At 60.3% G+C, this 230,686-nt stretch carries 208 protein-coding genes and 5 tRNA genes (2 of these 213 only partly in view); 91 read left to right on the top strand and 122 right to left on the bottom strand.

Going from position 1 to position 230,686, the window contains the following annotated elements; genetic code table 11:
* From DVJ77_RS11085 to DVJ77_RS11055, 7 genes are all read right to left on the bottom strand, one after another.
* Positions 1-509: the 5' portion of a cytochrome c oxidase assembly protein gene (locus DVJ77_RS11085; RefSeq protein WP_114845566.1), read on the bottom strand. 373 nt of this gene lie to the left of the window's left edge; 509 of the gene's 882 nt are visible here — the first part of the coding sequence; its start codon is at positions 507-509; its stop codon lies beyond the left edge, outside the window.
* Between the two features lie 97 nt (positions 510-606).
* Positions 607-2,508, bottom strand: a complete 1,902-nt coding sequence (locus DVJ77_RS11080) for a GldG family protein (RefSeq protein WP_114845565.1) — start codon at positions 2,506-2,508, stop codon at positions 607-609.
* A gap of 2 nt (positions 2,509-2,510) precedes the next feature.
* The gene (locus tag DVJ77_RS11075) at positions 2,511-3,245 is read right to left on the bottom strand and encodes an ABC transporter permease subunit (RefSeq protein ID WP_114845564.1); all 735 of its coding nucleotides are present in this window, start codon (positions 3,243-3,245) and stop codon (positions 2,511-2,513) included.
* 184 nt (positions 3,246-3,429) lie between these two features.
* On the bottom strand, positions 3,430-4,380 hold the full coding sequence (locus DVJ77_RS11070) for an ABC transporter ATP-binding protein (protein ID WP_114845563.1): 951 nt from the start codon (positions 4,378-4,380) through the stop codon (positions 3,430-3,432).
* Positions 4,381-4,533: 153 nt separating this feature from the next.
* Positions 4,534-5,838, bottom strand: coding sequence for an SRPBCC family protein (locus DVJ77_RS11065; protein ID WP_114845562.1), 1,305 nt, complete (start codon positions 5,836-5,838; stop codon positions 4,534-4,536).
* A 366-nt stretch (positions 5,839-6,204) separates the two neighbouring features.
* Entirely contained in the window at positions 6,205-6,846 is a 642-nt protein-coding gene (locus tag DVJ77_RS11060) for a response regulator (protein ID WP_114845561.1), read from the bottom strand.
* A gap of 117 nt (positions 6,847-6,963) precedes the next feature.
* Positions 6,964-8,187 (bottom strand): sensor histidine kinase, encoded by a 1,224-nt coding sequence (locus tag DVJ77_RS11055; RefSeq protein WP_114845728.1) that lies wholly within the window; start codon positions 8,185-8,187, stop codon positions 6,964-6,966.
* Between the two features lie 345 nt (positions 8,188-8,532).
* Between DVJ77_RS11055 and DVJ77_RS11050 the strand changes: the two genes are divergently transcribed.
* From DVJ77_RS11050 to DVJ77_RS10960, 19 genes are all read left to right on the top strand, one after another.
* The gene (locus DVJ77_RS11050; RefSeq protein WP_114845560.1) at positions 8,533-9,153 is read left to right on the top strand and encodes a GNAT family N-acetyltransferase; all 621 of its coding nucleotides are present in this window, start codon (positions 8,533-8,535) and stop codon (positions 9,151-9,153) included.
* The gene (minC, locus tag DVJ77_RS11045) at positions 9,150-9,944 is read left to right on the top strand and encodes a septum site-determining protein MinC (RefSeq protein WP_114845559.1); all 795 of its coding nucleotides are present in this window, start codon (positions 9,150-9,152) and stop codon (positions 9,942-9,944) included. The genes DVJ77_RS11050 and minC overlap by 4 nt, the downstream gene beginning before the upstream one ends.
* A 36-nt stretch (positions 9,945-9,980) precedes the next feature.
* Positions 9,981-10,796, top strand: coding sequence for a septum site-determining protein MinD (gene minD / locus DVJ77_RS11040; protein WP_114845558.1), 816 nt, complete (start codon positions 9,981-9,983; stop codon positions 10,794-10,796).
* Between the two features lie 5 nt (positions 10,797-10,801).
* Positions 10,802-11,080: a cell division topological specificity factor MinE gene (gene minE, locus DVJ77_RS11035; RefSeq protein ID WP_114845557.1), complete on the top strand. Its 279-nt coding sequence runs from the start codon at positions 10,802-10,804 to the stop codon at positions 11,078-11,080.
* Between the two features lie 115 nt (positions 11,081-11,195).
* Entirely contained in the window at positions 11,196-11,699 is a 504-nt protein-coding gene (locus tag DVJ77_RS11030; protein ID WP_114845556.1) for a zinc metalloprotease, read from the top strand.
* Positions 11,700-11,759: 60 nt separating this feature from the next.
* Complete coding sequence (locus DVJ77_RS11025; protein WP_114845555.1) at positions 11,760-12,839, top strand: glycosyltransferase family 9 protein; 1,080 nt, start codon at positions 11,760-11,762, stop codon at positions 12,837-12,839.
* A gap of 23 nt (positions 12,840-12,862) precedes the next feature.
* On the top strand, positions 12,863-13,249 hold the full coding sequence (gene crcB, locus DVJ77_RS11020; RefSeq protein ID WP_114845554.1) for a fluoride efflux transporter CrcB: 387 nt from the start codon (positions 12,863-12,865) through the stop codon (positions 13,247-13,249).
* A gap of 28 nt (positions 13,250-13,277) precedes the next feature.
* The gene (locus DVJ77_RS11015; RefSeq protein ID WP_318530916.1) at positions 13,278-13,676 is read left to right on the top strand and encodes a DUF190 domain-containing protein; all 399 of its coding nucleotides are present in this window, start codon (positions 13,278-13,280) and stop codon (positions 13,674-13,676) included.
* A 33-nt stretch (positions 13,677-13,709) separates the two neighbouring features.
* On the top strand, positions 13,710-14,828 hold the full coding sequence (cfa, locus tag DVJ77_RS11010) for a cyclopropane fatty acyl phospholipid synthase (protein WP_114845553.1): 1,119 nt from the start codon (positions 13,710-13,712) through the stop codon (positions 14,826-14,828).
* Between the two features lie 71 nt (positions 14,829-14,899).
* Positions 14,900-15,793, top strand: coding sequence for a TraB/GumN family protein (locus tag DVJ77_RS11005; RefSeq protein WP_114845552.1), 894 nt, complete (start codon positions 14,900-14,902; stop codon positions 15,791-15,793).
* Between the two features lie 146 nt (positions 15,794-15,939).
* On the top strand, positions 15,940-18,180 hold the full coding sequence (gene parC / locus DVJ77_RS11000) for a DNA topoisomerase IV subunit A (protein ID WP_114845551.1): 2,241 nt from the start codon (positions 15,940-15,942) through the stop codon (positions 18,178-18,180).
* A 125-nt stretch (positions 18,181-18,305) separates the two neighbouring features.
* The gene (locus DVJ77_RS10995; RefSeq protein WP_318530915.1) at positions 18,306-18,743 is read left to right on the top strand and encodes a hypothetical protein; all 438 of its coding nucleotides are present in this window, start codon (positions 18,306-18,308) and stop codon (positions 18,741-18,743) included.
* Between the two features lie 106 nt (positions 18,744-18,849).
* Positions 18,850-19,512, top strand: a complete 663-nt coding sequence (locus DVJ77_RS10990; RefSeq protein ID WP_114845549.1) for an SGNH/GDSL hydrolase family protein — start codon at positions 18,850-18,852, stop codon at positions 19,510-19,512.
* A gap of 99 nt (positions 19,513-19,611) precedes the next feature.
* Positions 19,612-21,009: a M16 family metallopeptidase gene (locus tag DVJ77_RS10985; RefSeq protein WP_114845548.1), complete on the top strand. Its 1,398-nt coding sequence runs from the start codon at positions 19,612-19,614 to the stop codon at positions 21,007-21,009.
* An 11-nt stretch (positions 21,010-21,020) separates the two neighbouring features.
* Positions 21,021-22,439 carry a M16 family metallopeptidase gene (locus tag DVJ77_RS10980; protein WP_225427944.1) on the top strand — a complete coding sequence of 473 codons (1,419 nt, stop codon included), beginning with the start codon at positions 21,021-21,023 and terminating at the stop codon, positions 22,437-22,439.
* Between the two features lie 175 nt (positions 22,440-22,614).
* Complete coding sequence (locus DVJ77_RS10975) at positions 22,615-23,454, top strand: alpha/beta hydrolase (RefSeq protein ID WP_114845547.1); 840 nt, start codon at positions 22,615-22,617, stop codon at positions 23,452-23,454.
* 7 nt (positions 23,455-23,461) lie between these two features.
* Positions 23,462-23,827, top strand: coding sequence for an EamA family transporter (locus DVJ77_RS10970; protein ID WP_114845546.1), 366 nt, complete (start codon positions 23,462-23,464; stop codon positions 23,825-23,827).
* Between the two features lie 49 nt (positions 23,828-23,876).
* Complete coding sequence (locus DVJ77_RS10965) at positions 23,877-24,332, top strand: DMT family transporter (RefSeq protein WP_225427943.1); 456 nt, start codon at positions 23,877-23,879, stop codon at positions 24,330-24,332.
* Positions 24,333-24,341: 9 nt separating this feature from the next.
* Positions 24,342-25,541: a DegT/DnrJ/EryC1/StrS family aminotransferase gene (locus tag DVJ77_RS10960; protein WP_114845544.1), complete on the top strand. Its 1,200-nt coding sequence runs from the start codon at positions 24,342-24,344 to the stop codon at positions 25,539-25,541.
* A 3-nt stretch (positions 25,542-25,544) separates the two neighbouring features.
* On the opposite strand, the gene DVJ77_RS10955 is transcribed toward DVJ77_RS10960, so the two are convergent.
* Entirely contained in the window at positions 25,545-26,420 is an 876-nt protein-coding gene (locus DVJ77_RS10955) for an arginase family protein (RefSeq protein ID WP_114845543.1), read from the bottom strand.
* The gene (locus tag DVJ77_RS10950) at positions 26,413-27,483 is read right to left on the bottom strand and encodes a GNAT family N-acetyltransferase (protein WP_225427942.1); all 1,071 of its coding nucleotides are present in this window, start codon (positions 27,481-27,483) and stop codon (positions 26,413-26,415) included. Before DVJ77_RS10950 ends, DVJ77_RS10955 begins: the two co-directional genes overlap by 8 nt.
* A gap of 389 nt (positions 27,484-27,872) precedes the next feature.
* Between DVJ77_RS10950 and DVJ77_RS10945 the strand changes: the two genes are divergently transcribed.
* Together DVJ77_RS10945 and DVJ77_RS10940 are read left to right on the top strand one after the other, a co-directional pair.
* Entirely contained in the window at positions 27,873-28,139 is a 267-nt protein-coding gene (locus DVJ77_RS10945) for an acyl carrier protein (RefSeq protein ID WP_225427941.1), read from the top strand.
* A 4-nt stretch (positions 28,140-28,143) separates the two neighbouring features.
* Positions 28,144-29,358 carry a beta-ketoacyl-[acyl-carrier-protein] synthase family protein gene (locus DVJ77_RS10940; RefSeq protein WP_114845541.1) on the top strand — a complete coding sequence of 405 codons (1,215 nt, stop codon included), beginning with the start codon at positions 28,144-28,146 and terminating at the stop codon, positions 29,356-29,358.
* A 48-nt stretch (positions 29,359-29,406) separates the two neighbouring features.
* Here the strand turns inward: DVJ77_RS10940 and DVJ77_RS10935 are convergent, their stop codons facing one another.
* A complete protein-coding gene (locus DVJ77_RS10935; protein ID WP_114845724.1) occupies positions 29,407-29,895 on the bottom strand; it encodes an NUDIX hydrolase in 489 nt (162 codons plus the stop codon).
* Positions 29,896-30,039: 144 nt separating this feature from the next.
* Between DVJ77_RS10935 and DVJ77_RS10930 the strand changes: the two genes are divergently transcribed.
* The 3 genes from DVJ77_RS10930 to DVJ77_RS10920 all read left to right on the top strand — a co-directional run bounded on the left by DVJ77_RS10930 (position 30,040) and on the right by DVJ77_RS10920 (position 33,835).
* Positions 30,040-30,792: a phosphodiester glycosidase family protein gene (locus DVJ77_RS10930; protein WP_114845723.1), complete on the top strand. Its 753-nt coding sequence runs from the start codon at positions 30,040-30,042 to the stop codon at positions 30,790-30,792.
* Positions 30,789-33,218 (top strand): penicillin acylase family protein, encoded by a 2,430-nt coding sequence (locus DVJ77_RS10925; RefSeq protein WP_114845540.1) that lies wholly within the window; start codon positions 30,789-30,791, stop codon positions 33,216-33,218. Before DVJ77_RS10930 ends, DVJ77_RS10925 begins: the two co-directional genes overlap by 4 nt.
* Before the next feature lie 137 nt (positions 33,219-33,355).
* Positions 33,356-33,835, top strand: coding sequence for a DUF4019 domain-containing protein (locus tag DVJ77_RS10920; RefSeq protein ID WP_162791459.1), 480 nt, complete (start codon positions 33,356-33,358; stop codon positions 33,833-33,835).
* A 39-nt stretch (positions 33,836-33,874) separates the two neighbouring features.
* On the opposite strand, the gene dapE is transcribed toward DVJ77_RS10920, so the two are convergent.
* From dapE to dapD, 4 genes are all read right to left on the bottom strand, one after another.
* Positions 33,875-35,005, bottom strand: a complete 1,131-nt coding sequence (dapE, locus tag DVJ77_RS10915) for a succinyl-diaminopimelate desuccinylase (protein ID WP_114845538.1) — start codon at positions 35,003-35,005, stop codon at positions 33,875-33,877.
* Positions 35,006-35,041: 36 nt separating this feature from the next.
* Positions 35,042-36,097, bottom strand: a complete 1,056-nt coding sequence (locus DVJ77_RS10910; RefSeq protein ID WP_114845537.1) for a VIT1/CCC1 transporter family protein — start codon at positions 36,095-36,097, stop codon at positions 35,042-35,044.
* Between the two features lies 1 nt (position 36,098).
* A complete protein-coding gene (locus tag DVJ77_RS10905; RefSeq protein ID WP_114845536.1) occupies positions 36,099-36,461 on the bottom strand; it encodes a Spx/MgsR family RNA polymerase-binding regulatory protein in 363 nt (120 codons plus the stop codon).
* A gap of 316 nt (positions 36,462-36,777) precedes the next feature.
* Positions 36,778-37,602, bottom strand: coding sequence for a 2,3,4,5-tetrahydropyridine-2,6-dicarboxylate N-succinyltransferase (gene dapD / locus DVJ77_RS10895; protein ID WP_114845534.1), 825 nt, complete (start codon positions 37,600-37,602; stop codon positions 36,778-36,780).
* Positions 37,603-37,802: 200 nt separating this feature from the next.
* On the opposite strand from dapD, the gene DVJ77_RS10890 reads away from it, so the two are divergent.
* Both DVJ77_RS10890 and DVJ77_RS10885 read left to right on the top strand, forming a co-directional pair.
* Positions 37,803-38,966 carry a catalase family peroxidase gene (locus DVJ77_RS10890; protein ID WP_114845533.1) on the top strand — a complete coding sequence of 388 codons (1,164 nt, stop codon included), beginning with the start codon at positions 37,803-37,805 and terminating at the stop codon, positions 38,964-38,966.
* The gene (locus DVJ77_RS10885) at positions 38,963-39,520 is read left to right on the top strand and encodes a cytochrome b (RefSeq protein ID WP_114845532.1); all 558 of its coding nucleotides are present in this window, start codon (positions 38,963-38,965) and stop codon (positions 39,518-39,520) included. The genes DVJ77_RS10890 and DVJ77_RS10885 overlap by 4 nt, the downstream gene beginning before the upstream one ends.
* A gap of 32 nt (positions 39,521-39,552) precedes the next feature.
* On the opposite strand, the gene glnD is transcribed toward DVJ77_RS10885, so the two are convergent.
* Together glnD and map are read right to left on the bottom strand one after the other, a co-directional pair.
* Positions 39,553-42,213, bottom strand: coding sequence for a [protein-PII] uridylyltransferase (gene glnD / locus DVJ77_RS10880; RefSeq protein ID WP_114845531.1), 2,661 nt, complete (start codon positions 42,211-42,213; stop codon positions 39,553-39,555).
* 118 nt (positions 42,214-42,331) lie between these two features.
* Positions 42,332-43,096, bottom strand: coding sequence for a type I methionyl aminopeptidase (map, locus tag DVJ77_RS10875; RefSeq protein WP_114845530.1), 765 nt, complete (start codon positions 43,094-43,096; stop codon positions 42,332-42,334).
* A 355-nt stretch (positions 43,097-43,451) separates the two neighbouring features.
* On the opposite strand from map, the gene rpsB reads away from it, so the two are divergent.
* From rpsB to DVJ77_RS10800, 15 genes are all read left to right on the top strand, one after another.
* Positions 43,452-44,342 (top strand): 30S ribosomal protein S2, encoded by an 891-nt coding sequence (gene rpsB, locus DVJ77_RS10870; RefSeq protein WP_114845529.1) that lies wholly within the window; start codon positions 43,452-43,454, stop codon positions 44,340-44,342.
* A gap of 62 nt (positions 44,343-44,404) precedes the next feature.
* Entirely contained in the window at positions 44,405-45,286 is an 882-nt protein-coding gene (tsf, locus tag DVJ77_RS10865; RefSeq protein ID WP_114845528.1) for a translation elongation factor Ts, read from the top strand.
* A gap of 246 nt (positions 45,287-45,532) precedes the next feature.
* The gene (pyrH, locus tag DVJ77_RS10860; protein WP_114845527.1) at positions 45,533-46,255 is read left to right on the top strand and encodes a UMP kinase; all 723 of its coding nucleotides are present in this window, start codon (positions 45,533-45,535) and stop codon (positions 46,253-46,255) included.
* Between the two features lie 143 nt (positions 46,256-46,398).
* The gene (gene frr / locus DVJ77_RS10855) at positions 46,399-46,956 is read left to right on the top strand and encodes a ribosome recycling factor (protein WP_114845526.1); all 558 of its coding nucleotides are present in this window, start codon (positions 46,399-46,401) and stop codon (positions 46,954-46,956) included.
* A gap of 108 nt (positions 46,957-47,064) precedes the next feature.
* A complete protein-coding gene (gene uppS / locus DVJ77_RS10850) occupies positions 47,065-47,808 on the top strand; it encodes a polyprenyl diphosphate synthase (RefSeq protein ID WP_114845525.1) in 744 nt (247 codons plus the stop codon).
* A gap of 8 nt (positions 47,809-47,816) precedes the next feature.
* Positions 47,817-48,632, top strand: coding sequence for a phosphatidate cytidylyltransferase (locus DVJ77_RS10845; protein ID WP_114845524.1), 816 nt, complete (start codon positions 47,817-47,819; stop codon positions 48,630-48,632).
* A gap of 23 nt (positions 48,633-48,655) precedes the next feature.
* Positions 48,656-49,894, top strand: coding sequence for a 1-deoxy-D-xylulose-5-phosphate reductoisomerase (locus DVJ77_RS10840; RefSeq protein WP_114845523.1), 1,239 nt, complete (start codon positions 48,656-48,658; stop codon positions 49,892-49,894).
* Between the two features lie 49 nt (positions 49,895-49,943).
* Positions 49,944-51,290, top strand: coding sequence for an RIP metalloprotease RseP (gene rseP / locus DVJ77_RS10835; protein ID WP_114845522.1), 1,347 nt, complete (start codon positions 49,944-49,946; stop codon positions 51,288-51,290).
* Positions 51,291-51,452: 162 nt separating this feature from the next.
* Complete coding sequence (gene bamA, locus DVJ77_RS10830; protein ID WP_114845521.1) at positions 51,453-53,915, top strand: outer membrane protein assembly factor BamA; 2,463 nt, start codon at positions 51,453-51,455, stop codon at positions 53,913-53,915.
* Positions 53,916-54,035: 120 nt separating this feature from the next.
* The gene (gene lpxD / locus DVJ77_RS10825; protein WP_114845520.1) at positions 54,036-55,064 is read left to right on the top strand and encodes a UDP-3-O-(3-hydroxymyristoyl)glucosamine N-acyltransferase; all 1,029 of its coding nucleotides are present in this window, start codon (positions 54,036-54,038) and stop codon (positions 55,062-55,064) included.
* Positions 55,057-55,530 (top strand): 3-hydroxyacyl-ACP dehydratase FabZ, encoded by a 474-nt coding sequence (gene fabZ, locus DVJ77_RS10820; RefSeq protein ID WP_114845519.1) that lies wholly within the window; start codon positions 55,057-55,059, stop codon positions 55,528-55,530. Before lpxD ends, fabZ begins: the two co-directional genes overlap by 8 nt.
* Positions 55,527-56,300 (top strand): acyl-ACP--UDP-N-acetylglucosamine O-acyltransferase, encoded by a 774-nt coding sequence (gene lpxA / locus DVJ77_RS10815; RefSeq protein ID WP_114845518.1) that lies wholly within the window; start codon positions 55,527-55,529, stop codon positions 56,298-56,300. The genes fabZ and lpxA overlap by 4 nt, the downstream gene beginning before the upstream one ends.
* Before the next feature lie 49 nt (positions 56,301-56,349).
* Positions 56,350-57,549: a lipid-A-disaccharide synthase gene (gene lpxB / locus DVJ77_RS10810; RefSeq protein ID WP_114845517.1), complete on the top strand. Its 1,200-nt coding sequence runs from the start codon at positions 56,350-56,352 to the stop codon at positions 57,547-57,549.
* Positions 57,542-58,132 (top strand): ribonuclease HII, encoded by a 591-nt coding sequence (rnhB, locus tag DVJ77_RS10805; protein WP_191983685.1) that lies wholly within the window; start codon positions 57,542-57,544, stop codon positions 58,130-58,132. Before lpxB ends, rnhB begins: the two co-directional genes overlap by 8 nt.
* A 350-nt stretch (positions 58,133-58,482) precedes the next feature.
* Positions 58,483-58,665: a hypothetical protein gene (locus DVJ77_RS10800; RefSeq protein WP_114845515.1), complete on the top strand. Its 183-nt coding sequence runs from the start codon at positions 58,483-58,485 to the stop codon at positions 58,663-58,665.
* Here DVJ77_RS10800 and DVJ77_RS10795 read toward each other — a convergent pair.
* On the bottom strand, positions 58,662-60,101 hold the full coding sequence (locus DVJ77_RS10795; protein WP_114845514.1) for an amino acid permease: 1,440 nt from the start codon (positions 60,099-60,101) through the stop codon (positions 58,662-58,664). The genes DVJ77_RS10800 and DVJ77_RS10795 overlap by 4 nt on opposite strands.
* A gap of 153 nt (positions 60,102-60,254) precedes the next feature.
* Between DVJ77_RS10795 and dnaE the strand changes: the two genes are divergently transcribed.
* The 9 genes from dnaE to DVJ77_RS10750 all read left to right on the top strand — a co-directional run bounded on the left by dnaE (position 60,255) and on the right by DVJ77_RS10750 (position 71,756).
* Positions 60,255-63,812 carry a DNA polymerase III subunit alpha gene (gene dnaE / locus DVJ77_RS10790; RefSeq protein ID WP_114845513.1) on the top strand — a complete coding sequence of 1,186 codons (3,558 nt, stop codon included), beginning with the start codon at positions 60,255-60,257 and terminating at the stop codon, positions 63,810-63,812.
* A 262-nt stretch (positions 63,813-64,074) separates the two neighbouring features.
* The gene (gene accA / locus DVJ77_RS10785) at positions 64,075-65,031 is read left to right on the top strand and encodes an acetyl-CoA carboxylase carboxyl transferase subunit alpha (RefSeq protein WP_114845512.1); all 957 of its coding nucleotides are present in this window, start codon (positions 64,075-64,077) and stop codon (positions 65,029-65,031) included.
* Positions 65,032-65,039: 8 nt separating this feature from the next.
* Positions 65,040-65,432, top strand: coding sequence for a VOC family protein (locus DVJ77_RS10780; RefSeq protein WP_114845511.1), 393 nt, complete (start codon positions 65,040-65,042; stop codon positions 65,430-65,432).
* A gap of 157 nt (positions 65,433-65,589) precedes the next feature.
* Positions 65,590-67,068 carry a DHA2 family efflux MFS transporter permease subunit gene (locus tag DVJ77_RS10775; RefSeq protein WP_114845510.1) on the top strand — a complete coding sequence of 493 codons (1,479 nt, stop codon included), beginning with the start codon at positions 65,590-65,592 and terminating at the stop codon, positions 67,066-67,068.
* Positions 67,069-67,274: 206 nt separating this feature from the next.
* On the top strand, positions 67,275-68,360 hold the full coding sequence (locus tag DVJ77_RS10770; protein WP_114845509.1) for an NHL repeat-containing protein: 1,086 nt from the start codon (positions 67,275-67,277) through the stop codon (positions 68,358-68,360).
* 119 nt (positions 68,361-68,479) lie between these two features.
* Positions 68,480-69,235 (top strand): NYN domain-containing protein, encoded by a 756-nt coding sequence (locus DVJ77_RS10765; RefSeq protein WP_114845722.1) that lies wholly within the window; start codon positions 68,480-68,482, stop codon positions 69,233-69,235.
* Positions 69,228-70,562: a tRNA lysidine(34) synthetase TilS gene (gene tilS, locus DVJ77_RS10760; protein ID WP_318530914.1), complete on the top strand. Its 1,335-nt coding sequence runs from the start codon at positions 69,228-69,230 to the stop codon at positions 70,560-70,562. The genes DVJ77_RS10765 and tilS overlap by 8 nt, the downstream gene beginning before the upstream one ends.
* Before the next feature lie 71 nt (positions 70,563-70,633).
* Positions 70,634-70,885 carry an exodeoxyribonuclease VII small subunit gene (locus tag DVJ77_RS10755; RefSeq protein ID WP_114845508.1) on the top strand — a complete coding sequence of 84 codons (252 nt, stop codon included), beginning with the start codon at positions 70,634-70,636 and terminating at the stop codon, positions 70,883-70,885.
* Positions 70,869-71,756, top strand: a complete 888-nt coding sequence (locus DVJ77_RS10750; RefSeq protein WP_114845507.1) for a polyprenyl synthetase family protein — start codon at positions 70,869-70,871, stop codon at positions 71,754-71,756. The genes DVJ77_RS10755 and DVJ77_RS10750 overlap by 17 nt, the downstream gene beginning before the upstream one ends.
* Before the next feature lie 100 nt (positions 71,757-71,856).
* On the opposite strand, the gene DVJ77_RS10745 is transcribed toward DVJ77_RS10750, so the two are convergent.
* The 3 genes from DVJ77_RS10745 to pmbA all read right to left on the bottom strand — a co-directional run bounded on the left by DVJ77_RS10745 (position 71,857) and on the right by pmbA (position 74,213).
* Complete coding sequence (locus tag DVJ77_RS10745) at positions 71,857-72,195, bottom strand: DUF4870 domain-containing protein (protein WP_225427940.1); 339 nt, start codon at positions 72,193-72,195, stop codon at positions 71,857-71,859.
* Positions 72,196-72,308: 113 nt separating this feature from the next.
* Complete coding sequence (locus DVJ77_RS10740; RefSeq protein WP_114845505.1) at positions 72,309-72,716, bottom strand: DUF4870 domain-containing protein; 408 nt, start codon at positions 72,714-72,716, stop codon at positions 72,309-72,311.
* A 144-nt stretch (positions 72,717-72,860) separates the two neighbouring features.
* On the bottom strand, positions 72,861-74,213 hold the full coding sequence (gene pmbA, locus DVJ77_RS10735; RefSeq protein ID WP_114845504.1) for a metalloprotease PmbA: 1,353 nt from the start codon (positions 74,211-74,213) through the stop codon (positions 72,861-72,863).
* 149 nt (positions 74,214-74,362) lie between these two features.
* Here pmbA and DVJ77_RS10730 point away from each other — a divergent pair, with 149 nt between their 5' ends.
* Complete coding sequence (locus tag DVJ77_RS10730; protein ID WP_114845503.1) at positions 74,363-74,578, top strand: DUF1653 domain-containing protein; 216 nt, start codon at positions 74,363-74,365, stop codon at positions 74,576-74,578.
* Positions 74,579-74,623: 45 nt separating this feature from the next.
* Positions 74,624-75,169, top strand: coding sequence for a ribosome biogenesis factor YjgA (gene yjgA, locus DVJ77_RS10725; protein ID WP_114845502.1), 546 nt, complete (start codon positions 74,624-74,626; stop codon positions 75,167-75,169).
* Between the two features lie 56 nt (positions 75,170-75,225).
* On the opposite strand, the gene tldD is transcribed toward yjgA, so the two are convergent.
* Positions 75,226-76,665, bottom strand: coding sequence for a metalloprotease TldD (gene tldD / locus DVJ77_RS10720; protein WP_114845501.1), 1,440 nt, complete (start codon positions 76,663-76,665; stop codon positions 75,226-75,228).
* A 151-nt stretch (positions 76,666-76,816) separates the two neighbouring features.
* On the opposite strand from tldD, the gene DVJ77_RS10715 reads away from it, so the two are divergent.
* The gene (locus DVJ77_RS10715) at positions 76,817-78,034 is read left to right on the top strand and encodes a sterol desaturase family protein (RefSeq protein WP_114845500.1); all 1,218 of its coding nucleotides are present in this window, start codon (positions 76,817-76,819) and stop codon (positions 78,032-78,034) included.
* Here the strand turns inward: DVJ77_RS10715 and DVJ77_RS10710 are convergent.
* Positions 78,018-81,950 (bottom strand): YhdP family protein, encoded by a 3,933-nt coding sequence (locus DVJ77_RS10710; protein WP_114845720.1) that lies wholly within the window; start codon positions 81,948-81,950, stop codon positions 78,018-78,020. The two genes, DVJ77_RS10715 and DVJ77_RS10710, sit on opposite strands and share 17 nt — an antisense overlap.
* Positions 81,951-81,974: 24 nt before the next feature.
* A complete protein-coding gene (gene rng / locus DVJ77_RS10705) occupies positions 81,975-83,507 on the bottom strand; it encodes a ribonuclease G (RefSeq protein ID WP_114845499.1) in 1,533 nt (510 codons plus the stop codon).
* Positions 83,508-83,662: 155 nt separating this feature from the next.
* On the opposite strand from rng, the gene DVJ77_RS10700 reads away from it, so the two are divergent.
* Genes DVJ77_RS10700 through DVJ77_RS10690 form a run of 3 tightly spaced genes read left to right on the top strand, consistent with a single transcriptional unit; the run spans position 83,663 to position 86,252 of the window.
* The gene (locus tag DVJ77_RS10700; protein ID WP_114845498.1) at positions 83,663-84,328 is read left to right on the top strand and encodes a response regulator transcription factor; all 666 of its coding nucleotides are present in this window, start codon (positions 83,663-83,665) and stop codon (positions 84,326-84,328) included.
* Positions 84,325-85,737: a sensor histidine kinase gene (locus tag DVJ77_RS10695; protein WP_162791458.1), complete on the top strand. Its 1,413-nt coding sequence runs from the start codon at positions 84,325-84,327 to the stop codon at positions 85,735-85,737. Before DVJ77_RS10700 ends, DVJ77_RS10695 begins: the two co-directional genes overlap by 4 nt.
* The gene (locus tag DVJ77_RS10690; RefSeq protein ID WP_114845496.1) at positions 85,734-86,252 is read left to right on the top strand and encodes a mismatch-specific DNA-glycosylase; all 519 of its coding nucleotides are present in this window, start codon (positions 85,734-85,736) and stop codon (positions 86,250-86,252) included. Before DVJ77_RS10695 ends, DVJ77_RS10690 begins: the two co-directional genes overlap by 4 nt.
* A 133-nt stretch (positions 86,253-86,385) precedes the next feature.
* On the opposite strand, the gene DVJ77_RS10685 is transcribed toward DVJ77_RS10690, so the two are convergent.
* Together DVJ77_RS10685 and DVJ77_RS10680 are read right to left on the bottom strand one after the other, a co-directional pair.
* Positions 86,386-87,675, bottom strand: coding sequence for a cytochrome c (locus DVJ77_RS10685; RefSeq protein WP_114845495.1), 1,290 nt, complete (start codon positions 87,673-87,675; stop codon positions 86,386-86,388).
* Positions 87,672-88,454, bottom strand: coding sequence for a c-type cytochrome (locus tag DVJ77_RS10680; protein WP_225427939.1), 783 nt, complete (start codon positions 88,452-88,454; stop codon positions 87,672-87,674). Before DVJ77_RS10680 ends, DVJ77_RS10685 begins: the two co-directional genes overlap by 4 nt.
* 73 nt (positions 88,455-88,527) lie before the next feature.
* Between DVJ77_RS10680 and DVJ77_RS10675 the strand changes: the two genes are divergently transcribed.
* Together DVJ77_RS10675 and bla are read left to right on the top strand one after the other, a co-directional pair.
* A complete protein-coding gene (locus DVJ77_RS10675) occupies positions 88,528-90,144 on the top strand; it encodes an amidase (RefSeq protein WP_114845493.1) in 1,617 nt (538 codons plus the stop codon).
* 136 nt (positions 90,145-90,280) lie between these two features.
* A complete protein-coding gene (gene bla, locus DVJ77_RS10670) occupies positions 90,281-91,159 on the top strand; it encodes a subclass B3 metallo-beta-lactamase (protein WP_114845492.1) in 879 nt (292 codons plus the stop codon).
* 24 nt (positions 91,160-91,183) lie between these two features.
* Here the strand turns inward: bla and DVJ77_RS10665 are convergent, their stop codons facing one another.
* From DVJ77_RS10665 to DVJ77_RS10380, 58 genes are all read right to left on the bottom strand, one after another.
* Positions 91,184-92,548: a class II 3-deoxy-7-phosphoheptulonate synthase gene (locus DVJ77_RS10665; protein WP_114845491.1), complete on the bottom strand. Its 1,365-nt coding sequence runs from the start codon at positions 92,546-92,548 to the stop codon at positions 91,184-91,186.
* Positions 92,549-92,591: 43 nt separating this feature from the next.
* On the bottom strand, positions 92,592-93,095 hold the full coding sequence (locus DVJ77_RS10660; RefSeq protein ID WP_114845490.1) for a disulfide bond formation protein B: 504 nt from the start codon (positions 93,093-93,095) through the stop codon (positions 92,592-92,594).
* Positions 93,096-93,309: 214 nt separating this feature from the next.
* On the bottom strand, positions 93,310-93,696 hold the full coding sequence (gene rplQ / locus DVJ77_RS10655) for a 50S ribosomal protein L17 (RefSeq protein ID WP_114845489.1): 387 nt from the start codon (positions 93,694-93,696) through the stop codon (positions 93,310-93,312).
* A gap of 210 nt (positions 93,697-93,906) precedes the next feature.
* The gene (locus DVJ77_RS10650) at positions 93,907-94,905 is read right to left on the bottom strand and encodes a DNA-directed RNA polymerase subunit alpha (protein WP_114845488.1); all 999 of its coding nucleotides are present in this window, start codon (positions 94,903-94,905) and stop codon (positions 93,907-93,909) included.
* A 16-nt stretch (positions 94,906-94,921) separates the two neighbouring features.
* Positions 94,922-95,548 (bottom strand): 30S ribosomal protein S4, encoded by a 627-nt coding sequence (gene rpsD, locus DVJ77_RS10645; protein ID WP_114845487.1) that lies wholly within the window; start codon positions 95,546-95,548, stop codon positions 94,922-94,924.
* An 11-nt stretch (positions 95,549-95,559) separates the two neighbouring features.
* Positions 95,560-95,946: a 30S ribosomal protein S11 gene (gene rpsK / locus DVJ77_RS10640; protein ID WP_007513384.1), complete on the bottom strand. Its 387-nt coding sequence runs from the start codon at positions 95,944-95,946 to the stop codon at positions 95,560-95,562.
* Positions 95,947-95,958: 12 nt separating this feature from the next.
* Positions 95,959-96,315 carry a 30S ribosomal protein S13 gene (gene rpsM, locus DVJ77_RS10635; RefSeq protein ID WP_114845486.1) on the bottom strand — a complete coding sequence of 119 codons (357 nt, stop codon included), beginning with the start codon at positions 96,313-96,315 and terminating at the stop codon, positions 95,959-95,961.
* Positions 96,316-96,451: 136 nt separating this feature from the next.
* The gene (gene secY / locus DVJ77_RS10630) at positions 96,452-97,777 is read right to left on the bottom strand and encodes a preprotein translocase subunit SecY (RefSeq protein WP_114845485.1); all 1,326 of its coding nucleotides are present in this window, start codon (positions 97,775-97,777) and stop codon (positions 96,452-96,454) included.
* A 5-nt stretch (positions 97,778-97,782) separates the two neighbouring features.
* Positions 97,783-98,214: a 50S ribosomal protein L15 gene (gene rplO, locus DVJ77_RS10625; RefSeq protein ID WP_114845484.1), complete on the bottom strand. Its 432-nt coding sequence runs from the start codon at positions 98,212-98,214 to the stop codon at positions 97,783-97,785.
* A 5-nt stretch (positions 98,215-98,219) separates the two neighbouring features.
* A complete protein-coding gene (gene rpmD / locus DVJ77_RS10620; RefSeq protein ID WP_114845483.1) occupies positions 98,220-98,408 on the bottom strand; it encodes a 50S ribosomal protein L30 in 189 nt (62 codons plus the stop codon).
* Positions 98,401-98,910 carry a 30S ribosomal protein S5 gene (gene rpsE / locus DVJ77_RS10615; RefSeq protein WP_114845482.1) on the bottom strand — a complete coding sequence of 170 codons (510 nt, stop codon included), beginning with the start codon at positions 98,908-98,910 and terminating at the stop codon, positions 98,401-98,403. Before rpsE ends, rpmD begins: the two co-directional genes overlap by 8 nt.
* A 141-nt stretch (positions 98,911-99,051) precedes the next feature.
* A complete protein-coding gene (rplR, locus tag DVJ77_RS10610; protein WP_114845481.1) occupies positions 99,052-99,405 on the bottom strand; it encodes a 50S ribosomal protein L18 in 354 nt (117 codons plus the stop codon).
* Between the two features lie 43 nt (positions 99,406-99,448).
* Entirely contained in the window at positions 99,449-99,976 is a 528-nt protein-coding gene (rplF, locus tag DVJ77_RS10605; protein WP_114845480.1) for a 50S ribosomal protein L6, read from the bottom strand.
* 10 nt (positions 99,977-99,986) lie between these two features.
* Positions 99,987-100,382 carry a 30S ribosomal protein S8 gene (rpsH, locus tag DVJ77_RS10600; RefSeq protein ID WP_114845479.1) on the bottom strand — a complete coding sequence of 132 codons (396 nt, stop codon included), beginning with the start codon at positions 100,380-100,382 and terminating at the stop codon, positions 99,987-99,989.
* 227 nt (positions 100,383-100,609) lie between these two features.
* Entirely contained in the window at positions 100,610-100,915 is a 306-nt protein-coding gene (gene rpsN / locus DVJ77_RS10595; RefSeq protein ID WP_114845478.1) for a 30S ribosomal protein S14, read from the bottom strand.
* 16 nt (positions 100,916-100,931) lie between these two features.
* Complete coding sequence (rplE, locus tag DVJ77_RS10590; RefSeq protein WP_191983688.1) at positions 100,932-101,474, bottom strand: 50S ribosomal protein L5; 543 nt, start codon at positions 101,472-101,474, stop codon at positions 100,932-100,934.
* Between the two features lie 8 nt (positions 101,475-101,482).
* Positions 101,483-101,797 carry a 50S ribosomal protein L24 gene (gene rplX, locus DVJ77_RS10585; protein ID WP_114845476.1) on the bottom strand — a complete coding sequence of 105 codons (315 nt, stop codon included), beginning with the start codon at positions 101,795-101,797 and terminating at the stop codon, positions 101,483-101,485.
* A 13-nt stretch (positions 101,798-101,810) separates the two neighbouring features.
* Positions 101,811-102,179, bottom strand: coding sequence for a 50S ribosomal protein L14 (gene rplN / locus DVJ77_RS10580; RefSeq protein ID WP_114845475.1), 369 nt, complete (start codon positions 102,177-102,179; stop codon positions 101,811-101,813).
* A 15-nt stretch (positions 102,180-102,194) separates the two neighbouring features.
* The gene (gene rpsQ, locus DVJ77_RS10575) at positions 102,195-102,455 is read right to left on the bottom strand and encodes a 30S ribosomal protein S17 (protein ID WP_114845474.1); all 261 of its coding nucleotides are present in this window, start codon (positions 102,453-102,455) and stop codon (positions 102,195-102,197) included.
* Between the two features lie 12 nt (positions 102,456-102,467).
* Positions 102,468-102,662: a 50S ribosomal protein L29 gene (gene rpmC / locus DVJ77_RS10570; protein WP_114845473.1), complete on the bottom strand. Its 195-nt coding sequence runs from the start codon at positions 102,660-102,662 to the stop codon at positions 102,468-102,470.
* Positions 102,662-103,075 carry a 50S ribosomal protein L16 gene (rplP, locus tag DVJ77_RS10565; protein ID WP_114845472.1) on the bottom strand — a complete coding sequence of 138 codons (414 nt, stop codon included), beginning with the start codon at positions 103,073-103,075 and terminating at the stop codon, positions 102,662-102,664. The genes rpmC and rplP overlap by 1 nt, the downstream gene beginning before the upstream one ends.
* A gap of 11 nt (positions 103,076-103,086) precedes the next feature.
* Positions 103,087-103,839: a 30S ribosomal protein S3 gene (rpsC, locus tag DVJ77_RS10560; protein WP_114845471.1), complete on the bottom strand. Its 753-nt coding sequence runs from the start codon at positions 103,837-103,839 to the stop codon at positions 103,087-103,089.
* A gap of 15 nt (positions 103,840-103,854) precedes the next feature.
* Positions 103,855-104,190 (bottom strand): 50S ribosomal protein L22, encoded by a 336-nt coding sequence (gene rplV / locus DVJ77_RS10555; RefSeq protein WP_114845470.1) that lies wholly within the window; start codon positions 104,188-104,190, stop codon positions 103,855-103,857.
* The gene (rpsS, locus tag DVJ77_RS10550; protein WP_026635835.1) at positions 104,190-104,462 is read right to left on the bottom strand and encodes a 30S ribosomal protein S19; all 273 of its coding nucleotides are present in this window, start codon (positions 104,460-104,462) and stop codon (positions 104,190-104,192) included. The genes rplV and rpsS overlap by 1 nt, the downstream gene beginning before the upstream one ends.
* A 12-nt stretch (positions 104,463-104,474) precedes the next feature.
* A complete protein-coding gene (gene rplB / locus DVJ77_RS10545) occupies positions 104,475-105,296 on the bottom strand; it encodes a 50S ribosomal protein L2 (RefSeq protein WP_114845469.1) in 822 nt (273 codons plus the stop codon).
* A 17-nt stretch (positions 105,297-105,313) separates the two neighbouring features.
* Positions 105,314-105,607: a 50S ribosomal protein L23 gene (rplW, locus tag DVJ77_RS10540; RefSeq protein WP_114845468.1), complete on the bottom strand. Its 294-nt coding sequence runs from the start codon at positions 105,605-105,607 to the stop codon at positions 105,314-105,316.
* Complete coding sequence (gene rplD, locus DVJ77_RS10535) at positions 105,604-106,206, bottom strand: 50S ribosomal protein L4 (RefSeq protein ID WP_114845467.1); 603 nt, start codon at positions 106,204-106,206, stop codon at positions 105,604-105,606. Before rplD ends, rplW begins: the two co-directional genes overlap by 4 nt.
* An 11-nt stretch (positions 106,207-106,217) precedes the next feature.
* Positions 106,218-106,859, bottom strand: a complete 642-nt coding sequence (gene rplC, locus DVJ77_RS10530) for a 50S ribosomal protein L3 (protein ID WP_114845466.1) — start codon at positions 106,857-106,859, stop codon at positions 106,218-106,220.
* Positions 106,860-106,879: 20 nt separating this feature from the next.
* A complete protein-coding gene (gene rpsJ, locus DVJ77_RS10525; RefSeq protein ID WP_008209947.1) occupies positions 106,880-107,191 on the bottom strand; it encodes a 30S ribosomal protein S10 in 312 nt (103 codons plus the stop codon).
* A gap of 530 nt (positions 107,192-107,721) precedes the next feature.
* Complete coding sequence (tuf, locus tag DVJ77_RS10520) at positions 107,722-108,912, bottom strand: elongation factor Tu (RefSeq protein WP_114845465.1); 1,191 nt, start codon at positions 108,910-108,912, stop codon at positions 107,722-107,724.
* Positions 108,913-108,961: 49 nt separating this feature from the next.
* A complete protein-coding gene (gene fusA / locus DVJ77_RS10515; protein ID WP_114845464.1) occupies positions 108,962-111,052 on the bottom strand; it encodes an elongation factor G in 2,091 nt (696 codons plus the stop codon).
* Positions 111,053-111,119: 67 nt separating this feature from the next.
* A complete protein-coding gene (rpsG, locus tag DVJ77_RS10510) occupies positions 111,120-111,587 on the bottom strand; it encodes a 30S ribosomal protein S7 (protein ID WP_114845463.1) in 468 nt (155 codons plus the stop codon).
* 15 nt (positions 111,588-111,602) lie between these two features.
* Positions 111,603-111,980 (bottom strand): 30S ribosomal protein S12, encoded by a 378-nt coding sequence (gene rpsL / locus DVJ77_RS10505; RefSeq protein WP_114845462.1) that lies wholly within the window; start codon positions 111,978-111,980, stop codon positions 111,603-111,605.
* A gap of 178 nt (positions 111,981-112,158) precedes the next feature.
* Complete coding sequence (gene rpoC, locus DVJ77_RS10500) at positions 112,159-116,373, bottom strand: DNA-directed RNA polymerase subunit beta' (RefSeq protein ID WP_114845461.1); 4,215 nt, start codon at positions 116,371-116,373, stop codon at positions 112,159-112,161.
* Positions 116,374-116,398: 25 nt separating this feature from the next.
* Positions 116,399-120,559, bottom strand: a complete 4,161-nt coding sequence (rpoB, locus tag DVJ77_RS10495) for a DNA-directed RNA polymerase subunit beta (protein ID WP_114845460.1) — start codon at positions 120,557-120,559, stop codon at positions 116,399-116,401.
* Positions 120,560-120,768: 209 nt separating this feature from the next.
* A complete protein-coding gene (gene rplL / locus DVJ77_RS10490) occupies positions 120,769-121,140 on the bottom strand; it encodes a 50S ribosomal protein L7/L12 (RefSeq protein ID WP_114845459.1) in 372 nt (123 codons plus the stop codon).
* Positions 121,141-121,203: 63 nt separating this feature from the next.
* Positions 121,204-121,731: a 50S ribosomal protein L10 gene (gene rplJ / locus DVJ77_RS10485; RefSeq protein WP_114845458.1), complete on the bottom strand. Its 528-nt coding sequence runs from the start codon at positions 121,729-121,731 to the stop codon at positions 121,204-121,206.
* Positions 121,732-122,042: 311 nt separating this feature from the next.
* A complete protein-coding gene (gene rplA, locus DVJ77_RS10480) occupies positions 122,043-122,750 on the bottom strand; it encodes a 50S ribosomal protein L1 (protein ID WP_114845457.1) in 708 nt (235 codons plus the stop codon).
* A gap of 3 nt (positions 122,751-122,753) precedes the next feature.
* Positions 122,754-123,182 carry a 50S ribosomal protein L11 gene (gene rplK, locus DVJ77_RS10475; RefSeq protein WP_114845456.1) on the bottom strand — a complete coding sequence of 143 codons (429 nt, stop codon included), beginning with the start codon at positions 123,180-123,182 and terminating at the stop codon, positions 122,754-122,756.
* A gap of 197 nt (positions 123,183-123,379) precedes the next feature.
* Positions 123,380-123,940, bottom strand: a complete 561-nt coding sequence (nusG, locus tag DVJ77_RS10470) for a transcription termination/antitermination protein NusG (RefSeq protein WP_114845455.1) — start codon at positions 123,938-123,940, stop codon at positions 123,380-123,382.
* An 11-nt stretch (positions 123,941-123,951) separates the two neighbouring features.
* Positions 123,952-124,347, bottom strand: coding sequence for a preprotein translocase subunit SecE (gene secE, locus DVJ77_RS10465; RefSeq protein WP_114845454.1), 396 nt, complete (start codon positions 124,345-124,347; stop codon positions 123,952-123,954).
* Between the two features lie 81 nt (positions 124,348-124,428).
* A tRNA-Trp gene (locus DVJ77_RS10460) sits at positions 124,429-124,504 on the bottom strand.
* 132 nt (positions 124,505-124,636) lie between these two features.
* Positions 124,637-125,827: an elongation factor Tu gene (gene tuf / locus DVJ77_RS10455; protein WP_114845453.1), complete on the bottom strand. Its 1,191-nt coding sequence runs from the start codon at positions 125,825-125,827 to the stop codon at positions 124,637-124,639.
* 67 nt (positions 125,828-125,894) lie between these two features.
* Positions 125,895-125,970 (bottom strand) — tRNA-Thr (locus DVJ77_RS10450).
* A gap of 27 nt (positions 125,971-125,997) precedes the next feature.
* Positions 125,998-126,071 (bottom strand) — tRNA-Gly (locus DVJ77_RS10445).
* Positions 126,072-126,131: 60 nt separating this feature from the next.
* Positions 126,132-126,217 (bottom strand) — tRNA-Tyr (locus DVJ77_RS10440).
* A gap of 110 nt (positions 126,218-126,327) precedes the next feature.
* The gene (locus tag DVJ77_RS10435; protein ID WP_114845452.1) at positions 126,328-126,816 is read right to left on the bottom strand and encodes an acyl-CoA thioesterase; all 489 of its coding nucleotides are present in this window, start codon (positions 126,814-126,816) and stop codon (positions 126,328-126,330) included.
* 336 nt (positions 126,817-127,152) lie between these two features.
* Positions 127,153-127,617, bottom strand: a complete 465-nt coding sequence (locus DVJ77_RS10430; RefSeq protein ID WP_225427938.1) for a GNAT family N-acetyltransferase — start codon at positions 127,615-127,617, stop codon at positions 127,153-127,155.
* 85 nt (positions 127,618-127,702) lie between these two features.
* Entirely contained in the window at positions 127,703-128,554 is an 852-nt protein-coding gene (locus DVJ77_RS10425; protein WP_114845450.1) for an isocitrate lyase/PEP mutase family protein, read from the bottom strand.
* Positions 128,555-128,619: 65 nt separating this feature from the next.
* Positions 128,620-129,540 carry a hypothetical protein gene (locus DVJ77_RS10420; RefSeq protein WP_114845449.1) on the bottom strand — a complete coding sequence of 307 codons (921 nt, stop codon included), beginning with the start codon at positions 129,538-129,540 and terminating at the stop codon, positions 128,620-128,622.
* Positions 129,541-129,643: 103 nt separating this feature from the next.
* A complete protein-coding gene (ychF, locus tag DVJ77_RS10415) occupies positions 129,644-130,735 on the bottom strand; it encodes a redox-regulated ATPase YchF (RefSeq protein ID WP_114845448.1) in 1,092 nt (363 codons plus the stop codon).
* A 69-nt stretch (positions 130,736-130,804) separates the two neighbouring features.
* On the bottom strand, positions 130,805-131,425 hold the full coding sequence (gene pth, locus DVJ77_RS10410) for an aminoacyl-tRNA hydrolase (protein ID WP_114845447.1): 621 nt from the start codon (positions 131,423-131,425) through the stop codon (positions 130,805-130,807).
* A 45-nt stretch (positions 131,426-131,470) separates the two neighbouring features.
* Positions 131,471-132,139 (bottom strand): 50S ribosomal protein L25/general stress protein Ctc, encoded by a 669-nt coding sequence (locus DVJ77_RS10405; RefSeq protein ID WP_114845446.1) that lies wholly within the window; start codon positions 132,137-132,139, stop codon positions 131,471-131,473.
* Positions 132,140-132,276: 137 nt separating this feature from the next.
* A complete protein-coding gene (locus DVJ77_RS10400) occupies positions 132,277-133,215 on the bottom strand; it encodes a ribose-phosphate diphosphokinase (RefSeq protein WP_114845445.1) in 939 nt (312 codons plus the stop codon).
* 51 nt (positions 133,216-133,266) lie between these two features.
* A tRNA-Gln gene (locus DVJ77_RS10395) sits at positions 133,267-133,343 on the bottom strand.
* A gap of 77 nt (positions 133,344-133,420) precedes the next feature.
* On the bottom strand, positions 133,421-134,818 hold the full coding sequence (ispE, locus tag DVJ77_RS10390; RefSeq protein WP_114845444.1) for a 4-(cytidine 5'-diphospho)-2-C-methyl-D-erythritol kinase: 1,398 nt from the start codon (positions 134,816-134,818) through the stop codon (positions 133,421-133,423).
* Positions 134,819-134,977: 159 nt separating this feature from the next.
* Complete coding sequence (gene lolB / locus DVJ77_RS10385) at positions 134,978-135,622, bottom strand: lipoprotein insertase outer membrane protein LolB (protein ID WP_114845443.1); 645 nt, start codon at positions 135,620-135,622, stop codon at positions 134,978-134,980.
* Positions 135,619-137,292: a tetratricopeptide repeat protein gene (locus DVJ77_RS10380; protein ID WP_114845719.1), complete on the bottom strand. Its 1,674-nt coding sequence runs from the start codon at positions 137,290-137,292 to the stop codon at positions 135,619-135,621. Before DVJ77_RS10380 ends, lolB begins: the two co-directional genes overlap by 4 nt.
* 191 nt (positions 137,293-137,483) lie before the next feature.
* Here DVJ77_RS10380 and hemA point away from each other — a divergent pair, with 191 nt between their 5' ends.
* From hemA to DVJ77_RS10335, 9 genes are all read left to right on the top strand, one after another.
* Positions 137,484-138,761: a glutamyl-tRNA reductase gene (gene hemA, locus DVJ77_RS10375; RefSeq protein WP_114845442.1), complete on the top strand. Its 1,278-nt coding sequence runs from the start codon at positions 137,484-137,486 to the stop codon at positions 138,759-138,761.
* A gap of 91 nt (positions 138,762-138,852) precedes the next feature.
* Positions 138,853-139,932 carry a peptide chain release factor 1 gene (prfA, locus tag DVJ77_RS10370; RefSeq protein WP_114845441.1) on the top strand — a complete coding sequence of 360 codons (1,080 nt, stop codon included), beginning with the start codon at positions 138,853-138,855 and terminating at the stop codon, positions 139,930-139,932.
* A 69-nt stretch (positions 139,933-140,001) separates the two neighbouring features.
* Positions 140,002-142,134 (top strand): O-linked N-acetylglucosamine transferase, SPINDLY family protein, encoded by a 2,133-nt coding sequence (locus tag DVJ77_RS10365; protein ID WP_114845440.1) that lies wholly within the window; start codon positions 140,002-140,004, stop codon positions 142,132-142,134.
* A gap of 66 nt (positions 142,135-142,200) precedes the next feature.
* Positions 142,201-142,980, top strand: coding sequence for a polyphosphate kinase 2 (gene ppk2, locus DVJ77_RS10360; protein WP_114845439.1), 780 nt, complete (start codon positions 142,201-142,203; stop codon positions 142,978-142,980).
* Positions 142,981-143,275: 295 nt separating this feature from the next.
* Entirely contained in the window at positions 143,276-145,546 is a 2,271-nt protein-coding gene (locus DVJ77_RS10355) for a TonB-dependent receptor (protein ID WP_114845438.1), read from the top strand.
* Positions 145,547-145,663: 117 nt separating this feature from the next.
* Positions 145,664-146,353, top strand: a complete 690-nt coding sequence (locus DVJ77_RS10350; protein WP_114845437.1) for a Fe2+-dependent dioxygenase — start codon at positions 145,664-145,666, stop codon at positions 146,351-146,353.
* Positions 146,353-147,120 (top strand): tetratricopeptide repeat protein, encoded by a 768-nt coding sequence (locus DVJ77_RS10345; RefSeq protein ID WP_162791457.1) that lies wholly within the window; start codon positions 146,353-146,355, stop codon positions 147,118-147,120. Before DVJ77_RS10350 ends, DVJ77_RS10345 begins: the two co-directional genes overlap by 1 nt.
* A 112-nt stretch (positions 147,121-147,232) precedes the next feature.
* Positions 147,233-150,070: an RNA polymerase-associated protein RapA gene (gene rapA, locus DVJ77_RS10340; protein WP_114845718.1), complete on the top strand. Its 2,838-nt coding sequence runs from the start codon at positions 147,233-147,235 to the stop codon at positions 150,068-150,070.
* A gap of 104 nt (positions 150,071-150,174) precedes the next feature.
* Positions 150,175-150,879 (top strand): aspartate/glutamate racemase family protein, encoded by a 705-nt coding sequence (locus tag DVJ77_RS10335; RefSeq protein WP_114845435.1) that lies wholly within the window; start codon positions 150,175-150,177, stop codon positions 150,877-150,879.
* A gap of 1 nt (position 150,880) precedes the next feature.
* Here the strand turns inward: DVJ77_RS10335 and DVJ77_RS10330 are convergent, their stop codons facing one another.
* Positions 150,881-152,236 carry an amino acid permease gene (locus DVJ77_RS10330; protein WP_114845434.1) on the bottom strand — a complete coding sequence of 452 codons (1,356 nt, stop codon included), beginning with the start codon at positions 152,234-152,236 and terminating at the stop codon, positions 150,881-150,883.
* 25 nt (positions 152,237-152,261) lie between these two features.
* Positions 152,262-152,915 carry a rhomboid family intramembrane serine protease gene (locus DVJ77_RS10325; RefSeq protein WP_114845433.1) on the bottom strand — a complete coding sequence of 218 codons (654 nt, stop codon included), beginning with the start codon at positions 152,913-152,915 and terminating at the stop codon, positions 152,262-152,264.
* A 992-nt stretch (positions 152,916-153,907) separates the two neighbouring features.
* On the opposite strand from DVJ77_RS10325, the gene DVJ77_RS10315 reads away from it, so the two are divergent.
* The 4 genes from DVJ77_RS10315 to DVJ77_RS10300 all read left to right on the top strand — a co-directional run bounded on the left by DVJ77_RS10315 (position 153,908) and on the right by DVJ77_RS10300 (position 161,694).
* Positions 153,908-156,496, top strand: a complete 2,589-nt coding sequence (locus DVJ77_RS10315) for a TonB-dependent receptor plug domain-containing protein (protein ID WP_114845431.1) — start codon at positions 153,908-153,910, stop codon at positions 156,494-156,496.
* An 82-nt stretch (positions 156,497-156,578) separates the two neighbouring features.
* Positions 156,579-159,383 carry a TonB-dependent receptor plug domain-containing protein gene (locus tag DVJ77_RS10310; protein WP_114845430.1) on the top strand — a complete coding sequence of 935 codons (2,805 nt, stop codon included), beginning with the start codon at positions 156,579-156,581 and terminating at the stop codon, positions 159,381-159,383.
* A 162-nt stretch (positions 159,384-159,545) separates the two neighbouring features.
* Entirely contained in the window at positions 159,546-161,201 is a 1,656-nt protein-coding gene (locus DVJ77_RS10305; protein WP_114845429.1) for a M28 family peptidase, read from the top strand.
* Positions 161,167-161,694, top strand: a complete 528-nt coding sequence (locus DVJ77_RS10300; RefSeq protein WP_191983692.1) for a RidA family protein — start codon at positions 161,167-161,169, stop codon at positions 161,692-161,694. The genes DVJ77_RS10305 and DVJ77_RS10300 overlap by 35 nt, the downstream gene beginning before the upstream one ends.
* A 7-nt stretch (positions 161,695-161,701) precedes the next feature.
* Here the strand turns inward: DVJ77_RS10300 and DVJ77_RS10295 are convergent, their stop codons facing one another.
* Entirely contained in the window at positions 161,702-162,496 is a 795-nt protein-coding gene (locus DVJ77_RS10295) for a DUF1835 domain-containing protein (protein WP_225427937.1), read from the bottom strand.
* A 381-nt stretch (positions 162,497-162,877) separates the two neighbouring features.
* Between DVJ77_RS10295 and DVJ77_RS10290 the strand changes: the two genes are divergently transcribed.
* Together DVJ77_RS10290 and DVJ77_RS10285 are read left to right on the top strand one after the other, a co-directional pair.
* Positions 162,878-165,145: a TonB-dependent receptor gene (locus tag DVJ77_RS10290; RefSeq protein WP_162791456.1), complete on the top strand. Its 2,268-nt coding sequence runs from the start codon at positions 162,878-162,880 to the stop codon at positions 165,143-165,145.
* A 49-nt stretch (positions 165,146-165,194) separates the two neighbouring features.
* Entirely contained in the window at positions 165,195-167,222 is a 2,028-nt protein-coding gene (locus DVJ77_RS10285) for a phosphocholine-specific phospholipase C (RefSeq protein WP_114845425.1), read from the top strand.
* 50 nt (positions 167,223-167,272) lie between these two features.
* Here the strand turns inward: DVJ77_RS10285 and DVJ77_RS10280 are convergent, their stop codons facing one another.
* Together DVJ77_RS10280 and DVJ77_RS10275 are read right to left on the bottom strand one after the other, a co-directional pair.
* Positions 167,273-167,545 carry a hypothetical protein gene (locus DVJ77_RS10280; RefSeq protein ID WP_114845424.1) on the bottom strand — a complete coding sequence of 91 codons (273 nt, stop codon included), beginning with the start codon at positions 167,543-167,545 and terminating at the stop codon, positions 167,273-167,275.
* Between the two features lie 91 nt (positions 167,546-167,636).
* Complete coding sequence (locus DVJ77_RS10275; RefSeq protein WP_191983684.1) at positions 167,637-167,936, bottom strand: hypothetical protein; 300 nt, start codon at positions 167,934-167,936, stop codon at positions 167,637-167,639.
* Positions 167,937-168,298: 362 nt separating this feature from the next.
* Between DVJ77_RS10275 and DVJ77_RS10270 the strand changes: the two genes are divergently transcribed.
* Positions 168,299-168,559, top strand: coding sequence for a hypothetical protein (locus tag DVJ77_RS10270; RefSeq protein ID WP_114845423.1), 261 nt, complete (start codon positions 168,299-168,301; stop codon positions 168,557-168,559).
* 21 nt (positions 168,560-168,580) lie between these two features.
* On the opposite strand, the gene DVJ77_RS10265 is transcribed toward DVJ77_RS10270, so the two are convergent.
* Positions 168,581-170,308 (bottom strand): cation:proton antiporter domain-containing protein, encoded by a 1,728-nt coding sequence (locus tag DVJ77_RS10265; protein WP_114845422.1) that lies wholly within the window; start codon positions 170,306-170,308, stop codon positions 168,581-168,583.
* Positions 170,309-170,510: 202 nt separating this feature from the next.
* Positions 170,511-172,322 (bottom strand): DNA helicase RecQ, encoded by a 1,812-nt coding sequence (recQ, locus tag DVJ77_RS10260; protein WP_114845421.1) that lies wholly within the window; start codon positions 172,320-172,322, stop codon positions 170,511-170,513.
* A 270-nt stretch (positions 172,323-172,592) separates the two neighbouring features.
* Here recQ and DVJ77_RS10255 point away from each other — a divergent pair, with 270 nt between their 5' ends.
* Positions 172,593-173,048 (top strand): fimbrial protein, encoded by a 456-nt coding sequence (locus tag DVJ77_RS10255; RefSeq protein ID WP_114845420.1) that lies wholly within the window; start codon positions 172,593-172,595, stop codon positions 173,046-173,048.
* 309 nt (positions 173,049-173,357) lie between these two features.
* Positions 173,358-173,681: a DUF6968 family protein gene (locus DVJ77_RS10250; RefSeq protein WP_114845419.1), complete on the top strand. Its 324-nt coding sequence runs from the start codon at positions 173,358-173,360 to the stop codon at positions 173,679-173,681.
* Between the two features lie 521 nt (positions 173,682-174,202).
* Here the strand turns inward: DVJ77_RS10250 and DVJ77_RS21105 are convergent.
* A complete protein-coding gene (locus DVJ77_RS21105) occupies positions 174,203-174,664 on the bottom strand; it encodes a hypothetical protein (protein WP_162791455.1) in 462 nt (153 codons plus the stop codon).
* Between the two features lie 738 nt (positions 174,665-175,402).
* Between DVJ77_RS21105 and DVJ77_RS10245 the strand changes: the two genes are divergently transcribed.
* The 3 genes from DVJ77_RS10245 (at position 175,403) to DVJ77_RS10230 (ending at position 180,299) form a co-directional block, all read left to right on the top strand.
* On the top strand, positions 175,403-176,011 hold the full coding sequence (locus DVJ77_RS10245; protein ID WP_162791454.1) for a hypothetical protein: 609 nt from the start codon (positions 175,403-175,405) through the stop codon (positions 176,009-176,011).
* Positions 176,012-176,211: 200 nt separating this feature from the next.
* Entirely contained in the window at positions 176,212-179,778 is a 3,567-nt protein-coding gene (locus DVJ77_RS10235) for a hybrid sensor histidine kinase/response regulator (RefSeq protein ID WP_162791453.1), read from the top strand.
* A 17-nt stretch (positions 179,779-179,795) separates the two neighbouring features.
* Positions 179,796-180,299 carry an arsenate reductase ArsC gene (locus DVJ77_RS10230; protein ID WP_114845415.1) on the top strand — a complete coding sequence of 168 codons (504 nt, stop codon included), beginning with the start codon at positions 179,796-179,798 and terminating at the stop codon, positions 180,297-180,299.
* A gap of 36 nt (positions 180,300-180,335) precedes the next feature.
* Here DVJ77_RS10230 and DVJ77_RS10225 read toward each other — a convergent pair whose 3' ends face one another.
* The 3 genes from DVJ77_RS10225 to DVJ77_RS10215 all read right to left on the bottom strand — a co-directional run bounded on the left by DVJ77_RS10225 (position 180,336) and on the right by DVJ77_RS10215 (position 183,417).
* Positions 180,336-180,833 carry a hypothetical protein gene (locus DVJ77_RS10225; protein WP_114845414.1) on the bottom strand — a complete coding sequence of 166 codons (498 nt, stop codon included), beginning with the start codon at positions 180,831-180,833 and terminating at the stop codon, positions 180,336-180,338.
* A 22-nt stretch (positions 180,834-180,855) separates the two neighbouring features.
* Positions 180,856-182,088 (bottom strand): hypothetical protein, encoded by a 1,233-nt coding sequence (locus DVJ77_RS21100; protein WP_162791452.1) that lies wholly within the window; start codon positions 182,086-182,088, stop codon positions 180,856-180,858.
* Positions 182,089-182,538: 450 nt separating this feature from the next.
* Complete coding sequence (locus tag DVJ77_RS10215; protein WP_114845412.1) at positions 182,539-183,417, bottom strand: LysR substrate-binding domain-containing protein; 879 nt, start codon at positions 183,415-183,417, stop codon at positions 182,539-182,541.
* Between the two features lie 186 nt (positions 183,418-183,603).
* Between DVJ77_RS10215 and DVJ77_RS10210 the strand changes: the two genes are divergently transcribed.
* Positions 183,604-184,569 carry an alpha/beta fold hydrolase gene (locus tag DVJ77_RS10210; RefSeq protein WP_114845411.1) on the top strand — a complete coding sequence of 322 codons (966 nt, stop codon included), beginning with the start codon at positions 183,604-183,606 and terminating at the stop codon, positions 184,567-184,569.
* A gap of 52 nt (positions 184,570-184,621) precedes the next feature.
* Here DVJ77_RS10210 and DVJ77_RS10205 read toward each other — a convergent pair whose 3' ends face one another.
* From DVJ77_RS10205 to DVJ77_RS10195, 3 genes are read right to left on the bottom strand one after another with little or no spacing between them, the layout of a single operon-like run.
* Positions 184,622-185,398 (bottom strand): anti-sigma factor family protein, encoded by a 777-nt coding sequence (locus DVJ77_RS10205; protein WP_114845410.1) that lies wholly within the window; start codon positions 185,396-185,398, stop codon positions 184,622-184,624.
* Positions 185,388-185,942: a sigma-70 family RNA polymerase sigma factor gene (locus DVJ77_RS10200; RefSeq protein ID WP_225427936.1), complete on the bottom strand. Its 555-nt coding sequence runs from the start codon at positions 185,940-185,942 to the stop codon at positions 185,388-185,390. The genes DVJ77_RS10205 and DVJ77_RS10200 overlap by 11 nt, the downstream gene beginning before the upstream one ends.
* Before the next feature lie 48 nt (positions 185,943-185,990).
* Positions 185,991-186,563: a cytochrome b gene (locus DVJ77_RS10195; protein ID WP_114845409.1), complete on the bottom strand. Its 573-nt coding sequence runs from the start codon at positions 186,561-186,563 to the stop codon at positions 185,991-185,993.
* A gap of 288 nt (positions 186,564-186,851) precedes the next feature.
* On the opposite strand from DVJ77_RS10195, the gene DVJ77_RS10190 reads away from it, so the two are divergent.
* Together DVJ77_RS10190 and DVJ77_RS10185 are read left to right on the top strand one after the other, a co-directional pair.
* Entirely contained in the window at positions 186,852-187,778 is a 927-nt protein-coding gene (locus DVJ77_RS10190; RefSeq protein WP_114845408.1) for an alpha/beta fold hydrolase, read from the top strand.
* A gap of 180 nt (positions 187,779-187,958) precedes the next feature.
* Positions 187,959-189,074, top strand: a complete 1,116-nt coding sequence (locus DVJ77_RS10185; protein WP_225427935.1) for a helix-turn-helix domain-containing protein — start codon at positions 187,959-187,961, stop codon at positions 189,072-189,074.
* Between the two features lie 37 nt (positions 189,075-189,111).
* Here DVJ77_RS10185 and DVJ77_RS10180 read toward each other — a convergent pair whose 3' ends face one another.
* Positions 189,112-189,948 carry a DUF2182 domain-containing protein gene (locus DVJ77_RS10180; protein ID WP_114845407.1) on the bottom strand — a complete coding sequence of 279 codons (837 nt, stop codon included), beginning with the start codon at positions 189,946-189,948 and terminating at the stop codon, positions 189,112-189,114.
* A gap of 8 nt (positions 189,949-189,956) precedes the next feature.
* Positions 189,957-190,721: a DUF899 domain-containing protein gene (locus DVJ77_RS10175; RefSeq protein ID WP_114845406.1), complete on the bottom strand. Its 765-nt coding sequence runs from the start codon at positions 190,719-190,721 to the stop codon at positions 189,957-189,959.
* Between the two features lie 93 nt (positions 190,722-190,814).
* Between DVJ77_RS10175 and DVJ77_RS10170 the strand changes: the two genes are divergently transcribed.
* On the top strand, positions 190,815-192,035 hold the full coding sequence (locus DVJ77_RS10170) for a helix-turn-helix domain-containing protein (RefSeq protein WP_114845405.1): 1,221 nt from the start codon (positions 190,815-190,817) through the stop codon (positions 192,033-192,035).
* Between the two features lie 9 nt (positions 192,036-192,044).
* Positions 192,045-192,695, top strand: coding sequence for a Vgb family protein (locus tag DVJ77_RS10165; RefSeq protein WP_114845404.1), 651 nt, complete (start codon positions 192,045-192,047; stop codon positions 192,693-192,695).
* Between the two features lie 403 nt (positions 192,696-193,098).
* Here DVJ77_RS10165 and DVJ77_RS10160 read toward each other — a convergent pair whose 3' ends face one another.
* The 8 genes from DVJ77_RS10160 to DVJ77_RS10115 form a co-directional block, all read right to left on the bottom strand.
* Positions 193,099-193,350 carry a hypothetical protein gene (locus DVJ77_RS10160; RefSeq protein WP_114845403.1) on the bottom strand — a complete coding sequence of 84 codons (252 nt, stop codon included), beginning with the start codon at positions 193,348-193,350 and terminating at the stop codon, positions 193,099-193,101.
* Positions 193,347-193,625 carry a hypothetical protein gene (locus DVJ77_RS10155; protein ID WP_114845402.1) on the bottom strand — a complete coding sequence of 93 codons (279 nt, stop codon included), beginning with the start codon at positions 193,623-193,625 and terminating at the stop codon, positions 193,347-193,349. Before DVJ77_RS10155 ends, DVJ77_RS10160 begins: the two co-directional genes overlap by 4 nt.
* A 68-nt stretch (positions 193,626-193,693) precedes the next feature.
* Positions 193,694-193,882: a DUF4262 domain-containing protein gene (locus DVJ77_RS10150; RefSeq protein ID WP_162791450.1), complete on the bottom strand. Its 189-nt coding sequence runs from the start codon at positions 193,880-193,882 to the stop codon at positions 193,694-193,696.
* Between the two features lie 75 nt (positions 193,883-193,957).
* Entirely contained in the window at positions 193,958-195,046 is a 1,089-nt protein-coding gene (locus DVJ77_RS10145) for a hypothetical protein (RefSeq protein ID WP_162791449.1), read from the bottom strand.
* A gap of 523 nt (positions 195,047-195,569) precedes the next feature.
* Entirely contained in the window at positions 195,570-196,040 is a 471-nt protein-coding gene (locus tag DVJ77_RS10140; protein WP_114845399.1) for a hypothetical protein, read from the bottom strand.
* A 113-nt stretch (positions 196,041-196,153) separates the two neighbouring features.
* A complete protein-coding gene (locus DVJ77_RS10135; RefSeq protein ID WP_114845398.1) occupies positions 196,154-196,699 on the bottom strand; it encodes a hypothetical protein in 546 nt (181 codons plus the stop codon).
* Between the two features lie 995 nt (positions 196,700-197,694).
* Complete coding sequence (locus DVJ77_RS10120; RefSeq protein WP_114845396.1) at positions 197,695-198,072, bottom strand: TraR/DksA family transcriptional regulator; 378 nt, start codon at positions 198,070-198,072, stop codon at positions 197,695-197,697.
* A gap of 84 nt (positions 198,073-198,156) precedes the next feature.
* Positions 198,157-198,864, bottom strand: a complete 708-nt coding sequence (locus tag DVJ77_RS10115; RefSeq protein ID WP_225427934.1) for a helix-turn-helix domain-containing protein — start codon at positions 198,862-198,864, stop codon at positions 198,157-198,159.
* 516 nt (positions 198,865-199,380) lie between these two features.
* Between DVJ77_RS10115 and DVJ77_RS10110 the strand changes: the two genes are divergently transcribed.
* Entirely contained in the window at positions 199,381-199,899 is a 519-nt protein-coding gene (locus DVJ77_RS10110; RefSeq protein WP_114845395.1) for a Dps family protein, read from the top strand.
* Positions 199,900-200,017: 118 nt separating this feature from the next.
* Here DVJ77_RS10110 and DVJ77_RS10105 read toward each other — a convergent pair whose 3' ends face one another.
* Together DVJ77_RS10105 and DVJ77_RS10100 are read right to left on the bottom strand one after the other, a co-directional pair.
* Positions 200,018-203,008, bottom strand: a complete 2,991-nt coding sequence (locus DVJ77_RS10105; protein WP_162791448.1) for a sensor histidine kinase — start codon at positions 203,006-203,008, stop codon at positions 200,018-200,020.
* Between the two features lie 414 nt (positions 203,009-203,422).
* Positions 203,423-205,099 (bottom strand): FAD-dependent oxidoreductase, encoded by a 1,677-nt coding sequence (locus DVJ77_RS10100; RefSeq protein ID WP_114845393.1) that lies wholly within the window; start codon positions 205,097-205,099, stop codon positions 203,423-203,425.
* A gap of 82 nt (positions 205,100-205,181) precedes the next feature.
* On the opposite strand from DVJ77_RS10100, the gene DVJ77_RS21095 reads away from it, so the two are divergent.
* The 3 genes from DVJ77_RS21095 (at position 205,182) to DVJ77_RS10090 (ending at position 207,426) form a co-directional block, all read left to right on the top strand.
* Positions 205,182-205,328 (top strand): hypothetical protein, encoded by a 147-nt coding sequence (locus DVJ77_RS21095; protein ID WP_162791447.1) that lies wholly within the window; start codon positions 205,182-205,184, stop codon positions 205,326-205,328.
* A gap of 488 nt (positions 205,329-205,816) precedes the next feature.
* Positions 205,817-206,125: a UBP-type zinc finger domain-containing protein gene (locus tag DVJ77_RS10095; protein ID WP_114845392.1), complete on the top strand. Its 309-nt coding sequence runs from the start codon at positions 205,817-205,819 to the stop codon at positions 206,123-206,125.
* Between the two features lie 167 nt (positions 206,126-206,292).
* Positions 206,293-207,426, top strand: coding sequence for an FAD binding domain-containing protein (locus DVJ77_RS10090; protein WP_114845391.1), 1,134 nt, complete (start codon positions 206,293-206,295; stop codon positions 207,424-207,426).
* Positions 207,427-207,882: 456 nt separating this feature from the next.
* Here the strand turns inward: DVJ77_RS10090 and DVJ77_RS10085 are convergent, their stop codons facing one another.
* The 9 genes from DVJ77_RS10085 to DVJ77_RS10040 all read right to left on the bottom strand — a co-directional run bounded on the left by DVJ77_RS10085 (position 207,883) and on the right by DVJ77_RS10040 (position 223,465).
* On the bottom strand, positions 207,883-209,019 hold the full coding sequence (locus tag DVJ77_RS10085; protein WP_114845390.1) for a hypothetical protein: 1,137 nt from the start codon (positions 209,017-209,019) through the stop codon (positions 207,883-207,885).
* Positions 209,020-209,518: 499 nt separating this feature from the next.
* Complete coding sequence (locus DVJ77_RS10080; protein ID WP_114845389.1) at positions 209,519-209,863, bottom strand: hypothetical protein; 345 nt, start codon at positions 209,861-209,863, stop codon at positions 209,519-209,521.
* A 181-nt stretch (positions 209,864-210,044) separates the two neighbouring features.
* A complete protein-coding gene (locus DVJ77_RS10075; protein ID WP_114845388.1) occupies positions 210,045-212,177 on the bottom strand; it encodes a M13 family metallopeptidase in 2,133 nt (710 codons plus the stop codon).
* Positions 212,178-212,416: 239 nt separating this feature from the next.
* Entirely contained in the window at positions 212,417-214,159 is a 1,743-nt protein-coding gene (locus DVJ77_RS10070) for an RICIN domain-containing protein (protein WP_114845387.1), read from the bottom strand.
* Positions 214,160-214,880: 721 nt separating this feature from the next.
* Positions 214,881-215,621, bottom strand: coding sequence for a nuclear transport factor 2 family protein (locus DVJ77_RS10065; RefSeq protein WP_114845386.1), 741 nt, complete (start codon positions 215,619-215,621; stop codon positions 214,881-214,883).
* 733 nt (positions 215,622-216,354) lie between these two features.
* Complete coding sequence (locus DVJ77_RS21455) at positions 216,355-217,911, bottom strand: ankyrin repeat domain-containing protein (protein ID WP_162791446.1); 1,557 nt, start codon at positions 217,909-217,911, stop codon at positions 216,355-216,357.
* A 223-nt stretch (positions 217,912-218,134) separates the two neighbouring features.
* Positions 218,135-219,586, bottom strand: a complete 1,452-nt coding sequence (locus tag DVJ77_RS10050) for a serine hydrolase domain-containing protein (protein ID WP_162791445.1) — start codon at positions 219,584-219,586, stop codon at positions 218,135-218,137.
* Between the two features lie 450 nt (positions 219,587-220,036).
* Complete coding sequence (locus DVJ77_RS10045) at positions 220,037-220,759, bottom strand: hypothetical protein (protein WP_114845382.1); 723 nt, start codon at positions 220,757-220,759, stop codon at positions 220,037-220,039.
* A gap of 177 nt (positions 220,760-220,936) precedes the next feature.
* Positions 220,937-223,465, bottom strand: a complete 2,529-nt coding sequence (locus tag DVJ77_RS10040) for a TonB-dependent receptor plug domain-containing protein (RefSeq protein WP_114845381.1) — start codon at positions 223,463-223,465, stop codon at positions 220,937-220,939.
* A 293-nt stretch (positions 223,466-223,758) separates the two neighbouring features.
* Here DVJ77_RS10040 and DVJ77_RS10035 point away from each other — a divergent pair, with 293 nt between their 5' ends.
* The 3 genes from DVJ77_RS10035 to DVJ77_RS10025 all read left to right on the top strand — a co-directional run bounded on the left by DVJ77_RS10035 (position 223,759) and on the right by DVJ77_RS10025 (position 226,844).
* Positions 223,759-224,595: an SAM-dependent methyltransferase gene (locus DVJ77_RS10035; RefSeq protein ID WP_114845380.1), complete on the top strand. Its 837-nt coding sequence runs from the start codon at positions 223,759-223,761 to the stop codon at positions 224,593-224,595.
* A 168-nt stretch (positions 224,596-224,763) separates the two neighbouring features.
* Complete coding sequence (locus tag DVJ77_RS10030) at positions 224,764-225,054, top strand: hypothetical protein (RefSeq protein ID WP_114845379.1); 291 nt, start codon at positions 224,764-224,766, stop codon at positions 225,052-225,054.
* Positions 225,055-225,068: 14 nt separating this feature from the next.
* Positions 225,069-226,844, top strand: a complete 1,776-nt coding sequence (locus tag DVJ77_RS10025; protein ID WP_114845378.1) for a tetratricopeptide repeat-containing diguanylate cyclase — start codon at positions 225,069-225,071, stop codon at positions 226,842-226,844.
* Between the two features lie 21 nt (positions 226,845-226,865).
* Here DVJ77_RS10025 and DVJ77_RS10020 read toward each other — a convergent pair whose 3' ends face one another.
* The 4 genes from DVJ77_RS10020 to DVJ77_RS10005 form a co-directional block, all read right to left on the bottom strand.
* Entirely contained in the window at positions 226,866-228,455 is a 1,590-nt protein-coding gene (locus DVJ77_RS10020) for an MBL fold metallo-hydrolase (RefSeq protein ID WP_114845377.1), read from the bottom strand.
* A 65-nt stretch (positions 228,456-228,520) separates the two neighbouring features.
* Positions 228,521-229,504: a TolB-like translocation protein gene (locus DVJ77_RS10015; protein ID WP_114845376.1), complete on the bottom strand. Its 984-nt coding sequence runs from the start codon at positions 229,502-229,504 to the stop codon at positions 228,521-228,523.
* 158 nt (positions 229,505-229,662) lie between these two features.
* A complete protein-coding gene (locus DVJ77_RS10010; RefSeq protein WP_114845375.1) occupies positions 229,663-230,427 on the bottom strand; it encodes a LytR/AlgR family response regulator transcription factor in 765 nt (254 codons plus the stop codon).
* On the bottom strand, positions 230,424-230,686 hold the 3' portion of the coding sequence (locus DVJ77_RS10005) for a sensor histidine kinase (RefSeq protein WP_225427933.1). Its footprint extends 835 nt past the window's final position; only the last 263 of its 1,098 coding nucleotides appear in the window; its start codon lies off the right edge, out of view — the gene reads right to left on this strand; it ends in the stop codon at positions 230,424-230,426. The genes DVJ77_RS10010 and DVJ77_RS10005 overlap by 4 nt, the downstream gene beginning before the upstream one ends.

Below are 230,686 nucleotides of genomic sequence, written 5' to 3'. Positions count from 1 at the left end.
AAACCGCTGATTACCATCGACCAGTTCATGAAGCGGTAGATGCGCCAGTCCAGCATGGCCAAGGTCTGCATCGACGGAATCAGCCAGACGACGATAAAAGCGACAAACAGAATCGTCGCCACAGCCGGGTTCAACATCACCGCGCTAAATAACCGCCACGGCCAGGAGCGCATCGCCGGGCGCAAAGCGCGCATGCGCCACGCCAACGGCAACCCGGCGCGCAATACGCTGCCCGGATACGAGGCGATAATCAGCAGCGGCGCCAGATGATGCAGCAGCACTTGTTGAATGCGATGCATGAAAAATTCATGCTCGGCGAAGTAATCGAAATAGGTGTGCAGCGACACATAGATGATCGCCATGCCCAGCCAGAACGCCAACTGGCGACCGAAACTCACCGACAGCCGCCGACAGCCGCGCAGGTACAGCACGCAGGTAAATACGAAGGTCAGCAGAAAGACCCAGGAGAACTCCCAGGGCACGATCCACTTGAGCAGACTTGCGATCATCGATTGATTCCGGGCCTACCTTACGCCTCGACTCCCCAGCATAGCCCCAGAAACCCCAGGCAAGCCCCTGGGCCACTGCGGCAGATTGCCGCCAATCTCATGAGGCCTGGCGGTTGCGCTGTGAACGGCGCCAGCCGTAACCCAGGCCGAACAAGGCAAGCAGCCCCGGCACCAGCACGATATTGATGAACTTCAACCGCAGGCCCAGGGCATCGATCTCGGCATTGAGCTGATGCTGCACATTGCGCAGCTCGCGGTTGATCGCCAACTGGCGCTGCAAGAACTTCTCGATTTCGCTTTTCTGCTCGGCGCTGGCCGCATCGCCGCGGCCTGCTTTTGTCGGCTGCAGTTCGGTCAACCGATTGCGCGTTTCCGCCAGCTCGCGCTGCAACTCTTGTTTCTTGACCAGGAATTTCTGGTCAGCGGCATTTTGCAGGGCCTGCACCTTGGTAAACGGCCGCTGCGAGGTGGAGTGCCCGTGGATCGAGAGCAAGGCCGAGGAACCGCTGAGGTTGTCGGCAATATTGGTAATGAAGTCACCGTTGTTGGCGATAGCGCTGAGCTGGGTTTGCCCGAGCAGACTTTGCGCGTAGGTCACCCAGAGGCGATCGCTGAGCAGATCGGTATCGGCGACCAGGATGACCTCGGCATCGCTACCCGAATGCGCCAGATACCCTGCTTGTTTTGCACGTTCTGGAAAAGCGCTGGGGAACGTGCCGCGCAGCCGTGCCGCAATGACGTAGTGATTATTGTTGGGCTGGTAGCCGTCGAGCAGGCTGGCCGGGTCGCGGCTCGATTCCTGCAACCGCTGGGTAGGGACAATGGCCGCATCGGTGGTGCTTTGCAGCAGCGGCAATAACCGCAGGTGCGTATCCGCTGCCAGGTCGAAATAACCGGCGCTGGAAACGTTGACGCGTTGCAGGCTCGCGGTGACCACATCGTCGTGATTAAGCTCTTGCGCGGTGAGGCCGAGCATCGCGGGATGATTCAGCGCGCTGTTGTCGGCCAGCTCGATGCGCAACGCGCGGGCACGATCCAGCACGACTTTCTTCGGGTCGTATTGCACGCCCCAGGCAGCAAACAACTTGGGCAGATCGGAACTGTGATCGTCGGTGACGCCATTGCTGTCGACAAAGGGGGTGCCGTCAAGCTCGGCATCGGGGTCGACAAACACCACCAGCCGTCCGCCGCGCAGCACGTATTGGTCAATCGCGTACAAGGCATTGGTCGACAACTGCTTGGGATGAATCAGCAGCAGTACCTGGATGTCATTGCCGATATGTTCGAGCTTGGCCGGATCGAGCGATTTTACGTCGAACAACTGGCCTAGCTGACGCATCACCGTCCAGGGCTCATCGCCGATCACTGGATTACCTTGCACCGGCAGACTGCTGATAAGCCCGATATGCGGCTTCACTGGCTCGTTCAATTCGTAGAGCAGCTTGACGATGTCGTATTCGAGAAAAGTTTCGCGTGCCGGGTCCAGCAGCGGGATCGTCAGCGTTTTGCCGGCCGGCTGGCCCTCAATCTCGGCTTCGCTGTCGTTATCGGTACCTACCGGTGCCGTACTGCCGACCAGGCCAAAGAACACCCGCTCGCGATTATTGCCGGCATTGACCGGGCTCAAGCCATAGCTCTCGGCGCTGACTTCGTCATCGGAGTACGGCACCGGATCGACGACTTGCAGGCGTAGACGGCCATGCGTGCGCGCTACCATCTCTTGCAGCATCTCGACCACGCGCTGCTCGTAGCTGCGAAGTTGCGGCAGATCGCGGGCGGCGTGATCGGAAAAGTACAGCGTGAGCTTGAGCGGCGCATGCAGGCTGTCGACGATGCGCAAGGTGCCCGGTGTGAGCGTGTACAAGTGGTCGGCCGTGAGGTCGACCCGCCCGGCACGCATCCAGCGACTGCTGACCAAGGTTAAGGCGACAAAAGCCAGCACCAACAAAATGAGTGCGATGCTCAGGCCACTACGACGACTGAAACGGCGGCGATTCATGCTTAAGGCGTCCGCTTGAGGTCGAGTACCAACACACCGGCAGTCAGCCAGGCGGCAATGCTGAGCAGGAAGTACGACAGGTCCCGTACGTCGAGTACGCCGCGGGCAATCGCCTCGAAATGCCGCAGCAAACTCAGGTGCGCCACTGCGTTGATAAGCTTGCGCGGCATCATGCCCTGCAGAAAATCCAACACCTGCGGCTGGCCGACCAGGATCAACAGAAAGCACACCACCACGGTCAGGATGAAGGCCACCACTTGACTGCGGGTCAGCGTGGAAAGGCAGGCGCCGATCGCAAGATAGGCGCCTGCCATCAACCAACTGCCCAGGTAACCGGCCAGGATCACCCCGTTATCGGGCGCGCCGAGATAGTTCACCGTGACCCAGATCGGAAAAGTCAGCAGCAGGGCCAGTCCGATAAACAGCCAGGCAGCGAAAAACTTGCCGAGCATGGCCTGCGTCAGCGATATCGGCAGGGTCAGCAACAGCTCCAGCGTGCCGCCTTTGGCCTCTTCTGCCCACATACGCATCGATACCGACGGCACCAGGATCAGGTACAGCCACGGATGCATTTCGAAGAACGGCTGCAGGTCCGCCTGACCACGCTCGTAGAAATCGCCGCTGTAGAAGGTAAGGATGCCGGCCAGCACCAGAAACATCACCAGAAACACATAAGCTACCGGGGTGACGAAATAGCTGCGCAGCTCGCGCCGCATCAATGCGCTGATGGCGCTCATGGGGGGCTCCCTTGGAGCGGGGAACGGGGAATGGGGAACGGGAAACGGGGAACGGCCCGTGTCGTGCCGCGTGATACATCAGCATATTTATGAGGCAAACCTGGGGCTGCATAAAGCGGCAAGTCGAAAACATGCGAGCTTTTTCCGTTCCCCGTTCCCTGTTCCCCGTTCCCGGCCAGCCCCCTCATCCCCTGCCCTCCGTCAAGCCGCCATTAGCTGGCCCTACCGTGATCTGGCGAAACACTTCGTCCAGCCGTCCGCGCTCCAACTGGATCTCGGAGACTTCCAGGCCTTGCTGGCGCAGCAAGGTTTCCACCGGTTCGAGAATCCGCTGGCCCGGCTTGGGAAACACGGTGATACGGCCGTCCAGGGGGTCGACTTCGATCGCGGCGACCTGCGGCAAACGCCCGAGCATTTCCTGCGAGACGCCACTGCCCGGCGCACTGAACGACACGGCACCGTGATAGCGCGAGCGCTCTTCCAGCTCAGCGGGCGTGGCGTCGGCCAATAACTTGCCTTTGGCGATGATGACCACGCGATTGCACAGTGCATGGACCTCTTCCAATAAATGCGTCGAGATGAGAATGGTGCGTTCGCGTGCCATCGCATCGATCAACTGACGCACGGCATGTTTCTGGTTCGGGTCCAGACCATCGGTGGGTTCATCCAGCATGAGTACCGGCGGATCGTGCAGGATCGCCTGCGCCAGACCTACGCGACGGCGCAGGCCTTTGGATAGCGTGTCGATGCACTGCTCCAGCACACCTTCGAGCTGTAACTGACTGACCACCTCGTCGAAGCGGCGATAGCCGATATCGGCATGCAGGCCACGTATGCGCAGTATGAAAATCAGAAACTCGCGTACTGTCATCTCGCCGTAGCTGGGTGCGCCTTCGGGTAGATAGCCCAGGGCGCGCTTGGCTTTCAACGGCTCTTTGCCGACATCGTGGCCGCAGACCCATGCCGTGCCCGACGAGGGCACCAGAAAACCCGCGATCATGCGCATCACCGTGCTCTTGCCGGCGCCGTTGGGGCCAAGCAAGCCCAGCACCTGCCCGGGTTCGGCGCGGATGCTGAGCGAATCCACTGCGGTCAGGGCGCCATAGCGTCGGGTGAGCTCGTGCGTTTCGATCATGTCCGGTCGGTACTTGGTGGTGAAGCAAAGGCGTCCCGCAATGTACCGCATGAGGTCGCGAAAGTTCGGCGCATCGTCGCGCTGGCCGGCACAGAAACAAAAAGGCCCTTCACTTGGAAGGGCCTTTCGTTATTGCTCCAGGCTTGCTGCGGCTTACTTCGCCGGAGCGGCTGCCGTGCTGGCCGGGGCCGGGTTGCTATCGTCGAGCGACGGCGGCTTGAGGCCGGCCTCTTGCTCCGGCGTTGCGGCCGGGGCGTCGCTAAGCGGCAGGTAGACATCGAAACGGGCGTAGCTGGTGACGTTGTCGCCCTGCTTCACTTCCGGCTTGGCCAGGATGTCGTAGAAGCGGTTGACCACTTCGTCGAACTTGTAGCCATGCGCCTGGGCATAGGCCTTCAGCATGTCGCGGGTCTGCGGCACGCCGGCGGCGGTACCGTTCCACTCGCCCTTGAGGGCCGCGCCACCGTAAGCCAGCACAGCACGCACGTTGTTATCGATAACCAGACGGCCAAAGCGGTCGCGGCTGCCCGGAGCGGTGGCATCGGCTGCCGGAGTCTCGCTGCCGGCGGCGGTCAGATCCGGTGCCTTCGGCGCCGTCAGCTCTTCGCTCTTGCCGGCCACGGTGAGGCTGGCGGCACTGATCGGCAAGCCGACGTCGAAGGTGTAGGTCTGGTCGCCGTAATTGGTCGTGAAAAGGGTACGCGGACCAACCACCGTGACACCGAGCTTTTTGGCGGCATCCTGAATCTGCGAGACGGCCTTGTCGGTAGCCTCGTTCAATGCATCCAGGCCGCCCTTGCGCTCGATCGAGGTCGATACCAGCAACATCGGCGTCGGCTGGGTCTGTTCGATATACGGGATCAGCTTGGTGTAGTCGATGTTCGGCACCTGAGCCAGCACGTTCTGCAGGTTGTTCAGGCTGAACTGAATGAAGGTGTCGGGATCGCCGTGGATGTACAGATTGGAATAGCGATCGATCAGATTGAAGCCGTAAGCGACGTCATAGGACCAGGTGATCTTGGTCAACTGGCCACGGCTGCCCTGGCGGTCGAGATCGAGGGTGAAATGCTTGTCCTGGCCGCGCCAGTCGTTATCCAGATTCCAGACGATCTTGGCGGACTTGGCGGTCGAATCGACCTTGTCGAACTGCGGCTCGACGCTGGCGATGGTCAGCTTGCCCTTGCCCACTTTGTCGTCGGCACTGGACCAGCTCAGCTCGGAGCCTGCGCCGTAGGCCTTGCCGGAAAAGGTGTAGGCGATATTGCGATCGTACGAACGCTGTACCGAGTAATCGGGGTAGCGGCGAAAATTGCTCAGCACGTCATAGACCTGACGCATGTCCTTGCCGACAACCAATGACCTTTCCACATGGCCACTACCGGGCATGACCACGCCCACCACGATGCCTACGACGGCGACAATGGCAAGGGCAACAATAAATTCAAGAACACGCATCATTCCGGGGCTCTCCGAACGTCTCTTTAAGGCGGCACTAAGGCGTCGCCGGAGACCAGTCCGCCACAGGAACCATCCCGAAGGAATCGCATCGTGACAGGGGTCGGCCAGCGCCGAAGGCGTCGATGGTACTTGCTCGCGGGCGGGAACGCTATTGGGTTGTGAATGCCGTCGCAGACGGCCGTGGCGACGGCTGTTTCGAGAGCTGCCGCCACGGCCCGAAGGGTTGAGCCGCTGTGGCCGCCATGCGCCAGCGCGCGGCTTGACCTGACGGCCAGTCAGGCGCTGCGCCACGCACTATCACCTGGCGGCCACAGCGGCTCAACGCGAGCTACTCAGAGATCGTAAACAGGCTCTAAGAGCTACGAACTAGACAATGCCTAGTTCCAGCGCCTTCAGCACGGCGCGGGTACGGTCGCGCACACCCAGCTTGGAGAGAATATTGGAGACATGATTCTTCACCGTCCCCTCGGCCACCTTCAGCGAGTTGGCGATCTCCTTGTTGCTATAACCACCCGAAAGCAGTCGCAAGATCTCGGTTTCGCGCTCGGTCAGCGGATCGGGCTGCTCCAGGCTGGTGAACTGGTTCTGCATGCGCCCTACCCCGGCCAACAGGCGCTGGGTAACCATCGGCGCTACCAGCGAGCCGCCCGCGGCGACCGTGCGTACGGCCTCCACTAGCTGCTCCAGAGTCACATCTTTAAGCAAAAACCCCCGTGCGCCGGCTTTAAGCCCCTGCAGCACCAATTGATCGTCATCGAAGGTGGTGAGGATGATCGTCGGCGGCAACTCGTTGCGCGCAGACAAGGCCTGCAGTACTTCCAGCCCGCTCATGTTCGGCATGCGCAGATCCAGCAGCACCACGTCGGGTTTGACACGTGGAATGTCCACCACCGCTTGCGCGCCATCGGCGCATTCGGCCACTACACAGATATCCTCGGCCAGGCCGAGCAGGGAACGCACCCCTTGGCGTACCAGGTTCTGGTCGTCAACGAGACAGACGGAAATCATCGTGAATCCTCGAAGCGGTTATTACCCATGGCGTCATGCCGATAGGGCACAGAAACGATGCTGCATCGTGCCGCGGCATTCTGGCATGCCGTTCATGGCCGGCGTGAGCGCCACAGGTCACGGCACGATAAGGGCGGGCGGCTCGAACCTCGACGGCGTATGCGCCAGCGTGGGCGCTTCACCCAACGGCAAGCGCACATTTAACGCAAACCCCTGACCCACACTCGAATCCACCGACACACTACCGCCAAATTCGGCCAGCCGCTCGCGCATGCCCGACAAACCATTGCCGGGACGGAAATGCGCCGCGCCGCGACCGTCATCGCGGGCGTCCAGCCCCAGCAGGTCGGCATCGGCATAGGCAAATTTCAGCCATAGATTACGCGCGCCGGCGTGGCGTGCGGTGTTGGTGAGAATTTCTTGCGCACAGCGCAGCAGCACCTGGGCCCGGCGCGGGTCTTCGACACTGAAGCGCGGCGGCGTTTCCACATGCACGTTCAAGCCCGGCACGCCCTCGATCAGGCTGCGCAAGGCCTGGGTCAGGTCGATCGCATCGTCTTGGCGCAATTCGCTGACCGCCTCGCGCACATCCGATAACAGATGCTTGGCGGTCGCCTGCGCCTTGCGCACATGCTCGGCCGCCTCGGTGTTGGTCAAATGGCTGGCCACCTCCAGATTCAGGCTCAGCGCGGTCAGATGGTGGCCGATCAGATCGTGCAGCTCGCGCGCAATACGCATGCGCTCGGCGATGCGGGTGGATTCGGCCAGCAAAGCGCGGGTGGCGCGTAGTTCGGAGTTGAGGCGGCGCTGGGCTTCGCGCGCCTCGGTCTGCTGGCTCGCTACGGCCGAAGTACAGAAGGTGAGCGCGGAAATCCCCAGGTAAATGCTGGCCTGCAGAAAGGCCAGCCGCATGCTGTGATCGTATTCCGGGAAACTGGCGAAAACAGCAACCAGACTCAGGTTCTGCAGCAAGATCCAGGCAACACCCAGCCAGAACGGCAACAGCCAAGGCAGCACCACCGAGGCAACCACCATCAGCATGGCCGACAACCCGCTGTGGCTGTACCAGCCCACGGCCACCGCTGCGGTGGTCATGACAGCCAGGCCCAGCAAACGCAGCCCAAGGAAGCGATGGGAATCGAGATTGCTGGTCAAAAGCCAATACAGCAGCCCGAAAACCAGATAACTCAACGTCCACAGCAACAGCGCGAAATTCGGCCCTGGCAACATGCCCAGCCGCTCAGTCGCCCAACTGGTGATTAAGGGTGTGCCGACGCACAGGTAAGTGAATAGCCCGGCGTAACGCAACAGCCGGATGTGATTGACAATGAACCAAGGCATGAGCATGCCTCACATCATTAGCCACTCGCCCATAAGGCGCAATGCGCGAGAAGTCATGCTTCGTTTGTTCGGATCTTTGCCGGCTCCACGTCAAACCACGATTTCGCCCTCTATCCAGAAGTGACGCCAGAAAGACCCGCTGCACGGAAGGTCCGGCCACGCTTTTATATGCAGCGCGCACGACTTCATCGCCCCTGCCATAGCGAGAGCCGCCAGACTGCCGTTTTACAAAGGTTTTACATGCTGCGCCGTGTTATGTGCGGCCAACCGGCCATGCCATAATGCGTCACCACTCAGGGCCGGTAAGCGGTCCTGGATCGAATCACATCAACTGCGGAGCAACGAATGGCCCTTGCCATCCGCGACGTGCGCGAGCACGACCTGGATGCCGTACTGGCGCTCAACAACGCCGCCGGCCGCTCCATCCTCGCCCTTGACGCCACGCGACTGCGTTACTTTTTCGAGCACGCCGATTATTTCCGCGTGGCCGAAATCGATGGTCACCTCGCCGGCTTTCTGATCGCTTTACGCGAAGGCAGCGACTACGACAGCTCGAACTACTGCTGGTTTAGCCAGCGCTATCCGCAGTTCGTCTACATCGACCGCATCGTGATCGCCAATGCCTATCGTCGTCACGGCCTGGGCCGCATTTTCTATTGCGACGTCAACAGCTATGCCGAAGTACGTGTGCCGCTGCTCACTTGCGAGGTGATTCTGGAGCCGCGCGACGATGTGGTGGTGCTGTTCCACGGCACCTATGGCTTTCAAGAGGTCGGCCAGCAACGCATGAGCGAGCAAGGTCCGCAGGTCAGCCTGCTGGCCAAGGATCTACCCAGCTACGCCTACGTGCGCGACACCTACCTGCAGAGCGGTGGCCTGCCCGATGTTCCCTGGCTGGCCGAACGCAAACACCTCATTCCTTCAAACACCACCCAGCGCCGCCTCGCCGGAGAGCGGCGCCCATGAATGCACAAATGGATACTTCCGATGCTTGTGACCTGCGCTTCGGCCAGGTCGGAATTGCCTGCGTGCGCGTGCGCCGGGTCGATGCCGCCGCCTTGTGCGACGAACTCGAACGCCGTGTGCGCGCTGCGCCGCAGTTGTTTTCACGCGCCGCCGTCGTACTCGACCTGAGTCACCTGCTCAATCTGCCCGACGACGGCACGGTCGATGCCTTGCTTGAAGCCGTGCGCAGCGCCGGCATGCTGCCGGTGGGGCTGGCCTACGGCACCAGCGAAACCGAAGCCCTGGCCAAGCGCATGGGCCTGCCGCTGATCGCCAAATTCCGCGCCGCCTATGAGCCGGCCAACGGTGGCAGCGTCGCCGCGCCAACGGCAGCCGAAGCGGCCCCGCGCAATGATTCCGCCAAGACCGCAGCGGTCAAGGCCGAGCCGGCACCCTCCGAACAAGCCGATGCCGCCGGCCCTTCATTGGGCGCACAGCATCACGACGGTACAGTGCGTTCGGGTCAGCAGATTTATGCGCGTGATCGCGATCTGGTTGTCACCGGCGCCATCGCCAATGCCGCCGAAGTGATCGCCGATGGCAGCATCCATATCTATGGCGGGCTGCGCGGTCGCGCCATGGCTGGGGCGCAAGGCGACGAAAAGGCGCGTATCTTCGTGTCTGACTTTCGCGCCGAACTGGTCGCTATTGCCGGTCATTACCGGGTGTTTGAACAGATTCCCAAAGACCTCGAAGGCCAAGCCGTGCAATGCTGGCTCGATGGTGAAAAACTGCTGATCGCCAAACTATGACGATTACTAACTACAAAAACTATGCGGAGATGACCCTTGACTGCTGAAATTATTGTTGTCACTTCCGGTAAAGGTGGTGTCGGCAAAACCACCACAAGTGCCTCTCTCGCCACCGGCCTGGCCATCGCCGGCAAAAAAGTCGCAGTGATCGATTTCGACGTGGGCCTGCGCAACCTCGATCTCATCATGGGTTGCGAGCGGCGCGTGGTGTACGACTTCGTCAACGTGGTGCAGGGCGAGGCCACGCTGAAGCAGGCGCTAATCAAAGACAAGCGCCACGAGAATCTCTACGTCCTGGCTGCCAGCCAGACCCGCGACAAAGACGCGCTGACCCAGGAAGGCGTGGAGAAAGTGCTCGACGGGCTGTCGGAGGAAGGTTTCGACTACATCGTGTGCGACTCGCCCGCCGGCATCGAGAAGGGCGCGCATCTGGCGATGTATTTCGCCGATCACGCGATGGTGGTGGTCAATCCCGAGGTTTCCTCGGTGCGCGACTCCGATCGCATCCTTGGCCTGCTCGCCAGCAAAACCCGTCGCGCCGAACGCGGCGACGGCGCGATCAAGCAGCACCTGCTGCTGACTCGCTACAACCCCATTCGCGTTGCCGCCGGCGAAATGCTCAGCGTCAAAGACGTAGAAGAAATTCTCGGCATCACCGTGGTCGGCGTCATTCCCGAATCGGAGAACGTGCTGGCCGCATCGAACGCCGGCGTGCCGGTCATCCTTGCACCCGAGTCACATGCCGGCCAAGCCTACAGCGATACGGTAGCCCGCGTACTCGGCGAGGAGCGCCCGCTGCGCTTTATCGACGTGCCCAAGAAGGGCTTTCTCCAGCGCGTATTCGGAGGCTAATCGCGATGGGTATTCTTGATTTCCTGAAGCGCAAACCGGAACCGACAGCCACCGTGGCCAAGGAACGCCTACGCATTATCGTGGCGCAGGAGCGTTCCACCCGCGGTGCACCGGATTACCTCCCGCTGCTACGCAACGAATTGCTCGAAGTCATCAAGAAATATGTTCACGTTGACCTCGAAGCGATCAGCATCAATCTCGAACGCGACAGCGGCCACGAGATACTTGAGCTTTCGGTTGCCCTGCCCGACGGTAAGCCTGCGGCCAAACCGGCGGCAGGCTAATCGCCACGGCAAGTCGATGGCCCATTGCCCGTTCCAATATGGCGGCCCTGCCCCACTGGATGTCGTCGAGCGGCAGATCGGATCGGCTTTGCCGCTTGTGATGCGGCATCCCTAGATGCATTCGCCTATCTCCCATCCGGCGGCCGTCGAGGTACTTCGACTGGCTGACAACGACGAGGCGGCCATTCGCGCGCTGCTTGCCCGGTACGACTTGAGCCTGCAGCGCGTCGAAAGCGGCGCAGCCATTCCCGGTAGCTTCTGGGGCGATGAGGAGGCTGGCATCATTGGCCATACCGTTTACGCCCGTGACGACACACCGCTGCACTCCTTGTTGCATGAAGCCGGACATTTGATCGTATTGCCGCCAGAGCGGCGCGGCGCGGTGCACACCGACGCGACTGATTCGATCGAAGAAGAAGACGCCACCTGCTATCTGCAGATCGTGCTGGCCGATGAACTGCCGGGCGTGGGCCGCGCCCGGCTGATGAGCGACATGGATGCGTGGGGCTATTCCTTTCGGCTGGGCTCCACCCGTGCATGGTTCGAACAAGATGCGGAGAATGCGCGGCGGTGGTTGATTGAACACCAGCTACTTAACACTGAAGGCCAGCTTCGCTAAGCCCTCCTTCTTGTCGCAGAAGGGCGGGTTTTCAGTCCAACGTTATTACACAGGTTGCCCGTGCCCAATCCCTTCCGCTCCATTCGCATCAACGATCACCGCCGCCGCGCCGCCGGCGGATTGATGCGTCTCATCTTCGGCAAGCCGGCCCAGCCAAGCGGCCAGCCACTACCGGCCACGGGCATTTACCGCATCCTGATTTGCCATGTCAGCCACACCTTGGGCAATGCGCTGTTGTTGACGCCATTGATTCAAGAGCTGGAAACAAGCTACCCCGGCGCGCAAATCGATATCGTCACCCGCAGCCAGGTGGCCGAGGCTATCTACGGCCGTTACTTCAACGTGGATCGCGTATTCAAGCTTCCCGCGCATGCCTTCGGCCATCCGCTGCGTTTTTGGCGCGAACTGCGCGGCATGCGCAAAACACGCTACGACCTGGCGATCGACCCCGATCCGCAATCGCAAACCGGCCGCCTGCTGCTGTTGCGCGCCAACGCCACCTGGAAGCTGGGTTTCGACAGCCCCAAGAAAAGCGGCAACGTGACTCACGCTGTCGCGATGACCGACGCACCAATCAGCAAGGGGCAGCGCCCGGTGTTTTTGCTGCGCAGCGCGCTCGGCACCGTCCATGCCACGCCTTACCCGGTTCCCGATATTCGGCTCAGCGCAGACGAGCGCGAGCAAGGGCGCCTAGCACTGTCCCGTCTGTTCGGCGCGCAGGCACGCAAACGCCGGGTGATTGGAATCTTCGCTAACGCGACCGGCCCCAAGCTGCTCGGCGCCGACTGGTGGACACCCTTTCTGCAATCGCTGGAAACGGCAGGCACCGATCTCGACATCGTGGAAATCGTGCCGGCCTTCGGTCGCTCACTGCTGGGTTCGCGTTATCGGGCTTATTACTCCGGCGATCTGCGCAAACTGGCCAGTGTGCTGGCCGCGCTCGATGCCTATACCAGCGCAGATTGCGGCATCATGCATCTAGCCTGCGCCGCAGGCGCGCCAACGCTAGGTATCTTCAATACGACCAGTGCCGACGAATGGGGGCCTTATGGCCCAGGCAACCAGATCATTCACGCCTACGACCGCACGCCAGCCGATGTCGCGCGCGAAATCGCCGCTATCGCGACTGCAGACAGATAAGCCCCAGCCAGGAGACCGCCAACGTGGGCTATACCGGATTTCTCGCTGTAGGGATTGGCGGCGCCCTGGGATGCTGGTTGCGCTGGGTGCTGGGCCTGTTGCTCAACCCGCTGTTTCCGACCTTGCCCTTGGGCACCCTCGCCGCGAACCTGCTGGGGGGCCTGCTGATGGGCTGTGTACTGGGCGTGTTCGACCACTATCAGACGCTGCCGCCCGAGTTGCGGCTATTTATCGCCACCGGCTTTCTCGGCGGCCTCACCACGTTCTCCACTTTCTCGGCCGAATCGACCACGCTGCTGCTGCGTCAGCAATACTTGTGGTTCGCCGGCCACATCTCGGTGCACCTGCTTGGTTCGATCGCGATGACGGTAGCCGGCATCGCCCTTACCCGCACCCTTCTGCGTAGCTGACCACTGTCCACTGAGCATCGGAGGTCGCATGAGCAAGCACATCGCGCCACCCCATGTCGTTCAACCCCAGGTCGTCCAACCCCACGACATTCAACCGCAGGTCGTTCAACAGGGCCTGCAACTGAGTTTTTACTGCCATCAGCGCGCGCGGCACAATGGCTCGCTGGTCTTCGAGTGGCTATTGCAGCAAGCCAGGCATTTGGGCATCGGCGGCGGCTCGGTCTTTCGCGCTACCGCCGGCTTTGGCCGGCATGGCGTGCTGCATCAAGAGCAGTTTTTTGACCTTGCCGACGACTTGCCGGTAAAGGTCGAGTTTCTGCTGCACGAAGAGCAAGCACAAACACTGCTTGAGGCGGTACAAAGCTCCGGCGTTGACGTGCTGTATGTACGCATACCGGTAAGCTTCGCCGTGCTTGGCAAACTTTAGACAGGCTCTTAATCGCCATCGTACGAGGCATGCATGAGCTCGGATTCGTTGAAACAACGCGCCACGGCCTTACTCGAACTCGCCGGCATTGCTCTTGGCGGCCAGGGGCCCACCGACCTCAAGGTGCACGACGAGCGCTTCTATGCCCGCGTATTCGCGCACGGATCCTTGGGCTTGGGCGAGGCATATATGGATGGCTGGTGGGATGCGGACGACCTGCCCGGCCTGTTCACTCGCTTGCTCAAGGCACATATCGACCGCGAACTGAAAACGCTCGACACCTTGATCGCCCATTTCAAGGCTCGCTTCATCAATTTGCAGCGCGGCGAACACGCGTTCGAGATCGGCAAGACGCATTACGACCTGGGCAACGATTTATTCCAGGCGATGCTCGGTCGGCACATGGTCTACTCGTGCGGCTACTGGGCCCAATCCGATAACCTCGATGACGCCCAGCTAGCCAAACTCGACCTGATCTGCCGCAAGCTCAAACTCAAACCCGGCCAGCGGGTGCTGGATATCGGCTGCGGCTGGGGCGAGGCGCTCAAGTACGCCGCCGAGCATTACGGTGTCGAAGGTGTCGGTGTCACGGTCTCGGCCGAGCAAGCCGCTTATGCGCGCAGGCTTTGCGACGGCTTGCCGGTGGATATTCGCCTGCAAGACTATCGCGAACTCGACGAACATTTTGACGCGATATTCTCAATCGGCATGTTCGAACACGTCGGCCCGCTGAACTATCGCAGCTATTTCGAGGTGGCGCGTCGCTGCCTGAGTGACGATGGCTTGTTTCTGCTGCACAGCATCGGCACCAATGGCGCGCCATCGCGGCCCGATCCGTGGATCGAGAAATATATTTTCCCCAACTCGGTCATTCCCGCGGCCAACCAGGTCGCCGAGGCCCTGCAGGGCTTGTTTGTGGTGGAGGACTGGCACAATTTCGGCGCCGACTACGACCGCACGCTGACCGCCTGGCACAGCAACTTCGATGCGGCCTGGCCCACCCTGTCGACATGCTACGAACCGCGCTTTCGGCGCATGTGGCACTTCTACCTGGCCGTTTCCACCGCCGTGTTCCGCAGCCGCCGCGACCAGCTCTGGCAGCTCACCTTGAGCCCGCATGGCGTGCCGGACGGCTATCGGGTGCCGCGCTAAGAGGAAAGCATGACTGTTTCATGTCACCATGCGGCACTACGCAAACCGCTACAGATCTACGGAAACACGGCATGTTTCAGTTTCACTTTCCACGCCGATGGACAGCCTCGCTGCTGTCCGTATTACTGCTTACTCTCGCGATCATTACCCCGGCTGTCGCGCACCCCGCGCTGTGGATAGCCAAAAACGAGCACGCCACGGTTTATCTGTTCGGCACGGTGCATCTGCTGCCTTCGGAAACGGATTGGTCTTCGCCGCAACTCGATGAGGCACTGAAGCACAGCCAGCGGCTCAGCATTGAACTGGTCGATGACGATGTGGCCACCATGCAGGCTTTGGTGCTTAAGTTCGGCCTGGACATGGCCCATCCGCTGTCGAGCAAGCTCAGTGCGGCCGATCAGGAAAAACTGCAGCAAGCGGCCGCGACCGCCCAATTGCCCGGTGGCGTCAGCACATTGCAGCCGATGCGCCCCTGGCTGGCCGCACTGACGCTGGCCATGGCGCCGCTGGTGCAGGCCGGGCTGAACCCCGACCTGGGCGTCGACAAACTGCTGAAAGATCGGATGCAGAAGGCCGGAAAACCGGTCGATGGCCTGGAAACCGCCGAACAGCAGATCGGCCTGCTCGCCCACATGTCCGAGCCTATGCAGCTCGACTTTCTGCGGCAGACCTTTAGCGACGTAGCCGAAGGGCCGGCCAAATTGCGCGAGCTTATCGATGCCTGGAAAAACGGCGACGTCGCCGCCATCGCAGGTCTCGCCGATAACGAGTTACGCCAGCAAAGCCCGGCGCTGTATCAGCGGCTGATCGTTGCGCGCAACAAAGCGTGGGCAAAAATCATCGCCGAACGCATGCAGCAACCGGGCGTCAGCTTTGTCGCCGTCGGTGCCGGGCATCTGGCCGGGCCGGACAGTTTGCAGACCCAGCTTGAGGCCCAGGGGATAACGACCACACTGCTGCGTTAGTCAGCCGCCGGCGTCGAACCCAGGCTACTCCCAGGCGCTAAGCCGCTTCCGCCCCATCTCCGCACTCGCCCGCTCGTCAAGCTGTCCGATCCTTCCTGGTTCTGGCACCATCGACCGGCTATCCACGCACAACGTGACGTAACCGCATGAATCTGCAAGCCAACTACGAACAGATCCCGCTCAAGGAATACGCCGAGCGGGCCTATCTCGATTACTCGATGTACGTGGTGCTCGATCGCGCCCTGCCCTTCGTCGGCGACGGCCTGAAGCCGGTACAGCGTCGCATCATCTATGCGATGAGCGAACTGAGCCTGGCCGCCAGCGCCAAACCGAAGAAATCGGCGCGCACTATCGGCGACGTCATCGGCAAGTTCCATCCGCACGGCGACAGCTCCTGCTACGAAGCGATGGTGCTGATGGCACAGCCGTTCTCGTACCGCTATCCGCTGGTCGATGGCCAGGGCAACTTCGGTTCGCCGGATGATCCGAAGAGCTTCGCGGCGATGCGTTACACCGAGTCCAAGCTCAGCCCCATCGCCGAGGCGTTATTGGGCGAGCTGGGTCAGGGCACGGTGGACTGGGTACCCAACTTCGACGGCACGCTGGAGGAACCGAGCTGGCTGCCGGCACGCCTGCCGCACGTGCTGCTCAATGGCTCCATGGGTATCGCAGTGGGCATGGCCACCGATATTCCGCCGCACAACCTGCGCGAGCTGGCCAGCGCCTGTATTCGTCTGCTGGATGACCCCGACGCCACCATCGCCGATCTGTGCGAACACGTGCGCGGCCCGGATTATCCGACCCCGGCGGAAATCATCACCCCACGCAACGAGCTGCTGGCGATGTACCAGAACGGCGTCGGCTCGGTGCGTGCACGCGCGGTATACCAGCACGATGACGGCAACATCGTCATCACGGCGCTGCCGCATCAAGTCAGCCCGGCCAAGATCCTTGAGCAGATCGCCGCGCAGATGCGCGCGAAAAAGCTGCCGATGATCGAAGACCTGCGCGACGAGTCCGATCATGAAAACCCGACTCGCCTGGTGATCGTGCCGCGTTCCAACCGCGTCGATGCGGACGAGATGATGCAGCACTTGTTCGCCACCACCGACCTGGAAAAGAGCTTCCGCGTCAATCTGAACATGATCGGCCTGGATGGCCGGCCGCAGGTGAAGAACCTCAAGCGCATCCTCAGCGAGTGGCTGAGCTTCCGCACCGACACGGTGACCCGCCGCCTGAATCATCGCCTGGCCAAGGTCGAGCGCCGCCTGCACCTGTTGGAAGGTCTGCGCATTGCTTATCTCAACCTGGACGAAGTGATCCGCATCGTTCGCAGCGAGGAAGAACCGAAACCGGTGCTGATGGCCCGTTTCAAGCTCAGCGACGAACAAACCGACTACATCCTCGAAACCAAGCTGCGCCAATTGGCGCGGCTGGAAGAGATGAAGATCAACGCCGAGCGCGATCAGTTGGAAGAAGAGCGCGCGAAGATCAATGTGCTGCTGAAATCCCCGGCCAAACTCAAAAGCCTGATTAAGGACGAGATTCGCGCCGACGCCGCCAAGTACGGTGACGACCGCCGCTCGCCGCTGGTCGAGCGCGAGGTCGCCCAAGCGCTGGATGAAAGCGCGCTGGTCGCCAGCGAACCGGTCACCGTCGTGCTCAGTCAGAAGGGTTGGATTCGCGCCGCCAAGGGCCATGACATCGACGCCGAAGGCCTCAATTATCGCGATGGCGACAGCCTGCTCGCCGCGGTCAAGTCACGCACCACCCAACAAGTGGCGGTGATCGACTCCACCGGCCGCAGCTATTCCACCCCGGCCCATACTCTGCCTTCGGCACGCGGCAACGGCGACCCACTCACCGGTCGCTTCAGCCCGCCCTCCGGCGCCAGCTTCGACGCCCTTGCTGCCGGCGACAACGACACCCGGCTGATTCTCGCGACCAACTTCGGTTATGGCTTTGTCACCCGCTTCGAGGCGCTCACCGGCCGCAATAAAGCCGGCAAGCAAATCATCACGCTCAGCGATGGTTCGCGCGTGCTGACGCCACAGGTCAGCGCCGACCCGGCGCGCGACCGCATCGTGGTGGTCACCACCGAAGGTCATTTGCTGATGTTCTCGGTGGCCGAGCTGCCTGAGCTGGACAAAGGCAAGGGCAACAAACTGATCGACATACCCAAGGCCAAGCTGGCCAGCGGCGATGAACGTGTTGCCGGCGTCGCCGTCGTTACCGAGGGCAAGGGTGAAGTCACTCTCTACGCCGGTCAGCGCAAACTCACCCTGCGCTGGTCCGACCTGGTCGAGTTCGGCGGCAATCGCGCCACGCGAGGCAGCGTGCTGCCTCGTGGCCTGCGCCGGGTGGAGCGCATCGAGACTACGGCGTAAACACTCTCACAGGCTCGATAGGCGACGGCAGGAACTTCCTGCCGTCGCCAGGCATCGAACCCTGTGATGTGCACCCCAGCGCGTATTGGCGCGTTGTATGCGCCATATCCCGGAGCACGATGAACATGAAACGAGCCCTTACCGCGATCGCAATCGGCTTGCTTGCCGCCGCGACTCACGCGCAAACGGCCAGTCCGCCGTTGAATCTCAAGCTCCCGGTCAGCCAGCTCCCGCCCAGTGACCTGCCTGCCGCCAGCAGTACAAGTGCAGCCAAACCGGCCCATGACGCACCAGGCGTCTACTACGGCGATACCAGCGGGCATGTGGAGACCGGCGACAGCATGGCCGACCGGGCACCTGCCTGCGATGACGCCACCTATAACCAGCCCCAGACCCATGGCAGCGTTGGTATGGGCGTGGTCAGCGGCAGCCGCCATATGGGCAGCGGCACATGGAATACCGGCAACGTCAACATCAGCCAGAATCTAGGTAGCTGCGACCACCCGACCGGCCGCGTCGGCATCTCGATTGGCGTTGGCCGATTCAACGGCCGTGGTTTCTAGAAGCCGGTCCAAAATCTCCGCGTAGTTCACCGCTGAAGCCTGCCCGCGAAGCGGCGTCGATGCCGGCCATTTGTCTTGCAGCCATCGCAGCGCCTACAGTCGGCGCATGAAGAAACTCCTGTTGGTCTTGCTACTGATCCTGCCCTGTGCGGTCTTTGCCCGCGAATACGCGCACGACCAGTGGTCCAAGGATATCGCCGCGTTCCAGGCCGAAGACCGCGCGCAGATGCCGGCCCCTGGCGCGGTGCTTTTCGTCGGCAGTTCGTCGATCCGTTTCTGGACATCCATAGCTGAGGATTTTCCAGGGATACGAACGATCAACCGCGGTTTCGGCGGCTCGGCATTGAGCGATGCCACTTTTTTTGCCGACCGTATCGTCACGCCCTACAGGCCGCGCGCCATCGTGCTTTATGCCGGCGACAACGACTTGCAGAACGGCCAGACGCCGCAACAAGTGCGTGACGACTTTGTCGCCTTCGTGACTCGGGTACGCCACGACCTGCCAGGCGTACCGATCGCATTTATCGCGATCAAGCCAAGCGTTGCGCGCAAGGTGTTGCTGCCGCAAATACGCGAGGCCAACGAATACATCAGGACCTGGGCGGCCACGCAGAAGAAGGTCGCCTATCTCGATGTATTCACCCCGATGCTCGACCCGCAAGGACAGCCACGTCCCGAGCTATTTGTCCAGGACGGGCTGCATATGGATCGCGCGGGTTACGACATCTGGGTGGCCCAGGTAACGGCCTGGTTGCAGGCGCCGCAATAAGCCAGACACGCCAAGCCACGCACGCATGACCATGGTCACTTGTGAGCGCACGACCTTACGATTAGAAAGAGGCTCCACTGCCCAGTCTTAAGGCCTCTCATGCACATGATCCGCCTGTCTGTATTCACCGCTGGCCTGCTGTTGAGCATCGCCGCTCAGGCCGCAACTACTGAGCCGTGGCAATTACCCATCGCGGTGAAGAAGCTCGATAACGGGCTGACGGTGGTGGTCTCCGAAGATCACAGCTCGCCGACGGTCGGCATCAGCATGGTCTACCACGTCGGCATGCGGCTGGAGCCGCAAAACCGCACCGGCTTCGCGCACTTGTTCGAGCACCTGATGTTCGAGGGCACACCGACAGCGCCGAAGGGAACATTCGAACGAGTGATCCAGGGTGGTGGCGGCATCTTCAACGGTTCCACCCGCGCCGACTTTACCAACTACATCGCGTCCGCCCCGGTCGCCGCGCTCGAACCCATTCTGTGGGTAGAGGCGGACCGCATGAAGACGCTGGATTTCAGCGAGAAGAATCTCGCCAATCAGCAGAACGTCGTCAAGGAAGAAATTCGCGTCAACGTGAAAAACCAGCCCTACGGTTTGTTCTACTGGACCGATCTCGACGCGCTGGCCTTCGACAAGTGGGCCAACAGCCATGACGGCTACGGCTCGTTCAAAGATCTCGATCACGCCAACGTCGCCGACGTCAAAGCTTTTCACGACACCTTCTATCAACCGGCCAATGCAGTGCTCGGCATTGCCGGCGATGTCACACCCGAACAGGCATTCACGCTGGCGCAGAAATACTTCGGTGGCATTGCGTCGCGCGCCTTGCCGGCCAGGCCTGATGTGGCCGAGCCCTTGAATACCAAGGGCCGCATGCAGCAACAGACCGATCCGCTGGCAAAGGCTCCCGCATTGGCCGTAGGTTGGAAAATGCCTGCGCGCGACAGCAAAGATCAGATTCCCATGATGGTGCTGTCGCAACTGTTGGTGGGTGACGACGCATCTCGATTTTTTCAGGGCCTGGTGAAAGGCCGCGAGCAAGTACTCAGCATCGAAGGCGGCGTCAATTATCCGCTCGGCACCGACATCGACTATGCCGGCCCTACGCAACTCGTGCTGTTTACGCTGTACAAGTCAAACGCCACCCCGGATCAAGTACTCGCTTCGATCAACCAGGAAATCGCCAAGGTTGCCGCCGACGGTGTCGACGACATTACCCTGCGCAGAATCAAGACCAAACTATTGTCGGACTGGTACGGCGGACTGGAAAGTTTTCTTTCGCGCGCCGACACCCTGGCAAAACTGCAAACCATGTGGGGCGATGCCGAGGTCGCTAACCAGCTCCCAGGCTGGATCGAAGCGGTAAGCGCCGACGACCTCAAGCGTGTTGCCCGCACCTATCTCACCGATGCCAACCGCAGTGTGATCGTGCGGCGCCCTGTCGCAGCGGCCGCCGCGAAAGTCGCCGCCAACTCCCCGAATACGACACGCTGAGGTATCGCGCCATGACCATCATGAAGAAACCCAAGCTGCTCGTACTCGCCCTCGGCCTGTGCCTGACCGGCCTCGCTCACGCATCCACCGCGCCCCTGCCCAAAGATTTGCCCGCCTATGGGCCGGACAAGGCAGTACCGGTGCCACAAGTCGCTCAACGCACCCTGTCCAATGGACTCACCGTATGGGTAGTGCCGCGCGATGGACTGCCGAAGGTCGATGTCACGCTGGCGGTACTGGGCGGCACCGCTGCCGATGATCCCTCAACGCCAGCACTGTCCAGCGTCATGGCCGGTTTGCTCAACGAGGGCACGGCCAGCCTCAATGCCAAACAGATCGCCGAATCGCTACAAGCGATGGGCGGCAACTACGAGGCCAACGCCAAGCCGGATGCCATTGTCATATCGGCTAGTGCGCTATCCGCCTACACCGCCGAATTGCTGCATTTGATGGCCGACACTACCCTGCATCCGAGCTTTCCCGCGCAAGAGGTTGCACTGCATAAGGCGAACTCGCTGCAAGCGCTCAAGGTACGCGAGGGCAACCCGTCATGGCAGGCTCAACGGGCGATCGACCGCGCCACGTTCGACACGCATCCCTATGCGCGCAACTCACTCACCGAGGCCAGCATCGCGGCGGTAACGCCAGAGGCGATGCGTGCATTGCATGCAGCCCATTTTCGCCCCGAGCGCAGCTTGCTCGTCATCATTGGCCGCATGAGCGCGAAAGACGCGTTCCGCATCGCCGAACAGCAATTCGGTGCCTGGAAAGCCGAAGGCAAGGCGCTTGCCGAAGCACCACAAGCACCTCGCGAAGCCATGCCACAGCGCTTGTTGGTGACGCGCGAGGGTTCGGTGCAAACGAATATCCGCTATGGCCGGCCCAGCCTCTCTGCCAGTGACCCCGATTTTGTCCCGCTCAACGTAGCCAACACCATCCTCGGCGGCGGCTTTACCAGCCGCTTGACCCAGGACATTCGCGAAGACAAGGGTTATTCCTACAGTCCGTTCTCGATGCTCAACGCCAACCGCGTGGGTGGCAGCAGTTTCGCCAGGGTCGATGTACGCAACGAAGTCACCGGCGCCACCCTGACTGAGTTGAATAAACTCTACGAAAGCATGGCCAGCCAGGCGCCCAGCGACGAGGAATTGGTGGGCGCAAAGCGGCTGGCGGCGGGCATTTATCTATTGCGCAATCAGATTCAAGGCTCGCTGGCCCAGACGCTGGCCAACTATTGGGTGCAAGGTTTGCCGCCTACTTTTTTCAGTAATTACGTCACCGAGATCAACCAAGTGAATGCCGATCAGGTACAGGCCATGGGACGAAAGTATTTTTCCCCCAAAGACCAAAGCATCATCCTGGTCGGCGACCCGAAGGCGATCGAAGCCCAGCTCAAACCTTTCGGTGAGTTCAAGCCGTTCAAGCCCTAAGCGATTCCGCTTTGGCCCGAGCCTGTTCAACTGTGAACAGGTTCGGGGCTGCATTCAGCTATCGAAAGTTGTCAGAAAGAGTCCCACGGCAGACTGGCGCCTCCGTCTCAATCAATCTCGCGACCATGCGCCTTGCCGCCCTGCCCCTTTCGCCTCGCCACAGGAATGCCCGCCGGTGATCCAGAACGTTGAGTTCCGCCTTGAAGGCGGACGCAGCGGCGTGCTGCTGATCCACGGCCTAACCGGCACCCCTACCGAGATGCGATTGGTCGGCAAGGGGCTGAACCGCGCAGGCTTCAGCGTGTATGGCATGCAGTTGGCCGGCCATTGCGGCAATGTCGATGATTTGCTGAAAACTAGTTGGCACGATTGGTATGCCAGCGTAGAAGCCGCTGCCGAGAAGCTTCGCCACGAAGTAGATCATTTCTTCGTTGCCGGCCTGTCCATGGGTGCGGTGCTGGCGCTCAAGCTGGCCGCCGACCATCCAGACTGGGTCAAGGGTGTGGGCGTCTATGGCGCCACGTTCCGCTACGACGGCTGGGCGATTCCGTGGTACGGCAGGTTGTCCTTCCTGCTGCCCTTGCTGCATCGCTTCGGTATCGGCAAGCGCCGCATGGTGCACGAAAACGAACCCTACGGCATTCGCGACGAGCGCCTGCGCGCGCAAATCAGCTCGGCCATGCTCAGCGGCGACAGCGCAGCCGCCGGCCTGCCGGGCAATCCCTGGCCGTCGCTGGGCGAGATGTACAACATGGCGGCGGTGGTCCGCCGCGAGCTGCCCAAGGTGAATGCACCCTGCCTGATCGCGCACGCCACTGAAGACGACATCGCCAGCGTCGAGAATGCCCGGCTGGTCGAGCGTGGCGTCTCCGGTCCGGTGGAAATGCTGCTGCTGGAAAACAGCTATCACATGATTACCGTCGATCGCGAACGCCGCTTGCTGATCGACCGCTCGGCCGAATTCTTCGGCCAGGTAGCCGCCACGTTCGAACCTGCCGCTCGCGCGGCGGCCTAGGAGACTTATGTCCCCGCTGGTCGTTACGCTGTGGCTGCTCAATGTCACCCTCGATACCGTCGGCCAGTTGGCCTTTAAGGCAGCGGCCAGCGATCCGCGTGCCGGTGACGGCCTGGCGCGCTGGCGCTATATGGCATCGCGGCCATGGATCTGGGTCGGCCTGATTTCTTATGTCGCCGAATTTCTGGTGTGGATCGCCTTCCTGTCCTTGATCGATTTGTCTCAGGGCGTACTGCTGGGCTCGATCAATATCGTGGTCGTCATGATCGCCGGACGCATTCTGTTCCGCGAAAAACTCACCCCGTTGCGCGTCACCGGCATTCTGCTGGTCACCGCCGGTGTGGCGATCGTCGGCATCGCGGGTGCGGGCTGATCTTATTTAGGCCGACCTTATTCAGGATGATCTTATTCAGGATGACCCTATGAGTACTGACCGTATGACTCGTGGAAAAAGCTTCTACTTTTTCGGCTTTCTGATCCTGGTGGCGTTCGATACCGTGGTGCAACTGAGCTTCAAGTACGCCGGCAATCATGCGTTTCCGCCCGAGGCGAACTGGGCCTGGATCGTGCGCGTGTTTGGCCATCCGTGGATTTATCTCGCCGTGATCGGCTATGTCGGCAACTTCTTCACCTGGATGACGCTGCTCAAGCACGCGCCCATCGGCCCGGCGTTTGCGGTCACTCACCTCGAAGTCGTCAGCGTGATGCTGTTTTCGGTCTGGCTGTTTCAGGAGCCATTGACCTGGCCGAAGGTGATCGGTGCGAGCGTGATTGTCGTCGGCATCATCTGTCTGGCCTTTGCCGAAAGCGGTGCGCACCCTGAAGGCGACGCGCCGACCGAAGCGAAGGGCGCGCTCGGCGTCGCCGCCGGCAACTAGAGACTCCACATGCGCGAGCTGCCGCCCACCGCCGGTCTGCCATTGCGCTTGAGCGACCTGCGTCCGGGTCGCGCACCGTTCTTCGCCGAGCATGCGGCGACCTGGCTGGGTGTCGAGCAACTGCAATTGGAATGCTCCGGCACCGCCGCCCTGGTGGTTGCCTTGCATGCCATCAGCCGGTTGCGCCCGGATCGCCGCGAAGTCGTCGTACCTGCATGGACGTGTCCCCTGGTCGCACTAGCGATCCATCGCGCCGGACTCAAACCGCGACTGTGCGATCTCGCACCGAATCATTACGACATGGATGCCGCCCAACTGGCGGCCGTCTGCTGCAGCAAAACCTTAGCCATCGTGCCCACGCATTTGGCTGGCCGCGTCGCCGATGTAGCCACCGCCAATGCCATTGCGCATAAGGTCGGCGCCTATGTCATCGAAGACGCGGCGCAAGCCGTGGGCGCGCGGCACGAGGGGCGCAGTGTCGGCCTGCTCGGCGATGCCGGCTTCTTCAGCCTTGCTGTCGGCAAAGGCCTGACCCTGTATGAAGGCGGCCTGCTGCTGGCGCGCGATCCCGCGCTGCGCGAAGCCTTTGCCGCCAGTCATCGGGCGATTATCAAACCGGACCCGCAAATGGATCGGCAGCGCGCGCTGGAACTCGTCGGCTACACCGCCGCTTACCGTCCGTCGATCTTGCCACTGGCTTACGGCCGCCCATTGCGCAAGGCGTTGGCGGCGGGCGATCCGGTGAGCGCGGTCGGCGACGACTTCGGCCCCGACATTCCGCTGCATACGGTAAGCGCCTGGCGCCAGGCGGTCGGCATCCGGGCATTGATGCGATTACCGGCGTTTCTGGAGGCTACGCGCCAGCAAGCCTTGCGCCGGATCAAACGCCTGCGGCAAATCCCTGGCCTGACCGTCTTCGAGGATGCCCTCGGCCAGCAAGGTACATGGCCCTTCCTGCTAATGACCTTAGCCAGCGAAGCTACGCGCGATCACGCGCTGCAGATGCTGTGGACAGCCGGCCTGGGTGTCAGTCGCTTGTTTATTCACGCCCTGCCCGATTACGCCTATCTGCGCGATGTGGTGCCGCCTACGGATCTACCCAATGCCCGCGACTTCGCCGCGCGATCGCTGACCATCACCAACAGCCCCTGGCTGCGTGACGACGAGTTCGAGCGAATCTGTGTGCGGCTTGAGCGCGCAAAGGCTTAGGCGCTACACACTGCTCGCCGCAATCGCTTCCAGCAGCCGCGTGTTCAACGCACGCTGCTGCGCCTGCCACGTATCCAACTCTGTTTGCGGCACCGGCTCTTGCCCATCCATGCCACTGAGCATGCGCTTCCACCATGTCGTATACGCATAGGCAGAGACTTCGCCATTAATGTCGCTGGCGATAATGCGGCCACGCAAAGCCTCGATGATGGCCATCGCGTGATGCTCTTCGATCAGCCCTTGATCCCAGTTGGTACGTGCCGTAGCAACGCTGAAAGCATCTTTGTCGATCGACAAATACGTAGCTTGCGGTGCGCGGCGCAGTTGTTCGATGAACGCACAGGTGAGTGCGTCGGGATGGTCGAAACGATGAAACGCATCGGCGAGCCCGAAGCGTGCCGCCCAGCTCACATCGACGTCCATGCACCAGTAACTGAGCTTGCCGGCGCGCAGTGGACGCAGGTAGTTTTCCCAGGCGTGTTTGGCGCCGATATCGCCCGAGGTGATACCAACCACATGCACGTGACTGACGTAAGGCAACATCGCCACTTTGCGTACCCACGAGCCGCAGTGGATACCCCATGGAAAACGCATATTGTCGGGGTGGTTATCGAATACGACGAGTTGAAATGGACCGCGCGCGCGTTGCCGCTCGACCAGCGGCCAGGTCAAATGATGGTAATCGCCCGACCCCATCAGCACCGTGCCGTAATCGGCCGGCACTAGCGCGTCGAGATGGCGACGCAGGCGATCAAAGGTGCGCAGCGTGCAACCGAAGCGGATCGCCTCTTGCCAATCGTTCAACCCAATCGTGGTCGCGCCGGGAATCACACCGATCGAACGGTCGAAATCGAGAATCAGCGGGGCTTGCCTACTCATCAGTCTTGCTCACGGTTGGCGGCGCCCACTGACTGTCGCTTTCGAAGTATTTGCCGAGCCGTCGCGCCAACGCTCGCAGCAACGGGTTGCGCAGGTAGACAGCGTGCCGGGTCAGCGTGAATTGTGCGCCCAAATACGATTTGATTTCCGGGTCGGTCCAACCGGCGACGTAATGCGTCAGCCCCTGCTCGCGCGCCCAGGCGAGGTTGTGGAACCAACTGGTGAAATACAGGTTCTGCTCGCGCGCTTGCGGGTAGGCAAAACCCACGTACTTGTCGATCAGCTTGCCGTCCACGGCAAAACATAGGTTCCAGCCGATCATCGCATCTTGATGCCGGTAGACGAACGCCACGCCGCCATTGGCGGCATCGCGCAACACGGCGGCAAAGAACTCGCGACTGAGTTTGTCGAAATGGATTTCGCTTTGCGCATACACGTTTTCATACAACGCATAGAACGCATCGATGACCGCTTCATCGGCGAAGCGCGCATCGCCGCACGGCACGACCTCCACCGCCACTTCGTCGCGCTTGCGCAGTTTGCGCCGGATGTCTTTGCGGCGGCTGGACGACAGCCGGGCGAGGTATTCGTCTTCGCTGGCAAAATCGATCGTCACATAGGCCAGTGCCTGCCCCTCCAGCAGGAGGCAACCGGCCTCGGCACAAGCCTGGGCGAAACTCGCGCACCATTGGTTGTCCGCTTCACTCAGCAGCGGCGAGGCTTGGGGAATGTCTTTGACGATCAACAGCCGCTGTGCGGCCCCCAATCGCGCCACCAGATCGCGCGGCAAGGCCGTGGCATCGGCTGAGCGTGGAAAAAGTACGTATTCGGAAACAGTGGTACCCACAAAGGCGGTGCGCCAGCGCAACAACCGCCCCCAATAACGATAGCCGGGTGCGGCGGCGACGCGCTTGCGCAGCGTGTCGTCGGCCGTGGTCAACAGGTCAAAAGGCGCCACGAAGGTCGGCGTGCCGGCAACCTCCTCGACACGAAAGCCGATGGGCGGGCAGGCGGCGAATCGGCCGATCAGCGCATCCGGCTCAAGCTGGTTGAAATACCGCACGAAAGGCTTCCCACGAACGAGACGAAATGCAGGCATGGCCACCTGGCCCGACATCATGCCTCACACACAAGCGCAGAAGCTTGCTGGCGACGCCTTTCGTGTTCCTTACTGGTGCAGCGCGGCCGGTCCGCCCGCGCAATTGGAGCGACTGCATCGACCGGCGCACCCGGCGCAAGCGACGTCGAAATACCACACCCCAAGGTTCTACAAAGCCATAGCTGATGGCCCGACCGTCTATAAGATTCGCGAAAGGATGGCCGCGCACGATCCGACAACCGTCACTATCTGGACAACACCTCGCTAGTTCGTCAGTCTTGCGCGAACCAGGGTCCGCACCGCCGATGCCGAGAGTGGGCATAGACGGCTTCATGACATTCAGGAAAGCGATCATGAGTACACAGCAGGAAACCTTCGACATCATCGCCAAACAGGCGAAGATCGACATCGCCACCATCAAGCCAGAATCCACTTTGAAGGATCTAGGCATTGCCTCGCTGGATGCGATCGAGGTGATCTTCGATCTCGAAGAGCATTTCGGCGTGAACCTGCCTAACGAAGACACCAACTTCGAGACCGATACCGTCGGCCACCTCGTCGATGCCATCGATCGCCAACTGGCTCTGAAATCGGAGCCGCAAAACCCGACTGATAGCTGACCCTATGCCTCGTATCGTGATTACCGGTGCGGGCGCGATCTGTGCGCTCGGCCACGATGTGCCCTCCATCTGGCAGGCGATGGTCGAAGGTCGCACGGGCATCGGCCCCATCCGCCGCATTGAGCGCAGCTTGCTGCGCAATGGCGGCATCGCGGCCGAAGTGAGCGACTTCGATCCTGCCCTTCATTTCGATTCGGCACGACTACCCCTGCTCGACCCGCTCAGCCAGTACGCGCTGGTTGCCGCGGGCGAGGCTATCGCGCAATCGGGAATCAGCTTTGAAGGTGAACGCGCGGCGCGCACCGCCATCGTGATCGGCACCGGCGCCGGCGGCGAAAGCACGCGCGACGAACAGTACGAGAGGCTTTACCGCGAGGGCGCCAATCGCCTGCATCCGCTGGGCATCGTGCGCATGATGACCAATGCGCCGGCCAGCCAGATCAGCATGGTCCACGGCATCACCGGCCCCGCGTTTTCCGTATCAAGTGCCTGCGCCTCGTCAAATCACGCGTTTGCACAAGCCGTGATGATGATCCGCTCCGGCCTGGTTGATACGGCCGTGGTGGGTGGCACCGAAGCCTGCATCACCCTGGGCTCGCTGCGGGTGTGGGAAGCCATGCGTGTGCTGGCGCCCGATACTTGCCGCCCGTTCAGTGCCGGCCGTCGCGGCATCGTGCTCGGCGAGGGCGCCGGCATGTACGTGCTAGAGACCCTGGAGCTTGCACAGCAGCGCGGCGCAACCATTCTGGCCGAACTGGCCGGATGCGGCATGAGCTCCGATGCCGGCGATATTGCCGCGCCATCCGAGCTGGGCGCCTCCGCAGCCATCAGCGCTGCGTTGCGCGATGCCGGCATGTCGCCATCGGAGGTGGACTACATCAACGCCCACGGCACTGGCACGATGGCCAACGACAGTACCGAAACACGGGCGATCCATCGTGTGTTCGGCGAACATGCCCACGCGCTGGCGATCTCTTCGACCAAACCCATGCACGGGCATGCACTGGGCGCCGCCGGAGCCTTGGAGTTGGTTGCCGTACTTGGAGCGCTGCGCGACGGCGTCGTGCCGCCGACGCTAGGCTATCTGGGGCCCGACCCGGCTTGCGATCTCGATTACGTACCCAACCAGGCGCGCGCCATGCCGGTGCATGCCGGGATCAGCAATTCGTTTGCGTTCGGCGGGCTCAATGCGGTGGTGGCGCTACGTCGCGCGCCATAGCCTTGCAGCGTCATCGCCCCGTCGGCTTTTTGCCCACGGGGCGGGTTTCTACAACCGGGTGTAGGCCCACGACTGCATGCGGCCATCGCGGTAGGGCATCACCCCATGAAAGGGGCGCGGGTCGCGATCGAATACCAGGGGCAGGAAATGGCGGTCCCCCTCCCACATCGGCAGTTCTTCAAGACGATCCAGCGCCACCCATTCCAGCGTCCCCTCGGCATTCTCTTGCAAGGGTTCGCCGTGAAATTCATCAATGACGAAGATAAAGCCCAGCCAGTCCTCGCCCTGCTTGCCGAAACCCGGCCAGTTAAGGGTGCCGCGCAGATGCATCGATACGCACTCGATGCCGGCTTCTTCGAAAATTTCGCGGCGCATACAGGCGGCGATGTCTTCGCCGGGCTCCATCTTGCCGCCCAGGCCGTTGTACTTGCCTAGATGCTGATCGTCCTGGCGGGCATTGCGATGAATCATCAACACCTGACTGCGATCCGGGGAAAGCACATAGCCAAGCGTGGCGACAATGGGGGTGTAAGGCATAAGGCGGACGTTATAGATGCGATGAACATGCAGAGGGTAGCCGATTCGCCTGGGCTTGCGCCGACTGCGCATGGCAGCGACCATCGGCAGATGCTTGCCGTCACCCTCCGCCAACCGCCCCGCCGCGCGCTGTATTTATCGGCGATGTTCAGCTTGCTCGCCAGCCTGACGGGTTGCTCGCAAACCGCACAGGCAGTGGATAGCAACGAGCTGGTGTTCGAGAGTCAGAGCTTTCGTGTCGTCAGCATTGCATTGGACCGCCAACCGCTAAGCCTGCATTGGAAAGATCCGGACAACGGCCAAGCCTACGGCGATATCGACAGTTTGCGGCAATGGGGCGAGGCACGCGGCAAACGGCTGCTTTTTGCCGCCAATGCCGGCATTTACGATCGTCAGTTTGCACCGCTGGGCTTGTACGTGGAGAACGGTAAAACGCTGGTGTCGTTGAACATGGCGCGCGGCAACCCCGCCTCCGGCAATTTTTCGCTGCTGCCCAACGGCGTGTTCGCGGTGTATCCCGATGGACACGCCGCGGTGCGCACCAGCAGTGACTTCAAGGCCGACGGCAAGCCCGCGCAATGGGCGACCCAGTCCGGCCCGATGCTGTTGATCGACGGGCAGATCAACAACCAATTCGTCGACGACTCGGCCAGTCTGAAATGGCGCAGCGGTGTCTGTGCCAAGACGCCGCACGAGGCAGTCTTTGCAGTAAGCGAGGCACCCGTGAATTTCCATACCTTCGCACGCTTGTTCCGCGATCAGATCGGCTGCCGCGACGCGCTGTATCTGGACGGCACCATTTCGCAGTTCTATGTCGACGGCGACGGCTATACCGGCGCCCCCACGTTTATGGTCAAACCTTACGCCGGCATCTTTGCCGTGTTTGCACAGCCATGAAGACGCCACGTCGCTTCCGCTGGCTTCGATTCACCTTGCTGACGCTACTGGTTGTCGTGCTTGGCGCCGGTGCCGGCGGCTGGCTTTTACTCGCCGGTAGTCGCGCCGCGCTGGAGGGGGAACGGCACTTGGCGGGTTTGCAAGACAGCGTCAGCATCAGCCGCGATACCTTGGGCACGGTCACCGTAGAGGGTAAAAGCCGCGATGACGTGAGCTTCGCACTCGGCTACGTGCATGCGCAGGAACGTTACTTCGCCATGGATCTGATGCGCCGCCTGCCCGCGGGCGAGTTGTCCGAATTGGTCGGCAAAGCCGCCGTGGAGGTCGACCTCAATCACCGCAGGCATCGCTTGCGCGCGGTCGTGAAGGCGGCTTATGCACAGTTATCGGCCGAGCAGAAATACCATCTCGATCGCTATCGCGATGGCGTCAACGCGGGGCTTGCCGATTTGCGCGTGCGTCCATGGGAATACCTGTTGCTCGGCGCCCGGCCGCAATCATGGCGTTCCGAAGACAGCCTTTTAGTGATCGCCGCGATGTATCTCGACCTCAATAGCGATGGCCGCGACGAGCAAGAGCTGCGTTACGCACAAATGCGCGCGGCGTTGCCTGGGCCACTGGTCGATGTTCTGCTTGCCCCCGACCCACAATGGGAGGCTCCGCTCAAGGGTGAGCTGTCACGGCAGCCGGTGATACCTTCCGCCGACATATGGGATCTGCGCCAGCAACCGCAAGCCAGTGTCCGCGATGTCGATGGCTTGGCCACCGCACTAGCCCCGGCACTGGAGGATGTCCGACTCGGCAGCAACAGTTTCGCCGTCGCCGGCAATCTCACCGAAAGCGGCGTGGCGATGCTTGCCAACGACATGCACTTAAGCCTGCGCGTCCCGAACATCTGGTTTCGCGCACGACTGCGCTACGCCGATCCAACGGCGCCGAACGGTCAACGCGACGCCAGCGGTGTCACCCTGCCCGGCACACCGGCGCTGGTAGTCGGCTCGAACGGGCAAGTCGCTTGGGGTTTTACCAACAGCTATGGCGATTGGCAGGACTGGGTGCGCGTACTGCGCGATCCGAATCAGCCGAACCGCTACAAAGTGCCGGAGGGCTGGGCGTCGATCGAAAGCCACGATGAGCCGATCCGCATCAAAGGCGAGCCGGCCCGATCACTCAAGGTCGAGGTCACCCGCTGGGGACCGATCATGGCCACCGATGCCGACGGCACACCATTGGCGCTGGCCTGGATCGGCGGCTTGCCGCGCGCCTATAACCTTGAGTTGATGCAGCTTGAACACACCGCCGATACACGCGCCGCACTGGATCTGGCCCCCAGCATGGGCATGCCTCCGCAGAACCTGCTGGTAGCCGACAGCGCCGGCCACATCGGTTGGACTGTGACCGGCAACAGCATGCCGCTGCGGGCAGGCTTCGATCCGCTACAACCAGCAGACTGGTCGCAGCCTGGCAGCGGCTGGACCGGTTGGGCGATGCCTTCGCAATACCCACGCATCGAAAACCCCGAAGACGGTCGTCTCTGGACGGCCAACAATCGCACCACCGATGGCGCCGACCTCAGCTTGCTCGGCAACGGCGGTTACGACCTCGGTGCGCGTGCGCAGCAAATTCGCGACGATCTACGCGCAGGCAACCGATTCACCCCCGGCAACCTGCTCGACATTCAACTCGACCACCGCGCTTTATGGCTCGATCGCTGGCAGCGCCTGTTACAAGACACGCTCGCCGGCAACAACGATCCCGAGCTGCAATCCTTACGCCAACTCACCGCGTCATGGCATAGCCTCGCCGCGGTGGACAGCGTCGATTACCGGCTGGTACGCGCCTTTCGCACGCAAGTACATGAAGCGGTGCTCGCGCCTTTCGTCGCGCGGGTACAGCAAGATCATCCCGATTTTCGCTGGCCGAGATCCAGCGGCCCGGAAGCGGCGGTATGGATGCTGCTGCACGAGCGGCCAGCCCATCTTCTCGATACACGCTACGCCAACTGGGACGAACTGCTGATCGCAGCCGCGCATCAGGTGGTGGAACAACTCGGCCAACAGCCCGGCGGCCTGGCTGCGCGCAACTGGGGCGAAATCAATCGCAGCGCCGTCAATCACCCGCTGGCGCGCGCCCTGCCCGGCCCCATCGCACGGCTGCTCAATATGCCCGACGAACCGGTGCCCGGCGATAACAACATGCCGCGAGTAGCCCAGCCCGGCGTCGGCGCATCAGAACGATTGGTGGTGATGCCGGGCCGCGAAGCGCAAGGCATCTTGCACATGCCTGGCGGCCAGAGCGACCATCCGCTATCGCCGTTCTATGGTGCCGGTCACGAGGATTGGGTCCACGGCCTGCCCACACCGCTACTACCCGGACCGACCCGATACACGTTGACGTTGTCACCCACAGCCAAGCCGGGGCGATGATCCAGACAAGCTCATGTCTTCGCGGCACGACAGCCATCGATGACCATAGCGAACAGCAACAAACCGAGTGAATCCACCGATGCATTCATTGGTAGATGAAGGACTCTAAGAGCCTTTTCTTCATGAGGACATTGCGCATGAAAAGCCATGCTCTGGCCATTCAACGGGTGATTCAAGCGTGCGCATTGACGCTTATCCTTGCCATGGGTGCCGGCAATGCTTCCGCTCAACAAAATATGTCGCTGGACAATGCCGTCGCCGTCGCCACCCACTGGGTCGCCCAGGCTGACGACAACCAGGCCGATACGATGTGGCAAAACAGCGGCCAACTCATGCGAAAAAGTGTGAGCAAGAATACCTGGAGCCACTACCTTGGCACGCAACGCAAGCAACTCGGCACGCTGCAAAGCCGCGACTGGCTGCAGCTTGCACGGGTAACCAATCCCGATAGCCTGCCCGCAGGCGAATATGTCAACGTGATTTTCACAGCGACATATGCGAACGCATCGATGCTCGAAACCGTATCGCTGGCACAGACATCCAATGGCTGGGTGCCAGTGGGTTATGTCATTCACCCCATACGAGCTGTCGCAGCACCGGCAAAACCGGTTAAATAAATATATCGATCATCGGCATGTGCCGCCACTGACCGACATTCAACTGAGCAAGCGCGCGCAAATAGCAAAATATAACGACGGCAGTTTCTCTAGATCCGCCACCGAAACGCACTCATCCACCTTGTGAATGGTTGCATTGACCGGACCCAATTCGACCACTTCGGCACCGAGCGGCGCGATAAAGCGGCCATCCGAAGTACCGCCGCCGGTACTCTGCTCTGGATCGATACCGCACAGTTCGCGGCAGACAGCCACGACCGCTTCACGTACTGCGCCACCCGGCGGCGTGCGAAACGGTTCGCCGGAAAGCTGCCAATCGATTTGCCAATCCAAACCATGTCGCGTCAACAGGGCTTCCGTACGCACGCGCAAATCGTCGGCACGACTGGCGGTGCCATAGCGAAAATTGAACAGCGCAGTGAGCGTGCCGGGAATGACATTGTTGGCGCCGGTACCGGCATTGAGATTGGAGATCTGAAACGAAGTCGGCGGAAAATCGTCGTTACCCTTGTCCCAAACCTCGGCAGCCAGTTCGGTCAACGCGGGAGCTACCGCATGAATGGGATTGCGCGCCTTTTCTGGATAAGCGACATGCCCTTGAACACCTCGCACAGTCAACGTGCCCGATAACGATCCACGTCGCCCCACCCGAATCAGATCGCCAAGCTTTTCCTTTGCCGACGGCTCACCGACGACACACCAATCGATCTGCTCGCCCGTCGCGCGAAAATGCTCGGCCACTTTGCGCACGCCATCGATGGCAACGCCTTCTTCGTCACTGGTCAGCAACAGGCCAACCCGGCCGCGATGATCGGGATGCGCGGTCACGAACTGCTCCAATGCAACCACCATGGCCGCCACGGAGCCCTTCATGTCGGCCGCACCTCGGCCATATAGAAGTCCATCGCGGACAACCGGCTCAAACGGATCGCTATGCCACGTCTCTGCCGGCCCCGTTGGAACCACGTCGGTATGACCAAGAAACATCAGCAAAGGGCCCGTCTTGCCATGAGTCGCCCATAGGTTGTCCACCTCGCCATAGCGCAGATGCTCGATCGAAAAACCTGCAGCGCCCAAGCGATCAGCCAAGAGCGTCAGGCAGCCGGCATCCTCTGGTGTAACCGAACGGCGGCGGATCAGTTCGGCGGTGAGGTCAAATACAGCAGACATGAAGCTTCCTTTGAAATCGATGACAGCAGCCCAGGCTCACCCGGCCAGCACCACACCCAATAAATGGCCGACGACGTAGGTGATCGATGCCGCCACCACGGTAATGGAAAGCTGGCGCGCGATCGAAAATCGCATGCTTCGTCCAGTGAACAACGAGGTACCAATGCCGACCAGCGCGAGCGCTGCAGACGTTGAGCAGATGCTGGCTACCAACGCCGTCGTGCCGCCCCAGAATAAATAAGGCGCCACGGGGAAAAACGCCCCTGCCGCAAACAAGCAGAACGACGAAGCCGCAGCCCGATAGGCCGAGCCGCCCAACTCCCCTGGATCGACGCCAAGATCCTCGCGCACCAGCGTATCGAGCGCGGCACGGGGCGTGGCTGCCAACTCTTTGGCTAACGCATCGGCGGCCTCGGCCTGCAGCCCTTTGTCGCGGTACAAGCTGGCAATGCGCTGCTCACCGTCTTCCGGCGACACTGCGAGCCGCTCTGCACGCGTGGCGATTTGCGCCTGATAGAACTCGCGTGAGCTGTTGACCGACAGCCACTCGCCCAGTGCCATCGAACAGGCACCGGCGACCAGGCCTGCCAGCCCGGCCAGCAGTACCGCTCGATCGCCGGAGGCAGCCCCCGCCATGCCCATCACCAGACTCACATTGGAGACCAGACCATCGTTGGCGCCGAGTACGGCTGCTCGCAAGGTATTGCCACTTTCGGCACGATGACGGCCACGCTGAAGCGGTGCCGGCGTGTCCAGAAAATGATCGCGATAACCCGCCTGATCCTCAACATCATCGGCATGCTCCAGCCGCACTACCGTAGGCATCACGAATTCGGTGCCGAAACGCTGTGCGAACCAGGCCAGCACACGTACGCGCGCGCCGGGATGGGATGGCGATACGGCGACGCCCAGCTCGCGCAACCGCCCTTCCCAGAAGGCCGCATTCGATTGCTCATTGGCAGCGATGCGTCGATAGGCCTGAGCCAATCGCGGATTTTTCGCCAATTCGGCCAGTCGCTCATACAAGGCCGCGTTATCGCGCTCAATGCGCAGATTGCTGCGAAAGCGCCGTGTCGTACGCTGGGGGTTCATTTCACTTACCGAACAACTTTTTGAACCCGTTATCGGTGAAGCCGACGCTAATCTCGCCATCGGGCTGCACCACGACCGGGCGACGGACCAGCGCCGGATATTCTTTCAATAGCAATGTCCATTCGGGGTCGCTGCCGGGGCTCTTGCGCTGCGGCAGCAAATTACGCCAGGTCGTACCGGATTTATTGACCAGCTTTTCCCAACCACCGAGTTGTTGCGCCCATGCTTTCAAGGTCGCTGCAGGCACCGGATTCGCGCGGTAATCGACAAACTCGTGCTCGACCTCAAAACGCTTGAGCCAGTTACGGGCTTTTTTGCAGGTGTCGCAATTGAGCAGGCCGTAGAGGGTGATGGCACTCGTCATCGGTGATCCTTTCAAATCGTCGGTCAATGGTGCGGGGAACGGGGAACGGGGAACGGGGAACGGGGAACGGGGAACGGGGAACGGGGAACGGGGAACGGGGAAAAGCCTAAAAAGCAGGAGCAAAAAAGCAAGAGCAAAAACAAGCAAAAATCAAAAAAGAACGCGGATCTGCCATATCCCTCCGAACTTCATGTTCCCCTTTCCCCGTTCCCTGTTCCCCGCCTAAAAAAGAACGCGGCATCGCAGCCACTACTCAAGCTGCATGTTCCCCGTTCCCTATTCCCCGTTCCCTGCTCTACCCCCCGTTCCCCAGCCCTTACTCCCCCCTCAGCAATTCGTTGATCCCCGTCTTGCTGCGGGTTCTCTCATCGACCTGCTTGACGATGATCGCCGCGTACAAGCTATGGCTGCCATCTTTCGCCGGCAGGCTGCCCGCCACCACCACGCTCCCTGCCGGCACGCGACCGTAGCTGACCTCGCCGGTAGCGCGGTTGTAGATGCGCGTGGACTGGCCCAGGAATACGCCCATGCCGATCACACTGCCTTTCTCTACGATGACGCCCTCGACCACTTCAGAGCGTGCGCCGATAAAGCAATTGTCTTCGATGATGGTTGGGTTGGCCTGCAGTGGTTCGAGCACACCACCGATACCGACACCGCCCGACAGATGCACGCCGGCGCCGATCTGTGCGCATGAACCCACCGTGGCCCAGGTGTCGACCATGGTGCCTGCGCCCACATAAGCGCCGATATTGACGTAGCTCGGCATCAGCACGGCATCTTTGGCGACATGTGCACCACGACGGACCAAGGCACCCGGTACGACGCGTGCACCAAGCGATTCAAGTTCGATTTCATTGCCATGAGCAAAGCGTAGCGGCACTTTGTCAAAGGCCAGCGCCGGGCCACCGTCAACGACGCGATTGCCGTTGATGCGGAAATACAGCAGCACCGCCTTCTTGATCCATTGATTGACCGTCCAGCCACCTTTGCCATCGGGTTCGGCAACCCTGCGCTCACCGCTTTCCAGCAAATCGATGACTTGCTCTACCGCAGAACGTAAATGCGTGTCGATCTCAACCTGAGTCAGGTCGTTGCGGCGCTCGAAGGCATCGTTGATTAGGGGTTCGATAGGCTGCATGGATGAACTCGCTAGGGCTAGGTAAGACGAATCGGCACAGTTTATCAGGCTGCGTCGCGATCTCCCGGCACCAGTCAAGGCGCATGACTGGATGTAACCGCAAGCGTCATGCGTGCGAAGCACTTGTCGATATCCAAGGAATCTACGGCCGATTGCCGCCGGGGTATCTCGACACGCTGCCAGCTCCAAAAGGATGAAACATGTCAGATCATTTGAATGCGCCGCTGGACCCCAGCACTCATTCCCCTAACGTGGCGCCACCTCAGAAAGATCCACAAACCCCTGAGCGCCAGAACAGACCCAAGCCTGGACAGATCGCAGCCCTCTCCCTGATCGGGTTAATACTTGCCGCCATCGCGGCCTCTTTTGCTTATGTGGCGGGCTGGCTCACGCCACAGCGCCTCACCGCATCGCGTTTTGTCGACGCCTTGCAGCTCAACAACGGCGGTATTTATGAAGGCTATCGGCGAGCGCACGCCAAGGGCGTGTGCTTTGTCGGCCATTTTGAAAGCAATGGTCAAGGCGTTGCACTGTCCAGCGCCTCGGTGTTCGCTGCCGGCAATACTCCCGTCATCGGTCGTTTCGCCACTGGCGCCGGCAACCCCCACACTCCAGACGGCGATGTACCGGTGCGCAGCATGGCGCTCAGCTATCAGCTCGCCGATGGACAAGTATGGCGCTCGGGCATGAATTCAGTGCCGTTTCAGATCATCGGCACCCCGGAAGCCTTCTACGAATTTGGCGTAGCGAACCGTCGCGACCCCAGCACCGGCAAACCAGACCTCGCCAAGCAACAAACCTTCGCTGCCACGCACCCCGAGCTCAAACGCTTCAGCGAAGCGATGGCGCACTGGCCGATCACCAATAGCTTTGCCAATAGCACGTTCAACGGCGTCAACACATTCCGCTTCATCGATGCGCAGGGCACAAGCCATAACGTGCGCTGGATAATGAAACCGCAGGCGCCGGTAGTCGCACTGGACAAGCAGGCACTTGACCGGCTTTCAGCGGATTTTCTGTCGATCGATCTGCATCAACGCCTGCAACAAGGGCCGCTGCGTTTCGATTTGATGGTGACCGAAGCTCAGCCAGGCGACCCCATCAACGATTCGAGCCGGCCATGGCCTGACGACCGGCCGACGACACATGTCGGCACACTGGTTGTCGAGCGCGATATAGCCCAGGCCGACGGCCCTTGCCGCGACATCAACTTCAATCCGCTGATCCTGCCCAAAGGCATCGAGCCCTCCGACGACCCGATTCTGGCAGCGCGTGGCTCGGTGTATTCGGAGTCGTTCAATCGCCGGCTTCGTGAAGAAGCCGCCGCACATATACCTCCCGCTGCTGCAGGAGGCCGGCCATGAGCGCGCCTGCCGAGCACTACACTGCGTTCACGCGGCTGCTGCACTGGCTGATGGCTGCCATGATTCTCGCGATGCTCTTCATCGGCGTCGGCATGGTTGCCAGCATCTCCAGCGCGCACGAGGTACTGATCGCGGTGCATCGTCCGTTGGGCATCGCAATCCTGCTGTTAGTGCTGATCCGCCTGGCCAATCGCTTAGCGCATCGCGCACCGCCACTGCCCAGCGACCTGCCGTTGTGGCAGCGGCTGATGGCCAAGGCGAGTCAGGTGCTGCTGTATGCGCTGATGTTGGCCATGCCGTTGATCGGCTGGTCCATGCTGTCGGCAGGCAATTATCCGATCGTTATGTTCGGTGCGGTGCATTTGCCGGCGATTGCTCCAGCCAGCCCGGCGCTGTATGCCTTTTTGCGACAGGCACACACTTATTTGGCCTTTGTGTTGTTCGCGGTGTTTCTGCTGCATCTGGCCGGGGCGTTGTTTCATGGCCTGATCCGCCGCGATGGCGTGCTTGCAAGTATGGTGCACGGCCCCGGCCGCAAAGAAGACAAACACTGATGTCATTGCGGCAGCAGGCGGGATTCAGTTCATCATGCCGATGGCCGCAATCTTTGCAGGAGCGCGTGCAGCAGGCGCTCCTGCAAAACCGGGCGCAATGGTGCGTCATGACGATCGGTAACCAGGAAAAAATCTTCAGCCCGCTCGCCGAAAGTAGCAATTCGCGCATCGTGCACGCGGACGCCGGCCTCCGCCATCGCTTGCGCTACCGCAGCGAGCAAGCCAGGCCGATCGGTGCAGACCAAGGCGAGCCGGGTGCGATCGCCGGCTGCGCTGAAGGCGATCCTCGGCGCCATCTGAAAGTGCTTCAAATGCCGCGACACGTTGCGCTTGGTCAGTTGATGCACGTGGGCGGGCTGGGCCAATGCTCGATGCAACCGCTGCTTCAGCTCCTCGGCATGGGTCGGGCTGGCCGGTTGCTGGCTGTCCGATTCCAGCAATAGAAAAGTATCCAGCGCCATGCCGTTGCGCGAATTGAGAATGCGCGCCTCCATGACGGAGAAATGCAGCCGGTCGAGCATCGCGGTAACCGCGGCGAACAGGCCATCGCGGTCGGGTACATAGACAAACAACTCGGTAGTGCCGCGCACCGACAGGGGATGTACCTCGACCAGCGGCGTAGCGCCCTGCGCACGCACAATGGCCGAGGTCTGCCACGCGATCTGCTCGGGCCGGTGCCGCAGAAAGCTCGATTCGGGAAAATCAGTCCATACACGCAAACATGCGGCGGGGGCGATGCCCTCGGCCTCAAGCAGCAGCAGCGCCTGCGCGCGACATTCGCGCACGCGTGTCGGCGCATCGCTAGGCAGATCCTCCTCGCTGCGCAAGGCATAGCGAGTAGCCGTATAGAGGTCCGCCAGCAAACGGTCTTTCCAGGCATTCCACAGCTTTGGGCTGGTGCCGATGATGTCGGCTATCGTCAGTAAATAGAGCAGATCGAGCCGCGCGCCATCACCCACCGTCTCAGCAAAGCGCTGCACGACCTCTGGATCGGTAATGTCCTGGCGCTGGGCGGTGGTGCTCATCAGCAAATGCCAGCGCACCAGCCAGGTCACTTGCTCGATGTCTTCGGTGGGCAGGCCCAGACGCGTACAGAACGCGCGTGCGTCTTCCTCGCCCAAGACCGAATGATCGCCGCCGCGCCCCTTGGCAATGTCATGAAACAGCGCCGCGAGCAGGAGCAGTTCGGGTTTCTCCAGGGTGGGCCAGATCTCGCAGGCGATCGGAAAATCCTGCCGCGCCGCCGGCGTGGCGAAACGGGCCACGTTGTGCAATACGCGCAAGGTGTGTTCGTCCACCGTGTAGACATGAAACAGGTCGTATTGCATGCGGCCGAACACTTTGCCGAACGCCGGCAAAATCGCCGCCAGCAAGCCATGGCGATTCATTCGCCACAAGGCCTCTTCCGCGGGCGCGCCAAGGCGCAGCAAACGCAGAAAAGCAGCAAGCGCCAGCGGGTCGTCAGCCAACGCGTTATCGAGCAACGCAGTGGCTTGATGCATGCGCCGCATGGTGTCGGCGGTAAAACCGACGATGCCAGGCTCGCCCAGACGCAAGATAAACAGCTCGACCAAGGCGGCAGGCCGACGCACGAACAGGTCAGGGTCGCGGATCGCCAGGCGCGTGCCGTAGCGTACGAAATCATCGCCCACCGGCTGCGGCTCGCTGGGCGGCTCAAGCATTTCCACGAAACGCTCGGCGATTTGCACACCTAACCGCTCGACCTGACTGGCGGCGCGGTAATAGCCCTGCATAAACTGCTCGACGCCGAGATTTTTCTCGTGTTCGTCTTCAAAGCCCAACCGCACGGCCAAGGCGCGCTGATAGTCGAATAATAAACGCTCCTCAGCCCGACCCGCCTCCAGATGCAGCGCAAAGCGATAACGCCACAGCGTACGCTCGGCTTGCTCCAACATGATTTGTTCAGCCGGATCGAGCAGCCCTTCGACCACCATGCCACTTAAATCGTTGCCGCGATGGTTCGCATGCGCTACCCGGCGACCTAGCCAGCGCAGCGCATCGAGCGTGCGCAAACCACCGGGGCCGTCCTTGAGATTGGGCTCCAGGTTGTAAGCGGTGTCGTTATAGCGTGCATGGCGCGTATTGCGCTCGGCCAACCGTGCGGCCAGATACTCGCGCGGCGGCCACAGCGCCGGATCATCGACGATGGCGCGCAAACGATCGTCCAAAACCGGATCACCCACCAGGCGACGCGCATCGAGCAGACTGGTAAATACGCTGACATCCTGCGCCGCCAGGGCACGGCATTGCACAGGGTCGCGCACGGCATGACCGACTTTCAGGCCCACATCCCACAGGGTGGCGAAGCATTGCTCCAGCGCACGCAATCGAGCCGGCTCGGCGTGTTCAACCAGCGCCAGCAGATCCACGTCCGAATGCGGAAACAACAACCCTCGACCGAAACCGCCGACTGCAAACAACGCCGCCTCATTCACCTCGCCGAGACAAGCCGTCCATACGTGCACCACGATGCGCTGCACCGATTCGCTGCGACGCTGCGCCAGTGCACTGGCATCCACGCCGTCGCGAAAAGCGGTAGCCAAGGCGCGATCCACATCGCCCAGCAGTTGGCGCAATGCACGCCGTGCATCACTGGACACGCCCGATCGCGGCACTACCGTCGGCAAGCGCGGCAAGGGCGGTAAAGCGATAGCTGCGGGCGACGTGGTCATGGTTTGCAGTCAACTCCCCTTGGGCTCAATCCCCTTGGACTCAAAGGGAGATCAGAAGAGGACGCTGGCGACAAAGCGTCACTCCTCTTTCGCTCGCGCTGGCAAACAGCGGGGGGACTCAGGCATCCGGCCAGGGCGTGAGAATCTCGAAACCGTCGTCAGTAACGGCAATGGTGTGCTCCCATTGCGCCGACAACGAGTGATCTTTGGTAACCACGGTCCAGCCGTCGGGCAACTGCTTGGTTTGCGGCTTGCCTGCGTTGACCATCGGCTCCACCGTAAAGGTCATGCCCTTCTTCAATTCGAGGCCGGTGCCGGATTTGCCGTAGTGCAGAACCTGCGGCTCATCGTGATAGACCTTGCCGATGCCATGGCCGCAATACTCGCGCACCACCGTGAAGCCAGCCGCCTCGGCGTGCTTCTGGATCGCCGCACCAATATCGCCCAGCGTGGCGCCAGGGCGCACCGCCCCGATGCCATGCATCATGGCCTCGTAGGTGGTCTCGACCAGGCGCTTGGCCAGCACCGACGGCGTACCGACGAAATACATGCGACTGGTATCGCCATGCCAACCGTCTTTAATGACGGTGACGTCGAGATTGATGATGTCGCCGTCCTTGAGCACCTTGCCCGGGCTGGGGATGCCATGGCAAATCACATGGTTGACCGAGGTGCACAAGGTCTTGGGAAAGCCGTTGTAGCCCACGTTGGCCGGAATCGCCTTTTGCACGTTGACGATGTGCTCATAGGCGAGGCGGTCCAGCTCTTCGGTGGTCACGCCAGGCTTCACATGATCTTTCAACATGGCAAGCACTTCGGCGGCCAACCGGCCGGCGGCGCGCATACCTTCGATGTCTTCGGGGGATTTCAGAGTAACTGCCATAAATTCCGCTCAGTGGCGGCGTGTGTGCCGGGAATCCTGACCTGACCCCGGCAACTTGCCGCTATACCGGTATACCGGCTACAATTTCGGAGTTTTGCTGACCCTTGAGAGCTGTTTTCGTAGTCTCCAAAGGGTCATGCAAAGCGAACGGCGATTGTAACCGCGCTGCGGCATGATCGCCTAAGTCCTTGTTTATGAAACAAACCAAGGCACTCAACGCCACACACGTATCGGCACCGTCTTCGGGGTGCCGCGACCTGCCCACCACTTAACCGGGCAGCCGCGGTCGAAACCGGGGATACGTGGAGGTCCCAACCCCCGGATCTGTAAAAAGATCCACCGCAGGAGCAACACCATGACTCAAGTCACCATGCGCCAAATGCTTGAAGCCGGCGTGCATTTCGGTCACCAGACCCGTTACTGGAACCCGAAAATGGCCCCGTATATCTTCGGTGCGCGCGGCAAGATCCACATCATCAATCTCGAAAAAACCCTGCCGCTGTTCACCGACGCGATGAATTTCCTGTCGGGCCTGGCGCAGAAGCGCGGCACCGTGCTGTTCGTCGGCACCAAGCGCTCCGCCCGTGAGCCGTTGGCCGAGGAAGCCGCACGCGCCGGCATGCCTTTCGTCACCTCGCGCTGGCTCGGCGGCATGCTGACCAACTTCCGCACCGTCAAACAGTCGGTTGCCCGCCTGAAAGAGCTGGAAGCCGCTGAAACCGACGGCAGCTTCGACAAGCTGGTCAAGCACGAAGTGCTGGCCCGTCGCCGCGAGCGCGAGAAGCTGCACAACTCGCTCGGCGGCATCAAGGACATGAATCGCCTGCCAGACGCGCTGTTCGTGATCGATATCGGCCACGAAGACATCGCCGTGCAGGAAGCCAAGAAGCTCGGCATCCCGGTGATTGCCGTCGTCGACACCAACTACAACCCGGAACTGGTCGATTACGCCATCCCGGGCAATGACGACGCTATCCGCGCGATCCAGCTATACGCCCGCGCCGCTGCCGACTCGATCCTGGAAGGCAAGGCTGCCGCACCGGCCGCAGCCCAGGGCGACGCCAACGAATTCGTCGAACTGGACGAGGAAGGCAACCCGGTCGCCAAGGACGAGCGCAAGCCCGCTCCGCGCCGTGGACCACCGCCGGCCAAGAAGGGCGCTGGCGCCCCGCGCCGTGACGGCCCTGGCGGCGGTCGTGGTCGCGGTGGCCGTCCGGGCGACGCACCGTCGTCGGACGCCGAGTAAGCCTTTCCCGCTGCCGTGGCGGCAACCCCGCCACGGCACACAAAGCCTCCGAGGAATACTGAATGAGCACTATTTCCGCACAACTGGTCAAGGAACTGCGCGAGCGGTCCGGCGCCGGCATGATGGAATGCAAGAAAGCGCTGGTCGAGAACAATGGCGATATCGAAATCGCCATGGAATGGCTGCGCAAGTCGGGCCTGGCCAAGGCAGACAAGAAGGCTGACCGCGTCGCCGCCGAAGGCCGCATCGTCACCGCCCAGAGCGCCGGCAAGGCCGTGCTGGTCGAAGTGAACTGCGAGACCGACTTCGTCGCCAAGGATTCCAACTTCCTGACCTATAGTGACAATGTCGCCGTAGTCGCACTGAACTCCGGCGCAGCCGACGTCAGCGCACTGAAAGCCGCCGCCTACACCACCGGCGGCACCGTGGAAGATGCCGCCAAGGCCCTGATCGCCACCATCGGCGAAAAGATCGAAGTGCGCCGCATGGCTCGCGTCGAGAACACCGGCACCATCGGCAGCTACATCCACGGCGGCCGCATTGGCGTGCTGGTTGCGCTCAAGGGCGGCTCGGAAGAGCTGGCCAAGGGTATTGCCATGCACGTGGCCGCGATGAACCCGGCTCACGTCCGTGCCGAGGACGTCCCGGCCGAGTTCCTGGCGAAAGAGAAAGAGATCGCGCTGAGCCAGATGACCGACAAGGACAAGGCCAAGCCGGCCGAAATCCTCGAGAAAATCATCGCCGGCAAGATCAACAAGATCGTTTCCGAAGTGACCCTGCTCGGCCAGCCCTACGTGCTTGACACCAATGTCACCGTGGCTGAAGCGCTGAAGAAAGAAGGCGCGGATGTGTTGTCGGTGGCCCGTCTGGCCGTCGGCGAAGGCGTCGAGAAAGTCGAAGAAGATTTTGCTGCAGAAGTTATGAAACAGGCCGGCCTGGCTTAAGCCAGCCGTGCAGGTTCGATTAAAAAGCCGCGGCGCGAGCCGCGGCTTTTTTCATGCCCCCCCCCCTAAAAGTAAGCACCGTGATGCCGATGCCCGGTATCGCGACGCTGCCGTGCAAGCCGCCGGCGGGAGCTTAAAGTGTCGTGCCACCCGTCTGACACCTGTACGTCATCAAATCGAAACTCCCCGCAATCCATGACAGTCGCTACAATGCGCCTGTTTTGCCCCACACAATCCGGAGCCCCAATGAGCAACCAGCCCTTGTATCGCCGTATCCTGCTCAAGCTCTCCGGTGAAGCCCTGATGGGCGAGGCCGACTACGGCATCGACCCGAAGGTGATCGGCCGCCTCGCCGACGAAATCATCGAAGTACAAAATGCCGGCGTGCAGATCGGCGTCGTTATCGGCGGCGGCAATATTTTCCGCGGCGCCGGCCTTGCCGCAGCAGGCATGGATCGCGTTACCGGCGACCATATGGGCATGCTGGCCACGGTCATGAATGCATTGGCCATGCAAGACGCGATCGAGAAACGCGGCGGCTTCGCCCGCGTGATGAGCGCCATCCAGATCCATGATGTGGCCGAAGACTACATTCGCCGCCGCGCGATCCGTCATATCGAAAAAGGCCGCATCGCGCTGTTTGCCGCGGGCACCGGCAATCCGTTCTTCACCACCGATTCCGCCGCCGCCCTGCGCGCCGTCGAGCTAGGCGCCGACTTGCTGTTGAAAGCGACCAAGGTCGACGGCGTATATACCGCCGACCCGGCCCATCACAGCGATGCCACCCGCTACGAACGCCTCACCTACGATCAGGTGATCGAGCGCAAGCTGGCGGTGATGGATACCGCGGCCATCGCGCTATGCCGCGACCACGGCATGCTCATGCGCATCTACGACATGACGGTGCCGGGCAACCTGATGCGCATCATGCACGGCGAAGCGGTCGGCACCGTGGTCGACGCGCACTAATCGGAGAACGGGGAACGGGGAACATTGCTGCCCCGCTGCCGGTTTGGCGACTGGCAATCCCCGTCACTTCACACCGCCGAGCCCTGCCCGCGCTGCCACCCCCTGCTATACTCACCGGCTCGCACGTTTATCGAGTGACATTCATGCTCAACGACATCAAGAACGATGCCCAGACCCGCATGGGTAAGAGTATCGACTCGCTAAAGCACGTTCTGACTCGCCTGCGCACCGGCCGTGCCAGCACGGCGTTGCTGGACGGTATCAAGGTGCCTTACTACGGTTCGGATATGCCCTTGAACCAAGTGGCCTCGGTCAATCTTGGCGACTCGCGCTCGATCATCATCACGCCCTTTGAAAAGAGCATGGTCGGGCCGATCGAAAAAGCCTTGATGGCCTCCGACATCGGCATCACGCCGAACACCGCCGGCCTCGTGATTCGCCTGAATATGCCGCCGCTCACCGAAGAGCGCCGCAGAGAGCTGGCCAAGCACGTGTCCCACGAAGGCGAAGAAGCCAAGATCGCCATTCGTAACGTGCGCCGCGACGCCCTGCAGCAGGTCAAAGACTTGCTCAAGGAAAAGCTGATTACCGAAGACGAAGAGCGCCGCGCCGACGACGACGTCCAGAAACTCACCGACCGCTTCGTCAAAGAAGTGGACTCCGTCGTCAAGGCGAAGGAAGACGAGTTGATGGCCGTTTAAACGGCGCTTGTTCAAGCGGCAGCTATTTAACCGCTACCCTCGCTCCCCTCCGGGGAGCGAGCTGAAGAGAGGGGCCTATCTTGCCTCGACCCACATACGGTCAAATCCATGTCCCCTCAACCTTCCACGCCGCCTCGCCATATTGCCATCGTGATGGACGGCAATGGCCGCTGGGCCAAAGCCCGTCATCGGCCACGCAGCTTTGGCCATAATGCCGGCCGTAAAGCCGTGCGCGAGGTGGTCGAAGGCTGTCTGCGCCAAGGCGTAGAGACGCTGACCTTGTTCGCCTTCTCCAGCGAAAACTGGCAGCGACCGCAGGATGAAGTCGGCGCCTTGATGACGTTGTTCATGCACGCGCTGGACAAAGAAGTCGATGAGCTACATGACCAGGGCGCGCGCCTGCGCTTTGTCGGCGATCTCGGCGCGTTCGATACGCCATTGCACAAGCGCATGGTCGCCGCGATGACGCGTACCGTCGGCAACGACAAGCTGCATCTCAACATCGCGGTGAACTACGGCGGCCGCTGGGATATCGTGCAAGCCGCGCGTAAAGCCGCCGAGGCGGTCGTCCTTGGTCAATTGCGCGTAGAGGACATCAATGAGCAGCAACTAGACCACGGCATGTGCCTGGCCGAACTGCCGCCGCTAGACTTGTTCATCCGCACCGGCGGCGAATGCCGCGTCAGTAATTTTCTGCTGTGGCAGCTCGCCTACGCCGAACTGTATTTCACCGAAACCTTGTGGCCGGACTTTGACCAGGCCAGCCTGCAACTCGCTATTGAAGATTACGCCCGCCGCGAACGCCGCTACGGGCGCGTCAGTGAACAGGCCGCTCGCCCCGGGCTGACTTAAGGAATCGCATGCTGCTTCAGCGCACCCTCACCGCCCTAACGCTCGCCCCGCTCGCGATCTTGCTGATCCTGTGGCCGCCCACCTGGGTCTTTGCGCCGATTGTCGCCGCTATCTTCCTGGTCGCTGTATGGGAATGGACACGCCTGTCCGGCCTGCAGCAGACGGCTGCACGCGTTGCCCTGCTGGCCTTGGCCACCGTGCTCTTCGGGCTGACCTGGCGGCTGCAAAACACCGCGTTAAGCCCTCTTATGCTGGCCATCGGCGTGGCTTGGTGGCTGCTGGTATGCCTGTGGTTGCGGCACTTCGCCTTTGGCGCCGCCCCCACCCGTGAAAATCTACAGCTCAAACTGCTTGCCGGTGCCTTCGTCGTCTTCCCTGCCTGGATCGCAGCACTGGCCCTGCACGGTGGTGCACAAGGCCACTGGTGGACCTTTCTGGCCATGCTGATTATTTGCGCGGCCGATATCGGCGCCTATTTCAGCGGGCGCTTTTTCGGCCGGCGCAAACTGGCGCCCACCATCAGCCCCGGCAAAACCTGGGCCGGCGTCTACGGCGCCTTCGTGGCCGGTGCCTTGGTGGCAGTCATCGGCGGCTGGTTACTGGGCGTGCGCGGCGGGCCGTTGTTCGGCCTCGTATTGCTGTCAGTGGTCACCGTCATCGCTTCGGTCGTGGGCGATCTGCTGGAGAGCCTGATGAAACGCCATGCCGCCGTAAAAGATTCCGGCAACCTGTTCCCCGGTCATGGCGGCCTGCTCGATCGGATGGATAGCGTATTTGCCGCCCTGCCCATCTTCGCCGCCGGCAAGCTGCTGCTCGGTTTATGAACACTGGCTCGATCCCTACAGGCATGCCTCAGAAAGTCGCCATTCTCGGCGCTACCGGCTCCATCGGCGGCAGCACTCTCGACGTGATCGCGCGCCATCCGCAGCGCTTCCACGCCAGCGTACTGACGGCGCATCGCAACGTCGACGCACTCGTGGCGTTATGCGCCGTGCATCGGCCAGAACTGGCAGTGATCGCCGACCCGGCGCTTGAGCCACTGCTGGCACAGCGCCTGCGGGCCGCCGGCGTGGCCTGCGACATAGCCAGCGGTCATGCAGCCATCACTGCCGCGGCCGCCAGCACCTTATGCGACACCGTGGTTGCCGCCATCGTCGGCGCGGCCGGTCTCGACTCCACCTTGGCTGCCGCGCGTGCCGGCAAGCGCCTGCTGCTGGCGAACAAAGAGTCGGTGGTCATGGCGGGCACCCTGCTGCTGGAGGCGTTGGCCGAAGGAGGTGGCGAGCTGATTCCGGTGGATTCGGAGCACAACGCGATCTTCCAGTGCCTGCCCGGCGGCCGCTCCACGCCTCATAACAACCAGCCTCATAACAACCGGCTTCATAACGGCGGACCTCATAACGGCAGCCTGCGGGCCAACGGTGTGCGGCGACTGATTCTCACCGCCTCCGGCGGCCCGTTTCGTGGCCGTACCCGAGCCGAATTGGCCGGCATTACCCCGGATCAGGCCTGCAAACACCCCAATTGGACCATGGGCCGGAAGATTTCGGTCGATTCGGCCACCTTGATGAACAAGGGGCTGGAGGTGATCGAGGCGCACCATCTGTTTGGCGCCCCGGTCGATGTCATAGAAGTACTGGTACATCCACAAAGCCTGGTGCATTCGCTGGTCGAATACGTCGATGGCTCGGTGCTGGCGCAGCTTGGCAACCCGGATATGCGTACCGCCATTGCCCATGCACTGGCCTGGCCAGACCGCATCGAGGCCGGGGTAGCCCCACTCGATCTGGCCGCTTGCGCGCCGCTGGCATTCGGACCGCCTGATTTGCTGACCTTCCGCTGTCTCGCCCTGGCGTTTCAGGCGCTGCGCGCCGGTGGCGATGCCACGGCCATCCTCAACGCCGCTAATGAGGTCGCGGTAGAAGCCTTTCTTGCCGGCGGCCTGCCCTTCCTGTCTATCGCCGATGTCGTCGAGAGCGTACTTACGGAACTGCCGCCGCAAGCTGTGGTCGATGTGCAGACCCTAGTTGAGCGCGACCGGTTGGCCCGTGAGGCCGCCCGGCAGGTTCTCTGTAACGCTTGCTGATAAGCTTGGACATTCCATTGACGCGCCCCGAACGTAGACAAGCCCCCTGATGACTCCCTTTTTCGGCTCAATATTCTGGTTATTGGTCACGCTTGGCCTGCTGGTGACCTTTCATGAATTTGGTCATTACTGGGTCGCGCGTCGCTGCGGCGTGAAAGTGCTGCGCTTTTCGGTCGGCTTCGGCAAGGCCATTTGGAAGCACACCGCCCGCGACGGCACTGAATACCAGATCGCCGCGATTCCGCTCGGCGGCTACGTAAAAATGCTTGATGCCCGCGAAGGCGACGTCGATCCCGCGTTGCAAGGGCAGGAATTCACCGCCAAGCCCGTCTGGCAGCGCATCGCCATCGTGGCGGCCGGCCCAGCCTTCAACCTGATTTTCACGGTTGTCGCGTTCTGGCTGATGTTCACCCTGGGCAAGCCCGATATCGCGCCGATCGTCGCCGCCACGCCGCAGAGCATGGCGGCCGACGCCGGCATCCGTGCCAACGACCGCCTGCTTACTGTCGGCGGCAAACAGGTCGCCACCTGGAGCGATTCGCTCGATGCCGTGGCCAATGCCATGCTCGGTCGCGAACCGTTGCCCGTTACCGTGCGCGGCAGCGACGGCAACGAGCGCTCGTTGGTGCTGCCGTTGAATCAACTGCCCGCAGGCCAGGACATCAGTCAGTATCTGGACAAACTTGGCCTGAAGCCCGCTCCGATACCCGCCGTTGCCGCTACCGTAGTACCGGATAAACCCGCGGCCGCGGCCGGCATGCAAAGCGGTGACCGCATTCTCAGCGTGAACGGCCAGGCGGTGCAGGACTACGAAGAGTTTCAGAAGCGGATCCCGGCCGAGGCCGCAAAATCGCCCCAGCTAAGCCTGATGATCGAGCGCGGCGGCAAAACGTTGCCGATCCATGTCACCGCGCGCAAGGACTCATACGAGGGCCAGCCGACCAACTGGATGATCGGCGTATCGGCGCTCCCTCGCGAAACAGCCACCTTGCGCTACGGCCCGGTCAAGGCGTTGGCCGCTTCGCTGCACACCACCTGGGACGGCGCCGCTTCGATGTTCAACATGATCGGCAAAATGTTGAGCGGTCAGGCATCGACCAAGAATCTCTCCGGTGTGATCGGCATTGCTCAAGTAGCCAACGCTTCGGCCCATATGGGGCCGGCCTGGTTCTTGAATTTTCTTGCGATGGTCTCGCTCAGCCTGGCCGTACTCAATCTGCTGCCCATCCCCGTCTTGGACGGGGGCCATCTGCTGTATTACCTTATTGAGTTGGTCAAAGGCAGCCCAGTCAGCGAACGCGTGATGATGGCCGGACAGTACGTCGGTCTCGCCCTGCTGTTCACGCTGATGGGGTTGGCGTTCTACAACGACATTCATCGCATCCTGCCTTCGTGACGCGAGCGAATGTCGAAACCTCGGTGCGAAGCACTGAGTTGTCACTTACCGCATCCATGTCGGGTGCGTGCTTTTTTTCGGGGCAGGGGAAATCCCGGCTTCATGCTTTGATCGGGGTGGCCATCCTGGCCGCCTCATCGAAATAACCCAACGGATTCGACGATGAAGCGTATCGCCGCCCTGATTTTGCTTGCTTCCCTCTCCGCCAACGTGCTCGCTTTCGAGCCCTTCGTCGCCTCCGATATCCGCATTGACGGCTTAAGCCGCATCACGGCGGGTACGGTGTTCAACTACCTGCCGGTCAACAAGGGCGACCGCATCACCAATGACGCCGCGCAACGAGCGATTCGTGCGCTGTACCAGACCAAGTTCTTCAGCGATGTGGAGTTGGATCGCGATGGCGACATCCTGGTCATCAAGGTCGTCGAGCGCCCCTCCATTGCCAAGCTCACCCTGCGCGGCAACAAGGACATCAAAGAAGACGATCTGCGCAAAGGCCTGAAAGAAATCGGCCTGACCGAAGGCGAGACCTTCGACCGGCTGTCGCTTGATCGCGTGCAGCAAGAGCTGATTCGCCAGTACTACAACCGCGGCAAATACAACGTCTCGGTCGAGCCGCATTTGACCAATCTTGATCGTAATCGCGTAGCCATCGATATCGAGATCCGCGAAGGCAAGGTCGCCAAGATCAAAGAGATCAATATCGTCGGCAACAGCGCCTTTACCGATAAAGAAATCCGCAAGACCTTCGAGTCGAACACCAGCAACTGGATGTCCTGGTACTCAAAGGACGATCAGTATTCGCGTGAAAAACTCTCCGGCGATCTGGAGAAGCTGCAGTCCTACTACATGGACCGCGGCTATGCCGACTTCGGCGTCGACTCCACCCAGGTATCGATCGCACCCGATAAGCGCGCCATGTACATCGCCGCCAGCGTGAAAGAAGGCGAGATCTATACCGTCTCCGACGTGCACCTGCTCGGCGAGCTGATTCTGCCGGAGGAATCGCTGCGCCAGCTAGTCTTCACCAAGAAGGGCGAGACCTTTAACCGCAAGGCCATCGAAGCCAGCTCCGATGCGATCAAGAGCATTTTGTCGAGCATCGGCTACGCGTTCGCCAAGGTCACCCCGGTGCCCAAGCTGGACAAAGAAAAACGCACCGTCGATATCACCTTCTATATCGAACCGGGCAAGCGCGTATACGTGCGCCGCGTGATCTTCCAGGGCAACACCCGCACCGAAGACGATGTGATGCGCCGCGAGCTGCGTCAGTTGGAAGGTAGCTGGTATTCGCAGCCGGCCATCGACCGCTCCAAGATCCGTCTGCAGCGACTGGGCTATTTCAAGAAGGTCGACGTCGATAAGAAACTGGTGCCGGGTACCGAAGACCAGGTCGATGTCAGCTACAAAGTAGAGGAGCAATCCGCGGGCAGCCTGATGTTCGGCGTGGGCTATTCGCAGTACTCCGGCATCATCTTGTCCGCCTCGGTGTCGCAGAATAACTTCCTCGGCACCGGCGACAGCTTCACCGTCGGCGCCCAGCGCAGCGATTATTCGACCAGTGTCAACGCCAGCTACTACAACCCGTATCTGACCGACAACAACATTGGTATCGGCTACAACGCCAGCTTTACCAAGACCGATTTCGGCAATACCAACAGTGATTTCGTCAACTACACCAGCAGCACCACGGCGTTCACCACGTTCCTGAATTTCCCGATCACCGAAACGGACAACGTCCGTGCCGGCATGGGCTTGAGCAGCAACAAGATCAAGCTCAGCTACAGTTATGTCGACACGACCACTGGCCTGGTGCAAACGACGTCGCAGTCGCCGCAGCAGCTAATCGACTACCAGAACGCGATCGGGCACGAGACCATTCACTCGTGGACCGGCCAGCTCGGCTGGAACCACGACACCCGTAACGGTTACTGGGCGCCTACGCGCGGCGGCCTGCTCTCGGCCAATGTGAACGTCGCCCTGCCCGGCTCGACCGTGCAGTTCTACAAGCTCGACCTGGAAGCCAGCCACTACTGGCCGCTGGGGCGCGGCTTCGTGCTCTATCTGGACGGCCAGGTCGGTTACGGCAACACCTATGGCAGCCAGACCTACAGCCGCACGTTTGGCGACTACAAGCAAGGCGCGAACTACGACTTCCCGTTCTGGGAGAACTACTACTCGGGCGGTGTGCGCGATGTGCGCGGCTTCCAGGACAACACGCTGGGTCCGCGCGTCTGCGTTGGCACAACGATTGATCCGGTAAGCGGCAAGCAGGTGCCGATCAGGCCGAACGCGAATGGCACTTGTTCCGGCAGCATTTACAACTACTCCCAGCCGGTCGGTGGCGCGTTCAAGGTGTTGGGTACGGCCCAGGTCTACCTGCCGCTGCCCTTCCTCAAGGACGTCAACACCGCACGCGTGTCCTGGTTCGTCGATGTCGGTAACGTGTACCAGAGCTACTCGACCTTCAAGGCCAGCGAATTGCGTGCCTCGACTGGTTTGTCGCTGCAGTGGCAGGCGCCGATCGGCCCGCTGATTATCAACTTCGCCGTGCCGATTCGCTCCAAAGCCGATGACAGCCACTTCGAAGAGCGGATCCAGTTCACCTTCGGCAGCCAGTTCTAATTGGGCTGAGTTCATTGGGGATAAGCCCATCGAGCTGAAGTGCAAGAGCGAAGAGAGCGCGGCGATGCCGCGCTTTCTTTTGCTGCGTCCTACAATGGCCGGCATGTTGCGGAGCCAAGCATGAGCGTGAACAAATACACGGTGGTCGAACTCGCCGAACAGTTCGGTCTCGCCTTCAAGGGCGACGGCACGCGCGTCATCGACGGGGTCGGCACCCTGGCCGGCGCCAGCGCCAGTCAACTGAGTTTTCTATCCAACAGCAAATACACCGCTCAATTGACGGCAACCTGCGCCGGCGTCGTAGTACTGCGTGAGGAAAACCTCACCGATTGCCCAACCACAGCCCTGGTCGCCGACGACCCCTACGTGGCCTACGCGAAAATGGCCGCACTATTCGAACGCCGACCTGACGCCCCGCATGGCGTGCACCCCAGCGCGGTGGTCGCTGCCGGCGCGCGCATCGCATCTACGGCCAGCATTGGCCCTTGCTGCGTGATCGAAAACGGTGCGGTCATCGAAGACGGCGCAATACTCGGCCCACATTGCATCATTGGCCCTGACTGCAGTGTCGGCGCTCAAGCGCGCCTGGTCGCGCGGGTCACCCTGGTCACCCGTGTGACCGTAGGAAAACGTGTATTGATCCATCCCGGCGCGGTCATTGGCTCCGATGGTTTTGGCCTCGCCTTTGACCGTGACCATTGGATCAAGCTGCCGCAACTGGGCGGCGTGCGTATCGGCGACGATTGTGAAATCGGCGCCAACACCACCATCGACCGCGGCGCGCTGGACGACACCGTACTGGAAGAAGACGTGCGGCTGGATAACCAGATCCAGATCGCGCACAACGTACATATCGGCGCCCATACGGCGATGGCGGGCTGTTCCGCCGTGGCCGGTAGCGCAAAAATTGGCCGCTACTGCATGATTGGCGGCAATGCCGGCGTGCTGGGGCATCTTGAACTGGCCGACCGCGTTACCATTACCGCCAAGAGTCTGGTCACGCATTCCATCCGCGAACCGGGCGAATATTCATCGGGCGTACCGTTGCAGGACAATCGCCAATGGCGTCGCAACGCCGCCCGTTTCAAGCATCTGGACGAGTATGTGCGCCGACTGTCGGCGCTGGAGAGGGATAGTAAAGATGAATGAGCAGACCACGCCCTTCCACCTACCGGTGAACGTGGAACAGATCCAGCAGTTGCTACCGCACCGCTATCCGTTCCTGTTGGTCGATCGGGTCATCGAGATCGTGCCGGACCAGAGCGTGGTGACGTTGAAGAACGTGACCATCAATGAGCCCTTCTTTCAGGGTCATTTCCCTGGGCACCCGGTGATGCCGGGCGTACTGATCGTGGAAGCCATGGCGCAAAGCGCCGGCCTGCTGACGCAAATCAGCGGCCGCATGAAAGGCAACACCGGCAGCCCGTTGTTCTATCTGGCCAAGGTCGATAACGCCCGCTTCAACGCGGTCGTAGCGCCGGGCGACCAGTTGCGCATGGAGGTCACGCTCAAGCGATTGCTGCGCAGCATGGGCTTGTTCCATGCCCGTGCACTGGTCGACGGCAAAGAGGTCGCTAGCTGCGAACTGATGTGCGCGGCGAGGTCCGATAAATGATCCACCCCACCGCGCTGATTGATCCCACCGCCGTTATCGGCGCCAACGTCAGCATCGGCGCTTACAGTGTGATCGGCGCCGGTGTTGAAATCGGCGAAGGCACTGTGATCGGCCCGCACGTGGTTATCGAAGGCCCGACCAAGATCGGCCGCGATAACCGCATCAGCCAGTTCACTTCACTGGGCGGTGCGCCGCAAGACAAGAAATTTGCCGGCGAACATACCGAGCTGGTCATCGGCGACCGCAATCTGATCCGCGAATTCGTCACCATCAATCGCGGCACCGGCGATGGCGGCGGCATTACCCGCATCGGCAACGACAACTGGCTGCTCGCCTACGTGCATATCGCGCACGATTGCCAGATCGGCAATAACATCGTGTTCTCCAACTACTCGGCGCTGGCCGGGCATGTGGACATCGGCGATTGGGTGATTATGTCCGGCTTCTCCGGTGTGCATCAGTTCTGCAAAGTCGGCGCGCATGCGTTTATCGGCATGGGCTGCCTGGTCGGCTCCGACGTGCCGCCGTTTGTGATGATGGCGAACGAACAGCGAGGCCGTCCGCGCGGCATCAATAGCGAAGGCATGAAGCGTCGCGGCTTTGAAGCGCCGCGCATTGCGGCTATCAAGCGCGCCTATCGCACACTGTATATGGCCGGCCTGACATTAGCCGACGCCCGCGAACAACTGGCGGCGCAAGCACAGGAAAGCGACGACGTGCGCGCCATGCTGGACTTTCTCGATACCAGTGAGCGGGCCCTCGTCCGATAAGTACGCCGTACTTATCGGAGAATCAAACACCCGCACGGGAGACATCGATATGCAGGCCCACGAAGTCTCCACACAGACACGCCTCATTGCCCTCATCGCCGGCGAAGACTCCGGCGACCAACTCGGCGCCGATCTGATTGTCGCACTGCGCCAGCGCTATCCGAGCGCCCGTTTCGTCGGTATCGGCGGGGCTCGCATGCAGGCCCAGGGCTTCGAATCCTGGTACGACATCGGCGAATTGTCGGTCATGGGTTTTGCCGAAGTGATAAGGCATCTGCCACGGCTGTTGCGCTTGCGCAAATCGCTGGTCGCGCGCTTGCTTGAAGCACGCCCGGACATCGTCATCGGCATCGATGCCCCCGACTTCAACCTGGGCGTAGAACAGCGACTCAAGCAAGCCGGCTTGCGCACCGTGCACTATGTCAGCCCTGCTGTCTGGGCATGGCGCGAGCGACGCGCGGAAAAAATCGGCCGTAGCGCCGATCGGGTGCTATGCCTGTTTCCGATGGAGCCACCTATTTATGACAAGCACGGCATCGATGCACGCTTTGTCGGCCATCCATTGGCGGATCGCTTCGCCTTGGTATCGGATCGCGTAGGCGCTCGCGACATCCTGCAATTGCCGCAAAACGTGCCCGTACTTGCCGTTCTACCCGGTAGTCGCCCGTCTGAATTAGAACGCCTGGGGCGTATTTTTATTGACGCTGCGAGTCAGGTCGCCAGCGCCCTGCCAGGCCTGCGCATCGTGATTCCGGCAGCGAATGCGCAAGTGTATGCCCGCTTGAAAGCCTTGCTCGCCAGCCAGCCACGCGCGGATGCGCCGTTGCTATTGGAAGGCCACTCCCATGAAGCCATGCTGGCGGCCGATGTCGTGCTGTTGGCTTCAGGTACGGCCACACTGGAAGCGATGCTGGCAAAACGGCCGATGGTCGTCGGCTATCGCGTGGCGCCAGCGAGCTATCGCATTGCGCGCGCATTGAAGATGCTCAAGACCGATGTCTATGCATTGCCCAACATCCTCGCGCGTGCCTGCGGCATGGGCGATGCCTTGCTCGTACCCGAGCTGATGCAAGATAACTGCACCGCCGGCAAGCTCGCCGCCGCCACGCTGGACCTGTTTCACGACAGCGAGCGCCGCGGCCATATCGTGGCGGCGTTCGAGCAATTGCATCACATGCTGCGCGGCGGCCTGGAAGGCCATGCGGGCGAGCGGGCAGCGACGGCGATTGCGGAGTTGCTGGATGGTTAAAAATGCACTCATTGCCGGCGTGGACGAAGCGGGGCGCGGCCCACTGGCAGGCCCGTTAACCGTTGCGGCGGTGATTCTCGATCCACAGCGTCCCATTGCCGGGCTCAACGACTCCAAAAAACTCAGCGAGAAGAAACGCGAAGCGCTGTATCCGCAGATTATCGAACGCGCGCTGGCGTACTGCGTCATTGTGGTGCTGCCGGAGGAAATCGATCGGCTGAATATTTTTCAGGCCACCATGGCGGGGATGAGCCGTGCCGTGGCGGGCCTGACGCCAACAGCGCACTCGGCCTTGATCGACGGCAATAAGCTACCCAAGGATCTGCCCTGCCCTGGGCGCGCCATCGTCGGCGGCGATGCACTGGAGCCGGCCATCAGCGCCGCCTCGATTCTCGCCAAGGTCACCCGCGATCGGCTGATGATCGATATGGAGAGCACGCATCCAGGCTATGGTTTTGCCATCCATAAGGGCTACCCCACGCCAGCGCATCTCAGCGCGCTGAAACTGCTCGGCCCTTGCGTGCAGCATCGCCGCAGCTTCGCGCCAGTGAAAGTACTACTGGATCAAACACAGCTCTTTTGAGCCGTCTCGTAAACGGCCGCACAAGCATCATCGGGGCCAACCCGGCGCGGCCTGGCTATGCCCTATGGCCCAGGTTTTAACCATCGCATAGGCATAGCATCGCAATTGCCTGCCGGCGCGGATTGCTACGGTTTTGTCCGGCGAGTTCGGAACTATTCAACCCTGTCGCTCATCTTATGCATGGCCACAGCAACCCTTCCGACGACGACTGCATCTCAAGCAGGTACCGGCAACCCTTCCGCCACTTGCCGGCGACACGCCTTATTAACAGCACGGACGCACGGTGTTAACGCATCCCCAGCGTTAACGGTTCACGACATCGCGCTCATTCGCCCCCTAGGAGACGCGCCATGAAACCCACCCCCCGTCCATCTCAATTGCCAGATTTGATCGCTGTAGACCCAGGCACCACCAAGACAAAGCCGCAAACCGCTGAGCATGTTGATTACGACCGCCGCCCGCTGGTGGTCGAACAGCTCGACCACTACATCGATGCGCTACCGGCCGAGAACGAGCGGTTCCGCGTGCATTAACGACTTTTACGCAAGCGGCTATGCCGATAGCCGTAACCGACGTAGATCAACATGCCCAGTACCGTCCAGCCGGCCAGCAAGAGCCAGTTTTCCTTGTTCATCTGCATGAGCAGAAACAGGCAGACCAATACGCCCAGGCTGCAGGTCACCGGTGCGGCAGGCACCCGAAAACCACGCAGTAGATTCGGATGGGTCCGACGCAATACCAATACGCCGATGCAGACCGTGGAGAACGCCAGCAGCGTACCCATCGACAACAGGTCGCCGAGCAGGCTGAGCGGAAACACCGCCGCCAGCAAACCACCGACCAAGCCCACCAATAAGGTCGTACGGTGCGGGGTGCGATGCTGAGCGTGCACGGCCCCAAAGAAGCGCGGTAACAGGCCATCGCCAGCCATGCTGTACAGAATGCGCGACAGGCCCAGATGCATCACCAGGATGACCGAGGTCAGGCCCGCCACCGCGCCCACCTGGGTCAACAGCTTCAACCAGGCCAGTTGCGGATGTGCCGCCAGGGCCGTTGCCACCGGCTCGGCGGTAGCTAGCTGCTGATACGGCACCAAGCCGGTCAGCACCGCCGCCACGATGATGTACAGCACCGTGCAAATCGCCAGCGAGATCAGAATGCCCATCGGCACGTTGCGCTGCGGGTCGCGTGTCTCCTGCGCCGCCGTCGCCACGGCATCGAAACCAATATAGGCAAAGAACACGCTGGTTGCCGCGCGAAACACACCGCTCCAACCGTAGTGATCGCCACCCTGGTTTGCCGGCATATAGGGATGCCATAACTCAGGATTGACGTACTGCAAGCCGAACACCACGAATAACAGCACCACCAACACCTTCAATACCACCACCACGCTGGCAAACAGAGTGGATTGCTGAGTACCGCGATACAGCAAGGCCGTCAGCGCCGCCACTACCAATACCGCAGGCAGATTGAACCAGGCGCCAGTCACCGCCAGTTGGCCGTCTTTGAAACTCAATGGCGCATGCGTCAGCACATCGGGTATCTGCAGCCCCAGGCTATGCAACAGGCCTACGCCATAGCCCGACCAGCCGACCGCTACCGACGACACCGCCAGCAGATATTCGGCCACCACGTTCCAGCCGATAAACCAGGCCAACAGCTCGCCAAAAGTAGCGTAGGCGTAGACATAGGCACTGCCCGACACCGGCAGCATCGCGGCGAACTCGGCGTAGCTCAGCGCCGCCAGCGCGGCGGCCAGGCCCGCCAATATGAAAGACAGCGTGATGGCCGGGCCGGCATGCTCGGCCGCCGTCTGACCGGTAATCACAAAGATGCCGGCACCGATCACCGCGCCCACGCCCAGCACGATCAGCTCCTTCAGCCCCAAGGTGCGTTTGAGTGAGTTGTCAGCCGATAACGAAGCCTCAACAGGTTTAACGGCGAAAAGCGAACGAAGCAGCGACATGGGGCAAAACCATTGAAGGCCACGGTATGCGGCACAAGACCCCGAACCTTGCCAGCCAGCGCCAATGCTGGCAACCGTCAAAAGCCACACAAGTCAATCTTGCTCGCCGATTGGGGTGCCAGTAGCCTTCACCCACTCACCGCGTGAGTCTGCATGTCCATCAGCTTTGCCCACCTCCATCTACACAGCGAATATTCGCTGGTCGACTCGACCATCCGTATCAAGGCGATGGTCGAAGCCTGCGTGCGCGACGGTATTCCGGCAGTAGCGCTGACCGACGAAAACAACATGTTCGCGCTGGTGAAGTTCTACAAGGCCTGTAGCGCCGCCGGCATCAAGCCGATTGGCGGCTGCGACCTGTGGATCAGCGCACCGGACGATCCGCGTCCGTGGCGGCTCAGCTTGCTATGCCAGAACCGCGACGGTTATCTAAATCTCTCTCGCCTGGTCTCGCGCGCATGGCGTGAAGGCCAGCACAGCGGCCGTCCGTTGATCGACGCGGGCTGGCTCAGTGTCGATGCGACGGCGGGATTGATCGCGCTGCTAGGCCGCGAAAGCGAGGTCGGCCGTATCGCGATGAACCAAGGTGTCGAAGCTGCGCTGCTCAAGCTGCGCCCGCTGACCCGCCTGTTCCCCGACCGGCTGTATCTGGAGCTGACTCGTTGCGGGCGCGAGGGCGAAGAAACCTGGAACGCCGTTGCGCTGGCCCTGGCCACCGAACTCGAACTGCCGGTGATCGCCAGCAACGATGTGCGCTTTCTCAAACAGGACGACTTCGAGGCACACGAAGCCCGCGTCTGCATCAACCAGGGCCGGGTGCTGGCCGACCCGAAGCGACCGCGCGACTACAGCGACCAGCAATACCTGAAATCCCCCGCCGAGATGTCCGTGTTGTTCGCGGATATCCCCGAGGCGTTGGAAAACACCATCGAGTTGGCTAAGCGCTGCAACCTCGAACTGAGTTTCGGCACCTACTACCTGCCCGACTTTCCGGTGCCGGAAGGCCACGACCTGGCCAGCTATATCCGTGAAATCTCCCGCGAAGGCATGCGCGAGCGGCTTGCCGCCGCGCCGCTGGCGGCCGGACGCACCCTCGCCGATTACGAGGCGCGCCTGGAGCGCGAGCTGGACGTCATCATCGAGATGGGCTTTCCCGGCTACTTTCTGATCGTGGCGGACTTCATCAACTGGGGTAAGGAAAACGGCATCCCCGTAGGCCCCGGCCGCGGTTCGGGCGCAGGCTCGCTGGTGGCATGGGTACTGAAGATCACCGATCTGGATCCGTTGCAGTTCGAATTGCTGTTCGAGCGCTTCTTGAATCCCGAACGCGTCTCGATGCCCGACTTCGACATCGACTTCTGCATGGATCGCCGCGACGAGGTGATCGACTATGTGGCGCGCAAATATGGGCGCGACCACGTCAGCCAGATCATCACCTACGGCTCCATGGCGGCCAAGGCGGTACTGCGCGACTCAGGCCGTGTGTTGGGCATGGGCTACAACGCGGTCGACAAGATCGCCAAGCTGATCCCGCCGCGTCCACTCGATCTCACCTTGTCCGATGCGCTCGGCCGCTCGGAGAAATCCAAGAAAGAAACCGATCGCGTCGTCAAGGAATTCTGCGACCTGTACGAGCAGGACGAAGAAGCCAAGTCGCTGGTCGATCTCGCGCTCAAGCTGGAAAACCTCACCCGCAACGCCGGCAAGCACGCCGGTGGTGTGGTGATCGCCCCCACCCCGCTCACCGACTTCGCCCCGCTGTATTGCGAACCCGGTGGCGGCGGCGTGGTGACGCAATACGACAAGGACGACGTCGAAGCGGTCGGCCTGGTCAAATTCGACTTTCTCGGCCTGCGCACGCTGACCATCATCGATTGGGCAGTGAAAGCCATCAATGTGCGGCGCGAGGCCGCCGGCGAGCCGCTGCTAGATATTTCAAAGCTGCCGCTGGACGACCCGGCGCCGTATGAGCTGCTGAAGAAGGCGCAGACGGTAGCGGTATTCCAGCTCGAATCTTCGGGCATGCAGCGCATGCTCAAGGACGCCAAGCCTGACCGTTTCGAGGACATCATCGCGCTGGTGGCACTGTACCGCCCCGGCCCCATGGACCTGATCCCCAGCTTCGTCGCCCGTAAGCACGGCCGCGAGGCAGTGGAGTACCCCGACCCGCGCGTTGAGCCGATCCTGAAAGAGACCTACGGCATCATGGTCTACCAGGAGCAGGTGATGCAGATGGCGCAGATCGTCGGCGGCTACTCGCTCGGCGGCGCCGACTTGCTGCGTCGAGCGATGGGTAAAAAGAAACTCGAGGAAATGGCGAAGGAGCGCGCCAAGTTCCGCGAAGGCGCCGCCAAAGACGGACTGACCGGCGACAAGGCCGATTCCATCTTCGACTTGATGGAAAAATTCGCCGGCTACGGCTTCAACAAATCGCATGCCGCCGCCTATGCGCTGGTGTCGTACCAGACCGCGTGGCTGAAAGCGCATTACCCCGCCGAGTTCATGGCCGCGACGATTTCGTCGGACATGGACAACACCGACAAAGCGGTGACCTTTCTCGACGAATCGCGCGCCATCGGCCTGACCATCCAGCCGCCTGACGTGAACATGGCGAACTTCATGTTCGTCGCCGTCAAACCCAAAGTCATCTGCTATGGCCTGGGCGCGATCAAGGGTGTCGGCCAGGGCGCTTGCGAAGCGATCGTGGCCGAGCGCCAGCAAGGCGGCGAGTACAAAGATCTGGCCGACTTTTGCCGGCGCGTCGACCCGACCAAGCTCAATCGCCGGGTACTGGAAGCCCTGATCCTCTCAGGCTCGCTGGATAAGCTCGCGCCCACCCGCGCCAGCCTGATGCTGCAGTTGCCCAATGCGATCAAGGCCGCCGAACAGCATCTGCGCGACAAGCAATCGGGCCAGAACGATATGTTCGGCGCCATGATGTCGGATGCCGGCAGGAGCAGCGTCGCGCCGGTCGTGCAGATCGACCTGCCGACGGCACCCGAATGGCCGCTTGAGCAAAAGCTGCAAGGCGAGCGCGATACGCTTGGTCATTACCTGTCCGGTCATCCCACTGACCCGTGGCGCGAAGAGCTGGCCCAGCTATCGACCTGCCCGCTGGGCGAAATCGGCGACCGTTACCAGCCGCCGAAACCACGCAAAAACGACGACGACAACAATCGCTTCCGCCGTGGCCCCGACACCCCGTGGACGGTCGCCGGCATGGTCACCGGCGTGCGCAAGCGTGGCGACAGCGATGCCTTCGTCCGGCTCGAAGATGGCACCGGCATCATCGAGGTGAGCTTTTTCGGCGAGCTATATCAACAGATCGCGCCCCTGCTCACCCGCGATGAAATGCTGATCGTCGAAGGCGGCCTGCGCATCGACGACTTTTCCGGCGGCGGCTTTCAGCTACGGGCAAAAACCGCCTACACCCTCGGCGATGCCTGCCGCCGCTATGCACGATTGCTGCAATTGAAGTTGAATGGCATCGATCCTGGCTTTATCGAACAACTACGTCATGCCCTGACCGGCTATCTCGGCGGCCGCGCCACCGTGTTACTGCACGGGTTTCACAACCAGAACGCCCAGGCCGATCTTGAGCTGAGCGAGGAATGGCGCGTCGACGCCATCCCCGAACTCCTGCGCGCCGTACGCGGCATCCCCGGCGTACAGGCCGCCAAGCTGAGGATTGTGAAGCAGCAAGGGGATTGAAACGGGGAACGGGGAACGGGGAACGGGGAACGGGGAACGGGGAACGGGGAACGGGGAACGGGGAAAAGCCTAAAAAGCACAAGCAAAAACGCAAGAGAAAAAACAAACAAAGATCAAAAAAGAACGCGGCGCCGCAAGCACCCATCAGTCCGCATGTTCCCCGTTCCCTATTCCCCGTTCCCCGCCCCCCCATACGCCTCCGTTCTCGCGATATCCCACGTCCCGGTATACTGCCCCGCTTCCGCGCCACGAATGACTGCGAATGAACCCCAACTTCCTCGATTTCGAACAACCTATTGCCGAGCTGGAAGCGAAAATCGAAGAGCTTCGTCACGCCAGCCATGGGCAGGCGTTCAATATCGACGAAGAGGTTCGCCGCCTACGCGAAAAGCTTAAAACCAAGACCGCTGAGATTTTTCGCAATCTCAACTCCTGGCAGACCACCCAGCTATCACGCCACCCGGCACGGCCGTACACGCTCGATTACATCAGCGTGATGTGTGAAGAATTCCACGAATTGGCGGGTGACCGCGCCTACGCCGACGACGGCGCCATTGTCGGCGGTCTCGGCCGCATCAACGGCCGCGCGGTGATGATTATCGGCCATCAGAAAGCCCGCGATACCAAGGGCAAGCTCAAGCGCAATTTCGGCATGCCGCGCCCTGAGGGCTATCGCAAAGCCTTGCGCCTGATGAAGATGGCCGAGCGCTTCAAGCTACCGCTGTTTACCTTTATCGACACCATGGGCGCCTACCCCGGCATCGGTGCGGAGGAGCGCGGCCAGAGCGAGGCCATTGCGCGCAATCTGCTGGAAATGTCCGAGCTGAAAGTGCCGATCATCTGCACCGTCATCGGCGAGGGCGGCTCCGGCGGCGCGCTGGCGATCGGCGTGGGCGACCGCACACTGATGCTGCAGTACTCCACCTATTCGGTGATTACCCCGGAAGGTTGCGCCTCGATCCTATGGAAGAGCGCCGACAAAACCAAGGACGCCGCCGAAGCATTGGGTATGACCGCGCCGCGTCTGCTGGAGCTGGGCCTGATCGACAAAATGGTGCGCGAACCGCTCGGCGGTGCCCATCGCAGCCCACAATCCATGGCGATACGCCTGAAAGCGGTGCTGCTGAACCAACTCGACGAACTCGAAGCCCTGTCGACGCCCGACCTGCTGGAGCAGCGCTATCAGCGTCTGCGCCGTTACGGCGCTTACCAAGGGTAGATACGATCATGACGGGCGTGCGCGGTATCGATCACCTGAACCTGCGCGCGCCCGCCGAACTGATCGAACGGCTGCGCTGTTTCTATATCGACCTGATCGGTCTGCGTGAAGGCCCGCGCCCGGTGTTTCGCTCAGGCTCGCACGGCTATTGGTTATATGCCGGCGACAGCCCGGTAATCCATTTGACCATCAGCGGCGATGGCGATGCCGAGCCGCGTACCACCGGCTGGCTCGGCCACTACGCTTTTGCCTGCGAAAATCTCACCGCCACGCGTGCTCGACTCGATGCCGCCGGGGTGCATTACCAAACCGATATCGTCGACGCCATCAGCCAGGTGCAGTTGTTCCTGGTCGATCCGGCCGGAGTCGGCGTGGAATTGAACTTCCGCATGGCGGAATGAGCTTGAGCGGTTACCGCCTGCGTACGAAAGCTGTCGCGATCGCCTCGCCATACCCTGTATCTCCCAGCGCAACAGAGTGTCGATTTCTAGCGGTCCTATTCGTCGTACCTGGTGAGAGAGCCTCGACGTAACCCACTAGCTTTTTGCGAGATTCGTTATGACGCATGTCCAGACCACTTCCCAGATCCCTGCACCACCTGCACATCGCGATCGCCGCTGGCTGGCCTTGATCGTGTTGTGCCTCGGGGTACTGATGATCGTGCTCGATACCACCATCGTTAACGTCGCCCTGCCGTCGATCAAGACGGATCTGCAGTTCTCCGAAACATCGCTGGCCTGGGTGGTCAATGCCTACATGCTGACGTTTGGCGGATTTCTTCTACTCGGCGGTCGGCTCGGCGACCTCTATGGTCATCGGCGTCTGTTCCTGATCGGCATTGGATGTTTCACCTTGGCCTCGCTGGCCTGCGGCCTGGCGCATACCCAGGGCTTTCTGGTCGCGGCACGTGCGTTGCAAGGGCTTGCCGCTGCGGTGGTTACCGCCGTGGCGTTATCGCTCATCATGGATCTGTTTACCGAACCGGCCGATCGCGCCAAAGCCATGGGCGTCTATGGTTTTGTTTGCGCCGGCGGCGGCAGTCTCGGTGCGATGCTCGGTGGCCTGCTTACCAGCACCTTGAGCTGGCACTGGATCTTTCTGGTCAACCTGCCGATTGGCGTTGGCGTGATTGCGCTTTCGCTAAAGCTATTGCCCAGCACACTCAACCAACATCTCTCCAGACATCTGGATATCGCCGGTGCGATCACCGTGACCACATCGCTGATGCTTGCCGTCTATGCCATCGTCAATGGCAACGAGATGGGTTGGACCTCGATCCGTACCGTCACTCAGCTCTTGATCGCGGCGGCCTTGCTGGTGATTTTTTTGGTGATCGAAGCACGCGTGCGTGTGCCGCTGATGCCACTGCGGCTGTTTCGGCTACGCAATGTAGCCATCGCCAATATCATCGGCGTGCTCTGGGCTGCCGCGATGTTCGCTTGGTTTTTTCTCTCGGCGTTGTATATGCAGTTGGTGCTCGGCTACTCGCCGCTACAAGTCGGGCTGGCTTTTTTGCCGGCCAACCTCATCATGGCCGCCTTCTCGCTCGGCATCTCCGCGAAGCTGGTGATGCGTTTCGGCATTAAGAAACCGCTTGCGGCGGGGCTGCTGCTGGCTGCCGTCGGCTTGCTGCTTTTTGCGCGTGCACCGACCGATGGGCAATTCATGGTTGATATATTTCCCGGCATGATCCTGCTCGGTCTAGGCGCCGGCATCGCGTTCAATCCTGTGTTGCTGGCGGCGATGAGCGATGTCGCGCCAACCGAGTCGGGCCTGGCCTCGGGCGTGGTCAACACGTCGTTCATGATGGGCGGTGCGCTTGGTCTGGCCATTCTTGCCAGCCTGGCGGCTTCACGCACCGAGAGGCTGTTGGTCAGCGGACATGCCCAACTCGCCGCCCTCAACGACGGCTATCAGGCAGCATTTCTGGTGGGCGCGATCTTCGCTGCGCTGGGTGCCGGGCTTGGCGCCGTGCTGCTGCGCAGCAGAAGCGGCGAAACCGTAACTGATGCGGCATCGGCTACCGAGAGCAGTTGAGCTCTGCCTAAACTGACGCTACTCACATGCACGAAACATCCTCTTTACGCCTAGTAAATGAAACATTGAGGATGCTGTAACGCTCGGCAACGGTGCATGCCGGAGGCGCTGCAAACCCGCGTCGCCACACGATGCTCTCTTTCGCGGACCCGCCCGAGACAATTAAGGACTGGCTTCCTGGCCCAACTCTTGTGGAGGGGTTTCAGATGGCACGCTCCCTGTTCCGAAAATCGATGTACCGATACATCGCGGCGGCACTGGTCCTGACCAGCCTTGCCGCGAGTGTCTTATACGCTGTCCCGGCGAATGCACAGGATGGTTACGGCCACATCCTTATCGCCGATCAATTCAACAACCGCGTCATCGAAGTCGATCGCTACACGCATCAAGTGCTTTGGCATTTCGGCAACGGCTCCGATCTGCCTGGCCCCAACAGTGTCGTAGGCACGAATGACGCCGAACGCATCGGACCGTACACCTTGATCTCGGGCACTGGTACGCCGCCAGGGCTGCCGGGTTGCTCCGACACCGTCAACGGCTGCCCGGACAACCGCGTATTTATTGTCGATCATGACGGCGACATTCTCTGGCAGTACGGTCAGGCAGGCATCGCCGGCTCGGGCCCGAATCAACTCAATACGCCAGTGCATTCGCTGTTTCTGATCAACTTCCCGCATCACCCAGGCCCGCATGTATTGATTACCGACCAGGGCAACCAGCGCATCATTCTTGTCAATCTCAATCATCAGATCGTGTGGCAGTACGGCACCACCGGTGTCATTGGCAACGGCCCGAATCAGCTCAGCAATCCCAATAGTGCCGAAGTGCTGGAGAACAACCACATTCTGATCGCCGATGAAAACAATAATCGCGTCATTGAGGTCAAACCCAGCTTAGAGCTGGTCAAACAATTCACCGCGCTCGGAACAGTGAGCGGTGCCGCCTTTGCCAGCCGCCTGTCCAACGGCGATACGCTAATCACCGATTCGAACAACAATCGCATCGTGGAGGTCGACGGCAACGACCAGGTCGTCTGGCAGTACTTCACCAATACCGACGCCGGCAGCAATCCCGCACCGCTGCCCACGCGAGCGGTTCGATTGCGCAATGGCGATACGTTGATAAGCGATCAGTTCAATGATCGGGTGATCGAAATCAACAAGTCCGGGCACGTCGTGTTTCTGCAAGGTGCGCTCAACGCACCCGGCAGCGGCTTCAACCAGCTCAACGGCCCTTACGACGCCAAGGTGATTGGCGATTTCACCGGGCTGACGCCGCCGTTCGATTTCTAGCGCAACCGACCTCGAAACAGCCATGCAACGCAAAGCCCCGCTTCATCGCGGGGCTTTGTTTTCCGCCCCGGCGCGCAGGCGAGGTACCATCGCCGCAGCTTTCCACTGTGGACCTCACCATGGCCAATGAGCCTGCCACCAAGCTTGCTGTGTTGATCGACGCCGACAATGCACAGCCGACAATTGCCGAAGCGCTTTTGGCCGAAGTCGCCAAATACGGCACCGCCCATGTGAAACGCGCTTATGGCGACTGGACCAGCACGCATCTGAAAGGCTGGAAAGAGCAATTGCTAACCCAGTCGATCCAGCCGATTCAGCAGTTCGGTTACACCAGCGGCAAGAACGCCACCGACTCGGCGATGATTATCGACGCGATGGATCTGCTGTATTCGGGCCGTTTCGATGGCTTCTGCATCGTCTCCAGCGACAGCGACTTCACCCGCCTCGCTGCGCGCATTCGCGAGTCAGGCTTAATCGTCTATGGCTTCGGCGAGCGCAAAACACCCGACCCCTTCGTCGCCGCCTGCGATAAATTCATCTACACCGACATCCTTATCGCCAAGCCCGACGAAGAACAACCACTGAAACCACGCAGCGCTGCGCAGTTGAAGCAAGACAGCGGCCTGGCACATTTGCTGCGCAATGCAGTTGAAGCTGCTTCGGATGATGACGGCTGGGCTGGCCTCGGCGGTGTCGGTTCGATCATCACCAAACAGCGACCCAACTTCGATGCACGCAGCTACGGCTACGGCAAGCTCAGTGAATTGATGACTGCGACCACACTGTTCGAGATGGATCGGCGCAGCCCCGGCGATGGCCGACCGAAAGTGATTTACGTACGCAATAAATCGAAGAAGCCAGCAGTCCGTGAATAAAGCACATGCGTTAAGCGAAACCCTGCAGCACGCCCTGCTCGACCAAGCCGACGGCGCACTTTGCGTCGCTTACAGCGGCGGCCCCGACTCCACCGCGCTGCTGCATGCCCTGGCGCAATTACCCGAGGCGCGTGCGCGTGGTTTGCGCGCGCTGCATGTCGATCATGGCCTGCATGCCGAGAGTGCCCAATGGGCCGCACATTGCCAAAGTGTCTGCCACGAACTTGGCGTGGACTGCGATGTACTACGCGTCGAGGTCGACATCGACTCAGGCCTTGGCATCGAGGGTGCGGCACGACATGCGCGCTACACCGCGCTCGCCGCCCAACTGGGCGACGGCGAACGGTTGCTGCTTGGCCATCACGGCGACGATCAAGTCGAAACCGTCTTGCTCAAACTGTTGCGCGGTGCCGGGCCGGAAGGTCTCGGCGGGATGCGCGCATGCCGCCCATTGGGCCGCGGACTGCTGTGGCGTCCGCTGCTGGCGTTGTCTCGGGAGCAACTGCGCGGCTATATCGATGCGCATGCACTGCTTTGCATTGAGGACCCCTCCAATACCGACACCCGTCTCGCACGCAACTATCTGCGTAATGACATCCTGCCGCGCCTTGCCCGGCACTGGCCGCAGGCAACAGCATCCATACAACACAGTGCCCGGCTCAGCCGCGATGCTGCCGACGCATTGCAAACGCAATGGCTGGCCGCGCTGGAAACCCTGCGCGACCCGCTCACCGACAGCCTCGATGCCACCGGCTGGATCGCGCTGCCGCCAGGCTTGCGCGAGCCCTTGCTCGATCACTGGCTGCATGCACGGGGACGCCCGGCACCTACCGCCCAGCAGCGTGTACAGATCGAACGACAACTGCATGCCCGCGCCGGCCGCATGCCCTGCATCTGCTGGACCGGCACCGAGTTGCATATCTGGAAGGGCCGGCTATGGGCACATCCACCGCAGCCGGCCCTCGATCCTGAGTGGGAGTCGCCCTGGTCAGGCCAGCCCCTGCCCCTGCCCGACGGCAGCCTGCTGACGCTCACCGGGACGGTGGCAGCCCTGCCGGAGCCTCTCACCGTGAGGTGGCGCCGGGGCGGGGAAAAGATCAAGCCAGCCGGCGATGCACATACCCGCAAACTGCGCGACCTGTTCCAGCAAGCCGCTATCCCGCCTTGGCAACGCATGGCATATCCACTGATTTATGCCGGTGACGAGCTGATCGCAGTGGCCAATCGCTGGCTGACAGAACGGGGCGAAACACTGTTCGGCGTGGCTGGTGGCCGTCCGCATTGGTCGCCGGCAAACAACCCGGCAACCGCGGATAACCGCGATTGAGTCACCTGATCGTCACCTGCGGCACTGATACAGATTGATTCCACACGGGTGCTGCGTTAGCTTTGCGCCCCATGGCCAAGCCCGCCCCCGTTGAAACCGCTCCCGCCGCCGATTTCGAGCATTCGCTAGACGAACTCGAACAGCTTGTCGCGCGCATGGAAGGCGGCGAACTGAGCCTGGACGAGTCGCTCACCTCCTTCGAGCGTGGCATCGGTCTCTATCGTCATTGCCAGCAGGCGCTGGAAAACGCCGAGCTGCGCGTGCGTCTGCTGCTCGATCCCGAAGCCCCCGATACTGCCGAACCGTTTGAATCCGATCTCTGAGCTTGGCCCGATCCTGCAGTCCCTGATCGTCCGCGCCGACCTGGCGCTGGCCCAGGCCTTGCCTGCGGAAAACCTACCCCCGGTCGACCTGCACCGCGCCATGCGCTATGCCGCGCTGGGCGGCGGCAAGCGGCTACGTCCGCTGCTGGTCTATGCGGCGGGTCATGCGCTGGGCGAATCAGGCCCACAGCTCGATGCACCTGCCTGTGCGGTGGAGCTGATCCATGCCTATTCTCTGGTCCACGACGATCTGCCGGCCATGGACGATGACGCGATGCGCCGCGGCCGCCCCACCTGCCATATCGTGTTCGGCGAGGCCACCGCGATCTTGGCCGGCGACGCCTTGCAGGCGCTGGCGTTCGAGCTGCTCGCCCATGACGCTCTTGCCATCAACTGCGTGGAAATGATGCGCGTACTTGGCCGCGCCTGCGGTGCCGAAGGCATGGCCGGTGGTCAGGCGCTGGATCTGGCTGCGATTGGCCAGAAGCTCAGTCTGGTCGAACTGGAGCGCATGCATACCTACAAAACCGGCGCCTTGATTCGTGCCTCTGTGCGGCTTGGCGCCCTGACCGCCAATGCCGGGCAAGGCACGCTCGATGCACTGGATCGTTACGGCCATGCCGTGGGCCTGGCCTTTCAGGTGCGCGACGACATTCTCGATGTGGAAGGCGAATCGGAGGTTATCGGCAAAACCGCCGGCAAAGATGCCGCCGCCGATAAACCCACCTTCCCCTCGATCATCGGTCTCGACGCCTCGCGCCGACGCCTGTCTGAGCTCACCAGCGAGGCATTGGATGCGATTGCCTCGCTGGGCGCGCGTGGCTCGTTGCTACAAGAGTTGGCTTATTACGCGGCTGAGCGCCAACATTAAATTAATAAATCATTCTTTCAGTAACAAAAAAAGGCGGCCGTCAGGCCGCCTTTTTTGTTGTACTGCGTGGCCATTATTTGACCAGGCTACTTGACCAGGCTCACTTGACCAGGCGCAAGGCAAACGGGAACCGATAGTTCTCGCCCTTGTTGGCGGCCAGCGCGGCGATAATGCCGAACACTAGCTGCACCAGCGACGCAATCCAAACCAGGAAACCGATCGCGGGAATGATCCGCGCCAGGACCGACAGCGCCACCATGATAATCAGCATCGTAATGCCGAAATTCAGCGCTTCGGTGGTCTGGTCTTTCGCATAGGCTCCTTTGCCTCTCCAGATCAGCCAGCCGATCAACGCGCCTAACCAGGAAAAAATCGCGGTAAGAACGTAGGTAATAGTCGCACCGGTCCGTTCTTCCGGGCTGGAACCTGCAATGTTCATTGTGACACCTCCATGCATGTGGTTTGAAAATAGCGCCGCCCTCTGGGCTCCGACGCGGCGCTAGGTTAACCATGTTATGTGAAGAACCCTAGTGCATTACTTCACTAAGTGCGTTACTTCACTAATCGAAGTGCAAATGGATAGCGGTAAGCCGTGCCATTACTGGCCTGGATGCTGGCGATTATTACGAAAACCAGCCAAAAAATGCCCACGGCGATCAGCAGAAGCACACCGATGAGCACAAAAATCAGAATCCAGCTAACGATCGCGGCGATCAGCACCGTGATATTGAAATTGAGCGCTTCTTTGCCCTGGTCGTTGACGAAGGGCATGGTGTCCTTCTTGATCAACCAGATCACCAACGGGCCAATGATGCTGCCGAGCGGAATGACAAAGCCGCACAGCGCGGAGAGATGAGCGAACATGGCCCATTGCTTCTCTTCGGCGGAGGGGCCGTCGGTTGGCGGCGGCGGTGCCACAGGTGGAGCGGGCGGAACGACAGATTCGGGCGGGACGCTCACGGCAACTCTCCTAGTACGTGGACAAGCGCCGGATGTGGCGCCGACAACGCGGATGCTAACAAGCCTTCACAGACTTTGCTGCAAGCTTCTTTGTTGCCAGCCCTTCTTTATTACCGCCCAAGGCTTTATTACCACCCTGGGCGTTTACTCCCCAGCCACCGTCATCCGCTCCAATAGAATCGAGCCGGTAAGAATATGCGAGCGTGGGTCCACGTCGGCCCCCACGGCGACGATACCGGCGAACATATCGCGCAGGTTGGCGGCAATGGTGATTTCCTCGACCGGATAGGCAATCTGCCCGTTCTCGACCCAGAATCCAGCGGCACCGCGCGAATAATCGCCGGTCATCGTGGATACGCCCTGACCCATCACCTCGGTGACCAGCAAACCGGTACCCAATCGCTTGAGCATGCCGGCGAAATCGTCCTGGCCTGGAGCCACGACCAAGTTATGAATGCCCCCCGCATTGCCGGTGGACGACAAACCCAGCTTACGTGCCGAATAGCTACCCATCACATAACGCTGCAGCACACCGCCCTCGATCAGCGCGCTGGCGCGCGTAGCTACGCCCTCGGCATCGAACGAAGCGGAGCCATGACCGCGCGGCAGCAATGGCTGCTCCATGATGTTCAGCCATGCCGGCATGATTTGCTTGCCGGCGTGATCGAGCAAAAAGCTGGCGCGGCGATACAGCGAACCACCACTTACCGCGCTCACCAGATGGCCGATCAACCCACGGGCGATCTCCGGCGCGAACAGCACCGGACACTGCCGCGTGGACAAACGCTGCGACCGCAGCCGCGACAAGGTGCGCTCGGCAGCCTTGTCGCCCAGGGAGCGCGCGCTGATGAAATCGTTGGCCGAACGCACCGTGTCGTACCAGTAGTCGCGCTGCATGCCGTTTTCGTCCTCGGCAATCAGTGCCAACGACAGCGAATGCCGCGTGGCGCGCTCGCGCCCGACAAATCCGTGCGAGTTCGCGTAAACCGACAAGCCCTGCCCCATCTGCACACCGGCGCCATCGGAATTGCTGATACCCGCATGGGCGCGGCCGGCATCCTCGATCTCCAGGCCCAAGGCAATAGCCTGGGTCGTGTCGATCTGCCACGGATGCCACAGATCAAGCTCGGGGAAAGCCGTAGCCATGCGCTCGGCATCGGCCAGACCGGCGGCGGGGTCTTCCTCGGTAAAGCGGGCAATCGCGCAAGCCTGATCCAGGGTCGCCTGGATCGAGTCGGGATTAAGGTCGGCAGTGCTGGCCGAGCCTTTACGCTGACCGAAATACACGGTTAGCCCAAAACCACGGTCGCGCGAGTGCTCAACCGTCTCGACCTCGCCCAGGCGCACGTTGACGCTCAGCCCAGTGTCGATGCTGGCCGACACTTCAGCCTGGCTGGCGCCGGCAGCGCGAGCGCGGCGGATCACCTCTTCGGCCAGCTCAGCCAAACGGTCGAGTTCCTGATGACTGCGGTCCTGGGTGCTGGCTAAATCGCTCACGTGGTAAGGCTTCCTAATCAAGACGGCTGAAAACACAGCCGAAAAAGTATGCAGTGAAGAGTACGGTAGAATGTGCGGTCCGAGCCGCCAGGCCCCCAAAATGGGGGCAACATGGCCGATTGCAAAGCACGCACCGTGCCGAGGTCCATATGCAGCCGATCGCAGGCATTTACCGACATTACAAGGGGCAACCCTACCGCGTGCTAGGCACCGCCCGTCACAGCGAAACGATGGAGGAGCTGGTCGTCTATCAGGCGTTGTACGGCGACATGGGCCTGTGGGTGCGGCCGGCGACCATGTTTTGTGAAACCGTTACGCTCAACGGTGAACCGATCCCGCGCTTCGCGCTGGAGCAAGCGGACTAGAGCACCTGATCTTCAGTTCGACCGATCTTATTTTTGGACACCCCAGTGAATCGCACCTACACCGACGACACCGACCACGACTACGGCCCCAGCCGCACCCAACAGCGCCGTGATGCGCTTGCCGTGCTCGCGCTGGCAGCCCAACTGGTCGAACTACCCGCCAGCAAGCTGGCCAAGCTGGATCTGCCTGAAGACGTGCGCCGGGAGATCGACCAAACGCGCCGTATCACCGCGCATATTGCGCATAAGCGACAACTGGCGTTTCTGGCCAAAATGATGCGCCGGCATGAGGACAGCGTGTTCGATGGCGTGCGTGCCGCGCTCGGCGAAAATCGCGAGCGCCAGCGCCAGGAAACCGCCGCCATGCACCGCCTCGAAGCCATGCGCGACCGCCTGATCGCCGATGACGATATCGCGCTTGGCGAGCTTATCGCCCAACACCCAGGCGTCGATCGTCAGCACCTGCGCTCGCTGATCCGCCAGGCGCGCAGCGAACGCGATGCGAACAAATCACCACGTGCGTATCGAGAGATTTTTCAGTTGCTGAAAGACCTGTCCGCCAGCGACAGCGAGCCGGACGGCGCCAGCTAACACCGAGTATTCATGCGAGGCGCCGATAATGGCGCCTCGCTTCGCAAGCCACACCGTTACGCAGCGGTGCCGCCCACCGTCATCGCATCGATGCGCAATGTCGGCTGACCTACACCCACCGGCACGCTCTGGCCATCCTTGCCGCACACGCCGACGCCTTCATCCAGCGCCAGATCGTTGCCTATCATCGAAACGCGGGTGAGTACCTCCGGGCCGCTGCCGATCAGGGTGGCGCCTTTCACCGGGCGGGTCACCTTGCCGTCTTCGATCAGGTAAGCCTCGGAGGCGGAAAACACGAATTTGCCGTTGGTGATGTCGACCTGGCCACCGCCGAAGTTCGGTGCATACAAACCACGCTTGACCGAACGAATGATTTCTTGCGGATCGTGCTGACCGGCCAGCATGTAGGTGTTGGTCATGCGCGGCATCGGCAACTGCGCAAACGATTCGCGCCGGCCATTGCCGGTAGGCGCCATGCCCATCAGGCGGGCATTGAGCTTGTCCTGCATATAGCCCTTGAGAATGCCATCCTCGATCAAGGTGGTGCATTCGGTGGGCGTACCTTCGTCGTCGACGCTGAGCGAGCCGCGCCGGCCGACTAAGGTGCCGTCGTCGACGACGGTGACACCGGGTGCGGCAACGCGCTGGCCGATGCGCCCCGCAAAGGCGGAGCTGCCCTTACGGTTGAAATCCCCTTCCAGACCGTGACCGATGGCCTCATGCAGCAATACTCCGGGCCAACCTGGGCCAAGCACGACGGTCATGCTGCCGGCAGGCGCATCGACCGCATCCAGGTTCACCAGCGCCTGGCGCACGGCCTCATCGGCAAAAGTCAACGCACGACCGTTCTCGATCAGCTCCCGGTAACCGTAGCGACCGCCGCCGCCGGCATGGCCTTGTTCACGCCGTCCGTTGTGCTCGGCAATCACTTGTATGTTCAATCGCACTAGCGGGCGCACATCGGCGGCCAAAGTGCCGTCGGAACCGGCGATCAGTACGGTATCCATCGTGGCGGCAAGGCTGACAATGACTTGCTTGACGCGCGGATCGCGCGAGCGCGCATAGGCATCCACCTCACGCAGCAAGGCGATTTTGTCGGGATTGGGCAGGCTCTCGACCGGATCGATTGCCGGGTAAAGGGCGCGCCCGCCATTCAGCGCCAGCGGCTTGCCGGCGCCGTGGCCGTCATGGGCAATCGCCCGCGCGGCTTTGGCCGCATCCAGCAACTGCGGCAGCACGATCTCGTCCGAATAGGCAAAACCGGTCTTTTCGCCGCTGATCGCGCGCACGCCGACGCCCTGCTCGATCGAGTGGCTACCGTCTTTGACGATGCCCTCTTCCAAGGTCCAGGATTCGCTGCGCGAGTGCTGGAAATACAGATCGGCGGCGTCGATGGACGGCCCCATCAACTGGGTGAATACGCGATCGAGATCGGTTGCGGCAAGGCCGCCTGGCGCCAGTAGCCGGCGTTCGGCCTGCGCGATCAAGGAATCCATGATGTCTTCGCCATGAGCATACGTGTGGACTAACACAGTTGGGGGCGCATCCTGCGGCTTTAAAGCGTAGGCTGGCAAGCCGGATGTAGGGATTTGCTGTGGTGCTCACGGCGAACCGCTACCATGCGCCACCAGCCCGTGAAGGACCACCATGAACGACTTTTCCAAGCGCGAACTGGCCCGCAAGGTCATCGACCGCACGATCAAGGCCCCGATCGAGGAAACCAACGAACTGCTGCATCGCGACGGCGAGCTCAAGCCCGGATTGGGCAAGATCAGCAGCGTGCTGGCGCTATCGCTGGGCTTTTTGTGCCTGCTGGGCGTACTAGCCTTTCATTTTCCGCAATATCTGACCACGCCAGACCTGCGTCACCGATATGACGTCGGCGTGTTGCGTCAGTTATTGCTGGTTGCGCTGTTGCTGGCCGGCGGCATGTCGCTGGGCAATTTGATTCTTGGCCGCATGCGCAATCTCAATGTCATCGCATTCGGCCTGGTGATGGCCGCCACCGCGTTGGGCGGGTCGCGCGTACCGGTAGGTAATTTCCCCGATAGCACGCCGTATATCGGGCTGGACTGGTTCATTCTCGATTTGCTCGGCTCGACCTTGATGTTCGTGGTGATCGAAAAGCTTTTCCCGCTATACAAAGGGCAAGCGGTTTTCCGCAAAGAATGGCAAACCGACCTGAAGCATTTTGCGGTGAATCATTTCATCGTCGGCCTGGCGCTGCTGGTAGTGAATTTTCTACTGCACCATATGTTCGGCTGGCTGGTGCGCAGTGACTTCCAGCAGTTTGTGCAGCACATTTATTTCGTGCCGCAATTGCTGCTGTGCGTCCTGGTTGCGGACATGGCGCAATATTGGACACATCGCGCGTACCACGAGGTGCCGTTTCTGTGGCGCTTCCATTCGGTGCATCACAGCGTGAAGACGATGGACTGGCTGGCCGGTTCGCGCCAGCACATGCTGGAACTCATCGCGACCCGCGTCTGTGTGCTTGCACCGCTGTATATCCTCGGTTTCAGCGAAGCGGTGATGAATGCCTACATCATCGTGGTCGGCTTCCAGGCGGTGTTTAACCACGCCAATGTGCATCTGCCGTGGGGACCGTTGAAGTACGTGCTGGTGACGCCAAACTTCCACCACTGGCACCATGCCTCCGACGACGAGGCCATCGACAAGAATTACGCCGCGCACTATGCCTTTATCGATTATCTGTTCGGCACCGCAGTGAAGTCGAAAAACAAATTCCCCGAGAAATATGGGGTGGTCGGCGACTACATGCCCGATGGCTTCATCCGGCAGCAACTATTTCCGTTTCGCGGCAGTACCAAGCCCACGACCGAACCTCTTAGCGACCAACACTAGAGGCGGTGGCCGGCACGGCGATGCTGCTACCCGATGCGGCCGGAATGCCTGGCTGCATCGGCGGCACCACCGGCGTAACCGGCATGCCGCTTCGCTCGATCAAGGTCATCACCGGCTTATCCCAGGTACCGGTGATGCGGTAACGCGCACCGGCGGCATGACTCAGGCCACGGCCCAAGATCCCTTGCACGACGAAACCGGCGGCGGCACCGATCGGCCCACCGACGACTGCGCCGACGATGGGCAGGCTGTTGCCGACGTGCGGCAGTACGTGCACTTCCTGGTCGTAGTCTTTCGCGCGCAGCCCAGTGCGGCCCTTGATGCTGATCTCGGCGGCCGGCCCATGAATCTCCAGATTTTGGGTGGTGGCATTGCCATGAGCGAGTTGAAAATCGCCGGCAATCGAATCGAACGCCAAGCCTTTGCCAAATACATCGCCGAAATCCAGCGTGAGCCGGCGCGGCAATTCGACGATCGAGACCAATCCGAACAAACGACCCACACCGGGCGCGACTTCGGGAATGCGGCCATCGGTGACATTGACGCTGAGCTTGCCGTCCATGTTGGCCATATCCATCGCCGAAGGTGCCCCCGGCCAGGTCGAGTCGATCTGTGCGCGGGTTTTGCCACCGTTGAACAGGCCTTCGAAGCCGAAGGCGCTAAGCATCTCGCCCAGATTCTCGGCGGTGAAATCGATCCGCAGATGCGTGCGGCTATCGGTGGGCGTGCCGTTCCAATCGCCGGCGGCATTGATCTGCACGCTAGGCGACAACGCACGCAATTGATCGATATGCATGCCGTGATCGGTCGGCCATGTTTCCAGGCGCGCCTCGCCAAGCCTAGCCTCGCCGAAGCGTAAATCACCTATCCACAGATGGAAGGGCGGCAATGCGGAAGGATTGACGCCGGTGTTTTCCGGATGCGCCGGCGGGACCGGCGCAGCACCATCTACCGTCGCATCGGCACCTGGCTTCACCGGCGCCCCACCCTCTTTAAGCGTGACGTCCTTGGGCCAATACAAGTGATGCAAGCGCGCTGTAACGCCACGTTTGCGTAGGTCGACCGAAGGCACATTGAAACGGCCGGCAACGGCTTGGCTATCGACCTCGACGTTAAGCACATCCGTCTCCGGCACCGCCTGAATACGCATGCTGGGAAAACTATGCCCGAACAATTCAGCTTTGTCGGCACTGACATCGAGGCTTTCGAGACTAGCCCCTTCACTGCCGGTGCCGCTGGCTATGTACTGCACCCAGCCACTTACATCCAAGCGTGCGGCATGGCCGCGAAAACGCATGCCTTTATCAGGCAAGGTGTCAGGCGCGCGATTGCCCAACACAATGGTTGCCGCCAATGGCTTGCCTTCGCCTGCCGGCAAGCGAAAGTGGGCGCGTGACACCTGCCCTAGCGCGACCTGCAGATCGCCACCGCTGATGGGTAAGCCCAGGGTCAGGTGCAGCGGCACCGTGCTTGATTCGGCCTTCTTCAACGGCACGGGAAAATTCATGGCCGTGCCGACCAGCGTCGAATCGACGCTTAGTGTCTGTGCGGTGTCGCTGCTGCCGGCTGGGTGGGTGATGTCAAAGCCGATAACGAAATCGCTACGCCCGGACATCATCTGATTCAACCAATTGAGTTGCGTATACCCCTGAATCAGCTCGCTGACGCTGTAGCGACCACTGAGCTGGGCGGACAGCGCCGTATCCGGGCGCCCCGTGGCGCCGGCAATGGCCAGATTGAGTTTGGACGGCTGACCGCGATAACCGACATCGAGCGCGTCGCCACGAAAACCATGGCCATCGAAACTGGCCTGACCGTTGATCTTTTCCAGTTTGAGGTTCCACTCCGGCGCGTTCAGATCGACGTCTTTGAGTTGTGTCGTACCTGCCAGGGTGAAGTTTTTGCTGTCTTTCAGCGGCATCACCAGATGAAAATCAAAGCTGCCGTTGCCACCCAGGCTCAACTTGGACAGGGCATCGGCCTGACGACTGCCGATCGGGCTCTTGCGCACGAACTCCATCAGGCTGGCGCCGCTGCCCGAACCCTGCACGTTGAGATCGAGGATGGTGTTGGCGAAATCAGGAATAAGCGCTACCGCCCGCTCCAGCTTGTTACCCAACGCCTGCCCCGTACTGGTTTCTACCAGCATGCCGTTGTTGACGAAGTTAGCGACTGCACTGACGCCTTCCGCATGCGGCCAGTCTTTGCCGTAGTCGAGCGTGAGACCGCTGATTTCGGCACGCGCCTCGAAACGACCTTCATTGTTGCGAAATGGCCAATCGCGTAAATCGCCCCGCACCAAAATCGCGCCGGTATCGATATTGCCGCTGACCAAGGCCCGATCCAGCCATTCAATCGACGCCGGCGACATCGAATCGATCGGCCAGAACAGCTTGGCGGCTTGCACATCGGTATGGTTCAGTGCCGCGTACAGGTCCAAAAACGGGCGTCCGCCCGCATCAGGCAACGCCACCTCGCCGCGCACCTGGCCGCTATAGCCGACACCCATGAAATCAAGTGCGTCCAAGCCGATATGCCAGGCGTCGTCCCCGTGCCAAAAGGCGGCATGGCTTGCCAATTGGGACAAGACAAAGGGTTTGCGGAAGGTATGCGGGAAATTCAACGTAGCGGCCTGCTGCGGCAGCTCAAGCGCAAACGCCTCGGCATCGCCGCGCAATTCACCATGCAGGCTATTCACACCGGGCAACTTGCCGGCGGCATCGATGCCGATGTCATCGAAACCCACATCGAGGTACTCCAATCCGCTCGCCTGGCTCCAACGCAACGCGGCATGAGGCAAATTGCCGTGCGGCTTGCCGCCACCCAGCCACTGCGCCAACGGTAGCGATAAATTGGGCTTTAACGCCAACCACGGCAGCAACGGCGCAACCTGCAGATTTTTCGCGGCTACGTCGACGCGCGCCAGATCGGCTCCTGATTTCGACAGGGCGGCAACGAGCGCACTGCCGTCGTCCCCTGCCCAGCGAAACTGAGAGCCGGCGTCGACAAAGCGTATTTCAGCCAGGCCATGCAAACCCGTCACCTGAGCCTTGCCGCCATTGGGATTGCTCACCACCACGTCGTTGAGATCGAAACGGGTCAGATTGCGCACGACCTTGGCATGACGCCAGTCGAGCCAGCTAGCAGCAGAACCATGGCCGCCTTCGGCCGTATAGCCACCTAAATCGACACCGGCCAGCAGACCATGCAGGTCGACGTCGCTACCGGCAAGCCATAAACGTCCGTCTGCACCATCCTCACGAAAACTGCCGGCGCCATGCAGTAATCCCGATGCGCCTTCACGGCGCAAGAGCGCACCCACTCGAATACGGCCATTTTGCCGGGTCAAGCGCAGTTGATCGGCGATCAAGGTGTAGTGCTTGCCGACCCGGCCGTCGGTGATATCAAGGCGCAAGTCGCTTAGCCACAAGCCCACCGAGAGCCCCCTAAAGGACACCTCTTGCCGATCGGACCCGCCGGCCATACCGATGCCGTTAACATGCCAGGTACCGTCGGCGTCACGCCCCAGATCCAATTGCAGGCCGCGAACATACAGATTCAACAAATGGCGCGACGGCAACAGCCAACCGCCAAAATCGAGCTTGAGCTCGGTCTCGGGGATATGCAGCGGGCTGCCGCCCTGGGCCGAACCAGGCTCGGCTGAAGCAATGGTCACATCGCGCAACACAAACAATGGACCGGAGCCCTGCCAACGCCCATCCATCGAGGCAAAGGTCACCGGCCGCTGCAACTGCTTACTAAGCTGTGCCGCGACCCATTGTGGGTGATCCGCCAACAGCGGCAGCAGCAACTGCGTCAGTGCCATCAATACGGCCAGGCTGATGACGCAAATACCCGCCACCCAGCCCAATGCGCGAAGCGCACGGTGCAGCCATCGCTGCCAGCGCACGTTCACTGGCAGCTCGCGCCACACCGCGCGTCATAAAAGTACGACATCAAACTGTTCCTGCGAGTAATGCTCTTCGGCCTGAAATCGTATGCTTTTGGAGATGAACTCTTCCAGTTCGGCGACCGCTGCGGACTCCTCCTCCAGAATGCGATTGACCACTTTCGGGCTGGCCATGACCAATAATTTCTGCGCGTTGAACTGGCGGACGGCACGAGTGATCTCACGGAAAATCTCGTAGGTCACCGTCTCGGCGGTCTTCAGCGCGCCGCGTCCGCTGCAGGCGGGGCAAGGCTCGCATAGCTGGCGCTCCAGGCTTTCGATGGTGCGCTTGCGGGTCATCTCGACCAGACCCAGCGCCGACATCGGATATACCGTGGTCTTGGCATGATCGTTGGCGAGCCCTTTTTCCAGCATGCGCAGCACTTGCCGCTTATGCTCCTCATCAGTCATGTCGATGAAGTCGATGATGATGATGCCGCCCAGATTGCGCAGCCGCAGTTGCCGCGCGGCCGACTGCGCAGCCTCCAGATTGGTGCGGTAAACGGTCTCTTCCAGATTGCGCGTGCCGAGGTAGCCGCCGGTATTGACGTCGATGGTGGTCATCGCCTCGGTCTGATCGACAATCAGATAACCGCCTGATTTCAGCGGCACCTCTTTTTTCAGCGCCCGCTGGATCTCGTCCTCGACACCGTAGAGGTCGAAAATCGGCCGCTCGCCGGCGTAATGCTCGATCCGGTCGTCGAGGCTGGGCATGAACTTGTGCACGAATTTGGCGACCTTTTCATAGGTCTCGCGCGAATCCACCCGCACTTTCTCAATGTCGTCGGTGAGCATGTCACGCAGACTACGCAACGGCAGTGACAGTTCCTCGTAAACCCGCTCGCCGATCTTGGCCTTGGCGATGTTCTCCTGCACCACACGCCAGACCTTGCCCAGATAGGTGACGTCGAACGCCAGCGACTCCGCTGACTGGCCCTCGGCATTGGTACGCACGATATAGCCCAGTGGTACCTCGCCGATGAGCGAACCCAGCACTTCTTTCAGGCGCTGCCGCTCGTCCTCGTCTTCGATACGGGTGGAAACGCCCAGGGTTTTAGCGTGTGGCAGCAACACCAGGTAGCGCGAAGGAATCGACAAATGCGTGGAAAGTCGGGCGCCCTTGGTGCCGATCGGGTCTTTCACCACCTGCACCACGATCTCTTGACCTTCGTGAACGAGCTCACTGATCGACGGCACATGCCCGTTACCGGCATGCCCATTGCCCCCATTACCCGTATGACCATTGCCCTGAATCGGCGGGGCCGGTGTTTCGGCGCCCTCCACGGCTTGTGACGGCGGTCGCAAAATATCCGAAGCGTGCAAAAACGCCGCCCGCTCCAGGCCTATTTCGACAAACACCGCCTGCATGCCGGGCATCACCCGCTGCACCCGTCCCTTGTACACATTGCCGACATAGCCGCGCTTGGACGCCCGCTCAACGTGGACCTCCTGCAGCATGCCGTTCTCCACCACGCCGACGCGGGTCTCGCGCGGCGTCACATTAATCAAGATCTCTTCGCTCACCAGACTCTCCCCACCGGGGCATCTTTATAGCGGTTGCATAGTTGAACTGTCGATGCGAGTTTTTGAACCCAAGCATTGCCTCAGCCTGGCCCGGTAAATTGGATGGTTTACGCTAGCGGGACGGTGCTAGTTAAGCCGTGGAGAAACGCTGGATCATGAAACTGCTATTGGTGGAAGACTCCGAACGCCTGCGCAATACCTTGCGGCAAGGCCTGCAAGGTGCGGGGTTTACCGTCGACACGGCTCAGGACGGGATGGAAGCACGCGGCTTTCTGGCCAGTTATGGCTATGACCTCGTTGTGCTGGACCTGATGCTGCCCAAGCTGGACGGCGTCGGCGTGCTGCGCAGCCTGCCTGCGGGAGGGCAGCGGCCACGCGTACTGGTGCTGTCGGCACGCGATCAGGTCACCGATCGCATCGAGGCCCTGAACGCAGGCGCCGACGATTACATGGTCAAGCCATTCTCGTTCGACGAGCTGCTTGCTCGCTTGCGTGCCCTGGCTCGGCGGCCGCAGCAGACGCAGCCCGCGGTACTCAACCACGGCGCGCTGGCCTGGGACCCGCTCTCGCATTACGCCAGCGTGGACGGGCGCCCCTTGGCGCTGACCCCGCGCGAATTCTCGGTGCTGGGCCTGCTGCTGCGCCATCGCGGCCGTGCCTTCAGCCGCACGGAAATCCTTGAACGCACCGCCGGCAGCGACAGCGATGTTTCCGACCGCAGCGTCGAAGTGTTGGTGTTCGGCCTGCGCCGCAAGCTGGACGCCGCCGGCCTGCAGGGCTTGATCGAAACCCGGCGCGGCGCGGGTTACGTGATCCCGTGAGGCCAGCGTCCCTTTCGTCGCGTATCACCCTGTTGTTGGTCATCACCAGCCTGTTGGTGTTGGGCGGCGGCGCGATGCTGATGGACTGGCGCATCGACCATGAGATGAATGAGCGCTTCCAGCAAAACCTGTTGACCCAGGCGCAGGCGCTCACGGCGATGATCGAGCTGGAGCAGGACGCGCTCAGCGACGGCCGCATCCAACCACCGCAGGCCGGCATCCTTGGGGGCGAAGGCCATGCCTATTACGAATTGCGCTGCGCCGATGTGCCGCCGCTGCGCAGCAGCCCAGCCCTGCCCGTACTGCCGGCGGACTGGCCGCAGGCCGCCAGCGCCAAACCGCGTTACGGGGTACTGCACGCCCATCATGTGCGTCTGAGCACCGTGATGCTCACTGTGCAGCCTCCGCCTAGCGGCGAAGAAAACCAAACCCAAACCAGCCAGCCGGCCCTGCACGACTGCCGGCTGCTGTTCGCGCAAGATCGTCGCCCCTTCGATCAAATCCTGTTCGCCATCGACTGGATTCTTGCCCTGAGTCCGGCACTGGCGCTGGGCACCGCCCTGGTCGCTGTCCCGTTGATCGTGAGGCGCGGCCTGCGCCCGATGAAGGCCCTGGTCGAACGCATCAGCCACATCGGCCCCAATGCCCCTGGCCAACGCCTGACTCCCAGCGGGTTACGTGAACTCGACCCGCTGGTCAGCCGCTTCAACGATGTACTGGCGCGCATGGACGAAGGACTCGCCCGCGAACGCCAGTTCGCCAGCGGCCTGGCCCACGAAACGCGTACCCGGCTGGCCGAATTGCGTGCCCTGGCCGAAGTAGAGTCACGCTATCCCAGCGGCCGCAGCCTGCCCGAAATCCTCAGTGAGGTCGGCAACATCAGTGCCGAGCTGGAAGCGACCGTCACCGCCTTGTTATTACTGACTCGTCTGCAAGGTGGCCTGGAACAACCGCATCCGCAAACGGTTGCGTTAGGGCCATGGCTGGAACGGCAAGCTCAACGCTATCGCAGCCAGGCTGCCGAGCGCAGCATCGAGCTACATCTGCAAATCGACCATGCAAGCCATGTGCATACCGACCCGGCCCTGCTCGAAGTTGTAGTCGGCAACCTGCTAGGCAACGCCTGTGCTTATGCCGCCAGCGGAGACACGGTACGGCTGCGGGCCGAGCCTCAGGCGATCAGCATCGACAATGCCGCGCCCAACCTGCATGCCGACGACCTGCCCAGTCTCGGTCAGCGCTTTTGGCGCAAACAACCCCAGCATGCCGGGCATGCGGGCCTGGGCCTGGCGCTCGCGCAGGCCGCTACGGCCGCTCTTGGCATGCAATTGAGTCTTCGACTGGATACCGATCAGCGGCTGCATGCGCGGCTGTCCTGGGAGGATCCCAACACTGCTCGACACATATGAAGGCCATCCGAGCCGGTAACTGCCAGCACATACTGCCGGACGTGCTGCGCCCTGGCTTGCGCTGCGTGTTCTGCGGTACTGCAGCCGGCCGCCGCTCTGCCAGCGAAGGTGCCTACTACGCCCATCCCGGCAATATGTTCTGGCGCGCGCTGCACGCCGCAGAACTGACGCCGCGCCTGCTCGCACCCCAAGAGTTTCCGCTACTGCCGCACTACGGTATCGGCCTGACCGATCTTGCCAAGAAACATGTCGGCAATGACGACGAGCTGCCGCGCGATGCGTTCGACGTGGCCGCCCTGATCGCCAAGATCGAACGGTACCAGCCCCACGTACTTGCATTCACCAGCAAGGCGGCCGCACGTACCGCGCTTGGACGTCCAGCCGTCTATGGCTTACAGAGCGACCGCATCGGCGAAACGAAAATGTTCGTACTGCCCTCGCCTTCGGGCCAAGCGCGCGGACATTGGGATCTGGCGCCTTGGCAGGCCCTGGCAACGTTGTGCGCGTTGGGGTGAGGTAGGTTGGCGGTGAGCAAAGCGAACCCCAACATGCCACGGTCGGCGTTATGTTGTGAGTCACATTGGGCGCCACGTTGGGGTTCGCTTGCACTCACCCCAACCTACCCCAGGCGTTTACCGAGAATCCGGTTTAATCGATCGGCGTATGACGATATTTGCCGACGTCATCGGCACGCACCGGCGGCGCCTTGTTCGACCAAGCCTGGCGGATGTAGCTGACCACCGAAGCCACGTCGTTGTCGCTTAATGACTGCGCAAACGGCGGCATCGAATACGGCCGTGGATTACCCGCTGTCACCGGTGGAAAACCACCAAGCAACACCACACGGATCGCATTGATACCGGTGGGCTCGTTTACCGACGAATTGCCATCGAGCGGCGGGTAGACCCCAGCCACGCCCTGGCCATTCTTGCCATGGCAACTTGCGCATTGCTGCGCATAGACCTTGGTGCCTTGGCTAACCAACGTCTTGGTATCGAAGGGCAGCTCTTGCGGCGGTGTAGCTGACCGTGCCGGCAGCGATTGCAGATAAGTCGCGATAGCGCGCAGATCGTTCTCTTGCATGTGCTGGGTACTGCGCGCCACAACTTCGGCCATGGGGCCAAATGCGGTGCCTTTACCGGAATGGCCGGTCTTCAACAGATCGACGATGTCCTGCTCGCTCCAGCCTTCAAGGCCGCCATTGGCCTGAGTACTCAGATCGGGCGCGTACCAGTTTTGCACCGGAATCTGTCCACCCGACAGTGGCTGGTCACTGCGCATGCCGCCAAGCGCATCGCGCGTGATGTGGCATTCATTGCAGTGGCCTAAGCCCTGCACCAGATACGCGCCGCGATTCCACGACTCCGATTTGCTCGTGTCGGCTTGGTACACACCTTCTTTGAAATACAGCGCGCGCCATGCATTGAGGCTGGCACGCACGTTGTATGGAAATTCGAGACCTAGCGGGCCAGTCGTTTGCTGCACCGGCGCCAGCGACTGCAGATAGGCATAGATCGCCAGCGCGTCGTCGTGACTGACCTTGGTGTAGGAGGTATAGGTGAACGCGGGATACAGCAGCTCGCCGTGACGCCCCTTGCCCGAGTGCAAGGCCTGCCAGAAATCCTCGAAGCTCCAGTCACCCAAACCGGTTTCGCGATCGGGCGTGAGGTTGGGCGCGGGAATATCGCCAAACGGCGTCGCCGTTACGCGGCCACCGGCATAACGAGCGCCGCCTTGTGCGGTATGGCAGGCCGCACAATCGCCGACCGTGGTGAGGTATTCCCCCTTGGCGATCAGCGCGGGATCTTTCAGCGTGGCGGCATCAATTCGGCTTGCCTCACGCGAGACTGGCGCACTGCCACTGCGCAATAACATCCAGCCGCCCAGCAATACGGCCACGACCACCACCAGCAGCAACCATCGGCGCAAGCGCTTCATGCGCCATCTCCAAGCACGCCACAGTGCAGTGGCGGTGTGACCGAACCGGCCGGCTGCGCATGCAAGTCGGCCGGCAGTTCATGACTGGCCAGCCACGCCGATACCGCGCTGATATCCGAATCACTCAACCGGTTTGCCACCACGGCCATGCAGTCCGGCGCCACCGTGGCACGGGTCTTGGTGCGCCACGAGCCCAGTTGCGAACTGAGGTAGTCATACGGCAAGCCGACCAGACCGGGGATATGGGGCTGCACACCGGTGAGCTGTGCGCCGTGGCAACTCGCGCAGGCCGGCAGTTCGCGCGCCGGATCACCCTTCAACGCCAGGGTTTCGCCGCGCTGCAGGGTCGCCGCCGATACCCGTGGCACGGGCGAACGACTGTACGGTACCTGCTGCTGAGCGAAGTATTCGGCAATCTCTTGCATGTATTCCGGGCTGAGATGGCGCACGGTGTATTCCATCGGGCCGTACTTACGCAGGCCCTCCTGGAAATCCTTGAGCTGCCGCGCCAGATAACCTGCCGGTTTGCCTGCCAGTCGCGGAAAGAAGCCGCTCTTGGGCGAGCCCTCGCCATGCACGCCATGGCAGGCAGCGCAGGAGGCCACGCGTTGCTGGATGGTGTCGGGCACCTGCGGCGTTGCGGGGTCATCCGCCGCGTGGACGGCATGCGCCGCGAACAACAGCACCACCGCCGCGATACGAGAAAACCCTCGCGGCACGGGGGGCCTGGCCTGACTCAGCTTGGCATCGGTATCCATCCGGCGATTATAGGCAGCCACCTCTGATCCGAGCGCCCGCGATGCGATTAAGCTTGCTCATCGCGACATCCTGCCACACACCCCGGAGGCCACTGTGATTCGTTCGCCGCTTACTCATGCCTTGCTTGTTGCCAGCGTACTGGCCAGTACACCGCTCATCGCGCAAAACGCGACCGAGGCCGATGTCTGGTCATCGGTCGCCAGCCTGCGCCAACGCATGGATAGCGGTGCACTGACATGCCAGGCGCTGGTGCAGCAGTTCGATAGCCGTATTACTCGTATCGATCAGTCCGGCCCCATGCTGCGCGCGGTGATCGAGCGGAATCCTGATGCCGCCAAGCTTGCCGCCGAACTCGACGCTCAACACAGTGCCGGCAAATCACTGGGCGTGCTGCACGGCATCCCGGTGCTGCTCAAAGACAATATCGACACCGGCGACCGCATGCTGACCTCGGCCGGCTCGCTAGCCTTGATGGATGCCCCGGCGCCTCGCGATGCCAGTCTGGTGGAGCGCTTACGCAAGAACGGCGCGCTGATCCTGGGCAAGGCCAATCTCAGCGAATGGGCCAATATGCGTTCGGGCCATGCCAGCAGTGGCTGGAGCGCCCGCGGCGGGCAAACCCGTAACCCTTACGTACTGGACCGCAACCCTTGCGGCTCCAGCGCGGGCTCGGCAGCAGCCGTTGCCGCCGGACTGGTCACCGTGGCTATCGGCAGCGAAACGGACGGCTCGATCATCTGCCCCGCCGCCAGCAACGGCATCGTCGGCATCAAGCCGACCCTTGGCCTGGTCAGTCGTAGCGGCATCGTGCCGATCAGCCATAACCAGGACACCGCCGGCCCGTTAGCCCGTAACGTCGCCGATGCCGCTGCCCTGCTGAGCGTGATCGCCGGCAGCGACTCGGGCGATCCAGCCACCGCCGATGCCGACAAGCACGCTACCGATTACACCCGCTTCCTCGATCCGAACGGATTGAAAGGCAAACGCATCGGCGTGGTGCGCCAGATGGCCGGTGCCGAACCCAATGCGGATCGCGTGCTGGAGCAATCCATTGCGCTGATGAAGGCGCAAGGCGCGGTAATCGTCGACCCGGTCGAGCTGCCGCACCTCAAAGACCTTGGCGATGCCGAGATGATCGTTCTGCTCTACGACCTCAAGCACGATATGGACGCCTATCTTGCTACCCGCACCGATTTGAAAGTGAAGACGCTGGCTGATCTGATTGCCTTCAATCAACGCGAAGCCGCGCGTGAAATGCCCTGGTTCGGGCAAGAGCTGTTCGAACAGGCACAGGCCAAAGGCCCGTTGACCGACAAGGTATATATCGACGCATTGGCCAAGGCCAAGCGACTGTCGGGCAAGGAGGGCATCGACGCCGCTCTCGCCGCGCATCATCTGGATGCGTTATTGGCACCGTCATGGGGGCCGGCCTTTATGACCGACCCGGTACTCGGCGACCATGTTGTCAGTGGCGACCCCACCGTAGGCGGCGCCTCGCAGCCAGCAGCAGTCGCCGGCTACCCATCCATCACCGTACCCGCGGACTTCGCTCATGACTTGCCGGTAGGTATCGTTTTGTTCGGCGCGAAGTGGAGCGAGCCGACGCTGATCTCTCTGGCATATGCCTATGAACAGCACAGCAAGATCTATCGCGCACCACGCTTTCTCGACACCGTCGGTGGCAAACCGCAGATTTCAGCAAGCCCATAGTTTCCTTCCAATAGCCATATAAGCGACCGGCCGGCGCCCCAACCGTGCCGGTCGCGCGCAGCAAACTACGCGACGCCATATCGAATGCCATCCATAGCATCGGTGTCATCGCAGCTCCACTATCCGGGGATAACTCATGAAACGACTGATCTGCTACCTGCTTGCCGGCATAGCCACCACGGCCACGCTGTCTGCACATAGCGATGAAGCTAGCTGGACCCAACCGCAGAAACCCTTTCAGGTATACGGCAACACCTACTACGTCGGCACGCTGGGGCTGAGCGCCATCCTGGTGACTTCGCCGCAGGGGCATGTGCTGATCGACGGTACCCTGGAACATAACGCGCCGCTGATCGAGGCCAACATTCGCGCACTCGGCTTTCGCGTCGAAGACATTCGAGTCATCTTGAACTCGCATGCTCATTCCGATCATGCGGGTGGCATTGCCGAGCTTGCGCGAGTGAGCGGCGCCAAGGTGCGGGCAAGCGTCGCTGGTGCGAAGGCGATGAATCTAGGCGGCAACGATCCCGACGACCCACAGTACGACGGAGCAGCGCACTATCCCGTCATCGCAAATATCGGCGTGGTGCGAGACGGCGAAACGATACGTATCGGCACCAGCGAGCTGATAGCGCATTACACGCCTGGGCACACGCCTGGCGGCACGTCCTGGACATGGCGCTCATGCGACCAGGGGCATTGCCTGAATATGGTCTATGCCGACAGCCTTACTCCGATTAGCTCGGATGGCTTTCACTATAGCGGCGACGCCACGCATAAGGAGCGCGTGAAAAGCTACCGCCAAACGTTGGCAACAGTGGCGGCACTCCCTTGCGACATACTGATAACCCCGCACCCTGACGCCAGCGACTTGATGGAGCGTGTCGCTAAACGGGATCAAGGGCTGCAGCCGAATCCGTTGGTCGATACTCAGGCGTGCAAAGCCTATGCGGCGGGGGCAGGCGTGAAACTCGATGCGCGTCTCGTCAAAGAGCAGACTGAGCGCCCGCACTAACCCTGCCCGATGGTCGGGCCGCCCTTACATGCCGCCCGATTTGCGCACGATCAACATCGCCAGCTCCAACGATTGCTCGTAGTTGAGGCGGGGATCGACCATCGACTTGTAGGCGCGTTTGAGATCGGTCTCGCTCAGGTCGCGCGCACCGCCCATGCACTCGGTGACATCCTCGCCGGTCAGCTCCAGGTGCACGCCGCCCAGGCGTGTCCCCACGGCTGCATGGATATCGAAAGCCTGCTCAAGCTCGCCGCGAATATTGTCGAAACGGCGGGTCTTGTAGCCATTGGAGGTGCTTTCGGTATTGCCGTGCATCGGATCGGCAACCCACAGCACGCGCCGGCCGGCTCGCTTCACCGCCTCCAGCAACGAAGGCAGTGCCGCTGCGATCTGCGCATTACCCATGCGATGGATCAAGGTCAAACGACCCGGCTCATCCTCAGGATTGAGCACGTCGATCAAACGCAGCACATCGTCGGGCTTTGCTGTCGGCCCCACTTTTACGGCAATCGGGTTGCTGATACCGCGGAAATATTCGGTATGCGCCCCATCCAGCGCCGCCGTGCGCATGCCGATCCACGGGAAATGGGTAGACAGATTGAACCAGCCTTCATGACGTGGCACTTGGCGCGTCATCGCCTGCTCGTAGTGCAATAGCAAGGCTTCGTGCGAGGTGAAAAAATCCACCCGCGTGAAACCGGCAATCGGACCGGCGAGGGTTTCCATAAAGCGCAGCGAGTCGCCAATACCGGCCACCATGCGCCGGTACTCGGCCGCCAAAGGCGCGTGTTCGACCCAGGCCAGGTCCCAGTATTCGGGATGATGCAGATCGGCGAATCCACCGTCGATCAGCGCACGCACGAAGTTCATGGTCAATGCGGAATGCGCATGCGCCTGAATCAGTCGCTGTGGATCGGCTCGCCGCGCTTCGGCGGTGAAAGCCGGCCCATTGACCACATCGCCGCGAAAGCTCGGCAGAGTCACGCCGTCGCGCGTTTCCGTATCGGTAGAGCGTGGTTTGGCATATTGACCTGCGAAGCGCCCCACGCGCAGCACCGGTTTTTTCAGCCCGTGCACCAATACCAGGCTCATTTGCAGCAGCACTTTGAGTCGGTTGGAAATAATCGGACTGGTGCAATCGACAAAGCTCTCCGCGCAGTCGCCACCCTGTAGCAAGAAGCGCTGACCTTCCTGCGCCTCGGCCAAGGCCTGCTTCAACGCGCGCACTTCCCAGGACGTCACCAAAGGCGGCAGCTCCGCCAGTTGTTTGGTGGCCCGGGCCAGTTCGGCGGCATCCTCATAAACCGGTTGCTGCAGCGCGACACGCTGCTGCCAGGAGTCGGGCGCCCAGGCGGCGGGTTTATGAAACAGGGGAGAAGGATGATTCATGGATGCAGCCTCACAGGCCGATGACATATATGAAGCGTACGCCTCAGCGAGACGCGCGTTTACGCAGGGCGACGGACACCGCCCAGATGGTCAGTACTAGATACCAAAGCAATGTCCAGGCAGGCATGGGCAGCCCCAGGATCGGCTCGATCTTTGCGCATTCGCCAGAACCGGTGAATACCATCTTCAACGTCTGGGCAAACGGAAAGGCGTCCATCATGTAGCTCAAATTGGGGCCGCAGGAGGGAATTTGGTCGGCCGGCAAGGTTTGTAGCCACAGGTGACGGGCGGCGGTGCCGATACCGGCCAAAGCGCCAATCACTACACCACCGGTATACACCCAACGCAGCCCGCCGCGCGGCGCAAACAGCGCTCCAAGCAAGAAAAACACGGCCATCACCATAAAGGCGATCCGCTGAAATATGCACAACGGGCACGGGATCATGCCCATGTAATGCTCGCCATACAGCGCGAAGCTGAGCAGGCCCACGCAAATCAGAAAGCCAGCAAAGAAAACCGCACGGTAAGACCAACGAAAGGGGTTCATGGAGCCACCATCATGTTGCGAGGCAGCAACCTTAACCGCTCGCCATCGCGCTGTCAGCTACCGCAAGACCTTCCTCATTGGCGATGCCCTGAGAAATGCACTTTCGACGTCAAACGGTCGGACTCCAATCAAGCTGGATTCACGCCATAGCAACAAAACAAAAACCCCGGCAGGTCACCCGGCCGGGGTTTTTGCAGATCTTACAAAAAAACGCTTACTCGGCGTCGACAGCTTCAACCGTCGTCGGACGACCCACCAGTTCGACGTACGCCATCGGCGCATTGTCGCCAGGGCGGAAGCCGCACTTGAGGATACGCAGGTAGCCGCCGGGACGCTCGCGGTAACGCGGGCCCAGCTCGACGAACAACTTGCCCACAGCCTGCTTGTCGCGCAAACGCGAGAAAGCAAGGCGGCGGTTGGCAACACCGTCGGTCTTGGCGAGCGTGATGAGCGGCTCGGCAACGCGGCGAAGCTCTTTCGCCTTAGGCAGCGTGGTGCGGATCAACTCATGCTTCATCAACGACGAGGCCATATTGCGGAACATGGCTTCGCGATGCGAACTGGTGCGATTGAGTTTGCGTCCGGATTTTTGGTGGCGCATGGCAAGAACTCTCTATCTGTTGTTATGAAAAGTCGGCGACTAAGGCCGTCTTCCCGCGGTTACCCGCTATTACGAGCCACTGTGCAGCAGGCTCTTATGAGATTGCGGCCTACAAAGACCGCTTCTGACGCCTGGCGAGAGAGCTAAGCTCAAACTCGCCAGTTCGCCGGTACCACAACTGCGATCATGAGCGATCGCAAAAATGAAACATCAACCCAACTGCATGCCGTGCGACAAGCCCGGCGGCGGCCAGTTTTCAAGTTTCATGCCGAGTGCGAGACCACGCCCGCCCAGGACATCCTTGATTTCGGTCAACGACTTCTTACCAAGGTTTGGCGTTTTCAGCAGTTCGACTTCGGTCTTCTGCACCAGGTCGCCGATGTAGTAGATGCTCTCGGCCTTCAGGCAGTTTGCCGAACGCACGGTGAGCTCCAAATCGTCGATCGGACGCAGCAGCAACGGATCGAAACCGCCCTTCTCCGCCTTGTCGGTAGCGCTCTCGCGACGCGAGAAGTCACCGAATACCGATAGCTGGTCGTTGAGGATTTCAGCAGCCTTGCGAACTGCGTCTTCCGCACCGATGGTGCCGTTGGTCTCGATGTCCAGCACGAGCTTGTCGAGGTTGGTGCGCTGCTCGACACGAGCCGCATCCACTTCGTAAGCCACGCGCAGCACTGGCGCAAACGAAGCATCGAGCTGCAAGCGACCGATCGGACGAGTTTCCTCGTCCGGATGCTGGCGCGCGCTGGCCGGCTGATAGCCGACGCCGCGACGCACCTTCAGGCGCATGTTCAACGCGATGTCTTTGGTCAGGTGGCAGATCACATGCTCGGGGTTGATGATTTCCACCGAGTGATCGACCTGGATATCGCCAGCGGTAACCACGCCCTTGCCTTTCTTGGCCAAGGTCAAGGTGACTTCGTCACCCGTGTGCTGGCGAATCGCCACGTCTTTCAGGTTCAGCAGGACTTCGATCACGTCCTCCTGCAGACCCTCAAGAGTGGTGTACTCATGAAGCACGCCATCAATTTCAACCTCGACAATGGCACTGCCAGGAATCGAGGAGAGCAACACGCGACGCAGCGCGTTACCCAGTGTATGGCCGAAACCTCGCTCGAGCGGCTCCACAACCACCTTTGCGCGGTTGGCTCCGAGTTGCTCGACGCTGAGGCCACGAGGCCGTAGCACGCTAGTAGACGAAACTGCCATGCAGGGCTCCGGTTGATTACTTCGAGTAAAGCTCGACGATCAAGCTCTCATTGATATCGGACGGCAAATCACCGCGATCCGGCACCGACTTGAACGTACCTTCGAACTTCTTGGCATCGACTTCGACCCACTGCGGACGCAAGTCCATGGTATCGAACACGGTCGCCGCTTCTTGTACGCGCAGCTGAGTGCGTGCACGTTCGGTCAGCGCGATCGCATCGCCCGGGCGAACCTGGTACGACGGAATATTCACTTTCTTGCCATTCACCAGGATTGCCTTGTGAGCAACCAACTGACGAGCCTGGGCGCGGGTCACCGCAAAACCCATGCGGTAAACGACGTTGTCCAGACGGCTTTCGAGCAAGCGCAGCAGGTTCTCGCCAGTGTTGCCCTTGAGGGTCGACGCTTTGGCGTAGTAGTTGCTGAACTGGCGCTCAAGCACACCGTAGATGCGCTTGACCTTCTGCTTTTCGCGCAACTGCAGCGCGTAATCGGACATGCGCATGCGCTTGTTGGCGCCATGCTGACCGGGCTTGTTTTCCAGCTTGCACTTGGAGTCGATGGCGCGAGCCGGACTCTTCAGGCTGAGATCTGCACCCTCACGACGGGCGAGTTTGCAGGTAGCTCCACGATAACGGGCCATGGGTATGCTCCTTAGACTCGACGCTTCTTGGGGGGACGGCAGCCGTTGTGCGGAATCGGCGTGACGTCAATGATGTTGAGCACCTTGTAGCCCAGCGCGTTCAACGAACGCACAGCGGACTCACGACCCGGACCCGGGCCCTTGATGCGCACTTCGACTGTCTTTACACCGTAATCGCCAGCGGCACGGCCAGCCTTTTCGGCGGCAACCTGCGCAGCGAACGGGGTCGACTTACGCGAACCGCGGAAACCCGCGCCGCCTGCAGTCGCCCACGACAGAGCGTTGCCCTGACGATCGGTGATGGTGACGATAGTGTTGTTGAAAGAAGCCTGCACGTGGGCCACGGCATCCGTGACAACGCGCTTGATCTTCTTTTTGGTCTTAACCGGCTTAGCCATATTTGGAATCCGTTACTTCTTGATCGCGCGACGGGGACCCTTGCGGGTACGTGCGTTGGTACGCGTGCGCTGGCCGCGCACCGGCAGGCCACGGCGGTGGCGCAGACCGCGGTAGCAACCTAGATCCATTAGACGCTTGATGGCGATACCCACCTCACGGCGCAGATCGCCCTCGACAACATACTTGCCGATTTCGGCACGTAGCTTTTCAACTTCACCTTCGCTGAGGGACTTGATCTGGGTGGTTGGAACCACGCCAGCGTCCACACAGACCTTCTTGGCCCGGCTGCGACCGATGCCATAAATGCTTTGCAAGCCAACCCAGACATGCTTCTGGACCGGCAAATTGACACCCGCGATGCGCGCCATGATGTATCTCTCCGATGCGTTTCGTGCGCGGTAAACGCGCAACTTTAACTTGAATTACCCCAACAGGAAAGCCCTGCGGCACTTTGTGCCGCCACTCCCCGACTTAAAGTCCCTTCTTCGCAGCCCCAGCAGCCATTCAGTTGCGACGAAGATTGGACTTCTTGAGCAGACTTTCATATTGGTGACTGACCAGATGCGCCTGCACCTGAGCAGTGAAGTCCATCACCACGACTACAACGATCAGCAGAGAGGTGCCACCGAAGTAGAAAGGAACATGCCAAAAACTTTGCATAAACGACGGCACCAGGCAGACCAGCACCAGGTACACCGCGCCAATACCAGTCAAACGGGTCATTACGCCGTCGATATATTCGCCAGTTGCTCGACCTGGACGAATGCCTGGAATCAGTGCGCCAGAACGCTTGAGGTTATCCGCCGTTTCTTGCGAATTGAACACGATCGCCGTGTAAAAGAAGGCAAACGAGATCACCAGTACCGCAAACACGATGTCGTAGAGCGGGCTACCCGGGCTTAGCTGCGAGATCAACTCTTGCAACCAACGGGACTGATTTCCGCTACCTAGCCAGCTTGCCGCCGTGGCCGGGAACATCAACAGGCTCGAAGCGAAGATCGGCGGAATCACACCTGCCATATTGATCTTCAACGGCAAATGCGAGGTTTGGTTCATGTAGGCCTGCTGGCCACCTGAACGCCGCGCGTAATTCACCGTAATACGCCGCTGGGCCCGCTCCATGTACACCACGAACGCGGTTACCGCCAAAATCAATGCAAACACCAGGATCAACTTCAGCACTGACAGCTCGCCGTTGTTGGTCATGGTCAAGGTGTGCGCCACAGCACCCGGCAGACCGGAAACGATGCCCGCAAAGATCAACAGCGAAATACCGTTGCCAATGCCGCGCTCCGTAATCTGCTCGCCCAGCCACATCAGGAACATCGTGCCAGCCGTAAGACCGACGATCGAAGCCATGATGAAGCCAAAGCCAGGCGTATACACCACCGGCGCCCCACCCGATGCGACCTGCTTTTGCAGGGCCACCGCGATACCAAAGGCCTGAAATGCAGCCAGGCCCACGGTGCCGAAGCGGGTGTACATGGTCATCTTGCGACGACCCGCCTCACCCTCTTTGCGCAGTTGCTGCAGGCTCGGAATGACCGCGCCCATCATCTGCACCACGATCGAGGCCGAGATGTACGGCACCACACCCAGTGCGAACACCGAAAAACGTGCCAGCGAGCCACCTGAGAACATGTTGAACATGTTCATCAGGCCGCCACCCTGTTCAATCAGGCTCGTCATTGCTTCCGGATTGACACCCGGAACCGGAATGAACGAACCGAGACGGAACACGATCAACGCAGCAAGCACAAAGAAAATGCGCTGACGTAGTTCCGTCAACTTACCAAGCGATCCGAGCGATGTGCCCTGCGCTGCCGCCACTGTGATTACTCCACGCTGCCGCCGGCAGCCTCAATGGCTGCCTTGGCACCAGCAGTAGCCAGTACACCGGACAGTTTCACCGCACGGCCGATTTCACCCTTGGCGACAACCTTGACCTTCTTGGCATGGCTGTCGATCAGGCCGGCCTGATGCAGCGCGATCACGTCGATCACGTCGACCTTGAGGCCAGCGAGCTGATACAGGAACACTTCCTGGCTCTCGCGCTTCTTCAGCGAGCGGAAGCCCACCTTAGGCAAGCGACGCTGCAACGGCATCTGGCCGCCCTCGAAGCCATAACGATGGGTACCACCAGCGCGAGCGTGCTGACCCTTGTGACCACGGCCGGCGGTTTTACCCAGACCCGAACCGATACCACGGCCAACGCGAAGACGCGTTTTGTGTGAGCCGGCATTCGGCTTCATGTCATTAAGACGCATCTTGCTTACTCCTCAACCCGCACAAGGTAGTAGACCGTGTTGATAAGACCGCGGACCTGCGGGCTATCTTTCAATTCACGGACGTCGTTGAGCTTGCCCAGGCCGAGCGCTTTCACGCTCAGGCGATGACGGTTCTGTACGCCGCGCAGGCCTTTGACCAAGCGCACGCGTACGGTTTTTTCGTTGTTAGCCATTACCCAGCACCTCTTCCAGAGTCTTGCCACGCTTGGCAGCGATCTGCTTCGGCGAAGCGATGGCCTGCAGGCCCTTGATCGTGGCACGAACCAGGTTGATCGGGTTACGCGAACCCACCGCCTTGGCCAGCACGTTCTTGACGCCGACGACTTCCAGCACAGCGCGCATGGCGCCGCCAGCGATGACGCCGGTACCTTCGGAAGCAGGCTGCATGAACACACGGGCTGCGCCGTGGTTAGCCTTGACGGCATACCACAAGGTGCCGTTGTTCAGGTCGATGCTCACCATCTGACGACGGGCACGTTCCATGGCCTTGGAGATAGCGACCGGCACTTCGCGTGCTTTGCCATAACCAAAACCCACGCGGCCTTCGCCATCGCCGACCACGGTCAGCGCAGTGAAGCTCATCTGGCGGCCACCCTTAACGGTCTTGGCCACGCGGTTGACGGCGATCAGCTTTTCAAGCAGGCCGTCTGAATTTTCGCGATCGGTAGAAGACATGTTCTTTTCCGTATGCCCGGACTATCCGGGACTTTTGCTTGCGGCTGAGCCGCTTGGAGTTGTTTTCTGTGGAGCTGGGAATCGGAAGCAATGAGTTGCGTGGTTAAAACGCCCTACTCTCTACTTCTGATTCCCGGTCAATCAGAACTTCAGGCCGGCTTCGCGAGCCGCATCGGCCAATGCCTTGATGCGGCCGTGATAGCGGAAGCCCGAACGATCAAACGCGACCGATTCGATGCCTGCTGCCTTGGCGCGCTCAGCTACTGCCTTGCCAACGGCGGCGGCGGCTTCGCAGTTCTTGGTGCCTTTCAAGCCTTCAGCAACCGACTTCTGCACCGTGGAGGCCGCAGCCACCACGTTCAGGCCAGTGGCATCGAAGACCTGTGCATACAGGTGCTGGCCGGTGCGGTGCACCGACAAGCGCGGCACTGCCAGCTCGCGGATATGAGCGCGGGTGGACTTGGCACGACGTAGGCGGGATTCATTCTTGTTCATAGTGTTTCTCCAGAAAGCGGATAGGCCAGCACTTTTCAGTGCATTACGCCTTCTTGGCTTCCTTCAGCGTGATCTTCTCGCCGGCGTAACGAACGCCCTTGCCCTTGTACGGCTCCGGTGGACGGTAACCACGAATCTTCGCGGCCACTTCACCTACGAGCTGCTTATCGGAGCCCTTGATGACGACTTCGGTCTGCGTCGGCGTTTCGATGCTGATGCCTTCCGGGGAGTCAAACACCACCGGATGGGAAAAACCCAGGCTCAGGTTCAATGCCTTGCCGGCCATCGATGCGCGGTAACCCACGCCGACCAGCTCCAGCTTGCGCTCGAAACCGTCGGATACGCCTTTAATCATGTTTGCCAGCAGTGCGCGGGCGGTGCCACCGAACTTGTCTTCGGCGCCCTCGGCGACACTGATGCTAACGGTGCCATTGTCCACAGCCACGGAAACACCCGGCAGTGCGTGCAACGACAGCGAGCCCTTCGGACCTTTCACCGAGATGCCGTCATCGGCAATCTTCAGCTCAACGCCCTTCGGCAGGGAAATCGGTTTTTTGGCAACACGGGACATCGTCGACTCCTTATGCCACTTGGCCGATGACTTCGCCGCCCAAGCCCTTAGCACGGGCCTGCGCGTCGGTCAGAAGACCGGCAGAAGTCGAGATAATCGAGATACCCAGGCCGCCGAGAACCTTCGGCAGTTCGTCCTTGCCGCGGTAAACACGCAGGCCGGAGCGGCTGACACGGGAGATGCGCTCGATGGCCGGGCGGCCTTCGAAGTACTTGAGCTTGAGCTCGAGTACCGGCTTGCCTTCCTGAGTGGAAGTCTTGGCGTCGAGGATATAACCCTCGTTTTTCAGAAGGCTGGCGATAGCCACCTTCAACTTCGACGACGGCATGCTTACGGCCTGCTTGCCCGTGAGTTGGGCATTGCGGATGCGCGTAAACAGATCGGCGATGGGATCAGTCATGCTCATGAAAACATCCTTCAGAGTGCACCGATATCCGATAAAACCGGAAATCAATTTTAAATTGTGAGCCGGCAAAGCCGCCGACCTGCTTTACGCAGACCGCCGACTATAACAGCTTGTTTCCTGTTTTGCGAATATCGATGCGTAATCGCATCAACGGCTGCTCGCTGCCGAGCAACCGCCGTTCTCATCCGCGGCATCGAAATGCCGCGGATGTATGTTGGGCAAATCTATTACCAGCTAGCCTTACGCAGACCGGGAACATCGCCGCGCATGGTAGCTTCACGCAGCTTGTTACGGCCAAGGCCGAACTTACGGTACACACCACGCGAACGACCGGACAATACGCAGCGGTTACGCTGACGGACTGGGCTGGCGTCACGCGGCAGCTTCTGCAACTTGGTCTGGGCTTCCATCTTCTCCTCGTAGGAGGAGTTGGGGCTCAGCACGGTTGCTTTCAGTTCTGCACGCTTGGTGGCGTACTTCTTGACGATTTTGGTCCGCTTGATATCGCGGTTCACCATCGATGTCTTAGCCATGGGTCTCTCGCGTCTATCAGTTGCGGAACGGGAAGCTGAAGGCTTCCAGCAGCGCTTTGGCTTCTTCGTCGGTCTTGGCGGTGGTGGTGATGGAAATATCCATACCGCGCACGGCGTCGATCTGATCGAAGTCGATTTCCGGGAAGATGATCTGTTCCCGAACGCCGAAGTTGTAGTTGCCACGACCGTCGAAAGCACGACCAGAGACACCACGGAAGTCGCGAGTACGCGGCAGCGAGATGTTAATCAGGCGGTCGAGGAACTCCCACATCTGGGCGCGACGCAAGGTGACCTTGCAGCCGATCGGCCAACCATCGCGGATCTTGAACGAGGCGACGGATACGCGCGCCTTGGTCGTGATCGGCTTCTGACCGGCGATCTTGGCCATGTCAGCCACGGCGTTCTCGAGCACTTTCTTATTGCCCGCAGCTTCGCCCACGCCCATGTTCAGCGTGATCTTGGTGATGCGGGGAACCTGCATCACATTCTGGTAACCGAAGCGCTCAGTGAGCTTCTGCATTACCTGTTCTTTATAAAACGTTTCAAGGCGCGTCATGATCGTGTTCCTTACGCGTCCACGACCTCGCCAGACGAACGGAACACGCGGACCTTGCGCTTGTCTTCAAGCGTTTTGATACCGACGCGCTCACCCTTGTTCGTGGCGGGGTTGAACAGCTGCACATTAGAGATATGGATCGAAGCCTCACGCTCAACGATGCCGCCGGCCTGGTTGGCTTGCGGATTCGGCTTGGTGTGGCGCTTGATCAGGTTCACGTTGGAGACGAACACGCGATCGCCATCAACGCGCAGCACGTCGCCGCGCTGACCTTTGTTTTTACCGGTGATCACGAGGACCTGATCACCTTTGCGGATACGGTTCATGTCTGGTCTCCGCTCAGAGCACTTCGGGCGCGAGGGAGACGATCTTCATGAACTTCTCGCTGCGCAGCTCGCGGGTAACCGGCCCGAAAATACGGGTACCGATCGGCTCGAGCTTGTTATTGAGGAGCACCGCTGCATTCCCGTCGAAACGGATCAGCGAGCCATCCGGACGGCGCACACCCTTGGCGGTACGAACCACCACGGCGTTGTACACCTCACCCTTCTTTACCTTGCCACGCGGAATCGCATCTTTCACGGTGACTTTGATGACATCACCGATGCCGGCGTAACGGCGCTTGGAGCCACCGAGCACCTTGATGCACATCAATTCCTTCGCGCCGCTGTTGTCCGCTGCGGAAAGCGTGCTTTGCATCTGAATCATTTCTGCACCCTCCCCTTAGACGCTGGCGCGCGTGATGATTTCGACCACGCGGTGATGCTTGGTCTTGGACAAAGGACGGCATTCTGCGATGCGGACGAGGTCACCCTCGTTCGCGCCCAGATCGTCCTGCGCATGCAACTTGGTCGAACGGCGAATGATTTTGCCGAGCAGCCAATGCTGAACCTGACGCTCGATCAAAACGGTGACCGTCTTGTCCATTTTGTTGCTGGTGACACGACCCTCGAGGGTCCGCGTCTGTTTTTGGTTATCGCTCATATCCGCCGTCCCTTACTTCTTGCCGCCGAGCACAAACTTCGTGCGGGCAATGTCGCGCCGTACACGGCGCAGTTGGTGCGGCTGGTTGAGCTGGCCGGTGCCTTTCTGCATACGCAAGTTGAATTGCTCCTTGCGCAGGTCCAGCAGATGCTGTTTCAGCTCGTCGGCCGACTTGTCTTTGATCGTATTGATCGCTTTGGTGGCCATCACATCACCGCCCTGGTCACAAACTGGGTCTGCACCGGGAGCTTGGCAGCAGCAAGGCGGAACGCCTCGCGTGCAGTCGGCTCATCGACGCCTTCGATTTCGTACACCATACGGCCGGGCTGAACCAGCGCGACCCAGAACTCCACACCACCCTTACCGGCGCCCATGCGGACTTCGATTGGCTTCTTGGTGATCGGCTTGTCGGGGAACACACGGATCCACAACTTGCCACCACGCTTCACGAAACGGGTGATGCAACGACGACCAGCCTCGATCTGACGCGCGGTAAGCGCGCCGGTCATGGTGGACTTCAGGCCGTATTCGCCAAAGCTGACGACGTTCGCGCACTGTGCCAAGCCGTCGTTACGGCCCTTGAACTGCTTACGATATTTGGTTCGTTTAGGTTGCAACATGGCAACTCTCCTTACTTCGCCGTCCGCTCGCGACGGCCTTCACCGCCCTCGCGACGCGAATCACCACGACGACCTTCGCCACCTTCGCGGCGCGGCTGCGATTGCTCGTCTTTCGACTCTTGGGCGGCCTGAGCCAGATCGAAGATCTCGCCCTTATAGATCCACACCTTGATGCCGATGATGCCGTAGGTGGTCTTCGCCTCGGCAAAGCCGTAGTCGATGTCGGCACGCAGCGTATGCAGCGGCACGCGACCTTCGCGGCTCCATTCAGAACGAGCGATCTCGGCACCGTTCAGGCGGCCGGAGACGTTGATTTTGATACCCAGGGCACCGAGGCGCATCGCATTACCGACCGAGCGCTTCATGGCGCGGCGGAACATGATGCGACGCTCGAGCTGCTGCGCGATCGATTCGGCAACCAGCTGCGCGTCGAGCTCAGGCTTGCGCACTTCGCTGACGTTGATGTGCGCCGGAACGCCCATCAGCTGGCTGACTTCTTTACGCAGCTTCTCGATATCCTCACCCTTCTTGCCGATCACCACGCCCGGACGGGCGGTGTGAATCGTCACGCGTGCGGTTTTAGCCGGACGCTCGATCAGGATTTTCGAGATGCCGGCCTGAGCCAGCTTCTTGCGGAGCATTTCACGGACCTTCAAATCGGCCGCGAGATACTTGGCGTAATCGCCTTTATTGGCGTACCACTTCGAGTTCCAGTCCTTGGCAATGCCGAGGCGGATACCGGTGGGATGAACTTTATGACCCATCGTCTACGTCCCCAGTCAGTTGCCAACAACCACAGTGATGTGGCTGGTGCGCTTCAAGATGCGCGAACCGCGGCCTTTGGCGCGGGCGTACATGCGCTTCATGGCCGGACCTTCATCCACGAAGATGCTCGAGACCTTCAGCTCGTCGACATCGGCACCGAGATTGTTCTCGGCGTTGGCGACGGCTGACAGCAGCACCTTGCGAACAAGGAGCGCGGCCTTTTTGTTGGTGAATTGGAGCACGTCGCTGGCACGGCCCACGGGTAAACCGCGGACCAGGTCAGCAACCAGGCGTGCCTTCTGCGCCGAAATGCGGGCGCTGCGCAGGATCGCTTTGGCTTCTGTGCTCATCACTTGCCCTTCTTATCGCCGCCATGGCCCTTGAAAGTACGCGTCACTGCGAATTCGCCGAGCTTATGCCCGACCATATTCTCGTTGACGAGTACCGGCACGTGCTGGCGACCGTTGTGGATGGCGATGGTCAACCCAACCATTTCTGGCAGGATCATGGAACGACGCGACCAGGTTTTGATCGGACGCTTGTTGTTAGTGGAAACCGCAGCTTCCACCTTCTTCACGAGGTGAAGGTCGACGAACGGACCTTTCTTTAAAGAACGCGGCATGTCGGTTTCCGGTTATTTGCGACGACGCACAATGAACTGCTGTGTGCGCTTGTTGTTACGGGTCTTGTAGCCCTTGGCCGGCGTGCCCCATGGGCTAACCGGGTGACGGCCACCAGAAGTCTTGCCTTCACCACCACCATGCGGATGGTCGACCGGGTTCATCACCACACCACGAACGGTGGGACGGATACCCAGCCAACGCTTGGCGCCGGCTTTGCCGAGCTTCTTGAGGCTGTGCTCGCTGTTGCCGACTTCACCGATGGTGGCGCGGCAATCAACGGGTACGCGACGCATTTCGCCAGAGCGAAGACGCAGCGTGGCATAACCGGTTTCGCGAGCAACCAACTGCACCGAGGCACCGGCACTGCGAGCAATCTGCGCGCCCTTGCCTGGCTTCATCTCGATGCAATGAATGGTGCTACCGACCGGGATATTGCGCAGCGGCAGGCAGTTACCAGCCTTGATCGGAGCATCGGTGCCCGAGACCAGGCGATCGCCCACCTGCACGCCCTTGGGCGCGATGATGTAACGACGCTCACCGTCGGCATAGCACAGCAGTGCGATGTGTGCGGTGCGGTTCGGATCGTACTCGATACGCTCAACTTTCGCCGCGATGCTTTCTTTATCGCGCTTGAAGTCGATGATGCGGTAACGCTGCTTGTGACCGCCGCCCTGGTGGCGAACGGTGATACGACCGTAGTGATTGCGACCGCCGGTTTTGGACTGCGATTCGGTCAACGCCGCGAACGGCGCGCCCTTATGCAGGCCAGGCGTACGTACGCTTACTGCGTCGCGGCGCCCGGGGGAGGTCGGCTTGTGGGTAATTAATGCCATCTCACAGAACTCCTAGCTCAGGCTTTGGCTGACACGTCGATGGTCTGACCATCGGCAAGTCGAACGTAGGCCTTGCGCTTGCCCTGGCGATTGCCAGCGCGGAAACGGAAGGACTTGACCTTGCCCTTGGTGTTGACGAGGTTCACCTGCTCGACTTTGACGTCGAACATCTGCTCCACCGCCGCACGGACATCGGCCTTCGTTGCTTCGGGGGCCACCACGAATACGTACTGGTTGCTAGCCGCGAGGCGAGCTGCCTTTTCCGAAATGTGCGGCGCGCGCAGCGTATTTAGAATGCGTTCGTTGCTCATGCCAGCCACTCCTCAACCTTCTTGACGGCCTCGACGGTCATCACGACGTGATCGGAGCCCACCAGGCTGACCGGATTCAGCGCCATGACGTCGAGCACATGAATGTAGGGAATATTGCGCGCGGCCAGGAACACCGCCTCAGAGGCGTCTTCCGAAACCAGCAGCACACGGCCCGACACTTGCAGCTCAGCCAGCTTGGCAACCATGGACTTGGTCTTCGGGGTGTCGATGCCGAAGCTCTCGACAATCTTCAGACGATCCTGACGCGCCAACTCCGAGAAAATGGAGCGGATCGCGACACGGTAGGCCTTGCGGTTGACCTTCTGCTCGAAGCTACGCGGCTTGGCTGCAAACGTACGACCGCCGCCCACGAAGATCGGGGCACGATAGTCGCCGTGGCGAGCGCCACCGCCTTTCTGCTTCTTGAATTTCTTGGTGGTACCCGACATCTCACCACGTGATAGCTGCGCTTTAGTACCGGCGCGACCGCCAGCCTGGTAAGCGACAACGACCTGGTGGACCAGGGCTTGTTTGAACTCGCCGCCGAACACTTCGTCCGATACGGTGAGCGGCTTGGCGCCAATGACATTCAGTTCCATGGCGTCTCTCCTCAACCCTTGGTGGTCGGGCGGATGATGACGTCGCCACCGGTAGCACCCGGTACCGCGCCCTTCACGGCAATCAAGTGACGCTCGGCGTCGACCTTGACCACTTCCAGACCTTGTTGCGTACGATTCACCGCGCCCATGTGACCCGACATTTTCTTGCCCGGGAACACACGACCTGGGGTCTGACGCTGACCGATAGAACCCGGCGCGCGATGCGACAGCGAGTTACCGTGGGTGGCGTCACCCATTTTGAAGTTATGGCGCTTGATGGTGCCCTGGAAGCCTTTACCCTTGCTGACGCCTGCGACGTCGACAATCTGGCCGGCCTGGAACACGTCGTCGGCCTTGATTTCAGCACCAACGGTGTACTTGCCCAGGTCGTCCGCGGAAACGCGGAATTCCCACAAGCCACGACCCGGCTCAACTTTGGCCTTGGCGTAATGACCTTTCAGCGGCTGGGTCAGCAGACTGGCGCGCTTGACGCCTGCTGCAACCTGCACAGCGCTGTAACCGTCGTTATCTTCCGTCTTCAACTGCGTAACGCGATTCGGGGTGGCTTCAATCAGCGTCACCGGAATCGAGCGTCCGTCTTCAGTGAAGAGTCGGCTCATGCCGCATTTGCGGCCTACTAGTCCGATACTCATATTCGTATCCTGTCTATCGCTCAACCGAGCTTGATCTGAACATCTACGCCAGCGGCGAGATCAAGCTTCATGAGCGCGTCCACGGTTTTGTCGTTGGGATCAACGATATCGAGCACTCGCTTGTGCGTACGGGTCTCGTACTGGTCGCGAGCATCTTTGTCGACGTGAGGCGACGTAAGAATGGTGTAGCGCTCGATTTTTGTCGGGAGCGGAATCGGGCCGAGAACCGTAGCGCCAGTGCGCTTAGCCGTCTCGACGATTTCGCTGGCCGAACGGTCGATCAAACGATGATCGAACGCCTTGAGCCGAATGCGAATTTTTTGGTTCGCCATAACCGTGTCCTATTGTCGAAAGAACAAACTGTGAATCGAGATGGCTTCTCACCAACTCGCACAACCTAATTACTACTACAGCACCGCTAACCAGGCCGCCCACTGAGGCAAGAAACCCACCACAAAGATCGACCCTAAAAGACCGGGCAGACCGAGTAAACGGTCTGCCCAGACAGAAAAGTATAAAATGCGCAAATGCAAAGGTCAACAGAGCCAGTGACTCTGCCACCTAAATATTCCCGCAACAATCCATGTATAGCGAACTCGAAGCACATCCGTGCACCTCATTTCGCGGTAAATCACACGACACTATAGGCCGCGCGATAAAGATAACTTGTGGACTATAACCTAACGGTAACAAAAAGAAAAGCGATCGAAGAACTTCGATTACCTCACCCACAGAAACTCCTGGTGACTGCGCGCGACCAAGAGTCCGCACAAATAACCAGGCAAAAAAGAAAGGGCGACAGCTTTCGCCCTCGCCCTTTCTACAAGCAGTCCGTTAAACGAACCGCCTACTTTCAGATCACTTACTTGATGACTTTCGCCACCACGCCGGCGCCGACGGTACGGCCACCTTCGCGAATAGCAAAGCGCAAGCCTTCGTCCATCGCGATCGGGTGAATCAAGCTCACCGTCATCTTCACGTTGTCACCCGGCATCACCATCTCCACGCCTTCCGGCAACTCGCAAGCGCCAGTCACGTCGGTGGTGCGGAAGTAGAACTGCGGACGATAGCCCTTGAAGAACGGGGTATGACGGCCACCCTCATCCTTCGACAGCACATAGACCTCAGCCTCGAAGTCGGTATGCGGCTTGATCGAGCCCGGCTTGGCCAACACCTGGCCGCGCTGCACGTCGTCGCGCTTCAGGCCGCGAACCAGCAGACCGGCGTTGTCGCCTGCCATGCCCTGGTCCAGCAGCTTGCGGAACATTTCGATACCGGTAACGGTGGTTTTCTGCGTATCGCGAATACCGACCACTTCGACTTCGTCACCGACCTTGATCACGCCGCACTCGATACGACCAGTGACCACGGTACCGCGACCGGAGATCGAGAACACGTCTTCGACCGGCATCAGGAATGCTTTGTCGATCACGCGAACCGGCTCAGGAATGTAGCTGTCCAGCGCGTCGACCAGCTTGATGATCGCCGGCACGCCGATTTCGGACTGGTCACCGTCCAGCGCCTTGCGGGCCGAACCGTGGATGATCGGGGTGTCGTCGCCCGGAAAGTCGTACTTGGTGAGCAATTCGCGCACTTCCATCTCGACCAGCTCAAGCAGCTCGGCGTCGTCCACCAAGTCAGCCTTGTTCAGGAACACGACGATGTACGGCACGCCGACCTGACGCGATAACAGAATGTGCTCACGAGTCTGCGGCATCGGGCCGTCAGCGGCCGAGCACACCAGAATCGCGCCGTCCATCTGCGCCGCACCGGTGATCATGTTTTTCACATAGTCAGCATGGCCGGGGCAATCGACGTGGGCGTAGTGGCGGTTCGGCGACTCGTATTCCACGTGGGCAGTCGAGATCGTGATGCCGCGTGCCTTCTCTTCCGGCGCAGCGTCGATCTGGTCATAACCCTTGAACTCGCCGCCGAAGCGCTCGGCACCGACCTTGGTCAGTGCTGCGGTCAGCGTCGTCTTACCATGATCCACGTGACCAATCGTGCCGACGTTGACGTGCGGCTTGGTGCGTTCGAATTTACCCTTTGCCATGACTCTAAACCTCTAAAAGAACTATGTAATTTGGAAAAAAGAGACCTTATCAGGCCTTCTTCATGACCTGCTCGGCGATATTGGTCGGCGCTTCAGCGTAGTGATCGAATTCCATCGTGAAGGTGGCACGACCCTGGGTCTGCGAACGGAGGCTGGTTGCATAACCAAACATCTCGCCCAGCGGAACCAATGCATCAATGACCTTGCCCGACGGTGTTTCGTCCTGACCGCGCAAGATGCCGCGACGACGACTGATGTCGCCCATCACGTCACCCGTGTAGTCGTCAGGCGTAACTACCTCGACCTTCATCATCGGCTCAAGCAAGACCGGATTGGCCTTCTTGAAACCTTCTTTGAAGGCCATCGATGCGGCCAATTTGAACGCCATTTCCGACGAGTCGACATCATGGTATGAACCGTCGATAAGACGAACCTTGACGTCGACCACCGGGAAGCCGGCCAGCGGACCGCTGACGATGGTCTCCCTGAGACCCTTTTCGACCGCCGGAATGAACTCCTTCGGAATCACACCGCCGGTAATCGCATTCTCGAACTCGAAACCCTTGCCACGCTCTTGCGGAACAAGCTCGATCACAACGTGACCGTACTGACCCTTACCGCCGGACTGCTTGGCGTGTTTGTAATCTTGCTTGACCGTGCTGCGAATCGCTTCGCGATAGGCCACCTGCGGCTTACCGACATTGGCCTCGACATTGAATTCGCGGCGCATGCGATCGACCAGAATATCCAGATGCAGCTCGCCCATGCCGGCGATGATGGTCTGGCCGGATTCTTCGTCGGTGCGCACGCGGAAGGACGGATCCTCAGCAGCGAGACGACCCAGCGCGACACCCATCTTTTCCTGGTCCGACTTAGTCTTCGGCTCGACCGCCATCGCGATCACCGGCTCCGGGAACACCATGCGCTCTAGCGTAATGATGTGATCCTGCGAGCACAGCGTGTCACCGGTGGTCACGTCTTTCAGACCGACCGCGGCGGCGATATCACCGGCGCAAACCTCTTTCAGCTCCTGACGCTCGTTCGCGTGCATTTGCAGAATGCGGCCAATGCGCTCTTTCTTCGACTTGATCGGGCTGAACACCTGATCGCCCGCACTCAACGTACCCGAATAGACACGGAAGAAGGTCAGCGAACCGACGAACGGATCGGTCATGATCTTGAACGCGAGCGCCGAGAACGGTGCATCGTCCCGCGCTTCGCGAGTGATTTCGTTCTCGTCCTCGTCGATACCCTTGACCGGAGGACGATCAGCCGGCGACGGCAGCAGTTGAATCACTGCGTCGAGCATGGCCTGCACGCCCTTGTTCTTGAAGGCCGTACCGCAGAACACCGGAATCAGCGTATTGGCCAACGTACCGGCACGAATACCCGCGATGACTTCGGCTTCGGAGAGCGCACCCTCTTCGAGGTACTTGTTCATCAACTCTTCGGAGGTTTCGGCAGCGGCCTCAACCATGAAGTTGTGCGCCTTGTCGGCAGCATCCTTCAGGTTAGCCGGAATCTCCTGGTACTCGAACTTCATGCCCTGGGATTCCATATCCCAGATGATCGCTTTCATCTTAAGCAGATCGACCACGCCCTCGAAGCCGTCCTCGGCGCCGATCGGCACCTGCATCGGCACCGGGTTGGCACCCAGACGCGACTTCAACTGACCGACCACCTTGTCGAAGTTGGCACCGGTACGGTCCATCTTGTTGACGAAGGCCAGACGCGGCACTTTGTATTTGTTGGCTTGACGCCACACGGTTTCAGACTGCGGCTGCACACCACCCACAGCGCACAACACGAACACAGCACCGTCGAGCACACGCAAGGAACGCTCCACCTCGATGGTGAAGTCCACGTGGCCTGGGGTATCGATGATGTTGAAGCGATGCTGCGGCAAGGAACGATCCATGCCACTCCAGAACGCCGTCGTTGCTGCCGACGTAATGGTGATGCCGCGCTCTTGCTCCTGCTCCATCCAGTCCATCGTTGCAGCACCGTCATGCACTTCGCCAATCTTATGACTGACGCCGGTGTAGAACAGAATGCGCTCCGTGGTGGTGGTCTTGCCAGCATCGATGTGAGCCATGATGCCGAAGTTGCGGTAGCGCTCGATGGGAGTGGTGCGTGCCACGGTACTAACCTCGTGTTTATTGCCGATTTAAACCAGGCTGGCCGAAGCCAGCCGACTTAAACCAGTCTTACCAGCGGTAATGCGAGAAGGCTTTGTTGGCCTCTGCCATGCGATGCGTTTCTTCGCGCTTCTTGATCGCGCCACCGCGATTCTCGGAAGCCTCGAGCAGCTCGGCTGCCAGCTTGCGCGGCATCGAAGTTTCGCCACGCTTGCGAGCGGCGTCGATGACCCAGCGCATAGCCAAGGCCATGCGGCGACCCGGACGGACTTCGACCGGCACCTGGTAGGTGGCGCCGCCGACGCGACGGGACTTCACCTCGACAGCCGGGGCGATGTTGCCCAGAGCCTTCTCAACCAGAGCCACCGGCTCGGCATTCTTTTCGCCCAGGTGGCTCAGTGCACCGTAAACGATGCTCTCAGCAACCGATTTCTTACCGCTCTTCATCACCATGTTGATGAAGCGAGCGATCAACTGACTACCGTGCTTTGGATCCGGCAGAATCAGACGGGCGGGATGTGAACCTTTACGCGACATACTTGTGTCCTTCCCTTATTTGCTCTTCGGGCGCTTGGCGCCGTACTTGGAGCGCGATTGACGGCGCTTAGTGACGCCGGCGCAATCGAGGCTGCCACGCACTGTGTGATAACGCACACCCGGCAGATCCTTGACGCGACCGCCGCGGATCAGCACCACCGAGTGCTCTTGCAGGTTGTGACCTTCGCCACCGATGTAGCTGATGACCTCGTAACCATTGGTCAGGCGCACTTTGGCAACCTTACGCAAGGCCGAGTTCGGCTTCTTCGGGGTGGTCGTGTATACGCGCGTGCAAACGCCGCGACGCTGCGGGCTGTTCTGCAAAGCCGGCGAATCGCTCTTATAGCTCTTCGGGCTGCGGGATTTGCGCACCAACTGATTGACTGTCGTCATGCGAAGCTGTTCCTGAGAAACATAAAGGCAGACCGAATAAACTCGGTCCACCAAGAAGCGGGAATTTAACATGGGCGGCCTGCCACAGGCAAGCCAACGCCCAGCCATCCTTGACCCGAACACGAGGCGCATCCATACGCCTCATTTCGTATGTTAGAGAGCAAGCACCGCTATGGGCTTACTCAACATCATTATCACTACCGGCAACAGCTTCCGAGAAGGAGACTGACGATGCCGAACTGGAAAGAGCTTCCAGCTCTGCGGCGGTTAAACCACCCTGGCGACGACGCGCTGCGTGATACGCCAAACCGGTACCTGCCGGAATTAGACGGCCGACAGTAACATTTTCTTTCAGGCCACGCAAGGTGTCACGTGTGCCACGTACCGCGGCTTCCGTCAAGACTCGGGTCGTTTCCTGGAACGACGCCGCCGAGATGAAGGATTCCGTCGCCAACGAGGCCTTGGTGATACCGAGCAGTACCGACTGGTACTCCGCCGGGCGTTCGCCACGCTTGATGGCGCGATCGTTCTCGCCATTGATGCGCACGCGCTCGACCTGCTCGCCGCGCAGGTAGTGGCTTTCGCCACCGTCGACGATCTCGACCTTACGCAGCATCTGACGAATGATCGCCTCGATGTGCTTGTCGTTGATCTTCACGCCCTGCAAGCGATAAACGTCCTGGATTTCCTTGACCAGATAGGCAGCCAACGGCTCGACACCCAACAAACGCAGGATGTCGTGCGGACTCGGCTCGCCGTCTACAACGGTTTCGCCCTTCTCCACGTGCTCGCCTTCGAACACGATGACCTGACGCCATTTCGGAATCAGCTCTTCATGCTCGTTGCCGTCGACGTCCTTGATGATTAGACGCTGCTTGCCCTTGGTGTCCTTGCCGAAGCTGATGACGCCCGAACGCTCGGCAAGAATCGCCGGCTCTTTCGGCTTGCGCGCTTCGAACAAATCGGCCACGCGCGGCAGACCACCGGTGATGTCGCGGGTCTTGGAGGTTTCCTGCGGGATACGTGCCACCACGTCACCCACGCCTACCGCCGTACCGTTCTGGATCGAGACGATCGCACCCGCCGGCAGGAAGTACTGCGCCGGCACGTCGGTACCCGGCAGCTTGAGCTCGCGGCCCTTGCTGTCTTCCAGGCGCACGATCGGGCGCAGATCCTTGGCCTGCGTACCGCGACGCTTCGGATCGGTAACCACCGCCGACTCCAGACCGGTCAATTCGTCGGTCTGGCTCTGCACGGTGACGCCATCGAGGAAGTCGATGAAGCGCACGGTACCGGCCACTTCCGAGACGATCGGATGGGTATGCGGATCCCAGTTAGCGACAGTTTGCCCGGCCTTGACCGGATCGCCGTCCTTGACCGCGATGATCGCGCCGTAAGGCACCTTGTAGCGCTCGCGCTCGCGACCGTTGACGTCGATGACCGAGACTTCGCCCGAACGCGACACAGCGACCAGATGACCCTGCGTATGCTGCACGGTCTTGAGGTTGTTGAACTTCAGCGAGCCGGTGGTTTTCACCGTCACGTTGTCGACTGCCGCCGCACGCGAAGCCGCACCACCGATATGGAAGGTACGCATGGTGAGCTGTGTACCCGGCTCACCGATCGACTGCGCGGCAACCACGCCCACGGCCTCACCCATGTTGACCAGATGGCCACGAGCCAGGTCACGGCCGTAGCACAGGGCGCAAACGCCATGTGTCGCGGCACAGGTGATCGGCGAACGTACCTTCATGATCTGCACGCCGGCCTTGTCGAGTTTTTCGACCAGGGCTTCGTCCAGCAAGGTGTTCTGGGTAACGATCGGTTGATCGTCATCGCCTGGTGCGTAAACGTCTTCGGCCACCACGCGACCCAGCACGCGCTCGCGCAACGGCTCGACCACGTCGCCGCCTTCAACGATCGGCTGCATGATAAGACCGTTCTCGGTGCCGCAATCGGTCAAGGTGATGACCACGTCTTGCGCCACGTCGACGAGACGACGGGTGAGGTAACCGGAGTTAGCCGTCTTCAACGCCGTATCCGCCAGGCCCTTACGAGCACCGTGGGTGGAGTTGAAGTACTGCAGCACGTTCAGGCCTTCGCGGAAGTTGGCCTTGATGGGCGTCTCGATGATCGAGCCGTCCGGACGAGCCATCAAACCACGCATACCAGCCAACTGACGAATCTGCGCCACGGAACCACGGGCGCCGGAGTCGGCCATGATGTACAGCGAGTTCATCGACTTCTGGTTGACCGTCTTGCCCTCGGCATCGGTCACCTTTTCGGTACCGATACCGTCGATCATCGCCTTGGCGACCAGTTCATTGGTGCGCGACCAGATGTCGACCACCTTGTTGTAACGCTCGCCGGCAGTGACCAGGCCTGACTGGTACTGCTCCTGGATTTCGACCACTTCTTTCTCGGCCTCTTCCAGAATCGGCCTCTTCTCGGCCGGGATGATCATGTCATCGATGCCGATCGAGATACCTGCGCGGGTAGCGAAGCGGAAGCCGGTGTACATCAGCTTATCGGCGAACACCACGGTCTCTTTCAGACCGAGCAAACGATAGCTGGAGTTGATCAGACGCGAGATGGCTTTCTTGGTCAGCTCGGTGTTGGCCAGCGCAAACGGCAGGCCTTCCGGCAGAATCTCAGCCAGCAGCGCACGACCGATGGTGGTCTCGACCAACGAAACGGAGGTGGTGCGGGTGCCGTCTTCGGCAATGTCGACCAGCTTCAGACGAACCTTGACCTTGGCGTGCAACTCAACCGCACGGTTGTCATAGGCGCGGCGCACTTCGCTGATACCCGAGAACACCATGCCGGTGCCCTTCACGTTCACCAGCTCGCGGGTCATGTAGTACAGACCCAGCACCACGTCCTGCGTCGGCACGATGATCGGCTCGCCGTTGGCGGGCGACAGGATGTTGTTGGACGACATCATCAATGCGCGCGCTTCCAACTGCGCCTCGATCGACAACGGTACGTGCACAGCCATCTGATCGCCGTCGAAGTCGGCGTTGAATGCGGTACAGACCAGCGGATGCAACTGGATCGCCTTGCCTTCGATCAACACCGGCTCGAATGCCTGGATGCCGAGACGATGCAGGGTCGGAGCGCGGTTCAGCAGCACTGGATGCTCGCGGATCACATCTTCGAGGATGTCCCACACCTGGCCTTCTTCGCGCTCGACCAGCTTCTTTGCCGCTTTGATGGTGGTGGCTTCGCCACGCGCCTGCAGCTTGGCGAAGATAAAGGGCTTGAACAGCTCAAGCGCCATTTTCTTCGGCAGACCGCACTGGTGCAGGCGCAGGGTCGGACCGACCACGATCACCGAACGACCGGAGTAATCCACGCGCTTGCCGAGCAGGTTCTGACGGAACCGGCCCTGCTTGCCCTTGATCATGTCGGCCAGCGACTTCAGCGCGCGCTTATTGGTGCCGGTGATGGCACGACCGCGACGGCCGTTGTCGAGCAGCGCATCGACCGATTCCTGCAGCATGCGCTTCTCGTTGCGCACGATGATGTCGGGCGCATTGAGCTCGAGCAGACGCTTCAGACGGTTGTTGCGGTTGATGACGCGGCGATACAGATCGTTCAAATCGGAGGTGGCGAAACGGCCACCATCCAGCGGCACCAGCGGACGCAGATCCGGTGGCAACACAGGCAGCACAGTCAGCACCATCCACTCCGGCTTGTTGCCGGATTCGAGGAAGGCTTCGATCAGTTTGACCCGCTTGGTCAAGCGCTTGAGCTTGGTTTCGGAATTGGTGGAGCCGATTTCTTCCTTCAGGCGCACCACTTCGCTTGGCAGCTCAAGCGACTTCAGCAGCTCGTAAACGGCCTCGGCGCCCATGCGGGCATCGAACTCGTCGCCGTGCTCTTCGACGGCTTCCAGATACTGGTCTTCGCTCAGAAGCTGACCGCGCTCGAGCGCCGTCAAACCTGGATCGATAACCACGAAGGCTTCGAAGTACAGGATGCGCTCGATATCGCGCAGCGTCATATCCAGCATCAAGCCGATGCGCGACGGCAGCGACTTGAGGAACCAGATATGCGCCGTCGGGCTGGCCAGCTCGATATGGCCCATGCGCTCGCGGCGCACCTTGGCCAAGGTGACTTCGGTGCCGCACTTTTCGCAAACCACACCGCGATGCTTCATGCGCTTGTACTTACCGCACAAGCACTCGTAGTCCTTTACCGGTCCGAAGATCGCGGCGCAGAACAAGCCATCACGCTCCGGCTTGAAGGTACGGTAGTTGATCGTTTCCGGCTTTTTCACTTCGCCGTACGACCAGGAACGGATCAGCTCCGGCGAGGCCAACGCGATCTTGATCGCGTCGAAATCGGGAGTAGCCCGCTGCTGGTTGAATAGATTGAGCAAATCTTTCATTGCATAAGCTCCTGTAACCCGCGGGTTACTTGATCTCTTCTAGGTCGAAGTCGATACCCAGCGAACGGATTTCCTTCATCAACACATTGAAGGATTCCGGCATGCCGGCATTCATCTCGTGATTGCCATCGACGATGTTCTTGTACATCTGGTTGCGGCCCTGTACGTCATCGGACTTCACCGTCAGCATTTCCTGCAGGGTGTAGGCCGCGCCGTAGGCTTCCAGCGCCCAGACTTCCATTTCGCCGAAGCGCTGACCACCGAACTGTGCCTTACCACCCAGCGGCTGCTGAGTAACAAGCGAGTACGGACCAGTGGAGCGCGCATGCATCTTGTCGTCGACTAGATGGTTCAGTTTCAGGTAGTGCATATAGCCCACGGTGACCGGGCGATCGAATGCCTCGCCGGTACGACCGTCGAACAGCGTGGTCTGACCCGACTCGGGCAGATCCGCCAAGCGCAGCATGGCCTTGATTTCGGTTTCCTCGGCACCGTCGAATACCGGCGTCGCCATCGGCACACCGTCCTGAAGATTGTTCGCCAGGGTCAGAATTTCCTGATCGGTGAGCGACTTCAGGTCGACATGCTGCACAGCGCCTGCAACGTGGTGGTTGTAGATCTGGTCGAGGAACTCGCGGATCTGCGCGACCTTGGCCTGCGCCTCGAGCATCTTCTGGATCTTGTGGCCCAGGCCCTTGGCGGCCCAGCCCAGATGGACTTCCAGAATCTGACCGATGTTCATACGCGAAGGCACGCCCAGCGGGTTCAGCACGATGTCCACCGGCTTACCGTCGGAGGAGAACGGCATGTCTTCGACCGGCACCACGTTGGACACCACACCCTTGTTACCGTGGCGACCGGCCATCTTGTCGCCCGGCTGGATGCGGCGCTTAACGGCCAGGAACACCTTGACCATCTTGAGCACGCCCGGTGCGAGATCGTCGCCCTGGGTGATCTTGCCCTGCTTCTCCTTGAAGCGCTTGTCGAACTCTTCCTTGTGACGCTTGACCTGATCGGCCGCGCGCTCCAGGAACTCAGTGACTTCTTCGTCCTTGACGTTGATCTTGAACCAGTCGTCCTTCTTCAGGCCGTCCAGGTATGCATCGGTAATTTCCACGCCACGCTTGAGACCACCCGGGCCGCTCATCGCGGATTTGCCCAGGAGCTGGATGCGCATACGGTTGTAGATCGCACCTTCGAGGATACGGAACTGGTCATCAAGATCCTTGCGGATACGCTTGACTTCCATTTCCTCGATTTGCTTGGCGCGCTTGTCTTTCTCGATACCGTCGCGAGTGAACACCTGCACGTCGATGACGGTGCCGTCCATACCCGGCGGCACACGCAACGAGCTGTCTTTCACGTCGGACGCTTTCTCGCCGAAGATCGCGCGCAGCAATTTCTCTTCTGGCGTCAACTGGCTTTCGCCCTTCGGCGTGACCTTACCGACCATGATGTCGCCGGCTTTCACTTCAGCACCGATGTAGACGATGCCCGACTCATCGAGACGAGCCAGCGCCTGCTCACCCACGTTCGGGATATCGGCGGTGATTTCCTCGGCGCCCAGCTTGGTGTCACGCGCGATGCAGGACAGCTCCTCGATGTGGATCGAGGTGTAGCGGTCTTCTTGCACGACGCGCTCGGACAGCAGGATCGAGTCTTCGAAGTTGTAGCCGTTCCACGGCATGAAGGCGATGAGCATGTTCTGGCCAAGCGCAAGCTCGCCCAGATCGGTCGACGAACCGTCGGCCAGCGTATCGCCCTTCGCCACGATGTCACCCACGTTCACCAGCGGACGCTGATTGAGGTTGGTGTTCTGGTTGGAGCGGGTGTACTTGGTCAGGGTGTAGATGTCGACGCCGGCGTCGTTATCGCCCACTTCGACTTCGTTCACGCGCACCACGATACGGCCGGCATCGACCTGGTCGATCACGCCGCCGCGCTTGGCGGTGACGATGACGCCCGAGTCACGCGCCACGGCGCGTTCGATACCGGTACCGACCAACGGAGTCTGCGAACGCAGCGTCGGCACGGCCTGGCGCTGCATGTTCGCGCCCATCAACGCGCGGTTCGCGTCATCGTGCTCAAGGAACGGAACCAATGCCGCCGCAACCGACACGGTCTGCATCGGCGAAACGTCCATATAGCCCACTTCAGCAGCCGGACGCAGCTCGGACTCACCGCGGAAACGGCAAGACACGAAGTCTTCGATGAAACCGCCTTGCTTGTTGAGCGGCGAGTTCGCCTGCGCGATCACGTGGTCGCCCTCTTCGATCGCCGAGAGGTAATCGACCTTGTCGGTGACCTTGCCGTCCACCACCTTGCGGTACGGCGTCTCAAGGAAGCCATACGAATTGGTGCGGGCGTACACAGCCAGCGAGTTAATCAGGCCGATGTTCGGGCCTTCCGGCGTTTCGATGGTGCAGACGCGGCCGTAATGGGTCGGATGCACGTCGCGCACTTCGAAGCCGGCGCGCTCACGGGTCAAACCACCCGGTCCAAGCGCCGAAACGCGACGCTTGTGCGTCACTTCGGACAGCGGGTTGTTCTGATCCATGAATTGCGACAACTGCGAGGAGCCGAAGAACTCCTTCACGGCAGCGGCCACCGGCTTGGCGTTAATCAGCTCCTGCGGGGTCAGACCCTCGGATTCGGCCAACGACAAGCGCTCACGCACGGCACGCTCAACGCGCACCAAGCCAATGCGGAAGGTGTTTTCGGCCATTTCGCCGACCGAACGCACGCGACGGTTACCGAGGTGATCGATGTCATCGACGGTGCCATGACCGTTCTTGATGTCGATCAGCACTTTGAGCACGTCGAGAATGTCGGACGTTTCGCCCTGGGCCTTGACCTGGCGCTGCGCTTCTTCTTCTTTGCGCTCGCTGAAGTACTTGTGGTCGTACAGCACGCCCGGGCCAAGAATCTCTTGACGACCGACGCGGCGGTTGAACTTCATGCGGCCCACACCCGACAGATCGTAACGATCGAAGGTGAAGAACAAGTTGTAGAACAGGTTCTGCGCGGCATCCTTGGTCGGCGGCTCGCCGGGACGCATCATGCGATAGATTTCCACCAACGCCTCAAGCTGCGTCTTGGTGCTGTCGATGCGCAAGGTGTGCGAGATGTAAGCGCCACGATCGAGGTCGTTCACGTACAGGGTCGGCACGGTTTCGATGCCGGCCTTGCGGAACGCTTCCAGATGCTCGGCGGTGATTTCGTCGTTAGCGCCGGCCAGGAGTTCACCGGTCTTGCTGTCAACGATATCCGTCGCCAGGATACGGCCGATCGGGTAATCGTCCGGTACTTCCAGCGCGGTGATGTTCTCGGCCGCAAGCTGGCGCACGTGACGCGCGGTAATACGCTTGCCGGCTTCCACCAGCACCTTGTCGCCGATCGTCAGATCGAAGCTCAGGGTTTCGCCACGCAGGCGCTCGGCCACCAGCTCAAGCGTGGTGCCCTCTTTCTTGCCCAGATGGAAAACGTTGTGCTCGAAGAAGATGTCGAGCATTTCGACATTGCCATAGCCCAACGCGCGCAGCAGCACCGTCACCGGCAGTTTGCGGCGACGATCGATACGGGTGAACAGCGCGTCTTTCGGGTCGAATTCGAAGTCGAGCCACGAACCGCGGTAAGGAATCACGCGCGCCGAGAACAGCAGTTTGCCCGAGCTATGCGTCTTGCCGCGGTCGTGATCGAAGAACACGCCCGGCGAGCGATGCAACTGCGAGACGATAACGCGCTCGGTGCCATTGATGATGAAGGTGCCGGTGTCGGTCATGAGCGGAATTTCGCCCATGTAGACCTCCTGCTCCTTGACGTACTTCACCGCCTTTTTGGAGGCCGGGCTGTCCTTGTCATAAATGACCAGGCGCACGGTCACGCGCAGCGGCGCGCCGAAGGTCATGCCGCGATTGCGGCACTCGCGCTCGTCGAACGCAGGCTCGCCAAGGCGATAATCGACATATTCAAGCGCTGCATTGCCCGAATAGCTGGAGATCGGAAAAACCGACTTCAGTGCGGCATGCAGACCCCTTTCGTCGCGCTGCTTGGGCGCAATGTGCTCCTGCAGAAAATCCCGATACGAATCGGTCTGGATGGTCAGCAGGTTCGGCACGCCCAGTACAGGGGGACGCTTGCCGAAATCCTTGCGGATGCGCTTCTTCTCGGTAAACGAGTAGGTCATGGTGTTACCGCCTCGGGGTCGTCGGTGTATTCATTTAAGAGAATCGGGAATCGAGAATCGAGAATCGCCAGAGCTGCGGATCACGCGCTGCAAGCCATTCCCTATTCTCCATTCCCCACTCCCAACTTTCTGAACAGGCAAAGCCCGGGGGTTTACACCCCCAGGCTTGCTTGACGCTAGAGCAAACTAACAGCGCGCAAGAGCGCCAATTACTTCAGCTCAACCTTAGCGCCGGCGGCTTCCAGATCCTTCTTGAACTTCTCGGCGTCTTCCTTCGAAGCGCCTTCCTTCACGACGCCACCGGCCTCGGTGAGGTCCTTGGCTTCTTTCAGGCCCAGGCCGGTGATGGCGCGGACAACCTTGATGACTTCGACTTTCTTTTCGCCAGCCGAGGTCAGGACGACGTTGAATTCGGTCTGAGCTTCAGCAGCCGGAGCAGCGGCAGCGGCCGGACCAGCCACAGCCACCGGAGCGGCAGCGGAAACGCCAAACTTTTCTTCAAACGCCTTGACCAGCTCCATCACCTCGATGAGGGACTTGGTGGCAATCGCTTCGATGATCTGATCGTTGCTAAGGGACATTGTGATAACTCCTGGGAATACGACTTAAATGTTTATTAACGAGTTGCCGATGGCATGTGGCCGTCAGGCCGCCTGTTTCTGCTCGCCGACTTTGCTGATGACACGGCCAAGCTGGGTAGCTGGCTCTGCCAAAACGCGGACGAGCATGGTGGCGGGCTGAGCAAGCAGACCGGCAAACATTGCCAGTGCCTGATCGCGGGTCGGCAGCGAGGCCAGCACGTCAACGTGCGAAGCCGGGTATACCTTTCCGCCGATAGCCACAAGTTTGGCTTTCAGTTTGTCGTTGCCTTTGGCGAATTCCTTCACCAGTCGACCGGCGGCACCCGGATCTTCAACCGAGAAGGCATACAGCAGCGGACCGACCAACTGGTCGGAAGCGCCCACGTAATCGGTGCCTTCCACGGCGCGACGAACAAGCGTGTTCTTCGCAACCTTCAGGAAAACGCCCGACTCACGCGCCTTCTTGCGCAGCTCGGTGAGCTGCGCAACGGTGAGACCCGCATACTCGGCGGCGACTAGCGAATGGGCCTTGGCAGCCACGTCCGCCAGTTCGGCAACGACCTCTTTCTTTTGCGCAAGATTGAGCGCCATTGCTTGTCTCCGAACTCGAATCGCGATGCGCTCCTCGCACCGTGACTCGGAAGCGTTACCGGATCGGCATCCTGCCCATCCGCCGGCATCATGTGATGCCGCCTTGGTGGCCGTTCCAGGAGAACCTGTCCGGGCGTCACCATCTGCGCAGGCCGGGGTTTCCATACAGCGAAACCGTCGATTAAGAGGATTGAGCCAATAACACTCGCCCCTCGCCTGCGGTCTTTGACGGCTGCCCCGCTACCCTTTCGAGTTGGGGCTGCCCTCAAAAACTGCCTGCGCGAGCACCTGGCTCGCGCAGGACTTGATCTTTACTTGGCCGAGGTCGTCAGGGTCGAGGTATCGACCGGGACGCCCACGCCCATGGTGCTGGACAGCGCGATCTTCTGCAGGTACTGACCCTTGGCCGTGGCCGGCTTGGCCTTCAGCAGGTCGGCGACCAGCGTATTCAGGTTATCGGCGAGCTGGGCAGCGTCGAAGCTGGCCTTACCGATGGTGGCGTGGATGATGCCCGCCTTGTCGTTACGGAACTTCACCTGGCCGGCCTTGGCGTTTTTCACCGCGGTCGCGACGTCGGCGGTGACCGAGCCGTCTTTCGGGTTCGGCATCAGGCCACGCGGACCAAGCAACTGGCCGAGCTTACCGACCACGCGCATGGCATCGGGCGTAGCGATGACGCGACCGAAGTCGAGATCGCCAGCCTGCATGCGCTCGGCCAAGTCTTCCATACCAACGGCGTCAGCACCGGCAGCCTTGGCGGCTTCGGCCTTTTCACCGGCCGGCACGAACACGGCGACCTTGACGGTCTTGCCGGTGCCGTGTGGCAGCAACGAGGAACCACGCACGCCCTGGTCGGACTTCTTGGCGTCGATACCAAGACGCACAGCTACGTCCACCGACTCGGCGAACTTCGCCTTGGCGTTGTCCTTGACGATTTTCAGGGCTTCTTCCAGGGCATAGAACTTACCCGGCTGCACAGCGGCCTGAGCCACTTTCAAACGCTTCGTGAGCTTTGCCATGTCTTAACCCTCCACCACAATGCCCATGCTGCGGGCGCTACCAGCAATGGTGCGCACCGCGGCGTCAAGATCAGCAGCCGTGAGATCCGGCTCTTTCAGCTTCGCAACGTCTTCCAACTGCTTGCGAGTGATCTTGCCGACCTTATCGGTGTTGGGCTTGGGTGAACCCTTGGCGACGCCGGTAGCCTTCTTGATTAAGATGGTGGCGGGCGGGGTCTTGGTGATGAAGGTGAAGCTACGATCGGAGTACGCGGTAATAATGACCGGAATCGGCAGACCCGGCTCAAGCTTCTGCGTAGCGGCATTGAACGCCTTGCAGAACTCCATGATGTTTAGGCCGCGCTGACCGAGGGCTGGACCCACCGGCGGCGACGGATTGGCCTGACCGGCCTTGACTTGCAACTTGATGTAACCGACAACTTTCTTTGCCATTGGATTTTCCTCGCGAGTTCAAGCGCCTATGAGGCTCCTCGCTGCTCACCATTCCATGGATGGACGGATGGCCCGCCTCCAGCGGACCTTGAAACGCGAACACGCCGGAGCCAAAAAGCTCCGAGCGTGAACCGCGCAGTATAGAGATTTGTCAAGCCCGCTGCAATCCCCATGCCAGGGAGCGCAGAACTTGGGGGTCAGGCCTTCTCGACCTGACCGAATTCCAATTCAACCGGAGTCGAGCGACCGAAGATCAGCACTGCAACGCGCAGGCGACTCTTCTCGTAATTGACCTCCTCGACCACGCCGTTGAAGTCGTTGAACGGCCCTTCCGTGACACGGACCATTTCGCCCGGCTCGAACAACACCTTGGGCTTGGGCTTTTCAACACCTTCACGCACACGACTGAGAATGGCCTCGGCCTCGCTATCGCGAATCGGCAGCGGGCGATCGGCGGTTCCGCCGATAAAACCCATGACCTTCGGCGTTTCTTTGACCAGATGCCAGCATTCGTCATCGATACGCGGCGATTTGCCCTCGGTATCGGTTTCGATTTGCACCAGCACATAACCCGGAAAGAACTTGCGCTCACTGCGACGCTTCTGGCCGCCGCGCATTTCGATCACTTCCTCGGTCGGCACCAGCACTTCGCCGAACTTCTCTTCCATGCCTTCACGACGAATCCGCTCGTCCAACGAGCGCTTGACCAGGTTTTCGAACCCGGAATAGGCGTGCACCACATACCAACGCTTGCTCATGCTCACTTACCTCAGGTACCCAGCTTGAGCAGCCAGTCAAGCACGACCGACTTCAGGATTAGGTCAATCAAGCCCAATAGCAGCGAGAGAATGACCACGACCACCATGATGATACCGGTCGTTTTCAGCGTCTCGTCGCGGGTCGGCCAGACCACCTTACGCATTTCAAACTGTGACTCGCCCAGGAAGTGGCGTACACGACGCCCTGGACCCGTAAAAGCACCGATCGCCAATGCGGCAGCCAAGGCAATCAGCACGCCAATCATGCGTACCGACTGCGGGATGCCCGCATCGTTGCTAAACCAGGAATAGGCAAAAATGCCGGCAGCCAGCACCAGCACTGCCAGTACCAGCTTGCCAATATCGGCGGCATTCGCGCCTTTGGGCTGTTCTGCCTTGGTATTCATGCGCAGTGAACAGGTGTCGAGAGTACTACCCGGCCTAGGCCAGCCATACCATTCACCACCCGCCATCAATCCTCGGGAAGATGGCACGCCAGGAGGGACTCGAACCCCCAACCTGCGGTTTTGGAGACCGCTGCTCTGCCAATTGAGCTACTGGCGTACGTTTAAAAACCAGTGAAGTCGCTCGCTTTGCGAGCCGTAAAGCCGCGCCTCAGGCGCGATAAAGGGTGTAACTTTCGCCCCACCCTTTTACTTTACAGCCCACGTAGCGGGCGACTTCCCACTTTACTGCTTACTTGATGACCTTCGCCACCACGCCGGCGCCGACGGTACGGCCACCTTCGCGGATAGCAAAACGCAGGCCGTCGTCCATCGCGATCGGGTGAATCAGGCTCACCGTCATTTTGACGTTGTCGCCCGGCATCACCATTTCCACGCCCTCGGGCAGCTCGCAAGCGCCGGTGACGTCGGTGGTACGGAAGTAGAACTGCGGACGGTAACCCTTGAAGAACGGGGTATGACGGCCACCCTCGTCTTTCGACAGCACATAGACCTCAGCCTCGAAGTCGGTATGCGGGGTGATCGTGCCCGGCTTGGCCAGCACCTGACCACGCTCCACATCGTCGCGCTTCAGACCGCGAACCAGCAGACCGGCGTTGTCGCCTGCCATGCCCTGGTCCAGCAGCTTGCGGAACATTTCGATACCGGTAACGGTGGTCTTCTGGGTCGGACGGATGCCGACCACTTCGACTTCGTCGCCGACCTTGACAATGCCGCGCTCGATACGACCGGTCACCACGGTGCCGCGACCGGAGATCGAGAACACGTCTTCGACCGGCATCAGGAACGGCTTGTCGATGACGCGCGTCGGCTCAGGAATGTAGCTGTCCAGCGCGTCGACCAGCTTGATGATCGCCGGCACGCCGATTTCGGACTGGTCACCGTCCAGCGCCTTGCGGGCCGAACCGTGGATGATCGGGGTGTCGTCGCCCGGGAAGTCGTACTTGGTGAGCAATTCGCGCACTTCCATCTCGACCAGTTCAAGCAGCTCGGCGTCGTCCACCAAGTCAGCCTTGTTCAGGAACACGACGATGTACGGCACGCCGACCTGACGCGACAACAGAATGTGCTCACGGGTCTGCGGCATCGGGCCGTCAGCGGCCGAGCACACCAGAATCGCGCCGTCCATCTGCGCCGCACCGGTGATCATGTTTTTCACATAGTCAGCATGGCCGGGGCAATCGACGTGCGCGTAATGGCGCAGCGGCGATTCGTATTCAACGTGGGCAGTCGAGATCGTGATGCCGCGTGCCTTCTCTTCCGGCGCAGCGTCGATCTGGTCATAACCTTTGAACTCGCCACCGAAGCGCTCAGCACCGATCTTGGTCAGTGCGGCGGTCAGCGTCGTCTTACCATGGTCCACGTGACCGATGGTGCCGACGTTGACGTGCGGCTTGGTGCGTTCGAATTTACCCTTTGCCATACGTGCTAAACCCCGATGGAGTCAGTAATAAAAGTGAAAGCCGATACCCGCGACGGCCGTACCGAGATGGTGCTCATGATCGGAATCGAACCGATGACCTCTTCCTTACCAAGGAAGTGCTCTACCGACTGAGCTACATGAGCACAAAACATTCAATGACGAGACATCAATGGAGCGGGAGACGGGAATCGAACCCGCGTAATCAGTTTGGAAAACTGAGGTTCTACCATTGAACTACTCCCGCCTGGACGAATCGCTTTAAACTGAATCAGCCTAAATGGATCAACCCTACGCGGAACTCGTCTGGTGGAGGGAGGTGGATTCGAACCACCGAAGGCGTAAGCCAGCAGATTTACAGTCTGCCCCCGTTGGCCGCTTGGGTATCCCTCCAACAAAGAACGGCTATTGTCTGGATCGAGCCCTGCACTGTCAACACCTAAGAGCGGAAAAGTAGCCTGTCTTGGTGAATTTCTTGCAAGGAGATGCTCAATAGCTGTCGATCAGGCCCGCGTCACGCTCTTGATATCGACCAATTGCTCCATTTCCTTGGAAAGATCCAGCAGACGTTTGGCCTGCTCCTGCATCCGCAGCTCGTTATCGTCGCGCGGCTGCCACACCGGAACCGGCGTAGGCTTGCCGTCAGGGCTATCGAGCGCCACGAACACCATGACGCAACTGGTTGCCAGGCGCTGTTCGTCCTTGCGCAAATCGCGCGCAAGCACATCTACCGCCAAATGCATGCTGGATCGACCGGTGTAGATCAGCCGCGCTCGCACGGTCACCAGGTCGCCGATCAAGATCGGCGCGACAAACTGGATGCCACTGATCGAAGCGGTGACGCAGTAAGCCCCACTCCAACCCACGGCACAGGCGTAACCCGCCTGATCGATCCATTTCATCACCATGCCGCCATGCACTTTGCCGCCAAAATTGACGTCAGTAGGCTGGGCAAGAAAACGGAAAGTCACTTCGTGCTGCTGGGCGGGCATGGGCGAATCCGATCATAGAGAGTGGCAAACGAGGGCAATTATGCCTGTCGCTTACGCGCCTGGGATGTTCTGATCTATGGGGCGTAGGCGGCATGATGTCCAGAAGGCTCGCAGGTTGAGTTGCTCGGCGCCGGGAAGAGTGGCTCTCTTGCCAAGCCGAGCGACACAGGCTGCGGGCCTTCTGGACATCACCCCTTCCTTTTATTTTCAACGTGGGGCCGTAGCTGCCTGTCCGCATCTCTTCGGTGCGCTGGCTCGACAGCCAGCCAGGCTGCCCTCCCCATCACCCCTGTAATCTGCGAGCAGACAGCTACGGTGACGCCTGCGTCCCATAGATCAGAGCATCCCTAGATGCGAATCTGACGCCAGAATCAACTGCATTGGCGTGCTGCGAATGCCATCGGGCGACGTCTGTTCGGGACCCATCGCGACAAAACCCAACTGCCGATACATCGGCACCGCCAACGCGGACGAGTTCAAAGTAAAACGCCGGGTGCCTGCGCGCCGCACGCTATCGCGCATGACTCGCCGCCAAAGCAGCCGCGCAATGCCCCGCCTCTGATAACGCGTACTCACATAAAGCTGAAACAGATGACTGTCGTCGCGTATGGCGGCCACGCCTACAAGAACATCGCCCAGATAGGCCAGGTGAAAGCGCTGATCGATCAAGATCCTCTGCCGTATCGCTTTTGTGCCGGTACCGGCCAACAAGAAAGCCACACCTTTTGCCGGCTGATCGGGCAGTACCCAACGGCGCACAACCCGGCGCACCAACACACTAATCGCGCGCGCGTCCGCCACGCGCGCGATCCGCAATGACAATGACAAAGCTGACGGCCTTGAGCTCATCGGCACATCTCATCCATGGACATGTCAGCGCCGGACCTCAAGCCTTGCGGTCATCCTTTGGCGCAACGACGCTCTGGAACAGGCGATTGATCTCAGCCGAGCCGATCGCCTCGCTCGCATAGTCGAAAGTGCCCCGCTCGCTCAATTCATGCGCAGCGCGCAAGAATGCCCCGAGCGCCGCACGCGCCAATGAGCCACCAACACTCACTCGCTTGACCCCGATGTCGGCCAAATCGCGAAGACCGAGCGGCACACCTACCAGTCCCATCACCACATTGACCGGCCGATCCACTGAACTCACTACCGTGGCGATGTCTTCTTTCGTCTTCAACCCTGGCGCAAACAACACATCGGCGCCCGCCTCTTGATAGGCCTGCAGGCGCGCGATGGTGTCGCCAAGATCAAGGCGTCCATGCAAATAATTTTCTGCCCGCGCCGTCAACGTAAATGGAAACGGCAAGGCGCGCGCCGCTTCGGCCGCCGCACGAACACGCTCGGCGGCGAATTCCAGCGGATAGATCGGTGCATCCGCACGCTGGGTAGCGTCTTCGATGGAACCGCCCACGATACCTGTGGCGGCGGCGCGGCGGATCGTATCGGCCACGGTATCGGGCTCATCGCCAAAGCCATTTTCCAGATCCGCACTGATGGGCAAATCGGTGGCAGCCACCAGCTCGCGGAGATGTTTCAGCAAGGCATCGCGGTCGATACCGTAATCGGGCAGACCTTGCGAAAACGCAAAGCCGGCACTGGTCGTCGCCAGCGCCTTGAAGCCCAGCAGGGCAAGCAGACGCGCACTGCCCGCATCCCAAGGGTTAGGGATAAGAAACGCGCCAGGTTGCGCGTGGTACGTCTTGAACAGATGAGCTTTTTCCGCTTGTGTCGGCATCGATATGCTCCCTCTCAACATGACCTATGCCTTGCTCTCGAGCGCGGCGCCTGGAGTTTTTAAGACTACACGACAGCGCGCGCCGACACGCGTACCGACGGCCCGCCAAGCAGCCGGCTAAAGCCCCAGGCAATGGGAAATAACGAAGCCAGTACGAGTAACGTCACGACAATCATGGCGCTCAAGTCAGATGAGCCCATGAGTACACCGACTAAAAACAACAACCCGCCCAACAGGCTTTGGCAAACCAGCGAAAGCAGGGCGGCCAAGGTCAAACGCCGGACTCGTATCGGCCCGGCATATCCCCTCATGCCTTTCCAGGCCCCGGCCCAGGTCAGCAAGACACATAAACCCAACGGCACCAGCACCGCCAGCCCCGACCAGCCATAAAAAAAACCGGCCTCTCCAGGAAGCAGAGCGAGCATCACGGCCTGCACCCCGCTCAGTAAGCAGACAAGATACAGAGCTGCAAAAAGCAGACTGGCCCGAGCACGCTGCGGCACAAGCACCACCGCCGGCGCATAGGTGATTCGGTCGCGGAACATATGCAGACACCCACTGAGGGCAAGCCACCCCGAAAACAGCGAGATCACCCAGCGTACGGCCAAGAATGCGGCATAGACGCCGGAATAAGTGTTATTCGCCATGGCAGACCCGAGCCAGCCAAGCCCCGTCTTTATCAAGCCATTCAGTACAAAGAAAAACACCAGATAGAGCAAACCGAAACGGCCGGCAAAAGCCCATACCGAGTCAACTTTCTGGACCGCGCGACGGTCGAGCATGCTCTGTGCCAGCACAAATACGACCGCCATCGAAGTCAACAGCGTCGGCAGCCAGCTCACTGCCGACGCGATCAGCTCCTCGGGCGTCACCCCGCGCAGGGCTATGGTTAACAGCCACTTGGCGAGTAACAGCAATTCAGCCAGCACCGCCGCGCCGGCGATCTGGTAGCTCAAGCCCGATGGGCGAGCGAGCTCTTGGTTCATACAAATCCTTTTGTGGGCAAAGCCCATCATAGCTACACGCGGGAGATCGGCGTGTAGCCGGCGCGAAGCTGCCTGCCTCGCGCCTATTCAGCACCCAAACGCCTCAGACGTTGAACAAGAAGTGCAGCACATCACCCTCTTTGACGAGGTAGTCCTTGCCTTCCTTGCGCAACCGACCGGCAGCGGCGGCACCAGCCTCACCCTTGTACTGGATGAAGTCGTCGTAGCCGATCGTCTCGGCGCGGATAAAGCCACGCTCGAAATCGGTGTGGATCACACCCGCCGCCTGCGGTGCCGTGGAGCCCGCCTTCACGGTCCAGGCACGCACCTCTTTGACGCCGGCGGTGAAATAGGTCTGCAAGCCAAGCAGCTTGTAACCGGCACGAATCACTCGATTCAGGCCTGGCTCGTCCAGCCCCATATCTTTCAGGAACTCATCGCGGTCGGCATCTTCGAGCAGCGCCATCTCCTCTTCCATGGCGGCACACACCGGCACCACCTCGGCACCTTCGCTGACAGCGCGCTGACGCAAGGCATCGAGATGCGGGTTGTTCTCAAAACCGTCTTCTTTGACGTTGGCGATATACATCAACGGCTTCAAAGTGAGCAGGAACAAGTCGCGCACCAGCGCCTTCTCTTCCTCGTCCAGGCCAAGGCTGCGCGCGGACTTGCCTTCGTTGAGGCCCGCCGACAATTTCTGCAGCACCGGCTTTTTCGCCAACGCTTCTTTGTCGTTCGCCTTGGCTGCGCGCTCGGCGCGATTCAGCGCTTTGTCCACGGACTCCAGGTCGGCCAAAGCCAGCTCGGTATCGATGGTGTCGATGTCGGCGAGCGGATCGACCTTGCCCGCTACATGCACGATGTCTCCGTGCTCGAAGCAACGCACCACATGGGCAATCGCATCGACCTCGCGGATATGCGCGAGAAACTTGTTGCCAAGGCCTTCGCCTTTCGATGCACCAGCCACCAGGCCGGCGATATCCACAAACTCAACCGCAGTCGGCAATATCTTCTGCGGTTTGACGATCTCTGCCAGCGCAGCGAGACGCAGATCCGGCACCGGCACCACACCCACATTCGGCTCGATCGTGCAGAACGGGAAGTTGGCCGCAGCAATGCCTGCCTTAGTCAGTGCATTGAACAGGGTGGACTTGCCGACGTTAGGCAGGCCGACGATGCCGCATTTGATGCCCATTTTGAAAACTCCGAGGAACAGGGAACGTGGAACAGGGAACGGAAACTGCGAATGGAAGATCGGGGGCGCCTAGCCTGGCGCCTTCTTTCCCGCTCCCTGCTCCCCGTTCCCCGTTCCCGGGGTATGAAGCTGCTGCATCGCCTTGTCGAACTGCCCGTCGACGGCCAGCGGCAGTATGTTTAGCGCGCGATTGATACCGTCGAAGATAGCGTCTTCGTCTTTGGCCGAAGGCCGGCCAAGCACCCAGGGGGTGACTTGATCCCTATGGCCGGGATGGCCGATCCCGACGCGCAGCCGGTGAAATTTGGCGTGACCCAGATGCGTCACGATATCGCGCAAGCCGTTCTGGCCGCCATGGCCGCCATCGAACTTCAGGCGCACGGTACCGGCGTCCAGGTCGAGTTCGTCGTGTGCCACCAGGCACTCTTCAGGCTCGATCTTGTAGTAGCGCAGCGCCGAAGCAACGGCGATGCCGCTCTTGTTCATGAACGTGGAGGGCTTGAGTAACCACACCGACTCGCTGCCGATGCGCAGCTTGCAGGTTTCACCGTGCAGTTTGCCGTCGAAACCGAAGCGCTCGCCCTGCCTCATAGCCAGAGCGTCAACAAACCAGAACCCGGCGTTGTGCCGGGTTCGGAGATATTCGGTACCGGGGTTGCCCAGTCCGACGATAAGACGAAGACCCGCCATAGCAAGCTAGCGGCCCGCCCCACCAGGGGAACGGGCCGCTGCGCCTTACTTCTTGGAGTCTTTCGCGGCCGGTTTCGCGGCCGGTGCAGCCGGAGCGGCAACAGCGGCGTCGGCCGGAGCGGCTTCGACTTCTTCCTTCACCGAGTAGGCGGTGACCACAGCGATATCGTGATCCGCACCCAGTGCCAGCGCCGGAATCTCGACATGGGCCGGCAGCTTGAGCTGCGACAAGTGGATGATGTCGCCGTCTTTCAGATCGGCCAGATCCAGCTCGAGGAACTCCGGCAGATACTTCGGCAAGCAGGACACTTCGACTTCGGTCAGGTTGTGCGAAATCACCACGCCCGCGGTCTTAGCGGCCTGCGAGACTTCCTGATTGAGGAAGTGGACCGGCACATTGATGCGCACAGCCTCGTTCTCGTTGATGCGCAGGAAATCCATGTGCAGCATCTGCAGCTTGTATGGGTGCTTCTGCCAGTCGCGCACCAGCACCTTCTGCACCTTGCCGTCGATGTTCAGATCCAGCACGGACGAGAAGAACCACTCGTGCTTGGCGGCGAGCAGGATGGTGTTATGCGCGATCTGGATGCTCTGCGGGGGTTGGCCCGCACCGTAAACGACAGCCGGAACAACAGCGGCATGACGTAGGCGGCGGCTCGCACCTTTCCCCTCGTCTTTGCGGCTCTGCGCCAGAATTTCATGAGTCTTGGCCATTGGAATGCCTTAGGTTGTGTTACGCCGCCTCGCAGCGGCTTAGGTGACTTCCCCGCGACCAGAGAAGTCGATTTTCGTGTGAGTAGCATTTGAGATCCGGTCGATGCGACACGACTCCCTACGCGCTACTCCCGTGGTTAATCCACGTACAACGAACTGACCGACTCGCCGAACGCAATACGGCGAATCGTTTCGGCCAGCAACTCGGCGACCGAGAGCTGACGAATTTTGGGGCACGCCAGCGCTTCTGCGCGCAGCGGCAAGGTGTTGGTCACAATCATCTGATCGAGCTGCGAGCCTTCGATATTGCTGATGGCCGCACCGGACAACACCGGATGCACGCAGTAGGCAACCACTTTGCGCGCACCGCGCTCTTTCAGAGCCGCCGCAGCAGCGCACAAAGTACCGGCGGTATCGACGATGTCGTCGACCAGCACGCAGGTTTTGCCGTCGACGTCGCCGATGATGTTCATCACCGTCGCCACATTGGCGCGTGGCCGACGCTTGTCGATGATGGCCAGATCGGCATCGTCCAATCGCTTGGCCAGCGCGCGGGCACGTACTACGCCACCCACGTCCGGGCTGACCACGATCAGGTTGTCCATGCTGTGGTTACGCCAGATGTCCGCCAGCAGCAGCGGCGAGGCATAGACGTTATCCACCGGAATATCGAAGAAGCCTTGAATCTGATCGGCATGCAGGTCGACCGTCAGCACGCGATCCACACCCGAGGTACCGATCATCTTGGCGACCATCTTGGCGGTGATCGGCACACGTGCCGAGCGCGGGCGGCGATCCTGCCGGGCATAGCCGAAATACGGCATGACCGCTGTAACACTGGCGGCAGATGCGCGCTTGAGCGCATCGACCAACGCCAGCATCTCGAACAGGTTTTCCGCGCTTGGTGCGCCGGTAGGCTGCAGCACAAACACTTCCTGCCGGCGGACGTTTTCCTCAATCTCGATCTGCGTCTCGCCGTCGCTGAAGCGACCGACCAACGCCTTGCCAAGCGGCACGCCCAGGCGGTGGGCGACGTCCTCGGCAAGCGCACGATGCGCATTACCGGTAAAGAGCATCGGGGTGGACGTGTCCACGGTCACTTCCTATAGAAACTACAGCCATATGAATGGCTGGGGCGGCAGGATTCGAACCTGCGCATGCGGGAATCAAAATCCCGTGCCTTAACCAGCTTGGCGACGCCCCAGTATTACTTGTGAATCTACTTACGTTGAATCCGCTACTTTACCGCCCGGCTGGCGCATGTCGCGTTAACCGTACGGCCTAAACTCGCGCCTGTTCGGCGCTAGCGCGGTGACGCGCCAGTGCCTCGTACAACGGCGAAACATTCACCCCGGCAGCGACCTGTGCCGAGAATGCTACCGGACACGCCGCCGCGATGACTTCTGCAGCATCGCGCGATGCCGTTTCCAGAAACACGCATGCGCCACTACCGGAAAGCCTTGCTCGACCGTAGTCACCGAGCCAATCCAGCGCGGCGGCCACGCGCGAATGTCGCGTGCGAACCACTGGCTCAAAGGCGTTCTCGGATGTTTCGCCCGAAGTAAAGGATGAAATTGTCGCCCGTGCGGCATTTCGTGTCAATTCGGCTGCTTGAAAAAGTGCAGCCGTCGGCACGTGCTCACGCGGATCGAGTACCACATACCAGCGAAACGGCAGCGTCATCGGCGTGAGCTTTTCGCCCACCCCCTCGGCCCAAGCCGAACGACCACGCACAAAAACCGGCACATCGGCGCCCAACTGGCGGCCCAGCTCCGCCAGCTCGGCAACATCCAGGCCGCAGCCCCATAAATGATTTAGCGCCACCAAAACGGTGGCCGCGTCCGAGCTGCCGCCACCGAGGCCACCGCCCATCGGAAGACGCTTATCGAGCTCAATATCGACGCCGGCATCGACGCCGGCATAGGCCTGTAGCAGCCGCGCCGCGCGCACTACCAGATCGCTTTCGGCCGGCACGCCCGGCACATCCGTCAAACGCTGGATCTGGCCATCGCTGCGTCGGCGCAAACGGCATTCATCACCCCAATCAAGCAAACGGAACACCGTTTGCAATTCGTGATACCCGTCTTCACGGCGCCCGACAATGCGTAAAAACAAATTCAGCTTGGCCGGTGCCGGCCAGACGCTCCAGTCATCGGCAGCGAGCGGTTCCAGCTTGCGGCTCATAAATACGCGCAGATGGTCGGGAAAGCCGTTCTCCCGATCGCGTTCGAGTGCAAAAGCGAATTCCGGCGCGTGTTTATCCACCACGACAAAACCGTGCTTGGCATAAAACGGCGCATTCCAAGGCACATCGATCAGGGTACCCAGATCGACCTGGGTGTAGCCGGCAGCTCGCGCCCAGTCGCAGGCATGTTCCAGCAAGGCAGCGCCGATGCCACGCCGGCCCCAGGTCGGCAGCACGTCGATCTCGGCGATGCCGATGCTGCTGTCGCACTCTTCGGCATCCAGACAGACAAAGCCTACCGGCTCACCCTCCGCGCTCAGCGCCACCCAGACCAGGCCGCGCGTAATCGCATCACGCAACACATCGGGGGGCAGTTCCACCGCCACATAAGACGGCCATGCCTCATGACCCCGAAATAGCTCAATCGCGCTGCGCTCGATGGCGCATAGCGCGCCAAGCTGCACAACGGTGGCGCGTTCGATGTGGAAGGTCATAGGCGGGAGAGTAAACGGGGAACGGGGAACGGGGAACGGGGAACGGGGAACGGGGAACGGGGAACATTAACGGCGAGGCCACGATATGCAAGACCTTCGCACCCCACACTCACCTGCCGGCAAAAAACCGGTAGCGAAGACAACCAGACCACGGGATGCTCAATGTTCCCCGTTCCCCGCTCCCCGTTCCCCGCCTTTACTAATCTCCCAACTTTCCACCGACAAGCGCACCCGATACGGCGGCTTCTCGGCGTAGACTTTTTTGGGTAGCGGCGGCTGCCGACTGGCATCCCATTCGCGGTAATCGACATTCCAGCCATCCTGCTGCAGCAGCGATGGCAGGCGATCCGCGCCAAAACTCAGTTCAGCAGGACCGGCATCGGCACGCAGTCCAAGCACCCAGGCGCGCAATTCTTGCAATGGCACCTCCCAACCCAGCGCCTTGTGCATCAGCGACTCGGCGTCGGCGCCATGCAGCGGGCCACCATCGACACCTTCAAGCAAGGCGCCTTCCGGTCCACCGCTTAAGCGAAAGCTTTTGCCGGTAACGGGGGCGCGCACCGTAAATGCGTAGCGATCACCGTCTTGAGTCCAACTGAGATCGCCGCTGCCACTGTTCTTACCATCGGAAACACCTAGCCGGCCTTGCAAAGTCCAGTGGTCGGCATGGGCCAGGACTTGCTCCCGCGCCGCTTGCTCATTGAGCAGGCCGGCGTCGCCTTTGATGCGGACAGCGGTCGGTGGCACGCAGGCCGCCAGCAGCAGCACCGAAGCGGCTGCGAATACGCGTAACAAGATCTTCATGGATTGAGGCGCTTCAAAGTGTCGTGCAGGCGAGCGCTTTGCGGATCGAGCCTGCGCACCTCTTCAAAGATGCGGCCGGCATCCTGCTGCCGCCCCTGCTTCCACAACACCTCACCCAGGTGCACGCCGACATCGGCATCTTTGCGTGCATTCCAGGCGCCGCGCAAAGCTTGCTCGGCCTGGTCGAGGTGACCTAAGCGGTATTGCAGCCAGCCCCAGGAGTCGGCTATCGCCGGATCATCGGGCTTGGTCACGCGAGCGGCCTGGATCAATTTTTCCGCTTCGGGCAGGTCGCGATTGGCATCGGCCAACGTATAACCCAGCGCATTGCTGGCATCCATATCGTCGGGCTTGAGCTGCAGCAAGCGGCGCAGGTCGCTCACCGCCTGATCGACGGAACCGGCCTCGGCATAGGCCAGACCGCGGCCATACAGCAGCTCCGGGTCATCGGGCGCAACTTGTAGCGCGCGGCTGTAGACAGCTTCGGCCTTGCCGTATTGCTGTTCACGCATATACAGCTCGGCGTCAACTGCATAGACACGCTGCAACTGGGTCGGCTGATCGAGATAGTCGACCTGCATTTGCGCCAGCTCTTCGTGCGCCTGCTCCGGCTTACCTAGAGCGTGCATAAGCACCGCACTGCGTAAATCGGCGTCAAAGGCGTGATCGTCCCCATCAGGCACTTGGCCGTACCAGGTCAGCGCCTCGTCTTTGCGACCCTGCATTTCGGCCAACTGACCCAGCAGATACGCGCTGCCGGAACGCACGCTTTCCGGTGAATGCTGCAATTGGGTATAGAGCCTGCTGAGCGATTTGGTGTCGTTGGCACGTGCGGCCAGCGCCGCCCGCAAGGTATAGGTATCGGTGTCCTGCGGGCCGCTATCAAGCAATTTCGCCGCGCCCGCATAGTCGCCGGACTGCCCCAGCAAAGTGGCATAAGCCAGGCGCAAACGGGTGTTTTTCGGTGCCTTGGCCAGTGCTTTTTGAAACAAGCCCTGGGCACCGGCGCGATCGCCGCTTTTGAACTTCATTTGCGCCGCCCAAGCATAGGTCTCGGCGCTGTTGAAACGCTTCGCCGCCGCGTCGGCGACCTGCTGCGCATATGCATGACGACCCAGGCGGTCGCCTAATTCACTCATCGCCAGCCAGGCCTGCGCGTCGGCCGGCAGCCGCTGCGGCGTCGCCAGGGACTCAAGCAAGCGTGCCGCCAGCGCTGGATCGCGCCCGCCTATAAGTACCCGACCAAACTGGCGCCAGGCATCCTGACTGCCGCTGCGAAGCAACAGATCAAGTTGACGCTGCGCCTCATCGGCATTGCCCTGATCCAATGCCAGTTGCGCACGTGCCTGGGCCAATTCGCCCGGCTTGGCGCCCAGGGCCTGCCAGCGCGTGATCGCCTGCTGCGCCAGGGCGTCGTCATGAACCGCAATAGCCATACCGGCGGCCTGCTCTGCGACATGCGAGTCGTCAGACAGCAACATCGCCTTACCGTACGCAGCGGCGGCGGCCTTGAGATCGGTTCGTGTCAGCGCCATCTCGCCAGCCATCAACTGCGCCAACAGGTCATGATCCGCATCGGGTGTAACCACCGTCAATTGACTCAATGGCTGTGCCGATAGGGCCTGCCCAGGCCCGGCGGACCGACCTGGCGCTACGGCGCATCCGGCCATGACCAACAAAAGGGACCCATAGCCCACAAAATGCCGCAGCTGCTTGAACTTGGCCGACCTGCTCAGCACACTACTTCTCCATTAATATGTTCGTTTCGGTACCACGCCGATATTCACCCGGCGCTTTGCCTACCTAGTCTACGCCGTCGTCTACGCCGTCGGATGCCCGTCGCTTTGAGTCATCTCATGCCATGCCGCTGATCGCCCTTGGGCTCAATCACCTCACCGCGCCCGTTACATTGCGCGAGCAGGTGGCGTTCGACGCGGATACCGCGAATACGGCGCTGCACGAGCTAAGCCTTGAGCCAGGCGTGGAAGAAGCACTGATTCTGTCCACCTGCAATCGCACCGAACTTTACGTAAGTGTTCAGACAGGGGCCGAAGAAGTACCGCAGGCATGGTTGAGTCGCCACCATCGGCTGACCTCGGCCAAGCTCGGTGAGTTCCTTTACCGGCATGACGAAGACGCCGCCGTGCGGCATATGTTTCGCGTCGCCACCGGGCTGGACTCCATGGTGCTTGGCGAACCGCAAATTCTCGGCCAGGTAAAAGACGCCTATCAGCAAGCGCGCGTGGCGCAAACATTACGCGCACCACTGGACCGCCTGCTGCAACATACCTTTGCCGTCGCCAAGCGCGTGCGCACCGACACACGCATCGGCGCGCATACCGTCTCGGTGGCCTTTACCGCCGTACGACTGGCCGAGCAGGTGTTCGCCGATCTGCGCCAGGCCTGTGTGCTACTGATCGGCGCTGGCGACACGATTGAACTGGCAGCGCGGCATCTGGCCGATAAGCAAGTACGGCGGCTGATCGTCGCCAACCGTACCCTTGAGAATGCGCAAGAACTCGCCAGCAGCCATGGTGGCTATGCCATTGCGCTGCACGACCTGCCACAACATCTGGCCGAGGCCGACATCGTCATTTCCTCTACCGCCTCGCGCACCCCCGTGGTGACTCGCGCCATGGTCGAGAAAGCCATCACGACGCGCCGGCGCAAGCCGATGTTCATGGTGGATATCGCGGTACCGCGCGACATCGAGGCCAGTGTCGGCGAGTTGGATGACGTTTTTCTTTACGGCATCGACGATCTCAAACAAGTGATCGACGACAACCGCCGCTCACGCGAAGCGGCTGCCCGTGAAGCCGACGCCATTATCGACCTGCAGGTCGAGCGTTATATGGCGTGGCGGCGCGCGCTCACGCTGAAAAATCCGGCGCTGGATATGCGCCAGCACGCCGAAGCCTATCGCGACGAAGTGCTGGCCAAGGCGCAGGCCATGCTGACGCGCGGCAAATCCGCCGACGAGGCCTTGGCCTTTCTGGCCAACACGCTCACCAACAAACTGCTGCACCATCCGAGCGCGCGCCTGCGCGAGGCCGCACTGAACGGCGACATGGAGCTGCTGCACGCCGCGGACCGGCTATACGGGCGCGGCGACGACGAGCAAGAGACACGCGACGGCTAGCGAGAGCGGCTTGCTGCCGCCTCTTGACGACCTTCGCGACAATCACGAATCACGATTGCCGCGCCCTCGCCTCCTATCTCTCGTTGCCCTTATGACCCCATCGATCCGCCGCAAGCTCGAAAACCTCGCCGAGCGCCACGAAGAAATAGGTTTGCTGCTGGCCCAGCCCGAGGTGCTTGCCGACAACACACGTTTTCGCGAACTCTCGCGCGAATACGCCCAGCTCGAACCCGTCGCTGCCTCGTTGCGCGAACACGATCATGCCGAACGCGAACTCGTCGATGCGCGCAGCATGCTCGACGATCCCGAGCTGCGCGAGATGGCCGCCGATGACATCACCCGGCTCGAAGCCCATCTCGTCGATCTCGATAGCGAACTACAGATTCTGCTGTTGCCCAAAGATCCGCGCGACGAGGCCAACCTGTACCTGGAAGTACGCGCCGGAACCGGTGGCGATGAAGCGGCGATCTTTGCCGGCGACTTGTTTCGCATGTACGCGCGCTACGCCGAACGGCGGCGCTGGCATATCGAGGTGCTTAGCGAACATCACGGCGAACACGGCGGCTACAAAGAAATCGTCGCCCGCATCGAGGGCAAAGGCGCCTATTCCAAGCTCAAATTCGAATCGGGCACCCATCGCGTACAACGCGTGCCGGAAACCGAATCGCAGGGACGCATCCATACCTCGGCGGCCACCGTGGCGATCCTGCCGGAGCTCGATGAGATCGACGACATCGAACTGCGCGATGCCGATCTCAAGGTCGACACCTTCCGCGCCTCCGGCGCCGGCGGCCAGCACGTCAACAAAACCGATTCGGCCATTCGCATTACCCACCTGCCCACTGGCGTTGTCGTGGAATGCCAGGACGAACGTAGTCAACACAAGAACCGCGCCCGCGCGATGAGCCTGTTGAAGGCCCGCCTGCTCGATGCCGAACGCAGCAAGCAGGCCGCGATGCAAGCGGAATCGCGCCGCGTGCAAGTCGGCTCCGGCGACCGCAGCCAACGCATCCGCACCTATAACTTTCCGCAGGGCCGGATCACCGACCATCGCATCAACCTGACCCTGTATCGCCTGCCCGAGGTACTGCAAGGCGAGCTGGACGAGCTGATCGACAACCTGACTCGCGAGCATCAAGCCGACGAATTGAAGTCGCTCACCGGCAATTAGGGATGCTCTGATCGACAAGGGAAAGAACAAGCGCTTGGCGCCCGCTGCGCGCTAGGTTAGCGTGCACACATGACTCAAGCCGTACACCCTTCCACCAACGATTCGCCGCAGCATCTTGCCGAATTGCTGCAGCGCCATGCCTTTGCCGAGGCGGCGGCGCTCGCAGCGCGGTTGTGTGAGCAAGCTCCCGACAATGCCGAGTTAGCCCGCCTGCACAGCATTGCGCTGCTCCGGCTCGGGCGCCGCGCCGATGCGCTGAGCGCCCTGCATCGCGCGGCCGAACTGGCGCCGGACCATATTGAAGTGCAATGCAATCTGGCCAGCACGCAACTGGAAGAAGGCGACACCGAGGCCGCCATCGAACGCCTGCGCGCCGCCTTGCGCCGCACCCCCGGCCATCCCGCGATCCTGCTCGGGCTGGGTAACGCCTTGATGACCAGCGCGCGCTATACCCAGGCACGCGAGGCCTATGCCATGGCTACCCACGGCGCACCGGAGCATCCCGGCCTGCGCTTGAATCTTGCCGCGGCCGAATTGGAGCTGGGCAACCTTGCCCAGGCCGCGACCCATGTCGACGAAGCCCTGAGCCTGGCGCCCGAGCTGGACTCCGCCCATGAGTTGCACGGCCATGTCCTTCAGGCCCAGGGGCGCACGCATGACGCCGCCCAAGCTTATCTACGAGCCGAGCAACTGGCGCCGGAACGCCCACAGCACCCGTTATGGGCTGGCTTGATGTTGGACGAGTCCGGCCAACTGGCGCTGGCGGCCGAAGCCTATGCCCGCGCACTGCGCCGGGACCCGACCTCGGGCCCGGCCCTGAGTCAGTTGGTCTTCGCCAAGCGGCGTTTGTGCGACTGGCATGAACTCGATGCGTTGAGCGCACAATTGCACCGCGCGGTGATCGAGGAACGCCCCGGCATCATGCCGTTTCCTTTTCTTGCCGAAGAGGCCAGTGCCGCACTGCAGCATCGCTGCGCGGCTACCTTTGCCGCCGGCATCGAAGCGCAAATGGCGCCGCTGCGGCAGCAGCTCGACTTCAGCTATCCCGCCGGAAAAGCCGATGCGCCATGGCGCGTGGGCTTCGTTTCCAATGGCTTTGGCGAGCATTCCACCGGTCGATTGGTCGTCGCTTTGTTTGAAGCCTTGCAGGGTACCGGCCTGGACTTGCACCTGTTCGCCACGACAACGGCCGACAACGGCTCGATTTATCGCCGGCTGCAAGCGGTTGCCACGATGCACGACGTCGTCAACCTCGGCCCGGCACGAACCGCCACGCGCATCCGCCAGACCGGCGTCGAAATTCTTATCGACCTGCGCGGCTACGGCAGCGGCTCCCATATCGATCTATTCGAGCTACGGCCTGCTCCGATACAAGTGAACTGGCTCACCTGCCCCGGCACCTCCGGCGCGCCCTGGATGGACTACTTGCTGACCGACGCGGTGGCACTACCCGCCCCATTGCGCGAGCACTTCAGCGAAAAGCTGATTCGTCTGCCCCGTTGCTTTATCCCTTACGACAGCGCCACCGACAAAAAAACAATCGACGAAGGCATGCTCGAACTCGAGCCCGCACCTACGCGTAGCGATTGCGGGCTGCCCACCCACGGCACGGTGTTCGCCAGCTTCAACAACAGCTACAAAATCAACCCGGCGACCTTCAGCCATTTCATGGCGATTCTGCGGCGAGTACCCGATAGCGTGCTGTGGCTGCATGCCGGCCCCGACGCCGCCAACCAGCGCCTGCGCACGGCGGCGATCACCCATGGCGTCATGCCGGATCGCCTGATCTTTCTGCCGCAACTGTTTCATGCGCAATACCTGGCTCGTCTCGCACATGTCGATCTGTTCCTCGACACCCTGCCCTATAACGCGCAAGCCAGCGCCATTGACGCGTTATGGTCCGGCTGCCCGGTGCTGACCTGCCCTGGCCCCACCCTGGTCGGCCGCGTCGGCGCCAGCCTGCTGCACCATGTAGGCCTGCCCGAACTGATCGTCGAGGGCGAACAAGCCTTTATCGAGATGGCCATACGCCTGGGCAGCGATCGCGAAGCGCTTAACGTGCTGCGGCGGCACTTATTGCAGCAGCGCTCGCGCAATCCGCTTTTCGACATGCAAGGCTTCGCCACCGATTTTCGTCGTGCGATACAGGCCATGGGCGCGCGCCATCGTATCGGCCGACCACCCGCCGATCTGGATTTATAAGCGCCTGTTTACGATCTCTGGGTAGCCCGCGTTAAAGTCATAAACAGGCTCTAAGGAGTTTCACGCATGAGCAAGCAAGACAAGCACTACCGCAAAACCATGGACGCGCTGCAGCTTGAGCTTGCCGGCCTGCATCATGGCTTGCGCCGCAGTGGCAAACGATTGGTGGTGATTTTCGAGGGTCGCGATGCGGCCGGCAAAGGCGGCACCATCAAGCGCATCACCGAGAGCATGGATACGCGCGGCTATCGCATTGCGGCACTGGGCAAGCCCGATGAAACCGAAGCGACGCAATGGTATTTCCAGCGCTATGTCGCGCATCTTCCCGCCGCTGGCGAACTGGTGCTGTTCGATCGTAGCTGGTACAACCGCGCCGTGGTCGAGCCGGCAATGCATTTTTGTAGCAAGGATCAGTACGAAGCGTTCCTCGATGCCGTGCCCGCCTTCGAAAAATTGCTCACCGACGACGGCATCATCCTGATTAAATACTGGCTGGCGGTCGATCAAAAAGAGCAAGAGCAACGTTTTGCCGAGCGCGCCGAAAATCCACTGAAACACTGGAAGCTCTCGCCGGTCGATCTTGCCTCGCGCGAAAAGTACGCCGAGTTCGGCAAGCTGCGCGACGTCATGATCGAGCGCACCCATCGCAACCATGCACCGTGGTTCGTGGTGGATTTCAACGACCAGAAGCGCGGCCGCGTCAATCTCATCAAGCACCTGCTGCAACAAGTCCCACGCCACAACGCCGAGACGCCGCCCATCAAGCTGGCCAAGCTCAAGGGCAAACCGAAACGCGAGGGCGTCACCGCCAAGGCCATGTGGGTACCCGATACCTACGCCGACTGACCTCTCGGCGAGATCTCATTCGCGCCAGGCCCTGACTCGCTGATCGCCCGCGCCGCGGGCCGATGTGTTCGCATCTGCCGACCGCTACCCAGCCCTGCCCGGTCGACCCGATTCGGAATTTATTGCGAATCATTATCAATTGCTTTACCTTTCCGACCGTAGCAAGGCTCCCCGCCGGCTTTTCGCCTTGAGGTGCGGTAGCAGCCCAGCCAACCAGATCCACACCACGCCGCTACATACCGGCGGCTTGGGCGTGCCCGCTTTTTGGATCCCCCTGTAAGGAAGAAACACCCTAATGTCCTCACAAACTGCTTATGTCACCTCGCACCCAGGCACACCTAAGCGCCTGCTGATGTCAGCGCTGGGCCTGGCCTTGCTGCCAGCCGCGGCCCAAGCAGGCAACGCCACGGCCGATACTGCCAACCAAGGCGACGACCAGACTCCCAAAACGACCCGGCTGGAAAGCGTCAAGGTGCAGGCGACCACGGTCAATTCGACCTCGCCCAAGTTCACCGCATCGTTACTCGATACCCCGCGCGCGGTTACCGTGATTCCGCAGTCGATCCTGCAGGAAACCGGGGCGATCTCGCTCACCGATGCACTGCGCACCGTGCCGGGCATAACCTTCGGTGCCGGTGAAGGCGGCAACCCAAACGGCGACCGCCCCTTCATCCGCGGCTTCGACTCGCAGAGTTCGATCTTTATCGATGGCGTGCGCAGCTCAGGCTCGCAGTCGCGCGAAATTTTCGACATCGAGCAGGTCGAGGTCATCAAAGGCCCCAGCTCGGCCTATACCGGCCGCGGCTCGGTTGGCGGCAGCATCAACCTGCTCACCAAAGCACCCAAGACGGAAAACTCCCTCAACGGCAGCCTCGGGCTAGGCACGGCCGACTACCAGCGCGCCACCGTCGACTGGAACCAGCTAATCGGCAGTGATTCGGCTTTTCGGCTGAATGTGCTGGGCCACCGCAACGACATCGCCGATCGCGGCGGCCCGGATGCTCGCCGCTGGGGCATTGCGCCATCGATCACGTTTGGCCTGCACGCCGACACCAGCGTCACGCTCAGCTATTACCACTTGCAGAGTAACGAGCAGCCCGATAGCGGCATCCCCTACGGCAACCCCAATAACTACCCGCAGGGCAGCGGCAAGCCGATCCATGTACCGCACGACACTTATTACGGTCTCTATGCGCGCGACTTCCAGAAACAGCGCAACGATGTCGGCACGATCCTGGTCAAGCACAGCTTCGGTAAAAGCTGGCTGCTGCGTAACACCACCGTATACGGTCGCTCCACCAACGATTACATCTGGACCCAGCCGGACGATAGCCAGGGCAATTTCATCGTCAACGGCGGCGTTTGGCGGCGCAACAACAATCGCGTCAGCAACACCACCAACCTCACCAATCAAACCGACCTGACTGGCGAGTTCCAGACCGGCTCGATCAAGCATTCGCTGGCCACCGGCATCGAGGTCTCCAACGAAAAGACCAACCGCGACAGTTATCGCGTCGGCAACTTCAATGCGGCAGGGCGGCCGTTGCCTGGCGAAACCGGCAGCATCGTCAATGGTGCGTGCACGCTGGGCACCGGCGCCAGCTCTGGATATTGGTGCGCACCGGTTATCAATCCCAATCCGAACGATCCGTGGAACGGCCCGGTGGTGCGCGCGCTCAACTACACCCGTATCACCACCGACACCCGCTCAGCGTGGGCATTCGACACGATGGAGTTCAACGAGCAGTGGTCGCTGAACCTCGGCGCTCGTTTCGACAGCTTCCAGACCAAGTCGCGTGCCTCCACCGGTGTCATCAAGAACGACTCCAACTTCTGGAGCTATCAAGGTGGCCTGGTCTACAAACCGACCAGCAACGGCAGCATCTACCTCTCCTATGGCACCTCCGCCAACCCGCCTGGCGTGGATGCGGGCGATGGCGCCGACGGCCTTGCCGTGACCAATAATGATCTGAAACCGGAAAACAGCCGCAATATCGAGCTGGGCTCGAAATGGGACCTCTTCGACAAGCATCTTTCGCTCACAGCCGCCGTCTTCCGCACCGAAAAAACCAATGCCCGCGTCAATACGGGCGGCCGTGGCAGCCCGCAGATCAATGCCGGCAAGCAACGTGTGGACGGTGTCGAGCTAGGTCTCAGCGGCGACATCACCGAGCGCTGGAACGTGTTCGGCGGTTACACCTATCTCAAGAGCAAGCTACTCAAACCGGCGCCCGGCGATCTCGCCAGCAAGGACAATCAATTCCCCAACACACCGGAGAACAGCTTCACGTTGTGGACCAGCTACGCGATCACCCCGCAGTTCACCATTGGCGGCGGCGCGTACGCCATGAGCAAGGTCTACGGCAACACGCAAAACACTAAGTGGGTACCGGGCTACACCCGCTTCGACGCCATGGCCTCGTATGTCGTCAATCGCAACTTGACTCTGCAATTGAACGTGCAAAACCTCACTAACAAGTATTACTTCGACAAAGCGTATGCCGCGCACTACGCCTCGGTAGCTGCAGGTCGCTCGGCCATCCTCAACTTCAACTACGCCTTTTAAAGCTGCTGGTTTTAAAACTGCGGGTTCTAAATCACACTGCGCAACAAACCTCGCCCGTGCACTTCACGGGCGGGGTTTGTGCTTTGTACGCCACGCCATCGAGCACGGAGTCACCCGATGCTGCTGCATATCACTAATGTCCTGAGTGCCGAGTCGCTTGCGTATTTCCACGAACGACTGACCGCAGCGCCCTGGGCCGATGGCCGCACGACGGCCGGCTACCAGTCGGCCCAGAGCAAAGACAACCACCAATTGCCGGAAAGCGATCCGCTCGCACGCGAACTGGGCGCCTTGGTGCTGGAAGCGCTAGGTCGCAATCCGACCTTTTTTGCCGGCGCCCTGCCACGGCATATCTATCCGCCCTTGTTCAATCGCTATGCCGGTGGCCAACAGTTCGACTTTCATATCGACAACGCCATCCGCTACGACCGTTCGCGTGAGCCGGCCCTGCCCATCCGCACCGACCTCTCGGCCACCCTGTTTCTCAGCGACCCCGAGGATTACGACGGCGGCGAATTGGTGATCGAGGACAGCTTTGGCACGCATGCAGTCAAACTGCCGGCCGGCGATCTGGTGCTGTATCCCGGCAGCAGCTTGCACAAGGTGCTGCCGGTGACGCGCGGAGCGCGCGTAGCATCGTTCTTCTGGATGCAAAGCCTGGTCCGCGACGAGGCGCAGCGGCGTATTTTGTTCGACCTGGATGTAGCCATCCAAACACTCACCCAGCAAGCGGCCAGCGATCGGCCCACCTTGCTCTCCCTCACCGGTGTGTATCACAACCTGCTGCGGCAATGGAGCGAAGCCTGATGCCGGCGGCAAATCCCGAGTCGGCGTCGACTTCGCCCACTCTCGATATCGATGCGCTCAACCGCTTATTGCATGAGCAGCCCGACGCTGCCGCAAAGCTATTACAACGTGCCGCACATGCGGGCCATGCCCCAGCGCAAACCTGGCTGGCCCAGCTCTATCTAGACGGCACCGGCGTCAACGCCGATGCGGGCGAGGCCCTGTATTGGTTTCAACGCGCCGCGCATGCCGACGTGCCGATGGCCATGAACATGCTTGGCCGCTGCCATGAGAATGGTTGGGGTACCCGGGTGGACTACCCATTGGCCGCCGTGTGGTATCGCCGCGCCGCGTCACATGACCTGGATTGGGCCATTTACAACCTGGCGCAGATGTACGCCAACGGCCGCGGCATGCCACAAGATCGTGCCGAGGCCCTGCGCTGGTTTGCGCGTGCCGCCGCACTGGGCCATGCACGCGCGATGCATTTTCTTGGACAGTTCTACGAATACGGCTGGGAGGTCGAGGCCGACCAGGCACACGCCTTCACGCTCTATCGTCGCTCTGCCGAAGGCGGCGACTATCGCGGCTTGTGTAGTTGGGCATCCGTATTGGCCGGTGATGGTCGTGTAAATGAAGCCCGTGCGCTGATTGAACGCGCCATCCCATTATCCCCATCGCATTATCTCGACTCGCTGGTGCAGCAACTACGCAGCTCGGCGCATACCGAGCTGCGCGCACTAGGCGAACAGATCGTCGCAGGCTCAGAGCCTGATCCCGATCGCTGAGAACCCGATACACCCGGCCTACCCCACTCATCATCGAGTCTACGGTCACAACGGTTCCCTGCGGGCGCGCATGAGCGGATAATTGACGACCCTTGCAACTATCGGCGTGATGATGTTCGTACCTGGTCAACGTTGGATTTCCACCGCCGAGCCTGAGCTTGGCCTAGGCACCGTGCTGCGCGTCGAAGGACGTGGCGTACAAGTGCTATTCGCCAAAGCCGGGGTATTGCGCCCTTACGCAATCGACTCCGCACCGCTGGTTCGGGCGGAGTTTCGCGCTGGACAACGCATCGCCGGCAAAGGCATCGCCTTTCTGGTCGAGCGGGTGGAGATCAAGGAAGACTTGCTGATCTACCGTGGCGAAGGCCGCGAGTTGCACGAGGGCCAGCTCGACGACGAACAAAGCGTAAGCCAGGCCGACGACCGCCTGATCGGCGGGCGTACCGACCCGGTAGCCCAGTTCGAGCTGCGCATCGAAGGTCTCAAGCGCCGCGCCGAAGTTCGCCGCTCACCGGCCTGGGGCCTTGGCTCCGCACGCATCGGGCTGGTGCCGCATCAACTGCGTGTCGCCGGCATCGCCGCCGCGCGACGCCCGCCACGCATTCTGCTGGCCGACGAAGTAGGCCTGGGCAAGACCATCGAGGCCGGCATGATTCTGGCCCGCCAGCTTGCTACCGGCCGTGCCGAGCGCGTGCTGTTGCTGCTGCCCGACACGTTGATTTATCAGTGGTTCGTCGAGCTGTTTCGCCGCTTCAACCTCAGCTTCGCCATCTATGACGAAGAGCGCTGCGAAGCATTGGAGCAATCGGACGAGCACAGCAATCCGTTTGAAGACGAGCAATTGGTGATCGCCGATTTCAGTTTTCTCGAATCCGAGCCCAAGCGCGCCGCGCAATTGCTGGACACACACTGGGATCTGCTCGTGGTGGACGAGGCGCATCACCTGGCCTGGACGCCCGAGGCAGCCAGCCCGCGCTATACCCTGGTGGAAAAGCTCGCCGCCGCCACGCCTGGCGTGATCCTGCTCACCGCAACGCCGGAACAGCTTGGCCGCAGCGGCCACTTCGCCCGCCTGCGCCTGCTCGACCCGCAGCGCTATCACGACCTGGATACGTATCTGGCCGAATCCGATTCGTTTCAGCGCCTGTCGCAGATCGCCGACAAGCTGCTCGACGGTGAAGCGCTGGACGACACCCAGCACGCCACCTTGCGCGACGCATTCCATGGTGACGAGGCGCTGACCGCACTTCTGGCCAACACCACCAAGCCGGACAACGCACGCGAAATTCTCGCCGCGCTGATCGACCGCCATGGCACCGGCCGCTCGATGTTCCGCAACCGCCGCGCCGGCATCGGCGGTTTCCCCAAACGCGTACCGGTGTGGCACACGCTCGATGCCGACGAGCTCAACGAAGACACCCGCCAGGCGTTACTGACCGAGTTTCACGCCGACATCCAGCAGCAGCCCGCCTTCGAGCCGGACTACAGCGACGATCCGCGCATCGAGACCCTGGTCGACCTGCTCGACGCCCACCCGCAAGATAAATTCCTGCTGATCTGCCGCAGCCAGGCCAAGGTTCTGGCCCTGGAAGAAGCACTGCGCACCAAGAGCGGCGTCGGCGTGGCACGCTTTCACGAAGGCCTCGGCATCGTGCAGCGCGACCGCAACGCCGCTTACTTCGCCCAACCCGACGGTGCACGGCTGCTGCTGTGTTCGGAAATCGGCTCCGAAGGCCGCAATTTCCAATTCGCGCACCGGCTGATTCTATGGGACCTCCCGCTGGACCCGGACCTGCTCGAACAGCGCATCGGCCGTCTGGACCGTATCGGCCAGAAACACGACATCAGCATCCATATCCTTAGCGTCACCGACAGCGCGCAGCACGTGCTGGCACGCTGGTACGACCAGGGCGTCGACGCCTTCCGCAGCAGCCCCGCCGATGGCCGCGAGCTACTGCGCCGCTACGGCGAGCCGCTGGCCCGGCTGGCCGCCGAACACGCACGCGGCGACGACAACCGCGACCAGGAGCTCGACGTGCTGCTGGTCGAAACCCGCGACAGCCACGAAGAAATGGCCGCACTGATTCACGCCGGCCGCGATCACCTGCTGGAGCTGGCCGCCAGCCGCGACCTGCATGCCGACGAGCTGCAACAAGCCTTCAGCCGCGAAGATCATGACCCCGGCCGCGATGCCTTCGTACAACGCCTGCTGGAGCAATTCGGCATCCACGCCGAAGAACTCGGCAGCCAGATACTGCTGCTCGACCCGCAATACCTCTCCACCGATGCCCTGCCCGGCTTCGCCGAAGGCCCGCAATCGGTGACCTTCTCGCGCGAGGTGGCCCTGGCTCGCGAGGAATTGCCGCTGCTTCGCTTCGACCACCCGCTTGTCGCCGGTGCGCTGGACCTGGCCTTGAGCAGCGAACAAGGCAACGCCGCCTTCATGGTGGACGATATGCTGCCGCCACGCAGCGCGCTGCTGCAGGCGGTCTACCTGCTCGAATGCGTGGCCGACCGCAAACTCGATGCGGAACGCTTCCTGCCGACCTTGCCGGTCGTCGTCACCATCGACACCAAACTCACCGAGCGGGTCGATTTCCAACCCAGCGATATCGCCCTGCGCAAGGCCGCCGATCGCAATATCGAAGTGCCGCGCTACCGCAAATTTCTCGCCAAACTGGTACCGCCGATGCTGGATAAGGCCGAAGCCGCCGCCAGCCTGCGCGCGCAAACCAGCATTGCCGATGCGGTCACCCTGGCCACCGACACGCTCGACGCAGAGCTGTCGCGCCTGCTTGCCTTGCGCGCGGTGAATCCGTCGATCAGCGACATGGAAATCACCGCCGTCACCGAAGAACGCGCGGCGCTTCTTGCTGCCTTGCCTCAATCGCGCTTGCGCCTGGACTCGGTACGTTTTGTTGCCAGCACGGACTTCCTCGCGCTACGGTAACCGCGGCCCAAGATGCAAATCGCGCGTGTCGAACAACGGCACGCGCGATCTGCCACCGGCCGGCAAAGCTTCATCGATACGGACTTCAGGACGGAGCAAGCAGCATGCGCACCATCGGCGTCATCGGCGGCATGAGCTGGGAATCCTCGCTGGTGTATTACCAGCTCATCAATCGCGGCATCCGCGACCGGCTTGGCCCGCTGTATTCGGCACGGCTGTTGCTGGACAGTCTCGATTTTTCGGAAATTGCCACCCTGCAACGAACCGGTGAATGGCCGCAGGCCGGCGAGCTGCTGGCCGCCTCCGCATGCCGTCTTCAAGCCGGTGGCGCAGACTGCATCGTGCTCGCCACCAACACCATGCATAAAGTCGCAGACGCCATCACGGCCGCTACCTCGTTGCCGTTTCTGCATATCGCCGATGCGGTTGGCGCAGCGATTGCAGAGGCCGGCATGAATCGCGTGCTGCTGTTGGGCACCGCTTTCACCATGGAGCAGGATTTCTATCGCAAACGACTAGAAAGCCGCTTCAACATCCATTGCCTGACCCCTTCGGCCGAACGACGCCCGCAGGTGCATCGCATCATCTATGACGAGCTGTGCGCAGGCATCGTTAACGAGACCTCGCGTACCACGTTGCAAGAGACGATCGCCGAGGGCGTGGCCCAAGGCGCCACCGGGGTAATCCTCGGCTGCACCGAGCTGATGCTGCTCATCCATGCGGATAATTGCCCGGTTCCGTTATTCGATACCACCGCCTTGCATGCAACGATGGCGGTGGATTTTGCCCTGGCGGATCAACGATCTTGAGCTAGGCCAACGCCGCCATCCGCCGCTCAATGCCAAACACCCGATAAGTCACCGTCAGCACGACCACCCACGCCGCACCCACGTACAAAGCCACGCGCGTGTCCGGGCCGTAGCCGAGCATGAACACCACAAAGGCAAAGAACGCCAGGCAAATCACGCTGCTCAACGGCCATGCGCGCAGCGGAAATGCACTCGTTGTATGGGGTCGCAACTGACGAAAGCGAAAGTGCGCGATCAACACCATCGACCATGTCCACACCGTGTTGAAGGCGAGAATGGACATCATGATCTTGAAGATGCGCTCCGGCACCAGATAGTTCAGCACCACGCCGAAGATCAAACAGACCAGCGTCACCAGCACGCCAAAGATCGGCACGCCATTCGCACTTAACCTGCCCAAGACCGATGGCGCCTGCTGCTTGGTCGCCAGGCTGTAAAGCATACGGCTACCGCTGAAGGTGGTGCTGTTGAAGCCCGACAATGCGGCCGTGATAACCACAAAATTAATGATGCCCGCAGCCTGCTGGATGCCGAGCTTGGCAAAGGTCACCACGAACGGGCTGCCCTGTGTACCCAATTGGTTCCAGGGGTACAGCGCCATAATGACGAACAGCGCACCCACATAGAAAATCAGGATGCGCCACAGCACCGAGTTAACCGCGCGCGGAATCGTGCGCTGCGGGTCGGTCGCTTCGCTCGCCGCCATACCTATCGTTTCGATACCGCCGAAAGCAAACACCACCACCGGCAGCGCCATCACCATGCCGGTGATGCCGTTAGGAAACCAGCCACCGTGCTGCCATAGATTGCCCAGGCCGATCGGCCGGCCGCCATTGCCCCAGCCAAGCCAGATCATCGTGCCGCCGCCGAGAATCATCAGCACCACTGTCACTACTTTGATGAGGGTGAACCAGAACTCCATCTCGCCGTAGACCTTGACCGCCATCAGGTTGAGTCCGCCGATCATCAGCACACTGCCGAACACCCAGATCCACTGCGGCAGATCGGGAAACCACGGCTTCATATAGATGCCTACCGCCGTACTCTCGGTAATGCCCACACCCACCATCAGCAGCCAGTAATTCCAACCCGTCAGGTAACCGGCAAATGGCCCCAGATACTTATGCGCATAAGTACTGAACGAACCCGCCACCGGGTCTTCCACCGCCATTTCGCCCAGCGCACGCAGAATGATGAAAATCATCACCCCACCGATCAGATAAGCGAACAGCACCGACGGCCCGGCCAACTTGATGGCATCGGCCGAACCGAGAAACAAACCGGCGCCAATGGCCATGCCCAGCGCCATAAACGTGATATGGCGCGAGCGAAGCCCGCGCTGTAGATGTTGAGTCATGAGGTCAGCCGAAAGATAAGAGAGTTCAACGCAACAGGCGGCGCTGGGGCTTGATCGGAAACTTGCCGCGCCAGTACTCGATCAGCACATAGCCGCCGAGCATGCCGCCTAGATGAGCAAAGTGGGCTACGCCAGCCTGCGTCCCGGTAACCCCCATCACCAGCTCGGCTACCGCGTAGCCGGTGACGAACAACCAGGCCGGCATGGGAATCGGCAGAAAGATCAGCATCATTTTTTCGTGCGGATACATCATGCCGAACGCCAACAACACACCAAAGATCGCACCAGACGCACCCAGCGTGGGGTAAAAGCCGTGGGTGAAATATTCCACCACCACCAACTGCGCCAAAGCCGCCACGACCAGGCACACAAAGTAATAAATGGTGAAATTACGCGCGCCGAAGGTGCGCTCAATCTGCCCGCCGAACATATACAGCGCCAGCATATTGAACAGAATATGCATGATATCGCCATGCATAAACGCATAGCTCACCACCTGCCATGGCCGGAAACCCAACGAAATAATCGCACCACCGCTTGCCTGAAACACTTGATCCGCCCCCCACGGCCATAGGGCGAAGTAGACCAGCATGGTCTCGCCCATGAGCTTCTGCAGCAAATAGACGGCGATGTTGGCAATCAGCAGATTACGGGTCACCGGCGGCAAATCAAAAGGCATAACGCTATCCAGGCAAAACAATCCGCCAAGGGTAGCCGCTGGCCACTCTTGCCGCCACGGATGCGTTGGCTTGGGGGTTCTGGGGGCTATACAAGCCTTGAGATTGATGCCCTACCGCAAGATCACACCCCCTCCCAGCCTCCCCCTGCACGCAGGGGGAGGGGCAAAAGCGGCGTAGCGGCGGCTTTTGACGTTGCCGTTGCTCTTGACCTTGGGGCCCCTGTGCGTCGGTGAGGGTCGGACGATCAGGCCCGCAGGGGCATCGACATGGATGTCGATGCCTTTTCGCCAGGGCAGGAAGCCCTGTCGAAAAGCCCGGCCGACCCTCACAAGCCCGTAGGGCGACGCACCGGGGTGCTCTTTCTTTTGGTTACTTTTCTTTGAGCAAGCAAAGAAAAGTGACTCGGCCTCCGGCAGGAGGTCGAAAGCCCGCCGCAGGCGAACCAGCTCGCCAAAACCCCACCGCCTCCGCGCGAGCAACCACACCCCCAACCCATCATCACTTGACAACCAACTTGTGCAATGCGCAAATAGCCGCCCATACCGCCATCCATCCAAGCGGTATTCGAATACCAACGGAACCAAGCAAGTCGTGAACATCCTGGGTACTAGCACCGACATCCACACCACCCATCGCCCCATGGCGATGTGTTGCTGTTGTTGATCGTCACCACCCGCTAACCCCCGCAGGACCGGCCCGACAAGGCCGCTCGCATCTCGCCAGAGACGCACCTCACCAGGATATTCACGATGCTACGCATCTCTTCTTTTCATTCCGGCCGCCACCAACCCCGCGCCTGCGCGGAGTGTTGTTGTCGCTGCTGTCGAATGTGCCGTATCGGCTGACCCCACAGCCTTGATCGCGCCTGGCGCGCATCGCCCCTGACGCCGGTTTCGGCGTATTTCACTTAAACAGCTCCCCCGCTGTCCCCAACGCATACCTGCTCCTGGCTAACGCCGGGACGGCATGCGCTTACAGGAATCTTGTACTCATGCTTAAACCAAGCCTGCTCCCCTTCGCCATTGCGGCCGTGCTTGCCGCATCGGCACTGCACGCCGAAGACGACAACGTGGGCAAAACCACGCAACTCCAGGCCGTCACCGTTACCGGCTCCAATATCAAGACGACTGATTTGGAAGGCCCCAGCCCAGTGCAGGTCATCACGGCAGACCAGATCAAGGTCAGCGGCAAAACGACGTTGCCCGATTTTCTGCGCTCGATTTCGGCCAATACCGGCAATAGCGTCAACGAACAGCTCACCGGAAGTTTTTCGGCCGGCACGGCCGGCGTGTCGTTGCGTGGACTTGGTCAGAAAAACACGCTGGTTCTGCTCGATGGCAAGCGTGTAGCCAACTACGCCACCGCCTACGAATTGCAAGACACCTTCGTCGATCTTAATTCGCTGCCGCTCGCCGCGGTGGAGCGCATCGAGGTGTTGAAGGACGGAGCCTCGGCGGTCTACGGCTCCGATGCTATTGCGGGTGTGGTCAACATCATCCTCAAGCAGAACTATCAAGGTGCCGAAGCCGGCGCCAGCTATGGCGGAAGCACCGAAGGCACCGGCCAGACCGAAAACAATTTTCATCTGTTGCTGGGTCACGGCGACATAAAGAAAGACGGCTATAACGTGTTCTTTGCCGTTGACGGTACCCGCCGCAGCCAACTGCAGCAGAGCGATGTGAGCTGGTTGCGCGACAACGATTTTCGCGACAAGCCTGGCGGCCGTCTGAACTGGACTCCGACCAATTACTACAACAACGATCCGACCCAGGGTTTTGCCAACGCGGTCGGCCCGGTGCAACGAGTGCCCTATGGCGCGATTACCCCAGGCAAGGGCGGCGAGGTATGGGCTTATAACCCCGCGCCATACACCTCGCTGATCCCCGGCGTCGAGCGTTATCACGCGGTACTGCGCGCCACCGTAAAACTCACCGACGATATCCAGGCCTACGGCGAAGCGATCTACAGCCGCAGCCACGCCGCCTTCGTATTCTCCGCACCGCTGTCGATCGGCAGTGGCTTGCGCGCGTGGGACAACACCAACCAGCGCCTGGTCAATATCGACACCACGCTACCGGTCGGCAACCCGGCCAACCCGAACAACGTGCCTACTCCGGTCAACACCAATCTCTGGGACGTGGGTCAGCGCAACAAATATGACCGCACCATCTTCACGCGCTTCCTGGGCGGCGTGAAGGGTCACACCGGCGCATGGGACTGGGATGTTTCGGCAGGCCATTCGGAGAGCCGTCTGAAGGAGTACGTCACCAACTTCGGTAACCGTTACGCCTTCCAGTCGCTGCTCGCCAATGGCGGCTATAACCTCGCCAGCACCGGCAACCCGACCTCGGCGGTGGATGCGCTGCGGCTATTCACGACACGCCCCGCGGTATCGCGGCTGACCACGGTCGATGCCACCGCCAGCACGCAGCTTTTCGACTTGCCGGCCGGTACGGTCGGCTTTGCCGGCGGTTACCAGTTTCGCAACGAGTCGATCAACTCACGCACCTCTTCGGCCGTGTTGTCGGGCAGTGAGCTACGTCCGGCCATCGACATCATTCGCGGCTCGCGCAACGTCAATGCCGCTTATGCCGAATTCAACGTGCCGATCCTCAGCACCCTCGAAGCGAATGTCGCCGGCCGACTGGATCATTACAGCGATTTCGGCAACGCCTTCGCACCGAAGTTCAGCCTGCGCTACCAGCCGCTGGACTGGCTCTTGCTGCGCGGCTCGTATTCGCGCGGCTTTCGCGCACCGTCGCTGCCGGAGATCACCCACAGCACGGCCGTCAGTTATGGCTCGGTGGTCGACCCCTACGACCCGGTTACGCCCGGCCAGCGCCGCGGCTATACCAACGTCTATGCGGCCAATCCGAATCTGCGGCCGGAGCGTTCGCGCAACTACAACCTGGGTTTTGTACTGTCACCCGGTGCCGACACCAGCATCGGCGTGGACTACTACCACATCGTGCAGAACGGCATCATCGGGCCGGACGATGTAAGCGCCCTGGTACAGCGCAAAGATCCGCGCGTGATCCGCGACGCGCAAGGCCGCATCACCATCATCACCAACCAATACAAAAACCAGCAAAGCCTCAGCACCGACGGCGTCGACATCGACTTCAAACAGGCGCTGCACACGCAGAACTATGGCGAGTTCACGCTCAACAGCACATGGACCCGCCTGCTCAAGTACAGCCAACCGCTGGTGGCTGGCGATGCCGCAGTCAACGGTGCCGGCACCAATATCTTCGGCTCTCTACCGAAGTGGCGTGGCACGACCGGGCTGGGTTGGGCTGCCGGAGATTTCACCAGCACGCTGACCTGGTACTACGTGGGCGGCTATCAACAAAACCCGGCGAATCGGCTTACCTCGGCTTACCCAGCGCGGGTGAAGAACTGGAGCACGTTCGATGTCTCGGTCGCCTATACCGGCATCGCCCACACCACGCTGACGCTGGCCGTGCAAAACCTGCAAAACCGCCGTCCACCGTGGGATCCGTCCAACACCTACTACGACAGCACCCAGGCCGATCCTCGCGGCCGCTTCGTCAATGTCGGCGTGAATTACACCTTCTAGACGCACCACCCCGAGAAGATCCTGAACCCATGACGCGGGCTAACCACCCGCATCATCCCCACACGATCCAGAGTCCCCACCCATGAATCCACGACCCGCATCGCGCACAGTGACACTGCTTCACTCCGCGCTATGGCTTGCCCTGTTTGTAGCTGCTCCGCTCGCTCATGCCGCCAACGAATCCGCCTCGCCACAAGATGCGGACACGTCCGGCACGGATAGTAAAAAGCAGACCAAAACACTTGAACAAATCACCGTCACCGGTTCGCGCATTCCACGCGCGGATGTAGAAGGCCCCTCCCCCGTCGTCACCATCAGCTCCAAAGATCTCGATGCCAAAGGCTTTCGCAGTGTGTTCGATGCGCTGAACTCGCTGACCCAAAACACCGGCATGGCGCAGGGCGAGGATTTCGGCAACACCTTTACCCCGGCAGCGAACACCATCAACCTGCGCGGGCTCGGCCCCAACCACACTTTGGTGTTGATTAACGGACGACGCGTCGCGGATTACCCGGTCGCCTATGACGGCTCGGTCAACTTCGTCAATCTATCGAATATTCCATCGGCGATGATCGATCGCATCGAGATACTCAATGGCGGCGCATCGGCGATTTACGGCTCCGATGCCATCGCCGGCGTGGTCAATATCATCCTCAAGCAAAAAGCCAGCGGCCTGGATGTGAATCTACGCGTAGGCGGCACCAAAGGCGGTGGCGGCTCCAATCAACGCCTGCAGATAACCGGCGGGCATAGCTGGGGCAAGCTCGATGCGGTCTATGGCGTCGAGGTGACTCACCGCGAACCGATCTGGGGCACCGACCGCAGCTTTATGGATTCGCTGACCCGCGACCCCAGCGGCAAACCATCCCAGCCGACCGCCGTGTTCTATCGGCGCAATATGAATAGCGGCAAATACGTCGATCCCGGCAGCGCCACTTGCGCCGCAGTAGGCGGCCTCTACGACAACAGCGTGAGCCGCGCGAACAACCCGCGCTACGGCTATTACTGCGGTAGCGACCGCGCAGCGCCCACGTTCTGGACCGTGCAAACCCGGCAACGCAATGTCAACGCGTATACCAGCCTGCACTATCACCTCAGCGACGACACCGAACTGTTCGGCGATGCCTTGTTCGGCGTGGACAAGATCAGCAATACCACGCGCGCACCGAGCTGGACTTCGCTGGCTGCGAACAACAGTTACTTCCTCAATGCCAACACCGGCAACACCGAACGCTGGTATCGGCGCTTCTCGCCCGAGGAAATCGGCGGCCGCACCCAGGCCGGCTCGCGCTTTTTCGAGCGCTCTTGGAACGCCACCCTCGGCATTCGCGGCAGCATCGGCGACGGCTGGAAATACGAGGCCGCATACAACCGTTCGGAGTACGACAACACCACGACGCGTCGTGCTTTCCTGGCCGGCCTGGACGAGTATTTCTTGGGCCCCCAGCTCGGCACCCGCAACGGCGTGCCGATATATGCACCTGATGCCGGGCGGCTTTACCAGCCACTGAACGCCGGCGCCTGGAACCAGTTGACCGATACTTATGCCAGCCACAATACCGCCTGGGTGCAAACGCTTAGCCTCAGCGTCAATCACAGCGACCTGTTCGAACTGCCGGGCGGCTCGGCGGGTTTTGCCAGCGTGTTTGAAGCAGGCAGCCAGGGTTACCGCAACACGCCCGATGCGCGGCTCGCCCAAGGCGTGTTCTGGAATAACAGCGGCAGCCAACCCTCCAGCGGCAAACGCGATCGCTACGCCGTCGGCGCCGAACTGAGTCTGCCGGTGTTGAATAAAGTCATCGCCACACTCGCCGGCCGCTATGACAGTTACAGCTATGCCGGCCGCAACGACAACAAAGCGACCTGGAGCGCCGGGCTGGAATATCGCCCGTTCGATTCATTGCTGTTGCGCGGAAATGTCGCCACTAGCTTCCGCGCGCCAGACATGAATTACATCTTTGCCAGCGCAACCAACGGCTACATCCCTGGCCTCACCGATTACTACCGTTGCCGACTGGCGGGCCAGGCCTTCGGCAACTGCGATTTCAATAACCAGAGCATCAACTACACCAGTTACGGCAGCACCAAACTGAAAGCCGAGAACGGCCGCTCCTTCAGCTACGGCATCGTGTGGTCGCCCAGCGCGCAGCTAGATTTATCGGTGGACTATTACAAGGTGCGCATCAATAACGAGGTGACCAATCTCAGCGCGGATGGCGTATTGCGCGATGAGGCTGATTGCCGCCTGGGCCAGACCCAGGGTGGCCAGGCGATCGACATTACCTCGCCGCAATGCCAGGCCACGCTGGCCCGCGTACAGCGCAACCCAGCCGGTGCGGTCGACCCATTGACGGCGACGCGCATTTTCACCAATCCGATCAATGCGGCGAGCGAGCGCACCAGCGGCATCGATGCCAGCGGCAACTATCGCTGGAATACGGCAGGCTACGGCGATTTCGCGCTACGCGTGAACTACAGCCTGGTACTGACCCACGACTACCAGCAGTTTCCGGGCGGGGTCGTGCTGAATGTGCGCGATGGTGCCGGCGAGAGCGATTCAGGCTCGACGTTCCAGTGGCGCAGCAAGCTCAACGGCAGCCTGAGCTGGCATTACCGCGATGTCACCACCACCGTATTCGGCACCCGTTACGGCAGCCTGCCCAACGCCGACCAGACGGGCCGCATCGCGCCGTACTTCCGCTACAACGCCAGCGTGGCCTACCGCATCAACGACCGCGCCAGCATCTCACTCATCGTCAACAACCTGCTCGACAAGGCACCGCCGAAAGATCGCACCGGCAGCGGCTGGCCGTTCTATCCGGTCGGCAACTACGACCCTTATGGCCGTCAATGGTGGATCGAGGCGAGCTATCACTTCGGGGCGTAATGCGAAAACTCACATGTAAAGGCCCGCCTCGTCCACGAGACGGGCCTTTACATGATTCGCAAGAACATTCGACTCACCCTATCCGCGAGCATGTCCCAACCTGCACATTTGCAGTAGACGTAGACACAGATAAAGTCGCCCCTCTATGACGTCGGGGTGTTTATGTTTCGCTTGCTGTTGACTGCTGCCGGTTGTTTTGTACTCGCTGCCTGCCAGCATCATCAGGCCGCTGCCGCCGACAGCAATCCAGCCGATACTTCGCAGGGCTTTTCGCCGGGCATCGTCGTGCCCGATCTTGCCAGGCATATCAAGGTGCTGGCCTCGGATGAGTTCGAAGGCCGCATGCCGGGCAGCAAGGGCGAGCAGCGCACGACGGACTACCTCATTCAACAGTTTCAGCGCATCGGCCTGGAGCCAGGCAATAACGGCAGTTGGTTACAAACGGTGCCGTATATTGCGACGACCCTGCAGCACGCCGAGCAAACCAAGCTCGATATCGACGGTAGCAAAACGACGTCTGCATTGAACTTCGGCAAAGACATGGTCGTCGGTTCGCCGGCACGCCAGACGCATGCACAGATCAAGGATTCGCCGCTGGTTTTCGTCGGCTATGGTGTCGACACCCCGCAAAGAAGCGACTACGCCGGACTTGACCTCAAGGGCAAGACGGTAGTGATTCTGGTCAATGACCCAGGCTGGAAGCGGCAAGACCCAATGTTATTCAAAGGCCGCGAGCTGACCTATTACGGCCACTGGACCTATAAATTCGATGAAGCCGCCCGGCATGGCGCGGCGGCCGCTTTCATCGTGCACGATACGGATGCTGCGGGTTATCCATGGAGCGTGGTGCAAACCGGCTGGCAGGGCGCACAGTTCAGCCGGCCGGCCAAGGAAGATATGACACCGTACCTGCCGATCGCCGGTTGGCTGACCAGCGATGCCGCGCAAACGCTTTTCGCTGCCGCCGGCGCAGACTTCAGTGCACTGAAGCAGCGCGCGGATCAGCCCGATTTCAAAGCCATTGAACTCGACGCCAAGGCCAATCTGGCGATTGACAGCACGATCATCCAGGGCGAGTCGCATAACGTGATCGGCAAGCTACGCGGCAGCAAGCAGCCCGACGAAGCGATTGTGTACTCCGCGCATTGGGATCACTTGGGGCGTGATGGCGATCGGATCTATCACGGCGCCGTGGAGAACGCCTCGGGCATCGCCGGTTTGCTGGAAATCGCCGAAGCCTTTACCCATCACAAGCCCAAACCTCATCGCAGCCTGCTGTTTCTGGCACTGACGCTGGAGGAATCGGGTCTGCTCGGTTCGCAGCAGTACATCGAGCAGCCGGCGATGCCGTTGGAAAAAACCATCGCCGATATCGATACTGACGCCTTGACGGTGATTGGACCCAGTCGAGACATCGCGGTGATCGGATACGGCCAATCGCAACTGGACGACTACCTCGACGAGGCGGCCGAAACACAACGACGTGAAATGGCCCCGGATGCGAAACCGGTCGCGGGCTTCTTCTCCCATTCCGAGCAATTCAATTTCGCCAAAGCAGGCGTGCCGGTGCTTTATGCACGCTCGGGCCTGGACTTGGTCAATGGCGGCATCCCCGCCGGCCGCAAGGCTTACGACGACTACATTGCCAGCCGTTACCATCAACCTAGCGATGCTTTCGACCCGAATTGGGATTTGCGCGGCATGGTGCAAGATCTGCGCGCGTTGTTCATCGTCGGCGGCAAGCTCTCGATGGAAACCACTTACCCACAATGGAAACCCGGCAGTGACTTCAAACGACCTGCTTCGACCAAGCGATAGGCGCCATTCGTCCAGCGGCTTTTTATATATCGCACTGGTCAATATCGCACTGGCCGCCAGTTTGTTCGCCAGCACAGCGTTCGCGCAGAGCGCGCCGGGCAACGCACGGTTTATCAACCCGGCCGGCCTGTCCGCGCCAACCGGTTATACCCACGTCGTCCAGGCACCGGCCGGGCGCACGCTTTATCTTTCTGGACAAATCGCGCTGGACTCACAAGGCCAGCTTGTCGGCGCCAATAATTTCAGTGCACAAGCCGAGCAAGTGTTTGCCAATTTGAAAACTGCGCTGGAAGCCGGCGGCGCCGGCTTCGACCAGGTGGTGAAACTCACCATCTATGTCACCGACATGAGCCAGTTGAAGGCATTGCGTGCAGCACGCGATAAATACATCAATGTGAAACATCCGCCTGCGAGCACCTTGGTCGAGGTGCGCAAACTCGCTCGCGATGGCTTGCTGCTGGAAATCGATGCCATAGCCGTCGTACCCGATTAAGTGCGGATCAAGCCGGGTGACGGCGTAGCTCACAACTGCGCATCAAAGCAGCATGGCCTCGCAACGCCAATTCACCCGCTTCGACCAAGGCAAGACAACGCCAGAATATAAACCCGTCGCTGGCCAATACACCCTCGATGGACCCCATCACGTCGCCAACGACTCGCGAGGCTCGCTGCCACTCAGGCAACGTGTGCTGCACGATCACCGTATCGACCATGCGATAGGCCGCGGACACTAGCTCGCCGTCTTTCCACAGCCGCATGTCGGCATTCGCCGCGATACTTTGCCGCCACTCATCGCAAAGCCGACCGAGCCGTGGCAACGCGATCGGCTCCATGCTGAAAAAGTGCGGCGCCAGCCGCTCGAGTGGATACATGGCAAGCGACGCCAGCTCGCTCTGGGGCGTACCCACCAGTTCACGGACATCCATAGCCACCTCGTGCAGGCGGTGCGGGCTACGGCGCAGATGGAATACCACTCGGCGCAACAGCAGTTGATCGGACGCACACGGGCCATGCCAGATCACCACATCGGCATCATCTCGTTGCAACACCGCCAATTTGTCGAGTACACGCTGCATTTCGATGGTGAAGTCGATGTCGCCACGCGGCGCCACCTGCTGCCAGAAGCGAGCACGGGCTTCGCAACTGTCATCGATACCGACCAAGGGCCCAATCGCGAGATCGTCGCGCAGCACGATGATCTGATCCGATCTGCCCACTTGCGCGAGTGCGTGGCGCAGGCTGCCACCGGCCGAATCGCCGCAGACCACGTGGATATAGGGCAAGAGCCTGTTCATGATCCCCCCGATGAGCCGATGCGACCTGTCGTACCGGTGCCAGCGCATTGTAGTCATGCTGTAACGCACAACGACAATCCTGCGGCAACACCTCTACTCCCCCGAGGCCACTGGATTTCCGCCTGCGTCGACCTGATGAGTTGAAGGTATCGCGAGTACTGGCCCCGCCACCGCTGTTTCGTCACCGGTAGCAACGAGCGCGACTGTGCGTAGTAGACAAGTCGATCTAGACAACCAGCACAGCCTGTCCTCTTTGCGCAGCCAGCGCGCCATCACCGCTAAATCAACATGCAACGAGCACTCCCTTTAATGGGCAGGCCATCGGCGACGTGCGTGCTGTCTGACGCCCGCCCGTCATTCAACCCAATCCAAGGCCTTCCTATGATGTTGCTCCGTACTCCTCTTTGTCTTGCCTTACTGGCGGTGTTCCCGCTGCTTGCACAGGCTAGCGACGACACCACCGCGCCGGTCGATGCTGCGACCGCAGTCGCCGCACCGGCGACAACCAAGACGCTGGAAACCATTTCGGTGGTTGGCCAAAACGCCACGCGTCAGGTGCAGCAAATGGACAAAGCGCAGATCGAGCAGTTCACGCCCGGTACCAGCCCGATCCAGATGCTGGCGAAATTGCCCGGCGTGAATTTCATCACCAATGATCCCTTTGGCACCGATGAATGGTCCACCCGCGTCAGTTTGCGCGGTTTTAATCACACCCAGCTCGGTTACACGCTTGATGGTATTCCGCTCGGCAATACCGACTATCACAGTGGTGACGGCCTCAGCGTGACCCGCGCGTGGATCGGCGAAAACATCGATGAGCTGGATCTTGCGCAAGGCTCCGGCGCCCTTGGCACGGCCTCAACCAGCAACCTCGGCGGCACCGTGCAGTTGCGTACCGCCGACCCCAGCATGACGCCGGGCGTGCGCGTGAACGCCACCGGCGGCACGTATGGCTTCAAACGTGGCTATATCCGTGCCGATACCGGCGACCTCAGCGGCTTTCGCGGCTATGTGTCGGGCATGTATGTGGATGCGCCGAAATGGAAAGGCAACGACGACCAGACGCAGAAGCAGCTCAACCTCAAGGCGCTGTATCAGTGGGAAGGCGGCCGCATCACCGGCTTGCTCGACGTCGTGCGCCGGATCGAACAGCCGTATATGGATTTATCGCTGGATTCACTCAAGCGCTGCGGTTATCGCTTCGACTATCTCGCGCCGGACTGGCAGCGCTCGGTCAATATCGCCAACGGCCAATACAGCGGCTGCGTGACCAATCCCGACGACACGTACTACAACGGCAACGGCATTCGTAATGACGAACTCGTTTCGGTCAAAGGCGAGTTTTTTCTCAACGACCAGCTCACGCTGAATATTCAGCCGTATTACCACCACGACCTGGGCCAGGGTCACTGGTTTACCCCCGCGTCGGACCTGCCGTACACACCTGCGCCGGGCGACGCGCCGATCGCATTGCGCCTGTCGCACTACCTGATGACGCGCGGCGGCATGGTCAACTCGTTGAACTACGACCTCGGCAATCATCACATCGAAGGCGGCTTCTGGTTCGAGGACAGCAAGTACACCATCGGCCGCAGTTTTCAGCCGATTTCGGCAGCCGGCGGCCCGATCAGCCAAGACCAGATTTACAACACCTACTTCCACACCAAATTCCGCCAGCGCTTCTCGACGCTCACTCGCCAGTGGTATCTGCAAGATTCGTTCTCGCTGCTGGACGACACGCTACGCATCGATGCCGGTTTCAAAGGCCATAACGTCACCACCAATGCGATCGCTTTATTGCCAGGCCGTGCCAGCGGCGCATTGACTGCCCAAAGCGATTTTCTGCCGCAAGTGGGCGCCAACTACAAAATCGGCAATGGCTGGGAAGCATTCGCTTCGTTCTCGATGAACCAGAACGCCTTTGAGCCAGGCGCCAACGGTGCGTGGTCATCCAGCCAGGCCACCTTCGACGGCCTGCGCAACACCTTGCGTCCCGAGCGTTCGGCCAATAGCGAGCTAGGTGTGCGCTATGTCGATAGCACCATTCAATCGTCGCTGGCGCTTTACAACATCGACTTCAAGAACCGCTTGCTGGTGATCGTGCCTTGCGCCGGTGTGGTGAGCTGCCCGAACCAGATCGCCAATGTCGGCAAGGTCAATTCGCAAGGTGCCGAGTTCACCTTCGTGTGGCAGCCGACGCCGGCACTGCGCTGGTTCAACTCGGCCACCTACAACGACGCCAAGTACAAAGACAACTACCTCGACGCTGGCGTGCTGATTCCGACCAAGGGCAAGACCGTGGTCGATTCGCCCAAGCAGATGTTCTCCAGCGAGCTGTCGTACAAGTTCGGTGACTTCCGCGCATCGCTGGGCACCAAGTACACCGGCCCGCGCTACTACACCTTCGTCAACGACCAGCGCATCGACGGCTTCTGGCTATGGGATGCCGGCCTGTCGTGGGAGCAGAAGAACCTTGGCTTCGCCAAGAACCTGAAGATCTCGTTGACCCTGAGCAATCTGCTTAACAAGAAATACATCTCCACCATCGATAGCAACGGTTTCACTACCAGCGACCCGACCGGCACCTTCCAGAGTTTGCTGGTCGGCTCACCGCGACAGGGCTTCCTCACGGTCGACATGTCGTTCTGATTGAAAACCCCCGCCCCCGTCAGGCGGGGGCCTTCAACGGAGAAGTACGATGACGCAAGACAAGACCCCCGATGTCAGTCGTCGCAAATTCATGAAAGCTGCCGCGATGACGGCCGGCAGCGCCATGGCGATGGCGGCGCTGCCGCCTGCTCTACGCAAGGCCATGGCGGCAACCCCGCCCGCGGGTACCGCCAGCAACACGATCAACGACGTCCAGCATGTCGTGATCTTCATGCAGGAAAACCGCTCGTTCGATCATTACCTCGGCACGCTCAAAGGCATTCGCGGTTTCGGTGACCGTCAGCTCGCGCCACTGCCCAACGGCCACAACGTGCTGTACCAACCGACCAATACATCCGGCGGCTATATTCTGCCGTTCCATATGGACACCACCACCACCAACGCCATCTGCGCAAACGCAGCGGCGATGAGCTACCCGGTGGACATCGGCATCTGGAACAAAGGCCGCTTCGATAGCTGGAACACCGCACGCGCACCTGGACTTGGCATGGGCTATTTCAAGCCGGCCGACCTGGCCTTCTATTACGCGCTCGCCGATGCCTTCACCGTATGCGATGCGTATCACTGCTCGACCCTGACCCAGACCAACCCCAACCGCCTGCATCTCTTCAGCGGCAGCAATGGGCTTTCAGTGGGTACCACCGCCGTACTGGACAACACCGAGCCGGCCGCGGGCTTTGCCTGGACCACCTATGCCGAACGCTTGCAGCAAGCCGGCGTGAGCTGGAAGGTCTATCAGCAAACTGACAATTTCGACGACAACGCACTGGCCTGGTTCAGCAACTTCAAGAACGCCCAACCAGGTAACCCGCTATACGACCGCGGCATGGCGACCGTACCCGATCTCGTGCAAGCGTTTGCCGACGACATTGCCAACGGCACGCTGCCGCAGGTTTCGTGGATCGTGGCGCCGGCCAGTCTCTCCGAGCACGCCAACTACAAGCCGGCCGTCGGCGAAGATCTCACCGCGCGCCTGCTGACTGCCTTGGCCGCCTCTCCGCAGGTGTGGGCAAATACCGTTTTCATTCTCAACTACGACGAAAACGGCGGCTTTTTCGACCATATGCCACCACTGGTGCCGCCGCCTTCAAACAGCTATGGCTTATCGACCGTCAGCGTCGCCGGAGAGGTCACCGGCGGCAAACCGATCGGCCTGGGCTTTCGCGTGCCGATGACCATCATCTCGCCGTGGACGCAAGGCGGCTGGGTGTGTTCCGAAGTGTTCGACCACACCTCGGTCATCCGCTTTCTGGAAACCCGCTTTGGCGTCGCCGAACCCAATATCAGTGCCTGGCGTCGCGCCGTCTGCGGTGACCTTACCAGCGCATTCAACTTCAACCTCAGCAACACCAACTGGCCGAGCTTGCCCGACACCAGCAACTATGTCGCGCAGGCCGATCTGCAATGCAGCACGCTACCCAATACCACGGTGCCGACGACGCAATCGCTGCCCATACAGAGCACAGGTAGTCGTCCGGCGCGCGCGCTGCCCTATGTATTGCAAGCCGATGGCCGCATTGACGTCGCCGCCGGCCGTTTCTGGATCGATTTCACTAACGCAGGCAGCGCCGGTGCGGTCTTTCAGGTGTATGCCGGCAATCGCAGCGACGGCCCCTGGACCTATACCGTCGAAGCCGGCAAAAAACTGAGTGATTACTGGAGTGCGGTGCACTACAGCGCCGGCGTCTATGACCTGAGCGCACGCGGCCCCAATGGCTACCGTCGCGATTTTCACGGTTTGGTCGGCACCACCCATCCGCTCGAAGTACAACTGCGCCCCGCCGCCCAAGGCAGCGGCGTAACGCTTAGCTTCATCAATAGCGGCAGCCAGGCCGTCACTGCCACAGTGAGCAACATGGCCTACGGCAGCACCTCGCCATACACCGTGCAGGTTCCCGCCCACAGCACGATCCAGCTCAACTGGGCCGATGCCAGCGGTGGCGGCTGGTACGACATCCAAGTGATCTGCACCCAGGACGCCCAATTCAAACGCCGCTTTGCCGGGCGCGTGGAAAACGGTCAGTCAGGCATCACCGATCCGGCCATGGGTCTCTAAAGCATGGAATGCCCCTCCCCGTAAGCCGGGAGGGGCATTCAGATCGTTCATCAAGCAGGCGCCACCAGCTTTACAGCGATAACAACTGATGCCGAAACCGACAAGACAGCGGACGCCATGTAAAAGGCTGAAGTGATTTTTAGCCCACCGTTGAGTGCATCCCTTTGCCTTGCCTTTCTCAATAAATATTGAGATACAAAAATAAATATCAGGCTAAATGACATTCCTGTGAGTGCCGTCCAGCCCGACATTCCATGCGACAACGACATGGATGCAGAGAAGACCGCAGCACAGGCGATGAGTACAACCAAGGCTCTGAACATTTCAGTGGCAATCCTTATGCCTGCCCTACTGGGCGGAGATAGAGCAACGTACCCCACCATTTGAATTCGTGCGTATCCGCATGAATCCCTTCTATGGCTCCCCTTGCCTTATGACAGCTCGTAATGACTGCTCGTGCGGTTCGCGATCTACCTGTTCCAGCAGCCAGTCCACGCCGGCAGCCATCGCCTTGTCATGGTCGGCGTAGCTTTTATCAAGGGCTGTGTAGATGTTCCCCTGCCTGGTGTTCACTTCCCACGCCTGACCGTCATGTGTGCGGCACACGGCATAGGCAAAGTAATCAGCTTTAGCGTCCATTTCGTCATAGGCGACTTGCAGCTCAGGGCGAAGCGGTGGCACGCGATAGGTGCCGCATGTCGGCCTTTCTTTCATCGTTGTGGTTCCTCCTGGTTGTCGCCATCGTCAGGCCCAATGTCCATGCATCCCTGCCTGGAATCGCGATAGATTGTGATGCATTGGCATGCTAATCAACCAAGGGACAGGTGGCTATAAGACGATTCTCAGACGGTTAGGTTGTCTCGCCTTTTGCACACAGCAGTGACCCATTGCGGCAAGCTGTTCCGCCTACCCCACCAGCACGCAAGGAAGGGGCAAGATGAGGCAAGTTCTGTTCCTCCTGCGCACAAAGGGAATGGAGAAAAACTGCACGCGCCATGAACCCGTCGCACACCAATCACGGTTTAGTCATCTCTGATCGACACAATGGGTCGTGGTGTTGGTGAAGGAACGTGAAGGTGCTGGCGCAATACGTCTACTCTGCAAAAATCGGCTTGTTTCGGATCGTGCAACATGGCCGTCGCTGGCGCAGCCTGCTTGAAGCACAAGAAATTGACCGTCACGACTCGGCCGAGTCAGCACTGACCGCATTGCGCGACCTATGGCCGCATGCACGGCTACCCGATCAACTGGATCACTGGCGTCATTTGCCGGCACTCGCGCTGCTGCATTCGCGCCCGGCCGACGAGCCGGTCATCCGCTGGCAGCTAGTGATGTAAGAACGGGCCCGGTCTGTACACCTAGACCGCCGGCATGGGCATCGCTGACGCATCCGGCTCAACTGGAGCTAGACGATCCATCATCACGCGGGCCAACTCCCGCTCGCCCAGCAACACCACATTCGCACCCTGCTGCTGCAGATGTTGCAGGCATTCCTCCGAATCGGCACGCGCAATGATGGTCAACTGCGGGTTGAGCTTACGCGCCGCATGCACCACTTCGCCGCTCTCGAAAGCCTTGGGCAGGGTCACGAACAAGGCACGCGCCTGACCGAGGTTGGCTGACGCCAGCACCTCGTCCATCGAAGCATTACCGGCGATGGTGTCGATGCCGAGCTGCCGCAAGACCTCGACGCGATCCTCACGCTCTTCCAATACCAACAAGGCATGGCCACGCGCGCGGACCTTATCGCCAAGCAACTGACCCAGGCGACCATAGCCGGCCACAACCACGTGGCCATGCAGCGTACTAAGCGGCCACGCGATCACATCACTCGCTGCAGGTGCGACATCGGCAGCCATGGCATCAGCGGCTGCTTGCGCACGCTCATCGCGCGCATCCAACCATGGCTTGGCGCGGTCGAGCAGCTTGAACAAAAAGGGATTGAGCAGGATCGACATGATCGCAGCGGCAAGCAAGACATCTTGCGCTTCTTTCGACACCAACTGCTGAGTCACACCCACGCCGATCAAGATAAAAGAGAACTCGCCGATCTGCGCCAGACTGGTGGCAATCGTCAGCGCCGTGCGCAACGGCCGGCCCGAGACCAAGACGATACCCAGTGCGGCCAATGATTTACCGACAATAATGATGAACAACGCAGCCAACACTACCAGCGGCTCGGTCAGCAACACCTGGTAATTGAACAACATGCCGATCGACACGAAGAACAGCACGGCGAACGCGTCGCGCAGCGGCAAGGTTTCCTCGGCGGCGTCATGCGCCAGCTTGGACTCACCCATCATCATGCCGGCGAAGAACGCGCCCAACTCAAACGACACCCCGAACAGCTCGGTGGCGCCAAAGGCCACCCCGAGCGCAATCGCCAGCACGGCCAAGCGAAACAACTCACGCGAGCCGGTATGCGCCACCGTCTTGAGCACCCACGGAATCACCCGCTTGCCGACAATCAGCATCACCGCGACAAACAGCACCACCTTGCCGATAGTGAGGCTAACGGTCTTGAGTACCGCGCCGAACGACAACGCACTGCCCTCGCCCCCGATCAACGATGCACCAATGGCCGGCAGCAATACCAAGGCCAGCACCATCGCCAAATCTTCGACAATCAACCAGCCGATGGCGATACGGCCACGCTCGCTCTCCATCAGGCGCTGCTCTTCCATCGCCCGTAGCAGCACCACCGTGCTGGCCACCGACAGCGCCAGACCGAACACAAAACTTTGCGCCAGCGGCCAGCCGATGGCCCAGCCCAGCAACATGCCCAGGGCCGTCGCCACCGCCATTTGCACTAGCGCGCCGGGAATGGCGATGCTCTTGACCGACAGCAGATCTTTCAGCGAAAAGTGCAGGCCCACGCCAAACATCAGCAGCACCACACCCAATTCCGCCAATTGGTGAGCCAGCGGGCCATCTGCCACAAAGCCCGGCGTAAACGGCCCCGCCACCACGCCGGCCAGCAGATAGCCAGCCAATATCGGCAATTTCAGCCGATGTGCGATGGCAGCAAAAATAAACGCCAATACGATGCCGCCAACGACAGTCATGATGAGCGGGGCGTCATGCATAGCGGTAGTCCTGTCGAATCATGGTGGATCGGCCTGGCCAGCGTCACCATAAACGGAGGCACGCCACGCTCGTCTGATCGCGGCCGGCAGCCAGGTGTTTGCCGTAGGGATTATGGGCTTATGTAATAAGGCCAGACGCTGCCAGACGCAAGCCGGGCCTGGTCGCTATGCCGGCCGATGAGCCGGCGCATTTAGCCAGAGATCAACTTTCGGCGTTGATGACCGCGAGAAAATCCTGCCCATAGCGTTTGAGCTTGGCCTCGCCCACGCCGGTGATCGAACCCATTTCTTCTTCATTGGCCGGCAAGGCGCGCAGCATCGCCAGCAAGGTGGCGTCGTGAAAAATGACATAGGCCGGCACGCCGTGCTGCTTGGCCAGTTGTGAACGCAACCCGCGCAGGGCATCCCACATCGATTGCTCGTAAGCCTCGATGCCCAGGCTGCCACCGGTGACCCGTTGACTGTCGCGGCGGCGTTTGGACGTACGCGCCGGCCGTGCATCCTCACGCAGGTGCACCGACTGCCCACCGGTGAGTACGTCGCGACTGCTGCGCGTCAGGCGCAAGGTGCCGAAACCTTCGGCATCGGCCTCCAGCAAACCCACCGCAAGCAATTGGCGGAACACCGAGCGCCATTGCTTTTCGTCCATGTCTGCGCCGACGCCAAAAGTGGTCAGGCGATCATGGCCGAGCTGACTCATGCGCGAGCTCTCGATGCCGCGCAGTATCTCGATTACATGCCCCGAACCGAAACGCTGATTACTGCGATACACCGCCGACAGCGCTTTCTGCGCAGGCACGGTGGCATCCCAGGTTTTCGGCGGCTCCAGGCAGTTGTCGCAATGGCCGCATGGGCCGTGATAATCCTCACCGAACGCCGACAACAACACCTCGCGGCGACAGCGAGTGGCCTCGGCATAGGCCAGCAGTGATTCCAGCTTTTGCCGCTCGATACGCTTTCGCTCATCGGCCGACTCCGACTGCGCAATCATCTGGCTCATGGTCACTACATCGGACAAGCCGTAGATCATCCACGCTTCGGCCGGCAAGCTATCGCGGCCGGCGCGACCGGTCTCCTGGTAATAGCCCTCCATGCTGCGCGGTAAATCCAGATGGGCAACAAAGCGCACGTCGGGCTTGTCGATACCCATGCCGAAGGCGACGGTGGCCACCATCACCACCCCATCTTCACGCAGAAAACGCTGCTGATTCGCCGCGCGCGTCGCCGTATCCAAACCCGCGTGATAGGGCAAGGCGGTTACGCCCGCCTCCACCAGCGCGGCGGCGGTCTCGTCCACCTTGCGGCGGCTAAGGCAATACACGATGCCAGCCTCGCCACGATGACCGTCGAGAAATTCTGTCAATTGACGGCGCGCGTTGTCGCGCAAACCCACTCGATAGCGGATATTGGGCCGGTCGAAACTGGACACGAACTGCCGCGCCTGCTGCAACGCCAGCCGCTCGACAATTTCGTCACGCGTGCGCTGATCGGCCGTGGCGGTAAGCGCAACACGCGGCACCGCCGAAAAGCGCTGGTGCAGTATCGCGAGTTCGCGATACTCCGGGCGAAAGTCATGCCCCCACTGCGATACGCAATGTGCTTCGTCGATCGCGAACAACGCGACCTCGGTACGCTCCAGCAGACTGAGGAAACGCCCGGTCAAAAGCCGTTCGGGCGCCACGTAAAGCAGATTCAGCTCGCCGGCCAGCAAACGCCGCTCGACTTCGCGCTGATCTTCCGCGCCCAGGCTGGAGTTGAGGTAAGCGGCCGCTACGCCGGCCTCGCGCAAAGCGTCCACCTGATCCTGCATCAGCGCGATCAACGGCGACACTACGATGCCGGTGCCCTGCCGCAGCAGCGCGGGTATCTGGTAACACAGCGATTTACCGCCGCCGGTGGGCATCAGCACCAAGGCGTCGCCACCATCGGCCACTTGGTCGACGATAGCCTGCTGCTGTCCGCGAAACGCGGAGTAGCCGAAGACGGTCTGCAGTATCTGAAGCGCGGAGGACATCCGGCGAATAGTAACAGAGCGGCTGCTATCGCTTGATCCCGCCCTACCCGAAACTTGCGATACCTCAATCAAAACGGCACGTTGCAACGTATTTTCAGACTTCTCCCATATATTCCGCCGGCTCATCCAGGCAAGCTTGCCTGCTCTCCAAGACAACCGAGCGCCGCCCCTTATCCAGTCGCTCCCGCACACGGCGACATGGCACCGCGCTCTTGGGCGTCACTCATTGACAAGTCCTGAGCACCCAAGCGGACTTTAAGGAGCCATTCCATGAAAGCCTCCCTACGTTTCATCGTGCCCTTGGCGTGCCTGAGCCTAGCCTCGGCGGCATTCGCTACCAGTGGCAGCATCAGTTTCAGCGGTTTGGTTGCCGAGCCCACTTGCAGAGTCTCTAGCCATCATGGCGATGCTGATCGCGCACGGCATCTTCCAGTGACCATCACGGTATCAAGCTGTGTCGGCACATCCGGCAAACTGCGCACCTGGTTCGGCTCCGTCGACAACGGCGATCTGACCAGCCGCATGCGCAAGAAACTCGACCAGGATCACGCCAGCCATGCGCCGGCCATCGTCCGCACCCGGCACGGTCGGCTAGTCGATTTCCAGGAACAGCACGTCATCCACCTCGATCCCACCACCGGCAAAGCCACGCACGAGTATGTCGCTGACCATGGCATCGCCGACGCAGCGACGTCCAGCGCCACCTACACCATCGCCTACGACTGAGCCACGATTGCACCGCCATAGTGAGTAGCAAGCGTTAACAGCAGCAGCCATAGCCGGCAAGCCACTGATGACGTCGCGCATTCAGGGCTGCATTTTCAGATTTTTCCTATTTCAATGCGTGGCAGCAGTGAGCATGCTCTCCTGGCCCTCCAAGTCACCGCGACCTTGCCATGAAGTTCATTCCCCCCTGGCCACGGCAACGCCCGGTGTTCTTGCGAGGGCGCTATCTCATCTAAAGCGATCTCATCAAGATCAGGGCGCCTTCTAGCCATTCGTGCGGGCGCGCCGGCAAGAATCACTTGAGTGCCCATGACTGACATTTTTATCGAGAGGCGGTTAACGCTTCAAAACAGTGGCGAAGTCTGCGTTCGCCTGTTTCGACCGACGCTGGATGACGTGGACTATCGCTGCGATGTCCACATCGACTGGCCTGATCGTCAACAGCGCCTTCATGTGTTCGGCATTGACGCCGTCCAAGCACTCTTTCTGGCCATGCAATGCGCGCACGCCGAACTACTTGCATCACCGGAACATGGTTCCAGAACGCTGACCTGGCTAGGTGGGTACGATTTCGGCCTGCCATTGGTCGGCGCACTTACCTCAAGCGGGCACGGCGGCACTTACGCTAAGTAAATCAGGGCATTCTTAACGCCCACACGAAGTTATCGGCGCTGAAGGCAAGCGGGTTGGCACCAGAAAGGCTATAAGGTCGGCCCGCTTCTACGGCTTCTTGATGCCAGCGAAAACCATTTTTGTTTCTGGTATGTACTTCATGCAGTCACACCGGCACCGGAGACGGAAACCCCAACGTCGCTAAGCAACACACTCGCCTCTGTGCCAGGGTTAACGCTGATAACCGCAGATGAAGATATTTTTTAAAATATCATCCTCATATCGACATGACGTATCAGCTCATCAACGCTGACCCAACAAGTAATGCAACAACAGAGAACAGCCAGGTAGTCAAAAACGGCCACCAGAATGAACGTCCCAATCGACGCCTGGACCGGCTCTGAGCGACCGCTCCGGTAGCAATGAACTGATAAATTTTTTGCATCCTCGCCTCCTTCTTGTCGCCATGAATGGAACGGCAATATCCGCCCCAGCCGTGGCCAACCAAGCCTCGTATGTCGTTTCGACCGCACTCTAAAAACTTAAGTGCCGATACGCGACAAAAGAACACGCCAATAGACAGCTATGCACAGCCATAGCAGAAAACGCCATCTACGTTGCGGCTGATGCAGCAATCGAACGATGGCGTAGACGACAATGCCGCCAACGACCGGCATGGGAATCAACGCATTCCACAGCCAACCTCTGGTTAAGATTGAAAAGTGGCGACCACTTTGCCGGCGCTGCACATGGAAATACCAAGAGAGGCCAAGATCATCCACTGAAAAAAAAGCACCGCCAACATGAACCGGCGATGCTAAAACGATGAGTACGACAGGCGGCTCGCGATAACCGATAGCCGGATCGCGAGGCGGGCATGCCATGAAGCGAGTACTTGAAGCCATAAGAGCCACGGCTACGGAGATCACGCATACCCACGTCGAAGCACACCTTGTCCATTGCCCGGCGAAAGTGCCGGAAATGGACTCTGTTGCGGCTGCCATCCATGGCATTCACTCCGTTGGACCCGCCCGGAATGCCTTGCCACATCCGGGGCGGGTAGGCCATCCCTGCCCGCTTTAGGCGCCCAAAAACAATACTGACAAGTTGTGGGGTAGTGATCGCTTGATGTTGATGCTCCGTTGGGATCTTCCCCGGATGCCTGCTCTTGAACATCCTCCTCCGGGGAAGCCGGCTATCCATGCCTGCCTAACTGCCCAGAGCCGATCATCCGCGCTCATTCGACGTCTACTTGCACCATGGTGAATCCGCGAAATGGCGCGAACTTATTGAAGACCTGAGCCAAACCAGAACACCTTCCAATCATTCACAACCCAATAAGCCACACCACCGGAAAACCGTCCAATAGGCGAGGTCATTCCATCGCCCCATGCCTGGTCACTGCGTTTTTTATAGATGCACGATGGAGGATATGGATCGACCGGACCGTTTTCTATCAGAGGATTCTCAAAATATCGGCAACACTTTTCCTCACCATGCGCAGTTGCAAAAATCAGAACATGCTCATTACCCGAGGCCATGCGCGGAGGCCTTAATCATGCGCAGGCATAAGTGCTAAACCCGATCATTGCCATGCTCGCTGTAGCGCATGGCTGCAATCACCCTGGAGTGGCCTCAGCCGTACCTGGCAACATTGAAAGCACCCTTGCTCTAATTTTGCCGATATCATGCGTTTCTACGTACAGGCTGTTTTAGCCCACCTCTAAACCCCTACGATGACAGTGAAAATCCATCGGATTTGGGACGAGGCGCTATGGCGCACCAGCCATCAGCGACCACTTGACGCTGCCGTCGCGCTGATAAGCTGGACGCCGCCCTCTGCCATCGATAGCGGGCGCCCTCCCTACATCGAGCCGATGATCGCTACGCTCTGTGTAGCAAACGGCCCGGTCGCCTTCCGTTTGTTCTTCGACGGCAACCTTTCGCCTATGGCAACCATCGTTCGGGCGCGTCGCAAACGGTTTCCTTTCAGCGTTTGGGAAAGGGTGTCGCAGCGCTGGGGGGCCGATGTCGTGATAGCGACCACGGCTGGCGATGCCAGGGAGATGTTCGATCAGCACTGGTCGATGCAGGGCCAGGCGGCTTTTATCTTTGAACATGGCGCCGACACCCGTCACGCCATTGAGATACTGAGTCGGACGAGAGACTGGAAATCACAGCGACTTCCAGCAGGTGTTTCGTTGCTTCTTTCACCTGCGGTCGACGGCGACGGCATCTTGCTGGCGGCAAAGGACGACATCACACTGGAAACCGCTGTAGCGGGAATCGATGCATGGTGTGGCGCGGCAAACGTGCCACTGGAATATGCCGCGCCGGCACGCATCCCCTGATCCTGATTAGCGTCGAATCTCAGTCGATGTTTTTCTCCTCTCCAGCCCTCCCCTGCGACCGAATCTTGGTGTTGACAATTCTCTGATACGAAACTGAGATCCGGGGCTGGCTGGAATGCGGCATCGGTCGAACACCTGCGGCGTGTATCCTGCTCAACTGCTTGTGGTTATCCGTGGGCTTGTAACTGAACGGAATTGATGTGCTGATCGCTTTACTTACCTCCATGCTGTCCGGCCTCGCATCGACCCCAGCGACCGTTCCTGCTGCGCAGGATGTCGCACCGACACCACAGTTTCGCCGCTACGGGATTGCCGAAGGTCTTCCAAGCAGCTCGATCGACGGCCTGGCACAGGACGCCGAAGGCTATATCTGGATCGCCACCGGATCGGGGCTGGCTCGTTACGATGGCACTACGTTCGAGATCTGGCGCCATAACCCAGACGACCCTCGATCGATTTCTTCTGGACGGGTTCCTTCCCTGCTGGTCGACCATGCGGGCCGCCTTTGGGCTGCCGGCATGGATGGCTTGAACCGCTACGACCCTGCGCAGCAGGTTTTTTTGCATTGGCGCCACGATGATCGCGTGTCAGACAGTGTCGCCAGCAACGACCTGTCCGCCCTGGCCCAAGACAGCATGGGGCATCTATGGGTCGGCAACTACACTGCCGGCCTGGACTTGCTACATGCCGACGGCAAGGGTTTTGACCATCTACGGCACGATCAAGGCGATCCGAACTCGCTGGTTTCCGATCATATCCGCACCCTGCTGGATGGCCCCGATGGCAGCATGTGGATCGGTACCGACCGCGGCCTGGATCGACGCCTTGCCGACGGCAAGCTTAGCCACGTGCGCTTCGTACCTCCCGCGGGTTCGGCCTATGACAAACCCTTCAGCGTGCACAGCCTCAGCTATGCCGGCAAGACCCTGATCGTCGGCACCCAGTTCGGCCCGTATTACATCGACAGCGAACAGACCGCACAGCGTCTGGCGCCCGGACAAATACCCGACGAGTTCACTCTTGCTTCGGCCCTCGATGCGCAGGGGCGATTGTGGGTCGGTACAAATGCCAACCTGTACCTGCGCGACCAAGCCCATGCCTTCCATCGTTTCGGCGCCAGCCCTTTACTGCCTTATGCCTTGCCCAACCGTGTCGTGCGCCGGCTGCTGCTCGATCATGAAGGCGGCTTATGGATAGCTACAGAAAACGGGCTGGCCTATCTGGGGCCCGACTGGAACGAATTCACCCGCACCATCGCCCGGCCCTATGACGCATCGAGCCTCAACGACGAACCGGTTTCCGCGGTCGCCGCCGCGGGCAACGGACAACTGTGGGTAGGCCATGAAAAGGGCGCGATTGATCGACTCGATCCGGTCACCCAACGGATAGAACACATCCCCTTCGCCCCTCCCGGTACCCGCCACACCGTCCAAGGCATGCTCGAAGATCACCGCGGCCGACTATGGGTCAATACGCCTGACGGCACTGTGTTGCTCGATCATGGGGCGCTCAAGACGGTGAGCCCGGCGTTCTGGGCGAACCGGTTGGCGCTCGATGAGCAAGGCTACGTCTACGCCGACCTTGACGACGGCAGCGGCGTTGCCAGAATCGACCCGGACACCTTGCAGGCAACCCAGTTAGTACCGGCCGACCTTCCGGTGAAGCGCAACTTGCAGACGGTGCAAGACATGCACTGGTTCGATCATGCCCTATGGGTCGCCGGGAGCGGCGGCCTGCTACGTTGGACACCAGCGCAATCACCGGTGCAATTCGTGCCAGGGGTAGAGCACAGTTTTATTCACGCGTTCGACATGAATGGCGAACGCCTATGGGTTCTCGGCGAAAAGAATCTCGATGTCTACCACTGGAACGGTGAGCGTGCGGATCGTATTGCCTCCTACCCCCTGGGCCTGCGACGCGCCCTGGACGATGCCCTCGGATTGAGAGTGGATCGTCTCGGCCGCGCCTGGATGTTCACCCGCAGCGGACTCTGGTGCTATGACCCGGCCAATGACAGCCTGCGCAGTTTCGGACTGCAGAGCGGTTTGGTCGACCTGCATTTCACCAGCGACACTCCCGCCAGACTCCCCGATGGCCGCCTATACGCCCCCACCATGGACAGCGTCGTCAGTTTTTTACCCGAGGCGATACACGCTCATGTGCGCAAACCAACACTGGTGCTTCACTCGTTAAGTGTGCAACGCGGCGGCCGCAAACAGGCATTGCCGCCCGAGAGCAGATCCTTATCGCTTCGCTGGAATGACCGTGACTTCAGCGTTGGCGTTCGTGCGTTGACCTATATCGCGCCGGGACAAACCGTGTATCGCTTCCTGATGGACGGCATCGATAGCAACTGGATCGACAACGGCGAACGTGGCGAGCGCAGCTTTCCCCAGCTTGCGGGCGGCGACTATCGCCTGCGTGTGCAAGCGGCCGGGCCCGACGGTATCTGGAATGAACTGGCCATACCGCTGCAGATCCATGTCGAGTCGCCGCCCTGGCTGCGCTGGTGGGCCTGGATCATCTATGCGCTATTGCTGGCGGCCACGATGCTGGGGCTGGTGTGGCTCACCCGTCGCCGTCAACGCGGCCTGCACCACATGGAGCTGCTGGCGCAGGAACACCGTCTCGCGCACGAAGCGAACTCAGCCAAGACGCGATTTCTCGCCGAGCTTGGCCACGAAATCCGCACCCCCATGACCGGCGTGCTTGGCATGGCCGAGCTGCTTCTGAATCAACCGCTGCCGCTGCTGGAACGCAGCTATGCGCAGACGATCAAGAATTCAGGCGAAGTGCTGCTGACCCTGGTCAACGATGCCCTCGACCTCGCACGCATCGAAGCGGGCCGGCTAGAACTCGTATCAGCTCCTTTCGATCCGCGTGCGCTACTGCAGGATGTAGTCGCACTGGGGCTGGAGCGCGCCTCGGCAAAGGGACTCGCACTGACCGTCACCGTCGCACCGGACGTGCCGGCGCGGGTCATCGGCGACGCCGTGCGAATCAAGCAGATCATCATGAACCTCACTCACAATGCGCTGAAGTTCACCGATCACGGCAGTGTGCGGCTCACCCTGCAAACAGTGAAAGATTGCCTGCTGTTCGAGGTGCGCGATACCGGATCGGGTATCTCTTCAAACGATCAATTGCGCTTGTTCCATCATTTCCAGCAACTCGACGGGCCACAACGCAATTCCGGTAGCGGGCTTGGACTTGCGATCTGTCGCAAGCTGACCGACCTCATGGGCGGCCAAATCACCCTCGATTCGGAAACCGGCCGGGGCAGCGTATTCCACCTCAGCCTACCGCTGCATGCTGCGCATTCTGACCTTACCGAGCTGCCTGCACGGGCATCGAGGCCCGGCCTGTGCAGGCAACTGCTGCTGGTCGAGGACGACAGCGTGGTCGCCGCTGCCGTTACCGGCCTGCTGCAAATACAGGGGCATATCGTCACGCATGTCAGCAACGGCTTGCAGGGACTGCAGATGCTCGATCAGCATCGCTTCGATGCCGTGTTCGTGGATCTGGACTTGCCCGGACTCGATGGCCATCAGTGGGCTCAACTCGTCAGAGCACGCGAGCCCCACGGCGAACGCCTGCCGATGATCGCCATCACCGCCCGCTCCGGCGGCGATGAAGAAGCGCTTGCACGCAGCGCCGGCATGGATGGATTCCTGCGCAAACCGCTTACCGGCGAGCAATTGGGTGACGCGTTGGCTGCCCAACTGAAGCGCTATGATCCCCCGCAGTCGATTCGCGGCACCCATTGAACAGGCTCTAGGACACCATGCACCCTTGTCGCGTTCTCTTCATTTGCACCGGCAATTCGGCGCGAAGCATTCTGTCGGAAGCCACGCTCAATCATCTCGGGCAAGGCCGGTTCGAAGCGTTTAGCGCCGGCAGCCAGCCGGCGGGCCGGGTCAACCCCTATGCTCTGGAAGCGCTAGCCGGCGCAGGCATTTCCTGCGAGGGCCTGGCCAGCAAGTCGTGGGATCAATTTGTCGGCGATCTCGCACCGCCACTCGATATCGTGATTACGGTATGCGACAACGCAGCGAGCGAGCCCTGCCCCGTTCTCTTCGGCAACTTCGTTCGCACTCATTGGGGTTTGCGCGATCCGGCGGCCGTGACAGGCACCCCCGACGCGATCAGCGCGGCATTCCAACGCGCGCACGCGCTCATCACCTATCGCCTGACGGCGCTATTGCGGCTGCCCGTGGAGACGATGACACCCCAAGCGCTGAAATTAGCGCTTGATGGCATCGGCACCATGTCGAATGACGACGACTGACACACCCTGATTCGACCTGAATTCGGCGACGAATCGTCACTCCACCCAAATCAGCAATTCATTGGATACGAGCTCACCCAACTGCCACACGATCCGGTGCAAGCCGGTTGCATCGAATGTATAGGTCGTCACGTCATAGCCGTAATCGATCGCCGGCCCGGCAACCACCGGGCCATCGTAAAGCCCTGCAGGCCGGAGCGGATCGTCGTCTTTCATTCGTGGCGCCGTGGTGAGTATGCCGTCGACACTTTCGCCCGATATCGCCTTCGGCCCCATCGTGTAGAGCACGACGCCCGGATCGATTGCTTCGGCGACATGGATTACCCGGACCTCTTCGTTGAGACCCACACGTTGCCGCGCCGTGAGAATCGTCAGGCGTCGCCCATCCGAAATCACTCCCTTATCAGGCCAGCCTGGATAAGACCGAGCCAGGTCCTGATCGTCCGGCGGCGCTTCTCGAATCTCGCTGCCGACGCGGACATACAGTCGGGGAAGCCCCGAAAAATCAGGCGGAAGCATGCTGCCGTTGCTCATCTGACCGCTCGTTTGCACATTGTCATACCGCCTGCGCGCCAGAGGATGCACTTCCACTGCCCGCGCTGGCCGAGACGCTGCTTACGGTTGTCGCCACGCCAGTCTTCGAGGTCGTGATCGAGAGGCTGGTCCCGGATCCAGCAGCCGTCGCGGTCACTTCCCGATGGATATTGAAGCCGCTGTTTGTTACTACAACGTTGGTAGCGCCAGAACGGGTATCGTTGAAGACAAACAATTGGCGAGAGTCGATGGCACCCGCACCGGTAATCCGCGATACGGGCGTACCGTGATGGTCCGTGCCATGCGGCGAAACATTTGCCGGAAGGAAGCCGGAATTGCTCCCACTCGTAATGCCGGCGAAACAGCCGGTTCCACCCACATACTGAACCTTCTCCGACATCTGGACCATGTCGAGATCGGCAACCACACCGCTATCGGAGTTGTTGCTGGTTATCGCTTCGATGCCACGCTCGGTACCGGTGATAAGGCTGCCAGGGCTGATCGTTACCGTCGTCGGAATAGCGCAAATCGTGAATGCATTGCTCGTCCCGACCGTCGTGCCGCCGACTTTGGCCACCAGTTTGAGGTTACCGGCGGAGCCTACTGCGGTCTGCGTCGTACCACGCAAGGCGACCACACCCGTAGCCGCGAGAGTTGCCGTTGCCGCGCCATTGAGCGTTGCCGTTCCATTCGTCGCCGATGCACCATCGACGGAGATAACCACGCTACCTGTGCCAGTCACCGTGGCCGCAATGGATTGGTCGATTCGCGGCGGAATTCGCGCAATCACGCCGGCTGGTGTGGTGGGCGAATTGACTGTTCCAAACGTGACGCTCGTGACTGCCGCCGGAGTCGGAGGAGCTGTGCCGGGCGCGGCTGGTGCGCCAGACCCGGCGGGCGGTGTCTGGGGCACAGCAGGCGCCACACCCGCGTCGGGAGGCACTTGCGCAGGCGTACCGGCATCGCGAGCTGCCGGCGCACCCGCGTCAGGAGGTGCCGGCACGCCAGCGTCGGGGCTCACCTGATCGGTGAGATCCTGTCCATTCCCTTTTAAATCGATGCCATCACTGCAGACGCTCGCTCTGGCGGCGGCGAACGAGTCTGGTTGCGGCCGCGGTGTATCGGCGCGAGTTGCAGGAGGAGATACCGGGATATCGGCAAAACGCCACGATGAATCGGCCGCTGCCGCGTGCTCTCGATGTGATGGAAGCTGCGACGGCGCCTGATTGCCGATGGGCGATAGCTGTTGGCGCATAGGACTATGCGCCGTCAGACTCGAACTCTTGCGTTCTACGCGGTTTGCGAAAGCTGAAGTAGCCTTCGCCTCTGACTTTGCGACCTTCGACGTAAACATAATGCCCCCTTTCGGGTTGGTATGGATATGACGAAAATATCGATCTCAATATGGCAGATCAGCGCGATATTAAATGATCTCGATGACGGTCACTGCATCCAATCAGAACTGAGCCACAGACTTCATCAGTGGTCAGCCGACAACAGGATGCACCTTTTCAGTGCTGCCTGTGTGAAGTGACCACCCCCCTCGCCAGACGCTCCTGATATCTGGCATCGAAATAGAGCTTATAAATGTTATCGGGGTGTCAAAAGCATCGATCAAATAACAGCATCCATAGATATATCAACTGAAATAAATAGGATTCTTCGCGATATTTTGCGGAACACCGCCCAAGCATGGCTACCCGTCTCAGCCGCGTTGGGCCGTTTCCGCCAACCAAAGTCGAAAGGCTTTCGCTGGTTTTGAATCCGCATGGCGCGCAGGCGATACCAGGTAGTACGCCCCCGGCGCCGCTATCGCTCGCCCACCTATCTTCACCAGTGCGCCAGCCGCTATCGCATCGGCGACCAACACACTTCGACCCAGTGCAACCCCATGGCCGGCCTCGGCCGCCTGTAGCAGCAGCGCCGAGTCGCTGACCACCGGACCCCAGCCAGACTTATCCACCACGCCCCCGGTCTGCTCACACCAGCGCTCCCATGATTGAAAATCATCACGCAGCAGCACGCAGCCCTTCAGGTCCGCAGGTTTGCGCAGCTTCGCGCGCGCTATGTAATCAGGCGATGCCACCGGGAAAATCAGTTCGTCGAAAAGCTTTACGCCGTGCAAACCAGGCCAACGACCATCGCCATAACGAATGGCAAAATCGACCTTCTCTACGTCAAGGTCGAGCAGGGACTGAGTCGCATGCAATTTAAAGTCGACCTCCGGGTGTGCACTGAGAAAGCCGCCCAGTCGCGGCATCAGCCAGCGGCTCACCAGCGAGGGCGGCGCAGTCACGTACAGGCGATTCGTATCGCGCGACCGCAATGCCTCGCCAACCGAAGATAGCTGCTGAAGAAAGTGTTGGATCACCTCCAACAGCTTTTCACCTGCAGGAGTCAGCGCGACATCGCGCCGATTCCGCTGAAACAGCTTCGTCGCATAGAACGATTCAATCGCCCGAATCTGGTGGCTCACCGCGCTTGCGGTCAGATGCAGCTCAGCCGCCGCGACCGTAAAGTTTCGCAACCGGCTCAGCGCCTCAAAGGTGCGCAAGGTGTGCATGGGCGGTAATACGTAACGCATGAGTACATCCTATGAATGGCATTCATCGTGCTGTGAGAAACCATCACTTCACGACCGTTGCCCGCGATCGAATACTAACGCCCATGCCGGAAGGCCGGCATAAGCAGCTTTACCTCTTCCTCTGCCCGAGCTTCTCTTAAAACCTCGTTCGGGCCAGCGAAGTTCGACCGCTTTATCGGAGTCATCATGAAACTGTTTTCTCTCCTCTTAGGCTTGGTTGCTTTTTGCGCAGCCGCTACTACTACCCGAGCAGCCGCGCTTCACCAGGGCTGGCAAGAGGTTGATGGCTTACACCTGTTCTATCGTGAAGCGGGAAACCCTGCCGATCCGACCGTGGTCTTTTTGCACGGCAACCCGCTCTCTTCCATCATGTACGTACAGGTCATGGAAAATCTGGTGGCGCACCAGCGGCTGCATGTGATTGCGGTCGACTATCCGTCATTTGGATATTCCGATGCGCCCAGCCACGAGGCTTATCGCTATACCTTCGACCATGTGGCGCAGACCGTCGCCGATTTTCTGAAGGCGCGCGGCATCTCGCGATACAGCCTGTACATGCAAGATTACGGCGTGCCGGTGGGGTTTCGCCTTATCAGCGCAAATCCGCAGGCCATCGCGGCGATCATCGTACAAAACGGCGTTATCCACCTCGATGGCTTCCCTTCTGCGCAAGATCCAAAGGGAGAGCTGCGGCGCCATTGGACGACGCGTAACCCTGCCCTTGACCAACGACGCGCCGGCTACGCCCGATCGATGACCTACCCGCAAGCCTCCGGCTGGGAGGACGAAGATCATGCCGGCCCCGACGCGACGCTGCTGATGATCGCGGCAATACAGCGTCCAGGCGTGATCGAAGCGCGTAATGATCTTTGGTTCGACTACGGAACCAATGTGCAGCACTACCCGGCGTGGCAAGCTGCGTTACGCAAAATGAAGGTGCCTGTGCTGGTGCTCTGGGGCAAGCGCGATCAGTTCTTCACCATGCCAGGGGCGTTCGCGTATTTGCGTGACGCCCCCCAAGCCGAAGTGCATATCCTTGACTCGACCCATTTCGCCACGCTCGACATGCCCGATGAGGTCGCTGAATTGGTTGGCGGATTCTTAAGCAAGCACCATGCAGCGTTACTCCCAACTCAAGTCGGGGACAAATGATTCCAGATGGAAAGGGGCTGCGCTTAAAAGCAACGGATTTCGCGTACCGTTCTCATCTCAGTGCACTTAACAAGCCCCTGAATCGCTCAAGCTCGGCCGACCCCATATCCGAAACAATCGCAGCGCGTTGCCCACCGAGCATGACGACATCGAGCACATAGCCCTGCGACTGGATGGGCTTGTCGATGACCGGCATGGTGTCCGGCTTGATAGCTTGGGGCAGCACGAACACATCGATCAGATGTTTGCCGTGGCGATAGACCAGTACCGGCACCCGCTCGTTGCCGGCATAGTCGATACGTCCGCCGATAAGCGCATACCCTTGGTCGGAAAAATCCTGCACGACGGGTGCCGTGGCGACCTTTCCGGCGAACCAGGGCTTGACGGTGTGCTGGTCGGTGGACACGACGTCGATGGGCGATGTTGCCGCAAGTGCCCGCCAATGGCTGGCAAACAGGTCGCGGCTCAGTTGCGACGATTCATCGACAGAACTCGATGCGTGGTTCCATAGGGTCATCATGGCGCCGCCCGCAGCAAACGCGAGCACCCATGATGCGGCCAGTGCCAGCCCGCGGGATGGCCTTCGCCGTGAAGATGTGCCTGCCGTCATCGTTGCGGCGGTCTTTTGAATGCGCGCACGCAATGTTTCCGGTGCGCTGTAGCGCGGCGCGTGCTCGCGCAATGCCTGGCGAAGCGCGTCGAGTTCGATCAAGGCGGCGCGGCAATCGACGCATGCATCGAGATGCGTTTCGAATTCACGGCTGGTCGTACGGTCCAGCTCGCCATCGAAGTACAGCGGTAACAAATCATTGGCTGTTTTACAGTCCATAAGGGGCCTGCATGGTGACGTTATCGGCCAGTGCCTTTTGCAGCAACGCACGTCCGCGTGCCAGACGCGACATCACGGTACCGATGGGGGTTTGCAGCAGGTCGGCGATTTCGCGATAGGACAATTCCTCGATCTCACGCAGGATAAGCACCTCGCGGAAATGATCCGGCAGGTTTTGCAAATGCTGCGTAATCAAGCGCTGCCGCTTTGCGCTATCGATGCGATCCTCGACATCGTCCGCATCCGTATGCGGCATCCAGTGTTCGGCGGTGAGCGGATGCTGATCGATCGCAACATTGCGTTTTTCTTTGTTGCGTATGGCCAAGCGGGCAAGGCAACAGTTGCGCACGATAGCCAACCACCACGCACGCGCATTGCCACCCGCATAGCTGTCCGAAGCACGCGCGGCGCGCAGGTAGGCGTCATGTACGGCATCGGCGGCGTCCTGCTCATTACCGAGCAACCAGCGGCCGAGATTGTACGCAGCGTCGAGATGGCGCAATGCCAGATCGTCGACAAATGCATGGCTGCCTGTCGGGCTCACGTGCGGCGCACTCTCATATCAGCTCACGCCTATAGTCCATCGCATCGGTTATACCCGCAACATACGCTGGATAACACCGTCGCGGTCGATAAACCGGTGCTTCAGGGCGGCACCTATATGACCGACCACAAGAATGCATAGCACCCAGACCAGGCACACGTGCAGGGTATCGGTGAGTAAGCGCAGCGGCTCGTCCTTGCCGATAAGAACCGGCAGATAGCCCAGCCCGAAGAAGCTGACCGGATGCCCCCCAGCCATGCGATGCATATAGCCGGTAAGCGGAACCAGCAACATCAGCGAGTACAACACCCAATGCAGCGTATGCGCGGCCATTTGCTGCCACGAAGGGATATTGGCGGGCAAGGCGGGCGGCTTATGCGTAGCTCGCCAAAACAGGCGAAACACCGCCAGCATGAAAATCAGGCTGCCGATAGAGGCGTGATAAAACAGCGCCGCATCGCGGCCGGGGGTATTTTTAGGAAAGCTCTCCATATAGATACCCACGCTGACGTTAAGAAAAATCAGCAGCGCGATAAGCCAGTGCATGGCAACGGCCACCTTCGTATAAGACGCAGGTGACGAGGATGGTGCCGAGTAAGACGCTGATGCAGACGTGGACATGGCGAGAACCTATCGAATGCGGCCCAGGAGGGGTGCCTACGACAGGTAAGATCTATCCGGGCCGGGGTTTATTCCCGCCCTTTCCGTAAAAACCTGACAGGTCGGCCACTGGCTCGATTCATTCGACCGAGTTGATTCGTTTCATGGCACGCAAGGCCTTGTTCGCAAACGCAGGCGTTGTCTCTGGAGGCGCGGCTGATTCGCACTTTTCACCCCCTTTCGGGGGATCGCATATAGCGCTTTACCCGCCACACTCCTTCGGCGATATCTCACTCAGGAGTCAAGCTCATGACCCGTCTCGTACTCAGCATGTTATTGGCCGCGATGATTAGCTTCCCAGTGTCGGCCCAGGTAACACCGTTTCCGCCTTCTTTCCGAACGCAGGACATACAAACGGATGCGGCAACGCTTCATGTCCGCGTCGGCGGCAAAGGTCCCGCCGTGGTGCTGCTCCATGGCTTTGGCGATACGGGTGATATGTGGGCGCCCCTGGCCGCCGATCTGGCGCACGATCATACGGTCGTCGTGCCCGACCTGCGCGGCATGGGCCTTTCTTCACATCCTGATAGCGGTTACGACAAAAAGACCCAGGCGGGCGATATTCGCTCGGTACTGACGCAGTTGGGCATCGATCATGCCGTGGTCGTCGGCCATGACATAGGCACCATGGTCGCTTATGCATATGCCGCCCGCTATCCCGACAAAACAGATCGGTTGGTCGTGATGGATGCGCCGGTACCGGGCATTCCACCGTGGGATCAAATCGTTCGCTTACCAGCCCTGTGGCACTTCGATTTTGGCGGCCCTGATGCAGAGCGCCTGGTGGCAGGCCGGGAGCGTATTTACCTCGACCGCTTCTGGAATGAGTTTGCCGGCGATCCGTCCAAGATCGATGAAGCCAGCCGCCAGCACTATGCCGCGCTTTATGCCAGACCGGGGGCCATGCATTCGGCCTTTGCCCAGTTCCGATCCATTCGCCAGGACGCAGAAGACAACAAGATATCGATGACGAAGAAATTGCCGATGCCTGTTCTTGCTATCGGCGGCGAAAAGTCCTTCGGGACAAACGAAGCGGTCGTGATGCGCAATGCCGCCACCAACGTCACCGGGCTGGTGGTTCCCGCTGCAGGTCACTGGCTGATGGAAGAAGCTCCCACCATCACGATTAACGCCATACGCAGCTTCATCGACGGCAAGCCAATGACGCCCCCATAGCGCTCCGATGTCGGCACGTGGCGCCGGAACGACATTCAAGATTGATTTTTTTAAAAGTGAGACGCATGGTTAAGGCTCCAACATCCTGGCGGCGATAATCCTGGATAAAGGAATCCACCCGGCCCGGCATCGTGACAGGCCACCCCCGGTTGAGATGGCCGAGTACAAATACCTTAAACAATGCCCGAGACCCCGGAGAACACCCTGGCACCGACACCGAACATGGCGAACGCTTATACCGAAGCTGTCAGGCAGGCTATCGCTTCGCGCCAGAAGCGATATGCCTATCCGCCCGCGGCCATCGATGCCACATCCCCCGCCCCCTCGGTGATGCGGCAGCAATTTACCGTGATGAATGAAGCGGCCAACCTGCAGATGCTGGCCTGGAGCGATTATGTCGGGCGAATACTCGACGTACCGGTATCGCGCGCCCAGGTTGCGAGCGGATTCCGGGGAGAAATCGATACCTATGTGCTGAAGGACATGATTTATCTGGACAGCCGTACCGATCCGGTGTCCCAGGCACGCACCCCTGCGCGCATTTCCACCGACAACATGCGCGATTACGTTTTTCATGTGGTCATCGAAGGCATTGCCGAAACCGTGACGGGACCCTTCCCGCACCGAAAATCGGCTCAGTTCGTGCCTGGCATTCTGGCGTTGGACATGAATCAGTCCATGCGCATGGAACGTCCCACGCGAGCTCGCGTGCTGGCGTTCTTTTTGCCGCGCCCGATGGTGGAGTCGGTGATCCCGCAGGCGGAGTCGATTCACGGCCGGGTGATCGCCTACACCTCGCCGTTGACGCACCTGATTCGCGAACAGCTCGTCGCGCTTTGCCGTGAACTGCCCACGATGCCTGAAGCGGATATTGAAAATACCTTGCACAACTGTGCCCAACTGATCCTGGCCGCTTATGGCAGACAGGCGCGCTTGAGCGACGGCGCACGCGCAGCGGCTCGTGCCGTCATGCTGGGGCGGATCAAACACTACATACAATCGAATCTCCACCGGGAGGAGCTTTCTCCCGACAACATCCTGAGCGCATTTCCCTTGGCGCGCCCCACGCTGTACCGAATGTTCGAACATGAAGGCGGCCTCAGCGCCTACATTCGTCACTGCCGGCTACGCGAGGCAGCAGATGAGCTGGTCCGCTCGACACCGATGACGGTGGCGCAAATTGCCTATCGCTGGGGCTTTAGCTACGCCTCCGACTTTACCCGAGCCTTCCGTAGAGCCTATGGCATGGCGCCGCAGGAGTTCAGATCCCTGGGCCTGGAGTGGTTGCGCGGCTGACCGCTTGGCGCAACCGTTTTACGGTCTTATGGATGCGTTATCCGAGCCCGGCTGCCAGCGCGATCAGCAACAACCCGGCCCCGACCATGACGCCCCCGATGACTCGCGCGACGTACTCACCGGCCGGTGCGAGACGTTCCACGGTGATGGCTGCCGTCACGACGGCCATCGCGCGCAGGTCCATGACCCCGATGACCAGAAGGATCGCCGTCAGGCCGGCACAACCGTAGCTGCAGTGAATGCCTATGCGCAGGCCGAAGCGCCAGGCCGCGCCGGCGGTCGCTGGCAAGCTATCACCGCGCCCTGGTGCCTCTCGGCAATAGGCCAGGTGATGCGCCTTCCACGCAGTGAACTGCAACGCCCCGGCGATCAGCACCACCACGCCAACCGCGATCGGTACAGCGCGCGCCAGCGCCGGCCATTGCATCTCGATCGCCGCCAGCACGACACCCAACGGAAAGACGGCTATTCCGAACACCGTCCAAACCAAAAAGTAACCCGCGCCCACCAACGCGGTCAGCCGATCGAGGCGCATCTCGCCGGTCCTGCCGACGGCCTGGCGATAGCGCCAAAGTATGGGGATCAAGGACGGCAGCATCATCGCCACCATCATCACGACCCACATGCCAAGGAACGACGCCGCAGCGGCGGGCCATGTCTGTCCGGGCATTCGCATCCACGCCATCGACATGGTCCAGCCGCCAGGCATTGGCATCTCGCCCATCGCCGACATCGACGCGCAACAGACCATCGTTACCGCCGCGCTGACGACAAAGAGCAGCGCCGAGACGCCCAAAAACGCGTACTGCGATGACCGCCCGGCAGCCATGCGCCCACAGAGTTCCCGTTCTGCGGCTGCGCTAATGTCGCCCATGACCCGGCTCAGCCCTTGCCGTACTCGTCGTGGCGCTTCCACCAGAAACCCACCTCGTTGCGCCCCTTGGGCGCGCGGTCGAGCCACTGGTACATGCCCCAGATGCCGTCCAACCCACGCGCATAGGTCGAATACGTGTGGTAGATGACGCCGCCATCAAGCACGAACGTGCTCAAGCCCGGCATATCGCGTGTGAACGTCGCCGCATCGGTTCCGCATGTGGCCGCGAACTGGGTGACAGGTTCCGGGATCTGTGCCGCGTCCATCGCGTGACCGCTACGCTCGTAGTTGTATTCGACAAGCCCCTCGCGCTGCTGCTGCTCAGTGAAGGCGATGTTGAAGTCGAAGTTGAAATCGCTGCCGTACGAGGATGCCCAGGGAAACGTCCAGCCCATCCGTTGCTTGTACGTTTGCAGCTTCGCCAGCGGTGCCCGCGATACCGCCGACAGTGTGACGTCATGATTCGCCAAGTGGACGACAAAGCCGTCGAACCCATCGGCAATCGCCGAGCACGAGGGACACCCCGCCTTGTAATCAGGCCCGAACATGAAGTGATAGACGAGAAGTTGCGAACGCCCTTGGAAGAGGTCGGCCAGCGAGGCGCTCCCTTCGTCGGTCTCGAATCGATACGCCTTGTCGACCCGAACCCACGGCAACGCCTGCCGCTGCCGTGCCAGCTCGTCACTGCGCCGCGTAAGCTCCTTCTCGGCCTGGAGCAGCTCGATCCGCGCCGCCAGCCATTCTTCACGTGTCCCGGTCATATGTGTGGTCATAGCCCTTTGCTCCTGACGTGCTGGTTGGTGATGGTGAGATAGACTGCAACCGGGCGACGGATTGGTGGGAGTGACAAGTGTGGCGGGATTCCGATGGACTCGCTAATCACGGCTGCGGCGCGTGCGCTCGCGACGGGTGACCCTCTCGGCGCGCTGAATCGGGTGGCTTTGCGCGGCGACGCGCCAGCGCTCGCGCTTCGCGGCATCGCCATGGCGCAGCTCGGTGATTTCGTGCGGGCGAAAGCTCTGCTCCGAAGTGCAGCACGTGCCTTCGGTCCGAAAGAAGCGGTGGCCCGCGCGCGCTGCGTCGTCGCCGAGGCCGAGATTGCACTCGTCTCGCGCGACCTGGGCTGGCCTGCGAAAGCGCTCGATGCAGCGCGGGCCACGCTTGCAAAGCACGGCGACCAGGTGAATGCAGCACATGCGCGGTATCTTGAGATCCGCCGGCTCCTGCTGATCGGGCGACTCGACGAGGCCGAGCACATGCTCGCCGAGCTGGCCCCCGCGCCCACCCCGCCCGCGTCGCGAGTCGTTCACGAACTGATCGTGGCGGGAATCGCGATGCGACGACTCCAGGCGAAGAAAGCGCTCGCCGCACTCGCCCGCGCCGAGCGCGCCGCGCGCCACGCAGGCATTGCCGCGCTGACAGCCGAGGTCGAAAGCGCATCTCTCGTACTGAACACGCCCGCGGCGCGCTTGATGGCGCGTGGCGAGCAGCGGCTCATCCTGCTCAAGGAGGTTGAAGCGTTACTGGCATCCCGCACGCTCGTCGTGGACGCGTGCCGCCATCTCGTGTGCGACGCAGGCACACTGGTCTCCCTCGCGAGGCGTCCGGTACTGTTCACGCTTGCAAGCGCGTTGGGCGAAGCGTGGCCCGCAGACGTGCCGAGGGACACGCTCATCGCACGGGCCTTCCGAGCGAAGCACGCCGATGAATCGCATCGCGCGCGGTTGCGCGTCGAAATCGGCCGGCTTCGCGCCGTGCTGCGGACGGTGGCCGAGGTGAATGCGACCAAACGAGGTTTTACGCTGGTGCCGCGCCGCGCAGACGAAGTCGTCGTGCTGGCCCGGCCCGTCGATGAGAAACATGCCGCCGTACTCGCCGTACTCGCCGACGGCGAGTCGTGGGCGAGCTCGGCCCTGGCACTGGCGCTTGGAGCCAGCCAGCGCACGGTACAACGGGCGCTCGACTCGCTGATGGCCGCAGGCAAGGTGCAATCGTTTGGTCGTGGGCGCGCTCGTCGTTGGATGACCCCGCCCGTACCGGGATTCACGACGACCTTGTTACTCCCCACTCCATTACCCAGTGACTAGGATGGATGCATGAAAACCTCAACAGCCAACATCATCCGTGAGTACGGGCCTTTTCCAGGTATCGACAACGTGGGCGGGGTCACCTATGACGGTCAGCAAGTCTGGTTTGCCGGCGGCGACACACTGAATGCCCTCGATCCCACCAGCGGAAAGAAGCTGCGCGCGATAGATGTCCCCGCGCATGCGGGAACCGCCTTCGACGGCCAGCACCTGTTTCAGATCGCCGAGAACCGCATCCAAAAGATCGATCCGAACACCGGCCACGTGCTCGCCACGATCCCGGCGCCTGGCGACGGCGGTGACTCGGGGCTCGCATGGGCCGAAGGGACACTCTGGGTCGGCCAGTATCGGGACCGCAAGATCCATCAAGTCGATCCGCAAACCGGAGCGATTCTTCGCACCATCGAATCCAACCGCTTTGTCACCGGCGTTACCTGGACCGACGGAGAGCTTTGGCACGGCACCTGGGAAGGCGATGAGAGCGAGTTGAGGCGCATCGACCCTCGAACGGGAGAAGTCCTGGAGAGGCTTGAGATGCCATCCGGTGTCGGTGTGTCAGGGCTCGAATCCGATGGCGGCGACCAGTTCTTCTGCGGCGGCGGCAACAGCGGAAAGGTGAGAGTCGTTCGGCGACCTAAGCGGGGCTCTGAGACCCCCTAGCAGTAGCAAGGTTGGGGTGACCGGTAGGTTGGGGTGAGCAAAGCGAACCCCAACGCCGCGAACCCGACCAATATCGCCAGTGTCTTGCTGGGGTTCGCTCACGCTCACCCCAGCCTACGGCGTGGTCCAGCATTTCGTTGACATCATCTTGCAGACTCTCGGGCGTAGCGTCCGAATCGATATGATAGCTGTTGTTAAAGCGAATCCGTTGTGCGGATGTCTGCTACAAGTCAAAAACTGACACTCTGCAGCCGACAAGAAGCACTCGCGAACGCTCATCAACCACGACCTGATCAACCGTCGCCCGAGGATGCCGATAGAACCCTAATACTTGCAGCGAAGCTCGATGATCCTGATGCCATGTAGTCCATCTCTTCGCGATCGCAAGTACGCAGAATGGCAATTAGCGGGGATTGAACATCATGATCGGACCTAACACCACCATGAGAATACCGAGATATTTCGGAACCCTCATGAATGATTCGATGGTTCGCACGGCAGAGGACATGCCATCGGTGTTTGCGTTGTACATGACCGAAGCGATCACATTGATGTGAACCCCCAGCTTGCGCTTGACGTAGTAGACGTAGGAATACATCAGCGCGAAACCTACAAGCGATATCGTGAGACCAGCAATAAAGCTTTCCAAAGTCATTTCTCTTTCCCTGTCGATGTTGAGCGAAGCTTTGCAGGCACGTCGTTCTTGGGAGGCATGAACGGGATCATCATCAACGCGATCAACACGATGGGCGCGATAATAGGTATCAGATGAAGCATTGCCGGATACGACGATATCTGAGCGGCGATTGCAGCATTGATGATCGGTCTAACTACGATCAGATAGATTGGGCACCATAGGCAAAAGATGACAAACAGAAAGGCCGCCCTCCTTGACTCAGCTTTTAGATACCGCTCAGATTTTTGTTCCATTGTCCCTCCGTCGAAAAAACTCAGTTCCGCCCCGCATGGAAGCCCTCTCCAGCCCGCACTCTGGCGCACTACTCGTTGACCATGATATGCGCCAACTCTCTCTTAAGGCCAATGATAATGACCTCTGGATACCCAGATGATTGTTCGATGCCGACCGAGTAGCTGAAAGGAGGGCAGTCATCTTCAGCGAGCACCTGAATAACATGACAGCCATGCTTTTCGATGTCGTCCAGACGCTTCTTCTCGGCTGCATCCATGTTCTCTAGTCTCGATTTGAACGTTATCTTAAGCGTCTGTTCTGGGTGGCGGGCGTCCATGTCAACCGCTATGAGCTAGCGTGTCACGATCATGGGTACAGGACCACTCACCGAACGCCTTTGATTGATATCAGTCATGACAAATACCAGGCCGGCATGAGAAAAACTCACGCGGATGCCGCCTACTAGCTTCATGCTTGGCAGTTCGTTCTCGGTTGCCTTGCCATGACCGTCAAAAGCATAAACATGCCCAACGGCGACGCCCAGTAGTTTGTCGTTATCCGCAACCACTCCGAAGAAGGCGACGGTTTCAAGCGAACCTTTTTCGGACTGTCGCTTAGCCAGCGAAGCCCATAAGGACGAAGTGAAACCTTGCACGTAGAAGCGGGAGGCGTAGTCGCCACAAAGTTCGGCAATGCCCCCGCTCGTCATAAAGTGTACCAACCCAACTGAAACAGCAATGCAGCCAGGCTTTCCTGGCATGGCGGCGATGCCGGTCACAGGGCCGCAAACGGGATTCTTCGCCTTTTGACAGGATTGCTCCTTGCCACCCAAGTCGATGTGAATCGATTGGCCCGATGCCACATCGATTCGAAAAAGACCACCGCCCCACTCTCCTGCATTGATGCCGACATAGACGGATGCCTGGTCGGCATAACTCGAACTGACCGGACCATGCGGCGGCTCGCCCAGGAGCGGCTTCGAACGAACATGCCCTGCGACATCAAGGGTCACCACATGTTTGTCCGTCACCAGATAGACGGCATCATCGGCACAGACCATGGCAGTAAGAGATTCATCTCTTGACGCAACGGAAGCCTTCTCAAGCCATTCGCCATCTGATCTCAAACGCAGTGCAAGGGCATTATTGGAATGCTCGGTCAAAGCCAAGATGCGGCCCTGCGACTTACAAATACTCAATACCGGCTCTGGTATCGGCTGCAGGACACGCTCGTCCGCATCAGGGGCGATCGTCGATAGCTCCCCCGAATCTGATCGTAGCCACAAGAGGCCATCGGCGAAGATCGCTTGTGAGATGAAGCTCACCTGCCCTGGGCGAGCTGGCTCCGTCTGGTGTGAAGCATCGCCGGCCTGGATGTTACTGCCACATGCAAATGCCGCGAGGCAGACGAATATGAAACGGTTCTTGACTAAAACAGACATCAGCCCCCCAGGGCCACAATCAAAGTGTTTTCGTGGCTTACGTCTTATAGCTCGCAAGGGCTATGGCCTGAAAGAGGCAACTCAGGCAGACGTGCTTTGGTGCAACCGACAAAGACAGACATCCAGCGAGATGCCTGTTCACCCGCACACTCATTGCCAATCGCGTTTTCGTTTAGTGGCGCCGCCCAGGCTCGCAAGCTTGATGAGCTAGCTAAAGGGTCAGAGTGGACCACCCCAGATACCTCGGACACCCTAAAGCAAGGTGCCTAATTAAACCGTCCGAGAAATCGGGAGGACCACTCGTACTTATTTTCTCCGTCGTGAAGCGACAACCAGAGACAAAGCCAAAAGTCCACCGAGAACGAGCGCGATCCAGCCAGTCGAAGACTGCTTATCGGAGTAAAGGATGGACGCACCTAACGCGGCCAAGCCAACAGATATGATCGGTTGGGCGCTTAGTTGTGCTTGTTCGCATTGGATTACGACCCGCGCCCTTTGTGGAGTATCCGCTTCGACGCGAACACTAACCGCCTCTGTAGTAAACAATATGAATTCGGGAGCTTGCCCCGGAAGACTCCATGGTGAGAGATCCGCTGTAGTCGCAACCCTCAACTCCCTCAGGGCAATCCATGGTGACGTCCAAGAACACTTTCGCGTTGCCGGCGCTGTCGGCAAGGTCGTAACGCACTTTCGAATAGCGGGTACTTTTCTGGATCACCCGAAAGGGAACGGCGACGCCATTCAGCAGCATCACCGCGCCCGTTTCCCCGAGATCAGTAAAAGCAAGAATGCAATCATCTGAATCTACCGAATCGTCGCCTTTCTTCTTTGGCGCGTAAATGCCCAGATTGTTGGGGCATTGATTGTCGGTGAGTCGCCCCACTACGAGGCCATGACCATTGGTTGACGCAAGCCCCCACTCGGGTACGCACAACAGGGCCACCGCAATGGCACCCGCCGCGATGACTCGAAGAAACGAATTTACCAAGCCCATGCCAGCCCCCTTAGCCGAATTGCATCTTTCCAGCGCTGCTCAAATGTCACTAGCTGACGAGGCATTTTTGAGTTCAAGTTATGTCCACCAGGGGTAAAACAGATACATGACCATCATTGATGGGCTCCATGCCTGGAAACCTCCGCGTGACAAGCGTCTGTGCCCGGCGAAGCTGACGGAGCAGGGTCAAGGGGGATCATTCCGCCGAACCTCCTGCCGACCGGAACACCTTTTGAACCGAACGGCTGGTACAACCAGAAAATCACCCAGTTGCGGGGCTCTTTTACTTTGAGCAGACCCGGAAAATAGCTTCCAAGGTCGATTTGGCCCGAAACATATCCGCCTCCCGGGATAACGTACAACGTCTCCGGGAAGTCTTCGATGGGGTATTGAGCCTGCATCGTTTCGCCGGAATAGGCTTGATAGATGAGTAGCCGATTGGCAAGCATTCCACCCCAGGGAAGATTCACGATATCCATGGTCAGTTCCTTACTGGAACAATTCCAGACGCGCATATCCAGATAGAAACGATGGTCTGACTTCTCGATGCCGATGGCCTCCACAGCGATCGGAAGCCCGGCCGTTGACTGTTTGCACCACGCCATGGTCGGGAGGCACACCAAAGACAAAACTGCACATGCTGCTGTCCGAATCTTCATCGCTTCCCTTGCCCAACCTCCTAGATGGAAAGATGTTAACAGCCGAACGATTCCATCATGATCAGCAGCAACCGCGTCCGATCAGGTACGCGGAGGGGATGCGGGTCACCGGATCTATCTGGTTCATGCCCAAGGCAGCGAGGGAATCGGCGTCCGGTGTGATCGCTTCGACGCGGCTACCCTGCTTGCGCAGATCCTCGATCCAGGTCCGCTCCCGGCAGTCTGCGCAAGCCTTCGAACTGCCCTTTCGGTAGCGGCAAGTCGTGACATTCATTCACGGGTATAAGACCACTAAACGCCACCCCGAAATTCTGCGTTACTCCCAATGACTCCCGAAGATGGACCGCTTGAGTTTTGCAGACCCCAAGTCTTCTCCACAGACGCGGCACCATCTCGTAGTCAACGTGATAACCCCTGGGACTCCCGTTTGTCCTAGCTGGATGAACTCATGCTTGCATTGCGCGCGCGCAGCCACTGTTCCAAGGGCGTATACGTTCTTGTCGTATTCGTTACGCGCTTCGGCGAGTCTAGCCAGTCTGGCTGCCGTTCTTTTCGAGCGGACAGCAATAATGACGATTATCAGCGCGGTAAAGCCGAAGACATACCACATAAGGCACCTCCTTGAATTACCTAACGCAGAGGCAACGGACACTCCGCCACCCTTATCGGCGGAGTGTCCGCGTTGTCCGCCGGACCGAGCCGTTGATGGCCGATCGCGAATTTGCGGAATGTAATCTTAGTGTCGTCCCCTATTTGAGTCCTGGAAACTGTAACGCATGACCCCGGATGCCTGGAATGGGTGATTGACGGCAGAATGGCTGCATTGAACTGTCCCGTCGATAATGGGGACGCCAAAGAGCCACCGGGTCACTGCACGCTATCTACAGAGATTGAGTGGGTAGAAGGTCAAAAGGCATTCGTTGCCGATTGACTGAAGATGTCGTCGGAAGATCGCCGCGCGCGGCATGAACTCGATATGGGTTATAGCGCTATGGCTAGCGCTCATCGAGGCGTTCTTCGCCTACCGTGTAAATGGCTTCGGGGACAGCTTCAAGCCGCGACTTGGGAATGACGCTACCGCTTGCATCGGAAGTACCATAGGTACCTTCGTCGATTTTCTCCAGTGCTCGCCGAACATCACTCAGTCGTCGAACGTTCCTGTGAAATAACGCTTCGTCGTTCTCTTGGATGGCAAACCTTTCCGCGCCATCTTCCATGTCTCCAGCCTCCCCTCCCGCAGAGTCTTGAAGTACGCGTTCTTCCGCGCCAGCGGCGTCTCCAGCCCGTATCAATTGGGATCGAAGCGCAATCAAGCGTACGCGTTGAGCTTCGATAAACGTGCTGCTCAAGATATTTTTTGTCGAGCCACTCATAAAACCTCTCTTTGCTCTAGATACCGGCTTGCCATCGCCTATTGCCCGATCTCCGGGCACCATGTCCTCTATAAAACGCGCCCGCTATTTATAAGCCGGCTGCGATACCTCTTCAGTTGCATGCCTTGAGCTGATGGCCGTGGCTGAATGCGCAATCCGGCGCCAGCTAAAAGGCGTGCAGTCAGTCATTACCTTGAACACACGCGAGAAATGCGCCTGATCGGTGAATCCGCATTTCACGGCAACGTCCGCCAGACTGCAGTCGTTTCTGGCCAGTAGCTCCTTGGCCCTTTCGATACGGCGCTCCTGCAGCCAACGATGTGGAGGGAGACCGACCGACTGCTTGAACATGCGCGTGAAATGACCTCGCGACAGGTTGCATGCTTTGGCGAGCGAACTGGTCGAAATGCTGGCTTCCATTTGATCGAGGATGAGACGCTTGGCTAACTTGGCCTGCCAAGGTGCCAGCCCGCCACGGAGGGGCGACGCCTGGGCTCGTTCGCCTGATCGCACTTCAACATAGGCTTCGATGGCTAGCTTGAGATAGTGCAGCACGCCGTCCGCCAAGTGTTCTTGGTGTTCGCAAACCGTCTTCCATGCATCCCTCAAGGAATGACCGACGCGATCCATCCGCACTGGGTTCTCTTGCTCCAACCATAGCGACGCAGCCTCAGGAGCAACGGTAGTGCGAGGATCATCTGGCGGCACCAAGTCAGATCGACGTGGCAGCGTTTGCAAATGATCTAAGTGTTCAATCAGATCGCCGTCAATATGTGCGAAATGAATGCACATGAAGCCGTCTCCAAGTTTCAAGGAAGCGGTAACTCTCACGCCGTGGCGTCAACCACTTCAGACACGGCACCATCTCAATACCAAGTCAGCGAATGCAGTTGACGTCTCATTGATTTTTTCCACGTCTCACCCAGACGTGCCCACGCTTGCCGGCAATGCTGAAGTCCTCCTCAACACGTAATGCCTGGCCGTCGTGGACATCGACAGACCGACCATGAGCTATCGCGAACTTGCTCAGCTCATTTCTTGCGAGGCCCGCTGCATGCAGCTTGAAGCATGGTGCTCCAAGCGAGATGGATTGCGTATCCCCAAATAGAGTGCATTTGCACCCCCTAGTTGAGTGAGCACGGCATCCCCGACGGGTAAGTGCAGCACGCTCAGCCAAGCTTCTCGCATCGGCTCAAAGCACAAAAAATAGACGCCATATCTACAAGACGCTGCCCAATCCAACCTACAGAATGCCACGCCCCACGGGGTGTCCTACGCCACCCTCTTACTTCCAAAAGGTGATTTGACATGACGGATACAAGTGAAGCCAAGCAGCGGCAAAAGGCAAAACTCACGACACCGAACTCTCTTGGGCCCGAGGCCCGCCGGGATATTTCCGCCGAGCTCAACGGCCTTCTGGCTGATTTCTTTGCTCTCTACATGAAGACAAAGAACTTCCATTGGCACATGTCGGGTCCCAATTTCAGGGACTACCACTTGCTGCTGGACGAGCAATCCGATCAGATCTACGCCACCTTTGATCCCATTGCCGAACGCGTGCGAAAGCTAGGCGGAACGACGCTCAGATCGACGGGCCATCTCGCCCGCTTGCAGCGATTGTCGGACAACGATGCGGACTTTGTGACGCCATCGGACATGCTCGCTGAACTTCGCGAAGACAACGGTCGGATAGCCGCCTTCATGCGAGAGACGCATGCGCTATGCGGCGAATACAACGATGTAGCCACGACCAGCGCGCTTGAAAACTGGATCGATGAAGCCGAGCGGCGCGTATGGTTTCTATTCGAATCGGGACGCGCCTCCTAAGCGCATCCCCTTCGCCTGACGGCAAGCGGAGAGCATGCCCGGCAGAGCCAGGTCGGCAGATTCTCGACCGTTGCGGTGATACCGCTCGTGGTGCGAACACGAGCGGTCAATGCAGATCCTATGGGGGGAATCCATCGCGAGCGCGGCGCACGGCCATACCGACCAACCATCGCCACCGCGAGCGCCCGGACCCGTACGCGACGGGGCCGGGCACCCGAAGTCTTACTTCGGTGCCGCTGGGGTCCAGATTCGACAGGCGAAGCGAGCCGTTCAACCTGGCCGCGCGCTCACGCATGCCAAGCAAGCCGTAGTGACCCTCACTCACCTTCTTGCCGACAGTGCTCATATTTATACCGCTGCCGTTATCGCGTATGTACAGAATGAAAGCATAGGTGCGGTACACGATATGGATGGACACCTCGCTGGCGTTCGCATGCTTGAACGCATTGAGCAGCGCCTCCTTGCCTACCGCGTGAATTTCCTCGCAGGCCACGGTATGCAGCTCCCGCACCTCGCCGTGGATGGTTACCGCAATATCCATGTGTCGCATGGCACGCATGGATTCCGCATCAAGCTGCAATGCGGTTGCCATATCCAGGCGCTCATCCACGCTTGCCCGCAAGTCCGTCACCCGGTCCCGCGCTTCAATGAGTGCGCGTTCTGCCATATCGGTAAGTTTGTCCAATGTCTTCAGATTTTCGTCCGCACTCTTCGTGCTCTTGGCAAGCGTGTGCATGTGCAAAATGAGCGCTTGGAAATCCTGAATCAGGGTATCGTGAAGCTCACGGGCAATGCGTTCGCGCTCACGCAGCCGCTCTTCGAGACGGCCTCGAATATGCGCCGCCATTTTCCGCAGACGGAATCGATGCATAACGAAAAGCAGCAGCGCGACAAGCACGCCGATTGAAGCCTTGAACCAGAGGGTCTGGTACAGGGTCGGCTCGATCAAGAAAACGAAGTCGGTGTCGCCAGCACTCCATGGGCCATCGCCATTTCGCGCGATAACGCGAAAGCGATAAGTGCCTGGCCCAAGATTGGTATACGTGGCCTCACGCCGGGAGCCTGCCTCCTCCCATCCACCGGAAGTGCCTTCAAGACGATAACGAAACTTGACGCGCTCGGGAATGGCAAGACTGAGTGCCGAGTACGTCAACCTGAGCGCCGTGGTTCGCGCGGGCAGGCGCAAGCCTTTTTCGGCATCGTAGGTTTGCTTGTCCGTTACGACCGATCGGATGACGATCCTGGGTGGGCGCGTATCGCGCGTGATGTGGGACGGATCGATCCAAGCCAGCCCAGTGGATGCCGCCAACCATATCTTTCCATCCGTTCCTTCGACGGCGGTGGGTAACGGTCGAACCTGCTGCGCGCCGCCGGGCATGCCGTCCTCCATGTCAAACACATCGACAGGCATCGAAAAGGCCGGGTCCTTCAATGCCCGCGCCAAATGCTCAGCACGGATGCGGACGGCACCCTTGATGCCATTCACCCAGAGAGAACCATCCTTTGCGGTCACCAAACCGGTGATGCCGCTCAATACGTCCGGCCGCTCGGCCTTGAGCGTATGGAAACGACGGCCATCGAAGCTGGCCAAGCCACGCTCCCCTCCCATCAATGGCGTGGGTTCCGGCAGGATGGCGGTCACCGAACCTGTGTCCAGGCCTGCACCGGCTCCGTATAGATGGACAGCATCGCCATCCAAAATAACCAGGCGATTGTCGTTGTAGCCGAGCCACAACCGACCCCGCGTATCCGCTACGACTCGCGCTGGCGTCGTGTCGGGCAGCTCCCGCAGGCTGCCCTTTGGTATCCAGGTATCGCCATCGACACGGTAAATCGGCGACCCGCGAAACGCGACCCAGAGACGCCCTGCTCCATCACGCGCGATAGACTGGAACCGCTTTCCCTTCTGATCGGACGGCACCGTCAAGGCCTGGAAGCGCCCTTTCGCGAAGTGCCAGAATCCGTCTTGTCCCCCAAGAAAAATGCTGCCGTCGCTGTCGCGAAATAGCGCGGTGGCGTCGCCCGAGAATCCAGCGAACGCCGCAGGTGCAGGATTCAAATGCCACCAACGATCCAGCGTATTGCTCATGCTTGCCGTACCGACCCACATGGCTCCATTCACATCGGGGCTCAATGCAAAATAGACGGGAGAACCGGGCAGCGCTACTTGAATGACGTTATTGGGTCGAAACCGATCGATGCCTAGTTTGGTACCCACCCAAACATTACCCTCGCGATCCTCCAGGAGGGTCATGGGGGCGCCGGACGACAAGCCGTCGGATAGCTTGAAGGTATCCGCACTCAGCGTTTTATCGTCCAAGGACGGCGCCGAATGTCCGGGCGCGCCGTCATGGCAAATGCCGACGTCGACACACGCGACGGACCAGAAGCCACCCTTGCGGTCGAACAGAATGGGGGCACCCCGCTGCCAGTTCCTACCCTCGTCACTGATGGGAATGGAAGGCATGGCTGGAGCGCGAATTTGCGTGAACCCACCCTCCCGGTGCTTCCACAAGGCCCCATCGGGCGCGGTGAAGATGCTGCTGCCTGGAGTCAGCGGTGCGATATCGCTTCGCTCGAAGCGGCGAGCGCCCTTCTTCAAGACGTACACACCGTCGACAGCCGCCGCCCAAAGATCACCCGCGGGGTCCCGCGTCAACTGTGCGGCACCATCGGGGAGCCCCCAATGTTTGTTGGCCACGCTCCACAGACCGTCTTGCAGAACGTAGAGGCCGTTCGCCGTGAGCGCCCAGACCCGGCCGTCGCCATCCTCTGCGAAATCGGATACCGCCTCGCCCACGGGGATGCCTGGAATGGAGGCGCAATCGTGCGTACGTGCGAGGTGACACACGCTTGTCCCGCTCGTCGTAGAGGCAATAAACAGATCGCCCGAGGTTGCTCCAAGCAGCGATCCCACCGACGAAGACGTTTGGCCGCTATCGTTCGCAAAGTCGTAGCGCTCAAAGCTGACACCATCGAAACGGTACAGCCCGGTAGGTGTCCCCAGCCAAAGCCAGCCATCGGCAGTCTGCGCCAACGCCCATACGTCAGGCGGAGCATTCTCTCTCTGCGTCCATGCGGTATGACTGAAATCCTTCAGAGAAGCCACATGAGCGGCTACCTGCGCGTGCCCCGGCATGGCCGATACAAGAAGGCACGCCATCGCCATGGTCGCTTTCGCCAGATGCCTGACCAAGCCACCGCGCGGACGAAACCACGGGAGGTGTTTAGGCAAGTCAAAAGCGGACAGCATCGCCAAAGGGCGCTTATGCCCGCATAAGCTAAAGGTATCCATTTACGATGCTGTGTTCGCCGTTTGCTGCGGAGAGAAGATGATAAAGCTCGCATCTTCTCAAGCTTCCAGGCGATCATAAATGTTCTGCGCCTAAGCGGTCTCCATCGCCGAAACCTGAACCGTTGGGGGACTTTTTGGACCTGCGGGTATCTGGGCGAAGAGCCATGCCCTGTCGCGATAACGACCTAACCGAGACGCCATTCGTGCGAGGCCGGAACTATCGGGAATCTAGCCCGCCTCGGGACTCAGGAACTTGTGCACAGCCTGGATCACCACCGATCCTTCGCCGACACCGGACGCCACACGCTTGACCGAGCCGCTACGCACATCCCCCACCGCAAAGATGCCGGGCTTGCTGGTAGCAAACGGTACCGAGGTAGGCATGCCCTCGCTATCGATGCCGGTGATAACGAAACCCTTCGCATCCAGTGCGAGACAGCCATCGAGCCAATCCGTATTCGGCTCGGCGCCGACCATGACGAATATATTGGCGACCGCTCGGGTTTCGCGTTGGCCATCTCGCCGTCCGAACCAGGTCACATGCTGCAGCCGTTCGCCGCCCTCAAGGCCCGCGATCTCCGTTTCGGTATGCAGGGTAATATGGGGTGATTGGTGGATGCGCCGAATGAGGTAGTCGGACATGGTCGCCGCCAACCCCGTCCCGCGCACAAGCATATGCACGTGCGCGGCTATACGCGAAAGAAACACTGCGGCCTGTCCTGCGGAATTTCCTCCACCCACCACAATGACTTCCTCGCCAGCGCAAAGCTTCCCCTCCATCGGCGTGGCAGCGTAATGAATACCCTGCCCTTCATAGCGGTCGTAGTTGGGCACATCCAGCTTGCGATACCGTGCGCCCGTCGCGACCACAACGGCGCGTGCCGTCACCCGCTGCCCATCGTCCAGTTCAAGCTGATATGGCTGCGATGCGCAGTGGAGGTCAACCACGTTGCGCGAGATGGCCAGGCGCGCACCAAACTTTTGTGCCTGAATCTGCGCCCGGCCCGCCAGCGCCTGCCCGGAAATACCGGTGGGAAACCCAAGATAGTTCTCGATCTTCGACGACGTGCCAGCCTGGCCTCCAGGTGCCATGCCCTCGATCACGATGGTATCCAAGCCCTCGGAGGCGGCATAGACCGCCGCAGCCAGGCCTGCCGGCCCCGCCCCCACCACAGCAACGTCGTGGACGTGACCAGGATCGAGCGATTCGGTCAAACCCAGGCTATCGGCAAGCTCAGCCGTCGACGGGTTCATCAACATCTGATGGTCCGGCCAAACCACGACGGGAAATAAATGCGGCTGGACCTCGAACGTGTCTAGCAGCCCAGCGGCCTTGGGGTCGAGATCGCTATCGATCAGCCGATGCGGGTAACCGTTGCGAACCAGGAATCGCTGCAGCCGCAGGGTGTCGGCGCCATGGCCCGGCCCGATCAACACCACGCCGCCAATACTCTGCTGGATAATGTTTACGCGGCGAAGAATGAACGCGCGCATGATGATCTCGCCGATGTCGGGCTCTCCGCTGACCAGCCTGCGGAAGTTTTCGCGAGTGATGCGAATCACCCGGCTTTCAACCGTCGTCAAACCCGATACCAGGATCATGCGTTGATTGAAGTGGTCTAGCTCGCCAGTGAACTGATGGCGCGTATGCGTAGTGACCGTTCGCGGAAGGCCATCATTGTCGAGATCGATAATTTCGATGCCGCCTTCCAATACGAAAAAGAAATCCGCGCCGCGTTGACCGCGCTCAAATAGCGCGGTGCCCGCAGGCAAATGCTCGGCCTTGCCATAAACCGCGATGCGTTCGGCCATTTCACCCGTCAGCCGGGGAAAGCGTTGTGCGTCGCGTGAATGAGGGTCTGGATCGGCCGGGTTGTATGAAGCATGGTGCGTCTCGTCTTGCATAGTGCATCTCACTGGCAGGAGGCAAAAACGTGAAGCATTGATCTAGACGGCACTACGGAAGCACTACGGAATTAGCGCCTTCATGCGCTACGGCAGCGTGCGCCCGTTGCCGATCAGCGCCAAAGGCCGCACGCGCCTACTCGACGATTTCGTTGGCTTGCCCATTGAGTACGGCTTTCATCATCCAGATACTGAAGCCTTTCGCATGATGGCCTCTTGTTCGCAATGATGGCACGGCCATGTCTGATGCGAAGTAACCCCGCACCCGTCATTCGCTTACTCAGAATAACCCAGCGCGTGGAGGGAAGTACCCCCCAATCGAGTAAGTCGCGCGACCCAGAATAATGAAACCGCAAAGATGATGGTGTGATTATCTAGAGGATGCTTCTTTGCAATAGCCGACGTCTCAATGCCCGACGCTGCTCTCGTGCGAGGCGGTGACTGTAGTCCAATGATGTTTGTGAAGATGACTCATGTGCATAGAACCGCACATTTGTTCAATCCATTCAGAACAAGTGGTAAGACTATGACCGGCAGCGATTACGCCTCCCGGATTTCGGCAAGAGCCGATAGATACGGCTCGCCATTCCCAGGGGTCGAGTACGCGCACACCATGCTTTATCACGCGACGCGCCTCAGACAAAATGCCCGACGCATGCGATTCCAATGGCTAATGTAAGTGTAGATCGCCTCTTCTGCTGACAATGGAGTTTCCCAATGCCCCACCCATGCGGCCATCTCGCTTCCATTCGTGACGTCACGCCCAGTGCGCGTGGTTGCGAGGAATGCCTCAAATCCGGAGACGTCTGGGTCCACTTGCGCATCTGTCGCAGTTGCGGCCACGTGGGTTGTTGCGACGATTCACCGAACCGGCACGCCAGAAAGCATTTCCAACACACCCAGCATCCGATCATCGAAGGCTACGACCCACCCGAAGGCTGGGGCTGGTGCTATGTCGACGAAATCTTGTTCGACCTTCGCGATCGCATGACCCCTCAGCTAGGTCCCATTCCGCGCTATTACTAATGACTCGGCAGCTCATCGCTTCATGAGCATTCGGCACCCCTGATTCGGATATTCACCATGCCTGGCCGCCCTGTACCGCCTCCAGGACGAATAGCTTTGGCGGCCGAACTCGCCGTAATCAACATCGACCACAACCAAACTATGCCCAACGGGGGGCCAGAACCATCATGAGTTTGCGCATTGGCATTGTCGGTGGCTCCGTTGGTGGCCTGTTTGCCGCGGTGCTCCTGGCGCGGCACGGTCACCAGGTGATCGTGATGGAGCGCGCGCGTCACGGCTTGGCCCGGCGCGGCGCCGGCCTGGTAGTGCAAGAGCAGGTCACCCGCATCCTTCATATGGTGGGCCTTCCCCATGTGGCGGAGACCGGCGTATGGGCGAACGAACGCATCGTGCTGGATCTATACGGCAACGTGATAACGCGCGATCCCCGCCCTCAGATGCAGATGTCCTGGGACCTGCTCTATGACGGTTTTCGCAAACTGCTGCCGGAGCAGCTTTACCTTACCGGCGCTACGGTCAGCGAGATCGTGCCGTCCCATCAAAGTGTCAAGGCCATGCTCGCCGACGGCCTCACGTTCGAGTTCGATCTGCTGATCGGCGCGGACGGACAAGGCTCGATCGTACGTAATGTCGTAAACGAAGATGCCACCGCCAACATCCGACCCGACTACGTTGGTTACACGGCGTGGCGCGGCCTGGTGGCCGAGGACGCAATACCCCGGCAGGCCGCAGACGAACTCTTCGAGCGCTTCGCTTTCCATTTCGGCAAAGGAACGCAGGCGCTTGGCTACCTGGTGCCCGGTTCCAATGGGCAGATTGCGGTGGGTGAACGCCGTTACAACTGGGTCTGGTATCGCCAGCTACCTGCTCAGTCATTGAGTGATCTGCTCAACCATGCCCAGCGCACTGGCTCGCTCTCCCTGGGTCCCGGCGAGCTGCCGCTCGACATGCGCGAAGCTCTGATTGCCGACGCCAGATCACAGCTTCCTCCACCATTCGCAGCGGCCATAGCCGCAGAGTCTCAGCCGTTCGTGCAGCCGATCTACGATTATCAGAGTTCGCGCATGGTGAACCGCCGCGTCGTACTGCTTGGGGACGCGGCCTTTATTGCCCGCCCTCACACTGCCATGGGTGTAGCAAAGGCCGCGGCCGATGCGATGGCATTGGCTAACGCCCTGGCTAGCCGGCCGGTGGACGAGGCGCTGGCCGCCTATGAGCGTGCCCGCCTTCCCGAGGGCCGCGCCATGGTCGACTACGGACGCCGGCTGGGTCAGTCGATGTCCGAATCACTCGCCCATTAGTCCGCTGCGCCATGGCCAGCCTTGGGCGGCGTACTGGCCGATGGGGCTTCTATCAAACGGCCAGTAGTTGGACGGCCAGTAGTTAAACGGCCAGTAATTGCTCTGTCTGGCTCCAGAGCCTTGCCTGCAACCCAGGGTCCCTACCCGGCCACACCGGTGTCAGAGGCCGGGCGCCCTTGAATCTGGCGCTCGAACAGCGAGGCCTTGTGTTTGATGAGCGCATCAGACATTGGACCGACGATGAGTTGCGTCAATTCACGACCGCGCTTCGTCGCTTCAACATGCAGGATCAATAACGGATAAGGGCGCAGAGTTGTTGGTGGGTGATGTCCGCCCCGAGCCGAGGCTATACGTTCGACGGCAAGGCCATACCTTCCCTCTCTCCACGACGGGGAGAGAGGGAAGTACAACATCATCGCCCGACAAGGGACTTATGAACGGGCTTTCATCAAAACACTATTGAGCCCAATCGGCCGCCCAAACAAGCGGCCAGCCTTGGTCCGTCCACTGCGGCACCCAGAACTTGCCGCTATCGGTGACGGGCATATAGCTGCTACCCGGCACGACGTAAAGCGTGTTGTTACGCCAGGTATTGCCAAAAGCCTTCTCCCAGCGGTTATCGCCGTCATAGACGCTGTAAAGGGCCGAGTTGGTCGGCATCAGATCGGTGCCGTATACGTTTCCGGTAAAGGTGTCGTTGGTATTGCCGGCACCATCGCCGCCAAAGTCCACCGTGTTATGCCAGCCGGACACGTAGTTGTTGGTCACTGTGACGTGATCGTAGTAGGCCGTACTGTACTGAAGCGCGATAGCTTCATTGTTCGCCACCGAGACGAGAGTGTTGTGATCGATGGTGAGGTAAGCGACTGTGTCGCCGTCGTTGGACAAGATCCCGTCCGTATGGTCGATACCACCGCCATCGGCACGCGTGTCATGAATGTAGGAGTCTCTTATGGTGACAGGCTGCTGCTGACTGGACAGGCCAATTTGAATAGCCTCGGCAAAGCCCCAAAAGTTTGAATGGTCGACGGAAAAGCTGCCCGCGTTGTAGGTGGGGAGGTCCTCAACCTGATTCACACCGTACGACACACCTTGCTCATAGGAAACCGGCGGCGCAGCTACACCCAAAGGCTTGAATGTCGAGTACGAGAAAACAATATTATTGCCATTCGAGTATTTGGCGACAGCCTGACTGCCATTGCCAAAGCCGTTGACGTCGGACTCGAACAGACACCCAACAAACCTGACGTTGACAGGGATGCCCGGAACGCCGGCCGTACCGATTTCCACGCCATTGGGAAAATAGCAGTAGCTGTACGTCTTGTTGCTATCGATCGGGCCGGAGCATGCGGTGCCATTCGGAATGGGCGAGTACGTGGTCAGATGCCCAGGATAGTTCGGCTCAGCCTGGTATCCGGTGTTGGTAGCGTTTGGCCAACTTGCGGAAGCCTGCACCAACTGCGTGCGGGGAGCCACCAGATTGGCCCGCTGAGTGGATGCTGGCGAGGCATCAGCGGCAGAGCTATACCCTGCCTGGCCAACCGATAAAGCCAGAACGATTAAAGCAGTCAATCGGGAACAGCGCATTTCCATCGTGAACTCCGATATTGAATTAGGACATGCCTGGATTTACCAGGATTTCTTCAGCAGATTCACCCTTCCAACAAAAAAACACGCAACACCATGGATCCCCCTGACTGTCATGTGGGTTGCCTGTTATCGGTCACGAATTCATCGAGCTGTAATGACCGTGCACTTTTCGCACAGCCAGCCAGATGGATTACTTCGCGTCGCGAAGCGCGCATGTTAGAGAGTGTGCGCAGCATCCATAAGCACCCAGCGAACGAATAAACAATTCACTGCCGGCGAACGATGGCATGTTGCTGATCTACGACTTCGATACTGAGCACTGCTTGGCAGTCGCTATCGTTTTGAATCGATCACTATGAGCACTCGTTACCGTGATCTGAGCATCGATGCGATCATGATCGAAAAATCAACAGTGACCTGTGGATCGGCACATCCGCCATAAGTGCGGAGCCAATCGAAGCGATTGAAGGAAGAGTAGCAAGCAGGTTGGCATGCACCTGAATCAATACATTGATATGTGCTTGTCGATACTGAAGCCACAGGATTTGCAGGGCAGCGCGTGGTCGGGATGGCGGAAGATGCTCGCCACCGAATGATAGCGACCCTTGCATTGGGGGCAGGCCGAGCGCAGAAAAGGCAGCGCCAGCGGCAAAAAAACAAGTACGCCGGCCAGACGCATACTCCAACGCACAGCATTCGGAAACTGAGTGTAAATTTCAGCGCACATTAAACAGCCCAACGCGACGACGAATCCGCTGACGGCCAAGCTCCGCTTACGTCCCATGCCTTCCATAGCCGCACGCAGGCGACGGCGCTCACGCGCCGCGTCGATGTTTTTTTCGTCCATTGCCCCTCCCCTGATTCCCCGCAGTTGTAATCGATAAACTCTGGAATGCCAAGCCTCACGATGTAGGTTGGGGTGAGCGCAAGCGAACCCCAACAAGGCCGTGATGTTGATGAGTTTCGCTGTGTTGGGGTTCGCTTGCGCTCACCCCAACCTACGACATCCGCTTCGGGCGATTGAAGGCTTACCAGATCTTCACTTGCTTGTCGGGCGAGCGAACCATCGTATCGCCCGGCTTGCACTGAAATGCGGCAGCGAATGCTTCCATGTTCGACGGCGCGCCGATCACGCGCATGGCGGGCGGTGCGTGCACGTTGGTATTGACGTAGAGCAGGGCTTTCTTCTCGCGCATGCTTGAGCGGTAAATACGCGCCCAGTTGAAGAAGAAGCGTTGATCCTCGGTGTAGCCGTCGATTTTTTGTGCGGGATCTTTCGAGCTTTTTTTCAGCGCTGTCTGCAGTGCGTCGTAGGCTACGTTCAGGCCACCCAGATCGGCGATGTTCTCGCCCAGGGTCAGCTTGCCGTTGACGTGCGTGTCGGGTTTGTCTTTGATCGGGGCGTACTCGTTGAACTGCAGCACCAGTTTGTCGGTGCGCGCGTTAAATTTGGCGAGGTCGTCCTTGCTCCACCAATTCTTGTTGTTGCCCTCACCGTCGAACTGGCTGCCTTCGTCGTCGAAGCCGTGGCTGGCTTCGTGACCGATCACTGCGCCGATGCCGCCATAGTTGATCGCATCGTCGGCGGTGGCGTCAAAGAACGGCGGTTGCAGGATGGCGGCCGGGAAGTTGATCGTGTTGTCGGACGAGCTGTAATAGGCGTTGACCGTCTGCGGCGTCATGCTCCACTCCTTGCGGTCGGTGGGTTTGCCGATATGGCCGATGTCGTAACGGTAGTTGAATTTGGCCGCCGCCTTGACGTTGGCGTAGTAGTCGTCCGGCTTGATCTCAAGACCCGACCAGTCGCGCCACTTGTCGGGGTAGCCAATCTTCGGCAGAAAGGTGTCCCACTTGGCGATGGCCTTGGCCTTGGTCTGGTCGCTCATCCAGTCGAGGTTCTCGATACGCGCCTTTAGCGCGTTGCGCACGTTATCGACCAGTTCTTCGGCGCGCCGCTTCGCCTCAGGGGTAAACATCTTGGCCACGTAGAGCTGGCCCAAAGCTTCGCCCATGTCGCCGTTGACGGTGCCGAGCATGCGCTTCCAACGCAGCTTCTGCTGCGGCTGACCCGACAGGGCCTGGCCGTAAAACGCGAACTTGGCATTCTGGAAATTCTCGGACAGATCGTTGGCCGCGCCATCGATTGCGTGGAAGCGCAAATAGGCCTGCCACTGGGCGACCGGCGTGCCGACGAGCATGTTGTCGATCTGGGCGAAGAACTTCGGTTGCGTCAGCGAGAAGCCGTTGCTGATGGTCAGATCTTGCGCGCTAAAGAATTTCTGCCAACTGAAGTGCGGAGTGACTTTGTCGGCCTCTTTTACGGTGACGTAGTGGTACTGGTTCTTCGTATCGCGCTCTTCCACCAGTGACAGCGAAGCGGCGGCGAGCTGAGTCTCGAACTTCATCACTTGGTCGGCTTGTGTCTTCGCCTCATCCGCAGGCACTCCAGTGAGCTGGAACGACTTGGCGATGTAGGCAACGTAAGCAACGCGGATATCGGCATATGCCGGGTCGCTGTAGTAATCCTTGGTCGGCAGACCCAATCCACCCTGACTGGCGTAGCCGATCTGCATCTTGGCGTCCTGGTAGTCCGGGTTGGCGCCGAAGTTGAATAGCGGCTGGTCACCCTCGCTGAAACTGCGGTCGATGTAGTCGATTACGTCGGCAGCGGACTTAAGCTTGCCGATCGCGTCCAGCTTTGGCTTGATCGGATCGAAGCCGGCCTTGTTGATGGCGTCCTCGTTCATGCCCGAGCGGTACAGCCAGCCGATCTTCTGCTCGATCGAGCCGGCCTGCGCACGATCGGCGTTTTTGTTGGCCGTATCGACGATATCGTGCTGGGTGTTGAGGCTGCTCTCGGCGAGCGCATCGTAGGCGCCCCAGCCGCTGCGGTCCTCGGGAATCGGATTGGCGGCTACCCACTTGGCGTTGACGAAGCCGTTGAAGTCCTGGCAAGCAGCGATATTGCTATCCAGCTCGCTGACGTCGAACGGTCTCTTTGCTGTGGCCGCAACGGCGACGCTGGCCGCCTTTGCTGGTGCGGTGCTGGTGCTGTTGGCTGGCGTGGATTGTTCCGCTGCGGCTTCGTGCTTGCCGCAGGCGCTCAACGACAAAGCCAGGCTTACCGCAACGGTAATGGGCTTCAGATAGGGTTTGGTCATGGATACCTTCTCGCAACGTGGACAACCCGGCAGGCACAACGCCGGATACCGCTATGGCTTGTCACGATAGGCTGCGGGGTGTGGGGTTACACAGTGTCGAAGGTCAGGCAGTGTCGAAGGTCAGGGGATTGCGCCGTGCTATCGGCGATGGCCGCAAGCGGACGTTGCGCGCCAGCCTGCAAACAGGCTTAGCTGCAAGATCCGCTTACGGCCGTTGCTTGTGCCGAGTTTCTCTAACCTCACTCCTTCCGCGCGTAGCTCCACTTGAAGCCAAGACCTTCGATCCGATCGTTACTGGCCCAGCCGAAAACAGTATCAAACAAGGTGTCTGTTCCGATCGGTGCCTCACTCCCCCACTGCTTGCCTATATCGCGCCGCCCACCACCGACGATGTGCCCTTTGTTGGTGACGAAGTAGAGCGAGTACAGCGGGTCGCCCGGACCGCCGTGATTGCCATACGCAGCGGTAACGAACTCGCCCTTGCCGAAGGTGTGGCGTCGCAACGATCCAGGTGACGCGTAGGCCCCCCAGGTGTTCATGCCTCCCCCTGCGCCGCGCGCGATATGCAATCCCAGCACGCGATCGCCCGCAGCATTGAGGTTGATCCCGATTTCGCTGATCGGAATGTTTGCCACAGCCAGCCTCTCACCGCCGAACGCTGTTCCTCGCTTCGCGCCGAAAAGCCCTGAAGCGGAAGTCACACGCACGGTGTTCGGCACTACCGTCAGTGCGGGGTTAATGTATTTCCAGACCAGCGCGGGACCGAAGAGCATATCAAGTTCCGCGTTGAAGGCTTCCTTCACTTGACGCTTGCGCTCTTCAAAGACCTCCGTGCCTTCGGCACGGCTGCGATCAATCTGGCCCGCGTCGGCAACGTAGCGAAAGCCGTCGTAACTGTCCTCGACGATGAAGACGTCGTGATGCGGATGCCCGTTGACATAGGTGACCTTCTGCGAAAACTCGATGTACTTCAACCGCCATTCCAGCGTCTTCTCTCGTGCGGTCTTCGCCCCATTGACGTAAAGCGTAACGCGATCTTGCAGATCCTTAAGCAATACCTCCGGCTTATCAGGCTTCTTTCCGTATAATTTTTCGAAATCGTCGTAGCGTTCGCGCAGTGCGGAGAGATGCATCGTGCCAAGCGTAAGGAGGTGCGGAAGTGTTTTCTCCGGGGCGCGCTCATCGAAATAGTAGGGTTGCGATGCTTCGAGCTTTTGCAACATAGAGGTCATCCACTGACCCTTGTCCCCACCAAATGTTGCCTGCGTGTACTGCTTGATGACGTTCTTGATTCCGTCCATGTCCTTGGCGAGGTTATTGAGGTACTCCTCGTCAATCATCTGCTTCGCGACATTGCGCACGTAGTCGCGAACCTGCTCGATCAGGGTTCCGCCTGAGTCTTTCCAGAGCAGCCCGAGAAGGAATTTCACACCGCCGCCCGCCTTGGGAATCAGGCCAGTAAGCGCCAGGACGGAGTCGCGAATCGGATCCGAACCGCGAAGCACGATCTCGCGTAACGCACGCGCGCTGACATACGGTTCGCACGCCACAAACGAGAATTGAAAATGATCCCCCCCGGTCCAGACCTGCTGCACGAGCGGCACGCCATAGTCCTTGCCACCGTCCTTCATACAGAGAAACTTCTGGCTGTGCCGCGCGCCGATGTAGTACGCGTTGCCTCCCGCAGGAAGGAACTCGAACTGCTGATTGACCGAGTAGTCGTGCCTGTCCCACTGGACTATGCCCAGGCCATCGGCCGACGATTCGCCCGGCACATCGAAACTCCGCCCACTGAAGCGGGCTACGATGTTGTAGTACTGCCCGGTCCGATTGAACTGAAATTGCTGATACTCCCCACCGACCCAGTCGCCCTGCTGAATCGGCATGCCGCGATCCACCTTGTTGTGATGGACCTCGACGACCTTCCCACTATGCTTCGCGACGATCCGATAGAACTGCCCTATAACTGGCTCAAATGACATGAGTGCTCCCCCCTTCTCTCGATGGCTTGGTCAGCCTGATGCGCCACTGCGCCTGCAGGCGAGTAAGTACCTCGGCAAAGCCAGGGGCTTTGCCGTTCAAATCGACTGCGACTTCGACTGCGAGAGCGTTACGCGCTCCCTTTGAGAGGGCCACCTGAAAGGTGGCCCGAAAAAAAGTATCAACAGCTATGGCAGGAAACGCCACTCGTCACGAGCATGATCCGAAAAGTCACACCCTGCGCAACGTTTCCGCCGCCATTCTGACCTGGATCACCGCCGTTGAATACCGCGACAAAGCAGCAAGGTTGAGTCGAACGAAATGATGCCCAACGTGGCGTAATGTTGGGGCTCGCTGTGATGCCCAACTTGATGTGCCTTGGGGGTTCGCCGTGATACCCAACGTCGTGCAACGTTGGGGTTGGGGTTCACTTAGGCTCACCCCAACCTACACAAGATGCCAAGGCATACTGGTAACTCCGCGACATCACCCATCGGGACATCACGATGGAACAACGGCCACCGAGTACTGCATTACGGGTCATGTACTTCTTATGCAGTTTCGTTGCCGCGGCGCCTATGTCGCTTGGCGTGACGTCCATCTTCTTTATGGGAACATCCAATTTCGGAGCATCAGGTGTGTGGCCGCGCCGCCACGCTCATTGAAGAAAGCCTCTTTTTTTCCTGCTGCTGATGCGGATACTCCTTGTCTTTGATTCAGCGCCTATACCTCCTTAGTCAGACGCAGGTCGTTGAACTTGCGCCGTTCGAGAAGCGCACTGACCTTTCCACGCTCGTCGCGGCGGAAGATCAACAGGTTCCGTTCGTCATCACTGCTCATGAACACATCCTTCGCGATGGGCTCAAGTACATTCGCCCGCCCGCCGGACTTAGTGACGTAGCTGAGCACGCCTTGCTTATTGCTTACCTTCCAACTGCGGTCTGGTGCGTAGCGATACGTACCGCTGTAATCGCCGAGCACAAGGTCGGCAACGGCCAGCTTCGGCGGGGCGGTTGGCAAAGTGACGTCTTCGTAACCGGCAAGCTTCCACATGCCTGACTGCTTCACAAACGTGAGCAATGACTGATAACGAACCACCAGGTTCTGTCCGAATACAGCCTCACGCTCGTACTCCTCCACCTGCAAAATCGCCGTATCGCCATACAACTGAGCATGGGCATCGCGCAGTTCGATGCTGCCTGAAAGGCCCGCCGGAAAGGGATGCATGGACGCCACCGTATCGGCCTTATGCGCAACGCGACCGAATTCATCAATGATGACGGCATCGTCGGTGAGTACACGTTCCCATACCGCCTTGTCCCCTAGGGGAATCGCATCGACTAGCGCTTGTGTGATCTGCAACAGCTCATCACGCAATGGCTTCGGCGCTTCGGTAGCTCGCGCGGACGAGAGTGGACTCAGTGCAGCCAGGACCCATAGAAACCCAAGCGATCGCATGCGCATAGCCCCATCCTAAGAGTGATACGAAGCATGCCCCGCCTCCATGCCACATGCCCGTGCATGAAGTCACATAGACTAAACCGATTACCCATCTGATGCGGCTTGGGCGGCTACCGTAGGTTGGGTTGAACGAAGTGATACCCAACGTTGCGTCATGTCAGGGCTCGTCGTGACGTCCAACATGCATGCCTTTGAGACTTGCCGCCATGTCAGGGCTCGTCGTGACGCCCAACATGCATGCCTTTGAGACTTGCCGTCATGTCAGGACTCGTCGTGACGCCCAACATGCATGTCTTTGAGACTTGCTGTGATGCCCAATGTCGCGCAACGTTGGGGTTCGCTTTGCTCACCCCAACCTACGCGTCGTCACATCAGGCGACCAAGGCATACTGGTAACTCTGCGACATCACTTATCGGGACATCACTATGGAACAACGGCCGCCGAGTACTGCCTTACGGGTCATGTACTTCTTATGCAGTTTCGTTGCCGCAGTACCGGTGTCGCTTGGCGTGTCGTCTATCTTCTTTATAGGTACATCCAATTTTGAAGGTGGCAGGGACACTGGCATTGCGCTCTTTGCGGTACTCGGGTTCGTGCCGTTGGTCACCGTGTTCTGGCTGGGATACCTTCATCTTCGTCACCATCCCAGGGCGCTGCGAATGACAACCGTTGTCTTTGGCTTGCTTCCAATCGCGGGGCTGCTGTTGCTATGACGCGAGTATGCCTTTGCGTGGATCACTTGTTCCCGCCACGCCCTGCGCCATGGCAATCGATCGTGGCCGGGGATGCCTTCGCATGCCGCTGCAACAATAGATCCACCACCTCGTGGCGCCCTTTGCACTGAGCGAAAGCCAGTGCAGTCATACCGTCGGCCGATGCTTCGTCCGGGTCCACGCCGGCATCGAGCAAGAAGGTCACTAACTTGAGATAGCCGTAAGCGGCGGCTCGGGTCAACAGGTTGTAGCCGTTGGGGTCGCGCGCCCTGATATCAGCGCCCAACTGCAAAAACTCCCGGCCGAATTCCGGTGAATAGTTCATCACCGCAAGCTCCAGCGGGAAATGCCCTACCCCGGCATCGTAGAGATTGATGGTATTGCGCTGCTTAAGCATGACCTTTATCAGCTCCATGCTCGGTGGCTCATTGCTGACCGGACTCTTGACCATGAGGTAGTTGCTCAACAGATTGCCGCGAGCCGGCTGCAGCGGCACGGTCTGACTCAAGCCGTGGCGTAATAAGCCCATCGCAACCTGCGGTCGATAGTGGATCAGGTCGATGATGTTGTAACCGTTCATCGCGACGTCCTTGTCGTTGAACAGCCGGCCAGGATCGGCACCTAGCGCAACCATGCGGTCGACGTAACGCCAGCGCTGCTCGGCCGGTGCCTCTGCACTGGCAAACAGCATGATGCTGAGCACACGGTCGGCCACTTCGGGATTCAAGGGTGGTGGCGGTGATGCCCAAAGCAGCAAGTCCAGCGCACGCCCGTCAGCTTTCTTGGCGAACGCCTGGGCCGCTTGGAGCAGCGGCGTTCGCCATGTTCCGTGATCGTTTTCCAGCGGAACCGTGTAGTGACGTTTCAGAATCAGCGCGATGAGATCCACACGCCCGCTGTCGATCGCCGCACCCCAGGCACGATCGTCCGGCGGCGCCGGCAGGCGCAGGTCGACCATCGCCAACACCACCTCATTGGAAACCCCTCCGGTGATCGCGCGCGCTACATCGGCGCTCTTCAGCGGATAGTCGATATCCGGTGATTTCTGCCATGCCTCGTTGCTCGGATTGAAAGCTCCAAACTTGGACTTGAGCGATTGCAACGCGGTAAGCAACTGCGGCTCGGGCAGGTGCAGCAGACCAGGCCATAGGCTGGACAAATTCGCCTCGCGCTCCGCTGGCGCCTTGCTGAGCATCCGTTCAAAGAATATCCGAGCGACCTGCGCCTTTTGATCGGAGGTGACTCGGGACGGCTCCAGCTCAAGTATCTCGAGCAGGCGACCGACGCTCGGCCAGGAGAATTGCCCATCTTCGACAGTAAGAGTGCCCTCTTCCAGCATCTGCTCGATCACCGTCAACGACTCCGTCGACGGCATCTGGTTCGGGGCGAGATAGATTAAACGGAGCAGGCGCATCTCGCTTAGTCGTGCGCGATCCTGGGGAGGCACCAGTTCGCGAAACACCAACCATTGATCCTGCTCCAACTCATCCGTGGCGATATAAGCAAGCGTGTAACTGCTGTTGGGGCATTTCTCGAACGGTCGCAACGGCCCTTGCAGAGACTTACGCAACTTATCCATGTCACCTTCCACTACCGCCACGCATGGCTGTGTTTGCTCTCGTACCATCGCAACGGATTCCTTTGCCATCGCATGGGCGCCATATCCAAAACCCAACATTGCCAGCGTCCATGCCAGCACTGAGCGCCGCGCACCACGCATTCCATTCAAACAAGCTTCCAAACCAGTCTCCAGCTTCAAGTGGCGCTTCCGGTGAAGCGGATAGCGCGGCACGCGCTTCGCTTCATTCCGACACTTTAATCAAGGTGTCGTCGCCATCGTAGAGCATGCGGGTACTTCCGCTCGCGCTATTGCGGGTGAACACAGCCTCTTCGCCGCTATAGCGGTCGACAAACTTGTCTGTCCCAATCGGGATGAACGTATTCTTCTTGCCGCTCGTCAGGTCCTGCATGGTCAGGCCGCTGGCGGAATCGACAGCCACGGTGAAATAGCGGTTCTTTTCCTGCTCGTGCTGATACTTGCCGGCATACGCATCAAGGTCGGCTTTGGCCAGGCGTACCGCTGTTACGGTCTTGGGCGGAAACAGATCGAGGTGGTAGTGGTTGGAAAGCGCACGGATCATTTCATTGCGAGCGAGGCGGCCGTTGTCCGCGTTCGTCATCAACACAAGACCGAGATCCTGATTGAAGAAATAGAACATCTCGCTCTTGAATCCAGCGTTGCTGCCACCGTGCCCGAACGAGGCATTGATCCCCTTTCCGCGAAACTCCAGCCCGAGGCCGTATTCATCGCCGCCGCCCGGCTTCATGCTGGCCGTTCGCATCTGCTCGGCCATGGCCTTGGGTAGATACGAGCCCTCGACCCCGCGCAACGAATCCCGCACGGCAACGCAGAACTTCGCCAGGTCGGCGGGCGTCGTCCACAGCCCGGCCGGAGCCAGTTCGGGATAGACATGCCAGCCGCCCGCATAGGCTTGGCCGCGGAAGTCGTAAGCGAGGCTCATATGCGAACTGGGGTACGGATTGAACGAACTGTCGCTCATCTTCAGCGGAGTCAGCACCTCATCCTGCATATAACGCTCGAACGATTTTCCAGACAACTCCTCCACCAGCTTTTGCAAGACCACATAGCCAGCGCCGGAATACGAGTACCTCGTTCCGGGAATCGCCTCGACCGCGAGCTTGGGACTATTGCCTTCGCCATTGAGAACGCCAACCGCGTCGGGAATTTTGTCGCTCTTGTCGTAACCGGGAAACCCTTCGCCGTTGAGGCCTGCCGTGTGGTTAAGCAGCCTGCGAATCGTCACCTTTTCGGATTGCGTAAAGGTATTTTCTGGAACCTTCCAGCCGGTAAGGTAATCATTCACGTCCCGGTCCAGATCCAGCCCCTTCTCAAGCGAAAGCTTGAGTACGGCGAAGGCCGTAACGGATTTGCTGATTGAAGCGGACTGGAACTTCGTATGGATGTCGACCGGAACGCGGCCCTTTACGTCAGCGAGTCCATAGCCCTTTTGCCAGACGACCTTACCGTCCTTGAACACCGCCAGGCTAAGTCCGGGAACGTTGAACAGCTTCATCCGTTCGAGCACGTTGTATGTCTGCGTATCCTCGCCTTGAACGAGGATACGCGGCACTAACCCATTCTCGATCTTGTGGATATCCCGTTCGGAGAGTGCTTGTTGCGCATGGCAAGTGAAGGCGGCGAGACTAAGCAGCGCCAGGGCTAGGATCTTCAACGGATGTACTCCTGAATTAGATGGACAGGTGGACATGCAACCGCACGATCAGGCGGCAACTACTCTAGGGGCTTACAGCCCGATCATGGAAGTGAAGAACCGCAGGCGAAGGCGCGGGGCCATGAGGCGCGGGGTCAGCGTCATTTAAGAATGCCTGACCCCGCGCGGGTTTCCATATGCTGCATCAATACTCAAGGCACCGGCAGTTGCGCATGGCGTACTCGGTTGCCTCAGCCTCAAGCGAGACTTGCATGCCATGCCCCCGTTGGCGTTGGTGCGAAGCCACACCGGCCGGCCGCTGGTGCCGCATGCGGCGGCGGGGCACTGGCATCGGTCACGCTGCGCGCTGGGGCGTGACCTCCATCGTTGTCCGTGCTTGCCGACCGACGCGGCACTAAGAGGGAAGAGTTATTTAAGAAATACCTCTGCCCCTTGATCGCGTATCTCCCTCTACTGCTTCGATGCCGGTACGCCTATCGCCTTGCCGGCCTCATCCAGCGTCTGGATCGAAGGAGAGCCATCCGCCGCCACCGACAATACGATGCGCGGGCGGCCCTTGATGTCGTTGATGGCCAGTCCCACGCTGCTGTCGGGGCCAGTGCCTAGCGTCAGGCGCTGCGTAGGCCGTCCACCGTGCTCGTCGAAGTAAGCCAGTATTTTCTTCTGTTGCTCATCCTTGGGAAGATTCTTGATCGTCGCCGCGTAATTGACCAGGTCGGTGAGCGGAAAGTTGGGTCGGTCGAACAGCGTGAGTGTGTTGCTACGCGCGTTACCATGTTGCTCGACATCCAAGCTCATGAGCTGATCTTGTTCATAAGCGTCAAAGGAGAGATGCCCATAAGTCCCTGCAGCACCGTCCTTGCCCTTTTCACCGCCGAAGCCCAGGCCACCGTTTTCGCTGCCTTCATCGTTTAGAAAAATCATGCCGGCAGCCTTGCGGGTAGGATGCGGGTATTCCTTGTTTTTGATGTAAATTCCCGGCGCTTTGTCGGTGTTGGATATCACCAGACGCAGCGTACCGTCGGGTTCGCGCATATTGATACGTTGCACATCCAACTGCTCCAATGTGAGCGTCTTTGCCGGCTGCACAGATCCACTCAAAACGGTGACCGCAAATACCGCGGTCAGTACACCGGCATAGATCATCAGGAAACGCTGGCCAATGGGTTTCATCGGTTTTCCCTCTCAGCTATCGGTAGTGGTTAAAGAGATGGATTAACGAGATAGACAGATAATCAATCATCCGCAATCACATTATTCACAGCATTACCGCAGTCAGATAAGAGCCATTGGTCATGCCCTGCCGGTGATATAACGCAGCAAGGCACCCGATCGCATTAGATGATTCTTTCAAAACTTGAAATCGAGCCGCGCGTAGTAATACCCGCCATTCACACCGAACGGCAGGGTTTCCCAACCGTAGACAAAACCAAGCTGTGGGAATGGCGCTCCGGTCTTCGGGTCCCACTTGTCGGGGTAAGTGTCAAATAGATTGTCCGCACCGATGGTCAGCTTTGCGCGGTCTGAGAAGCGATAACCCAGCGCCACGTCAGCCAGCCACTTGCCATGCCAGGTCTGTTTGATCCCCGGCGTAAACCCTTGTCCGCTGACCGGCCCAAAATAATTGCCGCGCAAGGTGAAGTCCCACGGCCCGGTGCGATACACGCCTTGCAACACATCATGCACACGCGGCTGACCTTGCTCGATCAGCGTCACCTGGGTGTCGTCGAATAACTTCTCCGGCGGCAGGATTGCCGACGGCGACTTGCGCTTGGTGACTTCGGTCTTGTTGTAATTGAGCAATGCCGTGAGATCGAGCGTGGCGTTATTGGCGAAGTGAAAGCCTTTTTCGGCCACCACGTCGACACCTTGTGTCTTGGTGTTGATCGCGTTGGTGAAAAACAGCACCTGCCCCACTCCGAACGGAGCCAGAATCGCGCGGATCGGGCAATTGGCATTATTGGTGGCGCAGGGATTACCGTCCGTGCCCACGCTTTCCGGCACGATATTGCTGGAGAAGATGATGCGGTTCTTGATGTCGATACGAAACAGATCGACGGTCAATGTGAAATCGTTGCCCGGCTTGTAGACCACGCCCAAGGTGCCGCTATGCGAGGTTTCCTGCTTGAGCGGCTGGATGCCGAATGCGCGCGTCACCGGGCTGTCCTGTCGCGCGGTCAGCGTATCGGTGAGCTTGCCGCTCGGGTCGAGGTTGGTCGAGCGCTGGCTGTAGAACAATTGCTGCACGCCGGGTGCGCGAAAGCCGGTGGCGAGGGTGCCGCGCACGGCGAACTCATCGGTTGCGTCGAAACGCGCCGATAGTTTGCCGGTGGTGGTGCTGCCGAAGTCTGAGTAGTGCTCATAGCGAGCGGCGGCGCCCAGCAACAGCCGCTGGGTCATCTGCGACTCCGCATCGATATACAACGCGGTGTTACTGCGGCCCTTATTGACCGCCTCGGTCGGCGAAAAACCAGGAAAGCCCTGCATACCCGGCTGCGCGATGTCACCGGTCTGACCGACAATCGGGATAGCTCGGTTATTGGTGCGGCCGTAGTTGTAAGACACCGGGTCGCCGGGCAGGATCTGATAGCTGTCGCGTCGCCATTCGAAGCCGGTGGCGAAGTTCAGCGCATCCTGGCCGACGCCCCAGTCGATCGGGCCGCGCAGGTCAAAGTTGAAGGTGGTTTCGTTGAGACGCAACGTACCGGTGTTCGCCGAGGTCGGCGACTGCGCATAGATGCCGGCGGCCGGGTTAGACGGATCGCGCGGCTCGTACCACCAGCTCACATTCGCGGACTGCCGTTCGTTGAAACCGAACTGGCTGCGGCCATGATTAAGCGAAATATCGTAGTCCCACTTGCCGCCGAGCGGCCCGCGATAGCCCACCGCGAGCGAGGCATCTTTAACCTCGGTGGAAATATTCGGCAGAAAGCCGTTCGGATACAGTGCGGGAATCGTGCGGTTATCCCCGGCGGAGCGAAAGAAGCCAAAAGAATTGCCCTTGCGCTGCGAAATGCCGCCAAACCAGTACAGCTCGCCATGTGCGATCGGCAGGCCGCCGTTGAGCCAGAAGTAAGCGTCCTTGGTATCGGCGTCACCCAGTTTCTGGGTGACGCGTGGCGGGTTAACGCGCAGCATGTCGGGGCCGGCACGATTGGTCGGGTCGCGATGCCGGTATTCGGCGCTCAGGTTGAGGTAACCGTCCTGGCCGATGCGCAGACCGGTATTGATGTCGCCTTGACGCGTGAAACCGTCACCCTGATAGGTCTTGCCGCCGTTTAGCGACACGTTGGTCTCGCCGACCTGTTTCTTCAGCACGATGTTGATAACGCCGGAGATCGCGTCCGAGCCGTACTGTGCGGCAGCGCCGTCACGCAGTACTTCGATGCGCTCGATCGCCGAGATCGGGATCGCGTTGATATCGGTACCAGCGGAACCGCGGCCGATGGTCTGCTGCACGTTGACTAATGCCTGCTGGTGCCGGCGCTTACCGTTGACCAGCACCAGCACTTGGTCCGGCCCCAGTCCGCGCAAGGTCGCGGGGCGAATGGTATCGGTACCGTCGCTGACAAAGGTGCGCGAAAAATTAAAACTGGGCTCCAGCATCTGCAACGCCTGCCCTACTTCGACCACCCCGGCACTTTCCAATTGCTCGCGACCGATCACGTCGACCGGCGCCGGCGTCTCCGCCGCCGTGCGGTCTTTGGCGCGCGAACCAATCACTTGCACGCCTTCGAGCGTCTTGGCCTTTTGCTGGTCTGGCGGCGCGGCGTCTTGTGCCCACACGGGCAACGCGAGAAGAAGACCCAGACTCACCGCCCCCAACGGCAGACACGACCAACCGCGCCCTTGCGGACGCGTCAAATTGCAACCCGACATTAGCCTCTCCCATTCAACCGCACGACAACAACGCGCTCGGACGTGGCACGATTTGCCACGTCCGCCTCCCCGCGCCGGAAGCGGCCATCTCAACATGAGCTATGTCAACGGTTTGTCAGCGGTGGCGAGGGGGTAAAGAGTCGGAAACCGCGGCCACTCAGGCCGCTCGGCGGCCGCTGTCCGGCTTGGCTGCCTGGGGCGGGAAAGCGTCTTATGTTCAAGGGCAGCCACCTAGCCTTATGGTTCGATTACTCGGCGTGCCTTAGCCCCGGAAATTGCCCTACTATCACGCGATGAAAACACCCCCCCTACTGCCACCGAACGACGCGCGTCGCGGCAACCTGGCCTGCGTCGGCATGGGTATGACCCTGGGTTCCCACCTTACGCCGCTGGCCCGCAGCCATATCGAGCAGGCGGACGTGGTATTCGCGGCGCTTTCCGATGGCATCGTGCAGATGTGGCTGCAACGCATGCATGCGGACGTGCGTAGCCTTCAGCCCTACTACCAGGTGGGCAAGTCGCGGATGCAGACCTATCGGCAGTGGGTCGACCTGATGATGACCGAGGTACGTGCCGGCAAGCGTGTCTGCGGGGTGTTCTACGGCCACCCCGGCATCTTTGCCTGGTCGCCGCACAAAGCCATCGAGGTCGCTCGCGCGGAAGGCTTCGAGGCGCATATGGAGCCAGGCATCTCTGCCGAGGACTGCCTCTATGCCGATCTGGGGATCGATCCGGGCCGCTTCGGCTGCCAGCACTTCGAGGCCAGTCAGCTACTTTTCTATCAGCGGCGCATCGACCCCACCGGCTATCTGGTGCTGTGGCAGGTCGGCCTGGTGGGCGACCGGTCGCTGACGCGCTTCGAGACCGGGCCGGCCTACCGGCAGGTGCTGGTAGACCTGTTGAGCCACGACTATCCGCTCGACCATGAGGTCATCATCTACCGCGGAGCGACGCTGCCGATCGAGAAGCCGCGCATCCGCCGCGTTGCCCTGCGCGATCTGCCCGATATCCCGTTGACCACCGAGGAAACGGTGGTATTACCGCCGGCGGAAGCTTTGAAGCCGAACCTCGCCATTCAAGAGCGATTGAAAGCACTGGACAAATTGGACAAGGCAGATGCCTTTGCGTGAGGCGAAAGACGCCATGGGGGCGATCTTTCATGTAGTGAACGCCCTGGGGGGAGAACTCGGGGAGAGGCAGATTTCGATGGCGCTTCGCCATCAATAAATACAGATGACCGCATGCCAGCGGCATGCCGGACCCATCAAGCTGTTCCATTGAAAAAACAGGGGAAACACATGTCGGACACGATTGATTTGCTAGAAGCCATCGGTCGGGACGCTTCGCTGCGTCACGCATCGACCGAGGAATTGACCAACATGCTCGAACAGGCGCAAGCATCTAAGGCCCTCACGTCGGCGGCGGCGCACGGTGACAGTTCGCTGCTATTTGCGGAGCTTGGGCACATACCCATGCAAGCACCGCAAATTACCCAGTCGCCCTGTCACGAAGAGGAAGAGCCGGCCCCCGATGCCGACGACGAGCCGGACAATCTCCCGGCTCCCGATCCCGGCAAGTCGTCCATTTAATAGAGAAACTCAGCATGCCTCGGCTGCCGAGCTGCTCCTGGCCATGGCCCACGCTGGTGGGCCTGGTCTTGTGCGTGTTCTTGCAGACCGGCCATGCCGCTACACCCATCTCCGATCCCGCCGCATTCCTGCAGCAGACCGAAAGCCTGCGCCTGAAAGATCACCCGCAGTTCGTGCAGATGCTGGAGCAGATCCACCGTGAAGCGCCCCGCGTGACCTCGGGCGAGCAATGGCATCTGCGTTATCTCGACGCATGGGAGACCATGTTTCAGGGGGACTACGGCAAGTCCGAGACCCAGCTTCATGATGTTATCGATCACTCCGGTGACGTGGACCTGACCGCCAAGGCCTCAGCGCTGCTCTTGAGCAACCTGGCCGCCAATCGACGCTACGAAGAAGCCTTCGCGCTGGCCAATCGCCTGGCTACCGGCGTGTCCGAGATCAAAGATCCGCAGACCCGCTTCACGGTCCTGATAAACCTGTCGCAGATGCTGGATTTGGCCGGCCAAACCGATCTCGCCATCAAGTACGCACGCATGATGGAAAACGTCGTGCCCCCTGGCGAAACCCTCTGCCGCCCGCTCTCCCTGCAAGCAGCGGCGCTTTCCAACGGCAAACGGCTGACATCATCCAGCCCGGAACTGCAACGAGCTATCGATACCTGTGTAGCCGCGCGACAACCAGTCATCGCCAACGCCATGTGGCTTGTCCTGAGCAGCCTTTATCTGGACGAAGACCAGCCAGCCAAGGCCATGGCCCTGCTTGACCGGATTGCCCCCAGCATTCTTATCAACCATTACTACCCCCATATGCTGTCCGCACAGGTGCAGCGCGCACAGGCTTACGAGAAGCTGCACCATGACAGCGACGCCAGAAAGGCAGCTCTGGTTGCCGTGGCCATGGGCCGCCCTGGCGACATCAGCGAATGGCTGAAGGAAGCCTATGAGGTGCTCTATCGAATCGAGAAAAAGCGAAGCAATACCGCCAGCACACTCTCGTACTACGAGCACTATGTTGCCCAGGACAAGGGCTACCTCAACGACATCAGTGCCAGGACACTGGCCTACGAGGTGACCCAGCAGCACATGCTGGTGCAAAAGCTCGAAACAGAAAGGCTAAGCAAGCAGAACAATATCCTGCGCCTGCAGCAGGCTCTGGACATCAAGGCGGTCGAGACCAGCCGGCTTTATAACGGCTTGATGCTCATGGTCTTGGTATCCATCGTCTTCTGGTTGTACCGGCTCAAGCGCTCGCAGCTTCGCTTCAAGAAGCTGTCCTATCATGACGGGCTGACCGGCATCCTAAACCACCAGCACTTCATCAGTGAGGCTGATCGTGTGCTGCATTTGCTGGAGAAAAAGCTCGGCAGCGCCTGCCTGATATCCATCGATCTGGACCACTTCAAGCAGGTCAACGATACCCATGGTCATGCCATGGGAGATGCCGTGCTGAGGCATACCGTCGCTATCTGCCAACAGCAATTGCGACCTACCGACTTGTTCGGCCGCCTGGGCGGCGAGGAATTCGCCATCCTGCTGCTTGAGTGCTCTCGCGACCAGAGCATGGCTATCGCCGATCGCATCCGAATGACGATTGAAACAACGCCGGTAGATGGGGACGGCTGCATCGTATCGTTTTCCGTCAGCGTCGGCCTGGCCTCTACCGACAGGTCCGGCTACGTGCTGCAGCGGTTGTGCAGGGAAGCTGATGCCGCGCTCTATCGGGCCAAGCGCACCGGACGCAATCGCGTCATCGCCGATACCGAGAACGGCAGCCTGGTCGAAGCCTGAAGCGTCGAAAGGCGCGCGGATTCATGCGGGACCGGCGCGCTCGATTCCCTCGACTCCATTGACACCTGCGTCTTTCAACGCCTGCAACAACACATCCCACGCGGTCGGTCGCATATGCATGCCGATCATGTGCAATCCATGGGTGGCGATAGGCGACGCCTCCACCGAGTGCTGCAACTCCAGCAAGGACTCTGGCTGTATCAGTGTGCCGTTTGGCCCCAGCGGCATCACCATCTCAGCCGTATGCAGCAGATGGGCGTCGGCGATCCAGCTCATTTGCATAGGCTGTTCGCCTTCGCGCACGGGGTACAGCACGATCGCATTGCGGCCATGGCCGATGGCGGTCGCTTTCGATACCGGGCGGATGATCGGCGCGACCGGATGCAGCGCAAGCTCATCGGGTGTCAGCGTGCGGGAGGCATTGAGCATCGCGCGGATCACCGATACGTTACGGTCGCGCGCATAAATCGGAATGCCGCGCGCCGCGTACTCACGCACGCCAGCCACATGCCAGTAGAACGCGGTGGAGGTTATCAGCGCTTTCACCGGCATGCCCGGAAATCGCTGCGCGGCTTCATCGAGCACTTTGCGCGAATAGCCGGTGGAGATGGGTGCATCAATGATGACCAGGCCGTCGTCCTGGCGCACGATGGTGCTGAACCATGAACCGGGTATCTGCACAATGCCCGGCGCGATTTCAGCGATGGGCGCCTTGGGATCGGGCGCCAAGCCCACGGCCTGGCCGAGTGCGATGTCGTCAACGCTCGCATGCGACAAGGTCACCGAGGTTTCAGGCAGGGCGAACGCCTTCGCATCGAGCGTCGCATCCATATGCAACTCGTTACGGATAGTCGTTCTCAGGTGCACGCCGTTGCGGAACAGATCCGATTGCACCGGATAGCGCACACCATCGAACAGCGCGTAGTTCATCAGTTCTACGTGATCGACCACGTCGCCCATGGCGTTATAGGCGATGTCCACACTGTTGGCTCGCCGCAGCTCACGCGTGGTGTCGATGGCGCTGGGAAGTCCGGTGACGGTGTCGAGAAACACACGCACCGGATAACGCCCCCGATGAAACGACACTACATGCTGCTCAATACCGTGCGGCGAGACGTCCGCCTCGCGCATGAGATCGCTGGCCTGTTCGGCCAGAAGCAACACCGCGATCGGTTCGTCAGTATTCCATGCGGGTGGTGCTTCATAACGCGTCGTGGCCGGTGGACGGCCAGCCATGACGCGGTCAGTACGTTCCTCGGTGGGCGTCAGCAACGTGCGCGTATGCAACGACGAAGGCGCGGCGCCGGCACCGAGCTGGGTCTCGTCGGTCAGTCGGCGACCTCCATGGAGGTCATCGATGACGGACGCCTGCGCGGCCCCCTCGAAAACAAAGGGGGCATCGGCATGGTCGAATTCGACCGTATCCCAGACCGCACTAATGGTTTGTGCACGCAAGGCGGCTACTTGGTGCAGGTCATGGCGTTGGCCCATCGTCTTCAGCGCCTGGGCAACCCATGCGCGTGCGCTCGCATCCGCCGCATGGCTTTGCGTACTGCATGACAGGTTGCCGGCAACGGCAAAAGCGAGCGGAATCAGCACGGGAAAGCGCATGGATAACCTCAACAGAACACGGACTGCTTTGCGAAGTAGTTTCTTAGTGTTGTTGGTTCAGAACGCTACTCTTTGATGCCGTGCGCCCGTAGCACGTCGGCGATATCCACGCGCCAGATATTGCGCGAGCCATTGAGCGGCCCGCTCAGCCGCTGCTGCAACGAGGCCATGCTGTCGTGCGGCTTGGGAAAGTGCTGCTCCTCCTGGCGGTTGCTGGATACATACAGCTCACCGAATTTCGGCCCTAGCGTGGGCGCGTTCTCCAGACTCTTGGTGTTTACGTCGCCGCCCAGGTGCTCGGGCTTGCTCCAGCCGCCATCGGCCTGATGAAAGGCGATATAGATATCGGCACTGCCGAGCGAGTCGCCTTCGTTGCCGGCGAACAACAGAAACCGGCCCTGCGGATCGATGCATGGATCCATGCGGTTATGCGAGAGATCCCCCAGCTCCACGCGCTGCGGTGCGGAGTAGCCACTGCCCGCGCCGTCCGTGGGGTGCACCACATAGACCTGATACAGCTTGCCGGAGTCCGGGCGATGGGCGGAGAAATAAATATCGCCATTGGCCGCCAAGGATGGGTTGTAGATCATGGCGCCGTCGTTGAGCGCACCTTCCACATGCACCGGCTCGCCCCAACGTCCATCCGCCTGGCGCTGCACATACCAGAGGTTGCTGCCGGCGAAGGTCTGGCCGCCCATCTCGGCTACCACGGATGCATCGCCCGCACGCACGGGGCGATTGGAGACGAAGTACAGGCGCTTGCCATCCGGCGCGTAGGCCGGCTCGGAGTCGTGCCATTGCCCGGAGAACGATGCTACTTCCGGCGTCGACCAGCCGTTGCCCTGGCGGTGCGAGACCAGGATGGTGTCGTCCGTTTCGGTGAAGTCCGAGCGCAGAAAGTACAGCGTCTGCCCATCCGGCGACAGCGCCGCGGTGGTCTCTTGCAGGCCGGTGGAAATGACCCCGGCACCCAGCAGCTCAGCGGCTTTCACCGGTGCTGCGCAGCTCAGCGCAAAAGCGATGGCCCAGGCGAATGTGTGCAACCTCATGCGTGCTTCCTATGGAATGACAGATCGATATGACCTGCTTCCATGATCGGAAAAAATCGGCATGCGCGCCGCTGTTTTGTGACGAGCGGTTGCCCTTGCGTGGCGAGAGGTCGTGTGTGCGTGCGGCCGGCTTAGCGCTTCAGGCTCTTAGGCCGCTCTTAGGCCATGCCGAGCGCGCGGCGCGCGTGCGTGCGAAATCGGCGGCTCAGGCTGAGACGGGTACCGTCGTGCAGCACGACCTCGGCATTGCCTTGGAACAGCGGATAGATTTCGCGGATGCGCTGCACATTGACTAGCGTGCCGCGATGGATGCGCAGGAAGCGTGCCGGGTCCAGCGTATCGAGCAGATGCTGCAGCGTTTCGCGATGCAGATAGCTGGCATCGCCGACATGGATCTGCACGTAGTTACCGTCCGCACGGACCCAGTCGATGTCTTCGGTGGCGATCACGCGGATGCTTTCGCCGATGCGCACGCTGATGCGTTGCGCATGGGCCGCGGCGGGTGGCGTCGGCAGTGCTACCGGCATAGCGACGACACGCGCATGCATGCCTAGCCATTGCTGCCGCACGCGCGCCATCGCCTGGTCGAAGCGCATCTGATCGATCGGCTTCAGTATGTAGTCAAGCGCATTGGCGTCGAACGCGCGTAGCGCGTGCTGGCCGTAGGCGGTGGCGAACACCACCATCGGCAGCGTATCGGGCTTCAGCCGATGCAGCAGTTTGAAACCGTCCAGGCCGGGCATGCGGATATCCAGAAACAGCAGCGCCGGCTCCAATGCGGCAATGGCTTGCAAGGCCTCGGTAGCATTACCGCATTCGCCGACGATCTCGACATCCGCATGCGCGGCCAGCGCCTGGCGCAGCGCCAATCGCGCCAACATTTCATCGTCCACCAGCAAGGTGCGGATCGGCGGCAGACTCATAGAACGGGCTCCGCCACGTATTCGCGAAACGGAAAGCGCAGCTCCACCCGAGTGCCGCCCTCGGCTTTGCGCGCCAGCGCAACGCTGGCGGTTTTGCCGAACAACACCTGCAGGCGCTCACGCGTATTGCCCAATCCAAACCCCTCGGCAACACCCTCCGGCAGGCCCAAACCGTCGTCGTCCACGCGTAGATATAGCTGCCCGCCCTCGCGCCGGCTCACGATCTGAAGCTGGCCTGGCTCGGGCTTGTCGAGCAGAC

It is taken from the genome of Dyella tabacisoli (assembly GCF_003350925.1).
GTDB classification, from domain to species: Bacteria; Pseudomonadota; Gammaproteobacteria; order Xanthomonadales; family Rhodanobacteraceae; genus Dyella_C; species Dyella_C tabacisoli.
Note: the sequence above shows the minus strand (reverse complement) of the source record. Positions and strands in the feature narration are given on the sequence as shown.

Coding starts and splice junctions, on each gene's coding strand:
- DVJ77_RS10920 (WP_162791459.1), top strand. CDS start 33,356: ATGAAAAGCCATGCTCTGGCCATTCAACGGGTGATTCAAGCGTGCGCA.
- DVJ77_RS10145 (WP_162791449.1), bottom strand. CDS start 195,046: ATGTCTGTTTTAGTCAAGAACCGTTTCATATTCGTCTGCCTCGCGGCA.
- rplV (WP_114845470.1), bottom strand. CDS start 104,190: ATGAGCACAGAAGCCAAAGCGATCCTGCGCAGCGCCCGCATTTCGGCG.
- DVJ77_RS10030 (WP_114845379.1), top strand. CDS start 224,764: ATGTCGGACACGATTGATTTGCTAGAAGCCATCGGTCGGGACGCTTCG.
- bamA (WP_114845521.1), top strand. CDS start 51,453: ATGAAGCGTATCGCCGCCCTGATTTTGCTTGCTTCCCTCTCCGCCAAC.
- DVJ77_RS10165 (WP_114845404.1), top strand. CDS start 192,045: ATGAAAACCTCAACAGCCAACATCATCCGTGAGTACGGGCCTTTTCCA.
- minE (WP_114845557.1), top strand. CDS start 10,802: ATGGGTATTCTTGATTTCCTGAAGCGCAAACCGGAACCGACAGCCACC.
- rpsH (WP_114845479.1), bottom strand. CDS start 100,382: ATGAGCATGACTGATCCCATCGCCGATCTGTTTACGCGCATCCGCAAT.
- DVJ77_RS10280 (WP_114845424.1), bottom strand. CDS start 167,545: ATGTTCAGAGCCTTGGTTGTACTCATCGCCTGTGCTGCGGTCTTCTCT.
- lpxA (WP_114845518.1), top strand. CDS start 55,527: ATGATCCACCCCACCGCGCTGATTGATCCCACCGCCGTTATCGGCGCC.
- DVJ77_RS10700 (WP_114845498.1), top strand. CDS start 83,663: ATGAAACTGCTATTGGTGGAAGACTCCGAACGCCTGCGCAATACCTTG.
- DVJ77_RS10305 (WP_114845429.1), top strand. CDS start 159,546: ATGTTTCGCTTGCTGTTGACTGCTGCCGGTTGTTTTGTACTCGCTGCC.
- hemA (WP_114845442.1), top strand. CDS start 137,484: ATGCCGCTGATCGCCCTTGGGCTCAATCACCTCACCGCGCCCGTTACA.
- DVJ77_RS10425 (WP_114845450.1), bottom strand. CDS start 128,554: ATGCCGACACAAGCGGAAAAAGCTCATCTGTTCAAGACGTACCACGCG.
- DVJ77_RS10195 (WP_114845409.1), bottom strand. CDS start 186,563: ATGTCCACGTCTGCATCAGCGTCTTACTCGGCACCATCCTCGTCACCT.
- DVJ77_RS10155 (WP_114845402.1), bottom strand. CDS start 193,625: ATGGAACAAAAATCTGAGCGGTATCTAAAAGCTGAGTCAAGGAGGGCG.
- rplR (WP_114845481.1), bottom strand. CDS start 99,405: ATGAACAAGAATGAATCCCGCCTACGTCGTGCCAAGTCCACCCGCGCT.
- parC (WP_114845551.1), top strand. CDS start 15,940: ATGAATCTGCAAGCCAACTACGAACAGATCCCGCTCAAGGAATACGCC.
- DVJ77_RS10380 (WP_114845719.1), bottom strand. CDS start 137,292: ATGGCCGGATGCGCCGTAGCGCCAGGTCGGTCCGCCGGGCCTGGGCAG.
- DVJ77_RS10925 (WP_114845540.1), top strand. CDS start 30,789: ATGAAGACGCCACGTCGCTTCCGCTGGCTTCGATTCACCTTGCTGACG.
- rpsD (WP_114845487.1), bottom strand. CDS start 95,548: ATGGCCCGTTATCGTGGAGCTACCTGCAAACTCGCCCGTCGTGAGGGT.
- DVJ77_RS10945 (WP_225427941.1), top strand. CDS start 27,873: ATGAGTACACAGCAGGAAACCTTCGACATCATCGCCAAACAGGCGAAG.
- DVJ77_RS10090 (WP_114845391.1), top strand. CDS start 206,293: ATGAGTTTGCGCATTGGCATTGTCGGTGGCTCCGTTGGTGGCCTGTTT.
- DVJ77_RS21100 (WP_162791452.1), bottom strand. CDS start 182,088: ATGCGCCAACAGCTATCGCCCATCGGCAATCAGGCGCCGTCGCAGCTT.
- DVJ77_RS10910 (WP_114845537.1), bottom strand. CDS start 36,097: ATGAACCCCCAGCGTACGACACGGCGCTTTCGCAGCAATCTGCGCATT.
- rplJ (WP_114845458.1), bottom strand. CDS start 121,731: ATGGCGCTCAATCTTGCGCAAAAGAAAGAGGTCGTTGCCGAACTGGCG.
- frr (WP_114845526.1), top strand. CDS start 46,399: ATGCTCAACGACATCAAGAACGATGCCCAGACCCGCATGGGTAAGAGT.
- recQ (WP_114845421.1), bottom strand. CDS start 172,322: ATGTCCTCCGCGCTTCAGATACTGCAGACCGTCTTCGGCTACTCCGCG.
- fabZ (WP_114845519.1), top strand. CDS start 55,057: ATGAATGAGCAGACCACGCCCTTCCACCTACCGGTGAACGTGGAACAG.
- DVJ77_RS11080 (WP_114845565.1), bottom strand. CDS start 2,508: ATGAATCGCCGCCGTTTCAGTCGTCGTAGTGGCCTGAGCATCGCACTC.
- DVJ77_RS10095 (WP_114845392.1), top strand. CDS start 205,817: ATGCCCCACCCATGCGGCCATCTCGCTTCCATTCGTGACGTCACGCCC.
- DVJ77_RS10940 (WP_114845541.1), top strand. CDS start 28,144: ATGCCTCGTATCGTGATTACCGGTGCGGGCGCGATCTGTGCGCTCGGC.
- DVJ77_RS11060 (WP_114845561.1), bottom strand. CDS start 6,846: ATGATTTCCGTCTGTCTCGTTGACGACCAGAACCTGGTACGCCAAGGG.
- rpsM (WP_114845486.1), bottom strand. CDS start 96,315: ATGGCGCGCATCGCGGGTGTCAATTTGCCGGTCCAGAAGCATGTCTGG.
- DVJ77_RS10685 (WP_114845495.1), bottom strand. CDS start 87,675: ATGAAGCGCTTGCGCCGATGGTTGCTGCTGGTGGTGGTCGTGGCCGTA.
- DVJ77_RS10110 (WP_114845395.1), top strand. CDS start 199,381: ATGACGGATACAAGTGAAGCCAAGCAGCGGCAAAAGGCAAAACTCACG.
- DVJ77_RS21105 (WP_162791455.1), bottom strand. CDS start 174,664: ATGGCAGCCGCAACAGAGTCCATTTCCGGCACTTTCGCCGGGCAATGG.
- ispE (WP_114845444.1), bottom strand. CDS start 134,818: ATGACCTTCCACATCGAACGCGCCACCGTTGTGCAGCTTGGCGCGCTA.
- DVJ77_RS10085 (WP_114845390.1), bottom strand. CDS start 209,019: ATGGAAATGCGCTGTTCCCGATTGACTGCTTTAATCGTTCTGGCTTTA.
- nusG (WP_114845455.1), bottom strand. CDS start 123,940: ATGAGCAAGCGTTGGTATGTGGTGCACGCCTATTCCGGGTTCGAAAAC.
- glnD (WP_114845531.1), bottom strand. CDS start 42,213: ATGACCACGTCGCCCGCAGCTATCGCTTTACCGCCCTTGCCGCGCTTG.
- rplA (WP_114845457.1), bottom strand. CDS start 122,750: ATGGCAAAGCTCACGAAGCGTTTGAAAGTGGCTCAGGCCGCTGTGCAG.
- secE (WP_114845454.1), bottom strand. CDS start 124,347: ATGAATACCAAGGCAGAACAGCCCAAAGGCGCGAATGCCGCCGATATT.
- rpsS (WP_026635835.1), bottom strand. CDS start 104,462: ATGCCGCGTTCTTTAAAGAAAGGTCCGTTCGTCGACCTTCACCTCGTG.
- DVJ77_RS10955 (WP_114845543.1), bottom strand. CDS start 26,420: ATGAGTAGGCAAGCCCCGCTGATTCTCGATTTCGACCGTTCGATCGGT.
- rpsE (WP_114845482.1), bottom strand. CDS start 98,910: ATGTCTTCTACCGATCGCGAAAATTCAGACGGCCTGCTTGAAAAGCTG.
- ychF (WP_114845448.1), bottom strand. CDS start 130,735: ATGGGCATCAAATGCGGCATCGTCGGCCTGCCTAACGTCGGCAAGTCC.
- DVJ77_RS10885 (WP_114845532.1), top strand. CDS start 38,963: ATGAGCGCGCCTGCCGAGCACTACACTGCGTTCACGCGGCTGCTGCAC.
- DVJ77_RS10250 (WP_114845419.1), top strand. CDS start 173,358: ATGACTGACATTTTTATCGAGAGGCGGTTAACGCTTCAAAACAGTGGC.
- DVJ77_RS10365 (WP_114845440.1), top strand. CDS start 140,002: ATGACTCAAGCCGTACACCCTTCCACCAACGATTCGCCGCAGCATCTT.
- DVJ77_RS10905 (WP_114845536.1), bottom strand. CDS start 36,461: ATGACGAGTGCCATCACCCTCTACGGCCTGCTCAATTGCGACACCTGC.
- rpmC (WP_114845473.1), bottom strand. CDS start 102,662: ATGGCCACCAAAGCGATCAATACGATCAAAGACAAGTCGGCCGACGAG.
- DVJ77_RS10690 (WP_114845496.1), top strand. CDS start 85,734: ATGAAGGCCATCCGAGCCGGTAACTGCCAGCACATACTGCCGGACGTG.
- DVJ77_RS10845 (WP_114845524.1), top strand. CDS start 47,817: ATGCTGCTTCAGCGCACCCTCACCGCCCTAACGCTCGCCCCGCTCGCG.
- DVJ77_RS10295 (WP_225427937.1), bottom strand. CDS start 162,496: ATGAACAGGCTCTTGCCCTATATCCACGTGGTCTGCGGCGATTCGGCC.
- DVJ77_RS11075 (WP_114845564.1), bottom strand. CDS start 3,245: ATGAGCGCCATCAGCGCATTGATGCGGCGCGAGCTGCGCAGCTATTTC.
- rplN (WP_114845475.1), bottom strand. CDS start 102,179: ATGATTCAGATGCAAAGCACGCTTTCCGCAGCGGACAACAGCGGCGCG.
- DVJ77_RS10325 (WP_114845433.1), bottom strand. CDS start 152,915: ATGCCTTTTGATTTGCCGCCGGTGACCCGTAATCTGCTGATTGCCAAC.
- dapE (WP_114845538.1), bottom strand. CDS start 35,005: ATGTCTGCTGTATTTGACCTCACCGCCGAACTGATCCGCCGCCGTTCG.
- DVJ77_RS10970 (WP_114845546.1), top strand. CDS start 23,462: ATGTCCCCGCTGGTCGTTACGCTGTGGCTGCTCAATGTCACCCTCGAT.
- DVJ77_RS10650 (WP_114845488.1), bottom strand. CDS start 94,905: ATGGCAGTTTCGTCTACTAGCGTGCTACGGCCTCGTGGCCTCAGCGTC.
- rseP (WP_114845522.1), top strand. CDS start 49,944: ATGACTCCCTTTTTCGGCTCAATATTCTGGTTATTGGTCACGCTTGGC.
- DVJ77_RS21095 (WP_162791447.1), top strand. CDS start 205,182: ATGCGCTACGGCAGCGTGCGCCCGTTGCCGATCAGCGCCAAAGGCCGC.
- pth (WP_114845447.1), bottom strand. CDS start 131,425: ATGGCGGGTCTTCGTCTTATCGTCGGACTGGGCAACCCCGGTACCGAA.
- DVJ77_RS10265 (WP_114845422.1), bottom strand. CDS start 170,308: ATGCATGACGCCCCGCTCATCATGACTGTCGTTGGCGGCATCGTATTG.
- DVJ77_RS10040 (WP_114845381.1), bottom strand. CDS start 223,465: ATGTCGGGTTGCAATTTGACGCGTCCGCAAGGGCGCGGTTGGTCGTGT.
- minC (WP_114845559.1), top strand. CDS start 9,150: ATGAATGCACAAATGGATACTTCCGATGCTTGTGACCTGCGCTTCGGC.
- DVJ77_RS10730 (WP_114845503.1), top strand. CDS start 74,363: ATGCAGCCGATCGCAGGCATTTACCGACATTACAAGGGGCAACCCTAC.
- tuf (WP_114845465.1), bottom strand. CDS start 108,912: ATGGCAAAGGGTAAATTCGAACGCACCAAGCCGCACGTCAACGTCGGC.
- DVJ77_RS10100 (WP_114845393.1), bottom strand. CDS start 205,099: ATGCAAGACGAGACGCACCATGCTTCATACAACCCGGCCGATCCAGAC.
- prfA (WP_114845441.1), top strand. CDS start 138,853: ATGACCCCATCGATCCGCCGCAAGCTCGAAAACCTCGCCGAGCGCCAC.
- DVJ77_RS10995 (WP_318530915.1), top strand. CDS start 18,306: ATGAAACGAGCCCTTACCGCGATCGCAATCGGCTTGCTTGCCGCCGCG.
- DVJ77_RS10890 (WP_114845533.1), top strand. CDS start 37,803: ATGTCAGATCATTTGAATGCGCCGCTGGACCCCAGCACTCATTCCCCT.
- DVJ77_RS10350 (WP_114845437.1), top strand. CDS start 145,664: ATGCTGCTGCATATCACTAATGTCCTGAGTGCCGAGTCGCTTGCGTAT.
- DVJ77_RS10990 (WP_114845549.1), top strand. CDS start 18,850: ATGAAGAAACTCCTGTTGGTCTTGCTACTGATCCTGCCCTGTGCGGTC.
- DVJ77_RS10330 (WP_114845434.1), bottom strand. CDS start 152,236: ATGACTCAACATCTACAGCGCGGGCTTCGCTCGCGCCATATCACGTTT.
- DVJ77_RS10185 (WP_225427935.1), top strand. CDS start 187,959: ATGCCCGAGACCCCGGAGAACACCCTGGCACCGACACCGAACATGGCG.
- DVJ77_RS10045 (WP_114845382.1), bottom strand. CDS start 220,759: ATGAAACCCATTGGCCAGCGTTTCCTGATGATCTATGCCGGTGTACTG.
- DVJ77_RS10355 (WP_114845438.1), top strand. CDS start 143,276: ATGTCCTCACAAACTGCTTATGTCACCTCGCACCCAGGCACACCTAAG.
- DVJ77_RS10075 (WP_114845388.1), bottom strand. CDS start 212,177: ATGACCAAACCCTATCTGAAGCCCATTACCGTTGCGGTAAGCCTGGCT.
- DVJ77_RS10135 (WP_114845398.1), bottom strand. CDS start 196,699: ATGAAGATTCGGACAGCAGCATGTGCAGTTTTGTCTTTGGTGTGCCTC.
- lpxD (WP_114845520.1), top strand. CDS start 54,036: ATGAGCGTGAACAAATACACGGTGGTCGAACTCGCCGAACAGTTCGGT.
- DVJ77_RS10225 (WP_114845414.1), bottom strand. CDS start 180,833: ATGAGCAACGGCAGCATGCTTCCGCCTGATTTTTCGGGGCTTCCCCGA.
- DVJ77_RS10405 (WP_114845446.1), bottom strand. CDS start 132,139: ATGGCCAAGACTCATGAAATTCTGGCGCAGAGCCGCAAAGACGAGGGG.
- DVJ77_RS10140 (WP_114845399.1), bottom strand. CDS start 196,040: ATGGGCTTGGTAAATTCGTTTCTTCGAGTCATCGCGGCGGGTGCCATT.
- rplW (WP_114845468.1), bottom strand. CDS start 105,607: ATGAGCAACGAACGCATTCTAAATACGCTGCGCGCGCCGCACATTTCG.
- DVJ77_RS10215 (WP_114845412.1), bottom strand. CDS start 183,417: ATGCGTTACGTATTACCGCCCATGCACACCTTGCGCACCTTTGAGGCG.
- DVJ77_RS10660 (WP_114845490.1), bottom strand. CDS start 93,095: ATGAACCCCTTTCGTTGGTCTTACCGTGCGGTTTTCTTTGCTGGCTTT.
- DVJ77_RS10120 (WP_114845396.1), bottom strand. CDS start 198,072: ATGAGTGGCTCGACAAAAAATATCTTGAGCAGCACGTTTATCGAAGCT.
- DVJ77_RS11050 (WP_114845560.1), top strand. CDS start 8,533: ATGGCCCTTGCCATCCGCGACGTGCGCGAGCACGACCTGGATGCCGTA.
- DVJ77_RS10345 (WP_162791457.1), top strand. CDS start 146,353: ATGCCGGCGGCAAATCCCGAGTCGGCGTCGACTTCGCCCACTCTCGAT.
- rplK (WP_114845456.1), bottom strand. CDS start 123,182: ATGGCAAAGAAAGTTGTCGGTTACATCAAGTTGCAAGTCAAGGCCGGT.
- DVJ77_RS10190 (WP_114845408.1), top strand. CDS start 186,852: ATGACCCGTCTCGTACTCAGCATGTTATTGGCCGCGATGATTAGCTTC.
- tsf (WP_114845528.1), top strand. CDS start 44,405: ATGAGCACTATTTCCGCACAACTGGTCAAGGAACTGCGCGAGCGGTCC.
- rplP (WP_114845472.1), bottom strand. CDS start 103,075: ATGTTGCAACCTAAACGAACCAAATATCGTAAGCAGTTCAAGGGCCGT.
- DVJ77_RS10205 (WP_114845410.1), bottom strand. CDS start 185,398: ATGGACTGTAAAACAGCCAATGATTTGTTACCGCTGTACTTCGATGGC.
- tuf (WP_114845453.1), bottom strand. CDS start 125,827: ATGGCAAAGGGTAAATTCGAACGCACCAAGCCGCACGTCAACGTCGGC.
- DVJ77_RS10010 (WP_114845375.1), bottom strand. CDS start 230,427: ATGAGTCTGCCGCCGATCCGCACCTTGCTGGTGGACGATGAAATGTTG.
- DVJ77_RS10935 (WP_114845724.1), bottom strand. CDS start 29,895: ATGCCTTACACCCCCATTGTCGCCACGCTTGGCTATGTGCTTTCCCCG.
- DVJ77_RS10755 (WP_114845508.1), top strand. CDS start 70,634: ATGGCCAAGCCCGCCCCCGTTGAAACCGCTCCCGCCGCCGATTTCGAG.
- rpsL (WP_114845462.1), bottom strand. CDS start 111,980: ATGACGACAGTCAATCAGTTGGTGCGCAAATCCCGCAGCCCGAAGAGC.
- DVJ77_RS10290 (WP_162791456.1), top strand. CDS start 162,878: ATGATGTTGCTCCGTACTCCTCTTTGTCTTGCCTTACTGGCGGTGTTC.
- DVJ77_RS10230 (WP_114845415.1), top strand. CDS start 179,796: ATGCACCCTTGTCGCGTTCTCTTCATTTGCACCGGCAATTCGGCGCGA.
- DVJ77_RS10335 (WP_114845435.1), top strand. CDS start 150,175: ATGCGCACCATCGGCGTCATCGGCGGCATGAGCTGGGAATCCTCGCTG.
- dnaE (WP_114845513.1), top strand. CDS start 60,255: ATGTCCATCAGCTTTGCCCACCTCCATCTACACAGCGAATATTCGCTG.
- DVJ77_RS10080 (WP_114845389.1), bottom strand. CDS start 209,863: ATGGACGAAAAAAACATCGACGCGGCGCGTGAGCGCCGTCGCCTGCGT.
- DVJ77_RS10665 (WP_114845491.1), bottom strand. CDS start 92,548: ATGAATCATCCTTCTCCCCTGTTTCATAAACCCGCCGCCTGGGCGCCC.
- DVJ77_RS10315 (WP_114845431.1), top strand. CDS start 153,908: ATGCTTAAACCAAGCCTGCTCCCCTTCGCCATTGCGGCCGTGCTTGCC.
- rpsN (WP_114845478.1), bottom strand. CDS start 100,915: ATGGCTAAGACATCGATGGTGAACCGCGATATCAAGCGGACCAAAATC.
- cfa (WP_114845553.1), top strand. CDS start 13,710: ATGAGCTCGGATTCGTTGAAACAACGCGCCACGGCCTTACTCGAACTC.
- DVJ77_RS10025 (WP_114845378.1), top strand. CDS start 225,069: ATGCCTCGGCTGCCGAGCTGCTCCTGGCCATGGCCCACGCTGGTGGGC.
- DVJ77_RS10800 (WP_114845515.1), top strand. CDS start 58,483: ATGAAACCCACCCCCCGTCCATCTCAATTGCCAGATTTGATCGCTGTA.
- DVJ77_RS11030 (WP_114845556.1), top strand. CDS start 11,196: ATGCATTCGCCTATCTCCCATCCGGCGGCCGTCGAGGTACTTCGACTG.
- rapA (WP_114845718.1), top strand. CDS start 147,233: ATGTTCGTACCTGGTCAACGTTGGATTTCCACCGCCGAGCCTGAGCTT.
- DVJ77_RS10780 (WP_114845511.1), top strand. CDS start 65,040: ATGACGGGCGTGCGCGGTATCGATCACCTGAACCTGCGCGCGCCCGCC.
- DVJ77_RS10745 (WP_225427940.1), bottom strand. CDS start 72,195: ATGAACATTGCAGGTTCCAGCCCGGAAGAACGGACCGGTGCGACTATT.
- rplL (WP_114845459.1), bottom strand. CDS start 121,140: ATGTCCCTTAGCAACGATCAGATCATCGAAGCGATTGCCACCAAGTCC.
- rpsC (WP_114845471.1), bottom strand. CDS start 103,839: ATGGGTCATAAAGTTCATCCCACCGGTATCCGCCTCGGCATTGCCAAG.
- DVJ77_RS10435 (WP_114845452.1), bottom strand. CDS start 126,816: ATGCCCGCCCAGCAGCACGAAGTGACTTTCCGTTTTCTTGCCCAGCCT.
- lolB (WP_114845443.1), bottom strand. CDS start 135,622: ATGAAGATCTTGTTACGCGTATTCGCAGCCGCTTCGGTGCTGCTGCTG.
- DVJ77_RS10285 (WP_114845425.1), top strand. CDS start 165,195: ATGACGCAAGACAAGACCCCCGATGTCAGTCGTCGCAAATTCATGAAA.
- rpoC (WP_114845461.1), bottom strand. CDS start 116,373: ATGAAAGATTTGCTCAATCTATTCAACCAGCAGCGGGCTACTCCCGAT.
- DVJ77_RS10115 (WP_225427934.1), bottom strand. CDS start 198,864: ATGTGCATTCATTTCGCACATATTGACGGCGATCTGATTGAACACTTA.
- DVJ77_RS10020 (WP_114845377.1), bottom strand. CDS start 228,455: ATGCGCTTTCCCGTGCTGATTCCGCTCGCTTTTGCCGTTGCCGGCAAC.
- DVJ77_RS10770 (WP_114845509.1), top strand. CDS start 67,275: ATGGCACGCTCCCTGTTCCGAAAATCGATGTACCGATACATCGCGGCG.
- DVJ77_RS10015 (WP_114845376.1), bottom strand. CDS start 229,504: ATGAGGTTGCACACATTCGCCTGGGCCATCGCTTTTGCGCTGAGCTGC.
- DVJ77_RS11015 (WP_318530916.1), top strand. CDS start 13,278: ATGAGCAAGCACATCGCGCCACCCCATGTCGTTCAACCCCAGGTCGTC.
- DVJ77_RS10775 (WP_114845510.1), top strand. CDS start 65,590: ATGACGCATGTCCAGACCACTTCCCAGATCCCTGCACCACCTGCACAT.
- DVJ77_RS10180 (WP_114845407.1), bottom strand. CDS start 189,948: ATGGGCGACATTAGCGCAGCCGCAGAACGGGAACTCTGTGGGCGCATG.
- rnhB (WP_191983685.1), top strand. CDS start 57,542: ATGGTTAAAAATGCACTCATTGCCGGCGTGGACGAAGCGGGGCGCGGC.
- DVJ77_RS10150 (WP_162791450.1), bottom strand. CDS start 193,882: ATGGATGCAGCCGAGAAGAAGCGTCTGGACGACATCGAAAAGCATGGC.
- DVJ77_RS10930 (WP_114845723.1), top strand. CDS start 30,040: ATGTTCAGCTTGCTCGCCAGCCTGACGGGTTGCTCGCAAACCGCACAG.
- DVJ77_RS10765 (WP_114845722.1), top strand. CDS start 68,480: ATGGCCAATGAGCCTGCCACCAAGCTTGCTGTGTTGATCGACGCCGAC.
- DVJ77_RS10400 (WP_114845445.1), bottom strand. CDS start 133,215: ATGCTCTTTACCGGTAATGCGCATCGTGCGCTTGCCGAGGACGTCGCC.
- DVJ77_RS10160 (WP_114845403.1), bottom strand. CDS start 193,350: ATGACTTTGGAAAGCTTTATTGCTGGTCTCACGATATCGCTTGTAGGT.
- bla (WP_114845492.1), top strand. CDS start 90,281: ATGAAACGACTGATCTGCTACCTGCTTGCCGGCATAGCCACCACGGCC.
- rpsQ (WP_114845474.1), bottom strand. CDS start 102,455: ATGAGCGATAACCAAAAACAGACGCGGACCCTCGAGGGTCGTGTCACC.
- tldD (WP_114845501.1), bottom strand. CDS start 76,665: ATGGATTCCTTGATCGCGCAGGCCGAACGCCGGCTACTGGCGCCAGGC.
- DVJ77_RS21455 (WP_162791446.1), bottom strand. CDS start 217,911: ATGGATAAGTTGCGTAAGTCTCTGCAAGGGCCGTTGCGACCGTTCGAG.
- accA (WP_114845512.1), top strand. CDS start 64,075: ATGAACCCCAACTTCCTCGATTTCGAACAACCTATTGCCGAGCTGGAA.
- rpmD (WP_114845483.1), bottom strand. CDS start 98,408: ATGGCTAACAACGAAAAAACCGTACGCGTGCGCTTGGTCAAAGGCCTG.
- rpsK (WP_007513384.1), bottom strand. CDS start 95,946: ATGGCTAAGCCGGTTAAGACCAAAAAGAAGATCAAGCGCGTTGTCACG.
- DVJ77_RS11065 (WP_114845562.1), bottom strand. CDS start 5,838: ATGATGCGTGTTCTTGAATTTATTGTTGCCCTTGCCATTGTCGCCGTC.
- DVJ77_RS10840 (WP_114845523.1), top strand. CDS start 48,656: ATGCCTCAGAAAGTCGCCATTCTCGGCGCTACCGGCTCCATCGGCGGC.
- rplX (WP_114845476.1), bottom strand. CDS start 101,797: ATGAACCGTATCCGCAAAGGTGATCAGGTCCTCGTGATCACCGGTAAA.
- DVJ77_RS11005 (WP_114845552.1), top strand. CDS start 14,900: ATGTTTCAGTTTCACTTTCCACGCCGATGGACAGCCTCGCTGCTGTCC.
- rplF (WP_114845480.1), bottom strand. CDS start 99,976: ATGTCCCGTGTTGCCAAAAAACCGATTTCCCTGCCGAAGGGCGTTGAG.
- DVJ77_RS10070 (WP_114845387.1), bottom strand. CDS start 214,159: ATGTCATTTGAGCCAGTTATAGGGCAGTTCTATCGGATCGTCGCGAAG.
- ppk2 (WP_114845439.1), top strand. CDS start 142,201: ATGAGCAAGCAAGACAAGCACTACCGCAAAACCATGGACGCGCTGCAG.
- DVJ77_RS10310 (WP_114845430.1), top strand. CDS start 156,579: ATGAATCCACGACCCGCATCGCGCACAGTGACACTGCTTCACTCCGCG.
- rplO (WP_114845484.1), bottom strand. CDS start 98,214: ATGCGTCTTAATGACATGAAGCCGAATGCCGGCTCACACAAAACGCGT.
- DVJ77_RS10795 (WP_114845514.1), bottom strand. CDS start 60,101: ATGTCGCTGCTTCGTTCGCTTTTCGCCGTTAAACCTGTTGAGGCTTCG.
- DVJ77_RS10175 (WP_114845406.1), bottom strand. CDS start 190,721: ATGACCACACATATGACCGGGACACGTGAAGAATGGCTGGCGGCGCGG.
- rplQ (WP_114845489.1), bottom strand. CDS start 93,696: ATGCGCCACCAAAAATCCGGACGCAAACTCAATCGCACCAGTTCGCAT.
- rplC (WP_114845466.1), bottom strand. CDS start 106,859: ATGAGTATCGGACTAGTAGGCCGCAAATGCGGCATGAGCCGACTCTTC.
- DVJ77_RS10420 (WP_114845449.1), bottom strand. CDS start 129,540: ATGAACCAAGAGCTCGCTCGCCCATCGGGCTTGAGCTACCAGATCGCC.
- rplB (WP_114845469.1), bottom strand. CDS start 105,296: ATGGCATTAATTACCCACAAGCCGACCTCCCCCGGGCGCCGCGACGCA.
- dapD (WP_114845534.1), bottom strand. CDS start 37,602: ATGCAGCCTATCGAACCCCTAATCAACGATGCCTTCGAGCGCCGCAAC.
- DVJ77_RS11070 (WP_114845563.1), bottom strand. CDS start 4,380: ATGATCGAAACGCACGAGCTCACCCGACGCTATGGCGCCCTGACCGCA.
- DVJ77_RS10715 (WP_114845500.1), top strand. CDS start 76,817: ATGAACGACTTTTCCAAGCGCGAACTGGCCCGCAAGGTCATCGACCGC.
- DVJ77_RS10960 (WP_114845544.1), top strand. CDS start 24,342: ATGCGCGAGCTGCCGCCCACCGCCGGTCTGCCATTGCGCTTGAGCGAC.
- uppS (WP_114845525.1), top strand. CDS start 47,065: ATGTCCCCTCAACCTTCCACGCCGCCTCGCCATATTGCCATCGTGATG.
- DVJ77_RS10980 (WP_225427944.1), top strand. CDS start 21,021: ATGACCATCATGAAGAAACCCAAGCTGCTCGTACTCGCCCTCGGCCTG.
- lpxB (WP_114845517.1), top strand. CDS start 56,350: ATGCAGGCCCACGAAGTCTCCACACAGACACGCCTCATTGCCCTCATC.
- pyrH (WP_114845527.1), top strand. CDS start 45,533: ATGAGCAACCAGCCCTTGTATCGCCGTATCCTGCTCAAGCTCTCCGGT.
- DVJ77_RS10210 (WP_114845411.1), top strand. CDS start 183,604: ATGAAACTGTTTTCTCTCCTCTTAGGCTTGGTTGCTTTTTGCGCAGCC.
- DVJ77_RS10965 (WP_225427943.1), top strand. CDS start 23,877: ATGAGTACTGACCGTATGACTCGTGGAAAAAGCTTCTACTTTTTCGGC.
- DVJ77_RS10255 (WP_114845420.1), top strand. CDS start 172,593: ATGAAAGCCTCCCTACGTTTCATCGTGCCCTTGGCGTGCCTGAGCCTA.
- rplD (WP_114845467.1), bottom strand. CDS start 106,206: ATGGAACTGAATGTCATTGGCGCCAAGCCGCTCACCGTATCGGACGAA.
- rpsG (WP_114845463.1), bottom strand. CDS start 111,587: ATGTCGCGTAAAGGTTCACATCCCGCCCGTCTGATTCTGCCGGATCCA.
- DVJ77_RS10275 (WP_191983684.1), bottom strand. CDS start 167,936: ATGAAAGAAAGGCCGACATGCGGCACCTATCGCGTGCCACCGCTTCGC.
- rpsB (WP_114845529.1), top strand. CDS start 43,452: ATGACTCAAGTCACCATGCGCCAAATGCTTGAAGCCGGCGTGCATTTC.
- DVJ77_RS10170 (WP_114845405.1), top strand. CDS start 190,815: ATGGACTCGCTAATCACGGCTGCGGCGCGTGCGCTCGCGACGGGTGAC.
- map (WP_114845530.1), bottom strand. CDS start 43,096: ATGGCAGTTACTCTGAAATCCCCCGAAGACATCGAAGGTATGCGCGCC.
- rpoB (WP_114845460.1), bottom strand. CDS start 120,559: ATGACCTACTCGTTTACCGAGAAGAAGCGCATCCGCAAGGATTTCGGC.
- rpsJ (WP_008209947.1), bottom strand. CDS start 107,191: ATGGCGAACCAAAAAATTCGCATTCGGCTCAAGGCGTTCGATCATCGT.
- DVJ77_RS10035 (WP_114845380.1), top strand. CDS start 223,759: ATGAAAACACCCCCCCTACTGCCACCGAACGACGCGCGTCGCGGCAAC.
- DVJ77_RS10065 (WP_114845386.1), bottom strand. CDS start 215,621: ATGCGCATGCGATCGCTTGGGTTTCTATGGGTCCTGGCTGCACTGAGT.
- DVJ77_RS10985 (WP_114845548.1), top strand. CDS start 19,612: ATGCACATGATCCGCCTGTCTGTATTCACCGCTGGCCTGCTGTTGAGC.
- DVJ77_RS11055 (WP_114845728.1), bottom strand. CDS start 8,187: ATGCCTTGGTTCATTGTCAATCACATCCGGCTGTTGCGTTACGCCGGG.